Here is a 230,686-nt window from a genome sequence, read left to right on the forward strand (position 1 = left end):
GTAGTCAAGCTGTGTTTTTATATAGAAATACTATTTTTCAAAATACAGATAATAGTACATTAAATTATCTAGAGAGTTTAGATGATCTATTAAAGCAACCTTTAGCTCATATTTTTTCAGTTAAAGTTACCTATTTTTTAGACTATTTAAATTTTAAAAAGGTGCTTAGAAAGAAGAAAAATTAATGCTTTTACTTAAAAAAACAGCCAGCTCATTGAATTTTATTTTAAGAATTCATTTTAGAGTATATTTTTAATTAAACAAAACTTATAAAATGAAAAAAACAAAAGCCTACTGGAATCGTATTATACATAGAGACTTAGCATATTTTTTCCTTGGTTTGATTATTGCATTTTCTATTTCAGGAATTACTTTAAATCATAGAGAAAGTTTCAGTTCGAGAGAGTATAGTATCGAAAGTAAAGAAGTTTCAATGATATTACCTGAAAGTCAGGATCAAATTACTGAAACATTCATTAGGGAAACTTCAAAATCATGGGATGTACCCAATGAACTTAGAGGTTTTGAGGTTGATGGAAAAGAAATTGTGATTTTTTATAAAAATGCTTTTGGGCTTATTGATATAGATACGGGTAAAGGACGTTTAGAGTTTTCAAAACCAATTCCTGTTTTAAAGCAAATGACCATTTTGCACCAAACCACTAATACATGGTGGATATGGTTTTCGGATATTTTCGGGATTGCAATGTTGACTATTACTATAACCGGCATGTTTATTATTAAAGGGAAAAATAGTTTTAAACGATATGGTTGGAAACTTACACTAATAGGCCTGATATTCCCTTTTATATTCTTGTTTTTCATTAATTAAATTAATCATGGAAAGAAAAAAATTCATTAAAAGTTTAGGATTAGGCGTTGTTGCTGCTCCTATTTTTGGAGCCTCTCTAAATTATGACTCAAAAGAAAGTAGCAGTAATGATTGCAGAATGACACCACGAGAGACTATAGGTCCATTTCCATTAAAATCACCAGCAGATTTTGTTCGTGCTAATATTGTTGGAGATAGAGAAGGAGTACCGCTAATAATTAATTTAACCGTTCAAAATGTAATTGCAAATTGTTCTGCACTAACTGATGTATATGTAGATTTTTGGCAATGTGATGCCAAAGGGAACTATTCAGAATACTCACATCAATTAGATGGTAATTTTAGACATAAACATTTTCTTCGTGGAAGGCAAACTACCGACAAACAAGGAAATGTATCGTTTATATCTATTTTTCCAGGGTGGTATCCAGGTAGAGCGCCACATTTACATCTAGAAGTTCTAAAAAAGAATGGTCAATCATTGTTGGTAACTCAAATAGCTTTTCCAGATCATATATCTGATACAGTATACAAGAATAAGTACTATAAAGGAAAACCTCATACCAAAAATAGACGAGATTATGAATTTAGTGATAGTTTGTCTGGAAATTTAGTAGATACTATAACTGGAGATAATATTAATGGTTATAGGTTACACAAAATCATAAATGTAAAAGCCTAATTGATACTAGCAGTAATATAAATCAAAAACGTTGGAAATATTCTTATGGGAACCACACAAAAACTTTTTCATGAATGTTTCATCAAATATGTGATTGAATACTGTATAAAAACATTAAATTTAGAGTTAAATTCTATTCAAAAAATATTCTTAAAACCTAAAATTCTGAATTATGAAAAAAGCACTTTTAAATGTAACAGGATCTAAAGAATTATCTAAAAATGAGCAAAAAAGTATTGACGGAGGCGCAGGCCCAAGTCGCCCCTGTGGTGGAGATGGCTCATTTATATATGTAGATGGTGTTAAGGTATGTTGTTATATACCTTGGAGCGGTCATTATATATGCTAACATTTCTTCAATTATGATATTAAAATTCTAATCGAATTTATTTTAGAATATTCAAAGAGATCATCTTTATAGATGGTCTCTTTTTGCTTATCTGATTATTACATAAGGTATTCAAAACATAATTTAGTCTGACAGAATTATCATTCCGACAGTTTTTACGATGATTTTGGTAGTACTTCGCACTGTAATTTTAAAAATCATGTTATGTTTAAAAAATATCCAATTCTTAAATGGGTTCTAATTGTCTTTGGCAGTATAATCGTCTTTCTCTTTATTTTCGGTTGGTGGTTTATGAGTTTATTACCTATAGAAGAAATGGGAACTGATTTGTCTACTACACAAACATTTGATTTGCCGTATTTATCTGAAGACATCCAACCTTCACGAGGAAAAATCTTAGCTATAGTAACAAGCACAGCTACTATGGGGAGCACCGATAAAAGTACGGGGTATGAACTAACCGAATTATCACGTGCTTATTACGTTTTTCAAGCTAATGGCTTTGAAGTTGATATTGCCAGTCCGTTGGGAGGGGAACCACCAGTTGTGATTGATGATGATGATATGGGAAAATATGATTTTGCATTTTTAAACGATAGCATTGCTCAACATAAAGTAAAACATACTATTCAGGTAAAAAATATTAACCCAGATGTGTATGAAGCTGTGTTTTTTGCAGGAGGAAAAGGGGCAATGTTTGATTTCCCACAAAATAAGGCCATTCAAAATATTGTACGTAATTTATATCAATCAAATAAGGTGGTTGGCGCAGTATGTCATGGGCCGGCAGCTTTGGTAAATGTAACTCTCGACACCGGTCGCCCGTTGCTAGAAAACAAAAAAGTGAGTAGTTTTACTAATAATGAGGAATTACTACTTATTCCAGATGCCGAAGAAATATTTCCTTTCCTTTTACAAGATAAACTAGTAGCTCAGGGTGCACGTTTTAATGAGGGAGCCACGTATTTGGAGCATATTAGCTATGATAAAAACTTGGTAACAGGTCAAAATCCTTGGTCTACATGGATATTAGCAGAAACTATGATTTCGGCATTAGGATATACACCAAAGCATAGAGAAATAACAGCCGAAGAAAATGCTATGAAGGTCTTAATTGCATATGAAGAAGGAGGTACTCAGAAAGCCAAAGAATTAATTAAACAAATATCGACTGTAGAAAATAAACCTTTGGCCAGGCAACTTATTGCTGTACATAGTGTTGTTGCAATTATGAAAGGTAGTATTGGGCGGTTTTTTAACCTTGTTAGTTTAACATCATATGCAAAAGGAGAATCCAAGAACATATAGAGGTTGACAGCATAAGCTGTATTTATCTCGGGTTTAAAGTACAAATCAATACTTGGTTTGTACTTTCTTTGAATTCTAAATATCCCTACATTTGGAAAAAATAATTCCATTGAGTTTTTTAGATATATTACTTGTAATTGTTAGTAGTGCAGGGCTCTTGCATGGGGTATTATTTGCCTTCTACTTAAGTGTTTTTAAAAAGAAAAAGACATTGAGTAATCTTTTACTGGCATTCATTCTTGTATGTATGGCATTTAGAATAGGTAAATCGGTCATGTTAAATTTTGGTGATGGTCTGGAGCCTATCTTTATTTTTGCAGGATTAGCATTTTTGTTACTAATCGGACCACTTTTAAGGTGGTATGTTTTTGGGATGACACGCCCTAATTTTAAATTACCCAAATATTATATTTTAGAATTCGTTCCATTTGCTTTGATTTTTATCGCTAGTCTTTTTGTGACCAAAGAATGGTATGAAAACAGCAAGTTGGTTATTATCGTTTTTTCGAGCGGTCTTATTTTTATATATCTGCATTTCGCTTTTTATATAATTTTGTCATGGAGAATCTTAAAACGTGCAAAGAAATATTATAAGCAAGAGCAACAAACAAAATCTCGTAGCGCAATATTAAATTGGTTACATCTCTTAATTATTGGTTTTGTAGTCATCTGGGGATCTTATGTTCTAAACATATTAGATGAAACCGTACCTTATATTGTAGGCCCAATATTATATTCTATAATTATCTATTTTTTAAGCTATAAAGCATTCCAACTTAAAGTAACAGATCTGGATGGTGATGTGTTTAAGGAAAACAACAATAACCTCTTATTTGATCAGATTTCAAAACTGGTTATTGATACTAAATTGTATCTCGAACCAGATGTATCTCTAGCAAAACTGAGTACCATGATAGGGAAAACCACACAACTAACATCATCGGTTATTAATCAATATGCCAAACGAAATTTTAATGATTTTATAAATTATTATCGAATTCAAGACGCAAAGAGAATGCTTTCAGATACAGAAAGCGATAAATATACCATTTCATCAATTGCTTTTGATACAGGTTTTAGTAGCCTTTCCTCTTTTAATGGAGCATTTAAGAAGTTTGAAGGAATAACACCATCGTCGTATAGAAAAGGCCGAGTTTGATTTTAAATTGCTATTTACTAAGATTTTTTGAAAAGCCTAATCTATTATATATTACGTTCTGTCTATTATTGTTTTCCGCCTGGCGATTAATTTTTCATATCGTATTTGTATACAATTACTTTATAGTAAAATTAGATCTCATAAAGGATGAAAAAAATATGTACACTTGTTTTAATTGTGTTTTTAGGTTTTTCTTGTAATTCTCAAAAAACGGATACTACTGCTTACTATGCAAGGAAGAATGTCGATAGTCGAGTTGTTAAATTTGTAGGCGGTAATTGGTTCAATGGAGAAACATTTGAAAAGAAAACGATTTGGCTTAAAGATGGTTTAATCTACTTCTCGAATACTGAAAAAGAAGTTGATACTATCGTAGATGTATCAGGTAAATATGTGATTCCTCCATTTGCCGAAGCCCATAATCATAATCTTGAAAGCAAACATGAGCTGGATAAACGAATTAAATCTTACTTGGATAATGGAATATTTTATGTTAAGCTTCTATCAACCATAAAAAAAAGAATTGATCCTTTAATGCATAATTATAACAAACCAGGTGGAATTGATGTAAGTATGGCACATGCTCCTTTAACAGCCAATGGTGGGCATCCAATACGTTTGCGTAAAAAACACCTTGATTATGGATACTTTAGAGGTTTGTTTAATACAATAGAAGAGATTGAGTTTCATGGTTATGTTACAATAAACAAACAAGAAGATTTAGATCATAAATGGAATAAGATCTTGTCATTTTCTCCGGATTTTATCAAATTAAACCTTCTTTATTCAGAAGAATATGAAAAAAGAAAAAATGATACCCTATATTTTGGTAGAAAAGGGTTGGATCCCAAATTAGTTCCAGAAATTGTAAAAAAAGTTCATGCTAATAATTTAAGAGTAAGTGCTCATGTAGAAACTGCGTATGACTTTCATATTGCGGTCAATGCAGGTGTTGATGAAATAGCACATCTTCCCGAGATATCTAATGGGAAACTTATTAATAAAGAAGACGCCATTTTGGCTAAAGAAAAAGGAGTAACTGTTGTGACCACGGTATCTCTGGTTCTAAAAAGACAAAAAAGAGTGGACTATCAAGACTTAGTTAAAAATATGGCATCGAACTTAAGGTTATTACAGCAAGAAGGCGTAACATTAGCGATAGGGTCTGATCAATACAATGGAAATTCAGTTGGTGAGTTTCAGTTTTTGTATAAGTTGAATATTTTTAGCAACTATGAATTACTTAAAATGTGGACAGAAAATGCTACGAGAACTATTTTTCCAAACCGTAAAGTAGGAGAGTTAAAAGAAGGTTATGAAGCCAGTTTTTTAGTATTAGATAAAGACCCATTAAAAGATATTTCAAATATTAATAAAAGTATTGTAACCAGAGTTAAGCAAGGGGTATTCTTAAAATAATGTATATTTTAAAACTTTTACCTATGAATTTGTCTTGTATTTAAATAGATTATGAACTTCGATAAAGTTGTCAAGCATATTATTTTTTGGGGTTTATTTCTCCTATTATGGAGTGTACATGATCTTAATTATCATAAGGATATATTGGCAAATCTAAAGACTAATGTATTTACCTTTATCCCATATACTATTTTGGTTTATCTCAATCTTTATGTTTTAATGCCAAAATTTTTGTTGAAAAAAAAGATCATTAACTATGTGCTAATACTGATCTTAGCGATTACCATTATTACTATTGTCACATCTTATTATTTATCTTTCTATTTTAAATATGTAAATATCTATTTACCGACATCAGATTTTTTTGCAAGTATTCCAGGGAAAATTGCTATTGTGACTGAGGTTATTTTATCATTGGGGTTATCAATGACTTTATTTCTAACAGATGAATGGTATCGAAAGGATCAATCGGTGAAAGAAATAGAGCAAAAGCAATTAGAAACAGAATTGAACTTACTCAAAAATCAAATCAACCCACATTTTCTTTTTAATTCCTTAAACAGTATTTATATCATGCTGGATAAAAATCTAAAGAGCGGTAAAAAAATGTTACTTCAATTCTCAGAAATATTAAGTCATCAATTATATGAAGCGAATAAAAAAAGTATTGAACTAGAGCACGAATTCGAAAACTTAACCAATTATATAGATATAGAAAAAGTAAGACATGAAGATCTTGTTACAGTAAAGTATTCTTTTCCTGATCATCAAAAGAATTTTAGAATATCCCCAATGCTTTTACTACCTCTTGTTGAGAACGCTTTTAAGCATGGACAAAGCAGTAAAGGATATCGGATACATATCGAATCTACAATAGAGTATAATAATACATTGAGCTTTAAAGTTGAAAATACGGTTTCAAATGAAAGTGTTAAGAAACCATATATAGAAAATAAAGGTATAGGATTAGCTAATGTAAAAAGGAGATTAGAACTAATTTACCCAAATAGGCACTTATTTAATATAGAACGTAATAATTCTATGTTTATAGTGCATTTAAAAATACAGCTAAATGAAAATGAAATGTTTAATAGTTGATGATGAACCTCTTGCGAGAAAAGGGTTAGAGGATTTTGTATCTCAAACGCCATTTTTAGAACATGTAAAATCATTAGCTTCTGCAATAGAGACGATAGAGTTCTTGAAACAAAATTCTATAGATATTCTGTTTTTAGATATACAGATGCCAGACATGACGGGAATAGAACTTTTAGAATCATTTCAAGATGCTCCTCAAGTGATATTTACAACGGCTCATCGTGAATTTGCTTTGGATGGTTTTGAACTTAATGTTATTGATTTTTTGTTAAAACCCTTTTCTTATAGTAGATTTCTTAAAGCTGTCAATAAAATAGTAGTTGATGACGATAAAAGAGAGAAAAGTAAAGCGGCTAAAAACTATATTTTTATTAAGTGTAACGGGATGATTATCAAAGTTTTTATTGATGACATCACTTTTATAGAAACAGCCAAAGATTATATTCAGATTCATACAGTTCATGATAAATACCTAACACTTGTTTCTTTAAAGCATATAGAAGAAGAACTCCCAAAAGAAAAATTCATAAGAGTACATCGATATTATTTAGTAGGATTAAGTCATATCAAAAAACTTGAGGGGAATTTAATTTATATCGGAGATCATAAAATTAAAATTAGTAGGATACTTCGCAATGAAGTTTATAAATCTATTATAGGTAATAAATTTATTGGGCGTTTATAAGTATAATTTTGCATGGAGAATTGTTTTAATATATAATGAAATCCAACCACTTTCATGATTGGATTTTCGATTCTATTTCAATTATTCACTGCTTTATGCTCTACAATTTTGATGATTGTATTGAGTCTAATTTGGCTTTAGCAACTTTGTATGTTTTTTTTAGACTTTGGCTGTCTTTAAAATATTTTCCATAGGTATAGGCCTTTTCAATAGATCTTATTGTTTTATCATAAAACCCATTTTTGTAATAAACAATATGTTCATACTCTGCAAAATAGATATCATTTTTAGTGTTGGCTCCATAATTATTTGCGAGTATTAGTATATAAACGTAGATAAGCTTGATTGGAAAAAATTTCTCTATAATTAATCAACTAATACAAATAGTTAACTTTTTATAAATAGACAGAATCCTATAAAACGTCTATTAAGGTGTCAAGTTTATCTATATCATTTTAAAACATAAATAGCTTTATTCATTTTTGTCGAATAGAAATTTAAAGATAACACTTTATAAGACGATTTAAAAAAATGAAAAAACGCAAAACACTTATTTTCTTTTTTCTTTTTGCCTTTATAATTGGCTATTCTCAAAACAATACTGAAGAATTAACAACAAAAGAAATTAGAGAAACAATCCATGCAGTTGGAAAAGTAATAAAAGAAAAATATGTATTTCCAGAAATTGCGAATGCAATAGTAGAATTGATTAATAGTAATTTAAGAAATGGTCATTATAGGGGGGTAAATAACCCAAAAGAGCTAGCAAAAATTCTTACAAAGGATGTACAATCAATAAATCATGATAAACATTTAAGAGTTTTTTATAATCCTGAAAATCCAAGAGGGCAACAAACAGAAATGAGTGCTGAAGACCGTGAGAAGTTTCTTGAAAAAATGATGGAAATGGAGAAGAGAGATAACTTTACGTTTAAAGAAGTTAAAATCCTCGATGGAAATATTGGATATATAAATTTTAGAGGTTTTCGTGATCCAGAATATGCTAGTGAAGCTGTAATTTCTGCAATGAATTTTTTAAGCAATACAGATGCTATAATTTTCGATTTAAGAAATAATGGTGGAGGTTATCCACAGATGGTTCAGTTATTATCCAGCTATTTTTTTAAGGGTGACGCTATCCATTTAAATACATTCTATAATAGAATAGATGAAACAAGTGAACAGTTTTGGACTTTACCATATGTTCCAGGAAAAAGATTGCCAGATGTACAATTATATATACTAACTAGTAGCAGTACATTTTCTGCGGCAGAAGAGTTTTCATATAATTTAAAACACTTAAAACGTGCTATGATCATTGGTGAAAATTCTGGAGGAGGAGCACATCCAGGTGAATCGTTCCAGGTATCAAATAAATTCAAAGTTTGGACCTCTACAGGGCGAGCAATTAACCCAATTACGAATTCAAATTGGGAAGGAGTAGGGGTTATTCCTCATATAAAAACTTCTGAAAAAGATGCACTAATATCTGCTCGCTTAAAAGCTTTAGATTCATTAAAAGGCGTTAATACAGATGCTTTTAGAAATGATTTTTATGATTGGCATATTGGTACTTTAAAAGCAGTCCAAACTCCAGTAAATGTTCCTCTATCCTCTTTAGAAAATTATGTGGGGACATATGCAGAGCTAAGTATTAGTTTAGAAAACGGCGTGTTATATTACCAAAGTGATGCGCCTGACTCAAAGGTTAAGTTAACTCCAATTGATAATTCAACCTTTCAATATGGAAAACTTACAGATGTGAGGATACTATTCTTAAGAACAAATGATCAGGTCGAAGGATTAATGACAAAGAATGTCTATGGTAGATCCGACACGTATACAAAAGATAAAAATTAAACATTTTATGGTAAGCAGAGCATCTATAGTTTTAAATATAGTAAATAGCTTAAAAAGAAATAATCCAAAAAGTTTCCTGTTTTCAACTATACAAAGTCATTTTCTCTTTATCCATAAATAAGGTTTTGATACTATTTATAAGCATTATAAGTTTAAAAAATCTTCTTCGAAGTTTGAGATGAAATCATGAATATATTTTCTGTTTCTGTTTAATGTTTTAACAACTAAATAATGATTACGTTTTAACCCATTTTTACTAATTCGTTTAAAAATAATATCATTTGATAGTTTGAACGATTTTAGCTGCCACTTTGGTACACACATGATACCCATATTTGCCTCGATCATTGATAAGGTAATTTCGGTAAATGGAATGGCAGATATCTTCTTAGGATTGGTTTTATTAGGCTTCAAAAAATGCTCATATACCGAGACACCTTCCAGAGGAAAGGAATTAATGATTAAATGAACATCAGAAAAATGACTCGCATCCAAATAGTCATAAGAGTTTAGAGGGTTTTCTTGGTGCATTACAGCAAAAATTTCATCATCATATACTTTAATACTTGTCAATTCTTCAGAAGCCGGTTTTGTAGTTACAATAGCTATATCTATTTCATTAGACAGAACTTGTGATATCGTCTGATGTCTTGCACCAAAAGTTAAATCAATATCAATTTCGGGATATAGAATTCCCATTTTTTGAATAAACCCTGGAATCGCATGAAAAAAAGATTGACACTCTGCACTTAACTTAATAGATCCTCTCGAACCTTCTTTTATATGCTCTATATTGCTAAAACTTTCATCTATAGAACTAAAGAGCTTATTCGCAAGTTTATACAGCTCTGTACCTTCATCTGTTAGTTCCCACTTATTTCTACTTCTAAGAAATACTTTAAACCCTAAACGTTCTTCTAAATCTCTCAACTGGTGGCTTAATGCTGACTGAGTGAGAAACAAACGTTCTGAAGAATTAGCAAGACTGCCTTCTTCTGCAATTGTTTTTATAAGTCTAAAATATTTTAATTCCATAATTCAAAGATACAACACATATGTCATTGCTGTAGTTGAGAATTTTTCAACTATAGTCATTAAAGCATTCAACCAACTTTCTGGTATAACAGTACTTGCTACAATAATTTTGGCTTGAATAAATATCAAAACCATGCAAAAATTTATAATTGTACTATCAATATTCTTCAGTATTCCTATTGTTATGTTTTCTCAACAAGAACAAATCATTTCTAAAAAAACTTACAATACTCAAAGAATTTCTGAAACCGAAATTCCTACTATAGACGGAAAATTAGAAGATGCGATTTGGAGTAATAATAATAACTGGGAGTCAAATTTTATTCAAAGAGAACCAACAGAAAATGTTTCGCCTTCAGAAGACACTTCTTTTAAAATATACTACGATTCAAAATATGTATATGTTGGCATCAAAAATTTTGATAAACAACCCGATAGGATTACAAATTGGATGTCGAGGCGTGACGGTTTTGAAGGTGATTGGATTGAAATCATTTTTGATAGTTACCATGATTTGCGTTCGGCCTTTTCTTTTACAGTAACCGCTGCAGGAGTTAAAGGTGATAAAATAATAACGCTAAATGGCAAAAATGAAGATGCTACATGGAATCCTATTTGGTATGTGAAAAGTGCCATTACAAAGGAAGGATGGACGGCAGAAATGAAAATCCCTTTGAGCCAGTTACGTTTTGGTAAAGTAGAAAATCAAGTTTGGGGACTTCAGATGGTAAGGAAGTATTTTAAAAATGATGAGATATCTGTTTGGCAGCGTGTTCCTATTGATGCTTCTGGCTGGATAAGTGAATTTGGAGAATTACATGGTTTAAAAAATATAAAACCTCAAAAGCAATTTGAAATTCAACCTTTTGTAGTAACATCTTTGGAAACTTTTGAAAAAGAACCTAATAATCCTTATCGTGATAAAAATATAACATCAATTAATGCAGGAGTAGACGGAAAAGTAGGCATTACTAATGATCTAACTTTGGATTTTACCATTAACCCGGATTTTGGGCAAGTAGAAGCAGATCCTGCGGCAATTGCATTAGATGGATTTCAATTGTTTTTTAAAGAACAGCGTCCATTTTTTGTTGAGAATAAGAACATTTTTAACTACCAATTTTCTAACCCAATAGTTGGTGGATCATTTAGTAGCGATAATCTCTTTTATTCCAGACGCATTGGTAGAAGTCCACAAGGTTTTACTCAAACCATAGCAGGAGAATTTGTTGATTCACCCGAGCGAACCACCATATTAGGAGCTGTGAAATTTAGCGGAAAAACTAAGAATGGCTGGTCCATCGGTATTATGGAGAGTATGACTGCCAACGAATACGTAAAAATAGATACAAACGGAGTAGAAAGAGAAGAACTCATAGAACCATTTACCAATTATTTTGTTGGCCGTGTGCAAAAGGACTTCAACAATCGTAATACTTTTTTGGGTGGTATTGTAACATCAACGATGAGAAATTTGGATGAGAATACTAATTTCTTACATAAATCTTCTACAACTGCGGGGATTGATTTTTTGCATCAATGGAAAAATAGAACTTGGTATTTGGGCACAAATGTTGTTATGAGCCATGTCGAAGGAAACGAAGCAGCTATATTAAGAACACAACTTTCTATTCCGCATTTATTTCAGCGTACAGATGCTGGACATGTCGCTGTAGATTCGACAAAAACTTCGCTTACGGGAACAGGAGGTGATATCAAATTCGGAAAAGCAGGACAGGGACATTTTAAGTTTGAAACAGGGATTACTTGGCGCTCGCCAGAGTTAGAATTGAATGACCTTGGTTTTATGCGTGAAGCCGACGATATTCAAAACTATACCGGTGTTACATATCGTTCTTTACAACCTTTTGGAAAGTTTAGAAAAGCTACGTTAGCTTATCAACATTGGCTAAAATGGGATTTTGAAGGTAATTTGAATTATATTGATTGGGATGTAGAAGCGAGAGGAACATTTCAAAACAATTGGAACGCTACTTTAGGATTTTTTCATCAACCCCATATTTATTCAAAATCATTGTTGCAAGGCGGGCCAAGAATATATTTGCCAGATCAATATGGTGCTTGGTGGGCATTAGGAACAGATTCTAGAAAAAAAATATCACTTAGTTTTGATGGATGGACAAAAACTGGAAATAAGGATAGTTATTTCTTATTAGAAAACGGACTCAAAATTACCTACCAGCCTTTAAATCAATTGAGTGTTTCGGTTTCTCCGAGATATACTATGATTAAGCATCGATTACAGTTTAATGAAACTAATGACTTTAATGGTTCTCCACGCTATATTCTGTCTAAACTAGACCAAGATACCTTTAGTTTGGCGTTTAGACTTAACTATACCATTAACCCCAATTTATCTATTCAATATTATGCAGAACCATATATTTCTAAGGGAGTATATAATGATTTTGGATATATGAATGATCCTTTAGCTAGATCACAAAGTAAGCAACTAGCACTATTTTCTGAAGATCAAATTTATTATAATGCACAGAATAATACTTATGATGTTGATGAAACTTTGGATGCTATTGTAGATTATAGTTTTAATATTCCTGATTTTTCATTTGCGCAATTTAGGTCAAATCTTGTGGTGCGATATGAATACAAACCAGGCTCAGAAATATTCTTGGTATGGGCGCAAGGTATTACCGATTACAGAAGACCAACTGGGAGTTTGTATAGAAGTTTTGATAATCAGATTTTTAGTAAACAACCCAATAATACCTTTTTGATAAAAGCAACGTATCGTTTTTTCTAAAAAATCTGTAAAAACTAAAATATAGCATATGAAACCTGAAATAATCTTCAAGAAAGTTGATGCAAGTAGTTTTGACGAAATGTTAGACCTAATTAAACAATTAAATCCAAGTAAGGAAAGTGAAGTTTTAAAACAAAGATTGGAACAAATGTTAGAGAGTAACGCATATCAATGCTTTGGGCTTTTTTTGAAAGGATCTTTGAAAGGATTAATTGGCTGTTGGGCATTCACCAAATTATATTCTGGTAAACAATTAGAATTGGATAATGTTATAATTGATGCTAAAATACAATCCAAAGGCTATGGAAAAGCATTCTTCAATTTTATAGAAGATTGGGCATTAAAAAATGATTATGAAGCTATAGGATTGAACACTTATATTGAAAATAGCAGATCTCACAAATTTTATTTTAACCAAGGGCTTAAAATATTGGGATTTCATTTTCAAAAAACACTTAAAAAATGTTAATGAAAAAATAAATGGAAGAGTAATAAAAATCAATATTACAAAATATATTGACTACAGGAATGAAGTAGTAAAGTGTAAGCAATGAAGTTGCTATATATACACTTTAATGGGTATTGTGTTGATATGTAGTTGTTTATATCTTGGGTTCTAATATTAATTTAAAATTTAAAAGAGATGTCAGAATTAACATTTGAATCAGTAAATAAAGAAATAGAGAGTTTAAATTTAGATGAATTAGAATCAGATTTAAACCTGAAATCATTGGACATAACTTCAAAACTATGTCAAATATGGAATAAAATAGGAGGTATAGTTAGATTAATAGCCAATATTCCATTAATTCCAAAAAAATGGAGAGATGCATTGAAACTGCTTATTAGTACTCTTGATTCTTTATGTGCTTAATATATTATAACAAATTATAAAAAAGTCGATTAAAAATTTAACCGACTTTTTTTGTACTATGATGAAAAGTATTAAATTTTATTATTTCAATTTCATACCAGAAAAAATTTCAGTTTCGTTTGGTAATCCAAGTTTGTTACGTACCACTTGACCAGCCTGAAGACCTGCAATGATAGCACCCTCATAATATCCCACATTAACACCAAAATTAATCCAATCTCCTGTGATGATAAGGTTATCAAAACCAGATTCATTAGCTTTAAGGCGATATTTGTTAGAGCCCGGTAACGATAATGTGTATCTATCTGTTGGGTTTACATTAGCACGGAAAAACTGAGTTTTTAACCTACTATAATCTGTATTGGCATTTTTCGAAAAATCATGGATTACGCTAAACTTCATTCCTTCTGGATATTCTAGTGTGGTAGCATTAGGGAAAAACCAGCCCATTTTATCTCTTAACCATTGTTCTGAAACACGCATAATACGTTCCAATTGCTCGTGGGGATACTTATGATCAGAGAATGGAGGTATCACTTCTGGATCCAGAAACGATCCTGTATAGTATATTAATACTCCGGGTTCATCATCTTTCCAATCTTCATATGGCATTACCTGTGACATATCTATGAAAGAATATTGAGGATCTGCATAAGTCACCAAGTTAGGTAATGACCCTTCAGGAAATCCCCAATCTGGTAAATTCATACCTAATTCTTTTAACGTAGGTTTAATCCATAATTGCATGGACATGGTAGGGATACTTTTAACGTGATTGTACATATTCTGCCATGCCACGTTATTATCAATGATTTCCTTGCAAATACCTTCGTTTCCGCCTAAAACATCAATGGGTATACCTAAAACTACATAATCAAAATCTTTATTCTTTTCTAAGGAAACCTGACCCACATTTTCCCAGCCACACCAGGATTCTTCAAGATCATATTGCCCTTCTTTAAGTGCCTTGGCTTGTTGGTCATCTATTTGATCATAAAGTGGTTCTCCTGGCCATACATCTAGATTTTTAAACTTATAAGTAGGGGTATAGGCACCATTTTTTAAAGTGACTTGTTCTGCCATAGATATTTTTTCTATTTCACCAGAATTAGAGTAATGTACCTGTTCAACTTTATGGAAAAACTTGAATTTTATCCCCCTGTTTTTAAGTACCAAATAAATAGGAGTGATCATGGTATCTGCAGTTCCTGCTTTAAATTTCCAGACAAAAGATCCTTTATAACCTGCAGAATTTGTTAGAAAATGAAGTCCAACCCCAGCGGCCAGACTACCTTGCTGATCAGATCCTGTGAGGTTGTGAAACGTTCCTGTATAGAGAAATCTAACCATAGCAGAACTCAGCAATCGTTCACTTGCTCCATGGTTTTTGAGCCATTCTCGGTAATCTAGATTATTGATACGTTCATAGTCCAGCTCATGTGTTTCTGGGTTATATACATCTTCAAATGTTCCCTTCATATTCACAAGTCCAAATTCTACAAATACAGCTAACCAATAGAAATACTCGTTGTGATCGGCTATCGAATCAATAAGCTTAGTCACCCATTTTGAAAGTAAGTCGAGTAGCTCTTTGATCATAGAGTGATGCTCTTTTCGTTGCGCATCATTGTGATCCTCATTGGTCAGGTTTTCAACTAATTCTGCTACATAATTCAATAGCTTTTCACCTTCATGTTTAAAGAGTTTGTCCTTTACAAACGCTTCAAATTTAGATTTGAAACTAGCCCAAAGTGGATGATACTCTGGTGTTTTGATTTCTTTAGCAGATTCAGAAGCCATATTTATTAGGCTATCCTTGTTTGGATCTGTGCCAAACAAAATTTCGGCGACTAGACCTACTGCTTTGTGAATAATGGCTGAAAAGGGTAGGGGGCCTCCTTGACCAGGTATATACTCATTAGATGGAAAAATGATATTCTTTTTGATCCATTGATTTGTCTTAGGGTCAAAGTGGGTGAGTAGTGTGGTATCTTCCCGATCAAAAGCTTCATCCCAGGATTTAAAGGGGCTATCAGGCATCAGGTTATGCTTTTCACATTCTTTATACGAATCTTGTATCAATCGGAATGCATTTTCATACCATCCCTGAGCAATATGAATACCATGCTCTTGAATCCTTTCGTTTGGACCTCTACCAGTAGCAGTTTTACCTCCTAGTCTCCAACCCATTTGATAAATGGTGATATCATAATGATCTTGCCAGTTTTCGTAAGAGCTAAGTTCATAAGCGGCCGTAAGCGATGACATACCACTACCTAGTATGGCAATTTTCTTTTTGTTTTGTGAGTTTTGCATTGATTATTAATTTTAAAGAGTATGAATTTTCTTAGTTGTTAATTTTGTATTGAAATGTGCCGAACTGATTTCACTCTGACTAATTGGGTAGAGTGGTTTGTTATTTTTGATATACTTCAATACTATCGGAGAGTTGTTCCATTTGGCTGCTTCGGTATATAACTCATCTAAGTGTGGTATGATGAAAAGCTTATCAAAAATGTCTTCAATCAATCCAGTTAGATTATGTGCACGATGAGTAACGTATTTAATATCTTTTTTTGATAACGGGTAATGACTTGGGTAAAAGGCTTCTATATCTGTTAGTATAGAAACCGCAGAGCCTCGAGGATTACCAAATATTTTACCTAAAATCCCAAAACTCACACCTTCAACCATTGATTGAGCATACAATACACGATAAAGCACAATATTGATAAAATATTGCTCGTAAATATTTTCTTTATATGCTAGAGAATCTGCGACTTGATAGCCTGATATAATACTTGAGTTATGAGCCCGATACCAAGTACATTCATTGGGTGTATTGATATAATCAAGCCAAAAAGTTACAGGGGTAGGTAGATCCGGAAATGTCTGCCCCGATTCATTAATTAATTGGGCCAGTGTTGCCAAATACAAAAAATGGCTACTTACTGCTCTCCACCATGGACTACCAGGATGTCCTGCATTCATAGGATTGAGCGTTCCTCTTTTTATTTCCCAGTTAATAAATGCTAATTCAGAATTTCCCAGTCCTTCGTTTCCTTTAGTCAGAGGATTTCCATATTTTTGGTAGAACTCGTAACGTAATTGATAGCGCCCTTGTGGGTTATCAGAGACATGAAGTACAATTCCTTTGGCTTTTTCCTTAAGTATTTCAAGTTTGTTCATATATTAGTAAAAAGGTTTATAAACTTACAAGTAAAATTGTTATATACAAGGTATTTTTGGAAATTGAAGTAGTATAATTTATAAAATTTCTTTGTTGAGTAAAAAATAATACCTCAAAACATTAAACATTAAGAATGACAACTTATTTCAAATATTATTTAAGCTTCTTATTGGTTATATTGTTGTCTCCTTTTAGTGTATTTTGCCAAACTACTATTTTTCTAGATGATGATTCGACAGAATTGCGAGATATAGGTAAACAAACGCAGTATCTGGAGGATATTTCGCTTAGACTATCTCTTGAAGAAATTATAAATAATAACCTTGAAACCAAGTTTAAAGCATATACTCAAGAAACCATAAATTTCTCTAGTACAGCTTCCGCTTACTGGCTAAAATTTAGAATTACTAAGGCCATACCGGGCGATTTTTATCTGAATGTAGGTTCGGCGTTCATAGATTCTATATCACTTTATGAATTTGATGAGACAAATCAATTAATTTCTACCAGACATACTGGTGATGACTTACCTTTTAACACCAGAGAAATTGAAGTAGGTAATTATCTATTTGCTCTTGATTTTGATGTAAATAGTACACGAACTTTTTACCTTAGGGTAAAGAGTGATCAACCTTTGTTTTTCCCGCTTCGAGTTGGAACACTACCCAACTTTTTAGATTATGAGCATGATTTGGACTTTCTGCAGGGGATCTATTTTGGGTTTATGCTGTTGATTTTTCTATATAATCTCTTTTTATATTTTTCGACCAGAGAGAGGATATACCTCTATTACATTGCTTATGTATTTAGTATTACTTGGTTTATGGCTTCAGTATTTGGTTATTTCTTTGAATATTTTTGGCCTAATACCCCTTTCATTAATCAAATTGTGGTTGTTAGTTCTGGCTTGACTATGATTACTGCTACTTTATTTACCCAAAAATTTTTAAACACTAAAGAATCTGGTTCTACTATGCACAAGGGATCCATGGTATTTCTTGTTATTGGTATTTTGGTATGTGCTCTTGTGTTACTAGGTTTTAAAATTGAAGGCCTGAAATTATCACAGGGAGGGTTGTTAATCATGGCATCATACTTTCTTATCTTAGGTATTCGATTTAAGTTAAAAGGATATCGTCCTGCTAAATATTACTTATTAGCTTGGGGAGCACTTATCATTGGTATTTGTTTTGCTATCCTAGAGTCTTTAAACCTGACTTTTGTTATGACATACTTAAATGCAATGCAGATTGGCTCTGCCTTAGAAGTTTTACTGCTTTCATTTGCATTAGGTGATCGGATTAATATGTACAAAAAGCAAAAAGAAGATGCACAATTAGAAGCGCTATTAGCAGCCAAAGAAAATGAAAGATTAATTCAAGAACAAAATGTAGTACTTGAAAAAAAGGTCAAGGAACGAACTGCAGAGGTAGCCATGCGAAACGAAGAACTAGTAAACCTTAACAAGGAAAAGGATATGCTGGTAAATGTAGTTGCTCATGACCTTAGAACCCCTTTGAGCCATATACGATTATTAATACAACTAATTGATGTTACCTCTTTACACTTGACCGATGATCAAAAATCGTATTTAACCGAAATTGACAACTCGGCAGATCGTCTTTCACAGATGATAGGTCGTATCTTAAACATACACGCTTTAGAGACAAATAGGGTCAAACTAAAGAATCAGATTATTGATTTGGAAGAATTGGTTAACTATGTGGTAAGATGTTTTCGTCTTACCGCTGAGGATAAAGAGATTGAAATGATCACTACATCACAACCAGGGAATCACTTTGTAGAAGTGGATAAAAATTATATGATCCAGGTGTTAGAAAATTTGGTGTCTAATGCCATTAAGTTTTCTGAACGAGGGAGTAAAGTGGCTTTGCATGTAAAATCGTATGATGAAAGAACATATGTTGTGGTAGAAGATCAAGGGCCCGGTATTAGCGAAGAGGATCAAAAGAAACTATTCGGTAGATTTCAGAGACTTAGCGCACAACCCACAGAAGGCGAGGCATCTATTGGGTTAGGATTATCCATCGTGAAAAAATATATCGAGTCGATGGATGGCGAAATTCACTGTGAAAGCGAATTAGGTATAGGAACCAAATTTATTATCTCTTTTGAATCTAAAGATCACTTAGAAAAAGCTGAAAATTAATATTCTTTAAAAGCTTTCTAATGAAATCAGTAATTTTTGCGTCTTTTTTAATTTTTTACGTCTATAAATAAATCAAAGATTTATTTTTACTACTATGAGTAATGAGATTATACACGTTTGGAATGATATGAATGATCGATTAATCAATTTTGTTAATGGAAAAGTTAATGATTCAGAAATAACTAAAGATATCGTTCAAGATGTATTTCTAAAAGTGTTTACAAAATTTGATACCTTAAAGAACAAAGAAAAACTTGTGTCTTGGATATATCAAATCACACGTAATGAAATTATTTCACATTTCAGGAAAATTAAATATAACAGAACTTCAAAAGATTTTGAAACGTCAGAGACATCAAATGAAACACTTACTTCAGAACTTATTGATTGTTTGAGTCCGTTTATAAATTCACTTCCAGAAAAATATAAACAGGCTATTGTTTTAGCAGATATTGAAAATGTATCGCAAAAGGATATAGCAGAACGATTAAATATTTCTTATTCTGGAGCAAAATCCCGAGTACAGAGAGGGCGAGAAATGTTAAAAGAAACATACGAAGAATGTTGTACAATATCTACAGATGTTTATGGCAGTGTTATAGATTATAGGGCTAAAAGTTGTAATAAAACTTGTGAATAAAATTTCTTGCGTCTTTTTTTTGATGTGACGTCTATAGAGTGAAAATAAATTAAAACACTTTAAAAATAGATTTATTATGTCACAAGAAATTAAAGAGCATGTAAAAGAAGCATATACAAGAGTAGCTAATTCTGGAGCAGGTTGTGGTTGCGGACCAACAGCTTGCGGTTCGCCGGCTCAAGACTGGACCTTAAGTGAAAGTTACTCAAATGTAAATGGTTATGAAGCAGAAGCAGATTATGCATTGGGTTGTGGAATCCCTACAGAACATGCTAAAATCAAAAAAGGAGATACAGTTCTTGATTTAGGCTCTGGAGCAGGGAATGATGTGTTCGTAGCTAGCCGTATTGTTGGAGATACTGGTCATGTAATTGGTGTGGATATGACCGAAGCCATGATTGAAAAAGCGAATGAAAACAAACAGAAATTAGATTATGACAATGTAGATTTTGTACTAGGTGAAATAGAAAATCTCCCTCTAAGAGACAATTCTATTGATGTTTCTGTTAGTAACTGTGTATTAAACTTGGTTCCAGATAAAGAGAAAGCTTATCAAGAGGTATATCGTGTTTTAAAACCAGGAGGTCACTTTAGTATGTCGGATATTGTCTTACGAGGTAATTTGCCAAAGGGCATTATGGAAGCTGCCGAAATGTATGCGGGTTGTATTTCTGGAGCATTACAACAAGAAGAATATATTAAAGCTATAAAAAATGCTGGTTTTAAAAACATTACCATTACAAAAGAAAGAGAAATTGAAATGCCAGATGATGTGTTGCTACAATATGTATGCTGCCCTGAAGAACTAGAGAAGTTTAAGGCAAGTGATAACGCCGTTATTAGTCTAGGAGTTTATGCTGAAAAGTAATTTTGATAGAATGAATTAACAAAAAAATGCCTTATAAATATATGAGGCATTTTTTTTTGCATCTTTTTTAGATTTATGCGTCTATAGAATGAAAGAATCAAAAAATATAATTTTAATTATGAATATATTAAAGCAGAATTTATACATAATTTTAGTATTTGGTATCCCTTTAGGTTTATATAGTCAGAATACCATTTTCTCTAAAATTCATGACATAGAACCTATAAGTAATCATTATAAAGATTTAAAACAATTAAATACAGAAAAGCGTACAGCACATGCATCAATGGATAAAATTGTTTATCCAACAGATAATTATTTAGATTTTATATTGGTTTATGCTTCAAATAAACCTTATTATTTAAGTTCTAGTCAAGTAGAATTTATTACAAATTCAGTAAAGTTTCCAGCCAATAGTTCAGAACAGACAAGAGCTGAACTAGATTTTTTACTCGATTTACAAAATAAGAGAACTGAAAAACAAATAAAACGTGTTATACAATTGGCCAAAATAGGATATTGGCCTCATAAAAATTATACGAAAACAGATGATAGATATGAGGGTAATTTAAAGGACTTGTTTTTTATAATAAGAGAAGTTATTAAAGAAAAACATGATGTAAAGAGTTTTCCAAAGACCGCAAAATTGCTGAAAGGTGTTATGCAAGATACCCGATTATTGGAATTTGTAGTAAAATTTAATTTATTACGAGCTAGACCATATCATTTAGATTCTAATATAAAACCCTTACATGAAATTCCTACACCTTCTTTTGCTAGCGGCCATACGTTATGGGCATATATACAAGCATATACATTAAGTGAATTAGTACCAGAAAAAAGAGATGAATTTATAGCTTTGGCTTATGAAATTGGTTTATCCAGAGAAATTATGGGAGTTCATTTTCCTAGTGATGAAGAAGTAGCAAGGCAAATAGCACATAGAATGTTAATGTTAATGTGGCATACAGATAAGTTTCAAAAAGATTTTGAAGCTGCAAAAAGTGAATGGAAATAGTCCACAAAAAATAAATATAATATAATGAGTTCCTTCGATAAAATACATACAGTAGAAAACAACTTTGCAAAGAGTAATCCTAATTATTTAAAAACCATGTTCGGCTCAACAGATATTATGCCGTTATGGATAGCCGATATGGATTTTGAAATAGCAAAACCAATACAAGACGCTTTACAACAATTGGTAACAAGAAATATATACGCTTATGAATTTAATACTGAAGATGTATTTAAAGCCATTTCAGATTGGAATTTTAAACGTCATCAATTAAAATTAAATCCTAAATCATTTGTGCAAGTTTCCGGAGTACTTACAGGGATAGGCGTATTAATTAGAGAACTATCAGAAAAAGGTGATAATATTATGGTGCAAACACCTGTTTATCATCAATTTTACAAGGTTATTGAATCTGCAAATAGGAAAGTGGTTAGCAATAAATTAAAAGTTGTAGATAGTCATTATAAAATGGATTTTGAGGATATGGAACGTAAGCTTAAAACTTTGAATATAAAAGCAATCTTACTTTGCAATCCACATAACCCTGTTGGTCGTGTATGGAATGAAGAAGAATTACAAAAGTTAGTAGATCTTGCTAATCAATATAATGTAACAATTATTAGTGATGAAATACATTCGGATATTGTGTATTCTAAATCACAATTTAATAGTATAGCTTCATTGGATAATAGTGAGAATCATATTGCTGTTATTGGTTCACCTGCCAAAACATTTGGTATGCAAAGTATTTCTAATGGTTATTTATATATAGCAAATGAAAATATATTCAAGCAAGTAAAACACACCATTGGTTCTTTATATTTGGATCATGGGAGTATACACTCTGCTAATGCAACCATAGCAGCTTATACCAAAGGAGAAGAATGGTTAAATGATTTGGTAGTCTATCTAGAAAAAACAATGAATTGGATCATTGATTTTATAGAAAAAGAGTTACCCCAAGTTAAACTATATAAGCCAGAAGGTACGTATCAAATCTGGCTAGATTTTAGCATGTTGAATTTATCGGATAATGCGTTAAAGCATTTAGTGGTTCATCAAGCTAAATTAGCCTTGACTCCTGGAGATTGGTTTGAAAAAAATCATATACAGTTTATGCGTATGAATATAGCTTCGCCATTGTCGAAAATTCAACAGGCATTCTATCAATTAAAAGAAGCTATTGATACTGGTATAGACCCTTCTTTTGATAAAAACACTAATGCTAACGACTGTTGTTCTTGTTAATTTATTTAAATAATGTTGTGCACTAGTCACTACTTGACCTTAATATTAGTATTTATTTGATACTTTGAAAATAACTTTTAATGTGGATTGTTCTTTAAATGATCTTTTAGGATATCTCTGCCAAAGTCATTCGTTTTACTTCTGAAAATAGAATGAATATGATTTCTACTATTATCAAACTCTATAATAAATGTTGGGCCATGAATCAAATAGTATTGACTATCACTTCTTTGCGTATCTCCAATCCATGCAAAATAAATATTATCAAAACCAGCACTATCTATTTTTTCCATCTCTTCATGAGCCAAACTATGTTCGAGATTATGAATGTATTCTTCAATAATAGTTCGTAAAAGTGTTTTTTGCGCCTTGTCTAATTCGGCTGCCTTAATTCCCCAGAATGCTGTGAGACGTTGCTCAGAATCAGGATTTGTAAGAATATCACGAGGCACTTTCTTGTCTTTCAATACGGCTTTCTTTTTTTGAGTTTCATCTAAACTATTTATAAACAAAAACCCTAAATCTTCTTCTTCACCTAATACTCGCCAACCAGCATATTCTGTTTCTCTTATTTCAGCTGGATCTGCACCTAAAAATAGAGGTGTAGAAGATATCTTCATATCGGCAAACGTAAAGTTTAATGATAAATGATGTCCTTCAAGTTTAAAACCCCAATTGGTATCTTTTTCAGGTTTATTCCAAAATGCAAAATAATATTGCTTGTGACTCCATTTAAGATGTGGAACATTAAAATGTTTTTCTAAAATATTATCTAAATGCATTATTCCAGTTGTTTTTAGATACCCTTTTGAGCTAAGGAGTTCGGATAACAGTTTATGAACTGCTACTCGTTGCGAATTGGTCATATCTCCTATACTAATCCCTTTTCGTTGTACAATACCCAATGGAAGATTAGTCCATTTGGTCCTTTCATTATCTTCAAAGGAGAGCAGGACTTTTGATTTGTCATCGAAAGTTCGAAAAGTATTTTGTGCCCTTAAAAGAACTCTTGTTTTAGCATTGATTACGGTTTCAATGACTTTCTCATCCTCTGTTATACCTTTTGTCACGACAGTACTATTTTCTTGCGCATTATTGCAAGAAGGTAACATTACACATAATGTTATAAAGACAATTATTTTTTTCATCATACTAGTATTATCTAATTAAAAATAAGAATATAAAAGGGAAAATTAAACCCAATGTTGCCAGCCACCAACCACGCTTTTTAAAACTGTTTTTCCCTTTAGCTATAAACATTCCGGTAATGGCAATCGTGAGCATGGCCACACCAAAAATATCAGAAAACCATATCCACCATTTATTAGTGGTTTTATGTAGAATAGTCATTTGTCCTAATAAAGGAATGGTTTGAACATATTCGATTTCACCTTTACCTGTTTTTGAATCCAGGGAAGCAAAAGCATCTTCAAAATATAGTCTTATAGTATTTCCACTTTTTCTATTACTTCTATATTCTTCTTCTGAGATCTCTTTAGCTACTTCTTTTAAGAATTCATCTGTAATTTGAGTATCATCAGAAGGTATTTCGATTTGAAAAGTTTCAGTTTTTACGGTATATTCCTGAGGATCAAAATTGGTTCTGTGATTCAAGGCTATACCCGAAACTGAAAAAGCAATAATTAATCCTACATAGAAGTAGCTTATATCTCTATGTAGGTTTCTATTTAATAATGTTCTTGCTTTTTTATTCATTTTTAACTTTTTGCCATTTCTAAGTTAATTATAACTTCAACTTCTTCACCTATTGAAGCACTTCCTGGTTTTCCTACATTGAAATCGGTACGATTGATGGTTGTTGTAAGCTTTAGCCCGGCTTTTTCACCACGGTCATTTTTGAGTATTCCGTTTAGTTTACCTGTGAAAGAAACTTTTTTAGTAACACCTTTGATTGTAATGTTTCCTTTTAATAGAAAGGTATTTTCTCCTGTCTTTTTAAATGAAGAGCTTTTAAATGTGATATTGGGATGCTTTTCGACTCCAAAAAAATCATCAGCTCTTAGATGATTATCTCTTCGTGAGTTTTTCGTATTAATACTTGCTGTTTGAATAGTAACATCGAATTTTGGACTACTAAAATTATCTCCTGTTATTGCTTCAATATCGAATTGATCAAAAGACCCTGTGGTTTCTGATATTACTAAGTGTGAAACGGCAAAGTTGATTGATGAATGACCTAAATCGAGTTTCCAGGTGGATTGTGCGTTAAGAGTAAGTGTCACTAAAACTAAAAATGTTGTCAAAAATGTTGTTCTCATTATATTTAATTTATTTGTTATGTATTAAAATCTTCTAGAGCCCGAGTATTGCATGGCCTCACCTTTACCAAAGCCATAGCTTAAGCCAAAAGTGATAAAGCGACCTCTTTGATTACGGTTATAAGTAGAAAAATTAGGTTGATCTGTAGTAAATTCAAATACCCTTGTTTCAAAAACATCTCTAACACTTAAATTGGCAACAATTTTACCTTTGAAGATCTTTTTGCGTAACCCCAAATTGGCAAATAAGTTATCCTCTTGTTGCCCTTGTATGGTTTTAAAACTTGACCTGTAGTTACCAGAGATTTCAAAATCAAAACCTGCAGGCAATTTTATTTTGGTAGTAACTCTAGAATTCCAACGAGTACCATCAAAATCTAAAGAATTTCCTTCAAAACTTCCTTTTCGGTTAAAAGTATTCCAGTTAAAATCGGCCGTGATTGTTCCCCATTTAAAAGGACTGTATTTGGTATTGAATTCTATTCCTTTTGTATTGTTTGTTCCTGCATTAATAGGCAAACGTGTGCTAATACCATCTTCAAATGTAGTTACATCCTCTATGACATCTTTGGTATAATGATGATATAAACCCAGATTAAAAGAAGTTTTTCCAATTTTGAAAATACTGATCAATTCATAAGAATCTGTAAATTCTGGTTGTAAATCCGGATTTCCTGTTGAAATGTTGAAGTTATTTCTGATATTAAAGAATGGGTTTAAATCCCATAGTCTAGGCCTGTAAACACGTTTTGAGTACCCGGTTTGAAGCGATACATTATCAGAAATTTTATAAGATATATGAGCACTTGGAAAAAGGTTTGTATAATTTTGAGTGTTTTCTTCGTTGGTATTCTGTAAAATCGTTTTTAAGTCAGTGCTTTCTAGTCGTAAACCGCCTTTAAGGCCCCATTTATCCCCTTCAAACCCTAAGGTTCCATAAACACCCAATACATTCTGATTGTAATCGAATAAGTTTGTAAGATTAGGGTCTATCACCAAACTTCCACTTTCAATGGTTCCTACCTGATAATCGTTGGATACATCATTCAATATATATTGAGATCCCAACTCTATTGTATATTTTTCTGCAAAAGGACGTGTATAATCTAACTTAAAAGTATAGCGTGCTTCTTTAAAATCGGTTGCTGTTTGTTGATCAAAATTTTCACGTGAGCCAAAAGAGGTCCTATCCTTAAAATTTGACGATTGGTCTTTACCAAAAAACGACCCCAAAGCACTGAATGTCAGATCGTGATCTTCATGGTTTTTAAAATCTTTTTTGTATTGAAACTCGTATTGCCATTTAGGATTGGTCGCCTCTGTTTCTTCAGTTCTTGTCCAGCTTTGTGTCAATACTTCCGATTCGTTAAATGAAAACAGGTTTGTTGATGCTTCGTCTTCGACCTCGTAAGCAAAACTTCCAGAAAGTGTAAAAACATTACTATCGTTTAAATGATAGTCCGTTCCTAACAGGATATTGTAAAAAGTCTCATTTTTATCGCCATCACCTACAGATCGCAGTTGAGTATTATTTAGAAGATCATTATTCTCTGAAATTCTTTCTGTTGGGAAGGTTCTATGGCCAATACCAAATTGCGTAAATAGATTGAACTTTTCAGTACGTTTATTAAGGCTTACACCAATACTGTTACTGTTAGGAATACCTACATTTAGAGAAATAGATCCATTTAACCCTCGTTTTTCTTCTTTTTTAAGAACAATATTAATAATACCCGATGTTCCCTCGGCATCATATTTTGCAGATGGATTAGTAATGACTTCTACACGGTCTATCATTTCTGCAGTAATGGTTCCCAAAGCATTGCTTCCTTGATCGGTAAGCACAGATGGTTTTCCATTAATAAGCATTTGTACTCCCTGACTTCCTCTTAAACTTATTTGTCCTTCGATATTTACATTTACAGATGGTACATTATTCAATACCTCTAGTGCACTGGCTCCGGCAGTACTTAAATCTTTTCCGACATTGAAAACACGTTTATCTAACTTGAAAACGGTTTGCGACACTTCTGCAGAAACAACGACTTCGTCTAATTGCTCTTTATCTTCTTCCAATAGTATTGTTCCTAAATCTATATTACCTTTTTTTTGCTGATAAGTACTTAGTATTTTCTTTTGAAAACCAATAAAGCTTACTTCTATAATAAAGTTGTTTTCTATAGTAGAAAATTCAAATGATCCGTCTCTAGAGGTTGTGGTACCTGTTATAGGTTTTTGAGTTGTTTTATCTGCAATTAAAACCGTGGCAAACTCAATGGGTTGTTGTGATGTTGCTTCAACAATTTTTCCAGAGATAGTTTTGGACTGTGCATTTACAATACAAGTAGTAAATAGTATTAAAAAAAAGTTAGTTATTAGAAATATTCGCTTCATATTTAGAATCTTAATTAATCGAAATCAAAATTCACAAAGCGAAATAGATTCGTAAAATAAAACACGTGAACTACAACACTTTTACCTTAAACAGCTTAACAGTAGTTTACCTCTAACTTTTTGTCGTTTACCCTATAATACATGAAGCTTACAGTAAATAGTAAGAGCATATTTAATAATTCCTATATTTTTGTTTTATGAGGCATTTTTTAAAAGGCTGGAAAAATAAAGAATGGATATATCAAATCGTATTTTTTGTTATACTATTTATAGTATATTCTTTTGATAAGCACAATCCAGAAATAGAGTTATATCAAGTAGTGTTTTTTATTCATTATGTACTTATTTCTCTTTTTATAAGTTATGTTTTAGTTCCGTCTTTCTTTTACAAGAAAAAGTACCTCAAACTTGCAATTTCTTTGTTTTTAGTTTTTATGCTCGTCTATTTTATAGAAGAATTTGTTCTCGAAAAGATATTTTTTCCGAAAAGACGAGGGCGGCACATTTCAAGTGTTTTCTATACACTTATAGAAATTATGCCATTAATTATCATAATGATAAGCTTCAAACTAGGATGGGATGCCAACAAAAAGCAAAAAGAAGTTGAGCAATTACAAATATCGGTACAAGAAAGTGAATTGCGGTTTTTGAAATCGCAGATCAACCCTCATTTCTTATTTAATAACTTGAATAATCTATATTCATACGCTATTGAAAATTCACCCAAAACTCCTTCCATTATATTAGAATTATCTTCAGTTTTACGCTATATGTTATATGATTGTAAAGAGAATCTGGTTTCACTTGAAAAAGAAATCAAACATCTAGATAATTTTGTTAGGCTTAATGAACTACAAATTGAAGAAAGAGGAAATGTAAATTTTAGTATTACTGGAGTCACCAATGATTATCAAATTGCTCCATTAATATTAGTGGTTTTTATAGAAAATGCCTTTAAACATAGTAATGCAAGCCAAAGCGACAATATTACTATTGATATAAAAATTAATATTGAAGAAAATAATAAGTTAACTTTTATTTGCGAAAATAGCTTTTCTCCAAACGCAAACAATCAAAATTTATCTAAGGGCATTGGTTTGAAGAATGTGAAAAAACGTCTCAATCTTTTGTATCCAGAAAAGCATAATCTTATAATAGAAGAAGAAAATAACAGATATAAAGTGCTTCTTTCTTTATATTTAAATACATATAAGGAGTATGTCTAAAACTTGTATTATTATTGAAGATCAACCACCTGCTCAACGTATTCTACAAAAATACATTGCAGATATAGAAACGTTAGAATTAAAAGGTACTTTTTCTGATGCTTTAACTGCTTTGTCTTTTTTACAAAAGAATACTATTGATCTTATCTTTTTGGATATCCATTTACCCAAAATTTCTGGTATCGATTTTCTGAAAACTATTCATAATCCGCCTAAAACTATCTTAACAACGGCCTTCTCAGAATTTGCATTAGAAAGCTATGAATACAATATCGTTGATTATCTTTTAAAACCCTTTTCATTTCAGCGTTTTATACAAGCAGTCACAAAGGCATTTTATGAAACTAAAACAAATACTGAGTCAGATAGAGTAGTATCAAAACAAGAAGAAGATTTCTTTTTTATAAAATCAGGATATGATCTGTTTAAGGTTTCAGAAAAAGAAATAATGTTTATTATGGCAGATTCTGATTATACTCAAGTAAAAACTAAAAACAAAAGTTACCTGAGTTCAGAAACCTTAAAGCAATGGAAAGAAAAACTCGATGACTCATTATTTTGCCAAGTACACAAATCGTACATTATAAATGTAAGGGCTATATCAAAATTATCAGGAAACCAAATTTATATTGGAGAAGAAAGAATTCCTATAGGTAGGGTTTATAAAGAAGATTTTGAAAGAAAGATTGGGCTTTGATAAAAACATAAGATAAAACAAAATATTTGTATTGCAATGTACTTATGCGGTGCGTATTCCGGGACTGTCGAGGGGATCACTTTGCTTAGGTGAAAAGCTTTTTATTACTCAGATTTTATTTATTTTTTCTTCTCTAATGTTTCTCTTCTATGTTAATGGAACGCTCTTTTTGCGAAGAGACGGTAGGAGCATAGTAAAGTGTGTAAGATGGAATATTAGTTAAAAAGCCCCAAAACATATGTTTTGAAGCTTTTAAAATACAATGTAAATTTAGCTACCGACTTAAAAGAAAGTCAAGTAAGTTTTTATTAAACTTATTTTTATTTTCTGAATTGGTAAAAAACACATAGCCAATTTTCTTTTCTTTATTAAACATATATAGAGCTGTATTGCTTAAATTATCACCTCCATGAGAATAATTAGTACCGTAAACAGATTTTTCTATTACAATCCCTAACCCGTATTTGCGCTCTTTTGATTTTTTAGTAGCTAATGAAATTGATTGTATTTTTAAGAACTCTTGATAGCTCTTATCTGACAATATTTTATTGTTTAGAATTGCGATTAAAAAGTTTGCAAATTCTTTAGATTCAGTTTGTAAACTAGCGGATGCCTTGAAACCTGGGTTTTTTGAATTGCTACTATATCCAATATTTGTTTTACCTCTAAAATGACCATCAACTCTGTGTTTTTCTATATATGCATTCCAAACAAAACTACTATTATTCATCTTTAGAGGTTCAAAAATTTCTTTTTTTATCAAAGTCTGTAGCTCATCCTTTTTTAAACCTTTTAGATGTGCTATTACATTAGCCAAATACTCATAACCCTCTCCTGAATATTGAAATTTAGTTCCTGGTTGAAATTGTATTGTAAGCTTATTATTTGGGTTATAATTTCCTTTTTTATCAATAAATCGCCAATTTGGAAATCCACTAGTATGCGATAATACCATTCTAGCTGTAATTAATTTATATCGCTCATCATATGCTATATCAGGGTATTCCATATAATTGTATAAAGGCTTATCTAAGTCTAGAAGCCCTTCATCTATCATTTTCATTACAAAAAAACTAAATACTGTTTTAGACATAGAAGCAGCATCAAAAATTGTTGAGAAATCCACTTTTTCTTGAGTATCAATATTTTTAACTCCTAATGCATCATGATATGTTATTTTATCGTCATTAATAAATGCTATCGAAAGCCCTGGCATATTAAGAGAGTCCATTTGGTGTTTTATAAAAGTATCAATTCTAGATTTAGAAATGTTATTTTCGTTAAATGATCGAATAGAGTCATGATTTTGAATAGCATTGTTTTTTGAATGATTAATTTTCCAATTTTCAAATTGTTTATACAATAAAGAAACAGCTGGTTTTCCTCCTTTTTCAATTCCGTATACAGATAGTTTTAAAATTGCATCATCTTTTGGATTATATACAGAAATAAAAGCAGATCTAGCATATTGCAATCCACATCGCTTATCACCTCCAGCAATTTCGCCAGCTTTTAGCGCTAACATTAAACGATTAGCGAACGATTCTTTTCGAGAGTTATTAAAGGCTTTAAATGCATTTTCAATAACTTCCTCATCTACTAAAATGTTTCCCAAGATAGCAAAATCATTTCCTATTTTAGATCCTTTCCAATCTTTTATAAGTTGACCTGAATAAATGAGTGGAGCATTTTTATCATTTAAAAGAATAACTCCATATTGTTGCCTCTCGGGGCTAAATTCTTTATTACGCATTTCTGCAAGAATAGTTGTAGCAGAAGTATCTGAAGTCATTAGTTCTACGCCTTTCATACGTGCAAAATAATTACTGCCAGCTTGTACTACGATAGCCCCTTTTCCTGGTACTATGGATGCAATACCCTGGACATCAAATGTACAAGATGCGCCCACAACACCTATTTCTCCGGTTGTTCTATCTATGGCGATAATAGACCAAGTAGCATAAGATGGTTTAGAAACTAATAATGTTAAAAAAAAAAGTGCCAAAATCCGTAGCTTTACTTTTTGTTGTTGTATCATTTTTTTGATTTTAATTGATGAATAAAAAACTGTATAATATTTAAAAAATTAAAGACTGATCCAGTTTTTGAACTTAGAAGATTGTCTACTGGATACTTCAAAAGTCTTATCTTTTTTAATTACTATTTGAAGTTTATTTTTAAAATAGGGATAAATATGTTCGATGTAATCAATATTAATTATTTGACTTCTATTGATTCTAAAAAATTGTTGAGATGGGAGAATTTCTTCTAATTGATTTAAAGATTTTTTTATTAAAACGACATTAGTGTCATAATTTATACGAGCATAATTTTCCATTGATTCAATCAACCATATATCTGCTACTTTAATTAAGTGACACTTTTCATTATCTTTAACAAACACTTTTTGATGAATTGATATAACACGTTCATTTTTATCCTTCTCAGCCATTGCTTTTCTCACTTTCTCAATGGCCTTTACGAACCGCTCATGCCTTAACGGTTTTACTAGATAATCAAGAGCATTCAATTCGAACGCTTTTACTGCATATTGATCATATGCCGTGGTGAAAACTACTTCTGGTACCATTGTGAGCTCTTCTAGTAATTGTAGCCCAGATTTTTCTGGCATATTAATATCCAAAAACATTACATCTATTTGCATAGTGTTGATCAGTACTTTTGCTTCATTCACGTTACTAGCCTCACCAATTATTTCAAATTCTGGATATGGCTTTAAAGCTCTTTTTACTTCTTCTCGAGCCAAACGTTCATCATCAATAATTATAGTTTTATATTTTTTGTTCATTTTATTATTGAGGTATTTTTATATTGGCAGTAATTAAATTCTTAGCTTTTTCCTTAATTGAAAAATGAGCTTTTCCATCAAATTGAATGTTCAATCTTTCTTTTAAATTTTCAAGCCCAATTCCTTTGGATTTTTCCATCATGATTTTTCCAGGATTCTCAACTTTAATTACGATAAAATCATTTTCCTTCATAATTGAAACATTAACAAACCCACCTTTGATATATTTGTCGATACCGTGTTTAATTGCATTTTCTACCAATAATTGGATACTGAATTTTGGTATATTAAAGGGTTCTAAGGAAGCGTCTAGATTAATGACATATTCTAATCTATCCTCTAATCTAATTTTTTCAAGTTCAAAATAGTCCTCTACCAAGAGTAATTCTTTCTTTATAGAAACAAGTTCATTATCTTTTTGATGAAGTGATGAGCGTAATAAATCGGATAATAGATCAATTGACCTTCTTGCTGCCAAAGGGTTCTCTATAATTAATGACTTAATAGAATTCAGAGAATTAAAAAGGAAATGTGGATTGAGCTGTGCTTGCAAATTATCAATCTGAGCTTGTTTGGCGAGAGTCAATAATTGCGCATTTAGTTTAGAAGTATTTACCTCTCTTTTGTGATAGCTATATAGATGATAGGACAATAACCAAATAGACATTAAACGTAAACCTGTAATAAAAATTGGATCCCAATCAAACAATGTTTGATATAGTCCAAAGTTTTGGTTTGCTATACGCACCCAGAAAAAATACCATTTTAGGTTTCCTAAAATCATAAACCCAAATGCCAGAAGAATTACAGATGGAATAACCTTTAATACTAACTTACCAAGACTTAATGATACCCAATCAAATTTTAAGGCGATCGTTCTGTAAATATGAGTTAATAATATTCCGATAGCTATATCCAGCAGGTAGTTACTAATTGCAAAAAAAATAGAATAATCATCTCTACTTACAGTAATATAAAGCCAATATAAGGACACTAATCCCCAACCTAACATTTGACATTTCCAATAAATCGATATTTTATTTTTTAAAGACATGAATACAAATTAATATAATATTTATCTACTCTAAAACTGTTTTTCCACAAGCGTTAAAAATCGTTGATAAACGTATAAATTATAGAAGTATTTACAACAATCCAATCTCACCAAACAACAATATCCTGTGTTAGTTGTTAGAAAGTTTTTTCTATAAAAACTAATACTATGGATCTAGAGCTATAGAAAAGTGATATTTTCAATATTTAAAGTTAGAGAAAAACTTTAGCAGTTAAAAACTTTCAAATTCTATTGTACATAGTATTATATACTTGGTATCCATCTTTATTCATATAATAGGAGCGAAGAGGGAATGTGTATAGAATTAGAATCAATCAACATCTAAAAATAGCCTAAAACGTCTTTAACTTCATCTTTGTATTTTCGTCCAACAGGAATGGAGATTCCTTTTAATATTAATTTGCTTGGTGAAAAGGAATCAATAAAATTAAGACCTACAATAAAAGAACGATGGACTCTTAAGAACTTTTTGTTAGTTAACATTTCTTCAATTGATGAAATACTTTTATAAGCAACAATTTCTCTATTAGTAGTTTTTACTTTGACATAGTTTTTAAGACTTTCAATGAAAATAATGTCCTTCAAAAAAATTTTCTGCAATGATTTTTCAACTTTTAAATAAATAAATTCCTCTTCTTTTATAGAATTTAATTGTTGGTTTTCGAGTTCAATGGTTTTTTGATTTGTTGCATGCCAACTCTTAAAAAAAACATACCCTAAAGGAATAATGATCGCAATATTTACATCTAATAGAGTGTTCATTATTTCGGTAACAACAAAGAAGTTAGAAGTTTCAAAATTTTGCAAATAGTTTGGTTGAACAACATGAAAAAACAATACTCTTTGAATAAAGACAGTAACAAAAATCAATAAAAGAGTATAGAGAAAGACGAACATTGCATATTTCTTTTTAAGAAAAAAATTAGGGAACAAGAAATATAACGCTACATAAACTAAAATAAGTCTAGCAGGAAGACTTAATATTTGAATCATAAAATTCCTGAAATAATCATTATCATAAGTTCCCCAAACCAAAGTGAAAAAACACACAAATACTAACCAATAGCCAAGGTGTTTTGTAATTCGATTAGAATTCTGATATGTACTAGAAAATGAAAACTTCATTTTGCTAAAATCTAAAAATTAATCTAAATGACCATTAATTATATACAAACAACTAGCAATTTTATACAAAAAACGAGTAAGCAACTGTAATCTGTTTCTCATTAGAATTGATTTATGCCTTTACTAAAACTATTAAATACAGGTAGTTTGATGTATTGAAGTGGTTGTTTATATAATGGGATTGTATAGTGTTATTTTCAACAGTAATATTGAGAAATCTAATTTTGAACTTTACTAAAATGAAAACTATATTAAGAACTTTTATCATTTGTTTATTCCTTTTTGTTTCAATTCAATTAAACGCTCAAAATGTAACGTTAAATAGAGTAGAGCCGCCAAATTGGTGGATTGGAATGGAAAATGCCGAATTACAACTTCTGGTCTATGGAGAAAATATTAGTATAACAAAACCAATAATTAAATATGAAGGTGTTACTATTAACAGTATAACAAAACTAGAAAGCGCTAATTATTTATTTATAAACCTTACTATAGATAAGACTACAAAAGAAGGTGTTTTTAATATTGTTTTTAATTCTGATGGTGGAGAGAAATTAGTTTATGATTATGAATTAAAACAAAAAAATAATAGAAATAATCTAAGTCAAACAATTGATGCTTCTGATGTGATGTACTTAATAACACCAGATCGTTTTGCTAATGGAAATCCAGAAAATGATTCTACAGAAGATACACTAGAAAAAGTAAATCGCTCAAACCAGGATGGAAGACACGGTGGGGATTTACAAGGAATTATAAATTATTTAGATTACATACAAGAATTGGGAGTAACCACTTTATGGTTAAATCCATTTTTAGAAAATGACCAACCAAAATATTCGTATCACGGTTACGGGATTTCAGATTTTTATAAAACCGATAGTCGTTTTGGTACCAATACTGATTTTACAAATTTAGTTGATTTGTGTCATCAAAAAGGGATGAAAATGATAATGGATCAGGTTTTTAATCATTGCGGTTCTGGTCATTGGTGGATGAATGATTTACCGTCTAAAGATTGGTTGAATCAATGGGAAACTTTTACAAGAAGTAACTTTACCAATATTGCAGCTTCTGATCCACATGCTTCAAAAAGTGATTATGATCTATTTACAAAAGGTTGGTTTGATACTAATTTGCCTGATTTAAACTTAGAAAACTCGTTTTTGGCCACATATATGATTCAAAACTCTATTTGGTGGATTGAATATGCAAATTTGGATGGTATTAGAATGGATACCTATCCTTATCCAGATAAAAAAGTGATGGCCACTTGGATAGAAACGATTAAAACCGAATACCCAAACTTTTATATAGTTGCAGAAACCTGGGAAGCAAAAGCATCTTCATTATCCTATTGGAATAATGGAGGAATTAATAATGACGGATATACATCCCCGGTAAATAGTGTTTGTGACTATCCTTTGTATTATGCCATGTTAAAAGCATTTGGAGAAGAAGAAAATATATATAAACTTTATGAAACATTGGCAGAGGATTTTGTATATGGAGATCCTTATAACAATAAAATATTTAATGGAAATCATGATGTAGGCCGATTATTTACCTTATTAAATGAAGATATTGATAAACTAAAACTAAGCATGGCTTTCGTTTTGACTACTAGAGGAATTCCGCAATTGTATTATGGAGACGAGTTATTGTTTAGCGGCGACAAACCAGATGGTCAATTACGAAAAGACTTTCCTGGCGGATGGACATCGGATAAAAAAAATGCCTTTAGGAAAGAAGGGAGAACAAAGCTAGAAAATGATAGTCATCAATATATAAGCACTATTCTAAATTGGCGTAAAACTGCCGAAGAAATTCATCATGGAAGATTGAAACATTTTCAACCTTTAGAAAATATCTATGTTTATTTTAGATATACCGCTACAAAAAGCACGATGGTTATTATTAATAATAGCCAAAAGGATATTTCAAATTATAGTTTAGAGCGTTATAAAGAATCTTTAATTGGATATTCATCGGGAATGGATATTATAACAAAAAAACAAGTTCCTTCGTTAAAATTGATAGACTTAAAAGCAAATTCGGCATCGATAATTAAGCTTAGCAAATAATGGAAAATATATTTATTATAGGAGGCGCATCCTACAATTCGGTAATTACATTAGATGAATTTCCTGAAGCTGTTCCACAAACAATTCACAACTGCCATTTTAATGAAACTATAGGGAATACCGGTGCAGGAAAAGCATTAGCGTTATCAAAACTGGATTTTAATACTACATTTCATTCGTTAATAGGTACTGATTCTTTTGGGAAAAAAGTAATTTCCTTTTTACAAGAACCCAATCTTAATTTTATATATGATTTTGATCCTAAGGGAACAGAAAGACATTTAAATATCATGAATAGTAGGGGAGAGCGCATTTCTATTTTCATGAACCCTAGTTCTGAAACTCCAGAAATTGATTATCTAAAATTTGAAAAGGACCTAAAGAAAGCAGACTACACTGTTGTAAATATTACGAACTATTGTAGATACTTACTACCAATTTGTAAACAATTAAATAAAGAAGTCTGGACTGATTTACATGATTATGATGGTAAAAATCAATACCATCAAGACTTTATTGACGCTGCTGATTATATCTTTTTGAGTTCAGATAATTTACCTGATTACAAGTCTTTTATGAAAGAACAGATTGTTAATGGTAAGAAATTGGTGGTGTGTACTCACGGAAAAGGTGGTGCAACTGCATATACCAAAAATCAAGAATGGATAGAAGTTTCAATTATTAAGAGTTATAGTATAGACAATACGAATGGCGCCGGTGATTCTTTCTTTGCAGGTTTTCTGTATGGATTTTCGAAAGGTTATAAAACGAAAAAATGTATGCAATATGGAACAATTACTGCGGGTTTATGTATAGAATCAAGAATGATTACTAGTAATAAATTAGGTAAAACGTTAATTGAAAGAGAGTATTTAAAATATTATGACAAATAGTATAAGTTTATAAAACTACACTAGGGTGTAGTACTACAGTCATTTATCGATGCTAGTTTTGTATGCAGTAAAACACTAAAAAACAAAATCTCATGGTGAAATTATTATGGACTCTAATTATATATATACTTTTTTGTTTATTAATTGCATTTGGATAAACTACAGGAGATAAATTCACAAAACAATTAAGTTTTCTAATAGAATTCTTGATCTATTCTTTTTTAAATGTGTAGCGTTGCTCTTTTGTTGAAGATGCATTTAATAGTTGGTTAAATGTTCTTATGGTATTAAAATTTTGGGTAATTTCTTCGGATATAGCAATTCCAGAAATACCTGTTTCTAATATGTCTGTAACATCTTCTGTGGTTATACAACCAATACCAATAATTGGTGTTTTGGTTTTTAAGGCGTCTATAATTGCAGTATATCCATTTAAACCTAAAATCGGATTTAAATTATCTTTGGTTGTTGTAGCTCTAAAAGGCCCTAAACCAATGTAATCTACTTCTTTGCCAATTAATGTTTCGCAATCTTGTAAGGTATTTGCCGTTCCGCCAATAATTTGCCAAGTGTATAAATGCTTTCTAGCAGTAGGATAGGAATCTATTTTTCCTAAATATAGACCATCTGCTTTAACCTCTTTTGCAATTTTATAATGATCTTTAATAATTAATCTGGTTTGAAAATGAGATGTAATTTCTCTAGTTTCTTTGGCTAACTTTAAAAACTTTTTTTCTGAAATATTTTTTAAACATAATTGCACTAATTCTATACCAGATGTACACGCTTTTTGGATGTTTTCCAGATGCTCTTTTGAAGAGTTCCCTTGGGATATATAATGTAGTTTTGGTATAATCATATTAAGGCATAGGTTTAAGTAGTGACCGTTTTAGAGTGTTCCATAAAATAAGACTCAAAGCGTTTTAGTTTTGGATGCATTTTTTCTGAGTATATCACATACTGACATTTTTTAATACTTTGAGTAATCGACATTAGAGCCGTGTATGCAAAATTCTGGATTAAAAACTCAGCATCATCTATGCTAAATATCTTTAATTGAGAGGTGCTTACTCCATTTAATAAAAACAACTTGTTCATTGACTTGGGCGTAGAAATAAGAATATCTATACCCATAAAAATTTCAGATTTTTGCACATCAACATGAAGCTGTTCATAGCCCACATAAACTCGCAACGAATTATGTTTAGTATAGGCCAAAAAGGCATCATATAATTCCAAGGCTCTTTCCTTATTTTCTACAAGAACTACTGCTCTTGGAGCGTTTCCAGCTGCCTCACATTTTAACTTTTGCAAAGTAGTAAGTATAAGCGTAGTCGTTTTTCCGCTATCTTTTGAAGCTGTGCAATAGACATTAGCACCACTTTTTATTACAGGAATGCTACTACTCTGAAAAGGAGTTGGTGTTACTATGTCTAGATACTCTAGCTTCTCTTGTATGTTGGAATGTAATTTTTTAAAAGGCATAGGAATTAAAGAGATAACTGTTTGATATAAAATTTTATAATAATTATGGCAAATATACTACCTAGAAACGAAATAAATGGACGTAATTACTATTTCTATTTTAGTGCTATATACGTTACTTTACTTTGTGAAAACAATAATTGGTTTATTTAAATCTCTTCTCCAAAGTTTCTTTATCTATAGTTAATGAAAAACACTCTTAGCGTACAAACAATGTGGTTGCTAAGTGTATAGAAAGGAGAGGAGAGTAATGTAATGCGCATGAAATAAAAGCATATTTTTGATATTAAAATTATACAGTGTATATTTATGATTTTAATTTAGAAAATATGAAAGATAAGTGTGCAATAGGGTATGTATTTATGGCTTCAAGTTTAGATGGTTTTGTTGCGAGACAAGACAACTCATTAGACTGGTTAATGAAATATGGCATAGATGAAAATGATAACAGTTTTGAGAAGTTTACTGAAAATATGGATGTATTAGTAATGGGAAGTGGTACGTATAAAACCGTACTTGGTTTTGACCAATGGCCATATAAGATGCCTGTATATGTTATGAGTAGAGCATTAACCCAAGAAAATGTTCCTGAATCATTACAAAATAGTGTAACAATTAATTCATTAGATCCTAAAGAACTAATGCAATTTCTTTATAGGGAAGGTCTTAGAAGAGTATATGTAGATGGTGGTAAATTGGTACAATCATTTATTAGTAATGGATTAGTTAGTGAAATCACACTAACACAAATCCCAATTCTCTTAGGAAAGGGAAAACGATTGTTTGGTGAAATAGAAAGTGATATGGATTTAGAATTAATTCATTCTAAACAAATGAAGTTTGGCTTTGTACAAAACCACTATCGAGTATTAAATGAATAGAGATGGCAAATAAAGTATTAGGCAGACCTACAAACGATAAATTAATATTATCAAAGGATGATATTCTAAAAGAAGCACTTAAGATTCTTGATAAACAAGGAGAAAGTGGGCTATCGTTTAGAAAATTGGCAAAAGCATTTGATGTTACTGCTATGGCTTTAAAACATCACGTTGGCTCACGTCAAGAGATAATTAAAAGCCTTATTGAAATTGTTTATAAGGATGTGAATGATATTTCTAAAACTAACGATTCTAAAGAGGCAATAAGAGAATTATTAGGAAACTATTGTGATTGTGTTTTTGAACATCCTAATGTCTCAAAATTATTGTTATCAGATCATTCATTAATTAATCAGGAATTAATTGACCTTACCAATTCTATTAGAAAATATGCTATTTCATTAATGAAAGATGAAAACGAAGGTATTCTGTTTGCTGATGTGATTGTAGACTATACTCATGGTTTTGCCTTGGCAGCAGCATCCCAAAATGAAAAAACAGATTTAGGAATATTAACCATAAATGACTTTTATAAAGGAATAGATTGGATCCTTAGAAGAGTTTAATAAAACACTATAATTTATCTAGCATGAAAAAACAAATACTATTTCTACTGTTTATAAATTCATTTTTAGGATTAAACGCTCAAAGCGATAATGATATGTTAATCAATCAAACATTTATTTCTATGATTGGATCTGTATGTGAAGAAACTCCTGATGATAATCCTTGTGCAGGTTTAGAGATTTTTTTAATTCTAAATTTTAATGAAGACAATGTTTCAGTAATAGAAAAAGAGGTTTCTAGCTGTGGTATAGACAACATAATTTCTACATTAGATTACAAGTGGAAATTAACCGAGAATTATGAAATTAAAATACATAATGATCCAAAAGAAATAGAATATGATTTTTTAAAAAATCTAGTAATTAAAGTGGAAAACGGAAAAGTTACTGGGTATACAAAAAGAGGAAATAAAATAACTGATAAAATTGAATTTAAGAAAATTAATATCAAATGAAAAAACATTGCTTAATAAGAATTATGGTAAAAAAAGTCTTTCTTTTAGCAATAATGTTTATGTCCAATATCTTAATAGGATATGCTCAAAATAACAATGCTATAAGAGCGAGTTTGAAATTATTACAAACTCCGACAGAATTCCAATTTTCAATGAATAATAATGGGTTTTCAAAACTTGCAACTCCACAGTTTTATTCAGCAAACGGGCATACCGATGTGTTTACTATTAATCCCAGGAACATACATTTTGTAGATTTTAATAATGATGGGAACAAAGACATTATTTATCAAGATACGCAGCATTATCTAGCAACAACCCTATTTGTAAATAAGAACAATGATTTTACAGAAATGTGGAGTGGTCCTGGGAAATTAGTGGAAGTTAAACAAGGAGAAGAAACTACTATTTATGTACTAAAAAATGCTATAGGCTGTGATTACTCTTCACGATTAATAGAGCTTATTGTTCATAACGACAACACTATTACTCAAAGCTCGATAGCCTATCATTACAATACAACAATTAGGGGAGTGAATGCGGTATTAAAACAGAAAAAAATATCAGGAATATTAAGAACACAACCTATTTTAGATAACAAAGATAAAGTAGATCCATGTAGTGGAGATTTGATAAATGGCAATCAATTAAAAACGATAGAAAACAAAATAGTAACGATTATTAAAAAACAAAAAAACTGGTTATTAGTAATATATAAAGAGAAAGACAACAGTAGTATAGGTTGGATTATAAATTAATTTAACTACACGGTAAGGGCTTAACTTGCAGTAGTATAAGTGGCGAAAAATAATTATCAAATTATAAATGCTTCCAATTTTCTACGCATTTATTGTTTTATGAAAAAAATCTACTCTATTCTTAAGTGCTTTAAGCCGTTCTCTAGTAATATTAAATTCTTGGTCATCAATCAATCTAACAATATACTTTTCATTTTCCCAAAATGAATACTCTTTAAAAAAAGCAAGATTAATTATTGTTGACCTGTTAATGCTAATGAAGTTCTGATCCAATTCTTTTTCAAGAGTTTTTAGGTTTTTATTAATCAGATATTTGTTAGAATTAGATGTTACATAATACTTTCTTCCTTCTCTAGTAATTGATGAAATTACTTTACTACTAATAATCTTTTGGCCAATTTCAGATTTTACTGTTAAAGAAATTATTGCAAATTTTTCTTTAGACATGGCATTTTTCGATTTACTGATTGCATTTAAAACAGCAACAGTTAACAATAAAGTACAAATGACAATTATAGGCAATAAATAAGATAGGTAAAGATTCTTATTTAAGAAGAAGTAGGATTCAAAATAACTTACCTGTTTTTTTTGCAAAACATAGTAATGATATAAAAAGCGAATTCCAACAGAAAAAGGTGAAGTAAAAAAATAAGCGATAAAGAATAAAGGCAGAAATTTCAGAAAGTAAAAGCTAATACCTTTAAAATTTAATTGTAGTGTATGTATTTTGAATATAGATGTATATCTAACTATTAGTAAAGATATAATACTCGTTGTAATGAGTTCAATTAAATATTGATCGATAAAGACAAACTGTAATAAATTAGAAAAGCTAAAATCATCACGTTTATACCAATCAATATTTGAAGGATGCAAATAATAAATACCTACTATAAGAATTATAGAAATTAAAGTTATCACAGCTATTACTTCCCATTTTCTAATAGGAACATAGGAGATTATTATTTTTTTTGCCATTGATTCAACTACAAATAATTCATTTAATTACCATTACAAGCTTTCGTATAGCGTGTAGAGATTAGTATTACCCCTTTTTCAAACTACAAATTATATGATTCGAGCATGCCTTTCAAATATATCAATTTTACTTATATAGTTTTGAGATCAAAATCATCAACAATGAATTTATCACATTATTTTTATTTGTATCCGTCTTATGCATTGGCTTTAACCCTTTGGTTTATAAGTTATAGGTATTTGGGAGTTTTTAAAACTCAAAATGCAATATCCAACTCTACAATTACATTTAGAAAACCTTGGCTTGAATTTATTTATGTAATATTGGCTATAGGGGTATGCATATTGATAGGGCAATTATACATTAGCGGTCTTTTGATAAATAAAATAGAAGGAATAGAGTTTATAACAGAAAGTATAAACCATCTATTAATTTTTAGCCCGTTTGGATTATTGTTACTAATTAGAAAACAATCTTTACTAACCGTATGGTTTCCAGAAGAAGGTAAGCTTCGAAGTATTTTTGTAGGATTTGTTATAGCAATTTTGGCATTGTTACTTTTTTTTATGCTAAAAGGAATTCCGCTAAAAGATGGATATGCTTCAATTTATTCTTATAAAAATCTCCACCTATTTATACAAGTCTTTGCTGAGGATTTTGCGATCTCTATGATGGCTGTGAGATTAATTTCTTGGATTGGTGTGCGTTATACTATTATTATAGTGGCCACTTTGTTTGCTGCAGGACATATTCCGGCAATGATAACTGAAGGTGTCGAATTAAATAAGTTCTTAGGATTGATTTTTGATGCTGGATTGGGAATTATGCTACTAGGAGCTATCAGTAAATCTAAAAACTTCCTTTGGTTTTGGATGGTTCACGGTGCTATGGATATGACTCAATTTTTAAACTAAATACACAATTATAAGCTCTACAATAGTTTGTTAACAGTTGCATAAGAAATAGCTTCATAAATATTGGCAACTCCTAGCTTTTCAAAAAGTTTTTTTCTGTGAAATTTTACAGTGTCTGGAGAAATATAAATTTTTTCTGAAATTTCATTTATTGCATAGCCTCTAATAGAGTATTGTAGTATTTCTTTTTCTCTCGTAGAGAGTTCAATCTTTTTCAAATTTTTCCAACAATCGGTCTTTAAATCATAAGCAATTTTTTTTGTGCCGTCTTTTTTAGTAATGATAATGTTACCCGAATTTTGCTGTGTAGACAGCGATACAAAACAAATTGCCTTCCATATTTTGCCGCTTTCTGTTAAAAATAAAGGAGTCAATTTTTGGTTGATTAAAATGATTTTGCCCTCTTCATTTTTTAAATGAAAATCATACGATATACTATATTCTTTTCGCTCTTCAAGAGGTATTTTTTCATAAAAATCAAAACCAATGGTGTTTATTTTTAACAGTAATTCCAAATCTTTTTCGGGTACATATTTAAAATAAAAATCATACCCCATTTCTTTAACTTCTATAGCAGAATTACCACATAAAAACAATGGGTTGTCTGACACATATTCAAATCCTTTTGTTTCATAATCAATTACATAAACGCTATTATGTGTAGTTCTTGTAAAAGCTTCTATGGCTTCGAGATAATTTGCCGTTTGATCGACATCCTTATCTGTAAGATTTCCAACTGTATTTTTAAAAGAAAAAAAAGAATTAGTGTCTGCCATAAATATTTAAATAAATCCTATTGACAAATATAAGTTTTTAAAAACTACCCTAGAGTGTAGTTATAAATTCCTAAATAAATACTATACAAATAGTGCTTCTTTTGGAAACTACTCTTGAGTGTAGTTTAAGAACATACAGATACACTTAGTTTTGGCAGTAGAAAACAAATTTAATAACATGGGGGAATTGGTATACTAACTTGTTGTGCAATTTGGGAAAAGCATTGTGAAAAAGCGTCAATTTCGAGTGTTTTGTCGTAATGACCTCTTCAAGATGATATGAAGACAAAATGTATCAAGAGTAGCTTTTTTTAATCAACAATCCTATTCTAGATACACCATTCGTACCCCAACGGTACTCGAATTGACGAATTTTGGTTAAAAAATTTCTAAATGCACAACGAGTTATACTACTTCTTTTACATTCTAACTAAACAATAATCATGAAAAAAATACTTTTGTACTAAATGTGTTCATGTTTCTTCAATTGTCTATACAAGAAAACTTAAGTACTACTCAATGGCAAGAAGATCTTCGTTTTATTCAAAACACCCTACATAAAGACTATTCGTTTTTTTTTGTAAAAACAACAAAACAAGATTTTGACACCGAAGTATAATCTGTATGGAATGATATAGATAGAATTGTAATAATCGTCTATAAAATTAGAAAGACCGTCTATATAATTACAAATATTTACCTTGTTTAGCTTACCTTAGTTTTTTATCAAAATGGTATGCAGAAAGGTTATTCAAAAATAGTATTGCACAGTTTTTTATGGCTGGTTGTATTTATCTATCCAATAGCTTCATTGCAGCATATTCCAAATGGACAATATCTTATTAATAGAAATTGGCTATCTATTTCAAGTATTTTTTTTGTTTTTTACATCAATTATTTTGTGTTAGTAGATCAGTTTTTTTTTAAAAGTAAAAAGGTATTATTTTATATTTTAAATATTTTTTTGATTGTTATACTCTATGTTTTATTAAAAAAACTATTACAATTAAATGTATTTCATCCAACAATTAATGGAGAATTAATACGTGAGGTAAGAAGCGGTGCTATGACTACGGTCCAATTAATGCTACCTATAATCTTAAGTATTGGTATGTGTGTTGGCTTAAAAGTAAATTCAAGATTTAATAAAAACAGATTATTATTACAACAAGTAAAACAAACGCAATTAGATACTGAAATTAAGTATTTGAAGTATCAAGTTCAGCCACACTTTCTCTTTAATACCTTAAATAATATTTATGCATTAATTGATAGTTCTCCTTTTTTGGCTAAAGAGTCAATACACACCTTAAGTAAACTGATGCGGTATCTATTACACGAAGCATCAATCAATAAAGTTCCTATTGTAAAAGAAATAGAATTTCTAGAACGTTATATAGATTTAATGCAGTTGCGAGTATCTGCTAATCTAACGTTAAAAAAGAATTTTCCTATAATTAATCAACCTATACAAATTGCTCCATTACTTTTGATTTCTTTTGTAGAAAATGCTTTTAAACATGGTATAGATGCTATACAACCAAGTTTTATTTACATTAACTTAAAAATAGAAAATGATTGTATTAATTATTCTGTTACTAATTCTTCTTTTCCCGAAAAAGAAAAAGTTACCGATTCTGGAATAGGATTAGAGAACTTAAAAAAACGATTAGAATTATTATATCCTAACAAGTTTGAATTCACCACCAGGGAGGAAAACAACGAATATATTGCAACATTAATACTTAATTTTAAAAAATGATACTTTCTTGTATTTTGATTGATGACGAACCTTTAGCTCTTAATTTATTAGAAGGTTATGTGAAATCTACACCTTTTTTAAAATTGATTGCTAAATGCAATAGCGCTATTGCAGCAATGGAAATTATAGAACATGAATCGGTTGATTTGATTTTTACTGACATACAAATGCCTAATCTATCTGGTATTGAATTCTCTAAACTACTTTTAAACAAAAACACTAAAGTTATTTTTACGACGGCATTTGAAGAATTTGCACTCGAAAGTTATAAAGTTAATGCTATTGATTACTTAGTAAAACCAATTAGTTATCCTGAGTTTTTCTCTGCTGCGAATAAGGCAAAACAGTCAATGCTTAACAACTCGAATCAAACAAACTATATAGATGATTATATTTTTGTAAAGTCAGATTACAAGCTAATTAAGATAAATTTAAAAGACTTAATTTATGTTGAAGGTTTAAAAGATTATTTAAAACTTTATACAGTCAATTCTGAAAAGCCAATCCTCACTTTAAAAAGCATGAAATCTTTAGCAGAAGAGTTGTCTAAAAAAAGCTTTATGCGTGTACATCGTTCTTTTCTTGTTAATTTAAAGATGATAACGACTATAGAACGCAATCGTATTGTATTTGGAGATAAATACATTCCAGTTTCAGAAAAATACAGAAAAGAATTTCAAAGATTTATTAATACCGATTTTACATAATAGATAAAATTCTCCCGTTTGTCTAGAATTGTATCGTATCTATCTATTTCATTTTAACAAGTCCTTACGTTTAATCAATTTTGATGTATTCATATAAAACTATATATCAATGATTAAAGTAATTACATTTTTAATAATTTGTTTTGTATCAAGTTTACAAGCACAAACAATAAATGACAAGATAGAGGAAATGATGCAAAAGCATGTTGAGCTTGATCAATTTTCCGGAACTGTTTTACTGGCAAAAGAAGGCAAAGTTTTATACCAGAAAGCTTTTGGCGATGCAAATAAAAGCTATCAAATAAAAAACAATATAGATACAAAGTTTAATATTGCTTCAATGGGAAAAATGTTTACTGGCATTTCCATTATGCAATTAGAAGAACGAGGGAAATTAAATATTAATGATCCGGTTGTAAAATACCTGAAAGACTTTCCTTTTGGCAATAAAATAACAATTCACCATTTGTTATCACATACCTCTGGTTTAAGTAATTACATGGGGCACACTGTGTATAGAGCAAATAGAGGGAAGCGTTACATAATCAATGATATAATACCTTTTATTTACGAACAGAAATTAGAGTTTGATACTCCTGGAAAAAAATTTGCATATTCTAATTCTGGAATGGTTGTGCTAGGTGCAATTATTGAAAAAATTTCAGGACAATCTTATTCAGACTTTATTACTCAAAATATTTTTATTCCTGCTAAAATGAATAATACAGAAATGAGATTTTGGGATGATGTTGTAGAAAATAGAGCATTAGGTTATTTAAAATCGATATCTGGTAAATTCACAAATACAATATATACAAATAGTTCACCACAATCTGATGGCGGAATTTTATCTACAGTTAAAGATATGTTGAAGTTTGACCAAGCATTATACACTTCACTTCTAATTAATGAAAATTCTAAAAAGAAATTATTTACCAATGTTATACCAAAAGTAACTTACGGTTTGGCATTTCAAGTAGAAAATAAAAATAATAATAGGGTAGTAGGTCATGGTGGAGGATTACCAGGGTTTTCATCATATTTTTCAAGATATTTAGATGACAAATACACTATAATTGCTCTATCTAACTACGATATGATATCTAGAAACATTGTATACTATATAGAAGATATCTTATATAATAAAAAATACCAATTACCAAAAGATAGATTACGCTTTTTTATTTACAGCAACAAAGCTAAAGTTAACAATTTCAACGATTTAAAAGATATTGAGAACTTTGTAAAAATACACAACTATTCTCTTAATCATCCACAACGCTTAAATCTTATTGCATATGAGTTTATGAGAGAAAAAGATACTGAATTTGCTATAAAATTATTTAAGCTAAATGTGCATTTATTTCCGGATGAAGCAAACATGTATGATAGTTTAGGTGAAGCTTACGAAAACAATAAACAATTTGATTTAGCTCTAAAAAACTACGAAAAAGCGGTAGAAGTAGCTAAAAAGCAATCTCATAGGCTGCTAAATTCTTTTACGGCTAACCTAAATCGATTTAAAGAAAAGTTGCAATAAAATTAAATGCATGAAAGATAATATAAAAGAAAACAACCAACTTAGTTTTCTCTTTGACCTAACTACCTACATAGCAATTATGTTTTTAATTAGAGAGACCTTTATCCCTAACACACACTATTTAGTTACAGGTTTTTTATATTCTGGCACCACTTTACTAGTAGCTACTTGGCAAATGAAAAGGCAACGAGTTACTTGGAAATCTTTAGGATTGATAAGACCTAAAAACATTACTAAAACATTTGTAAATGCAGGAATAATATTCATTATAATAATTGCTACACTACTCGTTTTTAATCTAATACAAGATTCGTTTTTGGTTGTAAAAGAAAGTAGTGCAGCAGTAAAAGGAACCAATACAGGTTATTCACTTAGTAATGGAGATTATGGTTATTTTTTTTCTGTTATTCTTTTTGTGTGGCTACAATCTGCATTTGAAGAATTACTAGAAAGAGGTTTCTTAATTACATGGATAGAAGGTTTGTTTTCAAATTTAAAATTTAGGACTACAATAGCGATTATAGTACAAGCTTGTATTTGGGGTTTTAGACACTCGTATGATATTTCTGAACGTTCTTTATCAGTAGCACTAATCGGAATTATTATGGGGATTGCTTATGTGAAACTCAATAGAAATTTATGGCCTGTGATCATAGCTCATTGTGCTATGAATACTATGTCTATGATATAAATGATTGTCTATGTATTTCCTCTACAATTTGTTTAAAAATTTTCTAACGAAATGATTCTTAAAAAATAATAACGGAACATTTTCTAATGAATAGTAAGATTTTAGTTTTACTATTTATTTTGATTCATAAACCTAATGAGTTCCTCTGCAAATTTATCTGCTTCACTAAGCATGGGAGCATGTCCAGATCTTTCAAAGATGATTAGTTCTTTTATATCAGAACCTAAGTTATCATAGGCCTCTTGTGCAAATGTTGCAGGTACTACTATATCATATTTACCCCAAAGTATTAATGATGGTATTTTAATTTCAGAAAGCCTGTTTGTATAAGATAAATTTTCCCAAAGACCTTGGTTTGTTAATATAGATATCGTATTTCCCCTGTTCCAAAACGTAGTAATAAAGTTATAATTAAAAAATGTATCGCTATCATTTTCTACCTTATTAATTACATTATCGGCAACAAGTCTTCTTTCTGCTTTAAATGCTCTATTATTCATATCAAAAAAATGATCTTGACGATATTCTGTAGTAACATTATTTGCCAAGTCAATAGTACCTTCCCAAAAACTAATATTATTCCCTAGTTCAATTTGTTCGGCAGCCACTTTCTTAAAAGTTGAGATGTATTCAGAATACATTCCGCTGGGGTTATGGAGACCATCAACAGCAATCCACCCTAAAAATTCATTCTGATCTTTCAATACTGTAGCTGTTCCTAATGTACCTCCCCAACTATGTCCCATTAAGAAAAAACGAGAATCATTTCCATATTTGCGTTTCATTACTTTTACCAAGGCCAAAACATCTTCTGCCATAATGTCCACGCTTATCCCATTTTCAGAATAATTCCCTTGAGACATTCCAGAACCTCGTTGGTCAAAATAAACAACTGCATATTCTTTTTCAATTTTATTTTTAAAAGTGCCAAAGCGATAGCTCAACCCTGTATCTCCCGGGCCTCCGTGTAATATAATCAGAAATACTTTTTTAGTACCGTTTCCATGAATATAAGCTGGCATATCTGCATTCTTATGACGTACAAAGATTGTATCGCTCAAATTGCCTAAATCGTCATCATTTGAGCACGAAAGGACACTTAAAATGGTTGCTATGACAAGTACTGTTCTCAATTTTTCAAATATTACGTTTTTCATTGTTTTCTCTTTTTAAAATTAAAACGATATCCATACTGTAAAGAAATAGACGGTAGTGTTGTTGCATTATAACGAGTTCTTAACATTAGGTTTAAATTAAAGTAACTCCCGCTTCGTTTTTTACCTTTTCGTAGTTTGCCTAATCCAATAGAAATAGAAGGAGCATAATAACCACGACCTGGCAGAAATACTTTATTTACATTATCACCTTTTACTTCGTACGTTTCTGGTAGAAAAGAACGATAATATCCTAATGGATTTAATGCAATACTAATTTGTTTTCCTTTGGTATTTGTTCTTCTCCAGATAAGCCCGTAATTAGTGAAAACTCCTGTATCTGTTTTGGTAGCAAAATTGGTAGTAATACCAAGGTTTCCATCAAATAAAAATTGATGTGTAATCCTTTTTTGCCCACGCTTTCTTTCTTTAATTTTAACCTTTTCTTTCCATAGGTATTCTGCTCCAAAATTTAATCCGTTATTCCAAATTATATTACCAGAATAGCCTATTTTAAACTCTGTTTTATCCAAAAAAGAAGTAGTACTCTCCATTTTATTTTGAGCATGGCTAGTAATAACAAATAAACATAGGATGACCAAAATGTATTTTTCCATTTTTTGCGTTTAAGATTTAAATCAAATCAACAGAAAAAGAAGCTTCAGGAAATAATATTTTGATAAACGTTGAATAACTAATGATGACCGTCAAAAATTAGGCTAACACAATTAAATTATGCTTTCCTTTGTTTAAAATATTCAAAATGAATACATCCAAAATAGCACTAGTAGCAGGACACATATTGTTCTGGTTATTAAATTATTGGTTTGTTACTCTTGGATCCGAATTTAATTGGAATGGTTTTACGTACACTAATGGTAGTTTAGCATATGCCTATGCGTATGGACTATTTTTTAATGCCTTATTATTTTATATACAAGTCTTCTGGTTGTTTCCAAAAATTTATGTGCGCAATAAAAAGATGAAATTCTATATGATTTCTATTTCTACAATCGTTGTAATTTCTCTTATAGAGACCTATTTTGATATGATACTTCTTGGGACATACGGTGTTAATAATGAACCAATAATTGGAAGTTTCAACGCTAATACCATATTTCACATCCTATACAGTATTGCTGGCTTCTACTACATCCTTAAATATGAACACAAAAAAACCAAAAAAATAAATCAAAACCTTTTAGAAGAAACCTACAAAACCGAATTAAAATATCTAAAAGCACAATTGAATCCTCACTTTTTATTTAATGGAATAAATAGTGTTTACCATTTAATTGGTAAAAACGATGCTTTGGCCAAACAAACTTTGCTACAGTTTTCAGGACTATTGCGGTATCAGTTATATGAAAGTGGAACCCATATTTCCTTAGAAAAAGAATTAGATTATGTGTTAAAATACATCAAAATTGAAGAGACTCGTAGAGGATCAGATATTCATTTAGAGTATGATATACAATTTGAGAATTCTAATAAAAAAATAGCCCCTTTGTTGTTGATTCCATTTATAGAGAATGCCTTTAAACATTGTAGTAATCATATGGATAGCAGCACCAATACAATCCATATTAAAATTGAAGAAGCAGGGGGGAAGCTTCACTTAGATGTTACAAACAGTTATGATCAGTTAAGTAATGAAAATGTAGCGGGAGGCATTGGATTAACTAATGTACAAAAACGATTATCGTTATTATACCCAAATACACATCAGCTAAAAATCAATAAGGAAAAGATCCATTTTATTGTGGATTTATCTATTCGTTTATAATATTCAAAAATGAAACAACTCAATGCTTTAATTATAGATGATGAGCCCATAGCTAGAGAGGGTATTGCAGACTATTGTAAAGAGATTTTATTTTTAAATGTTGTTGGACTATGTAAGAATGTGTTGCAGGCAAATCATTATCTAGAAAGTAATCAAGTCGATTTAATTTTCTTAGATATTAATATGCCTATAGTATCAGGTATTGATTGGTTAAAAGGCTTAAAAAACTCTCCCTCGATCATTATGACCACTGCATACGAAGCGTATGCTTTGGAAAGTTTTACGTATAACGTTTTGGATTATTTAGTAAAGCCGATTTCATTTGAGCGTTTTTTGCAGGCCGTTAATAAAGTAAACAATTATTACCTGCATAAAACTGAAAATGAAGTACTGTTTTTAAAAAGTGAAAAACAGCTTAAAAAGATAAATGTAAATGATATTCTATTTGCAGAAGCTATGCAAAATTATATCAAAGTTGTAACAGTTACAGAGATCATAATTACACATATGTCTTTAAAAAGTTTTAAAGATCAATTACCAGAAGATAATTTTATTCAAACACATAAATCATATATAGTATCAAAATACAAAATAGATAAAATTATAGAGAATCAAATTATTATTGGAAAACATACGATTCCAATAAGTGTGCGTTTAAAAAAAACGGTTTTAAGCAGTCTCAAAATTTAGTTTTGTGATATACGCTACCCATATTTTTACGCTATCAATTCTTAATTGACTTGATAATCTCTTTATAGGAGGCACCAATCGGGATTTCCATACCGCCAAGTAAAACAACATCTTTTGCAGTTAAGGAAGCAATTTTTCTGGTGTTAATAATATAGGAACGATGAACCCTCAAAAAATTGGGAGGTAACCTTTCAACAAAAGAGCTTATTTTATCTTTTGTAATTATGATGTCGTTTGCAGTGTGTATTCTCACATAGTCTTTAATGCTGTCAATAAATAGAATATCGCTAAACTCTATTCTAATCATCCTTTTGTTTGAATTAACAAAGATGTGATCTAATGTCTTATCCATCTCTGATGATTCTTGGGAGGTAGATGGGGGCGTTGTATTCAATGCCTTGTATTTATTGATAGATTTATAAAACCGAATAAAAGATATGGGCTTTAATAAATAATCAATGATATCCAATTCATAACCTTCCAAAGCATATTCTCTGTAGGCTGTGGTTAGTATAACTTTGGGTTGTATGTTTGTGTTTTTTATAAAATCGATACCAGTAACTACAGGCATTTGGATATCCAGAAACAAGAGGTCAATAGTAGTATTTTGAAGAAAATGTCCAGCAGTTATGGGGTTGTCAAATGTTGCTACAAGTTCAAGGTCTGGTATTTCCAATATGTGTTTTTCAAGTACCCTAATGGCTAGTGGCTCATCATCTACGACCATACATTTGATTGCCATATTATTGTAAATTAATCGTTAATACTACCTGAAAATCATTGTCTGTTTTGGTGCTTTTCAGGTCATAGTTATTTTTATAGTTCAGTTCTAATTGTCTTTGTGCATTAGAAAATCCAATTCCAGAATTTGATTCATTTTTCGTATCGTATTGTCTGTTTTCTGGTAGTGTATTAAAAACTTTAAAGCATAGTTGATCTTGGTTTGTGGTTAATTCAATTTGAATTACCGAATCTTTGAGATTATTACTCGCACCGTGTTTAAAGGCGTTTTCGATAAATGATATCAGGATTAAAGGGGCTATCATTACATTGGGAGAATGAAGATGGTATGTAAAGTTCAATGTTAATTTATTGCCATAGCGTAGCGATTCCAAATCTATGTAATCCTGTATAAAAGCAATTTCTTTTTTTAATGGAACTTCAGCATCTTTACATCGATAAAGCATATAATCTAGCATATCTGATAGTTTTAAAACAACCTCAGGAGCTTTTTCAGATCGATCTAATGTTAATGAATACAAATTATTTAATGTATTGAACAAAAAATGCGGATTTGTTTGCGCTTTTAAAAACTTAAGCTCAGTATTCGCTTTTTCTTTTTGTAAAACTTCCAGTTGATGACGTTCTTCAAAACGGTCCTTAACTATCTTAGTCATTAGCATTAAAAAAACGAATACATAGACCGATGGAAAATGAACAACTGCCAAGTGAAATGGGTCTGCTAATATGTCTATGAAGCTTTCCTCCTTGTAATATTTAGGGATAAAAAATTTAGTCAAGTACATACTTGAAAGCTTTGAAATAACTAAAAACACATATACAGATATCAAAAAAGAGAATCCAAACTTAAGATACTTCTTTTTAAATAGAAGTTTGGGTACCTGGTAATAGACTAAAAAATAACTTGCTAATAATTGGGCAGGTAAAAAACTCAAACTAGAGTTTACAGTCTTTTCAACGCTTCCATCATTTAATGCAGCCAATATGGGTAAACTTATAAACAATAAAAACCAAAATATGAGGTGTGAAACAACTCTATTCTGAATGATCCAATCGATCAAGTTCTTTCTTTTGACCATAGCGTATAAATATATAAAATATGGACATAGTATTCCTTTTAAAAAGACGAATCTCGATAATCTATTGCCAAAATCACACTTTCTACAGAATTAAGAATAGTATCCGTTACTAATAGGTTTATGTCAGTTCGAAGATATCGTTCGTCTATTTTAGAATTTTTCATTTATCCTATTCGATACGTTTGTTTAATAGTATTACTCAAATATTATTAAAAAGTAAGAATATGAAGTATATAAAAACTATCGGCATCCTTTTACCTTTCCTTTCTTTTTTGGTTGGTTATAGTCAGAACAATAAAAAATCTGAATCCACATCCTATACAATTGCTTATTCGTCCAAAGAGTCGGGTGATGGAGAAATTTATCTAACTGACGAAGACGGCAAATCGAAAATTAGGATTACAGACCGTCCCGGAAATGATGGATATGTAGCTTGGTCTCCTGATGGAAAACACATCGCTTCTTATGGTTATTACGATGGAGGAAACACTTGGTCCATTCATACGATGAATATGGATGGAACCAACAGGAAACGATTAACGCATGCAAAAAATAAATGGGATAGTGCGCCAACATGGTCTCCTGATGGAAGAAAAATTGCTTTCGCAAGAGGCTATAGTAATGCAGAAGGAGTATGGTATTATGAAATTTGGATAATGAATTCAGATGGTAGCAGACAGACTCAAATCAAACCACTGAATGGTGGTGGGCCATGTTTTACCCCAGATGGTAGGATTGTTTTTCACTCAGAACACAAAGATAAAAACAATGAGATAAGCATAGCAGATATTGATGGTAATAACATAATTCAGTTGACAAATAATGAAGCTAAAGAATTGCATCCTGAAGTTTCTGCCGATGGTAAGCAAATCGTTTTTATGTCTGATAGAGATGGAAATTTTGAAATTTATAAAATGAATACAGATGGTTCTAATCAAAAACGCTTAACCCATAATGATGTTGATGATTGGAACCCTTCCTGGTCTCCTGATGGTTCTCGGCTGCTATATTCATCACAAAAAGAAAATGAATACCCTAATATCTATATGATAGATAAAGATGATTCTTCTTTAAAAAAAATTATAACCAATGGCTCAGGCCCTGCATGGCTAAAACTAAAGAAATAATAAGGTTTGAGTACAATTAAATGATGTAAGACTTGATTCTAAAGACGAAAAATAAGAACAATGAGAAACATAACACGATTACTCTGTTTAATTATACTTTTAATAACAAACAGTAGTTTTGCCCAACAAAGTGATAGCCCCGCACCAGAGGCTACAGCCGCCGAAGCCAAAATATCGTTCTGGGATTTACCATATCTCAAAGAAGCTTTTATCGATATAACACCAGCAGACAGAAAGGACGATCTAGCAGTTGGTGAATTGGGTGTTAATGGTGGCAATAAAGACATGATTATCAAGCTGGCCGAGGAGATCGCCGACAGTATGCATGGTCTCTACGACAGCATGCTTATCACCCACAAAGGCAAGCTCTTATTTGAATCTTACTACCGGCGCGGTCGCGTTAACCTGGCTGGAGACCAAGCATCTGCTGCTAAAGCCTACACCAGCTTGGCACTGGGTCGGGCTATCCAGTTGGGCTATCTGTCTATGGCCGATCTGAATAAGCCCCTGATTAGTTTTCTGAAAGATCTGGATCCAACAAAATTTGTTGAGGGCGCAGAAAAAATCACGCTCCATAAGGCATTGACCATGCGCGGGGGGCTTCGCATCAGTGAAGAACAGAGAGAAGAATTTGAAAAAAATCCAAACAAGTTAAAAGGCCAAGGTCAAGTTCAGACCCTTCTTGAGCATAGCGCACCTATTACCTTAGCGTCTCAGAACTATTCATATGGCAACTTCAACCCAACCTTGGTGATGCAAGTCATTGAGGCCGTAGTGCCAGGCACTGCACAGGATTTTATCAAAAATGAACTTCTCGACAAGATGGGCATCACAAATTATGACTGGAGGACTGCTGTTAGCGGCCTTCCAGAAGCTGGTTGGCGCGTGAGCATGACATCACGTGATATGGTCAAGTGGGGAACTTTGGTCATCAATAAAGGTAAATGGAATGGCGAACAACTGATTTCAGCAGAATTTTTAGCTAATGCCACCAGTAACCTTATTAAACCTACTGAAGATTGGCAACCCGACAGCTATAATTATGGTTATTTTTTCTATCAAACGAATATAACAGTCGGTGATAAAAACTATGATACCACTTTCGCTTGGGGCGGTGGCGGACAATATATTATCACCGTTGATGAACTTGACTTAGTTGTTGTGATTACTGGTCATGATAGGGAAGATACTATATTTACTCAGGTTTCAAAAATCATTTTACCTGCGTTTGTTAAAGATCAATCCTCAGTTTTAGAAAGCCCCTATCTAGGTCAAAAACCACCAGGCTTAATTCCTGAATTATTTGCTCCAGATATTATTAAAACAGAGTTTAGAGAAGGAGCTTATGCCTTTACTCCCGATTTAAAAGAATTCTATTTCCGCAGAAGGGGAGGGAAATATAAAAATAATACGTTGGTTGTCATTCAATACAAAGATAATCAATGGATCGAGTCTGTTGTGGCACCATCAGGGGAACCATTTATTTCTCCTGATGGTAGAATCATGCACCTGGGAAGCAAATATAGGGAGCGAACCAACTCTGGTTGGTCAGAAGAAAAAAATCTTGGTGCTCCTTTCAAAGACATTCCTATCATGCTCCTTACCACTTCATCTACAGGAACTTATTATTTTGATGAGGCAACAGAAACAGGTCCAATTCGTTATTCACGATTAATAAACGGCAAACGTGAAAAACCAAGAACAATTAATATTGAGATGGGAAATTGGAACGCCCACCCCTTCATTGCTTTGGATGAATCATATTTGATCTGGGATGATCAAAGAGAAGGAGGGTATGGTGATAATGATTTGTACATTTCTTTTCGACAGAAAGATGGTTCCTGGGGTGCTGCCATAAACTTAGGAGATAAGATAAATACAGAATTCGAAGATTCATTCGGGAGCATAACACCAGATGGAAAATATTTCTTCTTTGTTAGATCTTTTGGTGGTGACAAAGCAGATATATTCTGGGTAGATGCCAAGATTATCGAGAATCTCAGGCCCAAATCATAATCTGTACAATAAATTACCAAGAATAAAAAAGGTTGAATAATGAAAAAAGTACATTTTATTTTGATACTTGTATTAGTACTAATTTTTAATGCCTGCAATACTAAAAAAGGGAGCTCAAATGATAATGAAGAACCAATTATAGAAAGTCTCTATCTTGGTCAAAAACCACCGGGTTTAATTCCAGAACCTTTTGCTCCCGGTATGGTTACGACAGAGGATTGGGAAGTGAGTGGTGTCTTCACACCAGATATGAAGGAGTTCTATTTTATTAGGAATAATGAGGGAACTAAAGAACAAGAACTGGTTGTTTTTCAATATCAAAATAACGAGTGGCAGGAGTCCGTTGTATCGCCCAGGGTGGGAACTCCATTTATCTCACCCGATGGTAAGACCATGCATTTAGGAAGAAGATATAGGGAGCGTACCGAGGCTGGAGGCTGGTCAGAGTTAAAAAAACTTGGTTCCTCTTTCGAGGAGATAGAGATCATGCGCCTTACAGTGTCATCAAAAGGAACTTATGTTTTTGATGAGATAGGCATGCCAGATGGAGATGGTGTTATTCGTTATTCACGATTAATAGATGGAAAGTATGAAGAACCGAGGTCTTTTGGTAAAGAGATTAATACTGGAAGAATGAATGCTCACCCTTTTATCGCACCAGATGAATCCTATTTAATATGGGATGGCCGACGAGAGAGTGGATATGGTAATTCTGACATCTATATTAGCTTTAAACAGCAAGATGACTCATGGGGTAAGGCTATTAACATGGGAGATAAAGTAAATACCAAAGGTTGGGAAGCGGTTGCCTGCGTGACACCAGATGGTAAATACCTTTTCTTCAATAGAAATATGACCCCAGACAACTACGATAATGTAGATATATTCTGGGTAGATGCCCAGATTATTGAAACACTTAGACCTAAATAATAACCTAAAAATAAATTATTCTATCGCTATAATATTCTTCTTAAACAATACTGTAGAAACCAAAGTCATTCCCAAACCAATAGCTAATAGAATTCCCATTTTTGGAAGAATAGTTATGAAAGGTAATTGTCTCCAGAAAATATCAAAGAAACCTTCAATCCCCCAATAATTTACACTAATTACTGCAATGTTTTGCATGAAGACTGGCATCATACTAATCGGAATCATACTCCCTCCAATTGCCGACATTAGAATGATAATAATGGTACTCATTCCTTGTAATTGTTGACGTGTTTTTACTGTAGACACTAAGAAAACTCCAAAACTAGAAACTGCAAACGAGATACATAAAATCAGTACTATCAATGAGATTGCATCCATAAAAATAGGTAACCCGAATGCCAACCAGGCAAAGACAAACATGGTAGTTAATTGTAAAATAGAAACTACCATGGCTGTTCCCATTTTTGCTAATAAAATGTCCAATGGTTTTACTGGGGCAATTAACAAACGCTTTAAAGTTCCTGCATCTTTTTCATCTAACAATCCACCGCCAATAGCTGCAATACTAAACAACAACATCATAATTGCTGTTCCTCCTACAGCTTGTACCAAACCAGGATGCGCTTTGGTAGAACTCTCTTTGATTAACGAAGTAGTTTTTAGCTTTACATTATTAATCACATCTACTTTTCCTAAATGATATTTGAACCCTTCTTTTAAAACGGTATGTACAATTCGCATCTGTAAATCTCTTGCTGCGTCGTATTTTAATTCTATAGGTAAATCTGAATCAGCAGTGACAGCATCTGAAAATCCTTTTTCAAAAATTAAAGCAGCTACATTTTTCCCTTTTCTAACAAGGTCTAAGGCTTTCTCTTCTTCAGAAGCAATCAAGCGTATGGTTTGCATGCTATTCAATTTTGTAATCAATGCTTGAGAAGTTGTTGTAGCATCTTTATCCACGACCAAAACCCCTAAAGGTTTTGGAGCGCTTTTCTTTTTTGCAACACCACCAAATGCAAATGCAAATAGTGTAATCATAATAATAGGTAGTAGAAAGGTAACGAGGACTCCTTTTTTGTCTGAGAAATATAATCTTAGGTCTTTTTGTAAAATAGTAATTATCATGATGGTTGATTTTGTAATTGATGGATATGAAGATGATTAATCTCTTAATTGTTTTCCTGTGAGGCTTAAAAAGATCGCTTCTAAGTTTACTTTATTCAATTGTATGTCTTTGATACTTAATTGCAATTCATTACACGCTGTAATCACTTTAGAAAGCTCTTTCACTGTGCATTCTACCAACAACTTGTTTTTGTTTTGTGTCATTGAATAGGAAAGTAGTTTTCTTAGTTGATCTACATTGCTTTCAGAAAGGAAATTAAATTCTAATTGAATGCTTTCTTTCGTTGGCACCATTTCTTTTAATTCAGATTGTGTTCCTTGTGCGATGATTTTTCCTGAATCTATAATTGCAATACGATCACACAAACGCTCTACTTCTTCCATATAATGTGTGGTATAGACAATGGTCATTCCTTGTTTGTTCAAGGTTTCGATGACTTCAAAAATGTGGTTTCTACTTTGTGGATCGATTCCCACAGTTGGCTCGTCCATAAATAATACTTTCGGATGATGTAACAATGCTGCAGCAATATTGATTCTGCGTTTCATGCCTCCTGAATAGGTTTTGATCAAATCTTTCTTCCTATCTAATAACCCGATCAATTCTAGGGTAGTATGGATTCTTTCTTTCAATTTTTCGGAAGGAATTCCATATAAATTTCCCCAGAACAATAAGTTCTTATACGCAGAAAGGTCTTCGTATAGAGATATCTCCTGAGGTACAACACCAATCAAATGTTTACATTCTTTAGAATTTTCATTACTGTTTTTACCATCAATATGGATAGTTCCCGCATCACTTTTTAAAATAGTACTCATCATATTCAATGTGGTAGATTTTCCAGCACCATTAGGACCTAAGAATCCGAAGATTTCTCCTTTTTTAATGGTAAAACTAATATCGTTTACTGCTTGTATATTTTGAAATGATTTGGAAAGGTTTTGTACTTGAATCATAGGTAGTTTTGCTTATTGATTATTCAAATGTCGTGAGGACATTGCTATCTATAAAAATGATTTTACTGAATTGTATTTTTTTAAGGATGAATTGTGATTTTGTTTTGGTACTCATAATATTAAAGATTGAAAATCTTTGAAATTGATAGGTGAGCAGGTGCGTTAGCTTATTTTGTTCTAATGAAATACTCTTTGCCCAAAGCTAGACTGTCTTGAATGAAGTCGAAAGGATAGGAATTGAAATGGGAATATATATGTAATTGAAAAAATATCAACTATGATCTCAAAAGGATTCAATTAACCTTTGGTTAAAGTTTTCATGCCATCACTAATTTTGGTAGAAATAAGATAACTATGAAAACAATAGGATTGATAGGAGGGATGAGTTGGGAATCATCAAAACTATATTATGAGTTTTTAAATACCAAAGCAAAAGATATATTAGGCGGTTCTCATTCTGCAAAATGTATTATGGTTTCAGTTGATTTTGCAGACATAGAGCGATTGACTTTTAAAGGCGATTGGAATGCTATAGGAGAACTAATGAAACGAGCAGCACAACAGTTAGAAAGCGCAGGAGCAGATATTATTTTGCTTTGTACAAACACTATACATTTAGTAAGTCATTATATTTCTAAAAATGTGAGTATTCCGTTTATGCATATTGCTAGAACCACTGGTGAATCTATCCAAAGCTTAGGTTTAAAAAAAGTAGCATTATTAGGTACGAAATTCACTATGGAAAAAGATTTTTATACCAAAACATTGATTAATGATTTTGGACTAGAAATTTTCATTCCTGATACAAGTGATAGACAAGTTGTTCATGATATTATTTATAATGAATTAGTGAAAGGGCAATTTACATACGCTTCTAAGCAAAAGGTTATTGAAGTTATAAAAGAACTACAAAAACAAGGTGCACAAGGTATTATTTTAGGTTGTACAGAATTACCTATTCTAATCTCAGAATTAGATGTAACTATTCCAATATTTGATACAGGAAAAATTCATGCTCATAAAGCTATTGAATGGAGTATACATAATTAATACGGATTTGATGTTTGTTAAGATGACCTCAAGAATTTTAATACATCCTATATAATCCCCAAAAATAAAATAACATGGCGAGTGCTATGAATATTAATCTTTAATCAAAAAATCATGAAAACAACTATGCTTTTATCTATATCTAGAGTATTCTTTTTTCTCATTACAATTGTTTCTTTTTCGCAAAATAAACAATTAAAAGACCATGTGCTTTTTTACAGTTCTTTTGACGGAAAATTATCTGCAGATGTATCTGTAGGTGATGCAATGATGTATACAGCCGAAAACTATAAAAAAACTGCTAATGCCAAAACTGGTTTGCACAACCCAAATGTTGTTTTAGCTAAAAACAAAGGCCTTACAGGTGATGCGCTTCACTTTAAAAAAGCAAACACTTCTGCTATTTTTTATAAGGCACATAAAAATGTTGGATATAGTAGTAAATCATGGAGTGGTACTGTATCATTTTGGTTGCAATTGGATCCCAATAAAGATTTAGCACCAGGCTATTGCGACCCAATATGTATTACAGATGTTAGATACAATGATGCCGCCTTATGGGTAGATTTCACGGATCATGATCCTAGAAAATTTAGATTTGGGGCTTTGGGAGATTTAGAAGTTTGGAATCCAGAAAACAAAAACGATGATGCTAAATGGAAAAAACGCACTGTTACAGTAAATGAACCTCCTTTTGAGAAAGGAAAATGGACGCACATTGCTATTACTTTTTCAAAAGTGAATACAACAAAATCTACATTCAAATTATACTTAAACGGTCAATTTAAAGGTGTTATAAAAGATGTTAATGATCCATTTACATGGGAAGCAGAAAAAGGAAAAATTATGCTAGGTTTGGGGTATATTGGTTTTATGGATGAGCTTACCGTTTTTGACAAACCACTGGATATTAGTGAAGTGAAATCTGTTTTTGAACTAAAAAATGGTATAAAAACTTTATTTAATTAATAGTATAGCAAATCAAATATGCTTCAACTATTTATACATAAATATTAAATGTTTAACTTTTTGATGTTGTTGGGCCGAAAATGATGGGGATTTCACTTTCCATGCCGTTATTTTGTACTAGTACTGCCCGATCTAATTTCGATAAAATCTTGTCGATAAATATAACACGTTCTTCAATTTGATTGGTTTCTCGTGCCAAGCCCAAAAAAACAAGATCTACATACTTGCTCTTTGCAAGTAATATATCCAAGACATTCTCTTTTGGTTGGGCTAAAATTACAATAACCTTCGCATCAATTCGAGCTTCTCTAATTGATAATCCAATATGATTTTCTAAAATTTGCTTCTCATCTTCAGAATGAGTAACCGAGAAAATACGAATCGTGGACTTTTTCCATTTATTATTGAGTTGGATCAAATAAGCGAGTAGAACCATTAGATCACCATTATTCTCTTGTCCACGCCACCATATATCGATTCTTTTCCTGATCTTCTTCGGAAAAGGTTTGTTAATATGAGCGATTAAGATATTTTTACCGGATCGAGCCAACTCACCGATGATCTCTAATTCCTTTATCTTACCACTTTCTGTAGAAGACCATCCAAAAACTACAGTATTGGTTTTGATACCGGCAATCCCGTGTCCCGCTGCTACCTGATTCATACCATATTTAAGGTCTGTTACCACATGTACTTCTGTAAGTGCCTGCAGACCTACCAAAGCCAAGTCTTTCTGCATTTCGTGGGCAATTTCGTTTCGTAAAGGAAGTTCATCCTTATCTTCAGAGGTAATCAGTTTGGAGATCGTAAGAAGTCCGCTGTTTTGTCCAAGCATTTCGGTGAACCTGACTAATTCGATATGTTCCTTTAAATCCCGGATGAACAATATAATTATAGGCCTCCAATTTCGTGGATGAATTTTTTTTGCATTTAACCTAAGCAGGGCATATCGTCCCAGGTGCATCCAAATTCCTGTCGAAGCATCACCCCACTGTTGTTCGAGTTTTTTACTCATGAGATATATGAAAATGAGGAGTTCAATTCCCAGAGCAAATGCAAACGCAAATGGATTGATTAGCCACATCACTATCATAGCAGCAATGGCACCCAGTATAGAAATATACCATGGAATATTAATGGTAGGCCTGTAAGAGGGTTCTTTGATCAACTGCTCGATGGCAGCACTAATATTTACTGCAACGTATAAGGTAAGAAACAGAACCGAAACATATTGAGCGATAGTATTAAGCCCTCCTAAAAAGACAGCGCTCACGGCAATGGCTCCGCTAATCCAAGTAGCAATGGTAGGTTGTCCGGATCTGGAAAGCCTAGCCAGGAATTTTGGTACTAAACCATCCATAGACAAAGCTTGTAGAATCCTTGGTCCACCTAATATGCTTCCGAAGGCAGACGACAAAACCGCACCCCAAACTGCTGGATATACAATCCATGGTCCAAAAACCGCCAGACGTGTCCATATCGTAACGCCAGCTTCAGGGTCGGTCATTTGTTCTATTGTTAATGCTCCTGTTATGGCTAATAAAAGTGGGATAATAAGATAAATAACAGCTCCTGAAATAACAGCTCCCATAGTTCCTCTTGGAATTGATTTCTGCGGATCCTTTAGATCTCCGCTCATACCAATCCCAGCAGTAAAGCCTGTAACCGCAGGAAAAAAAACAGCAAATACGTACCAAAACCCTTCTGGAGCTGTTAGATAGGTTGCTTCTATATTGGGAGATTGTAGATCTTTGCTTAATACACCAATCACCAAAGCCAGAATTGAGATTCCTACTATAATCATAATAGGAATTTGGGAATGTAATACAAGCTTCGCACTCTTTCCGGAGAGTACTGTAATAATTACAATAAAACCAATAGTTATCAATTGCAATGTATATGAGGGAAGTGCCACCCCAGTGATGGGCCACAATGCCAGGATAGCTTCTGAAAGACCGTAGCAATAAAAAGTAACACTTAGTGTCCTGCACAAATAAAGGGGTATTCCAATTGCTCCTCCTGGTTCTAACCCCAAACTTCGTGAGATCATGAAATACTCTCCACCCACACCCATTTTAATATTGGTCGCAATAGCCGATGCACTCAATCCTGTAATAAAAGTGATCGAACTAGCTATTAAAACAACGATTATGGTTTTAATCAAACCCAAGTTGCCTAAAACCCAACCAAAACGTAGGTACATAATCAATCCCAATATCGTAAGAATACTAGGCATGTAGACCCCCAGAAAAGTGCCAAATTTATGGACAGACTGAGATGATTTCGGTTTTCCAGTCATTAGATCTTAGTTATGTTAAATATTACCAGTCGAACACTACAACTGTATTAAAGATAGAAGAAAAACAGCAGAGTTGCAGCTTTAAAAGAGCTAAAATTATAGTCAGAGTATAGTTGCAAGATGATACGGTTGGAATGAAGATGATTTTAAGGTTCTAAACCTGACTTTGGACATAATATCAGATACACGGTATTTCTATATTTGTGTTATACTGAGTGAAGTCGAAGCATAGGAGGGAAGTAGAATGCGTGTAAAATGGAAATTAACTATTTTATAATTTTGCTAAAACTTCCAGTTTTTTAAAAACAATAACCTTATACGTAGCACTTACAGGAACTTGATTATTTTCAATTAACAAATATGTTCGGGTTGCCTTTGTAACTCTATCCAAATTGGAAATATATGATTTATGTGTGCGTTGGAAATTTTCGGGTAATAATGTGGTGATATTAGTAAGTGTTTCAGAGATCAGGTACATTCTTGAATCTGTAAAGATTTTTAAATAATTTCCAAAACTTTGAATGTACAGAATTGATTTAAACGAAATATTAACGGGCATTCCATCATGTTTTATTTGAAGTTCTTCGCTTCCTCTATTTTTTTTAGTTTGTGTTATTTTTGAAGCTGAAACTTTGTTTATTGCTTTCAAAAAGCGTTCGATTTTTACAGGTTTCAATAAATAATCTACAACACCATAATTATAACTTTCTAATGCATACTCAGAATAAGCTGTAGTTAAAATAACTTTAGGTGGGTTTATCATAGAACGCAAAATTTCCATGCCATTAAGTTCTGGCATTTCTATATCAAGAAAAATGAGATCAACTTCATTTTGCTGAGTAAAATTGACAAATTCAAGTGGATTCCCTGTACTTAATACTAATTCAAAATTATCAATTTTAGCACAATAATCTTCTAACACTTTACGTGCTAGTATTTCATCATCTATGATACCAATTTTAATCATTAACTATTTTTTTACTATTGAAGTTGTTAAATCGATAGACAAATTTACACGATATAGTTTTTCCATATCATCAATTTCTAATACGTGAGAATTAGGATATAATAGATTTAAACGTCTTCTCACATTTTCAAGACCCAGTCCATTTCTTTTGGGCGCAGCAACCATGGGAGGCTTTGAATTATCTACACAAAAATGAAGGGTGTTATCTTTTATAGTGGCAGAAACATCAATTGTACTCTGTTCATTCGTACTTTGTGCGCCATGTTTCACCGCATTTTCAACAAATGGGATGAGTAGCATTGGAGCAATCCTTAACTTTAATAAATTTCCACTAATTAAAAATTCAATAGTACAACGTTTACTTAGTCTTTTTTCTTCAAGTAACAAATAATTTTCTATAAACTCCAACTCTTCTTTTAATAAAACGGTGTTTTTTTTAGAACTTTCTAATTGATACCTCATTAATTCTGATAACTGCATTACAACATCAGGAGTTTCTGGCGATTGCTGTCTAGCTAGTGAATAAATACTATTTAATGAATTAAACAAAAAATGAGGATTTACTTGCTCTTTTAAATAGGTAAGCTCCATTTCTTTTTGCAATTTTTCTTTCTCCTCATTTTCTTTTTGGATGATCGTGTTTCTTCTTAAGAAAAAAACAGCCATACCAGCTCCTGTTGTATAAAGAAGAAAGAAGAATATTTTAGAAGTGCCAGACCAACTATTTGTTCTTAAGTAGGAAAAAATAAGTAAACTCCCTATGAGTAGTATTCCATATATAAAATATCTTTTCTTATCTAGGAAAAAAGGAATAAGAATAAAATGATTTACCCAAATGAAACCCATAATCATAAAAGTATAATTAAGTCCATGTGTGTAAAATAAATAACTAGTCTCAAAATTATCTTTAAAAAACAAATTACTCAATGTTTCAAGCATAAAAACCAGCAAGAAAGCTCCTATATTAATGAGTGTGGTATTCTTTATGGACCTATTAAACATATATGTTTTTCTTAAAAGGGTATAAAGATACTATCTATACTCAGCAGTTACTATAATTTCTTACAAAAGCTATATATCAATGATGAAATGATTTTGTCATTTAACTTTTGCGTTTATCATATTTATGTTGTTAAACATAAGTTATACGATAATTTCGTATAGCAAGTAATAAAAATAGAGTAAATATGAAAATTACTAAATTATTAACATTAATATGTATTATAGTGTTAAATACTGTCTTTGCTCAGGAAAAGGCAGAAAACGACCCTGATGAACCAGTAGTTACCTTAGGCGAAATATCTTCACTTCAGTCAAAAGTGTTAAACAAAACCATTCCACTATCAATCCATTTACCTGAGAACTACGATAGCTCCAAGAAAAGCTATCCCGTGCTGTATATGTTGGGTTCAGATTACCGAGCTCGGTTCGCCATGTTAGCTTCTACACTAGACTACATGGGCGAGGGACAAATTCCTGAGATGATACTTATTGGAATAGATTTACCCGAAGGAAATAGTATTTTGTTGCCAACAAGGAAAAATCAAGACACAACAATTCCGGATAGTTATATTGACTTCTTTGAGACTGAGTTGATGCCAATCGTTGATAACAAATACCGGACTGCTCCATTCAACATACTTTATGGTGCTTCTAATAGTGGTTTTTTCACTGTTTACACGTTGCTCAACAAGCCCCTTTTATTTAATAGTTACTTCGCAAGCAGCCCATCAATTATGCGCATACCAAAAGTGCTTCAACAAAAAATAAAATCAGGTCCGTTAAAAACGCTTTCGAAAAACAGATCGCTACACATCATTTACAGCGATGATGAGGGATTAACAAATCACGTTTCTGAATTCACTCGTGTTTTAGCGGACCATAAACCAGAGAGTTTTACTTATAAAGTAGATGAGTTGGTAAACCAGGGTCATGTACCAGCGATGGATTTTATACAGTTTCTTCTTACGTTATATCCTGACTTCAATCCCTTCAATCCCAGTGAAAATCTAGAATCGTTGGATAAAGTAACACAACATTTCGATAGGTTATCAAAACGATACGGGTATGAAATCAAGACACCTATATCGATCATATTTGACCTTGGTTTTCACACGATACTAAGTAAGGATTTAATTGCCGCAGAAGAAATCTTTCAATATTCCTTAGAAGTGTATCCTGAAGGGAAGGAATCTTATCTCGGAATGGGTCTTGTACGCAAAGCTCAAGGTCAGCTAGAAAGTGCTAGGGTCATGTTCGAAAAAGCACTGACAATTGATCCGGATTTTTCACTTGCTAAAAGGTGGCTTCAAAGACTCAAAAATTAAAATCTGGATTTGCTCATCAAAGATCTACTGGATGAGCACTCAGGTTTTTGAGCACCTCAGATTCGAAGAAGATCTATAGAAGCATCAAACTCCTTAACGACTGAACATAAATGAAATCAAAAGAAGAATTTCTTAAAAAAGTATTAGTAATGAAAAAAAGTGTACAATCTTCCTCCTCCTCATTTTTTTTTCAATCATGTACGGAAAAATCAAATACTGATACTAATATGGATTTAATAAAAAAAGGTAGAAAATGGTCTCACAACTCGGGTTTTATGACTTTGTTACTTGGCTTGATTGCTTTTTGTCAGGAAAGTGACAAATCAAAATCTTGTACAATTGGTTATACATCATTATCATCAGGCATTATAGAAATTTATCAAAAAAATACTGAAGGTAAATCAAATATTAAAAGTACAAATGAGAAAGGTGGCTACCTAGCTTGGTCTCCTGATGGAAAACGTATTGCTTTTTATGCAAAATATGATGACAAAAAGACTTGGTCTATTCATACCATGAATAGTGATGGCACGAATAGAAAACGATTAACTCATGCAAAAAATAAATGGGATAATGCTCCTGATTGGTCTCCAGATGGAACAAAAATTGTTTTTGCAAGAGAGTATAAAGATGCTGAAGGGGTTTGGCATCCCGAAATTTGGATCATGAATTCAGATGGTAGTGAACAAACTCAAATAAAGTCACTAAAAGGGAGTAACCCTTATTTTACTCCAGACGGTAAAATTGTCTTTTCTTGGGAATTCGAAGATAAGAGTAGTGCTATAAGTATAGCAGACATTGATGGAAAAAATATCATTCAGCTAACACATAATGGTGCTAAAGAATGGCATCCAGATGTTTCTGCTGATGGTAAGCAAATTACCTTTATGTCTGATAGAGATGGAAACTTTGAAATTTATGTGATGAATATTGATGGCTCTAATCAAAAGCGATTGACATATAATGATGTTCGTGATTCTATGCCATCCTGGTCACCTGATGGTTCTCAACTAATCTTTATTTCAAAAACGGATGGAATATCTACGATTTATAGTATGAATAAGGATGGCTCTTCAGTAAAAAAAATTATGTCCAATGGAGGACAGGCTGCATGGTTAAAAATCATTCAATAAACAGCTGTTAAGATTTTATAAATATGAAAAATAGTATCACAATTCTCTTTATCCTAATTCTTTTTCAATCATGTGCAGAAGAATCAAATACTGATACTACCATTGATTTAATTAAAAAAGTAGAAAACGGTCTCACAACTCGGGTATATATAGCCGGTGATTCAACATGGTCTATAGAAGAACGAATGAAACACTATGGCATTCCGGGAGTGAGTATTGCGGTAATACATAATGGTAAAGTTGCCTGGTCAAAAGGATACGGTATAATGGATAAAGAAAGCAAAGTTCCTGTGACTGATAAAACACTTTTCCAAGTATCAACAATTGGTATGTCTTTAACTGCATATGGTGCATTACGTCTTGTAGACCAAAATAAAGTAACTTTAAGTGAAGACATTAACAGTTATTTAAAATCCTGGAAATTGCCTGATAGTGAATTTACCAAAGAAGAGAAAGTCACCGTAAAAAACCTTTTGAGTCATTCTGCTGGAATAAACGTGCACGATTTTCAAGGATATAGCACAGACGTACCTGTACCCACACTTATAGAGGTATTAAATGGAACTCCTCCAGCCAATTCAAATCCAATCATCGTAGATAAAACACTTAATGAAAATCTTTGGATTTCAGCTGGTGGTTATACGATCATTCAACAAATGATGATGGATGTTGAAGGTAAAAAATTCCCAGAGCTAATGAATGAATTAGTGCTACAACCTTTAGAAATGAACAACAGTGGGTTTAATCAATCGCTTACTACAGAACAATTACCGATAGCAGCAACGGGTTATTTACGAGATGGTTCTATGGTAAAAGGTAAAAGGCATATCTATCCAGAATTGGCTTCAAACGGATTATGGGCAACTGCAGAGGATCTTGCGAAATTTGTAGTCAATATACAACAAACTCTAAAAGATAATAATCGTAACAAAGGATTATCAAAAGATATAACAGAATTAATGCTTACACCATCTTCAAAAAATCGTTATGGACAATATGGGCTAGGCTTTTCAATTTATAATAAGAAAGATGAAGTCTACTTTGAACACCACGGATGGAGTACAGGGTTTTATAGTAGGATGACTGCTCATAGAGACAATGGATATGGTGTAGTTGTGTTAACCAATACCCCTCTTCCAGCTTTTGTTTTTGAAGTGTTTCGTTCTGTTGCTCTTGCTTATAAATGGGATAATTATTTCCCTGTACATAAAGAAATGGAAATTGAACAGTCTTTGGTTGATAAAATTACTGGTAGATACCTGGCCAATGGCAGGATTGTAGAAGTTTTTCAAAAGGATAATCAACTGCTCTATAAAAATATACTCAACGTAAAAGCAGAAGAACTCATCAAAGTCTCAGATAGTAGTTTTGTTAGAAGAAATTCTAGTCGGCTTATGCAATTCAAGCCAAATTCTGAAAATGGAACACTCAATTTACTTTACATTAATAGCAACGATGGAACCATAGCTTCAACCTTTGTTATGATGGATATTGATAAAAAAGAACCAGTAGAATTCCTTCTTGAAGGTGACTTTGACAAAGCACTTAATGCATATAGGGCCTTAAAAGAACATGACCCAACTTATCCTACAGCTACTGAAGACTATTTAAATGATCTAGGCTATAGTTTTTTCCGCGAGGATAGAATGAAATTATCACAGGATGTTTTCAAAATGAATATGATGCTCTATCCAGATAGTTTCAAAGTATACGAAAGTTATGCAGAAGCCTGTGTGAAAATAGGAGAAATTGATCTGGCAATTTTAAATTATACTAAATCACTTGAATTAAACCCTCAAAATAACCGTACCAAAAATACGCTTAAAGAATTACAAAAAAGTGAATAAACCAACTTTCATCTAATATATATACTGTACCTATAAATCTTCATAATTTTTGTACAAAAGCAGTATATCAATGACGAAATGGTTTTATCATTTAATTGTTGTGTTTATCCAATTTAAGGTGTTAAACATGGATTATGCTATATTTTTATTCAACATTTAATTAAAGCCTTTTAATAATCAATCATTCAATAAAAAAATCATTATATGAAAAATGTTATCTCAGTTCTTTTAACCATAATTCTTTTTCAATCATGTGCAGAAGAATCGAATACCGATACTACAGTTGATATCATTAAAAAGGTAGAAACTGGTCTCACAACTTGGGTACACATAGCCGGAGATTCAACATGGTCTATAGAAGAACGAATGAAACACTATGGTATTCCGGGTGTTAGTATTGCAGTCATACATAATGGTGAAATTGCTTGGGCAAAAGGGTATGGTGTCGTGGATAAAGAAAGTAAAACTCCTGTAACAAAAGAAACGCTTTTTCAGGCAGCGGCAACTAGTATGCCTGTAACAGCCTACGGTGCATTACGTCTTGTAGAACAAAATAAATTAGACTTAGATGAAAATATTAACAGTTATTTAAAATCCTGGAAAGTACCAGAAAATGAATTTACCAAAGAAAAGAAAGTTACTATAAAAAATCTTTTAAATCATTCTGCTGGAATACATCCGCGTGGAACAGGATCATATAGTATAGATCAAAAAATCCCAACACTTATAGAGACATTAAATGGAACTTATCCAGCTACTAATGAGTCAATTACCATAAATAAAGAGCCAAATGAGAGTGTTAGTTTTGCGTATGCCAGCTATGTACCTATTCAACAAATGATGCTGGATGTAGAGGGGAAAACATTCCCAGAGATTATGCATGAACTTGTGTTGCAGCCCTTAGAAATGAACAACAGTACGTTTAACTTATCACTTACTAAGGAGCAATTAACTAAGGTAGCAACAGGTTATTTAAAAGATGGTTCTAAAGTAAAAGGAGGAAGAAAGGTTGATCCTGCATTGGCTTCAACTGGATTATGGACAACTGCCGAGGACTATGCAAAATTTATAGCCAACGTACAACAAACCCTAAAAGGAAAGAGTACTAAAGAATTATCAAAAGATTTGACACAATTAATGGGCACACCATATGGTGTGAGTAATAATTCTGGCTGGTCATTTACATTAGGCTTAGGCTTTCAGCTTTTTAATAGAAATGATGAAATCTATTTAAGACATCACGGATGGAATACAGGATTCTATGCTGAAATAATGGCTCATAGAGACAAAGGTTATGGTGTGGTTGTGATGACCAATTCCACGTTTCCAGCTTTTAATGCCGAAGTGATTCGCGCTGTTGCTATGGCTTATGAGTGGGATAAGTTTGTTCCAATACATAAAAAAATAGAAGTAGAACAGTCTTTAGTCGATGAAATTACTGGTAGATATATCGCCAATGGTAGGATTGTTGAAGTTTTTCAAAAGGACAATCAACTGCTCTATAAAAATATACTTGACCTAGAAGCGGAAGAATTAGTCAAAGTCTCGGATAGTAGTTTTGTTAGAAGAAATTCTAGTCGACTTATCCAATTCAAGCCAGATTCTGAAAACGAAACGCTCAATTTAATTTACCTGAATAGAAACGATGGAACAATAGCTTCAAATTTCATTAAGATGGATACTGATAAAAAAGAACCCGTAGAATTCCTTCTTGAAGGTGACTTTGACAAAGCACTTAATGCATATATGGCCTTAAAAGAACATGACCCAACTTATCATACAGTTACTGAAGACTATTTAAATGATCTAGGCTATGATTTTTTCCATGAGGATAGAATGAAATTATCACAAGATGTTTTCAAAGTGAATATGATGCTCTATCCAGATAGTTTCAGAGTTTATGATAGTTATGCAGAAGCCTGTGTGAAAATAGGAGAAATTGATCTGGCAATTTTAAATTATACTAAATCACTTGAATTAAATCCTCAAAATAACCGTACCAGGCATAAGCTTAATGAATTACAAAAAAGTGAATGAGATCAATTTTTATCAAATTTAATAGTGATTTGCGGCTGTATATTTAGTAATTATCGTTCACTTCAGCTTTTTTATAAATTGAAAATGAATGCTCTGTAATCGACTACTATTCTTATGCTAATCGCTATCAAACATTTATAAATAATAAAAATCATGAAAAACAAATCGGGACTACTACTTTTAATTCTTCTTGTACTAACACAAAGTAGCTTTGCTCAACAAAGTGATAGTCAAGCACCAGAGGCTACAGCTGCCGAAGCTACGCTCTCATTCAGAGATATTCCTGAACTCAAAAAAGCTTTTATCGATGTAGCGCCAACCGATAGAAAAGACGGTATCCTCGTGGGTGAATTAGGTATCGATGGTGGCAATAAAGCAATGGTTCTTAAGTTGGCGCAGGAGATAGCTAACAACAAATATGGTAACTTCGACAGCTTTCTTATTGCCCATAAAGGTAAACTTCTCTTTGAATCCTATTACTCTCGTGGTCGTATCAATCTACCGCACCCACAAGCATCAACAACTAAAGCCTACACCAGTTTGGCGCTCGGTCGTGCTATCCAGTTGGGGTATCTGTCCATGGCCGATTTACACAAGCCGGTGATCAGTTTTCTCAAAGACCTGGACCCAACAAAGTTTGTTGCTGGTGCAGAAAAAATCACGCTGCACAAGGCGTTGACTATGCGTTCCGGTATCCGCATCAGTACAGAGCAGAGAGAGGAATTCGAGAAAATCCCCGCTCTGTTAAAAGGCCAGGGGCAAGTTCAGGCTTACCTCGAGCATAGTGCGCCTATTACTGAAGAGTCTCAGAGTTTTAAATATCAATTCGATCCAATATTGGTGATGCAAGTCATTGACGCCGTCGTACCAGGCACTGCTAAAGATTTTATCAAAAATGAACTCCTCGATAAAATGGGTATCACGAATTATGACTGGGAGACCGGTGTTAGCGGCCTGCCAAGCTCGGGAAGTCGCTCGAGCATGACATCACGTGATATGGTCAAATGGGGCACCTTGGCCATCAACAAGGGTAAATGGAATGACGAGCAGCTGGTGCCAGCAGCCTTCGTTGCCAAAGCAACTAGTAAAATTGTCGATCAAAGAGAAGAATATGACGACAACGCCAAGGGTGTATCAGGCACAGCTTATGGCTATTTTTGGTGGCAGGCCGATTTTTCCACAGGCGATAAAAGCTACCTCAGTAAATCGGCTAGGGGAGGCAGCGGACAAAATATCTATGTAATCGAAGCGCTTGATCTGGTTGTCGTGACCACTACTCATCGTCCTGTTGATAGCTCAGTATCACTGACAGCGACAAGAGTTCTACCAGCTTTTATCAAGAAATAGCGAGACGGCTATTGAACATTATTAAAATCTAAACAATGAAAAAAACATATTTCATTTTAATACTCGTATTGGCACTGTTTTTAAATGCTTGCAATACTAAAAATCAGAAAGTAAACGATCCTGATTTTCCAACCTTAGAAGATCGCTACTTTGGAGAAGAGCCACCGGGTTTAATTCCGGTAGAGTTTGCTCCAGACATTGTTTCTCCAGAAGGGCTTTTTGAAGGAGGTAGGCATTCTCCAGATGGGAAGAGTTACTATTTCACTAGGAAAAATGGAAAATATGAAGAGCGCACATTTTTTGTCATTCGATATGAAAATGGCAGTTGGGGGAACGAATCTGAAACCGAACTAAAATGGCCCAGATTCTCTAAGGGAGGAGATACTTTATACCGTGGAAATAAATATAGAGATCGAACCGAAACTGGTTGGTCAGAGTACAAAAGCCTTGGAGCACCTTTTACAGATATGCATATCATGGGAATATCGTTTTCAGATGATGGAACTTCCTATTTTGATCAGTTCGAAAGGCCTGATACAATTGGTGCTATCAGTTATTCACGCCTTATAAACGGTAAATATGAACCACGTCAAAAAATGGGCAAGGAGATTAACACCGGAACATGGATTGCCCACCCACACATTGCTCCGGATGAATCTTATTTGTTATGGGATGTTGTAAGAGAAGACGGATTTGGTAATTCTGATCTCTATATTAGTTTTCGAGCGAAAGATGGTTCTTGGGTCCCAGCAATTAACATGGGAGATAAAATAAACACCGCATTAGATGAAAGTGGCGTACATGTGACAGACGATGGAAAATATCTATTTTTTTCGAGAGGAGCGTGGGAGGTTAAAGAAGATGGAAGTACTAATTGGGTAGGAACTCCTTATTGGGTGGATGCTCAGATTATTGAGAATCTCAGACCTAAATAGGGCGGAACGTATAGAGGACAGATTAAAAAAGGTAACGATTTATCTTTTGAATGAAGTGCCTGTTGATGTTGCTGGAAGTAGACCTTTTTAGTAGGACAAAGCATTGCTTTGGGCCAGACGAAGCGCAGATACCAGCTGGTGGGTTGGAATTATAAATTGCAAACACAAATAAGTAAACAATGAAAAAAAGAAGGATTATTGTATTTCTACTAATAGGATTTATTTTTTCAGGAGTATATGCTCAAAAAATAGAATGGAAGGAAAAAGCAAAGCTTCCACAACCTATGAGAGGAGCAGCAGTAAGCTGCAATAATAATATCTATTTTATGGAGGCACATTCTAAAATTTCAGGAGTTTATGAATATAATGTCGTTGAGGATACATGGAAGAAAACAACAAATATGATTACTCGGGGATGGAATGTAAATTTAGTAGAAATAGATGGATTAATTTATGCTATTGGAGGAGCAGGAGGAGCAGGAAAACCTCTAGACAGACTAGAAGCCTATAATCCTTTAAACAACACGTGGAATGTATTGGCGCCAATGCCAACAGGAAGACAACACAACACTTCATGCGTAGTTAATGATAAAATCTATGTTATGGGTGGAATAGCTAAGTCTAGCATGACAAATAAAATCGTAAAAACCGAAAAGAACGAAGTTTATAATCCAAAATCAAATTCATGGCAAACCTTATCTCCTCTACCTACGCCTTGTGGGGATTCAATAATTTCTGCTGTCGGGAACAATATTTATGTGCTTTGTGGTGATGTTTTATGGAAGTATGATACGCTTTCTGATACATGGGAAACGAAAAAGAATTGCCCAGTTTGGATTTCTATTTTGCTTGGTAGTGCGGTAATAAATGATAAAATTATTTTTCCCGGTGGGCAAAACAAAGACGAAAAAGCCGTTTCAAGTGTATATATTTATGATACAACAAACGATACATGGATTAAATCAACCAATTTACCCAAACCAATACAGATAGGGGGTATTACTACACTCAATGGTAAGATTTATATGATTGGAGGGAATGATACTGATTTTAACAAATATGATACTGTATATGAAGGAGCATTGGTCGATTAGGAGCCAGCAACTGACAAAGAACTCTGTTAAAAAATAGATGAAATTTTGATGATCAATTAAAAAAAAGAATTTGAAATATAGCAGTTATTAATGGGGTGCAGTATACGATAATGATGATTTTTATAAAGATTGGGTAAGTAAAAGATATTGGGTTACTGCCTTTGCTCAAAAGAATATTGAAAAAAATGATACACAAAGGGTAGAAAACTCTTATTTGGAATTGCCTCGAATACAGGTAATTCCCATCAAAGAGGCTAAGACTGGGAGGCAATATGAACTGTATATTAAACTAGCTGTAGGGTATTCAAAAAATAATAAGATACAATACCCTGCGCTTTATTTTACTGATGCAATGTTTCACATAGAAATATTATCTGGCTCCACAGAGTATCTGATGGAGAACGCCATTTTGGTTGGGATTTCATGGCAAAAGGATATCAATGAAAATTTAAAAAAGGAAGAAGGGGCACAAGCAAGTAGATATCGAGATTACTCCATAAGGAAGTCAAGTAACCCAGAAAATCAAGCTAAATACCAATTTTGGGAGGCCAGCAATCATCTGGATTTCATTCGTAACGATGTGATTAAGTATGTTGAAAACAATTATCAAACTGATACTGCTAACCGCACTTATTTCGGATATTCTCTTGGTGGTTTATTTGGTGCTTACATACTATTAACACAACCGGACACCTTTAAAAACTATATTCTTGGGAGCCCAGCACTACGGGGAGATATTCCCTATCTTTCTAAGCTTGGATCACATGCAGAAATAAAACGCAAAGGATTAAATGCCAACGTTTTCGTTTCAAATGGCACTCTGGAAAAAGAATTGGGTGAGTATGCCAGGGAATGTGTATAAAATAGGGTTATACCTAAAACAATAACAATTCAGAAACATATTACGACATTTCAAAACATTTTGATTCCATTTTTTTGTCAATTTTAAGATATTTGAACTGTTACAACAGTTCATTTTTTTGTTTTGCATGCCATCCAAATAATTCCGTTATTCGTATTCATGCTATCCAAGAAAAGGAAAACTACTAATTGAAATCAGATTAGTACTGTAGCCTTTTTCAGATTAGTATACACATCATGGATTGGATTTGTATTATATCAAGCAAAACAAGGAATATCATTAATAAGCTTATAAATCACTATGTTATTTAACAAAACGAAACGTATACAATATTTAGGATTTAATGATGTGTGGTTTTCGGTTGTTGGTATTTTGATTTTAAGTCTTAGTACGGATTATATCTTTAATAATTCTTTTCAGAGTTATCCTCTAGCATTAGCTTTTTATAGTTGGGGAGCTTCTTTAATAGTAACCATTTGCGATTGGCTAATTATACGAAGGATTTTAATCTTTTTACGTAAAAAATATCCTGATTTTCGTGACGATGTAAAGCGTATAGTCATTTTTTTCTTAGCCATTGTCACTACTATACTCGTTGTTGATTATGTAGGCGGGCATTTGATTGAGTATGTATATCGTCTTTTGGGTAAAAATGCAAATTATTTCACACAGTTGAAAGTGTTGCTACCGGTTACCTTAGTAACCATAATGATTATGGCGATATACGAAGCTATGTATTATTATGTGAGGTTAAAAACATCCATTAGAGCCGAAGAACAAACTAAACAAGTAATGATTCAGGCACAATTAGATACGTTAAGAAATCAAGCACAACCACATTTTTTATTCAATAGTTTAAATACATTACGAGATATTATTGATCAAGATTCTAAAGAAGATGCAAAAGGATTTGTTGATAACCTATCTGATGTATACCGTTTTATTATCGAGTCTGGTAATTCAAATTTAATTTCCTTAGAAAAAGAGTTGAAATTTGCTAAAGCCTATATTCATATTCAATCAGAAAGATTTGGAGATAACCTGAAAGTGAATTGGAATATTCCTGAAGATAAACTCTTAGTAATGATAGTTCCTATGAGTTTACAACTTTTACTAGAAAATGCAATAAAGCACAATATAGTTTCTAGAGCGAAACCTTTAATCATAAATGTAGAAACTAAGGATGATTACTTAGTTGTAACTAATAAAATCCAAACGAAATCAACTCAAATACCATCCACAAAAATTGGGTTAAAAAATATTGAACAGCGATATGCATTAATTACTAATAAGCTCCCTGAAATCAAAAATGATGGAATTCAATTTACCGTTTCTTTACCCTTATTAAAATTATCCGATCAAAAGAAAAATTATGCAAATACTAATCATTGAAGATGAACCACGTGCCGCAAATCAACTACAAAATCTACTAAATAAGAGTATTCTTGATTTTCAATTATTGGATATTATTGATAGTGTTGAAGATGCTGTATTATGGTTTAAAAAAAATACTACACCAGATCTAGTATTTATGGATATTCAATTAGCTGATGGTTTAAGTTTTGAGATTTTTCAGAAAGTAGAAATAGAGGCTCCAATTATTTTCACAACCGCTTTTGATCAATACGCGATTCAAGCATTTAAAGTAAATAGTATAGATTATCTATTAAAGCCTATTCAACAGAATGAATTAGATACGGCATTAAATAAATTCGTAAAATCTAATAAATCAAATGCTATAGAACCGACAATACTAAAAGAGCTCCTTAACAGTATGCAAACTCCTCATAAGCGATCTGGTATATTGGTTAAAGAAGGTAGTGGGTTTGTTCAAATTAGAACTTCAGAGTTATTATATGTCTATTCTCAAGATAGTATTACTTTTGGAGTGACTCATAATAAACGCTACATTATAGATGAGACTATGGATCAATTATTTGATTCATTAGATGCTACTAAGTTTTATAGAATTAATAGAGGGCAGATTATCTCCAAAATTTCAATTCAGAAAATAGACACTTATTTTAATCATCGTGTAAAATTATCTATCTCTAATCCTCGAGATCAAGAATTCATTGTAAGTAGACAAAAGACCAGTGATTTTAAGGAATGGATGAACAAATAAAGCTCCTGTGACGTTTCAAATATCAAATACGATACTTCAACAAAAAGCTCTATTTCCAGCAACATAATAAGACCATCTTTGTGATATAATAACAAACAAAATTATATCATGAAAACACAACTTATAGCCATACTTCTAATAGTAACTACAGGAATACTTTCTGCTCAATCAGGTAAAAGTACCAGCAATTATCAACAAATAGAAAAACAAACTGATGCTATCTATAGTAGTTTAGTTGAAATTAGAAGGGATTTACATGTGAACCCTGAAATATCGAAGCAAGAAAAAAGAACCTCTAAAATTGTTGCAGAATATTTAAGAAAGTTAGGTTTAGAAGTAAAAACCAATATAGGAGGACATGGAGTTGTAGGAATTCTTAAAGGTGGAAAAGAAGGACGAAATATTGCCTGGAGAGCGGATATGGATGCCATAAAAACAGATGAACCCGATGTCGTTAACTTTACCTCTAAAAATAAAGGAGTAAGACATATTTGTGGTCATGATGTTCATACCACAATAGCTTTAGGAATTGCTACTGTTTTATCACAGCAAAAAGAAAACCTAGAAGGTACCGTTTACTTTATTTTTCAGCCAGCAGAAGAAACTTTTACAGGTGCAAAAGATATGATTGCAGATGGCCTTTTTGATATCATTAAACCAGATGAAATTTATGGATTACATATAGGTCCAGAAGCATCAGGAGTGATTAATGTTAAGGCTAATGAGTTATTTGCTTACATGAAAACACTTAAGATAAAATTCAAGCCTAGTGCCAATGAAAAAGAGTTAGAAAACTTTATGAATACGCTTCTAAAAAGTTTTGTTCGAAATATTGAACAAGTTGGTTCACCATGGGACATCATAAATAAGATTTCAGACCCAAAAATTGGATTGACAAACAAAGAAACAATTTTTAAAGACTACTTTATTTTACAGGGGGGAAGACTCAATACAGATAAGGGGGTTACTTTTTATAATGCTAGTTTTCTTGAAACTGATGTAAACAAAGTAAATAGCACACCTTCTGAAATAAAAAAACAAATCCTAAATTCTAAATTTAAAGATGCTTTTATCTCCATTGAATATTCAAAGGATTATTCAGGAACTCCTATAAATGACCCTGAACTTACAAAAATCGCATCACAAACAATTTCCAGTTTTTATAACAAAGAAATGTTTATCCCACTGTACGGCCAAGCTCCATATTTTGGCGAAGATTTTTTATACTATCAGCAAAAAGTACCAGGAGTATTCTTTTTCTTAGGAGGATCTAACATTGAAAAAGGTATCAATTCTATGCCGCATACACCCAACTTTGCTGTGGACGAAACAACCATAAAATATGGTGTACAATCTTTTGCTTCATTAATCTTTGAGCGAGCTAACAGTAAATAAACTTATAAAAACCCAACCTAAATAAAACATTATGAAAAAAATACTTTTTATACTAAATATATTGCTGTTTTTTCAATTATCAGCACAAGAAACTATAAGTGCTACTCAATGGCAGGAAGACCTTCGTTTTTTACAAAATACGATACATAAAGACTATTCGTTTCTTTTTGTAAAAACTACAAAAGAAGATTTTAATACCGAAGTGGAAACACTGTACAGGGACATTCCGAATTTACAAGAACACGAAATCATTGTTGGATTTTCTCGACTTGTGTCGTTATTCAAATATGGACATACCTATGTTAGTTTTCATCAAAAGCCTTTTGAATTTTCACAATTACCTTTCAATTTATATGAATTTAATGATGGAATTTATATTCAGGGAACGCATAAGGACTACCCAGAAGCAGTGGGAGCAAAAGTCATAGCAATAGAAGGGAAGCCAATTGCAGAGGTCCTTAAAGCAATTGAACCAACAGTAGAAGTGGAGAATTCACAATATTTTAAAGCTTACGGAATTAATAATATACGATATCCTGAAATCTTACATGCCCAGAAACTAACAAAAACACTTCAAAATAAGGTAACACTTACTCTAGAAAAAGACGGAAAAGTATTTATACAATCCTTTATTGCATTGCCTAAAGGAGAACGTGTGCCTACACACCGTGGTTATGTGCATCAAAATGAAAATTGGTTAGATGCAAGAGATCAATCAAAAACACCTTTGTATTTACAACACCTAGATAAGGTTTACTTCTCAGAGTACTTAGCCAAAGAAAAAGTGATGTATGTTAGACATAGTAGAATTAAAGATGAAGCCGAAGAAAGTACCAAGGATTTTTATGCCCGTGTTTTTAATGAAATAGACACTAATGATACCGAGAAATTAATTATTGATTTACGCTTAAATGGTGGTGGGAATAATTATTTAAATAAAGATGTTATAAAGGGTCTTATTAAAGCTGAAAAGATAAATAAAACAGGAAGGTTATTTGTTATAGTAGGAAAACGAACCTTTTCTGCGTGCCAAAACCTCGTTAATGAAATAGACAATTATACCAATGTTATTTTTGTAGGAGAGCCCACAGCAGAAAATGTCAATTTTTGGGGTGATAACCGACCTGTAAAGTTGCCTAACAGTACTATTGATATTTCTTTATCATATTTATGGTGGCAAGACAAGCCGGCTTTGGAAAATGCAGAATGGATCGCTCCTAGTATTCCCGTTACCATGAGTTTTAATGAGTATGCTAACAATCAAGACCCTGTATTAGATGCAGCATTAACTTTTAACGCACAGGATTTTAAACCTAAGCCAATGGATTATATCGTAAGCTTGTATTTATCTGGACAAACACAAAAACTGGCTGAAGAACTTCCTAAAATGATTCAAGACCCACTTTATGCGTTTTGTGATTTTGAGATGGAATTAATTAAATTAGGAAACATTTTATTACAAAGTGGTCGTGTACCTCAAATTCAGGCTTCCATCCAAGTATTTTCTATGGTTTTAGGGTTATTTCCAAATTCAGCAAACGCGCATAAATATCTAGGGGAATCTTACATTGCAACGGGAGAAACTCAAAAAGCAAAAGAAGTACTCAAAAAGGCTATTTCTATGGATTCTGATGGAGAAATAGGGAAGAGTGCTAAAGAAATACTTTTGCAAATAACGAATTAATAAAAATTAAATAAAGGTTTGATCAGAGCAGAGCGGTCAAAAATTGTGTGTAAAAATTAAAATGCCATAACAGGCATTTTAATTTCACCAATGTGCCAGCAATATTGAAAGCCCATAAGACTTTCTGTATACGGTGTCATTTCTTTATTTCTAAAATAGTATGTACGCCATTTTCTAACTCATATAGTGTTGTGATTTCTTTATCTGTTAAATTTCTATTGAAAATAGATAATTCGTCCATAAGTCCAATATATCCTAATCCTAAATAAATATTAGATTTAGACAAATCCCAAGTAAAAGGCGTATCAATATTCTTACGAGTACCCTTGAGCTTACCATTCATGTACAGAGACGCCTGTCCATTATTAGTATTTAGATTAGAAAAATTAATCAAAATATGTGTCCATTGATCACTACCAAAAGGGGGATTTTTTACTCCAGTTAGACGTTTATTAAAAATGGGATTCTCGTTATCAGGTCCTTCGGGGTTTGGATTCCATACGTTTCGATCTCCAATAACTCCTAATCGAAAATCACGAGGATTTTCTTTGGTAAAATCAACCCAAATAGCAGCATCATTATAACTTACATCTGTAATTTGAATAGGATCACAATAGCCGGGTTTTAAATCGGTAGCAGGATCTAAACTTAACCAAAATGAAACTGCGCCACTCCAATTTTCTTTATTATAGGCTACATTTTTCTCACTAAGATAATAAATATTTCCTTTGCTACGCTCTGTAAACACTAATCCATAACCATACTTTCCTTTTCCTTCTTGCCTGCTAATATCAGGTTTGTGTAATCCAACCTTTGCAGAATCTGTTGCTTTTCTATTTGGTACTGTAAACATACGTGTATCCCCTAATGAAAAATCTGCATCAACTCCTTTATCAAAAGAAGCATAAAAGGTTAGTGCTTCTTTTAAATTAGCGTTACTATGATTTGTAACAGTTGTTTCTTTAGATTTTTTTTCCTGTTTACAAGAATATATGGTAACAGCGAAAATTGTAATGATAAATACAAATATTCTTCTTATTGATGTAATAGACATAACTTAAAGGACTATAGATGAAACAAATCAAAAATACTAATTAAAACTTAGCTAGTGTATATTTCTCTCAATAAATACATGTACTATAGTGTACTTGCGTTATGTATTACCCTGAGCTTATCGAAGTGTTGTCGATGGGTCACTTTGCTTTGGTACTAGATAATTTTGAAGATTAAGAATCTTTGAAATTGTGGGATGATATTTATTAATACTCATTGTCTTTGCAAGTTCTCAACCTTTCTAATATATTCTGTAGGAGTAAAATTTGTTATTTCTTTGAATGCCTTATAAAAAGTAGATTTAGAATTAAACCCAACATCAAATGCTATAGATACTACTGTAAACTCTTTATGATCATTTTCTTCGATTCTTTGTAAAAAATCTTCAACTCTATATTCATTAACCAGTTCATAAAAAGTTTTTTTGTAGATATTGTTTAGAACCCACGACAATTTATTAGTTGTAGTATTAATTTCATTAGCTAGAATTGATAAACTCAATTCTGGTCGTCTATATCCTTTCTTTTCTTCTAAGAAGGTGTCAATTAGATTTTGAATCTCATTTATTTCTTTTTCGTTAAGCCCACTCTTTTTTTTAGATTCATTTTCATTATTAGATGGAAATCTAATTTTAAATACTTCAGGATGTTTTAAATTATAAAAACCTACTATATAAATTTGTATTCCAAAAATTAAACATGATATATCCCAGATCATTCTAATATCGATAGGTAATTTAACAACAAAGCGTTCAACAATGCCCAACAACCAAAAAATCATATAAACCAACAAGCAAATGAGCATGATCTTTATATACTTTATAATGGTTTGATTAAAGGCTAGTTCCTGTTCTTCATTTTTCTTATAGTAATTCAATAGTCTATTAGATTTGAATAAATAAGCCGAGATAAAAACAAAAAACATGACGTCGTTATAAAACAAAAGAGTGATAAAATAGCTGCTAGAATCTTTTATTGAATGATAAATGTAAATATGATAAAAACAGTATACTACATACAATAGTGCTGGTAAATAGTGATAATATGTTAACTGGTAGTTTCCATTTTTATAAAAAAGTAACCGCCTAATATAAGTATAAACTAAAGGCCCAATGAAGAGATAAAAAGTATTAATGATATTACCATATAGCCTCAAAAAGTCTCTTTCAAATTCATCGCCTAAAGCCCTTTCGAATAAAAAAAGGCTATAAATAGCCAATAAGTACTGTAGAGTCCTGTTTGCTCCTGTATGCTTTTTAGGAATATACTGAATGGCAAAAATCAAAAAAATACACTGACCAATAATCAATATTAGAAAAAGCTCATATAGCGATATACTCATCCACTCAAAATTTTAATATTGTCATATTTTAATCTAACAAAAAAATAAGTTTGATATTTTTTATCATTTCATTTAATTAGAATTTGATCTTTATTTATGTATGGACTAAAAAAATAGTCTGATACTATAGTTTAGGACATCTAATAACGACAATAGTTACATCTGATGATAAAAAAAAGTTTTCTTTACAAAAATTAATGTAGGAAATAAAGTTTTAGCATGTCCCGAATTAAATATGTCTGTTGTTATTACTACAACTAACTATAGTAATAGAGATGCTCATTTTTATACTGATGAAATTATAAATGAGTTTATTATTCCGGCTATAGAAGAACTAAAAGATTAAAAAAAATATTAAAAAGGATGAGATCGAAAATTATATATTTAGCATTAGTAATTCTATCAACAACAAGTTGTTTAAGCCAGGTAAATGAAAAACTCAAATATCTAAAACAAAAACCACCATCAACCACTCCTCAAATTTTTGCACCCGATATTATTTCTAAAGAGGATGAGTACGAGTTTGGGTCAGTCTTTAATAATGATGCTACTGAATTCTTCTATGGAGTTGCTATCAATGGAAAAGAAGAAATTCGATATTCTAAACTTGTTGGAGAAAACTGGAGCAACCCCGAAGTATTATTAACGCATAAGGAATATGGTTATAATGATCCTTTTCTTTCACCTGATGAGAATAGATTGTACTTTATATCTAAAAGAACTTTAAATGGTTTAGGGGATCCAAAAGATTATGACATCTGGTATGTTGAAAGATCTGTTAATGGATGGTCGGAGCCTATAAATGCAGGACCAAATATCAACTCAAACGCAAATGAATATTACATTTCATTTACCAACGATGATACTATGTATTTTTCATCAAACAAAATTGGATCTAACTTCGACATCTATGCTTCAAAATATGTGAAAGGAGAATTTCAAAAGCCAGTTCCATTAAGTGATTCAATTAATACCCCAGATTATGAAGCAGATGTTTTCATTGCCCCGGATGAATCTTATATTATTTTTTGTGGCACACGACAAGATGGTCTAGGCAGAGGCGATTTGTACATCAGTTTCAAAAATACCGACGATGGAACTTGGTCTAAATCTGTCAATATGGGTGAACTCATAAACACTAAAAATCATGAACTATGTCCGTTTGTAAGCAAAGACGGAAAATATCTCTTTTATACAAGTAATCAAGATATTTACTGGGTAGATGCAAAAATATTAGAGCGTTATAAGAGACTAAAATAAATGTCACTGATACTAATTTCATTCTATTTTAAAACAACAATTTTCATCAAATCAAATTAAATCACAATTATGAAATCGAATTATTTTTTAATACTTATCGTATGTCTATTAATATCATGCAAGAATAATAGTCAGTCAAAATCAAATAATGCAAATTCAAACGAAATAGAGAACTTGTATTTTTCAACAGTAGACTTTACAAAAGCTAAAATTTCCTCAGAAGAATATTCAAAAAACTTCAATTTACATAACGACAACTACCTTAGTATTGTTTTCAACTTAAATAAACCATTGATACAAAGTCTTCAAGAATTAGCCCCAACCTTATCTGAAGATGAATTATTAAGCAAAGGAAATTTTCAATTTTCATATTTAGTAGATGGAAAATTAATTTATGTGGAAAACTTAAACACTGGAGCAGGGCCAAAAACACGTAAAACAGAAAAACTTAGGCAAGTAATACCACTAGTAACACCAGAACAAATTAATTTTTGGGGCTGGTTTATGTGGCAACGATTTATGAAAATTAATGGTGGGCTAGATGCGTTTACCGAAGGAAATCACACGTTAAGCATAGAAATAAAGCCGTATTTAAGGGATGGTACATTAAAAGTTGGCCCTCTTTTGGCAAAAGGAAATATCGCTGTAGAAGTGCCTAAAATACATATAGATGAAAATTTAGTTCCTGTTCAGAAAATACAACCTAATAGTGGTTGGGAAATTTCTAAAGCTAATTTTGACAACAATAAAATTGAAACTCTAAATAGAAAAATAGCAGAAGGTAGATTTGAAGATATTAATGGAATTGTGGTGATAAAAGATGGTAAACTCTTAATAGAGGAATATTTTAATGGAGCAACAAGAGATAGTTTACACAACCCTATGTCGGTAGGGAAATCATTTGCCTCTACAATAATGGGCATTGCCATTGAAGACAAATTTATAAAAAATGAAGATGCTTTATTAAAAGGTTTTTATGATTTAAAATCCTATAAAAATTATAGTTCCAAAAAAGATTCTGTAACTCTAAAATCACTATTAACCATGAGTTCTGGATTTCTTGGTAATGATAATGACGAGGACAGTCCAGGGACTGAATTTAAAATGCAATCTACTGATAACTGGGTGAAATTTACTTTAGATTTACCTATGCATAAAAATAAAGTAATAGGTAAGGATTATAATTACTTTACTGCTGGTTCTGGTTTGCTAGGGGATATCATTCATAAATCAGTTCCAAACGGACTAGTTTCTTATGCCGATAAAAAATTATTTGCCCCCTTAGGTATTACCAATTATAAGTGGTTTTATACCCCTCAAAATATTGCATATACAGGTGGAGGAATACAACTACGCGCTATTGATTTTGCAAAATATGGACAATTGTATAAAAACAAAGGCAAGTGGAATGGCAAACAAATCCTCACTGAAGAATGGGTAGAGAAAAGCTTAACCAAACAAGTATCCAGAGCCTATGCAGATGCAGGAGAAGATGGATATTATGGGTACCTTTTTTTTAATAATATATATAAGGTAGATGGGAAAAACTACGAAGTTTTTTTTTCCGCGGGCAACGGGGGTAATAAGATCCTTGTTTTTAAAGACATTCCTTTTGTTGTGGTTATCACTGCCTCGGCATATGGTAAACCAGGTAATCAAATCAATGTTAATAAAATGATGACTGATTATGTATTACCTGCAATACTAGAAAAACAATAAAACCAACGGCTTTGACATAAAATATCTATCGATATTATACGCTGGCACGTATTAGCCACAATACATAACGTTTGCCAACGCATCATCTTGCCAACAATATCTAAGAAAGTCCGGTGGACTTTCTTAGATATTGTTATGTGTCCTATAATGTACTTGCGTTATGTATTACCCTGAACTGTCACACTGAGCTTGTCGAAATGTTGCCAAAGTAGTAGGAGCGTAGTGGAATGTGTGTGGAGTGGAAATCATAAACTATATTTTTGTTTACTTTTTATCGTTGCAAAAAACATTAAATTAAATTCAATTATAGAATTTAATTTATCTGGAATATAAAACTTCAAATAAACGACCCTAGGTCTGAGAGCAGAGCCTGCAAAGAAGATCTTCTGAGAGAGAAAACAGATTGAATAGCTAAGTTGGATTAAATCTTGAATAAAAAAAATAAATTCTATGGGTAACATTTTTGATGTTTTGGTAACAAGCCAGAAATTAAAATAATTAATCTTAACAAACATTCTAAAACATTAAAATTATGAACATTCTAAAATCATTCAGAAAACCTTACTTTGCAATACTTCTTTCTACATTAATATTATTTGTGTCTTGTGAAAAATCAATTATAGATCCTAATGAAAGTACCACATTTCAAAGTGCCAAATCAAGTAAAATTGAAAATTCTTTTGATTATACGATATTCAAAACATTAAAACAGAACTCTGATATTACTAATATATTGGATACTTTATCAGACAAAGAGGTTGGTGATATGGGTACAGCAGAAAAAAGTGAAAATATATTGAAAATGGTTAATTCATACTATGATACTGATATTGTGTTCCCAAATGATTTTCATCAAATAACAGATTCTAGCCAAGAGCGTATATTAAACATATCTGAAAAAAAAGGCTGGATAAATCAAAATGATATAAACTTGATAAACCAGTTTAAAAAAGACATGCAGAATTCTGATTTTAATACAGCAATAGCAAATTATGAAAATACAGTTTTAAGGTTGAAGCTAAATAATGAAGAATTTGCCAAAAAGAATAATATTGCAAATGCCTTTAAAACAATAAACTATTATAATCCAGAAATATTTAGTAAAGTTGACTCCTGCTTCGGTGCTATAGTAACTCTTGTAGTGGCCACTTTTGGTCTTTTGTCTTGTGTCACTGTTGTTGCATGTGGATTCGCTATTGTAGGATATACATTCTCTTACATTAATTATCAAGAGCAATGTGTAAATTAATTTAGTTAAATTTCGAATTATTAAGGACTATCTCATAAAGTGTGTAAAAAAATAGTGGGGACATACCCCGCTATTTTTTTAACTTTAAATTTTTATATAATTACGAAGAAAGTGATTTTGTAGCACAATAAACTTTCCACATTTTAATTAATTACAATCCACATTTTAAATTGTCGGTAACAGTATGCGCTAATTTGCTACAATATACATTTGTACTATAATGTTTTACATTATGATGTTACTTTGCTTGGGTAAAGCAAAGTTTAACTAACGTATTTTTTTTTAAAATCTTTATCAAATGTTCCTTAAAAAGGTAATGGAATACTTTTTACACGACGACGTAGGAGGGAAGTGTAATGTGTGTGGAATGGGAATGCTTACAGAAGTATTGATTAGGAGTTCTCAATTTGGGAATATTTAATAAATATTGTACATTACACCAATAGTATGATTATTTAAACATTTGATTATGTCAACAATTAGAAAAACGATCACCTTTACAGAGAAACAAGATAAGTGGATAAAATCTCAAATTAAGGCAGGAGAGTTCACAAATGATAGTGAGTATCTTCGTGATTTAGTAAGGCGTGACCAAGCTAAAAAAGCAAAGTTTTCAGTACTTAAAGCCGCTATAACTGAGGGCATGGATAGCGGTATTAGTGATAAATCTGTTCCAGATATTATGAAAGAAGTCGAAGAACGTATGCGAACAGATGGGCGTTTATAAAGTATCAAGAAAGGCAGAGATGGATCTTGCCAAAATGTATGAATATGGCATTGAAACATTTGGATTAAAGCAAGCCAAAGGATACTTATTAGGAATGCATACGTTGTTTCAAATATTAGCCGATAATACTAATCTCGGGCGTGATGCATCAGAATTTATTCTATCATTAAAGCGATTTTCTTATAAATCTCATACTATTTTTTATTTGGCTACAGATATTGATATTTTAATTGTTCGTGTATTAAACCAAAGCATGGATTATGAAAAGAATTTATAGCGTATAACGCACATCCGAATACAATAAAACAATAATTTTTCAAGTTTAAAGTAATTTTATATAATGTGAATTATGAATTACATTTTTGTATCATAATGTACTTGCGTTATGTATTACCCTGAGCTATCACACTGAGCTTGTCGAAGTATTACCGAAGGGTCACTTTGCTTTGGTACGACATAATTTTAAAGATTGAGAATCTTTGAAATTGTGGGCGAGAAGGTGCGTTGGCTTTTTTACTACCTCCAAATTTTATTTAAAAGTTTTCTAACTAAATGTTCTTTTAAAAAAGTTAATGGAACACTTTTTATACGAAGCGACAATAGGAGCGTAGTGGGAATGTGTGTGGAATGGTATACAATATAAATCGTATTCAACTGTGATTATTTTGGTTTCTCTAAAAAAGAAGGCTTAGTAATTTTACAATATTGTACAAACGCTACTGAAATTAGACCAGTAATAAAGAACCCCATAAATAATGGCATAGCCGTAGTTTTAATAAAGCTACCTATAATTGCGGCAATAGGGACAGCAATAATTGTAGAAATGAAGCCACTTATAGCAGATCCAATACCCGCAATATGTCCTAAAGGTTCCATTGATAAAGCAGATAGATTACCGAATAAAAAACCAAAACTAAAAAATAATAAAACAAAGAAACTTAGTAATATATATACATTTGGATTAGTAGAATTATAGAATAGTAGTACATAAACCAAAGGAACTAAAGTAAAAAATATAGATGATAGTGCAACCATTTTTTTCATTCCAAACTTTACAACGTAACTACCATTTATAAATGTAGATACACCAACCGTTAATGCTATTGCAGCAAATAAATAAGGGAATTCATCTACCATACCATATTGTTCTCCAAATATTTTTTGGGCGGTAGATAAAAAAACTAAAAACGAACCTGTTACAAATCCAAGAATTAAGGTGTTAACTACAGCTTGTTTGTATTTGAAGAACTCTCTAATACCATTAGTAAATAGCTTTATGCTAAAAGTTACTTTATTTTCTGATTTTAATGTTTCTTTTTGCCTAATAGCAAACCATATTACCACTATTATCGAAGCAATAATTTGTATATAAAAAATAGATTTCCATCCCATTGAGTCTAATAAAAGCTTACCTAATGCAGGAGCAATTGCTGGAACTAAAATGAAAATAACAGTTACAAAAGACATTATTTTAGCCATATAATCTCCGTTAAAACTATCTCTAACTATTGCTACACTAATAGTTCTAGGTGCAGAAAGACCTACTCCTTGTAATATTCTACCTAATATCATTACCTCTAAACTTGGTGCTGTTGTACATATAAAACTTGCTATTATAAATATTGCAAATCCGAAGTATATTACTGGTTTTCTACCAAAACTATCTGATAATGGTCCTGATAATAATTGTCCTATTCCTAAACCCAAAAAAATCATTGTAACCAGTAATTGATTATTGTTTGTGTTTATGATACCTATAGTTTCACCAATTATTCCAAGAGCAGGTAATAATGCATCTATTGCCAGGGCTACTAATGACATTAGTGATGCCATTAATACGATAAACTCTAATTGTGATTTTTGTTGTTTTTCCATTATATTTTTATAAAAAAAATAATAGCTAGCCTTATGTAATACCAATAGGACTAGCTATTACATTATAGTAATTATTGAAAATATTTATTTGATGTTTAATTACCCACCGTGGATAATGTCATATCCCATTTTTTGTATATAAACAGGTAGGTCTTTGTAGTTCTTCCAGTCTTTATACTTTGGCAACTTTAAAGACTTCTTTAATCTGAATACCTCATTTAGTAGTTCATGACCATTATTTTTGTCCATTTTTTTTAATCTTGAAATTATTGCTTCATATAGGTCATCTAAGAAAGCTACAGTTTCTTTTAAATGAGTTATATCTGTCCTAGAAGAATGGGTGTTTATCGAGTGATTTAAGTTCCACGATAATATTGTTTTTAAAAGATATCTAGTACCAAGTAAATTAGTATGACTTAAAAAGATACCTTCATTAATTCCTTCATCAGTATACATATCGGAAGTTACTACTATACGTTCTTTAGGTAAATGAACAACTGCTATTGCAGCGCCATCTGCTGCACCTAAATATTTTAATTCTACTACCGTAGTTCCTAAATTAATAGTTAAATGCTTTTCGAATAAAATATCAATAGTATCTGGAAATAAATCTAATGGATCTAAACCGTCTAAATTTTTCACATTTTTTTGAGCAATGATTTCAGCATCTTTAAATACTTCTGTACCGCCTGTATGGTCGAAATGCTCATGAGTTAATACAATTTTTCCAACAGGTTTGTCAGTTAATTTTTCAATCTCTTTTTTTAAAATATTAGCTCTTACTGGATTTGCAGTATCTGTAATTAAAACTTCATTATCTCCTTCTACTACAAGGCTTGTATAGCCCATTAGACTAATGGCATGTACATTTTTGTCAAGGTTAAGTACTTTGGCTTGTTGAGCAGAAACGGTAAAATTTACCGTTCCTACTACAAAAGCTAATATTATTGATATTTTTTTATAAGGATTCATTTTCATGTTTTTAATTTCCGTGCCAAATTGTATATGACATGCGTTGTATATGACCAGGTAAATTTTCTTCGTATCCTCTCCAATGAGAAAATTCTGGAAGTTTGATTTCCTTCATTAACTCTTCAGTAGTTCGGCCTTCTTTCAAGCCTTTTAGAGTAGCACTATAAAGCGCTTCAACAAATTGCAAATCTTCATCAAACAATTCAGGAGAAGAAGTTGGTGTATGACCTGATACCACAATATCAAAATCTAGTTCTCTTTTGATTCGTTTCATAGTTTGCAAAATTCCACCATAATTATGAGCAATTAATCTATATGGTTCATTTACATAACGTGGTAAGTGAAAGTCTACAGCAAATAATATTTTCTCTTTTGGAAAGTGGAAAATTGTCATGGCGTCACCATCATTTGGACCATAATATAATAGATCCAAAGTAGAACCATTGTCAAGGTTTATGGTCATATTATCTTTATAAGTAATATCTGGTATAATCGCTTCTCCATAAGGGTCTCTGCTTATTAATTCAACAGCTTTTTCTTGACTGATAAATTTTGCTCCTTCATCTTTAAAGATTGCCCCACCTCTTGTATGGTCATAGTGATCATGAGAGTAAATTACTTTCGTAACTGGTTTGTCTGTTAGTCTTTTAATTTCGTTACGCATCATTGCAGCACGTTCTTTGCTTGCAGGGTCGGTTACAATAACCCCTTCATCGGTTATAATGATTAAGCTATTGTACATGAATTGAAAATATTGATAAATATTATCTGATAATTTAGTTACTTGCACTTCGGTAGGATTGAAACCAAGTCCATCTCCTTTACTATGACGATCTTCTTTCTTTGCTGTTTCTTCTACCTTTTTGTTATCTGTTTTCGTAGAAAATTCTTCTTTTGTTTGTCCTTTACAAGAAGACATTATTACAAATAATGCCATGATTGCTAATATTGATATTTTTTTCATTTTTACCAGATTTTGTTTTTAGATGTATACTACACCGTACTTTTCTTCAATTAATTTTAAATCTTTTTTATCTGAATGACTTTGTTTTGAGGTTTCTTCAAAGTAGTCTTCAGCCCAATCACCAGGGAAAATGTAGCTTACTAATTTTGCAGTTGTATCACCTTCATTTTTCATATAGTGAGAAGTACCTCGTGGACAATGCACAGAATCACCAGATTTTAAATCAAACCAAGCATCTCCAATTTTTGCTTTTAGGTTGCCTTCCATTACATGAAATGTTTGATCTTCCCATTTGTGATAATGATCAGGTATAAAGCCTCCAGGTTGAATTACGCCATCACTAATAACATATTCAGAATTTGTTTGCTCTTTGCCTACAATAACTCCTGTATATTCCTTTTCAGCCATCCAAAATTTTTTACTTTCTGAATAGTGTTTGATGACAATTTCCTTGTTAGTATGCTCTTCTTTTTTCTCCATGATTGTTAAGAGTTTTTACTTTTAGATTAATCTGAGTACAAAATTACTATGTTAACATGTGGTAATTACAATCATTTTTTAGGTAAAAATGATACTTTTTCACTATTTTGGTTTTATGGAAGTATATAATGATATAAATAGTTATTATCCGAGTGATTTAAAATCTCCAAAAACATTGTATGAAGATTTTAAAATCATGAAGTTAGAGAGCATCATAAACTCAATGAATAAGAAAGAACTTGAAAAATATAAAAAGCCACATAGAAGATCTTTTTTTGAATTTTCTATTGGAAAAAAAGAATCAAACTCTCCTCAAGTAATAATAGGGGCAAATGAATTTGTTGGTGTAGATAATAATTTAATGTTTACGACTATGGGACAAGTGTTTTCTATAGATTTTAACGATAAACTGAAAGCTGAGGAAAATGAAGGCTATATTGTTGCTTTTAAACCATCTTTTATGATTAAAGAACGAGGAGATTTTGAAATTATGAACAGATTTCGATTTTTTAATTCCTATACTTTTCCTCATTATATACTAACCTCTACACAAATGGATATAACAAATAACCTAACTCAAAACATGTATAAAGAATACGTGAATGATGAAAAATATGCCAGAGAAATAATAATGGGATATTTAGATGTACTTCTACATAGTTTTAATCGTATTTTGAGTTTGAGTCCAGATACAATTGCTTTTACCTCTTATGATAGGATAGCTGCTCATTTTGAACAAGAGATATTCAAAGATGGAATTGAATTAGTATCAATAGCTGATTACGCATTAAGATTAAATATTAGCCCAAACTATTTATCTGAATCTGTAAAAAAATCAACAGGTAAAAATGCAAGACAAGTTTTATTAGATCATAAATTAATTATAGCAAAAAGTTTGCTTCAACAACGTAAAAGGAGTATAGCTGAAATAGCTTTTGAAATGGGGTTTTCTGAACCTACTAACTTTACTAAATTCTTTAAACAAATGGCTGGACTAACGCCAAATAAGTTTAGATTTAATTTAAACTCGACCTCATAAAACTTTGGTTAAAACACGAGATATAATGATTGCTCCAGTTGAGGAATTAGTATAGCTGCGAGATGATGCGGCTGGATAATGATAGTATTATTGATTAAACAAAACGTTGTAAATCCCCAACACGTCAGCTCGCTCACAAAATCAAAAGTCTAGTAGACTTTTGATTTTGTGCCGTCTAAAATATAGCGTAACGAACCGTTAATTGTTTCCAAAATTATATACAACCTTGAATTTTTGTTTCTTTTGTTTCAAGAAAAAAAGAAAAAGTACTTTAGCTGGAAACTAATGATATGAAGAGACTTCCTTTTCTTGTATTTGTAATTATTTCCTTTTGTTCTTATTCGCAAACCTTTGTTGATGATATTGATAAGGTAGCTATAGTGGTAATTGATTATTGCGTAGATGAGAATGGAAAACAATATGATATAAAAATTAACCCAAAAAAAAGCACTTATAAACATGAAGGTTGGAAACAAGGCTGTCTAGAACATTTTAAAAAGAGCGAGTTAATTCACCCAATGAAGATGACAAACGAATGCTGGCAATCTGTTTATTACTTTGTGAATTCAGAATATAAAACCTACCAACTTCCAGAGGAAGATCGTTCAAAGTGTAAAGTTTTTCATCGGGGCAAGTTTAAATATGAAAACCCTGCTTATAGCGAAACAATAATGAAAAGAAGAAAGAATCGACAAATAGAAAAAGGGGGTTTAGGTGGGAGACAGGTTTATAATATTAAGTGGATTGATGATCACAAATATGAGCTAGAAACTATAAAATTGCCTTTAGAAAAAGATAAGCACAAAGAAGGTAATCTTATTTCTGTTGAGATTATAGAAGTTTTAGATGATAGAACGTATTTATACAAAGCTCAAATTACAAATAAGGAAGATACAAATGTTGTTTTTGGATTAATAACTAAATTATGATTCTATTTTACATAATGGCAACTGCGAAGCACATCATGAACTCATCTAAAAAAATATTAACCTTGTGAGTAAATTATAGCTACAAATGTGAGCAGAATGTTTAAACAGTTTATTTTTTGTTTTTATGATGACCCCAGTAGCTACGATTACTATGAAATAGAATTATCCTAGGATATTTTACATAGTATTACATTATAGCTACGAATGTGGCAGGCGTGTCGCAAATTGGCTTTTACATAATTGCTGACGATATAAAACACCTAACGGTGTCGTTATATCTGCAATTATGTAAAATACTACGTATCCGCCCAATTTGCTACAATATACATTTGTACTATAATGTACTTGCGTTATGTAACTTTGCTTTGGTAAAAGCAAAGTTTATTTCCTCTACAGTTTATTTTAAAAGTTTTCTAACGAAAAATCTATTAAAAAAAGGTAATGGAACACTTATTACCCGTTCGACGGTAGGAGAGTAGGGGAATGTGTGTGGAATGGGAATAGACAATTATATTTTTATCTTTGCAATAACTCCATAGATCCTATTTTTTAATATAATTATATCTTGCATAAAGTTGTCTGATTTGAGTACTTCTTTAGTTTCATCAGATTCCTTATCAATTGATATTATTTTATTATCCTCTAAACAGATTATAATCTTTTCATTATGATAAACAATTGATCGAATAATATCGTTATGAGCTTTTATTTTATGTACTTTATATAAATGTATAAGTAAAAGGAACTATTACTTATTTATATTTGCCGTTTGTAAAGATTAAAATATATTAATGAAGAAAACGTACTTACTAATTCCTATATACTTATTATGTAATTTAATATATTCTCAATGCCCTCCTGCAGGAGATATATATTTAAATAATCAAGCAGATATAGATGCATTCGTTCAAAACTATAGTACTTGTGAGGTTATCAATGGGAATGTATGGATAGGTGGTAATGCAACAGATGTTTCAGGAATTTCGAAAATAAAAAGAATTGAAGGCTCGCTAAGATTTAGCTATGCTGATGTTTCTGATGTATCCAATTTTGCTTCATTAGAATATGTTGGTGGTAATTTTCAAATTGATCAAAGCCATAACATTTTATCTATTGAGGGAATTAATAATTTGCATACAGTTATGGGGGATTTTTTAATCACACAAAATTATAGTAACCTTAAAACCATTAAAGGTTTTACTTCTTTAAGACATGTGGGAGGGAATTTTCAAATAAGTGAAAATTATAATCTTGAATCAATTTCAGTATTTGAAAACTTAGCTAATATTGAAGGATGGTTTTTAATTAGGCGTGCCTCGATAGTAACTTTGAATGGATTTAATAATTTGATTAAAATTGGAACTACCTATAATGTATCACACACTAAAGGAAACCTAAATATCGAAAATAATCGAATGTTGGAAGAAATTAACGGATTCAATTCATTACAAGAGGTAGTAAGAAATGTTGAAATTTCGAATAATCAAAGCTTGATTAGAATTATTGGGTTTAAAGATCTTAAAAAAATCAACTACATTTTTTCGATAGACCGTAATCAGGTATTGACAGAAATACCTTCATTTGACAGCTTAACTACTATAGGAAGTGGTTTATCAATAAAACATACAGGTTTAACAAATATAAATGGCTTCAATAATCTTCAGATTATTGGCGATATTAATCCCTCTTGGGGGAATCTATTTTTTGATAGTAATAATAAGCTGACATCAATAAATGGTTTTAGTATTTTAACCAAGCTTGAAGGAGGTTTAAGTATTACTAGTCACCCAAAACTTGAAAATTTAGACGGATTGTTAAGCTTAATCAATATTAGAAGTATAAATATTGTTGCCAATGATAAATTATCAAATTTAAATGGTTTGAGTAATTTAATGAGTGTTGGAATAACTGGATCTACAGCTATTTCTGTTAGAAGAAACCCTTCTTTAACCGATTGTTCTGCATTGTGCGATTTGTTAACTTATGGTACAGTTATAGGGACTATCTATTTTGGGAATAATCCATCAAAGTGTAGTAGTGAAAGGGAAGTTAGAGATGAATGTATTCCTGATTTTGATAAAGATGGTATTTTAGATGACGATGATTTAGATGATGATAATGATGGAATCCTTGATACAGTAGAACAAAATGGTGATCCAAATAGAGATTCTGATATAGATAGTCATCCTGATCATCAAGATTTGGATAGTGATAATGATGGATGTTTTGATGTTATTGAGTGTGGATTTACTGATGGTGATCAAAATGGAACACTTGGGCAATTACCAGATACAGTGGATACTAATGGGCTAATTATAGGAGAACCTGATGGTTATACTGCACCACTTGATGATAATTTAGACAGTGTTTTTGATTTTCAACAAAACAATCTTTTAAATTCTGGAGAAAATGGAGCTTTAGAAATTTGTATAAATAGTGGTTCTGTTAATTTATTCGATAGATTAAATGACTCTCCAGATACAGGAGGAGTTTGGACTCCAAGTTTATCTAGTGGAACGGGAGTTTTAAACCCTTCAATAGATTTAGCAGGAGTATACACATATACAGTTACTAATGGAGTATGTGGTATAGATAGTTCCGAAGTTAATGTTACAATTAATAGATTACCAAATGCAGGTATAGATGGTATTTTAGAGATTTGTAAAAGTGATAGTTCTGTTAATTTATTCGATAGATTAAATGGCTCTCCAGATACAGGAGGAGTTTGGACTCCAAGTTTATCTAGTGGAACGGGAGTTTTAAACCCCTCAATAGATTTGGCGGGAATTTATATTTATACAGTTACCAATGGAGCCTGTGGAATAGATACTTCGCAAGTAAATGTCATCGTAAATGAATCTCCAAATGCAGGAGAAGATAGAATTTTAGAGATTTGTGTAAATAATAACTCAGTTAACTTATTTGATAATTTAAATGGAGTACCTGATCCTGGAGGTGTGTGGACTCCAAGTTTATCTAGTGGAACAGGGGTATTTGATCCTTTATTAGATGTTGATGGAGTTTATACCTATACAGTTACCAGTAGAATATGTGGTACAGATTCATCCAAAGTTACTATTATAATTAATGTATTGCCAAATGCGGGTGAGGATGGTAGTTTAGAACTTTGTATAGATAGCAACTCAGTTAATTTATTCGATAGATTAAATGGCTCTCCCGATACAGGAGGAGTTTGGACTCCAAGTTTGTCTAGTGGAACAGGAATATTTGATCCTTTAGTAGATGTTGCGGGGGTTTATACTTATACTGTTACTAATGGAGCTTGTGAAATAGATACTTCAAAAGTTAATGTTAAAGTGAATGAAATACCAAATGCAGGTGAAGATATTAGTATAAACGTTTGTATAAATAGTAACTCAATTAATTTGTTTGATAATTTAAATGGAACTCCCGATACAGGAGGAGTTTGGACTCCAAGTTTATCTAGTGGAACAGGAATATTTAATCCTCTATTAGATACTGCTGGAATTTATACTTATACAATTGACAATCGAGTATGTGGGACAGATACTTCACAAGTTAATGTTAGTATAATAGAAGTAGAACCCATAACCGATTATAATATCAATATAGTTGAGCTTAATGATAATAATTCGGTAGAAATTACCATTAATTCTAACTTAAATTATGAATATTCTATAGACGGAATTAATTATCAAACTAGTAATATATTCCGTTATTTAAAAGGAGGTGATTATACAGTATACGTTCGGGAAGTAAATGGTTGTGGAATTCTCGAAGAAATAATTTCTGTTCTAGGTTATCCAAAATATTTTACTCCAAATGGAGATTCAATTCATGATTATTGGCAAATTAAGGGTATAAAATTATATCCTAATTCGATTATACGTATTTATGATAGATATGGAAAATTATTGAAGGAAATTGATTCAAATAGTATTGGTTGGGATGGAATTTATAATGGAAGACTTATGCCTTCAACTGAATATTGGTTTTCAATAAATATAGATAATAAATTATACAATGGGCATTTTTCCCTTATAAGATGAATGAAAAACTTTAAGTATATTTTTATGTAAAATAGAACTTAAAATTTTAAAACGGCTGCATGAAACTTTGTTTCCAAAGTAAGGATTAATCAAAGCTCTACATATAGTAGGTAGGAAATTGTGTGTAAAAATAAATGCCATAACAGGCATTTAAATTTTTATAAAACAATCGAGCGCATGGTAGCCCAGCCGCAACAGCTCGCTAATACTTCTAAAGATTCTCAATCTTCAGAAGTATCCCGTACATAACGGTAAATTATAGCTACAAATATGAGCAGGATGTTTCAATATTAGTTTTTTTAGAATTATGATGACCCCAGTAACTACGATTATAATGAAATAGAATTATCCTGGGATATTTTACACGAGTTTTAAGAATTGATCATAAAATCAATTCTTAAAATCTGCGGGTTGATGTGGCTGGGAACATTATAGCTACTAATAATAAACTGGCGTGCGTAAAACGGCTGTTACATAGATGCAGATATAGACCTAAAGGCGCTATATCTGCATCTATGTAAAATAGAACCGAAAAAGTTCTATTCGCCGTTTTACTCATATAGTATATTTGTACTATAATGTACTTGCGTTATGTCACTTTGCTTTGGGAAAAGCAAAGTTTATTACTTCTACAGTTTATTTTAAAAGTTTTCTAACGAAAAGTTTCTTTAAAAATGTAATGGAATACTCTTTTTGCTGAAAGGGTAGAGGCGTGGAGGCAAAATGTGTATGGAATGGGATTATATATCTAAATGTTATCAATTGTAATCCGAAGATTCGTGAGCTTTGTTGCTCTGATGCTATCACAAATATTTGAGACTTGTAAGTATCAAAATTTAACTTTGGCAACCTATAAGGATCAATTTTTTCATAGAAAAAACTAAACCACTATAGACTTTTGAGTCCGTAGTGGTTTAGTTTCATAATTAAATTTATTTTTTGAGTTATTGAAATTTGTTTTAATTTATTTTTTTGCAAGTTAATGGGGCAGTAGCTCCAACAGTATGTTGTCTAATAGAAGAATTATAACGACCTCCTCCTTGGTATTTTCTTATAAAACCAAAGTTTCTATAACCGCAGCCTTCATCGCTCTTGTATAAAACATCACCTTCAATATATTTACCTTCAATGTTTCCGTATTTATCTTTTAATATTGTCCAATCTAAAGTGATTATTGCACGTCTAAAATCAACATCGGACCAATTGTTCTTTGACCCCCATAGTTTAACTTGCATTAACATTTCATTTTCAATATTTGTATCTTTACGTACAGCAGAAGGCAATTTCTTTTCTTCTAAAACTTTATTTGCTTTGGCTTTAGACAGCGCCAATAAACTTTCAGTTCCAGATGTAGCGTCATAATTAAAATACCCTGAAATAATTTCTTGATTTTGTTTCATTTCACCATCTGTTAATGAAACTCTAATACGATGTTTTTTACTTTGTAAACGTTCGCCCATTCGTTTAAGTAAAAAATCACTTACACCTTTATCTTTAACCGTAGATTCTAAGGAGGCTGGAATTAATTGAAATACGACATAGTTTTTTTCTAAATCATCTTTATATATTGTTTTTACAGTACATTGGTTTACTATCTCATTTTCTTTTGGCAACCTGTCTTTATCATTTTTATCAACACCAACAGTAATCCAATAATGTGTTTTTCCGTAGGCATCGTAAAAAGAATTTGTTAGTCTTTTAAAGTAGGAGAAGAAATTTGGGCTATAGCTTATTTGCCAAGCACTTTCAATTCTAATGAATACTTTAAAAGAGTTTTTAATTAACCCCTTATCTTCTTTTCCAATGACAGGTTCTTCAGAAAAAAATACTATTTTCCCTACATTATTTTTATGAAATTCTGAAGTTGGGTGTCTTAAAAAATATTCTTTAGGTTTAGATTTTTGTTTGGTATTATTTAATTGAGAAAAGACATTGCTTTTTATCCCTAATTTTTTCTTTGCTTCTTGTAACTCTTTTTTTGAAGTAGCAAGAGCAACAGTATAATTAATTAAGTTATTTTTATCAAGCTCTAAAAGCGTTAAGACGTCTTTTTTACTTGTTAGAATAAACCCTCCTTTTGTTGATTCATAGCTCCCTTTATTTTTAGCCAATGGATTAAAAATATAGTTATAGTTACCTCTGTTTGTTTGAAAGTCTGCTTTAATAGTATTATCATCTCTAAGAACGAGGTTGATAGCGCTAATAGCTTGACTTGAAGTGTAATATTTTCCTGTTTGAAAACTTTGAGCAACTAACTGTTGTGTAAATACAAGTAGTAGTAGTAGTGTATAAATAGTATTTTTCATTTTCTTAATTCTATGTTTTTTTGTCGTTTATGAAGGTGTAAAAATATTTTAAGTAAATAGTTTAGAATTCACCCAATAAGGGTGAATTTTAAAAAATGCTCATTTAATTAAAAATGAGCATACATAAACGTAAGTTTAGAGAGTTACAACTTTATAAAATGGGGGCTTGTTTAAGAATCCCCCTTGATTTTTTTCCCTAAATGTTCTTATTCTAAATTAATAGAACGCTTTTTTATTCGACGCGTAGGAGTGAAGCAGGAAAGTGTAAGAGACAAAATAAATTACTATGGTTTAAAAATATTTGTACCCTATACTCAAGTGTACAAAAAGTAAAGTTCTGTTTTTATGGTGTCATTATAGCTACAGTTGGATAACGCATTTGCGCAAATTACTTTTTACATAATTACTAGCGTTATACAGCTAAAGCTCTAGAACTGTAATTTAATGACCCAAGTAGCTAAGATCACTATGAAATGGAATTATCTTGGGATATTTTACATAGTATTACATTATAGCTACGAATATTAATGAAACCTAGGTCGTAAAACGGCTGTTACATAAATGCTAACGATATAGACCTAAAGGCACTATATCTGCATCTATGTAAAATTAGCACAGTAAAAAGTTCTATTCGCCGTTTTACTTATATATTATATTTGTACTATAATGTACCGCGTTATGTCACTTTGCTTGGGTAAAGCAAAGTTTTTATAGTTCTACAGTTTATTTAAAAGTTTTCTAACGAAAAGTTCCTTTAAAAAGGTAATGGAACACTTATTATACGAGCCGACGGAAGGAGGAGAGTGTAATGTGTGTGGAATGGGTATATTTCTCTATTATTTTATTATGAAATGTTAATATGATTGTTAAAAATTCATAGAAATGACTGTTTTTGCTACTGAATCAAGTGTTAACTTTATAACTCGTCATAATTACCCCTCTCTAATTATTATTTAAAATCTGTCAAATGAATATTTGACAAAAATCTTTTGTTATAGAAATCAAGAATATATGACCGAAAATACATTTCCAAAATTTTTATCTAGCAAACCAACTGGAGAAGATAAGTTTGCTGGAGGTTCACATAAAAAAACAGCCAAAATAATATCAGAAACGATTAGAAAAGAGTCTTTAGAAAAGAGAGTTATTGGTTTAGAAGGTGAATGGGGCTCAGGAAAGTCTAATGTTATAAAGATTATTCAAGATGAATTAGGTAAGGAATACTATACATTTATTTTTGACTCTTGGGGTAATCAAGAAGATTTAACACGTAAATCCTTTTTGGAACAACTAATAAGTCAACTATTTAAAAATAATTTTTTAAAAGATAGCAAAAAGTGGTTAAAATTAGAAAATCAATTACTATGGCTCAGAAATACAATAAATATGCATTTTGATTTTGAATCACTAGTATTACAATGTCGTGAAGAAAGGGTGTTGATAGATCTTTCTCATCAAATTTCTTTATTTCATGGGCAAATTGGTTCCGGTAAGTCATCTCTAGTAAGATTGATTGATTATGCTCTGGGAGGTAACCTGGAATACACACCAGCTATTCGTCAAGAGTTGGTTTCTTGCACCTTAAATCTAAGAATTGGTGATAATGAAGCAATCTTGGAAAGAAATATAGAATCTGGTACTAACATCAGAGTTACGTGGTCTGATTCCGAGAATAAAGGTGCAACTATTCTTGCACCAATAGTTAAATCTAATGAAGCTATTTGGAATGAAAATATTTTCAATTTAAGCGACCTATTATTCTATCTTTTAGGTATGGATTACCCTATGGCTCGCAAAAGCAAATTACAAGAATCTACAAGTATGGTCAGGGTAAGTTTCCGTGAGTTTATGTGGTATTGTTATCTTGATCAGGATCATTTAGATTCATCTTTTTTTAGATTAGAAGATACATTTAAAAGAAATAAGTCAAAAGATGTATTGCGTTATGTTGTTGGATATCATTCGGATGAATTAAGCAAACTTGAATCAGAACTTTATAACACAAAAGATCAAATTAACAATACAGTCAGTAATATTAGTAACTTGAAGAAATTACTTGAAAAATTTGATTTTGATTCTGCTGAAGATATAGAAGCTAAAATCCTGAGAACAAATGAAAATTTAGTTGAGTGGAAAATAAAAAGAGAAAAATCTGAGAAAAATTATAAAAATGAAACCCATGTTGTAGATAATTTAAGAGAAAACGCTAGGAAAAATATTTCCCTATTGGACCAAGGTATTAGTGCATTGAATAATTTAAAAACTAGAGTTTCTGAACAAACTTCTTTAAAAAATGAGTTGTTAAGTTCTAAATTCAAATTAGCTAGATCTATTTCGATAGCAAGTGTTTTAGATAATGTAAAGTTTGATTTATGTCCCTCCTGTGGTTCAAACATCTCAAAAAGAAAAGTTGAAATTGATCAGTGTTATCTTTGTCATTCAGATTTGAAAGAAACATCAAATAAAAATTTAACTGTTGATAATCTTAGGCTTGATATAGATTCTCGAATTGAAGAATTAGAGAATTCGATCCTAATTCATAATAAAGAATTAGAAAGGCAAAAAAAGCTAATTTTTAAGTTAGAAAACTACAAGAATGTTATAGATAGTAGAATTGATCAGGAGTTAAAAAATTATGACTCACGATTCTTGAGTAACTTTAGAGAAATTGATAGAAAAATAGCCACTTTGGAAGAGCGTCTAAAGGGATTAAGTAGAATAAAAAAAATACCAGAAGAAATAGATTTATTAGAATCTAATTTAGTAGGGTTTAGGAAGAAGGAAGCGAAAATAAAAGAAAAAATAGATAAGGAAAAGCAGAAGTTCAGTAAAGCGAAAAAGATAATTAAAAAACTTGAAAAACAATTTCTAGAAACCTTAATTGATATTGGTTTTCCCGGAGTTACAAAAAAGGATAAGGTAGAAATCAATAAAAGTTCGTGGAATGTTTATGTATTACCGGAAGGAAGGGAGAATAGAAAATGGAATTTTGAAAACGCTGGTAGTGGAGGTAAAAAAACATTGTTCAATGTAGCTTATCTGTTAAGTATTCATATTGTAGCTTCCAATAATAATTTGCCCTTACCTAACTTTGTCATTATTGACACTCCAATGAAAAATATTGGTGAAGATGTAAATGAAGATATTTTTGATAAATTTTATAACTTACTTTACAGATTATCTATTGATGAATTAATAAATACAAAATTCATAATAGTAGATAAAGATTTTATATTACCAAAGTTTGAAGTTGATCTATATGAAAGATTTATGACTCCTGATGATCCAAATCATCCACCACTTATACCATATTATAAAGGAGCATAATATAATAGTTCTATTAAATGTTATTTTATAAAACAACTAAAAAGAACGGATAATAGAACAATTTGTAGTAAATAGAGTACGTTTTTCAGATGGCTGGTTAAAACGCGCAGTGATTGGAACGAGGTTTTAGTTAAAATTGTAAATTAAGGTAAAGAACTAATATTGTAGAAAAAAGCACACATGGTTCGTTCGAATTTTAAGTTTGCTTTATATGGAACCCTCAGTAAACAATCATTCATAAGTAATGTAGCAGCACTTTTGCATATCTTCTGAGTCCCAAATTCAACAACTCCATGGGGGTTTTCAATATCGATATACTCTGGATCTTTTGGAGTATTTTCACCTCCAGGATAAACCTTAAAAAGCCTTAAAACACCATCCATTTCCCATAAACCATCAGAATTATGTTTGTTTTTTTCGGTTACGGATACACCTATTTTAGCAAGGTTTAGAGAATTTTCGTTAAACATTTTATCTGGAAAAGCGAAGTTTTCAGTTTCGTGAAGAGCCATATATAAATTTCCGTCTATTATTAGTTTTTTTATATTTCTCCACCATAGTATGTCACCCAATTCGAAATTGTCTTTGTAGTGCGTACTATACTGACATAAAAGGTTAACTACATAATCCTTACCACTTCTGTACAACTTTTTAAACTCTTCACAATCTTGAAATTGTATAAACTTCTGTTGATCTGATAATGATTGATATTCGTTGTAAGCTATTTCTATTAGCATAGGAGCTCCTAGAGTTCTATCTAAACCTTTAAAATACATATTGCTATTTTATTTGTTAAACCTATCAATAATTAATATAAGCAATAATTTTTTCACTGAAATTTCTGATCTAAACTTCTAACCTAATAAATAAAACAAAATTATATTAAAACGTACATTTTACAGAACGCTTATGTTTTGTATTTAAGTATAGGCTTGTATAGAAAGGGATCCTCATTTTTATATTAATCATTTCCGCTAACCATCTCTATGACAATATGAATATTCTTATAGATCAAGCATTCAAAAGGGCAGAGGTGAGCAAAGCAACTTTTTATAGGGTAGAGAAGGGGTTGGTATAAAATATACCAGCTAATACATTTTTATATAGACCGTCAAAAAATGATAATTAAATTATCAAAACAACTGATATTTGTTGCAATACTCAATAATCTCAGCGATAGATTTTATATCTAGTTTGTAATATTTTTTTCTATATATACTTCGGTGTAAATTACTCTTTGGCGTTTGTTATATTCAATTTAGTAAATATCATAAATAATAACGATTAATCACTGTTAATAATTGGTGATAATTCCCCGAAAACTCAATTCCATAAGCCTTTCTAATTAAGTATATTTAGTTTCGAATATATACACAAAATTATGAGTAAAAGAAGTGCTGAAAACACAATAGCTGGTTACTATTATCAATTTGATAAAACTATCTTAGAAATATTAAATCAAGAAACTCCAACTGCAGTAGTTAGAATTGAAGGAATAGAAGACATTGATATTGAAAATATTGAAGGAAATACAACATATATTCAATGTAAGTATCATTCAAAAACAAGGTATGTTCCTTCTCAGATAAAAGAACCTATACAACTACTTTTGAGAGAGTATAAAAAAGCAATTGATGCTGGAAAAACAGATTTAAAGTTTGTTCTTTATGCACATTTCAAAGAAAATCAGGAAGCATTAGCTAAAAAATTAGAAGGAAGTAAATTAAAAATTTCAGAATTAAATTTTTTGAAGACTGATATTTTAAGTGGAAAAAAAGAAGGTAAAGAATACTTTGTTTATGATGAATTAGGGCTTAATAATGAAGCATTAACTAATTTTATTCAATCCTTGGAAATTGATATTAATGCTGGAGATATTGATCAACAAGGAAAAGAAGTTATAAACCAAATAAAAACTAACTTTAATAATTGTAATAATAGAGAAGCTGAATATTATTACAACAACGCTTTAAAAATAATTTTCAAATTAGCTACTAAAGATTCTTTAGATGACAGACAGATATCTAAGGAAAATTTTATAAGAGCAATTGACAATAAAAAATTCCTTTTTAATAAATGGTATGCACATCTAAAAGGAAAAAAACAATACCTAGAATATGTAAAATGGAAATTAAAAAAAGAAAGGGCATTATCATCAAACAAGTATAAATTTTTATTTGTCGGTAGTGAGTTTTTGTCTAATGAAGAAGGCGTTAGTTTTGAAGTTTTAACCCAAAATATTATCGATGAATATTTTCAAGTAGGTAAGTCTTATTCCACCAAAAGTAAGGTTTGGACTATTGTTTTAGATTGTGATGATGATGAGTTTTCTAAATACAAATCAAGGTTATACGAAAAAGGAATTGTTCCTTGGGGAAAAAGTCATTCAGCTGGATTTGATATTAGATTGTTTAATCAAGACCCAGTTATAAATACTAATAAGAATGATACTATTTCTAAAACTTCATTTGCCGTTAAACTAATAACTTTTAGTGATTTTGAAGCGAATCAAAACTCCATAAGAAATATTGATTCAGCTTTATTTTTCTCCAGTATTGATTATAAAGAATATTTTGGTGAAAACATTTCATTTAAGTTATCAGTAATTGAATCAGATAATAATTTAAGAACTTTAAATGATGTCAACCAAATATTTGAAGAAGCTGTATCTGGAAATGATTATTTAAGAATAATAGGTATTCAACCTAATACTATTTCGGTTGAAGTGACTAAACCAAATACATTTAAGGAAAAAAATGAAACTTTCTCTCTAGGAAGTTTTGTTAAAATTACTGATGATAACAATAATGCTATTATCGGGATGCTTCAGAGTTACAAAATAAAAGATATTAATGATGCTGAAAATGAAACTATAGAAAGGAAAGAACCTTCTTTTATTTTAGATATTCAACCAATGGGATATTTAAAGGATAATGAATTTAAAAGAGGAGGACAAGAAATAACAATACCTCCAAATGATGTTTCAATTGCAGATTCAGCTCTTTTGAAAGATATTTTCTCTAGAAATACAACTACATCAAACGAATCAACATTTAGCTTTGGGACTCTTTCTTATGATGATGAAGTCGATATAATTTTAGATGGAAATAATTTTTTTAATAAACACATTGCCCTTGTAGGTTCCTCAGGGTCAGGAAAATCTTGTACAGTAGCACAAATTTTACATTCTGGGATAGAACAGACAAAAGAGCAAAAACAAGCTGATCAAAAAAACAATGCTAGAGTCGTAATCTTCGATTTACACGGAGAGTATAAAGATGCATTTCCTGAATGCAATTATTTATCCGTTGATAAATTAAAATTACCTTATTGGCTGTTAAATGGAGGTGAATTATCGGATTTGTTTGTTGATAGTGGTGAGAGTAATCATCATAATCAATATCATCAGTTAAAAAATGCAATAGTACTAAATAAAATCAGACATAATCCAAATAAGAAAATAGATTTTGATACACCTGCATATTTTAGTTTGAATGAAGTTATAAACTATATTAAGAATATAAATGATTTAACAGTATACAATAAAGATGGTAATACTTATTTTGCCGTACTCCCTGCTACAGAATTGATAGAATATGATGAAGATAAACTTTGGGAAAGAATAAACTTTGAAAATTCAACGGGTAACTCAAAACACACAGATTTTGAAGTAAAAGTTTCTAAGTTTGGTGGTTTTAATGGTGAATTTGATAGATTTATTTCAAGATTAGAATCTAGACAATTAGATAATAGATTAGATTTTATTATAAAAAAAGGAGAAGAAAACACAACTGATGAACTTTCAAAAATTATTAAACAATTTCTTGGTTTTAAAGAAGATAATACCAGTTCAAATGTAACAGTAATTGATTTAAGTGGAATCTCATTTGATGTATTAAGTGTAGCTGTTTCTCTGATTAGTAGATTGATGTTTAACTTTATGTACTATGCAAAAAAAATTCATCCTACTCAGGATATCGAAAATCCATTATTATTAGTTTACGAAGAGGCTCACAATTATGTACCAAAGCTTAGTGATGTAAAATATAGAGGAGTAAAAGAATCTATAGAAAGAATAGCAAAAGAAGGTAGAAAATATGGAGTATCTGCAATGATAGTTAGTCAAAGACCATCTGAAATCTCTGAAACAATTTTTTCACAATGTAATTCATTCGTAGTAATGAGATTAACCAATCCAACAGACCAAAACTATATTAAAAAATTGATGCCAGATTCTGTTAGTTCTATTTCAGAAAATTTATCTGGATTAGAAAGTAGAGAAGCCCTTGTATTAGGCTCTTCTATTCCTATGCCAACTATAATTAAAGTTAATGAATTAGCAGAATATAAAAAACCTAAATCAACGGATGTTGATTTTATGGATAAATGGAAAGAAAATTGGAATGAATTAAATATGATTTCTAGCATAATAGATGAAATGGTTATTCCTGAAATCATATAAATTTTAAATATGAAATGGTATTTAGTATATAATGAGTTTGCAAATTTATTAAATGAATTTGGGTTAAATAATAATTCCCCAGGAGAAACTCTTTTTAACATATTAGTTGAGGATTCGGAGTTTATCTCGGAAAACAATTGGATAAATAACCATCGTGCTAATCTTTCACAAAATAGTATTGATCCAATACATGTTTTTTCAAGTTTTAATGGAAGTAAACAAAGTGGTAGCTCTAGAATTAAACGAATAAATATTTTATTCAGAATTCTGACTTCAAAAAATGAGACGATAAAAAATAATACTGATAAAACTACAAGCCAATCCAAAATTTATGAAAATATAGATTTTTCTGGCTGTCCATCTCCATTTAATGTAAAAATGCTTTCGGTAAGAGATATTGATTCACAAAAAGAGATTTGGGAAAACTTTCTTTCAATTCATAATTTAAAACAAAAGGGGGTAACCCAAAATGTTTTTGATCAATTAAAAAAATGGTATGGTATAGATATTATATCATATACTCAATTTTTATTTTGGATTGATTCAAGTAATTTTCTACCACTAGATAAAAATACTGTAAGTTTTCTTCTAGTATCTAAAAAAATTGAAACTAGAACTCTTAATTTTTTAGAGTATAAGAATCTATTAACAGAAACAAATACTGGTATTTATAGAGAATTAGCAGTTTTAGCATATGATTTTATTGGTGAAAACAGGAGGGATTTTAAGTATTCAAAAAAATTAAACAGATATCTAAATGATGAGAAGTTAAAGGATTTTAGTAATCAGGGGTTTAAAATTATAGCAATAGAACCTATTGAAGGTTATAATGAAGCGTATTTAAACATTTTAAGTAATAATACTATTTATTATTTAGAGAATGTATATAAAATAGACAACAATAAAGTATTATATAATAATTCAGAAAACAGCATTTCGTTATATGAACAAAAAACCAGAAATAACAACATCTTAAAAATTAATGTTTCAGCGATCGTAGGCAAGAATGGATCAGGAAAGAGTAGTTTAATTGAGTTGTTTTTTAGAGTCATTAATAATTTGGCTTTTCTTAATAAAAATATACTTAAAACAGAGGATCTTATATTTGAAGAAGGTTTAGGTGTGAAGTTATATTATATTATTTTAGGAAAATTTCTATGTTTAGAAATAATAGATAAGTCTATCATACTGTATGATTACGATTACGTCGAACAAGAATATATAAAAAAAGAAAAAAGTCGAAAATTTAAGGTAAATGATTTTTATGATTTCTTTTATTCCATTGTGGTGAATTATTCCCATTATTCCTTGAATAGTAAAATTGTTGGTCCATGGATAGAAAAATTATTTCATAAAAATGATGCTTATCAAACTCCTTTGGTTATAAATCCAATGAGAACATCTGGAAACATTGATATTAATACAGAAAATGATTTAGTAAAATCAAGATTATTGGCCAATTTATTTTCACCCATTGAAGATGATGACATAGGAATAAGACAAATAACTGAAAATCAAGAAGCATTTGAAGTTGTTTTTACAATGAATTATGATAAAAATCTTCAATTTTATAGAGATATAGAAAACGAAACAGGATATGAACCTGAAGATATTTCTGAAAGTATTAAACCTACTTTAGAGTTTCTTTTTAAAAAATTTGATTTTACAAGAAATGATTATTCGACTGGTTCAATAGAAGATAAAACCGAGAAGTATATTTTTAGAAAAATGGTTAAAATAGCTGATCTATATCGTCCTTATAAGGATAAGAATTATGTGGACTATAGTGATGGAATTCCAAAATTTAGAGATGAATTATTAGAAGAATATATATACAAAATAAAACGTGATAAAAGTCATATAACATATAAATTAAAGCAAGCTATTAATTATTTAAAATTCTATAACCTCATTGAGAAAAAAGAAAAATTCACTTTAGAACTTAATAGTCTTTATGATAATATTCAGAAGGAAAATTATCATCTAAATAAACCTGAAATTAACGAAATTGATATTATAGAATTATTACCACCATCATTTTTTAATGCTGAAATAAAGTTAAGAGATAAAAGAGGAAAGCCTTCGGATTTTGAAAAATTAAGTTCTGGAGAGAAACAACAAATTCATTCGATAAGCTCAATTTTATATCATATTCAAAATATAGATTCCGTAAATTCCCATAATAAAGAATTAATTGATTACAGAAATATAAATCTGATATTAGATGAAATAGAATTATATTATCATCCGGAATTACAAAGAAAATACCTTTCGTATTTATTAAAAATGATAGGTAAGTTGTCTTTAAATAAAATTGAAGCCTTCAATATTTGTCTTGTTACGCATTCACCCTTCATTTTATCTGATATACCATCTTCTAATATATTGAGGTTAGATAATGGTAAAACTAAAACTATTGAACAACAAACCTTTGGTGCTAATGTTCACGATTTATTAGCAAACGATTTTTTCTTAAAAAAGGGATTTATGGGTGAATTTGCAAAAGAGAAGATTAAAGATATCATTGAATTAATGAAGGATGTTCAGGAAAAAAAATATGAAAAGAATAAGTTTGATGAGATTAAGGTAAAATGTAAGAATATAATTGATATTGTTGGTGAACCAATATTATATCTGAGTTTGATTGATTTATATTCCCAGACGTTTAAAGAATCTAGAAATGAATTCATTAATGACCAAATAAAAAAACTAGAAAAGTTAAGGGATGATAGCAATACATGAAAATAAAGTAAAAGCTGTACAAGCTATATTTTCAAAAGACATAAAAAATCAAAGAGAAAAAGCAATTGAAAAATTGAATGTTTTAAATAATAAGATAATTGATATTTCTGATAAAGCCTATTTAGAAAGTGTTATTTTACTATTTGAAGAAAATACTGATATTCTAATTTGGGATTCGGATAAAATAAATAGAAGTAAAGATATATTAGGTAATGTGCCAATGATAACTAAAGTTTATAGAAATCGTATCTCCAAACAAGTAAAGAGTCCTATAAAAAATGCTATATTAACAGCATTAGGTTATAAACTTCTTAGGAGTTCTTTTTATCCTAAATATTTTAAAGAAGTGGGTATTAAATCTTGTGTATATTGTAATTCACAATTATCAATTACGGCCGTCAAATCTAAAAATGTTTATTCTGCAAAATTTGATGTAGATCATTACCACTCTAAAGATGATTATCCATTTTTAAGTATTAATTTATTTAATTTGTATCCTGCTTGTTCATCTTGTAATAGAGCAAAGAGTAATGATGTAATAGAATTTGAATTATATACAAAAGATGAAAGCAAGACAGTAAAATCAAATTATAACTTCAAATTAAGTCCTTATGCTAAATCTAAATATTTAACTACAAGAGAATCAAAAGATATAGATTTTACTTTTAATGAACCTAATTATAATCTTGTTGGAGCAAAAAAGTTTAATGATGTATTTCACATTAAAGGCATATATGAAACTCAAGATGATTTAATCGAAGAATTAATCATTAAAAGTCAGATATATAATAAATCTTATTTGAAAACTTTGAAGTCAAATTTCACGAAATTAAATTTACATCCAGAATTGTTTAAAAGAACGCTAGTTGGTAATTACACTGAAGATAAGGATATACATAAAAGACCAATGAGCAAATTGGTAATGGATATAGCGAAAGACCTCAATTTAATTTAGAATAAAGAAATACATCATTAAATAATAACAGTTTCATAATTTCTTTTTCTATTTTACATAATATAAAGCCTGACAATTGCGAATTTGAAAAAATGTGGAGGATGGTAAAGAATATGGGCTAATTTTTGACTTATATTAATCGATTGTAAAGAATATTTGATTTATGAGAATTACGGATTTCTTGAAAAAACTTAGAAAAGTATTTTTCACAGATTTTTATAATGCTAAACTAGAAATACGACCAATTTTCACAAGTATTTCACGAAATTTTTCGCAAAACAGATTCTCGTAGACACTATGAAAACTAGAAAAGTGCTTTTGGAACCAGAGAAAAGTTCTATATTTTAAATAATTATAATCCACATTTTAAATTGTCGGTAACATATCCTGGGATATTTTACATAATACTACATTATAGTTACAATAGAACTAGAGATCCGCAAATTGGCTTTTACATAATTGCAGATATAACGACACCGTCAGGTGTTTTATATCGTCAGCAATTATGTAAAAGCCAATTTGCTACAATATACATTTGTACTATAATTTATATTATGTAAAATAGAATATTTGATTACTTCCCTGTTATTGATTTAAACTATTACTAATTATTCGATACCGCTGTATTATTTTTCTCTTCGAGTTTTAATACCTTACCTCTATATCGTATCGATGTTCTGTGATTGCTCTGTATCATGATATCACTTCTCAAATTTGGATATAGTGTTACTGATACTCTTAGCCATTCTGTAGCATTCCTAATTCCAAATTTCATCAAGTACCGTTGTTTTTTCTCATCATAAGTAACCATAATATCCTCTGGCACGCCATCAAATTCTATATTATTGTTCCTATTGTTAAAGCCTGCAGATATTCTACGTTCTCCATAGTATGGTAAATACACAGAAATACTATCTCCCAGGATTCTAAAATGATTAAAATTTCCGATCAGGTTTATATTATTTGCTGTACTTCCTGCTGGAAATAAACCACTATTCGACAACGCATTAAGACTACTATTGGCTAACGGTGCTGCCCAATCCGAGATGATTTCAAGTTTTTTTTGTGCTACCAATTCATCTAAAGCCTTACTTTCCTCTGTAGATACCTCCAGATTTTGCGAGCTTCCGCAACTAATTAGTAAACAGCTTGTAAGTATTAAAAAAAGAGTTTTCATTTTTGTTGAGAATATACCAATAATTACTTCAAATAGCATACCATTTTTTAAAATATTAACACATAAAGTCCAGTAAGTCAGATTATAAATAGAATATTTTAATCTCTAAAACCTATATCTTCCTCTTACATATAATAAATTTGGGGCGCCATAATACCCAAATTCAGATGTGTTAAAGTCTAGATTATGATTTACCTCTAAAGAAAAATTAGTATCAAAATCATATCCCATACCATACATAAACCTAGTCCGGAACGGAACTTTTATTATATCGTGAACATCTGCATTTCGTGTAAGTTCTATTTCCAAACCAGAAAAAAGATGAAATTTATTTGTCAAATGTAATTTTCCTTTAATCGGCATTTTAAAAACATCTGCAGACAGATATGTATCATTATACCCCTGTAATTCTATAAACAAATTCGAATTTACTTCGTAATTAATTGTAAAATATGCATGCTGTTCGCGACTTGATAACCCAGAATATGAAAATCCACCGATTGCCAATTTTGATTTTTTATCTACCACCCCATTTGCATCTGTTTCTTTTTCTTGTGCATATATTTGTTTCCCAGATAAGAAAACAGAAAATATAACTACTCCTACTACAAGAATAGTATACCTTTTCTCATGGATACGAAACAGTTTTAACCTATGTTTGTTGTATACTAAAGCGTCACTATTTATCATAATTAAGTGATGATATTGGTTAAAAAATACTATTCGCATAAAAGACTATCAAAAATGATGTAACGTTACAGAATATAACATTCTACTATAATTCTTTGTGGGGCAAATACGTTACTTTTGCCAGATGCAAAAAAATAAGTTAGCCCAGTTTGAATTTGTTACTCTAATGGCATCTCTAATGTCTATTGTTGCTTTGGCTATAGATGCGCTTTTACCAGCATTGGATATCATAGGAATTACTATTGGTACCCGACAGATTGCAGACAATCAATTATTAATTACCATGATTTTTCTGGGGCTTGGTATTGGTCCATTAATTTTTGGACCCATATCAGATAGTATAGGTAGAAAACCTGTCGTGTATATGGGGTTTGTCCTTTTTATTATCGCAAGCTTTATTTGCATTTTTGCTACAAGCGTAGAAATGATGGTATTGGGTCGAATTCTACAAGGTGTTGGACTATCTGCACCCAGAACGATTGCTATTGCTATGATTAGAGATATTTATAGTGGTGATTATATGGCACGTATCATGTCGTTTATTACCGTAGTCTTTATTTTAGTGCCGATTATTGCCCCTGCATTGGGTAAATTTGTGTTAGATCATTATGATTGGCAAGCAATATTTTATATACAAGTACTCTTTAGCTTACTCGTATCTTTTTGGTTTTGGAAACGGCAAGCCGAGACCTTAGAAATATCCAAACGTATTAAGTTTACATCTACTATTTTTATGGATGGCCTAAAGGAATTAATGCAATACAAAACGACTATTGGGTATACTCTTATTTCGGGTTTTATAGTGGGGTCTTTTATGGTTTATCTAAGTACCTCTCAACAAATTTTTGAACAGCAATATCAGTTAAAAGAAGAGTTTCCGTATATATTTGGTCTTTTGGCCATCTCAATAGGTTCTGCTATTTTCTTAAACGGAACACTGGTATTAAAATATGGTATGGAGAAATTGGTTACCACTTCTCTACTCGCATTTTTTGGAATTTCTCTTTTGTATATTGTATTATTTTACAATTCGTCAAATCCAAGCGTAGAGGTTCTATTGCTATTCTTCGGAATGCAATTTTTTGCTATTGGATTTTTATTTGGAAATTTAAGGGCTTTGGCCATGCAACCAATTGGTCATATTGCAGGGATCGGTGCTGCAATTACAGGTTTTGTTTCTACGATTATGGCTGTTCCTATTAGTACTTATATCGGGAGGTTTGTTTTAAACACTACCCTACCTCTATTTATAGGCTTTTTGGTCTGCGCACTACTTTCAATTGTAATTCTTGTGTATATAAAAGTAGCAGTAAAAAAAACAGAGTGTTACTCGCTAGGAAAGCGATTACCTGCGTTGGTCATTATGCTCTATACGTTCTTCTGGGATAGATAAATCACCATTTCCAGCAATGGCAAACTGGTCTCTTTTTGATCCATATCCAAAATTAGAAGACCTACGATATTTATTCTGGAAATCTGCGAATCGTCTTTTTCTAGTGGGCTTTTCTTTACTATTCATAGTGGAAAGTTTTAGTGAATCATACGGTTAATAATTAATTCTCTTTCTAAGTTATCATTTTTTTTTAATTTTAGTCTACTCATTCATAGTACTTTATATTAATTTTAAGATACGTACGAACAATCCTTCTTTTAAGGTTTAGAGTTCGATTAAAATTTTCTGTTCTTCATTTGTATTTAATAGTATTGAAATTTTCCTGTTTGCATATCCTTCTGCGATAATGAGTATATCATATTTTCCCGGTGTTAGATCATTCCAAAAAAAAGCCCCAACATCATTGGTTACTTGTGCTATATCGACTAACCGTGTCATCCCAGTGATAGTTAAGGTTATCACTGCTTCTTCTACAGGTTTTTTAGATTTCTGATCTATTATTTTTCCTCTAATTGCGGCTCCCATTAGTATTTTATTTATTGAAGAATGAGCATTCTTCTCTTATAAAAATGCTCATTCTTTCTATTTTACTTACTATTTATATTTGTTTTTCCAGTTTTTAAGATTCTTAAATACTGGTTTTGTAATTCGAGTAGCAGAATTACCCAATGAATATCCATTGGTATGGATTCCTACAACATAACGTTTGCCATTTTTGATTCTCCATAGCGGAGATCCGCTTTGACCCCCTGCTGTATCAATATTATATACGAGAGTCCTTGAAGTAACAGCTTTAATTTTTCTGGCATGCCACCATTGTGTACCAGCAGGCTTATCACCGGGATACCCAGAAAGGTTTACTTTTAGCCCCAATAAATCAAAGAAACCATAATTTCCATATCCAAAATACCCGACTTTATTACCATACTTACAGTTTTTTGGTAATATGATTGCTCCATAGTCATGACTTCGTTTTTTACTCTTGGTCCATCCTTTAACCGAATGGAAATGAGAAGATTTACATGATCCGTATGGTTTTTTAGCACCATTTCTTCCTGGTATTACTTCAATACTCTTGGCCCAGCCCCCATGTTTATGCATATAAACCACATGACCAGCAGTAATGACTGTACGAGGACCAATAAGAAATCCAGTGCCAATCCAACTAGTACCATCTTTGGCTTTAATTCTTAATGAACAAATGGCCCGCCAAGGATACTTGGTTGTTCCTTTAATTTGTTTACGATCATCTTTACCAATGACTACTTCCTGCATCATTTTTTTACCACTTTCACTACGCATTAGCATAGCAGCAGTTGGATCTCCGAATTCTGCATAATATGCATCCAATACATTTTCATCATTATCCTCTTCTTCGCTTTCTTGTTCATCTAGCACCGAATAATCATATCCTGAAACCTTTTCCAGAGTTCCGTCCTCGGTTTTAGAGCCTTCTGTGGCACCACTTTCATTTCCTTCAAAAGGAGTTTCTAGGTCTTCAAAATCCTGATCTCCTCCACTACTTTCACTACTCACCTCCAGGTAATCATTAGCATACTCTTCTGTTTCCTCACCCAGAGTATCATCAAATTCGTCGGTTTCTATTAGGTCACCTGTTCCTTCAAAAGATTCTTCGATAACTGCTGTCTCATCAGTGATCTGATCTTCATATATTCCATTTTTCTTCATGATTTGTGTCTTTATAAAATTTGTTTGTACTATAGAGTTTCTTATGCATTAGCCCTCTATTTCTTTTAAATTGCAATTTTATTCAAGAACAAAAGTATAAACAATCACAATAACTAAAAAGAGCTAAATAGCTATATATCAACAAGTTGAATAACTGTTTGTTTTATAGGTGAAAGATGGTGTACTATTGGGGTAAATAAACCCTTGGAATGATTCTTGATTATTTCTAACTTAGTAAAATTATAATTATCCCTATGAGAACTTTTCTCTACATATTGATTAGTATTGTGTATATACAAGGATTTGGGCAAGATATCATTCCTAATGTTACGCAGTTACCAACCAGTCCGACTTCTGATTATGCATTAATCAATGATTATCAAGGTATCGTTTTTGACAAAGAAAAGTCAAGAGTTTCTTTTGATTTTATCGAAGATAAAACTTCTGGTACGATTGCTGGATTAGATTTTAAGATTAATTTCAATCCTAAAGATCCGGAAAATGCAGCTTTTAAAGGTACTGCCCTTATTAATACACTAGACACTGATAATTTTTTACGTGATGGACACTTAATGTGGGAAAAATTCTTCTATAGAAAAAAGTATCCAAAAATAAGCTTTGCAAGTACTGATGTTGTTTCTTTTGATACCAATACTTATAAGGTTATAGGTAATCTTACCATCAAAGGAATACAAAAAGAAGTGATTATCACATTCTCTCTAGATGATAAAAAATTATTGGGTAAAACAACTATTTATTCTAGTGATTTTGGTGTAAATATCCACGATGAGCGCGAAAAGAATAAATTAGATATACGGTTTTATTTTCCGATACTTCAATAAAGAAAGCAGCACTATTGTGCAGTACTGCTTCTGTTTATCGGTATTCTTTGGTTTTTACTACTATATCTTATTTCCGTTGATATCTAACTCGATAACAACTTTATTTAGTTTTTTAACCTCTTCTAATTGAGAGGCTTTATCTCCTACTACAACATAAATCATTTTATTTTCTTCAATATGCTTAAATATAATCGATTTGAAATCTAATTCACTCATCCCTACAAGTTCTTTCTGATCATCTTCTATAAACGAAGCTGGTTTACTATATTTACTCATCTCTCTTAGAATACCTAGCTTATCATCTAATGCTTCATAATCCCTGGTACTCCCTTTTAAAATTTTATTCCTTGTGATCTCTGCATCATCTTCACTAAAACTTTCTCCATAAGAAGTTATCATTTCTTCTATAATCTTAAGTGATGGTAGTGTTGCATTAGCACGCACACTTGTTGCTACAAAAAATGGAGAGATATTTTTTTGTGCTCTAATTCCTGAATATGCCCCGTAGGTATATCCTTTTTGAATTCGTAATGTTTGAAACAACCTTCCGCTGGATCCACCTCCTAAAATCTCATTGGCATAATCCAGATTATTAAACTCAGGATTTGTTGCAGATAATGCTAATTTACCAATAAATATGACTGATTGCTTAGATCCTGGAACATCTATAAAGTACAAATGATCAGTTTGATCCTTTTCTGTAATTTCTATTTTAGGAATTGCTACACTTTCAGTATTCCAATTAGAAGCTAGTGATGATAACGTTTCTTTTACCTTACTCTTATTAATATTTCCTGCGATATGAAAAGTAGCATTTCGAGGAGATAGATTTTTATAATGTTTTTTAATATCATCCAAAGAGATATTTTCTGTTGTTTCTAATGTTCCAGAATTTGGGAGTCCTAAAATATTCTGGTTTCCATATAATAATTTATTAAAATTAATCGAAGCAATCGCTTGGGGGCTAGCCTCTCTGCCTTTTAAATTGGTTTGTAGTGCTTGTTTTAAACGGGCATACTCTTTCTCATCCCATCGTGGTTGTAATAGTATCTCTTCTATTAGAGCTACGGTATCTTCAAAGTTTTTAGCTAAGCAGGAAGCTCTCAAACGTATTTCCTCTGTTCCGCTAAAAATATCGATCGATGCCCCTAATAATCCTATAGCTTCTTCTAACTCTGCCGAAGTCTTTGTAGCCGTTCCTTCCATTAGCATACTGGTCATAAAACTAGAAATTCCTGATTTCTCTATTGGATCTAATAAGTGCCCACCCGGAATGGTTATGTCAAAGCTTATCAGTGGTAATTCGTTATTTTCTATACCGTACAGCTTCATTCCGTTTGACAATTCTCCTGTCCATACTTCTGGAGACTTAAATAATGGTAGTTCCCCAAAATCAGGCTCACTTCTATCATGTGTAGATGGTGTTTTTTCATATACTGCCTCTTCTCCCTGTTCTACTTCTTCGCTGGCAACATCTTTTTTCACCTCTTCTATCCATACTTTTGCTTTTTGAGCATCTGCAACAGCAAGATTTAATTGATTTTTTGGAACTACGCTGGTCATCACATAGTTTTTATCTTTGATATATTTGTTATAGACACGCATGATATCATCACGAGTAACCGCATTAGTTAGTTTTGCAGTTTCTGAAATATAACCAGGATCTCCTTTAAACTCATTATCCTGAACCAACTGAAATGCTTTATTAAGTATGGTGCTAAATCCTTGATATAATTGAGTTTCGAGCTCGGCTTTGATTCTTTTAAGTTCATTGTCGGTAAATCCATCTTTCTCAAATCGAATCAACGCATTGTTTATTGCTATGTGTACACTATCTAAATCTTTACCAGCATTAGCACGTACTATAAATGAAAATTCACCAGCAATCTCGCTAGATCTTTGAAAACTACGTGGATTAGGCGCCAGTTTCTTTTCTTCGACAAGAACTTTATATAATGGTGATTTTTTACTTCCACTTAATAATTGCCCCAAAATATCCAGAGCATAAGTATCTTTATGATATTCTTCTACCGTAGGATATACAATTCGAAGTTCTGGAAGTTTAGCAAAATTATCTTCGAAGTATAAAGATTTACTATCTCCAAGAGTAACTGCCATTGGTTGTAAAGGAGCAACATCTGGTCCTTTTCTTATTTCTCCGAACCATTTTTTTACCAATTCTTTGGTTTTGGCGATATCAATATCCCCTGCGATTACTAATGAACCATTACTAGCTCCATAGTATTGTGTATAAAATTCTTTTACATCATCTAAGGTTGCAGATTGTAAATCGGGAAGCGATCCAATGACTGTCCAACTATATGGATGGCCTTCTGGATATAAATTTTTGCGAATAATTTCATCGGTATATCCATATGGGGCATTATCTACCCGCTGGCGTTTTTCATTTTTAACTACTTGCTTTTCTCTTTCTAAAGCAGCTTCGGTTACTGTATTAATCATATACCCAAAACGATCAGAGTCTATCCAAAGAATCTTTTCGAAAGCATCTTTTGGTACCACCTCATAATATACGGTTCCGTCACTCCAGGTACCACCATTTCGTTGCCCTCCCCATTCTGGGATTAATTTTCGATTGGCTCCAACGGGAGTATTCTCTGAGTCATTAAAAGACATATGTTCAAAGAAATGTGCAAACCCTGTTTTACCCGGTTTTTCACGATTAGATCCAACATGCATCATAGTCGCTACAGCCACAATAGGGTCACTATCGTCTTTATGAAGAATTACCTCTAAACCATTATCAAGAGTAAATTTTTCATAATCAATTTTAAATTCTGTAGAATTATTGTCTGATATTTCCTCTTCTGTTGCTTTTTGTTCTGAATTTGAACAAGAATATAACATTCCGGATATAGCAATTAAGCTTAGAGTTTTTCTGAAAAATGACATTTGTGTATAGTTATTTGATTAATGAATAGCTTAGTTGATACTCAAAAATAAGAAAACGGTATTCAAGAATTTCTTAAAATGTTTATAAAACCGACAATATATCAACGACAAATTGTTAAACTGAAACGACAAATGCCGAGTATTTTCCGTGATGTGTTATAGATATTGGTAATTGCATTGTTGTTTGGTTGATATTTACTATCGGGATTCCGTTACTATCTTTGGTTAAACAAATCAGAGAAGCATCTACATTTAGCTTTCTGATAATAGTTTCTTTTAATTTGGAGCGTATATTCATTGGTTTATCATATACCGAAGAGCGATAATCTATATCAGACCCCATAGCAATGGTATATACATATTCATTTTGGGTTTCAGTAACCGTTTTATAACTGTAATTATCCACATAGACCTCTCCTTTTGGTGTACATCTAAAACTTTGGGGATTGTATCTGCTAGGAAGGTTAAATCGCCTTTGGTGAGCTTTATATGCCGCCTCTTTCATGCTCCAAAATTTCCAGATCAATAATTCTATCTTTTCTGAAGCTAAAATATACTGCTGTTCCCGAATTGTAAATATTTTTTGAACCCATCCTCTTCTCTGCCAATCACTCTGTGTATTGGCTAATTGAAGGTCTACAATATCATTACCAATCATTTGGAAGCTAATTTATCTTCTATAACGGCTATTGAAGCTTTAATAGTTAACATCTTCTCCATAGATTCATTATCAATCTCAATATCGAATTCATCTTCAACATCAAGTACTACATCTACCAGATTCGCAGAATTAATTTCCAGATCTTTTATAAAATCAGTGTTTTCGGTAAGGGTATTAAGTCCTTCTTCATTTTGCACATACGGAGTAATGATTGTTTTTAATTTAGAAAGTAATTCTTCTTTTGTCATAATCTAATTTGAGTTGATTCAATACTTATTTTAATACTATTTTATGTGTATTTCTTAAAGATAACGCAAGCGTTTACATCTCCAAATCCAAAACTAGCTTTTGCTATAATCTTGGGAGAATAGTCAAATGTTTTGGTAGGAATTCGATCTCTGGATACTAAATTTTCTATTTCGGGGTGTAAATCTTCACAATTTATATTCCCAAAGATGAAGTCCTCTTTTAATTGCAATACAGTTGCTACGCTTTCTATACTACCAGAAGCCGCCAGGCAATGCCCTACCATACTCTTAAGTGAATTGATATACGGAAAATCCTGTCCCTTTCGTCCTAAGGCACTACGCCAATTTTGTATTTCGACACTATCCATCGTTGTGGCAGTCAAATGACCATTGATGGCATCGATTTCTTTTGGATCTATTTCTGCATTGGTTACCGCTTTACGAATACAATGTTGCACTGCTTCGCTATTAGGAGCTGTCATACTCCCTCCTTTACGTTGTCCGCCACTATTTACATGCCCACCCAAAATTTCTGCATAAATTGTAGCTCCTCTTTTTTGAGCACTATCCAGGCTTTCGATAACCAAAGCCCCTGCTCCACTCCCAGGAACAAAACCACTAGCTGTAGCACTCATAGGGCGCGAAGCACTGGTAGGATCTTCATTATACTTATATGGAAGGATACGCATAGCATCAAAACCTCCCCATACATAAGGCCCACTATCACTTGTACTACCAGCCAAAATGATTTCTGCTTTACCATCGCTTATTCGATCATAAGCCATCAAAATAGCTTCGGTACCTGTACTACAAGCCGAAGAATTAGTGGTAACCACATTTCCGCATCCCAACATACCTCCTAAAAAAGCACTTATACCACTGGCCATAGTTTGAACAACTGTGGTACTACCCAACCTTCTTACTTTACCTTCGTCTACTTTATAAATGGCTTCTCGAAATTTATCTACACCCAATATTCCGGTTCCAAAAATAACACCAGCATCCCAAAGTGGTGTTTCAGAATCATTGATAGGTAACTTGGAATCTTTCCAAGCATCAATCCCAGCAATAACTCCATATTCCATACCAGAAGCATTTAATCCTCGCAGTTGAATAGAATTAAAGTAATCATTTAAGTAATCTTTATTATATATTGGAAAACCAGCTATTTGACATGAGAAATTAAGATGATTTAATTTATCTATATACTGTATACCACTTACTCCATCACGAACATGTTTTTCAAAAATTGAAACGTTCGTTCCATTTGGAGCAACTACACCTAAACCTGTTATAACTACACGCCTTCTATTCATTATTTATAGCTGAGTTAATAATCGATACTATTTTCTTTATAGCAATTTTAGCTTCAGATAGTATAGGTAGTATTGGCCATATATGTGGCATTCCTTTTCCTTTAACAACTTCTATTTTACCTTGTGCCTCTTTTATTTTATCTATTAGCACCTCATGATCCGGACTACATATGTCGTTTGTAGCAGTAAACAGGTGTACTGGTGGAAAATTATCAAAATCACCGTATACGGGGGAAATTATCTGATCTTTTAGCGAAGATTGACCCGCACACATCTTCTTTGCAGATTTCACTCCTTTCACACTAAGAATAGGATCTGTCAAATCAATTTCCTTAATTTTTGGGTTTGTTAAGCTGGCATCCACTATTGGTGTAATTGCTATTAACCTATTCGGAAGTTTATGCTCTTCTTTTAGCAATCGCTGTGTAAGAGTCATAATCAAATTTCCTCCTACAGAATCACCTATTAAAATAATTTTAGAAGGACCGTATGCTTTCGCTGCCTCCAGGTATACCTGATACACGCTTTCTGTTGTCGTTTTAATAGTGTTTTCTGGCGCTTTTGGATAATCTACCATCCAGGCACGAGAATGTGCTTGTTTTGCAATTTTAGCGATTGCTATCCAGTTTTCCCGAGTCGGACCATAAATAAAAGCTCCACCATGACAATACAACAATAAGAAATCTGTATTAGCATCCTTTGGAACAATACTAGTCACTCTACTACCATATATCTCTTTAGTTTCAAATGCACTACCCAACAAAAGCTTTGTGTTTGGAGTGTGTACGTCTTGTTTTCTTTTTTTGTGATAATCAATAGGGGCTTTAGACCAGGATTGCTTTTCTCCTTTCAGCCTAAGAACTAATTTTACTAACGAATACCCTATACTCATCTCTTTATTTTATTTTCTAAAAGCCACTCCCGCTACAATACCTTTAGCAACCAATACATCCTTAGAATTATACATTGCTACTTTACATTTTAACTTATTAAACCTAAAATATTCTTTATTAGCAATTACAGTCACTTTCTCTTCAGGATAAACGGGTTTATAAAAATTAATGTCACTACTGGTCATTGCTACTCCAAAATCAGCTTCAACCCACTCCCCTTTTAAAAGATAAATCCCAAAACATGCCATCCCGATTTGTGCCATACATTCGGTAAGTATCACTCCGGGTGTGATAGGATTATCTTTAAAATGTCCTGCGTAGAAATATTCATCCTTTAGAAACGTATAGCTTCCTTTGATATGATCATCGTCAATTTCCAGAATTTCATCTACAAACAAAAATGGTTTGCTATAGGGTAATTCTTGTATAATATCTTCTGTAACCAAAATTAAAAGAGTTTAAAATGCGCATCCATCCGGAAGCGGTTGTTTTGTTTCTAAATCATTAGCGAATTCACTATCTAATGTACTTTCTGTAAATCCTTCGCCTACACTACCTTTAAACACTTTATTGCCGTATTTACTTGTATTCATATGTGCACGCACATACACTATTTGATCTTTTTTAATAGGAACCGGCCCGCCTGATCGCACAAAAGGCTGCTCACCCACATGGCTATGCCCTAAAATTCTCCTATAAAGCAATTCTCCATCTTCAGAAATAACTTCCCACCAATCTGCATATTGATTACACCCTGTATCCGGACTCTTGATACCAACACTAAAGGAGTAGCTACCTTCTTCTCCGCTAATAGAAACACTACTGATTTCTGCTTTATCTCCTGTATTATTAGTGTTATTTTCTATTGTTCCATTATCCTCTTTACAAGACATAATGTAGAGTACCAGAGGCAAGCATAGAATTACTATATTTTTCATTTTATTTATTTTAGTTTAAATGTTCGCCTCCATTCACAGGTATGATACAACCATTGATCCAGGAAGCTTCATCTTTACATAACAGGTATACCACATTAGCCACATCTTCTGGTGTCGTAATTCGATTAAACGGATTGCGTTGCTGGCTATGAGCTATAATTTGCTCATGACCGGGGATCATTCGTAAAGATTGGGTGTCGACTGCCCCAGGTTGCAGGCAATTAGCTTTAATACCATAAGGAGCAAACTCTAGTGCTATACTTCTGGTAATCGCTTCGAGAGCTACTTTGGCTGCAGAAACAGCTGCATAATTTTTCCAGGCCTTGGTATTTCCTTCACTGGTAAAAGAAATAATTCTTGTGTCCTCTGCAAACAATGTTGCTTTAAAAATCGATGTAACCCAATCATAAAGACTAATTGCCATAGCATCAATTGTTAAATGAAAATCATCATTCTTCAATACATGTTCGGCATCTATCATAGGCTTTAGATTTCCTTTTGCAACGCTATGCACTACTGTTTTTATTCGTCCTTGATCTATGGCATTTTTTATTTCAGCAATAACCTCTATTCGTTTTTCTGGTTTCAAAAGATCTATATTAAAGGAAAAAAAACCAACTCCTGTTTCTCTTATTGTTTCAAAATCAGCTTCAATATGATTCATTTCACTTTTACGATTGCGATGTACAATGATAATATTCATGCCATGTAAAGCTAGTTTTTTGGCAGAGGCTAATCCCAAACCACTACTACCACCCATGATGAGTGCCCATTCATTTTTATCTATAAAATCTTTATTCACACGTTTCATTTAAAAAAGTTTCGCCTTCTCGGAAATGAAAAATAGTCTTTTTTACCATTCCAGCAATATTCTTTGCGCAGAAAATCCTGGCCCAAAACTAAGCATAAGTCCTATTTCTCCTGGTGCCGGGTTTTGCTCTATGAATCGTTCTAACACATACAACACAGTGGCGCTACTCATATTACCGTATTCCATCAGAACAGCTTTTGTATCCTCTATATTCTTTCCTAAATGTCCAAAAAGTTCTTCTACGGTTTGTACTATCTTTTTTCCACCGGGATGAAAAATAAGATGATCTACCTCTTCAATAGTCTTGTCATATTTTGCAAGGAAAGGATGGATGACATTAGGGAAATGGGCTGCAATGGTCTCCGGCACTTTAGGATCTAATATCATTTGTAAGCCTCCGTTAGTTAGTTTAAAGCCCATCATTGTTGTTGCATCATAAAAATGATACATTTCGTCTCCTATAATTTTTGGACCTATAGCACCTTCTTCAGATGATAATAATGTACACGCCGCTCCATCACCAAAAATAGCAGCACTTACCATATTAGTCATACTGTAGTCATCTAGCTGAAATGTAGCTGTAGGTGACTCTATAGCAATTACTGCTGCTCTCTTTCCTGGATTGGCCTGCAGAAAGTTTCTTGCATAAATAATCCCCGAAACACCTGCTGCACATCCCATTTCTGTAACAGGTAATCTCACAATATCTTGTTTGAGATTAAGATCATTAATAATAAATGCATCAATAGAGGGAATCATAATACCAGTGCAGCTTACAGTAATGATGTAATCCAGAGATTTAGGATTCCAATCGGCTTTTTCTAATGCTTTTTTTAAGACAGAGGTTCCTAATTTCTTTACTTCTCGGATATAGATATCGTTTTTCTCCTCAAAAGAAGTTGCCGAAAACACTTCTTCGATACTCATGATCCCATAACGTCGATCTACTGCAGCATTTTCAAAGATCTTAATCACTTTACGTTTGAAACGATCATTCTGATCTGATAACCATTGAGAAACAAAAGGTAATATCTCTTTTGTCTCTCGCATATACTGCGGGAGTTGCTTGGTTACAGCAGTTATTTTTACACTCAAATTATCTTACTTTTTTAATTTTACTCATTTGCGGTTTTTATAATCCACCGATACCGGAAAGCCCATTTCCAATCCACTTTGTACTCTTGTAGATGAAGTACTTTGGCAAAATATAACAACTCTTGTTTTTTGAATCCTCTTTTTATAGAAACCAATCCATCATTTTTTGCAACATACCCTTTAATAAAAAAGAAACTGAATACTTTAAAAAGATAATATGCCAATGTACTACGATGAAGATCATTAATTACTACCGCAGTTGTCGCCAGGTCAACAGCTTTTTTCATAACTTTTTTGATTTCTTCGTCTCTAAGATGATGCAATGTTAGTGTACAAATAATGATGTCACAAGAAAATTCTGATCCCTCTATTTCCAAAATATCTTTATTAAAAAATGATATTTCTGGATATGAAGTACTTGATTCAATAGAATAATCTAAACACTTGCTATTCAGGTCAATACCGATTAGTTTTATGTTCTTTTTTTCTTTTCTAAACGAATCAGAAATAGCTCTTAGCATTTCACCATCACCACAACCTAAATCAAGAATTGTAATCTCTTGTGATGGATTCTGATTTCTAACCAATTTGTGCACAGCTTTAATAGTAATTGCATTGCCTCCTAGCCATTTGTTTACTCTCGAAATATCAGATAATGCTCGTTGTAAAGCCTTTTCTTCAATCTCTGGATTATCCATGAGTTCTACCTCATTACTTCTGTATTGTAAATTTGCTAGCATACCAAGGGCTCTCCGTGGGTTTGTTTTATAATTCTAGGTACAATAGCCGGTATTGTATTAGCTATTGTGTAAGAAAGCTCTTGTAGCTTACCATTTAATAAGATTTTTTGTAACGCTCTACCAGCATATAATCTTTTAGAAAATGCTTTATTCCATTGCTTGGTATACTCTATTTCTATTACTTTTCTCTGGGTGATCAAACCCTGATTATAATTTTTTATTAGTAACTCACTAAGTATCTGAGCACTTTGTATTGCCATTGCCATACCATTACCGCAAAGAGGGTGGATTAAGCCAGCTGCATCTCCAGTCATAAAAACGTGATCTTCAACAGGTTTTTTCTTATCAAAATTTATCTGACTTATAGTAATTGGTGTACCAAACAACGATTCTGCGCTCTTAAAAAATGTATTTAAATGTGGGTTTTTGCACAGGACTTCCTTTTGAAAGATACCTAAATCTTTATATTTTTTAAAACTGTCATAGGTCGCCAGATAACAAGCATTTACGGTATTATTCTCTACCATAGAAAGACCGCAATATCCTCCTTCAAAATTATGCAGTGAGACCGTATTCGAATCAAAGTCGGCCTTGTAATGTGCCTTAACAGCCAGCCAAGGGGATTTTCGATAACTAAAACTTCGTTGCAGAGTTTTATCAAGTTGCGTTCGTTTCCCATAAGCACCAATAACATAATCACTAGCTAACACTTGATTACCGGTCGTTTTAACCTGAAAACTATTATTATGATAGTGCACATCAGTTACTTGATCATTTAGTAATTGTACTCCTGCGATTGCTGCTTTTTCCCAAAGATAGTGGTCTAGAACATATCTACTAACTCCAAAACCTCCCAAAGGTAATGTGCTTTGTATACATTTTCCTTTTTGTGTAGTTATATTAAATTCTGAAATCCTGGTAGGTTGTAAAATATCAATGTCTATACCCAAAAAATCAAAATATGGTAGCACTTCGTTAGATATATATTCACCACATACTTTGTGTTTTGGATACGTGTTCATTTCGATAAGTGTAACTGGAATACCCGCCTTAGCTAAGTGAATAGCATTGGTTAGTCCGGCAAGCCCTCCGCCAATGATTATTATGTGTGAATATGTGTCCAAGTATTGAAGATACATTAAAAATTAAGCATAAAAAAATCCCGACTGTATAGTCGAGATTTTAAATGTTTTATTACAAAAGTTTATTGCTTTACTTGCTTTTGCGCATCTTCTTTCATCTTATCATTAGCAACAATACCAAGTTCAACTCTTCTGTTTTTAGCTCTTCCTGCCGGAGTTGCATTATCATACTTTGGAAGTGTCTCTCCGTGAGCATAAGTCGTTAGACGGCTTTTGCTTATTCCTTGGGATACCAGATAATTTGTAACAGCATTTGCTCTTTTTTGAGATAATGACATATTATAACTATCATCACCTGTACTATCTGTATGTCCTTCTACAATGATATTAGTATCTGGATATTCTTTAAAAATACCTGCCAGCTTCTTAAGGTTTGCTTTTGATTTTGAATTGATATCAGATTTATTGGTAGCAAAATATACTCCACTATTCTCATCAAATACTACATCAATACCTTCTCCTACTCTTGTTACTTCGGCTCCTGGTATTTCTGACTCAATCTTCTGAGCTTGTTTATCCATTTGCTTACCGATAACACCACCGGCAACACCTCCTACAACACCACCAATTACGGCACCAAGTGCAGAGTTCTTATTTTTTACATTATTTCCTATAATTCCTCCTATCACAGCTCCAGCTGCAGTACCAATTACTGCTCCTCTTTGTGTGTTATTTGAGTTTTTAACGGCCTCACAACTTGTTAAAATTGTAACAGCCATTACAGCAACCACTATTTTTTTAAGATTTGTCTTCATCATTTATAGATTTGAGTTATTGTAATTTATTAAAATTCATAGTGATTACAAAAGGCTTTCCTTCTAAGCTTACAGTCATTTTCCATGTCATTGTAGCATCATCAAGGTGATCTAAAAGCATTCTGTAACCAGCATTATTATTTGTGCTTTTTTTCTTTTCGTTTATGGGTTTAAACATAAAGTAATACTCTCCATTACCTTCTGGCTTAGGAATTGTAAATCTAAAGTTTCTTGCGCCTGTAGAAACACAACTACTTTGATTTACTTCATACTTTCCTGTGTTATTATTTGGGATAAATTTCCATACACTTCCAGTAAAACATTCAGCAGAGGCATCATTATACAGGTTTACGTCAAATATTCCCTGACGGTCATAAGAGATTTTATCAAGAGACCATTCTCCTTTCAGGGTCTTTTTTGCTGCAATAACGGTCTGTTGAGTAGTATTACAGGAAGCTAGTAGTACAACTACTAACGCTAACATAAGTTTTTTCATTGTCGTGAGTTTTATTATATAAAAGTAGCTAATAACGATAACGTTTCCAATATTATTGTATTTCAAAATGATTTTTAATTATCATTGGTTAAATAATCTTAAAAACTAGATGAAATACACAAAAAATGGATGAAAGATCTTTCCTTACTTTTATCCATTTTTTTACTATTATAAAAACCTTACAAGACTTTATTATGCTATCATTCTGTTCGCGGTACTCTAAATAATAAGACAAGACCCACAACAAAGAAAAGGATAAGAAAAAGAATCGAATATCGTACACTTCCTGTTACCTGAGCGATAATCCCGTAAGAGAACATCCCGATTACTATCCCTATTTTTTCGGATACGTCATAAAAACTAAAATATGAGGCTGTATCAACTGCGTCTTCTGGTAATAATTTTGAATATGTAGATCGAGATAATGCTTGTATACCCCCCATAACCAGACCTACAATTGCAGCGGTAACATAAAACTCTGATGGTGTAGTGATTGTATAGGCATACACACAAATACCGATCCAGATAAAATTAATCACAATCAATGTTTGTATGTTTCCAAATTTTGAAGAAGCTTTAGAAGTAAGATATGCTCCTAGTACAGCAACAAGTTGAATTAACAGGATACTTATGATTAACCCGGTAGTAGCATTTTGTTCTCCCCAGTCTAATTCTTCGATACCGAAATACGTAGCAATAAGCATAATGGTCTGTACTGCCATACTATATACAAAAAAGGCGCTTAAGTACCTGCGAAGTTTTATATCATTCTGAAGTGCTTTCCATATCATTTTCAGCTCTTTAAAGCCATTAAAAACTACAGCTTTGGTTAAGACATCTTTCTTATTCCCTTTAGGTAGATAATAATATGTGTATTGGCTAAACCCGATCCACCAAACTCCTACCATAATAAAAGATAATCTGGTTGGTACTCCTTCACTTTCAAAACCAAACCAGTCATATTTTAAAATCATAACAAGATTAATGATCAATAAAATCACACTTCCGATATACCCAAGAGAATACCCCTTGGCGCTAATTGCATCTTGTTGCTCTGGAAATGCTATATCTGGTAAATAAGAGTTATAAAATACTAAACTTGCCCAAAAACCAATTAATGCCAAAAAGTAGCACAGTAATCCAAACCAAAGATGTTCGAGATTAAACCAATAAAGTCCAATACAAGATATAGCTCCTAAATAACAGAAGAATTTGAGGAAATTTTTCTTATTACCTACATAATCAGCTATTCCCGAAAGTAAAGGGCTAATTATTGACACCGTTAGAAAGGCTAAAGCGGTAACATAACTTATCAAAGAATCATTATTAAAATCATATCCTAAGAAATGCACAGTATCATTAACAATATCTCCTTGATCATTTCTGACGATGGTTAGTGCTCCCCAAAAAATAGGAAAAACAGCTGAAGAAATTGTTAAATTATATACAGAATTTGCCCAATCGTAGAAAGCCCAGGCATTTAATAATTTCTTATGCCCCTTTGGTAGTAGTTTACTCATTATGCTTATAAAATTAAAATATATCCTACAATTTATGTAAAAAAAAGCTGTTCTGAATTTGCTCAGAACAGCTCCTAAAGTAAGTATAATCTTTTTAAGATTATAAACTTTACAATTATTTAAAAGAGGTTACCCCAAATTTTTTGGCTTCAGCCTTTGCTGCAGGGGCCCACGCTGTAAGATTAGCAATACGTGTATCACTTGATGGATGGGTGCTCATGAATTCTGGTGGTGCTTGACCTCCACTATTAGCTTTCATACGTTTCCATAACTCTGCTGCTTCATCAGGATTGTAACCGGCAATTGCCATTAATTGCAATCCTATACGGTCTGCTTCAGTTTCATGGCTTCTGCTAAAAGGCAGCATGACTCCAAATTGACTTCCTAAACCAAATGCTGTACCAACAATCTGTTGTGTTTTTTGATCTTTTCCGCTAACGGCAATTGCAGTTGCTGCTCCTGCTACTTGCTGGATTTGACCAGCACTCATTCGTTGCTGACCATGGTTTGCCAATGCATGGGCTACTTCGTGCCCCATTATTGCAGCCATTCCTGTTTCACTTTTTGCTATTGGTAAAATCCCTGTATACACCACTATTTTGCCTCCAGGCATACACCAGGCATTAACATTTTTATCATCTACCAGATTATATTCCCATTTATAATCTTTAAGATATCCCTGATAACCATTAGCATTTAGCCAACGTTCAGATGCTTTAGCTATTTTTTGACCAACTCTCGTAACCATAACTGCATCAGATGTTCCTTTTACTACCTTATTCTCTCCTAAGAACTGGTTGTACTGCTGAAAAGCCATTGGTAATATCTGGGAATTAGGCACTAATGCCAATGTTTGTTTACCTGTAAATGGGTTTGTCGCACAGGACATGAATAATAAAACAGTTCCTAATAGGACTATAGATTTTCGTGTGTTCATATATTAATATTATCTTGAAGTTTCATTTTGTTAAAATTACGAAAATAACAGGCTACCTTCAAAAAACAACGGCTAATATTTATTTCAAAAAATCTACATAATGCTTTATTGCTCGATAAAAGGTAATTACTTAGCTATAATATGAAGTTCTGTAAAACTTTTAGGAACAATTAGCATATTATTTTCGATATCAAAGTTTACACTTTCAAATGAAACTACGACATTATCAATTTCAATTTCATTTATTTTAAACGGAAGCCCGATTAGTTCTATTTGCATCGTTTCATATTCGGTGATATAACTACCGTCTTTATGTTGCTGAATAATAACTTCATTTTCTTTCCCTGTAAAGGAAAAACTTCTAAGACTATATCTCCCTTTGGCATAATCATAACCATCCTGAGCATCCTCATAAACTTTAGATACTTCTTTATTTCCTAATTTATAATATGCCTCTAGTTTTAATTCTTCTATCTTCTTTTCTCCAACATACTGTTGTACTGGATATTTAGGAATAATTGCTCCTTCTTTAATAAATAATGGAATGATATCCAGGTCGGCATCTACCCATTTTTCTCTCCCTCCTTTTACATATGCCCTGGTCCAGTAGTTATACCAATTTCCTTTAGGGATATACATTCTTCTACCTTTGGCATTAGGTTCTTGTATTGGACATACGAGAATTTGGTTTCCAAAAACAAATTCATCGGTTCTATAATGTGTTTGTAGATCTAATTGATCATATAACACCAGAGATTTTAGCATGGGAATTCCTGCTTCGGCATATTCCCAGAACATGGTATACAAATATGGTAGCAGTTGGTAGCGTAATTCTACATATTTTCTGGTTACATCTACAACTTCTTCACCAAAGGTCCATGGTTCCTGATTACCGTGATCTCCCGAAGAGTGTGTACGACAGAAGGGATGAAATACTCCTAGTTGGATCCATCGGGCATATAATTCTCCTGTAGGATGTTCTGCAAAACCACCAATATCACTACCGGTAAAAGACATCCCGCTCATACTCATACGCTGTGCCTGAATATTGGCTATCCAAAGATGTTCCCAGGTAGCCACATTATCCCCTGTCCATGAAGAAGTATAACGCTGTGCTCCAGAATATGCAGATCGTGTGATGATAAAAGGCCGCTTAGGATATGCAAATCGTTTTACACCCTCATAGGTCGCTCTTGCCATTTGAGTGCCATATATATTATGTGCTTTTCTATGGCTACAATAATTACCATCATAGCTATGACGAACATCATCTGGAAATGTTTTACCAGGAACTTCCATTACAGCTGGCTCATTCATATCATTCCACACTCCTTTCACTCCTATCTCATCAATGATTTCTTTAAATAATCCAGCCCACCACTCTCTAACCTTGGGATTTGTAAAATCTGGAAAAAAACATTCTCCAGGCCATACTTTTCCTCGCATATAAGGACCATCGGCTCTTTTACAGAAATAATCATTTTTCATCGCTTCCTGATATACAGGATATTCGTCGTCAATTTTGATTCCAGGATCAATGATGACTACTGTTTTAAATCCATCTTCTGCCAGTTCGGCTACCATACGTTTTGGATCTGGGAAATATTCTTTATTCCAGGTAAAACACCTAAAACCATCCATGTAATCGATATCAAGATATATGGCATCACAAGGGATCCTGAGCTCTCTGAATTTATGAGTTACTTCTTTTACTTTTTTCTCGGGATAATAACTCCATTTACATTGATGATATCCTAACGCCCATAAAGGAGGTAATTCTGGCTTACCAGTTAAATCTGTATATCGTGTAACTACATCTTGCATATTGGGGCCATAGAAGAAATAATAATTCATTTCTCCTCCTTGTGCCCAAAAGCTGGTTACATTACGTCGCTCATGACAAAAATCAAAAAAGGTTTTGAATGTATTGTCAAAAAATATCCCATAGGCTCTTTCTTCATACATCCCGATATAAAAAGGAACGCTCTTATATAATGGATCTTGGTCTTTACCAAAAGCATATTGGTCGGTTGCCCAGTTTTCTATACGTTTCCCTTTTAGATTAAGATGCATTGGTTTATCTCCAAGGCCGTAGTAACACTCACCCTGAGGTGCAGATTTACTCATTTTCACAATATTCCCTCCATACTCATAGCTTTGCTCCCAATGAAAACCCCAATCATCTTTACAGATAATATTACCTTCACTATCATAAATAGTTACGTGTATATTTGCTTTAGCAATACAAATGCTAATTTTTGAAGTAGTAATAGTGTATTCTATATCCGTCTCATCAACTTTCAGCATACTATACCCCCTGGCACCAGTTTCACTTATTGCATAAGAGAAGTCTTTTTCAAAATTATTATCGGTAGCATATCGAAAACGAATTACACTTCCTCTTAGAATAGTAACTTGTAAAATTACTCCATTTTCTGTGGTGAAATTTAATGTATCTACATGTTGCGAAAAGGAAATGATCTTACCAGGAAACAAATTCCCTTTTTGCTCTAGTTCTGTATTGATAATCATATTTTTCTTTTTTCGATTAGTTAAGTTTGGGAAACTTCTACTGTTTATAAAATATTTTATAGGTACTTATTTATTAATCTTAAATACAACGGCTCCTAAAGGAGGAATATCAACCGCTACAGAATATTTTTTATTGTGCCATTTTTTTGATGTTATAACCAATTCTTTTTTATTAGAAACACCACTGCCTCCATATACTTTGGCATCACTATTAAATAGTTGTATCAGTTTTCCTTTATCGGGCAATCCAATACGATAATTTGTCCTTGGTATTGGAGTAAAATTGCAGACAATAATTAAGGGGGTTTCTTTTTCATTTCCTTTTCGCATATAGGCGATAACAGAATTTTCATGATCATCATAGCTTATCCACTCAAAACCCGATGTACTAAACTGTTTTTGATATAATGCTGGGTATTTTCTATATAGTATATTTAAATCTTTTATTATTTTCTGAATTCCAGAATGATATGTATACTGAAGTATATACCAATCTAAGTTATTCTGAAAGTTCCATTCTTCTCGCTGTCCTAGTTCTGCTCCCATAAACAACAGGTTTACACCTGGATGTGTGAACATATAGGTATATAACAATCTAAGATTGGCAAACTGCTGCCATTCATCTCCTGGCATTCTTCCGATTATACTACTTTTACCATGAACTACTTCATCATGTGATAATGGAAGCATAAAATTTTCGGTAAATGTATAGGTCATACTAAAGGTAAGATCATTTTGATGGTGCTTCCTATAAATAGGTGCTTTTGCAAAATACTGTAGCGTATCATGCATCCATCCCATCATCCACTTCATCCCAAAACCTAATCCTCCCAGATATGTAGGCTTAGAAACCATAGGAAACGATGTGGATTCCTCTGCTATGGTTTGCACATCGGGAAAACTACTATATACTTCTTCGTTTAATTCTTTCATAAAAGCAATAGCTTCAAGGTTTTCTCTACCGCCATATATATTAGGTTCCCATTCTCCATCCTCACGAGAATAATCCAGAAATAACATAGAAGCCACTGCGTCTACACGTAATCCATCAGCATGATATTGATCCAACCAAAAAATAGCATTACTAATCAGAAAGCTTTTTACTTCATTTCTTCCATAGTTAAATATTAAACTTTTCCAATCTGGATGATATCCTTTTTTTCTATCGGGATGTTCATAGAGGCATGTTCCGTCAAAAAAACCTAATCCATGAGCGTCTTCAGGAAAATGTGATGGTACCCAGTCTAAGATAATGCCAATATCATTTTGGTGAAGTTTATCCACCAATACCTTAAATTCTTCTGGATACCCAAAACGAGATGTAGGTGCAAAATATCCTGTAAGCTGATATCCCCATGAGGGATCATAAGGATACTCCATCACTGGCATCAATTCTACATGAGTAAACTGCATTTCTTTGACATAAGAAACCAATTCATCAGACAGTTCTATATATGATAAAGATCGATGTTCTTCTATCTTTTTTTTCCAGGAACCTAAATGCACTTCATATACAGAATAGGGAGCATCAAGGGCATTGTGTTTTTTGCGTTTTTTCATCCATGCCGCATCTTCCCATTTATATTTATCATCCCAGACAACAGAAGCCGTTTTCGGGGGATGCTCACACCGCCGGGCATAAGGGTCTGCTTTTTCTGTCTTAATATCATTATGATTAGAATGAATTTTATATTTATAGACAGTTCCTTTTCCTATACTCGGGATAAAGCCTTCCCATATTCCGGACTCGTCCCACCTCACATTTAATTCATGTTTTCCTTCAATCCAATGATTAAAATCTCCAATTACAGAAACAGATTTTGCCGACGGTGCCCAAACAGAAAAATAAGTACCCTCTACTCCATTAATTGTAGCGATATGAGAACCGAATTTTTCGTATAAACGATAGTGTTTACCTGTTTTAAAAAGGTTTATATCAAATTCTGAAAAGAAACTACAAGGAGTTACACTATCCATACATACTATAATTTAAATCCATCAGGGATTACAGTCCCCTTTTTTATGACAACTACACCTTCTCTTACTACATATGAATCTTGTTCGGTGTCTTCTAGATGAGTTCCTCCATTAATGATTACATCATTTCCTATTCTAGCATCTTTATCGATAATAGTATTAGTAATAGTGCATCGGTCTCCTACACCGATCGGCGGAATCCCATTATCACGATCATTTTCTAATTCATTTATATTCTGATAAGTGTTACTTCCGATCATATAGGTGTTTTTGATCATTGTATCGTTTCCAATTCTTGAGCGAATACCAATTACAGAGCGTTCTATTTCTTTAGCATTAATAATACAGCCTTCGGCAATCATAGATTTGTTTAATCGGGTGCCCGAAATTTTTGAAGGAGGAAGTATACGTGGCCTGGTTAAAACCGAATTTTCTTTGTTAAATAAATCGAATTGAGGAATATCGTCGGTTAAGTTAATGTTTGCTTCAAAAAAAGCAGGTACATTTCCAATATCTGTCCAATATCCTTCATATTGATATGCCAATACTTTATTTTTTGAAATTGCCTGTGGAATAATTTCTTTACCAAAGTCAACAGTATCTGGATTTGATAAAATATCAACCAGAAGTTGTTTATTAAACACATATATCCCCATAGATGCGAGATAATGCCTGTTCTCTTTTCTCATTTCATCACTTACTTCAGACTCCCACCCAGAAAGTTCTTCCAGATCTGGTTTTTCTACAAAAGAAGAGATAAAACTATCCTCATCTGTTTTTAGAATCCCAAACTGAGTGGCTTCTTTAGATTTAACAGGAATAGTTGCAATAGAAATATCGGCTCCCTTATCTACATGCGCATCTAACATCTCATTAAAATCCATTTGATATAACTGATCACCAGATAAGATCAATGCGTATTCGAACTCATGGTTTAATAATTGATACATCGATTGGCGTACTGCATCTGCAGTACCTTGATACCATGTTTTATTATCAGGAGTTTGCTCTGCTGCCAGAATATCAACAAAAGCATCACTAAAATTACTAAAAATGTAAGTGTTTTTAATATGCCTATTCAAGGATGCAGAGTTAAACTGGGTAAGCACAAACATTCTTTTTATATCACAATGTATACAATTAGAAATAGGAATATCTACTAATCTGTACTTTCCAGCTATAGATACTGCAGGTTTAGATCGTTGATCTGTAAGAGGGGATAATCGGGTTCCCTGGCCTCCTCCTAAAATAATGGCAAGAACTTTTTTGTTGATCATTTTATGATATTAGTGATTTGTATATAGCAATATATTGATGAGCAGATCGATCCCATGAGTGATCGATTTTCATCACTTGTTTTTGTGTATTTCTATATTTTATTTGATCATCATATAGGTTTACTGCACGTTCTATTGCGTAGCAAACATCCTGCACCGAGGCATTATCATGGCATATTCCAAAACCTTCTTCTCCTACATCAATAACTGTATCCTTTAGTCCACCTATTCTTCTAACTATAGGAATGGCTCCATATCGTAATGCATACATCTGATTAAGGCCGCAAGGTTCTACTCGAGATGGCATTAATAAAAAATCTACTCCTGCATAAATGATATGAGATAACTTTTCATCATACCCTATATATGTATTATATCTACTGATAAATTTTTCTTGTAATGCCTTCAATTGTTCTTCGGTTTCGGGATTTCCAGAACCCAAAATCATGATGTTTATGTCTGTAGTACGTAGAGATTCTTTAATAATATCTGGTAGGAGATCTGCTCCTTTTTCTCCTACTAACCGCCCTATAAAGCCAAAAAGAGGTTTATCTATGTCTAAATCAAAATGATTACAAATCCATTTTTTATTTTCGTTTTTGCCAGAAACCACATTAGACTCTTGATAATTGCTAATCACCATTGGATCTGTTTCTGGGTTCCAGGTATAAGTATCAATACCATTAAGGATTCCTATACATTTTTTTCTTTCATGCCTTAAAAGCCCTTCCAGGCCATTTGCATTTTCTTGCAGTTCTTCCATATAACTTGGAGAAACCGTAGTTACTCTCCAGGCACATTTAATTCCTGATGCCAATGGATTTATACAGTTATCCCAGTCTAGCATCCCTATTTTTTCTTTATCAAAAGCAGGTAAATAATGTAGTTTCTCATATGATAACTGCCCTTGGTATTGTGCATTATGAATAGTTAAGACTGTAGGTATTTCCTGAAGATTTAGATATGGTTTTGTATGGGCCATCAAAAATGGAATCAATGCCGTATGATGATCATGACAGTGAACTACATCAGGCATCTCATCTAGACTAGTTATCCAATCCAAAACTGCTAATTGAAAAGTAATGCATCGCTCTGCATCATCTTCATAATTATACACATTGGGCCTATCTAGTACTCCTTTGATATATACGAGATATGCATTGAATCCAATATCAGGAGATTTTATTTTTTCTATGACATATGGATATCTGATCTCTCCTAACTGTATTGCGCTTTTGTATATCGTTTTGAGCTTCGAATCTTTGACAAATTGATTATCATAAAATGGGGTTATTACACTAGTAGTAAGCTCCATTTTGTTTTGGTATTTTGGCAAAGCCCCTACAACATCTGCCAGCCCACCAACTTTGGCAATGGGATAACATTCAAAACTTGTATGAAGAATATTCATGAATAAAACGAACCTATTTTTTTAACTTGTTTTTATTGATTTAAAAATCATTTAAAACTATGAAAAACCCAATAGATACTGACTGTAATTATCTCAAAAACAAGCAGTGTTAATGATTATTTAATAAAAAAATAACCAAAAAATTTCATTATCAACATTCAGTGAAGAATTCGCAATAGAAAGAACTATATTATATCAATTTATAACTAGTTAGTATTAAGATTAGATTCTGTTGAAAAGTAAAAATCCTAATATTTTATCTTAGAACTCATCTTTACTTATTAATAGTTCGCAGTGCTTTTTTAAGAATATATTGTGTTTCTTTGGTAGTAGATTCTTTTGCCCATCTGGCACATATATCTTTGACCCAATCAGGTCTGGTTTTGCTGGCATCATTTAGCCAGTTGCCAACAGAGTCCCTAACATATTTAGAAGAATCCGATTTAAGAGGGTCTAGTAATGAAATCCCTTTTTCTGGATGTTCTTTGAGTTCATCTATTTTTTTGGTCCACACTCCTATCGGTCTGGTAGTTTCTACAGCATATCGTCTAATATTTTCATCAGTACTACAAGTCCATTCTGATAAAATATCTATTGCCATATCCAGATTCTCAATAATAGCTTCTTTACAGGCAAATATTGCTACTTCTCTAACTCCAAAGTGTACATCTGCTGCATAAGGAGCAATGACATTAAGTTTTTCATCAATTTTGCTTTCTCGAAGACCTACCCAATATGTAGCCCAGCATCGTGGTACATCAGAAATATGATTAGAAAGGTAATCAATAATACTTTGGTCATTGGTTAGTTGTAAAAATGTCATTCCTATAACTTTGGTATTAGCATTAGCAGAAGGCTTCTTTTGGGCTGACACGGCCTCATAAAAGCTATCATACCAATCCAACTTTTTTACATCATCAAGGACTTTTTTTAAAAGTACTAACTGATCCACAGTAAGCCACTCCATAAGATTTGCAGTTTGGATCAATCCTTTATTTAAATAGGATATAACTTCGGCATCAAGGTCTTTAAAACTTCTGGCTCCTTTTCTATTAAGAATATGTTCTGGAATCATAGTAATGATATGTATGTAATATACTTTTTCAAATGTAACGAAATAGGATATAGTTAAGAAAAGTAAATTCCTTAACCCCCTTCCTAGAAGAGGGTATTTTAATACTTAAAAAAATTATTCTTCAAATTGATTAAAAGTATCAAAGTGATGCATTTGAACTGATTCGGGTTTAATGATACTAAAAGCCGAAGTTGCTATATCGTTTTTCATAATATCTGTAGCTGCATCTTTAGCAGATTTCATATCGGTCCAATACACAATATCTATATATTTTCCATCTCCATTTTTTGCTGTAGTTCTTTCTATAAATCCGTAATATAGTTTTAAAACATCATTTAAAGAAGATAATGCTTTTTCGGCTTCTGTATTTGAGTATCCTGGATTTACTTCAAATAATACAACTTCTACTACTTTACTTCTGGTTTTCATTAACAAAGGGTTTTGATTAAGTTTTGTTGCACAATTAAACAATAGGCTTACCATAATTGATTAGGATTAATTGTTTGTTATTTATGATTTTCATCAAAACTAAATCACACCTATGACAACCCTATGTCAGTAGTATTTTTCTTTTGGGAAAGTTGAATAGCTACACTCTTCGGCTCTTTTTTTGTAATAGTCTTCCAGGCTAAAATGTTTAGGAGAAAAAAGCTCTTGAGTTTCAATAAGATTAACAATACGATCTGTTCTAAACTCACGGTAATCTTTTCTTAATCTACAATGAGCAATCATAATCCAGGTATTGTTAGTAAAATAAGCTCCAAGTGGTTCAATCAGCCTTTTACTATACTCCCCGGATGCTTTGGTATATTGGATTTCGAGCACTCTAAAATCTGTAATTGCTTGTTGAATAACAGATAAAGAAGTACTTGGGTGAATTGCAGTTCTGTTATATGTAAAAACACGTTCTTCGAGAATTTTGAGTTTTTCTTTTTGTGTAGTTTTAAGTACTGCAATTACTTTATCTATAGCTTCCTGATATTCATTAATCAGGGATTGGTCATTATTTGTTTTTATAATCTTGGACGCAGTAAGTAGTGCATTTGCCTCTTTTTCGGTAAACATAACTGGTGGTAAAGAGTATCCATCTACCAGATAATATCCTGTACCTGCTTCGGCTCCTATTGGAACTCCTGCATCAGTAAGAGCTTGCATATCTCTATATATAGTACGTAAACTCACATCAAACTTGTTTGCAAGTTCTGCTGCTTGAACAACTTTTTTGGATTGTAATTTTACTAATATGGCTGTTAATCGATGTAAACGTTTCATTATTCGGTTTCATGTTCATCAGATGATGGTAAAGCATCATCAATTTCACTTAGATCTGTTGTGTTATTAATAAAGTATTCGGTTTCTTCTATACTTTCATTGGGCTCTGCTGTTTCCAATTCTTGAGTTGGATTCATTTTTTTGTCTCTTATCATCCCTCCTGTCATAATCAAACTGGTACCTATAATTACAAATAACAATATTCCCGGTTCGAACCCTTCAATCATAGCTTCTGCAGGAATAGCATAAAATAAAAGTACTGTAATTAATCCCCTTGGTGCAATAAACAATTGAGGTGAAATATCTTTTCCCATAAAAAGGCGTAGCAACCCATATCGTATAACATAAATAGAGATTAATATCAAAAGACTAATCAAAGTAACTTTTAGACTTAACAAAGAAGAAAGCACAATTGTAATTCCAAAAATCACAAAGAATAATGTACGTACTACAAAGGCTGTTTCGGCAGTAATTACATGCAACTCATGATAGATAGATTTTGCTTTTTCGAGATGAAGATATCCTCTAAGTTTTCCTTGGAAAAATAATTTCATATTGGCAATAACTAATCCAAAGATCAGAATAATTATTAATGATGATAAGTGCATTTTTTTCCCTAAAGCATACAATAGTAATAGTACTGCGATAAGTAAAAACAGTTTTACCTGGCTTTTGATCTTCTGAAATATCAGAATAATTGCATAACTAGCTACCAATGAAATTACAATCGTAAGAATTAGATTAAGAAAAAAGCCACCTACTCCCGAATCTTCTGCCGGATTTAATCTTCCGGTAAGGAAATAAAACAACATAATTCCCAGAATATCAGAAAATGTACTTTCATAGATATGAAATTCCTTTTTTGCAATTGGTAGTGATGATACGCTGGGTATAATAATTGCACTGGATAATATAGATAGTGGTGTAGCATACAACCATGCAGACTGCATTGTCATTCCTTTTACTAGTGCTTTTAAAATCACTGCTGCTATAAATGTAGAGGCTACCAGTCCGATTAAAGCAATGGCCATCGATTTAAGAATGGGCATGAGTTTATCACTTTTTAACTCTAACTCTAAGGCTGCTTCGAGAACGATCATAATTAATCCAACAATACCTAATACTTCGAGCATTGGGAAAAAATCAATCGTATCACCTCCAAAAGCTTTAAGAATATATTGTATAATAATTCCCAGAATAATTAATAGTAGTACAGCAGGAACATTAGTCTTTTTGGCAACTCCATTAAAAATAAAGGATAAGATGATGATAAGTGAAATTCCTATAATAACATTGTAAGAAGAGAAAATTTCCATAAGGAGGTCTTGGTTGATTATATTAGATGATCTATAAACGAATGAAAAGATAGTAAATTATTTTAAAGTAAAAGAGTTACCATCAACTACTTTATAGTTTGAAATAAGTATACTCCAGAGGTAGAGGTTTTTATGAAAATATAATCACAATACTATAAAATTGACTCACGGTATTCGCTATACTATCTACAGTACCACTTATTTTGATATTGTATCAGATGTAATTACCTACTAGCGTATTTTATTTTAGAAAATTACCTCCATTGTAAAAGAGATAAACCGATTCCCACGGTAGTTTGTCTATGATTATAATCTATAAGGCTTTCTCCATATCCATGAAATACTTGTGCATGAATCTGTAATAGATCCAGTACTTTAATAGCATAATCCAATTTAATACTACCCCGATTTCTACTTCCTCCTCGTAATGAGTGCCTTGCTATTATACTTACATCATGTCTCCCTCTAGAGAATGCAGATAAAAGTTCAACACGTCCTATATAATTTTCTATTCCTGGGTTGTTGTCTTCTATTGGAGTTTCTTGTACACGCCACCATGGCCGTAGTACAATGCTTAAAGAAGGGGTTTCCCATCCAACCTGTAAAATAACTCGGTTCCAGCTTCTGGATAAAGGATTTGACCTCCCATTACTTTGATGATTAACACCAACCCCTGCAAATACACCATTCAGTCCCCAAATTTTATAGGCTGTAGGAAAGGTTAGCATAAATTCTGGTTCGTAATTAGTTTCTCTAAAGGGTCTGGAGATATGTGCGCTGTATAGTTGCCATCTAGAAGATTGGGTATAGGCAGCCCATAAATCACCACCAATCTTTTTACCAAATATGTTTCTTACAGCTCTGGTTTTAAAACTAAGTTGAAACTTTAATTCTGTATTAGTAAAATCAGAGGGTTCATCTACAGAATTTATTGGATTGTCACTTATGGGTTGATTATTTATATCACTAGTATAGTTGGCCAGCAAGAAATAGACAGGTTTGTACGGTACTATTTTAAAAAGTTTAATAGTATCATTATTGATTAACCAACGTTGGGATAAATTTCCTCCCGGATCATGGATTATGGTTTGCCCCAAACTAAAAGAATAGGTAAAAACCAATAAAATTAGAGAAATACATACTTTCACTAGTGCAATTTTCTTATTCTTAATACTTAACTATATTGAAAATGATTCCTAAATATTCTAAATGAGGTATATATTGTAGTTTTAAAAATGTAGGATGGTGTAAATATACATACTTTTAACAAGTAACTATTTATGAAGTATAGTAATTATTTGTACACTATAATAGAGTGGATATCTTATAGAAGATATCCACTCTATTCCTTTTTCTCTATTTGTAATTAGATTTCTTTATAAAAAATCAATGATTAAAAATCAAAACGATAATTCATTTTAAAGGCAACTCCCCAGTTTGTACGGGTAATATCTTTGTTATAATTGTCAGAAACGACCAAATATACATATGATAAGGGTTTGTATTCCCATTGTAGTCTGCTGTTGATATTAAAATTATCTCGTTGAGTATTGTATTGCACATAGGTGGTCCAGTTTAATCGATTAGAAAAGAAAACTTGCCCCGTAAAACGAGCTAAATGAAAAGTTTCTTTTCCTAACAGATTTAAATCAATTTTATTAATATCATATCTTAATTCTACATTTGCAAAAGGTAATAACTGATAATTTAGATACGTTCCTGCAGCCACTCTTTTTCCGCTATAATAATTTCCTTTTTGTATATTGAAACGATATCTAAATTTTTGATTATTTGCAGAGTTGTATCCAATTTTTAAAATCCCAAAGCGATACTCATCCGGGATTAATGAATTACCATTTCCTAATGGATCAAAACCATACCTTAAATCAACATACTCATATCTAAATACATAATATAAAGCTGATAGATTTTTAAAGAATATAGCTGAGTTTAAGAAATGTGATGACTGATTCAATTTACCATGTTCATCCAAATAAGTGTCATTACTATAATTTAGGTAACGAACAGAGTTTACTATTTTGGATTTTTCATAAAATTTTTGGTATTCTAATCCTATCGTAGTTTGAGTATATCCTTCTCTTACAAGGACATCATTAATAGCATCATAGTTATACAATCTTGGTGTGAAACCAACATCGGTTATATAGTTTTTACCTACATTTTTGATTGCAGCATTCCATTCTAATCCTCTTTTATTAAACCAAATTCCTGCATTATAAAAACTATTGTCTTTAGAAATGCCATCATTAAAACTTTTCCCGAAATTAGCCAGACCTAGCCATTTATTATTATCAGATTTATAATTCAGGTTGACTCCGGTTACCCGATTATAGTCATTCGTGAATTTAAATTTATCTGTTTGTTGTCGATTGATAAAAAAACCAGTTGTGGTAAAGTTTTTTGATAATTGTTGCTCGACAACAAAGGCCCCAAAGTTCTCTGAAGCGATTTCATTTTCTTTATCCGTTTGTACGTTTAAAATGCCGATTCTGGTTTTTGGAGATACATTACCTGATAATTTTAATCCAAATTGAATATCTGAATTTGCTCCGATACGCCTTGAGTAAAAAGGATTTACGCCATCAACACCTAGATTTGAAAATAAATCTGAGTTTTCAAGAAAAAAATTACGTCTTTCTGGAAAAAAAACCGAAAACCGAGTTAGGTTTGTAACTTGTTGATCAATATCAATTTGTGAAAAATCAGGATTTATCGTCGCATCTAATCGTAAAGAAGAGGTAACATTGTATTGCAGATCCAAACTTGGTTTAAATGTAGTTTCTGTATCATCCTCTACCACGTCGTTCTGATAGTTTGCAGTAACAGATGGTGTTGTTGTAAAACGAGAAGTTGATGTATTGGGTAAAGCTTCAACAGTCATTTTTTCGGTAAACCGTAAATCAAAAAGGCGATAGTTACGTTTTACATTTTTAAGAATAGTCCAGGAATTCTTTTTAATATCCCTAACATAAAACTGAACTCCAAAAACAGCATTATTCGTATCAAAATTTAATGCTTTTAAAGGAATAGCTATTTCGTATTGTTTTTGATTACCATTCATAAAGGCTTTAGCTTTCCATATCGTATTCCAACTTGTGCTAAAATCATATCCTTCATTAATACGCTCAACAATACCATCTATTTGTGTACTGTAGCTATTTACCGAAAAATAATATGCGTTTTGTTGTTGATTTTGTGTATCTAAAACCATGGCGAATCCATCGCTTAATCCAATAGGAACATCTCGTTTTAAAGAACTAACCTGTGTTTTTGGTGTAGTATCATTATAAATTAAACTCACATACAAATATTCTCCATTATGAAATAGTTGTACAGATGTTTGATTTTCTGCTAAGCCCTCGTCTATTGGCATATAATTGTAAAAACCCGAATACTCAGGAAGTTCTTTCCAAATAGGTTCATCTAACTGGCCATCTATAGTAATTGTAGCTTTCTTAAATTGAATCGTTTTTGTCTGTGCCTGAGTATACAAAGCAGATAAGAAACAAAGTGCTATCAAAAATATTTTTTTCATATATAAAATTTAGAAACCTATAGCTTTGTAGCTGTTTTAGTAATTATTTTCCAATCACCTTTCAGCTTTTTTAATAGAAAAAGATCCATTAGCTTTGTTTTTCTCTCCGGAATAAAAATTTCGACTTTAGCTGTAGCTATATCACGGTGTATCTCGATAGATAGAATATTTCCTGTTCGTCCGTTATAGACTCCTTTTTTCTTATTCTTAAAAAACTTGAGATAATCTGTAGGAGTTAATCTTTTAAATGTATCTTTTACAGTAAGGTATAAAGATGCATCAGCAGCAAAGGCACTTTCTAGTTTTTCTAACTCATTATAAGAACTCCCCTGAATATAATTCTTAAGTGTTTTTTCAATCATTTCCTTTTCTGAAAATGAATGATTTGTTTTAACTATTCCTTTTAAACTTTTATAAAAAAGCGTGTCGTTATTTATAATAGTTTTATCATGATTTATGATCTTGTTTTGTAATAAAACAAGTAAAAAACAAAAAGGTAGCGTGATAAAAAATAAACGTTTCATGATTTTATATCTTAAGTTTAGTCAAAACTATGATTGATATTCTTACGTTTTTTTAAAAGTAGACCGAAGAGGAAGTACAGTCTATTAAGACATTTTTGGGTTTTGGTGGTTGATTTTTGCCTATTTGTAGCCACAAATACTAGCTTGGTAGATAAATAATCTTTATGCGAGCTGTATAAGTTATATTTGCTATTTGGTATATGCAGTCTTTAAAAACATATTTTGATAAATCAGAAGTACGACATGTATTGTTCTGGATAGGTATATTCCTGTATTTCACATTATCTGCTAATATTGATAACTATAATAGTTATCTACAATTATTTGAATCATATATCATATTTGTTGCCATACAAATACTAGTAGCATACACTTGTCTATACTATTTGGTTCCAAATTTTTTAAATAAGGGAAAAACAGGTTTGTTTGTTCTATGGTTGATTATTCTATTGTTTGTTATGTATGCCATATATATATATTATAGAATATACTATTATGACGTAAGGTATTTTGATTACTACAGCCCAATAGTTCAACATTATGCAAAACAATCTTTTTGGGAAAGACTTTTTAGTTTTTCGGTTTTTTTGAGTAAGAGTATTAAATTTTTAACTCCTACTGCCCTGCTCTTAATGTTTAGGTTTTATAAAAATCAGCAGAATTATTTAAAACTCAATGAGCAAAAAAAAATAGCTGAATTAACTGCTTTGAAAAATCAATTAAATCCGCATTTTTTATTCAATACATTAAATAATTTGTATGCTCTGGCCATAAAAAAATCAGATCATGCACCAGAAGTGATTGAAAAACTATCTGATATTTTGGATTATATGTTGTATCGCTGTAATAACAAATTTGTATCCATCCAAAAAGAAATTGAGTTGATTGAGAATTATATTGCTTTAGAAAAAATACGGTACGGAAACAGAGTTCGTATTTCTTTTAAAAATAATAGTACAGAGGATTCCAAAATAGCTCCCTTACTGCTATTAACTTTTATAGAAAACGCATTTAAACATGGTGTGACTCAGGAACTAAAGGAAGCTTTTATTTCAATTACAATTAGTTCGGATAACAACCATATTATTTTTAATATTGAAAATTCTAAATCAACAATATCTGCAGAAAATAAAAATCAGGAGTGTATAGGATTGAGTAATGTTCAAAAACAATTAGATTTACTGTATGGAGATGATTATTCTTTGGATATTGAGGAAGAAAGTGATAAATATTGTGTTCGTTTAATTTTGGAAGCTAAATAATGTATACGTGTTTAATAGTAGATGACGAAGAATTAGCCAGAGAGCTAATAGAAACGCATTTGAAACAGTTAGATGGTTTTGAATTAGTGGCATCTTGTAATAGTGCAATAGAAGCTAGTAAAATATTACAGCAACAATCAATTGATTTACTCTTTCTTGATATAGAAATGCCTGTATTAAATGGTACCGATTTTTTTAAAAACCTTATTATTAAACCTCATGTAATATTTACAACAGCGTATAGAGATTATGCTCTTGATGGGTTTGAATTGAATGCTGTGGATTATCTTTTAAAACCTATAACTTTTAGTAGGTTTTTTATGGCTACCGAAAAATTTATCTCACTACAAAACACAAGATCAATCCCAACCGAAGTAGAAAAAACTACCCGAAAGGATGATTTTATTTTTATACGCGAGGATCGAAAACAAGTAAAAGTCTTCTATGATGATATTCTATATATAGAAAGCGTAAAAGATTATATTAAGATTCATTTGTCTAATAAAACCCGGCTTATAAAATATAGCTTAACTGCATTTGAAGATAGATTAGATGAACGATTTATAAGAACACATCGTTCCTATATCGTAAATCGAGATAAAATTACAGCGTATACAAAACAGGATATCGAGATTGATGCTATTGAAATCCCTATAGGAGAAAATTACAAAATGAATATATCTGATTTGTAGTTTTTTGTTATTTTAATAGTGCTATTTTAAAATGTTTATTAGGTAATATCAGAGCCCCTTGAATCCTCAGTAAAAACACATAAATTAACATCCTCTATTTATAAATATTGACCACCCTTTCTTGTTTTTTAGTTATTCATGATACTATATTTGTCCTAGGGATATAGAGACTTACACTGATTTAAGTAAGGTTGTGGATATACAAGCTGATGAAGTACGTGTTTATGGTCTAATTTTAATTGGAAAAATAAAAGGAATACAAACAAAATGAAAAAACGTTTTTTAAACTACCCATTAATTACATTACTATTAGTTACGGCATTTGGTTGCGGTTCAGACTCAGAAGATAGTCAAGATCTTAATGAACAAATAGAAATGATAGATGCCAAGGTTATTTCTTTTTCTACAGAGTATGCTTATATCGATGATCTAGTATCTATTCTAGGAGAAAATTTTGGTAGTGATATAACCGATACAAAAGTATATCTAGATAATAAAGCGGTTGAGATTACTACCGTTAATAATACTGCAATAACAATAAAGGTACCTGAGGGAGTTAGTGTGCTTCCAGAATTAAAAATAGAAATTCCAAACACGAATATTTCTTTTAATGATTCGTATAAAAACTTAGCTGTATTAGATAATGCAAAAAATAAGTGGATAACAATTGATCACAATTATAATTCGATTGAAAGTATAAAGGATTTTAGAGGAGTTGATAAAGAAAAAGTTTATTTTTTGATACAAAATAATTCATCTAATGATGTTTTTGAAGTAACCAAATCGTTTAACGGGGGAGTTAGTATTTCTAATATTAATCAAGATCATAATTTTCTTGATGGAGGATTCTTTTTAAGTTCAAAAGAAAATGAATACTCGTTAAGATCATTGGCTTTATACCGTAAAAATAAAGGAGAAGAAAGCAAGTTACTTAATGATTTTACTCAAAATGGTTCTTGGGGATTAGATTTTTTTGTTGATAATGATGAAACTAATATCATAGTCGCAACATCAGAAGGAAGAATTTATAAATCTACTGATACTGGTAGTACATTTGATAAAATACATGAAAATGATCCTTCAAATTTCGAATTCGATACTTTTTTTGCACTTTCTTCAAGTCAGGTTTGGTTAGGAGGATATACATACCCATTCCCTGAAAACAAGTCTTACTATCCTGCTAAGCTATTATACTTAAAAGATGGAAACTGGACTAATAAAGAAATACAAATAGAAAATAAAGCGGGTAATTATGAATATATCAAGAAAATTCATTTTGTAGATGCAACTACAGGATATGCCATTGCTTATGTTAAGAACCTTAATGGTGATGAAAAATATGTGATTATTAAATCAGAAACAAAAGGAGATACCTGGAGTATTATTCGTGAAAGCAGCTCAAAAGTAGAAGCATTCGCATTTAAAAACAAAGACATTGGTTGGTATATCTCAGGAAAAAATATTTTTAAAACTGTAGACGGAGGAGCATCATGGGAACTTTATTATACTAATGATACAGACTGTAAAGGAATTTTATACAACGAGGATACACTTTGGGTTATAGCGAATGGAAAGATACTAAAACATTATTTTTAAATAATTGAAGTGTGTTATTACTAACTTACTAAGCTTTAGAATTTTTATGCTTTTCTAAATATGCTATTGAAATCCCAATCGGAGAAAATTACAAAATGAATATATCTGATTTGTAGCTATAGTATACTATTCTAAAAGTGCTATTTGAAAATTGAAATGAGTATTGGAAACTGCACAATATAGTTGTTTTCCATCGGAACCTTTTCGTACACGATAATAACGTCTTTCATTAACATATTCTCCAGCACTTCTTTTTTGAACAGATAAAGAAATAGCGTGATCTTCTTGTAATTCTTTTAAATCCTTGACAAGTATTTCAATAAAAGAATCTGCAGCTTTCTCTCGATTAGTTTCCTTTTCTAATTTAGAACCTATTCCTCTAGAAATGTCTTCTAGAAGTGATTGTGTGATAGTTAATGTTTCCATATATTTAATACTTTAAAAATTAATATTAGTTTTCATTTATAGTTATCGGTTATCGACATGAGTACAACTGCTTTAATACGTAGTAAACCCACCATCAGTGGCATAATTTGCACCAGTGATATTAGATGCTTCTTTAGACAATAAAAATAACATAATCGCTACCTGTTCTTCTGGTGTTGCGTCTCGATGGTTAGAATCTGTATACTGCAGAAGACTTTTGGTTTTAATATTTCCCATGCCAGCATTACCTCCACTAGCTTTTACCTTAGCCATGACAAGTTGATAAGCTCGCTCTACCATTGGTGTTGCAGTATTGGCCATACACACAGAATTGATTCGTATACCATATTCTGCATAATCTATCGCTGCATTTTTTGTTAGCCCATTAACGGCATGTTTACTTGCGACATACGAGGGAGTTCCCGAAAAACCCCGTAATCCAGCAACCGATGCGACATTAACGATTGCACCACCTTGATTTTGTGCTACCATTTGTTTTAATTCTTCACGCATACATTTAAATACTCCTGTTGTATTTACCCGCATCACTACATCCCAATACTCATCTGTTGCTTCATGACATCGACTAAATGTAAGGTGTTTTTGTTTTTCATAGTTTATAGGATCTCCGGGAAAGATTGCATCCATTACACCTGCATTGTTTATGGCATAATCTAATTTACCATAAGAATCTATTGCTGTTTTAACCATTTCTTTACAGGTCTCATTAGTAGAAACATCTCCATAAACGAATTTTGCAGAACCACCTTCTTTAACAATTTCATTTATAACCGCATTTCCTTCTTCTTTAAGCCAGTCTACACCTACAACATTTGCACCTTCTAGAGCTGCCCTTTTTACTGCTGCTTTACCCATTCCTCTTGCGCATCCAGTAATAATAATTGTTTTGTCTTTAAAGCGATTTGGAATGAAATATGCTGGATTAACCGGGCTAACATCTTTTTTTCCTACTGTATTTTCTGAGGCTAATAATGCAGATGCAGTTTCAGATCCTTTAGAGTCGTTAGCGCAAGCAATACCAGCACTGGCACCTATAGTAGCAAGCGTTGTGTTTTTTAACATGTTTCTTCGATTCATGATTTTTTGTTTTATTGAGTTACTAGAATATGTTTGTTACATCTAATTATAGTGCGTATCGTATAAATAGCATAGTACTCCACCAATTCGATGGATCTTCTGTCAAGGCTCTGTTTACGGCTTCACCGGGAAATGTAACTGCCACGTGTCCTTGGATATAAATCTTACGTGACCAAAACACTTTGAAAGTTAAATTGCCCTCTACCCCATAATCTTTGGATTCTAAAAATGAGAGTGCTGGGTTTCCTCCCAAATTTGTTAAGTTGTCTGCTTTAAATAACCAAAATTGAGGTACCAGTTCAAGTTTTGGGATGGGGCGCACACGCAATTGAAACCTGTGTGCAATTACATTTGAAATCTGCACTACTTTAAAATGATTTATTCCTTGTACCCATTGTTCTCCGTTTCCACCAGATAATAGAGGGTCCCATCGCTCAAATCGATCGGTGCTTAAGTCATCACCAGAAAAATGAGCATGCCGATAGCTTAAAGTTGGTGTCCAGGGAAGTTTAGAAAAACTCCAGCCAAACTCACCAAAGTAGCCGTATGCGCGCATCGGAAAATTCTCATTTCTTTGCAATCCACCTTCTCCTGCAACAAAAAAACCTGAATTCCCTGCTGGTTTGGGCTGCCAACGAAAACGTGCATCTACAACTTGTAGGCCTTCTCGACTAAGAACTTCTGTTGATGTAAAATAACCAAACTCAGACTTTGGCACATACAATAGGCTTGCTCCTACAGAGAGCCCTTTTGCAGGTTGTGCTTCTACATTAATTCCCGTGATTCTTGTTTTAGAATCTACTACTGGTAGTTCATCAGGATCGAGATAGAATAATTCTAATAATGTGTTGTTGTATTTTACACTACCACGAGCCAGCATATCTGGTGCCCAACGAGGATTAGATTGCAATGCTGCTCTTTTACTACCATTTGCAGAGGTATTTATGATAAGAAATCCATCTCCAAGGGTAAAACGTTGTCGACCAATAGAGGCATTTACTACAAGTCTATTACCGTTTTTCCAGGTTTTTCCTGTAATTAAACCAATATATGCATCCTCAACACCAATATAACCTCTTGTTTTGTTTGTGAATAGCTCTTGTCCTTTAGAACCACTTACTATTGCACTAAGACCGGCATATATATGAAGATTATTATGTAATGGAGTAATTCCATAAGTTCCCAAATGAGTAAATCCTTCAACCCAATCGTCATATCCATCCCCCGAGGGTACCCTCGAGACTAATGGGTTACCATCAAGAAGTGCGTCGGGTCTACCGTACCAAGCATTCGTATTGCTATAATGAATTGCAAGGGCTTCAAGTTTTAAGCGAATAAATGTAGATCCAAAATTGTATAATTTTGGAAGGTCATTAATTTTTCCTGACGTTACAAATCCGGTTTTTGTTGATTCGCCAACCTGATCTCCTAAAGTTACATTAATAGTAAGTATAATTCCCCCGATTGACCCAAATCCTACTTCTATTTTGGTTGTAGCAATCTTAGGATCTTGACGTGATCGAGATAAAGAAAATTCGATATGATTTCTTGAAAATCTATTATCAGGAAAGGTCTTTAAATCTTGACGTATTTTGTCACGAATCCGATTATTAAGTATAGAATCATTTGATGGATTAGTAATTATGATGTTAACTTCTTCAATTCTTTTATTATGATAAGGGTCAACATCTCCGACACCCTGCGCAATGGTGGTGCCAAATGAAAGTGTGAAAATAAAAACTGTAATTCTTAATAAATCGAATTGTTTACTAAGACAGTTTAATAGGTTTGGTTTTAAAAGAGTAGTCATATCCGAAGGTCATTGTAATATTCTATTATGTTTCTGATAATCAATATCAAAAAAACAATCTTAATTAATACGAAATGAAATGAACCACTTATAAATATACAAAAAACAAAGCAAGTTATTATACATATAACTCTTATAAAAAACTTAATTTTCAATGTTTTACACTCGATACGTGTATGGTTTATTTCATAACCTTCGTTTATAGGTTTTAGCATGAATTTTGACCAGAATCCATTTTTAGTAATATGCAAAATTGATGGATTCTGGTCTCATTCCTTACTATAATAACAAGTCCTTTTCTGTTTTTTATTTCGACCCGATTATTTTGTCATTTTCACTTCTCTTCCATTTAATGGTTGTTCATTTCTATAATTATTTAATGGCATCAGATCTCTTAAGATTTTTACTTGCCTTAAAGATATTGTAATGGGTTCTTTAAAAATAAACCAATTTACACCTTGAGTACATGGTGGTGTGGTCAATGATCCAACATAGGTATAATATCCTTTATCTTTTGGAAGGTTATAACTAAGATTAAATGGCATCCCTATGGTTTTAGTCTCCCCATTTTTAAGAGGTAAATAACTTTCTAAAAATCTGAAAGGAGCACTGGCTTTCCCTTCTTTTGCCATTATAGCAAGAACTAAGTATTCTCCCTTAGAATTAGTATGTACCATATGTATTACAATTGGATATCTAATACCATTTATGGTATGTTCTGAAGACTCATGAAAATGAATTTGCTTCAAATTATATTTAGTATCCTTATACATAAGATAATCTCCTTCTTCAAAATTATATTGAATTGAATGTCCGTTATTAACCACATCATGTATTTTGGTATTAGACACATAGTGAATAGCTAAAGGTTTTAAATTAGTATCAGCTATTGCATTTATACTCACAATATTTATAGGGGATTGAAATTTCCCTCCGCAATCTGAATTCTTTTCAATTTCTGCCCAATGTTCTGGACTTGTTTCCCCTACATAACTCCAATGCTTTTTTGCATGATCTGTTGTCGAAGTGGTTTTTTCTTTAGTAATATCTAAAGAGTGTTCCTTTGTAATTTTCTCTTTTGTATTTGTACAAGAAGTTATTACAATTATTGTTGTAATTGCTGCTATATATACAGCATTAATATAGATTTTCATTTCTTTTATTTAAATATGATACTTAAGTGTTGTTTGTAAAATGTGGTTACTTCTAAAATGATCTGCTATTGGCATATAATCATTCATATAACCAAGTCCTATAGATGTGTTTTTTAATATAGGATAGGATACCCCAACATAAAACCAGTTTTGATTTAAAGATTTAGGAACAATACCCGAGTTTGTATTCAACCAAATTTCATCAAAAACAACTGCTTTTATTTCTGTATTGTCATATACTGTAAACAATGGAATTTGAAATGTAAAACGATACCTAAATCGCATTTTATAATCTGTTTCATTAGTTTTGAAAACATTGGGAGTTACTTCTACAACCTGATCAATGAAACGTTGTTCAAATCTAAATCGATGTTTAAAATTAGTTTTTCCGGACATATGAGATAATGTTACTTGTTCCCATACATTGTTTTCATTAAAATTATATGTAAGCTTATAATTTTTAGCAAAACTATAGCCTACTGCAAAATCCAGAGTTTCATTGGATTTATAATGTATAGAAGGTCTAATTAATATTTGTTGCCAATCTTTTAAAAAACTGGTTCTTCTAAAATGTGCTTCATTTTTCACATAAACTTTATTGTTTATAGTGTAATCGACAATTATAGAATTCCAGGAACTATAACTTTTTTCTGTAGTCATGTTTTGACCAAATACTGTTATTGGAATAATAAACAGTATGATTTTTATATGTTTCACAATATTATTATTATTAAAATTAAATATCAAAATCAGGGACTAACTTTTGTCAATCCCTAGCATTTATGATTTATAAATAATAATTTTATGAATATACTTTTAGACAACAGTACAGGATATAGTACTTGCCTTTTACAGTAGAAAATTGATAATTCTTTTTATTAAAATCATCATTATTTTTAGTAGTAACCTTTTTGTCTTTAAATGCACAAAAAGCACTTTTAGAGTATTCTTCTTCTTCCCTGTCTTCAAGCTCATTTATGTCTATACTATCAATAAACGTTTGGTCTTTATACTCAAGACCTGTATCACCACTATCTACACTATGTATAGAAAAAGATTCGGCTACTAAATTGTTATAAGAAGTAGTATCTGCATTAGCTTTATTACCTAAAAAAAGTGCAGATACCAGAGTTATTAGTACTCTAAATGAATAATATTTAACAAAGGAAAGATTCATTGTACCAACAAAAGTATCTATTTAGACTAATTGGTTATCTGTAGCGTAGTTGTTTTTAACACAAACTTTAACACCTCTTTCCTATATCATGATTTTTACAACAGGGTTCCATTACATTTTTTTAATTAGTCTCAGAGTATATTCCATAACAGTGTCTACATTGTTTAGGTAATCATCTATAGATTGTGTAATAGTATAATCTGGCATAATACCACGATCAACAGGAAGTGAAGTTGCTGTGGTTACATAGGTGTTTCTGCTCACAGCATAAATAATACCGGTATTTGGTAGTCTAAGTCTTTTTTGTCCACCTGTGCAGAATTGATTTGAGCCCAATTCTTCTCCAATCAGGGTTGCTAACTTTAAGTGTTTTACCAACGACATAAAATGCCCGGTAGTAGAACCACCATTTCCATCAATAGTAAAATATAAATTACCATTAAATCTATTTTCAAATGGTTGAACGGGCTCTAGTTTTTCATTAAACTGAGAATTTGAAAAGTATACAAATGGTTTTTGAGCAAGATATCTGAGCAAATAAACACCGGCATCAGATGGTCCGCCACCATTTCCTCTTACGTCAATAACTAAATTTTTAATCTTTTTTTGTTCCAGTTCTTTAAAACTAGTATCCACAAATGCTTTAAATTCTGGGAATTTACTTCCATAATAGGCAAAAGAACGTATTGTCATCATTGCAGATGTATTATCATTTATATACTGTAAACACAACCGCTCTTTGCACAAATATTCTGGGAGTTCTTGAAAATTATTTTGGTAGTTTTTGAGTTTTTTTAATTCAACAGGCTTAGATTTTCCTTTTATAGTCACTACATAAGATTTTGGAAAACCCAGTGCATAAGGAATGATCGATGTAGAATGTGAATTAATGAAGTTCTTTTTGTATGTTTCGATATTACCTTGTGATGAGATATGTTTATAAATTTCGTTTTTGATAGTTTCAAATTCAATTCCGTTAATTGAGGTAATTTCACTTTTAGCCGCTACTATCTTTCTATTGATTAGTGGATCTGACACGTATAATTTATCATTAATTAATTTTACTTCTATAGGAAAGCGTAAATCTATAGGTATCATCTTTCTTTCTTGATTAAAATACCCCATTGATGTATGGCTACAACTAATGTTTGCTATAATCTCACTACAATACCAGATAAATTCACTAAAAGTTGTACGTTCTGTAATCAGGCTCTTTTTTACTTCTATTGCTTTCCAGAAATCATCTTTAGTAATGAATTTATAGGCATTAGGGTTAACTTCTGTTAATCGACGACCTAATTCGTCTAAGTCATTTTTATATTGTTTTATTGAATACACTTTATGAAACCTTGTAGAATCATATGTTGCATATTTAATTTTATTAATCCAATCTTCTGCATTTATATTTTTAGGATTAAGCTTAAGAGATTTTTCATAGTTTCGAACTGCCAATTCTTTATTACCATCGGCATGGTAAGCTTCTCCCAAACTATCATATGGATTTGAAGAATTTGGAAATTCTGCAACCAATAGTTCGAAAATCTTAATAGCATCTTTTATTTTACCCATATCTAATAATTGATAACCATAATTATTAAGCTCATTTTCATCATCAAAATTATAAGCTTCGGGATTTTCTCTTTTAAGCCTGTGATAATGCGCTATAATTTCTTCAATACTTGTGTCAGAAATAGTAGAAATCGTTTCTACAATTGATTTCTTAGACGCAGCAGTAGAATCATTATTTGTTAGAACATCTGTCTTGCTTTTCTCTTGCGAGATACAGCTTGTTAATAGGCATGTGCATATAAACACATTAAAAAGAACTTTGATTTGTTTTTTCATTTTGTATTGATTGATAAATTCTTTCGCAAAAAACAAAGTTTTGTTACAATTATAAGTATGAAACTATACTGTTTTGGTTTGAATTTATAAATATGAACTTAAAACTGTTCTTTATATTTTGCTGGAGTCATACCCACAAGCTTTTTAAACACTGTGTAAAATGTTGATTTTGAATTAAATCCAGATTCGTTTCCTATTGCATCTAATGTATATTTAGTATTTGACCTAATTATTAGCTTTGCTTCTTCAATTCTATATTCATTTACAAATGCCGGAAAGCTTTTCCCTAAATTATCATTCAGCAATTGCGAAAATTGGTGCGTGGATATATGAAGTGCTTTTGCAATGTCTGAAGATTTCAAATTTGGATTTTTATACAACTTTTGCTCACTCATAAGAAGATGTAATTTTCCTACCAGTACTTTTGCCGTTGCGTTATCAATCTTTTTATCTGCATACTTTTTTTCATCCCCAAAAATTTGATTTTTCTGTTTCTTATTAAGAAGAAAATAAAGGAAGAAAGAATAAAACAATACTGAAAAGGTGATAGATCCTATTACAAAATAAGAGTATTTCGTAAAGAAAAATATCAACCACAGGATTAATACTGCTAAAAGTAAAAACACTAGCCATAAATTAATAGGTAGGAATTTCTCTTCTTTTTTAGATATGTCTTTCATTCTTTTAACCAAATAATATCCCGAAAGCAGAATATAACATAACCATTGAACATTTATAGAAACCAAAATATATCTTTTCCAAAATATAGGATCACTTCTGAAAGGATATATAAGATGTATACCTATTGCTATAACTATCCAAAATGCTATATGATATTTCCAATAGTTAATGCTTTTAGTATTTAATTTAAGTATAGATAGTACATATAAAAACAAAAAAGGACCAATAAAAATAAAGGTAATGGGGCCAAATGTTGAATACGAATTTGGTGTAGTATCACTAAAAAAATAGATAAGAGACCGTAATGCACGTTCACTTAAAAATAAGAGAAAGACTCCGAATAGTATATTTGAAAAATCTTTAGGTTTTTTTATAATTATAAAATAAAGACTTACCAGGAAACTATTAAAAACCCCAAGTGCACCAAAGAAAAATAAGATTTGAGAATATAAATTCATATTTAGACTAAAATATCAAATACATAAGCTTGTATAAAAATAATGCAGTAAAAATTGATTACAAATATAGAAGTATCATTTAAGTTTTTTGAGTTACTGTTTATAGGATTCGTTATGATCGAAATTTTTATTTGTATTTCCTTTATTTGGCACAAAAAAAACCGGTAAGAATATTTATTATTACCGGTTTTTTTATTTATAAATCGAGTTTTATTCTTTTATCTTTTCCAGATCCATCATAAACGCATAGTATAAAGCGGTACGTTTATACCGTTGAAAACGCCCAGATGCTCCACCATGACCTGTTTCCATATCACAATCCATGATCAACATATTATTATCTGTTTTTAATTCACGTAGTTTAGCAATCCATTTTGCAGGTTCCCAATATTGTACCTGGCTATCCCAATAGCCTGTTGTGATCAATAGGTTTGGATATGCTTTTGCTTCGACATTATCATAGGGAGAATATGACTTCATGTAGTCATAATATTCTTTATTCTTAGGATTTCCCCATTCATCAAATTCAAATGTAGTTAGTGGTATAGTTTCGTCCATCATAGTAGAGACTACATCAACAAAAGGTACAGCAGCCACAACACCATTCCATAATTCTGGTTTCATATTTAAGATAGCTCCCATCAATAGACCACCGGCACTACCTCCCATTGCATACATATGTTCTGAACTTGTAAGCCCTTCATTAACCAGAAATTCTCCACAATCGATAAAATCAGTAAATGTATTCTTCTTTTTAAGGAGCTTACCATCTTCATACCAATGTCTTCCCATTTCTTGTCCTCCTCTAATATGCGCCATAGCATACACAAATCCTCTGTCTAATAAGCTAAGCCTATTTGATCTAAAGCTTGGCTCAGAACTACTACCATATGAACCATAAGAATATAGTAATAAAGGTGTTTTACTACTTCTTTCAATTCCTTTTTTGTACACAATAGAAATTGGTATTTTCACACCATCTTTTGCAGTTGCATAGAGACGTTCTGATACATAATTATCTTTTGAGAAATTTGGGTCTAATACCTCTTGTTCTTTTAAGATTTTCTGCTCTTTCGAATCCATATTATAGTCAATTGTACTATTAGGAGTTGTTAAAGAGGTATATCCATATCGTAAAATATTGGTATTAAAATCAAGATTAGTAGTTGGGTATGATAGGTAAGCAGGGTCATTAAACTCAATATAATGATCATTATCACCATTCCATTTCATAACACGAATAGTACGTAACCCATTAACACGTTCTTGTAAAACCAAGTGTTCTTTAAAGAGTACAAAACTCTGTAGTAGAATATCTTCACGATGTGGGATAACATCTACCCAGTTTTCTTTTGCAGTAGCAGTAATTGGCGTTTTTACCAAACGAAAATTCTTAGCATCAAGATTGGTTCTTATATAAAAATGATCATCATAATGATCAACACCATATTCTAAATCTCTTTCTCTTGGTTGAATGATCTTCCATTCATCATTAGGAGTATTGGCATCTAGATATCGATATTCTGTCGATAAGGTCTGACTACTACCAATCATAAGGTATTTATCTGATCTGGATTTAAATATAAAACAGCTAAAAGTTTCATCTTTTTCATGAAAAACTAACTCATCCTTAGATTGATCTGTTCCTAATACATGCTTATATATCTTATCTTGTCTAAGTGTTATAGGGTCTTTAGATGCATAAAAAACCGTTTTGTTGTCATTTGCCCATACGGCTCCTCCTCCTGTATTTTTAAGTTCATCTGATAGCATTTCTCCTGACTCCAGGTTTTTAAAATAAACTACATAACGACGTCGGGAAACAGTATCTACACTATAGGCCAAAAGCTCATTATCTGGACTTACAGATCGACCTCCTATAGCAAAATAAGCGTGGTCTTTTGCAAGTTCTGGCCCGTTAAGCATGATTTCTTCTTTATCACTGTCATCTAATTTCTTACGACAATATAAAGCATAATCCATGCCTTTTTCATAGCGAGTATAATATGAATAACCATTATCATTATAAGGAACAGAAGAATCATCTTTTTTAATACGCCCTACAATTTCATCATATAATTTTTTCTGCAAACCTTCTGTATGTTTCATTGCCTCATTCTTGTAATCGTTTTCGGCATTAAGATAATCCAGTACATCTTGTGTTTGAGCATCAGGTGTTTCTGCGTTTTTTTGCTTATCGCTTAGGCGCATCCAGAAATAATTATCGATACGTGTATCTCCATGCGCTTTTAACTCTTCTGCAATTTTTTTGGCTACAGGAGCTTCAATGGATTGATAAGGTTCTAAATCAGGTTTTTTTTCTGTATTACATGCCATAAAGAACATCGTAAAAATTAGAAGTGAATAGATGAATTTAGTTTTCATAAAGTATTTAAAATTAGTTTTTAATAAGCCTCTTTTTAAATCATTGCCACAATTTAAATTATAAAATATAAAAAATGTAATAAAAAAAATATAATTCTTAGTTTTTGGACTTGCTTTATTGTTCTATAACTACACAACCCAAGCATATTACGATTCTATTTTGTATGGTAAGCGTGATTAAGGAGTATGTAGAAACTTATGATTATATACCTTGAATAGCCTTAAGTAAAACTTCTAAGACTACATTTTCTTCTATTGCAGAACTTGGTGAAATTGTACGATTGAGATCTAATTGTCCTTCAGATGCTATTAACGTATTACTTTTAATAATTGTAGATATAATTATAGAAACCTCTTGTAGTTCTGTATTCGAAATGCTTTTTTGGGTTTCTTGTGATACTAAAACAATTTGTTTAAATTGATTAAAGTGATACACAACCTCTGAAGCAGATAAGCAGGTTTTATTGTCTTCAATTTTAAATTGTATGGTTTTATAATCCTGACGACCCTGAATGCTAAAAATTGCAGAGTCGATTGTTTGAATTAACTGATGAGCAGTATCCATATAGGTTTTCTTCTATATTATTCTTTCATTGCAACTTTCCCTCCAAAATTTACTCCCCAATTGATTCCGAATACTGTAACCAAATTATCATCTACAGGGAAATCTTTTCCAAAACCACCTATCAATGTGATATCTTTTGAAAGTATATATTTTAAAGTTCCTACCGAACGCTCACTATTGATACTTCCATTACGAGAAATATATTCATATGCCAGCGAAAATCGATCTATTTCAAGTTCTACTTTTGCTCCCAGATCCCGATAAAATGTTTTGAAAAACTGGTTGTTATCGCCAATATTAAACTCATCTTCGATATATCTGGCAGTTACCAATACATTAAGATAGTTATTTCGTTCACTATCCGACCCTTCATTTAGAATCAAACTTCCTTGCCCTGTTATCCAACTTCCAAGACGATTAGCTGTGCCAGAATCTATCTTATCTCCTTTAAACAATGCACTATATCCAATAGCTCCATCCACACTTACATAGGGTTTGGTGGTTTTTTTAAACTCTTTTAATTGCGGACTTATTTTCTCTTTTTCTTTTTTATAATGCTCAATAATAGCTTTCTCTGCTATTGCACGTTTTACAGGATCGTCTCCGCTAGCATCTGCTAATACACTAACAGGAGGGCTATCAAGGTTTTTAAGAATATCGCCAACTTTTTTTGCCTCATTATATATTTTATCTTTATCATAAAAACGTAACAAAGTTGTTCGTAATCCTATAGAATAGGTTTTTCTTTTACCTTCAATGCCTTCGAATTCTTTATCGACATAAGCAGCAGATAATGTGGTCGTATTTAATCCTCTAAATGGTTTCTGTTTAATCTCTCCCGTGGCCTTATCCTCTTCTATACCAATATATTTATAGTATGTTCTGTTCTTACTCTTCCGATTAATAAAAAAGTAAGGAGCTACTTCTATCGAAAAGCTTTCTCCAAAATTATTGAATACGTGTAGTGCTAATGCTTTCAGGTTAGTAGGTGTATAAATTTCTGTCGGGGACTCTCCTACTAATAAAAATGCTGGAGAACTGGGATTGCTCATAGTAAAATCGCTTAGATTTTGGTCAGTTTTACCCTCTTGTGCCGTGCCAAAATATGAGAGGTGTACTAAGACAACAATAGATAAGATAGATTTGTAATTCATCGTCCTAATTTTTAATTAATTCAATAACATCAAAAACAATGAAAAATTCATCATCAATTTTTAGTTTTTTGCCCTCATAATTTTGTTCATTTTCATCATCTTTTAAATTGATTTTAAAAACAGTATTTTCCAGAATTGGATCAATGTTTTCATCGGTTACAAAACAGTTCGTTACTACATTAAGTTTTTTATCTACAATATCACTACTATTACCTAGATTCGCAGAAAAGTTGTACGTGCTGCTTTTTTTTATGATTTTACTATCTAGTTTAACATTAGTACCTACTAAAGCCTCTGTGCTAATTTTTACATTAAGTTTGACCTCAGAATTAGTACTCATTTTAAATTTTTTCATGGTTATATATTTGTATTTTGTAGTTGGTTACTAATCCTATAAGCTATCATCAACTTATCAGATCAAAAATACCAATAAAAAGGTACTTTTGGTCTTTGATTGGGTATATTTATAAATGAAAGATCTATAATCATTTCATTTTTTTACGAAAAAAAAGAATCTCGACCCATTTTTCCATAGTAAATACCAGGTAATAAAGTGAAATGGTTAGTGTCATTAATATAAAGAAGATCACAAAAACCCATTTCAGCCTAACAAACCAATAAAACACATAAAATATACTGGATGCATTTTTGTTTGTATCACTACCTATCAAATCCACTAAATATAAACCACATAAATTTTCTACAATATCAAATATCCCAGGGATAAAACAAACAATAAAAAACCAAGGCCTAAGCTTTAAACTTAAGGTACCCTCAAAGACCCGAAGTGAATAATAGAAGAGAAATGAATAGGCTATAATAAAAACAAAATCAAAATAAGTGTTGTTTTTAAAACATATTGGATTTTTAATTAAATCATTAAATTCTGACGAACAATTAGAAAATTGAATATTAATAAGATGCTCTACTTGTATCGATGGTATATATGCAAATAGAACTCCTAATATCACAACTAGTATTACATTAATTTTCCAGAGGTTGCTATAAAAATTTAGCCTTTTCATTACTTCAGGTTTTTAATTTTTTCTTCACGTATATCTTTATAGGTTGTCCAGTCAAACTGTTCAATTTGTCTGATCGCGGCATCAACACCTTTATTAAAGAGTTTTGCTTTTTCTATATCATCCATCCAAAAGTCTAACCAATTATGATCTTTTGTATCTACAGTTACTACCCTTTTCTCAATTTCTTTATTATTAAATAGAAAATCATTGTCATAAAAATTTCTGAATGTACTTATGAAAGATGTGATATATCCGATCAATGTAATATCTTCTAGTTTTTTTACACTTTTCGATGGGTTTATACTTTCTTTTTGATTACCTACTACCCTTTCACTAAGGAGAACACCAAACGTTGGAAATCTTGGCACAACATTATCTTTTCTATGAAATTCTCGAATAGGAAAATTAGAGAGCATTCCCCCATCCACAAACCTTGCATTAAGCTTTACTGAATTTTCGGTCTTCATTTCATTTTTATAGTGCTCTCTACCAGGAATGAAATTTTTATAAATAAAAGGAATTGACATCGTCGCCCTTAAAAATGCTGCTGGTTTTATATTCCCCGGGGTAGTCCAATAATCATCTGCCCTCTCTGGAAATTTCACAATACGATTATGAGTCAAATTAGAGGTAATTAGCACTAATCGTGGTTTGTCCCCTTTTTTTGCTTTAACCAATTTTACCAGATCCATCCTTTTTGTAAGGTCATTTTTGGTCTCTATTTGTATTGACAATAGTAGATTCTCTGCCCAACTATAGAACCTTTCTCCGGTATTAATACCAAAATCCTTGTCTAATATTTTCACAAAAAGGATATAAATAAATATTAGAAGTGCTGCAACATTTATAGTTCCTATTATAAAATCAAAAAATCGAAGTTCTGTTCCCGAAACTCCATTTGTGATATTAAAAACAATGCCAAAAAGCCCGTATATACCAACAAGAAAGCCAATGGAAAAAACACCTAAAAAAAGTTTTAAGATAATAGACTTATAGTTTCTAAGTAATTTTTGCTGTAACCATCCAATTATTCCGTTTTTTTCCATGAACTTACTAAAATCTGTATTTGCAATGATATGAGTAAGTATTTCGGATTTAGTAGCCTGATGTGATTTATCACTATATTGAAATTTTGAATCTTCTGCATATATAGTATTAGGGATGGACGCCAGAAATAAGGCATTGATTGCCCCAGCACTTGTTCCCCCATGACTATAAAACCGAATACCAATCTTTTCCATAATGTAGGTATACCCTAATAATGCAATTCCGTACATGCCCCCACCTTGCTGAACCAAATCGACAACAGGTCTTTCTATAGATTCTCCTGCATAGTTTTCATTAACTGTAGCATCAGATATAAGTTCTTTTTTTATAAGACCATCAGTAGTAAACTTGTTCTTTAATTTACGTTGCGGATCATTAATTGATTTCTCTAAAATCTCATTTGCAGTAGTAAAAAAACGAGTTGTTTTTTTTATATTCTCCTCACTATGTATTGACATTCTAGAGGTAGTAGAAAAGCCCTTAATAATTTGTTCTTGTATATTCATTTTAGAAATTACTTTTTATTACTATTAGCTATAACAGGAACTTACCAATCTGATTAACAAATGAATAAAATCATAGTTAAGCATCTATAATGACTTAATTACTGTTAGTTAATACAAAATCGGGGTGATATTATGCAACGATTGAAGTATTTAAAATTAATGAAAATATACTTCTAAAAAAAGAGGCAAATCCCCCTATTTTTTTTTAGAAGTATAAAAATATTCAGGATGCCTAATCGAAATAAAATAAATATTAGTAAGTATTTTTATGATAAAAGGAGAATAACTTGACCTGAACACTCCTGAAAACAAGGTAAGGCATAACCAAAAATACTCTTAAAATGAAAAACTCATTAAAAAACCTATTAATTTTAAGTTTTCTTTTCATCCTTCTCTTTGGATGCTCAAAAGACAGCTTACCAGACAACGAAAATTTAATAGAAAATGGAAATGATTCGGTATTTAAAACCATAATGAATTTAGGGTTTCCAGAAAATGTTATTGAAGATTATGGAAGTTATTATTTGGTAGATGGAGATATTGTTTTTTACAAAAACAAAAAATACCATTCTCCAGTAATAGACCCCGTAGCTAAACAAAGACGACATCCCAATTCTGTAACAATTAGCAATATTAATGTCTACATAAATCCCGGAATGAATTTGGCCTGGAGAAATGCATCTACAGCTGCTATTAACCGTTGGAATGCAGTTAACTCTAGTCTAAATTTAAATATCACATCATCTACAGCTAATGCACATATTCGGATTATGTATGATTCGCAAGATCCAAGTGTTACTTTGGCTAACAATGTTTTTGGAAGAGGAGAATTTCCCACAGCTAATGGCCTGCCAGGTGTAAGAATATGGATAAACCCAGATTTTGCATCTAATACATTTTGTGGTGGACCTATCACTCAAAATATGAGAATTTCTAATGTTCAACATGAATTGGGGCATAATCTGGGAATTACTCATACCAATCAAGGTTTTGGAAGTTTGATTCCAGGAACACCAGGAACAGATGCACAATCTGTTATGAATGGAGGGCAAGCCTGTACTATAAATAATTTTAGTGCTGGTGATATCACTGCTATAGAATACTTGTATCCAGTCGCTTGGGTAGGATTACCAAAAGCATATACCAGATTCCCTGATCCAACAATATGTACAAATGTTTTTGTTCAGCAAGATTCATATATACTCCCTGTATCTCCCGGGGCAGATACCTATGAACTTACTTCGAACTCCCCCAATCTTTATGTAGATACTAATGTTAGTCCTGGACACATCATAACCATGATTACTAATCATACCGGTAATTATACGATTACACTCAAAACTACCAATCAATATGGTAGTAGTTATGCAACTATATATGTTACTGCTATACAATGTAATGGCGGTGGCGGAATAGGGTTTTAATTCACTAGCATGAAATTCTAAAAAACCAACCTCTATAATCATATAGTTCTAGAGGTTGGTTTTAATTAATAGTAATTGACTTGATTATGAAATTACCTTGTTATTTTACTTACTATTGATAAGTGTTTGCAGATTATCTTCAGTTTTTCTATCGATTAGTTTATTCAGCGGGTCAATACCAGCTTTGATCGGTTTTTGATCCACAAGAATTTCTAATTGCATTACCTGATCGGTAATTTTGTGTTTCTCTAAATAAATTAACTCTTCTCCTCCATCAGGTCCTTCTCCATATACGCCAATATCAATCCAATCTTGTATAGGTATTGATTTTTCTACTCCTGTACTATCAATACGATATTTTGTAACGTCTAATGCCAGGTTTACTTTAAATGCATTTTTTGAAAGCTCTTCATATACTGCTTTGGTTGTCTTATTTTCATATAATGTCACTGTTTCGAATAAATCAACAATAATATACTGTAGATTATCTGGTGTGACTTCTCTAAAATAACCAAGTAAATCTATTGTAGTTGGATATCTTTCTGTCTTTGTTTTTAATAAGCCATCGTAACTATTCCAATCTCTAATAAAATTTCTTAAAGCAAGATTTACGCTATCTTCTCCGATATAATCCTGCAAAGCATACAGATTAACCAGACCTTTACCATAATGAATATATTCTTGTTTAGATTCTACTAACGACAAAGGCATCTCACTTATTTGTTCTCCTGCCCTTCCGGTTAGGTAACGATTCATTTCTGTTTGAATAAATTGCTGTACCTTTTCGTCGGGATAAGCTTCTTTTAGGACCATGATAGCAGAATATTGAGCTAAAGCCTCAGATATCATTGATTTTCCCTGTACAGCAGCAGGGTTTACCTGGTGGCCCCACCACTGATGTGCCAGTTCATGAGCGGTTACATAAAAAGCCATATCTACATCATGTTCATCATCAATATCCATCAGGAATCCGATACCTTCAGAAAAGGGTACTGTATTTGGAAAAGATTGGGCAAAAGTCTGATAGCGAGGAAACTCTAATATTCGCATTTGCTTGTATTGGTATGGGCCGAAATGGGTACTAAAATAATCAAAAGATGTTTTCATTCCTTTCATCATTCTGTCTAGATTATATTCATGCCCTTTGTGATAATAAATTTCTAAGTCAACAGAACTACCCAAACTATCATGTTTAGGTATCCATTTATCCTTTAATACTTCGTACTTTGCAGAAACAATAGAATAGAAATTAGACATAGGTTTATCCATCTTATAATGATAATAGTTACGATTTCCTTCTTTCCATTTCTTTTGTAAATATCCAGGAGCAATAGCGATTTGACTGCTATCAGTACCTATAATCATTTCAAAATTAATTTCTTCTCCATCTCCCTTTGATCTACCTTGTTTAATTGCTTGCGGATCATCTATTTTGGCTCTTCTATTTCTAGGTTTCAGATCATACTCCTCACGTTCATTATCATCATGTAATTCGAGGTTTCTATTGTATCCTAGTGTTGGGAAATGGAAATTATCGAAGAATGTTCCGTTATAAACAATTTTTGTATTTGATTTTTCTACAAAGCCATTTGTAGTAAATGTTTGTTTAAACTCCATTTTAACAGAATCTCCCGGTTTCAGAGGTGTATTTAGCTTATAGACATAATAACTATACTCTTCATTATCATTATTAACTGTAGCTCCATTTTCAAATTCGATATATTCAATTGCTACCTGATAATTTGGTAATTTTTGAATATGAACCTCATTAATAGCTGTATTATGCGTATTCGTTAACACATAGTATCCTTCGACCGAATAATCTCTATCGTATGGAAAAAGATCTACTTTTAAGTTTACATCTACAATTTTTGGTTGTGGCAAATACTCAAAATGTTTGAGTATTTTCTCATAATTTGCCCTATACATACTCTCTTCCTTCGGAAATGAATATTCATTAAGAATATTGGTATTGTAAAAAATATAGCTCCCTAATGATATAAAAATTATGATAGTAACAGCACCTAGCTTTATCAAAGGCTTGGTCAATCGTTGTTTACTTAGTTTCCATCGCTTTTTTATATGTGTTTCTGTACCTCTTACAGAAAATATGGTGGTAATAATAAATAGAATAATAGAAAACAAAATCCAATATATTTTGAAACTTATGTATGGCCATAGAAAATGCCCGTAACCATTCATATCTGAATATGTTCCTAAATCTCCTCCTCCAAAAGTGTATAATCCATGATCTAACTCTAATACTTCTAGCAAAATAAATGCAACAAAGAAGAAGATTACAACCATAATATGTCCTAAGAATTTATGATTCGTCAGAACCTGAAAAAAAAAGGAAATAAATGTTAAAAGGATAAGAAATGGAAAGATTTCAATAAAAAAACCATAAAAATATACATCCAATTCATAGTGGTAATACCCACTTAATGTTTGGAAAATTACTCCTGCCAATATTAAAGCTGACATTAATACTATATATATAAGTATAAGCCCAATAAATTTACCTGCCAAATTGATAAAATCAGATAAGGGTATGGCATCGTAGATACCATTCAATTTCGTATCTCTTTCTTTCCATACAAGTTCGCCAGAATAAAATAAAAGAATCATTAAGAAGAAATATATAGACATTTCCTGAAGCTCTTCGACTATAATATATGTAGTGGGATAACTATTAACACCATAAGAAGTTCCCAGGTTTATAGAATTGATAAATATGATACTCATCCCACAAATAACAATAGCCCAGAATGAAGTTTCTTTAAGAATTGATTTAAAATTAAATAAGACGTGCTTCCAGAATTGAAAAATAGTAGCTTTGGTACCAAAGTATAAGTCAGCCTTTGGAACTTGACTATCCAAATGGTGTACAGTAGACTTGTTTTCTTCTTCAGAAATAGCTATTAGTTTCTTTTTTGAGGCTTTGCCTCTAATCAAATTGAAATTAAACTTATAATACCCTATCATCAAAGTAATTATCCCTAACCCTATCCATAGCAACCTGTTGTATAGTAGTACTCCTTCTATAGGAAGCATTAATATACCTCGTTCTGCTTTGGTCCAGAATTGAGTTAATACGCTAATCGTTTGAAAGGAAAAAGGGTCCAGTAGAGCAGCAAAAAAGCGATTATCTGGATTCTTTAATAATGTAAGTGTTACGATATATGCCATCAATAAAAACACACCCTGAATGTATACCACCATCAATTTTCGGCTTAAAGCACCTCCAACATAAAAGACTGCCCCACAAAAGAATATATTGGGTATAACCAGATACAGGAAAGGCTGTAGATAATGCCAGAAATTGAAAGGTAACATAACCTCTGCATCACGCCAAGGCATAAACTCACCTAACATAAGTCCAAAAAGCAAACCACAGAAAATAAAAAGTAATATGATAAATGATCCTATAAAACGTCCAATTAGATAATCCCTTTTTTTAATAGGATTTATAAACATTAGAGATTCCATATTATGATCAAAATCTCTTAAAGCAGCTACTCCCATGATCATAGAAGTAACCATAGTAAAAAAAGCAGAGACAATTGCCATTATTCTAGCTATATCCTGAGGAGAATTTGTTCCCATAGCACCAGAGTTTCTATCCATAAGAAAATCTGCAGCTACTATAGAAAATAAAAACACAATAGCAAAGTATATATAGGTATCAGGGCGTTTGGCTCTGTACTTAATTTCGAATTTTAGTATTTCGTACCACATAATATTAGTTGAGATTAGTTTGAAATGAAAATATTAGATCTGTCTATATTTATGACAATGCATTCTGATGTTGATCTCTACCAAAAATTTGCGAGAAATACACATCTTCTAAATCTGCCTGAATCGGTATAAATCCATCTCCCGGATCGCTTTCACTAAGTACATGAATGACAGGTTTACCAAGTAGGAATTTTTCTGCGATCACCACATGATGTTGTTTATAGTGCTCTAATTCATTTTTCAAAATTGTTTTTTTATATACCTTATCTTTCAATTGCTCGATAGTTTTAACCGGGTTTCCTTTCAGAAGTACTTCTCCCCGATTAACAATAGCCATATTAGTACACAATTCCTTAACATCATCAACGATATGAGTAGAAAGGATGACAACAGTATTTTCGCCAAGTTCACTTAGCAAATTATAAAATCGGTTTCGTTCTGCAGGATCGAGACCAGCGGTAGGTTCATCTACGATAATGAGTTTTGGATTAGAAAGTAACGCTTGTGCTATACCAAAACGTTGCTTCATTCCGCCAGAATAACCTCCCATATTTTTTTTCCTGTGATCATACAGATTTGTTTTATGTAAAAGGGCCTTAACAACTTCTTTTCTTTCTTTAGTATTTGTCAATCCTTTAAGTACCGCCAAATGATTCAGTAATACTTCTGCAGATACTTTAGGATATACTCCAAACTCTTGCGGTAAGTATCCCAAAATTTTTCGTACTTCATTTTTTTGAGTTAAGACATCTAAGTCTCCAAATGTGATTGTACCTTCATCTGCTTCCTGAAGCGTAGCAATAGTTCGCATTAGTGTAGATTTTCCAGCACCGTTAGGCCCTAATAATCCAAACATTCCTGTTCCTATTTCAAGATTTAGATTGTTAATCGCTTTCACTCCGTTTTTATATGTCTTTGTTAAGTTTTTAATGACTAATTCCATAATTGTTCGTTTTTTGATTGAATTATTTTGACCAAACATAATAGCCAAGCCTAGTGATATTATGATAAATGTGATGAGTATGGTTTGGTAAGGGATACAAAGGCTTTTGGTGAGTATAAAGTGACTTGATCACACTTTTCTAGAAGTTGAAACCTGTATAGAGTATGTTTATCAACTTCTTTGGCTGTACCATTTTATTACCCTAGTTTTGGGTATATGATGTTATTATTTAGAAAATATAAACGAACGATATTCTCCTTTGGGATATCCATGTTTTTTTGGTTTAGTGGGCTTGTTTGCATGGCTTCAGATATCGAGCTTACAGGCACTTTATTCGTTTTTTTGGCAGTTAGTAGTATCGGGTATTTACTGCTCTCCTGGTTATTCAATAGAAAAAAACAAAGAAATTCCTCTGGATTATGGACAAAAAATGAAATCAGAATCACTACGATTTTAACAGGATTAATATGTTTTACAGGAATATTTGAATCTCACCCAAATCAACCCGCATTTACCTCTGTTTTTATCTTATTGTTTATTTATATTTTGATCTTTGGTATTGTACTTATCAGAAATTACTACCTCCAGAAAAAAGGAGCTCCTCCTATTTCTAAATCGATAATAAAAAAAATAGCATTTTGGTCTTTTGTAATAGGCGGAGGAAGAGTTTTGATATTACTCGAAAACTATGAGAACAATGACGCATTGATTATTATTGTCTTTATCTATTTTCCGTTGATCATTTTTTTAATAACTCGATGGGTTTTCAAACAAATAAAATCGATTTTAACATTAAAAAATGAAAAAGCAAAAACCGAATTATTGCATTTAAAAAGCCAGGTAAATCCTCATTTCTTTTTTAATATGCTTAATAATTTATACGGTTGGGTAGATAAAGATTCAAAGAAAGCAAAAGAATTGATTCTTAAGCTTTCTGATATGATGCGATATAGTATTTATGATGGACAAAAAGATATAGTTACACTTGAAGAAGAGGTGGCATACTTAAAAAATTATATTGAATTGCATAAGATGCGTTATCATAAAGCTATATCTGTTAATTTTAATCTTCAAATTGAAAATGAAGGATACAAGGTGATGCCTTTACTTTTTATTATACTTTTAGAGAATGCTTTCAAGCACGGTGTAGAAAATTTAAGAGAGAATGCTTATGTTCATGTTGATATGACTGCCAGAGAAAATGAAATACGTTTTGAGGTTGAGAATAATTTTGATCCTTCAGAAAATACAGAACAATCAGGAATTGGTTTAAATAATCTGGAGCGAAGACTTGAACTCGTTTATCCTAAGAAGCATTCTATATCCTATACCGTAACAGGAGATGTTTATAAAGCGCAACTAATATTAAATCAATTATGATCAAATACTTAATTATTGATGATGAACATATAGCTCATGATATTATTAAAGGGTACTGTGATTTACTCCCTAATATGAAATTGATGAAGAATTGCTATGATGCATTAGAAGCATTTGAATATTTAAATAAAGACAAGGTAGATTTAATTTTTCTGGATCTCAATATGCCAAAATTAAAAGGTTTTGAATTCTTAAAAACATTACCTTCTCCCCCCAAAGTTATTGTAACTACGGCGTATAAGGAATATGCTCTAGAAGGTTATGAGCTTAACATCGCTGATTATCTGTTAAAGCCTTTTGGGTTCGAACGTTTTCTAAAAGCAATAAACAAGGCAGTAAGTTCATCACCCGCAGTGCAACTCTCAACTGAAGTCGTTGAAAATAGCACTACGGCAAAAACTATTTTTCTTCACAGCAACAAAAAATATATACAGGTAGTTATTGATACTATCCAGTATATAGAAGCCGCAGGAAATTATGCTAAAGTGATCACAACGGCCGAAACAATAACGGTTAGAGAGAAAATCTCTGATCTTTTAGAATCATTACCAAAAGATTATTTTTTACAGGTTCATAAATCATTTGCAGTAGCGACAAAACATATTAAAAGTATTGAAGGAAACAGAATAGGTATCGGCGATCATATTATTCCTATCGGAAAAATATATAAAACAAATATTATCCAGTTATTGAAGTAATATTTACAGCAGTTTAAACAAAATTACATGTTTCATAAGAGCAATTAAGATGCTGGCAAATTAGAATTGCTTATTCCATGCAAAATTCTACAAATAATAAATAAACAAATCCCTAGTACAGGAGTAATTAATGTATTAGAAATTCCTTGAAAGATTAACTCTGGAGCTATCCCTCCTGTTTTTCCAATAAAATAGAAACTATGCATTAATCCAAGTAATAAGGACAAAACGCTTAGAATACCTATCCAAAAAGCAGCATTATAAATTTTTAAGTTATGATGTTTAGCCAACTCCTGATTTTCTTGACTTTTTTTAGTTTGTAATTTTTTAAAAAAATGATAACCAGCGATAGCAGTACATATGGTAAAGAGAACAATAAATTTTAAATCACCACTAGTAATAAATTCTGAAAAAGGCATTCGCATAATTGTAAATTTTGTATTTGTATCCTATCAAATTTAATAGCCAAAGTGGTTGCTATTAAAGTTTTGTGATAAATGACATGATTGAATGGAGTTTTAACAAGTTTACTCTGTTTTTTATGATTATAATATGGTTAAAAATAAAAGCCTTACTGGATGGCAAGGCTTTTGAAATCGTTTTTACTGTTCTTTGAATTATTATAATTTTGTTGCTTTAGTAGATTAGATAATAACTTTTGAAGTTACTATTCTCTTGACTATTTTTTTGTTATCCAAAGTATACACAATTAGTATCCAAATTATGTGTGCTAAGTTTATAATTACTTCTTAAAATCATTTGGTCTTACTTTATGAATAACCTCTGTGCTTACCCAATAAAAGTTTGATAATCCACCTTCTTCGTTATATCTGCCAAAAAATAAAAATTTACCATCTGGAGTAATACTAGGGCATGTTTCAGCAAAATTAGAATTTACTTCATTTCCAAGGTTAATTGGTTTTGACCATGTTCCGTCTTTCTTCTTAAAATAGACATATATATCGCTCTTTCTTTGATCATCTTCTTTGTTTCTAGCATTTACTACTAAAAAATCTTGGGATGGGGCAATAAAACCGTGAAATCCAGATTCAATTCCAACTTCGTGTACTTGGGGAAATTTGCCATTTTTATTAGGTGCATAATACATTTTTCGTTTTGACACATTGGTATAAAAAAGATCTCCGTTTTTCGCTTCATTCGAATAAAAAACAAAATCATCATTTATAGGTGAATCAAGCTGTATAGCATCACTCCAGGAATTCTTGAAGCGGTTTACATACCAAGTTTTAACTGATTCTTTATGGTGAGGCGATGTAAAAGAATCATGGGCTGCAAAATGAATATTTTTACCATTAGGGCTAACAAATGGATGCATTTCGCCAACTTTTTTGCCTTTTGTAAAATTTGCTTTTTTAGGATTTGTCCATTTTTTGTCTTCGAATTTTGAAAAATAGATACTTGGATCTTCGTCTTCTTTATTAGCTGAAAAATATACCTCATCTAAATCAGGAGAAAACGAAATACCATGTTCATATCTTCCATTTATTGAAATAATTCCAGGAGCAAAAATTTCGGGAATTAAACCTGGAGGTTTTTGACCAAAATAATAAGATACTTCTGTAGTTAGCGAATCATCACCTTTTGGTTTATGTTTTTTAGTATTACAAGCATTTAAAAATAGTGCAAATACAAGTATTAAAAATATAAAATTGTGATTTCTCATTGTTATAATGTTTTGTATTATATAAGCGATAATATAGTTATGTAACCAATTAATTTCTATTACTTCGTTGTACTCGTCTGGTTTTGTGCCCCGATTTACCATTAAACTTATATACAAAACTCAATGACCATCTCGCACCATTACGACTTCTCATCTGGTTTACAAAAAAGTCTGTACCGGTTATCTCTTGTCGGGTTTTACGACTATCAAAGACATTACTAACATTAAATATCAAATTCGCCTTATTTTTAAATAACTTTTTACTGGCTCCCAAATTAAGATATGAAATTGATTTTCTTTTGGATTGAGCATTACCTCTTTCTCCCTGGTAATTAAACCTACTTTGAATTGTAATCCCATGTTCGAGTTTTATTCTAGTGCTTAAAGAAGTCTGCCATGTTTCATCAGAGAAGTCTAGTTCTTGTGTCCCAGCTGTACCTTCCTGATCAAAACGATAGGCATTAAAATCTCCATTAAAACTAAGCCATTTTAGAGGGTTATAAGAAGCTGAAAGCTCAAAACCATATCGTTTTTCTAAATCTAAATTGATGATTGTACTTACAAAAATACCATCATCATTCTGAGTAGTATACCATTGCGTATCATCTGTAGTATAGGAATAATAAATACTCGGGTTTATTGTGAATTTTGTTCCTTTTTGTAGAAGCGATAGTTCTACAGCATCTGTAAATGCAGATTTTAATGTTGGATTACCAAAAAATCGAGTATTAAAATCTTCAAGTTCAGAAAATGGGTTTAGCTGCCATAGCGATGGTCTGTTTATTCTTTTACTATAACTTACTTGAAAATTTGTTTTTTCACCTATAGCATATCCTAAATTTAACGTAGGAAATAGATTCGTAAAGGCATTAGTGTTATTAAAACTACCCTCCTCATCTTTGATATTGATATTAGTATCTTCTATTCTTAAACCTAGTAAATAGCTAAACTTACCTATCTTACTTCCGTATTGAACATATCCTCCAACAATACGCTCATCATACGCTATCTCATTATCCAGGTTATCCAATAGTTGATAGTTATCATTTACAAACTCTTCGGCAATAAACCCATCGGTTACATGCCTGTTTTCAAACTTAGCTCCGATTTCCAGTTTTGTATTTTCTCCAAAAGGAGTCACAAAATCAGATTGTAAAACAATATCATTATTCTTGTTTGTAGATTTTGTTCTTAAATTTGATATTGGTGTAATTGCAGGTGTCACTTTTTGAGTGCGTACCCCCCATTTTTTTGTACTATCCCAGAAATCATACTGTAGGTCAAAAGTTAATTTCCTTCCTTCTTTTGCAAAGGTTTTGGTATAATTCATTTCAAGCTGGTTATAAGATCTTTTTTCTTTAGAATTTCCTAGCGTAGTCAATATACTATCAATTGCCGTCGTAGTAGAAGTATATCCATAAGAAAGCATTGTTTCATCTGTATCTTCTGTTTGATTTCTATAAAAAGCAGCTGTGATAGCATTGTTTTCATTGAGATAGTAGTCTGCACCAACATAAATTAATTTTCCATCATCATGCCTGTCCTGATCTTCACGTTGGTCTAAATGTACAGTAGTGTTATTTCTGGTAGATGTCTGTTGTTTAGTATACTCTCCTTCATAATCTGTATATCGTATTCCGGCATTAGCAAAAAAGTTGAATTTTTCTGCCTTATAACTAAAACTCCCATATAATCTATAATCATCCGGAGTTCCTACAACAGCTCTTAATTGTCCTGTTAGTCCTCCTTTGGTATTCTTCTTAAGAATAATATTTATGATCCCTGCAGATCCTGAAGCATCATATCTTGCAGAAGGGGTAGTAATTACCTCTACCCGATCTACATTATCAGATGGAATTTGTTCTAATGCCTGGGCAGATGTTAAGCCAGAACGTCTACCATTAATTAAAATAGTAACGTTGGCATTACCTCTTAATTGTACCGCTCCTGATGGATCTACTGCAACCGATGGTACATTACCTAATACATCTGTAACCGAACCACTTTGTGATAATATATCTTTACCTACTTTAAATACCTTTTTGTCTAAACGTAAAGAAACTTGTGATACCTCGGTAGTAATTTTTACTTCATCAAGGGAAACTGTTTCTTCTAATAACAGGATAGGTTTTAGATTTATTTTTTGACGAGATTCTTTGATTTCCAATGGTTCTGAGTGTGCTTTAAACCCGGTATATGTTACCTCTAAATTGTAATTTCCGACAGGAATGTCCATAATAATATACACTCCTTCCTCATTAGTAATTACTCCTTCAACTAATTGCTGTGTTGCATCTTTTAAAACTACCGATGCAAATGGTAAAGCTTCGTTTGTGATATTCTCAATTACTTTTCCGGTAACTTCTGCATTTCCCTTTTTTGATTGTTGTGCCATAGTACAGGTTATTGAAAACAATACTATTAGTAAGGCATTTAAATTTTGTTTCATCTGTTTATTTACTTGTTTTAGTTATCAGATGGAATCGCCAGTATTCATTTAGATTTTCATTACAGTCTAATAGATTACGGGGTATCACATACTGTTGTTTTTTGATTGATTGGGGTAAAACTCGGTTTTAGTCAGTATCTTTTCAAGGTATTTTTCATCAACTGCTCTATATATGGATGAACAGCTCTAAGAAGTCCTGTTTTTAAGTTAATTTTGTCTCATACTATTTATGATACATGAATTTTAAATCACTATACCGTTTCCTTTTAGTATTCACTGTTCTGCTGGTAAGTTCCTGTTCTAGAGATCGTATTTCTAAAACAAATGATTCACGATATAAACTTGGAGATCAACCAGAATGGGCTACCAAAAACTGGAATGACCAACAATGGAAAAATAAAGTAGATGTAACCGAAAGAGAAGTTTTTTGGTCCAGAACCGAGGTTGAAATTACAAAGTCCCCCGAATTGTTCCAACGTTATGGGATATTTATAAATACCTTTGGGGAATACGATGTCTTTTGGGATGGTGTACTTATTGGTGAAAACGGAAATCCCGGACAAGAAACTACTCATGATTCATCGGGTGAGTTATGGGCTACTTTTAGTATTCCTGACACTTTAGCAACAAAGGGATCCCACGTATTAGCATTACGAACCAGTCTACATTATTATCCAGATCATTCTAGAAAACTTTATGTATACGTAGACGATTATGATCATTTGGTACGATCTGGGCTTATCAATACAGCTTTTATGCATATTTTTGCGGGTGCATTCTTATTAGCTTCTCTATATTTCTTTTTTCTTTTTTTAAGTGAAAACAAAGGATATCCAATCTTGATCTTTAGCATTAATTGTTTTCTCTTTTTTGCTTTGATCATGATGGAATATGTTAAATTCTATGTTCCTATTCACTATAGTCAACATCACATTCGATTGGAAGTTATAGGAGTTCTAACTTTTATTATTGCAATTTTGACTCCTCTATACTTTTCATTACAATTTCCTTTTCCCAGACAGAAGATAATTTTATGGATATATATAGGTGTTCTAATATATGTATTCTCAATACAACATGAAAATCATGATTATACTGCTTATAATATGGCCATGACCATGTGGTTTTTTTCTTTTGGGATAGTAGTTTTTGGGATCTATAAAAGAATGAAAGGGGCTATCATAGTACTATTAGCATTGCTCATATGTGCGCTCATAAATGCTATTACTTATTATGATATCAGTCTTTTTGCAGGTTTTGGGATTATCCTTCTTAGTATGTTTTATATACTCTCTGTAAGAACAAAAGAACAGCGACTTGCTTATGAAGAATCTTTAGTACAATCTACTCGCCTTCGGCTAGAATTGCTTAAAAAGAATATTCAACCTCATTTTTTGATGAACACTCTAACTTCATTGATAGATTGGGTTGAAGAATCTCCACAAAAAGGAGTTGCTTTTATAGAAGCGCTGGCTCAGGAATTTAAACTTTTTAACCAAATAGAAAATCAAACTCTAATTCCTATTGGTCAGGAAATAGAATTATGCCGTTCGCATCTTGATATTATGGAGTATCGAAAAGAAATAAAATATCATTGGGAAGAAGAAAATATAGATCCTAATCAAAAAATACCTCCGGCAATACTACATACCTTATTAGAAAATGGAATAACTCATGGCCTCCCAAATGATGACAATAGTATAACATTCAAATTAATTTTTGAAACCAGTGATACTTATAAAATCTATACATTTTTAACGATTGCCAAAGTGAGAGATACAGAAAAAAAGATAGTAGAAGGCACAGGAATTAAATATATTAAGGCAAGACTAACCGAAAGCTATGCTTCTAAATGGAATTTTTCTTCTGAAGCTACTCCAAACGGTTGGAAAAACAGTATAAAAATAGATAACTAGCCCTATGAATATCCTAATAGTTGAAGATGAAGCCAGAATAGCCAAGAGAATTGAAAGAATGACCAGGGAATTCTTTACAAACACGCTAGAATCGTTGCATCGTGTAGAAGCGCTACCCGAAGCATTGGAGTTTATTAAAAATAATTCGCTGGATATAGTACTTCTGGATTTAAACCTTAATGGAGAAAGTGGTTTCGATATCCTCGGTACAGCAGTCTCAGAATCGTTTCATACCGTTATCATTTCTGCAAATAGCGAACAGGCAATATCTGCTTTTGAATATGGTGTTTTAGACTTTGTACCTAAGCCTTTTAGCATGGATCGATTAGAGCAAGCCTTTAATAGAGTCCTTTCAAAAGAAAAGACAGAAACTCATAAGATTAAACTTTTGGCAGTTAAGAAAAAAGGCCGAATACAACTGATCCCAATTGAAGAAGTTCTTTTTATAAAGGGAGCGGGTGCATATACAGAACTTTTTCTTACTAATGGAAGAAAAGAATTGCATGATAAATCTCTCGAAAAACTAGAGCAACTGCTACCAGAAACTTTTGAGCGTATTCATAAATCATATCTGGTAAAAATGTCAGAGATAAAAGAAATTATCGTGAAATCAGGTAGTAAGTATATTGCAGAATTAAAGAATGGAGAACTTATTCCTATCGGAAGAACAAAATACAAGGATATAAAAGCAAAATGGCTTTAGTATTTTTATGACTTCTCTTTAACTTTATACATCATATATATAAATGCTATAAAAACCATAAATGCACACGTATACATAATCAGTGGGATTTTAGAAATGACATCTTGATAATACCACCCAGAAAAGAAAGCCCCTAAACCAATACCAGCTTCTAGGGCAATGTACATCGTAGCCATTGCTTTCCCTCTATGATTAGGGTCGCTCATATCTACAGTCCAGGCGTTTAATGTTGGAGATAGTATTCCCATAGCTAATCCATAGAAAACTGCTGCAATAAGCAATCCATTAGCCGTATCCAGAAAGCCAATGAGGATGAGTGCCAAAAATAAAATGATAAGACTTATAATAATTATAATTTTTCGCCCATAATTATCTGATACTTTCCTCGTCATAAATCGAATACACAAAGAAGAAATAGTAAAAACAATAAAAAACGTTCCTTTATTAATAATCTCCAAATGATCACTCCAATCTGGAATTAAGGTTAAAATAACTCCAAAAGCGATATAGCATAAAAAAGTTACAATTGCAGATGGTAGAACCTCTACTGCAATGATGTCATTTTTTGAAATCTTGAGAATAGATTGGTTAAAGCGCTGGGAAGTTTTAAGGGTTTCTTTTGTATTTATTACTAACGCGACAGATATGAAAGCAACTAATGAAGAGCTATAGAATAGTACATCAAAAGAATAATACATTTTAATAAAACTCCCCAGAGCTGGGCCCAAAGCTAAACCTGTACTAAAACATAAACCTTGTATCCCGAAAGCTTCTCCCCAACGTTCTTTGGGAACAATATCTGCTATGTATGCAGAAATTGCTGTTGGGCTAAAACCAGTAGAGAAACCATGTAATAATCTTAAAAAAAGAAAACCCGAAATAGTAGTTAACACAGGATACAAAAAACCACATATTAAACATACAATTATACCAATAGTCATTACGGGCTTGCGTCCGATTGTATCTGTAATTTTACCACTAAAAGGCCTTGATAAACCTGCTGTAAGTGTAAATAAAGAAATGATTAACCCTTTATATTCTGCCCCACCAAGACTACTTAAATATGCAGGTAATTCTGGGATTAACATATTATAGCTCGCAGAAAAGAATAAGGAACTTAAGCTAATCAATGCAAAATTAATCGTATAAATAGAATGCTTCTGATTAATCATCCAATACGACTTTATAATATGTATTAATTAATGTTTCAGAATACTCCCACAAGCTATTAGAACCTTTATTTATAGTCTTTGTTTTTTCGTGTACTTTTTGATATTCAACATCAAAATCATGCCATGTACCACCATTATTAGAATCATTTTGAAGAGTGGGTTCAAATCTATCTAATGCCTTGGCAAATTTTGCCTCATTAGTTTTTCCTTCTTCAAACTCCAGCCAAATTTCAATAAATTCTTTTGATTGTTCTTCGGGGAGTATTCCAAATATTCGCTTAGCTGATTTTAGCTCTTCTTCGGTATTTGTATGATTTTTTACGGTGTCGTAAATAAAAATATCACCTGTATCTATTTCAACAACATCATGAATCAATACCATTTTTAAAACTTTAAGAATATTAATAGGTGTATTAGAATGTTCTGCTAAAACAAGTGCCATCATAGCCAAATGCCAGCTATGTTCTGCATCATTTTCTCGTCTGTCACTATTAAATAATTTGGTTTGACGTTGTATGTATTTGATTTTATCAATTTCTTTAATAAATTCTATCTGCTTTAATAATCTTTCCATTTGCATTATTTTATCCCTTTTTATTGTATAATTTTACTGAGTTCAAAGAAATAATTTGTAGAATTAAATAAAAAGGACAAATGTCCAAGTGTCAAAAAAATGATAAGAACAGACCAGGAATTATTGGATTATATTGATATTCTTTGTCGTTTGGATATTGATTATTTTATTGAAGAAAGGTTTCTGCCAAAACAAAAAATAATAGAACAAGATAAAAGATATACTTCGGTTTTTATTATTAAGGAAGGTATCACTAAATGTTATTTGTCTGATGAAAATGGAAAGGACTTTATTCAGGAGTTTCTGGGTAAAGGAATGAAGTTTGGAGAATTAGAAGTCTTTAGTGGTAAATTAAGTTTTTGTAGTATTGAAGCAATTACAAGATTAGAAGTTTATAAAATTTCATATACAAATTTCAATTACTTATTAGAGCAAGACAAAAGGTTTAATAGATTGGTTATGAAAGCTATGGCTGTTAAAATTGGTTATAAAGCTCCAAGACATTCTTACCAACAATCCTATACCATAGAAGATAATATTCTAAAGCTTAAAGAAGCTTTTCCAGAGCTTACAGAAGTGATTTCTAAAAAAGATATCGCTAATTATATGGGAATTACTTTAAGAAGCTTAAACAGGGTATTGATGAAATTAAACGATAAGAATCATAAATAAATTAAATAAGCGTGCATCCCAATAATATTCATAATAAACCATACGATTTTACAACACTAATTAATGCGCATGAGGCATTAGAAACTTTTGTCTTTACCAATACATTTGGGAATAGCACAATAGATTTCTCTGATCATAAAGCAGTTTTGGAGTTAAACAGAGCTATTTTAAAGCATCATTATGGATTAAAGGATTGGAGTATCCCTAAAGGTTATCTCTGCCCTCCTATTCCCGGGAGAGTGGATTATATACATCATTTGGCTGATATACTGGCAAAAGAAGGAGTTACTACCAAAATAAAAGGTTTAGATATTGGTATGGGTGCCAATTGCATTTATCCCTTTTTAGGGGCACAAGTATATGATTGGTATATGGTAGGAGCAGATATTGATGAAAAAGCGGTGATATCTGCAAAAAATAATATTAAAATAAATCGGCAGCTAAGTGATTCTATTGAAATAAGACACCAGACTAACAATGCGAATATATTTGAAGGAATTATAAAAAATGAAGAATTCTTTGATTTTACAATGTGTAACCCTCCATTTCATGCCTCACAAGAAGAAGCTTCTAAAGGGACACTTAGAAAGTTAAAGAATTTAGGAATTTCAGAAAATATTGAACTCAATTTTGGAGGTCAAGCCAATGAACTCTGGTGTAATGGCGGTGAAGCTTTATTCTTAAAACGAATGATAAAACAAAGCGTTACTTTTGCTAAACAAGTAGGTTTTTTTACAAGTCTCGTTTCTAAGAAAGAACATCTACCTAAATTAGAGAAACAATTAAATAAACTGAAAGCAACACATACTACCATTGCAATGGAACAGGGTAATAAAAGAAGTCGCTTTATTGTTTGGAAATTTTAAACACTAATCTTCTGGTGGTCTCCCATGAATTTCTTCAAACAAAGTATCAAAATTATCACGTAAATACGTACTTAACTTCTTTCGATAATCATCCTTTAACCAGGTCAAAAAATTATGAGTACTCTTACTGATACATTTAGCATAGGCCTGAATTCTATAATTAATATCCTCTCCCAGCATTTTAGCTAACCCCAATGCATCATAAATATCTTCACTATTTTCAACACATATCTTGGCGTGCTGAGCTATAGATTGTTCTAATACAACCTTAGATGATTGACCATTCTTTACAGATTGTATATACGTCTCTTTGATATCAAAATATACTTCTTCAGAATTAGCAAACTCTGCTCTTAATTCTGCTGGCATCTCATGTCTAAACTTTCCTTCAATCTCCTCATCATTAAGGAGTTTATCCATATAGTAATTTGGTGAATTAAATATTTTTTGCCAATCTAAATCTGCCCCCCATGGTCCAAAACGATAGAGATTATTCCCTAAATCAATTACAGAAAACTTAGATTTGTTTTTAAGGATACGAGAACCACGACCAATCATTTGATAATATAAAGTCAAAGATTTGGTAGCTCTATTCAAGATAATTGTATCTACCGTAGGTTCATCAAATCCTGTAGTTAAGATACTTACCGATGTTAAAATAGCATTAGGTGTTTCTTTAAACCATTTTAGGATTTGACTTCTCTGTTTTTTTGTGGCCGTATTATCTAAGTGTGCAATGGGAAATCCTGCTGCTCTAAATGTATCAAAAACATGTAATGAAGTATTAATTCCATTATTAAAAATTAGCGTTTTCTTACCCAAAGAATGTTTTTTATATGCATCTAGTAATTTACCCAGCATATCTTGGTTTGTGTACAGGTCTTCTGATGATTTTACTGTATAATCTCCATTGGATCCAACCTCTAAAGATGTCAATCCCATATTGTAAGCAAAGACTTCTGCACGAGCAAGAAATTCATTCTCGATTAGAGATTCTATCGTTTCACCAACAATCAATTCATTATAGTTATCCTTCATCGGCAATTTCATATTCGAACTCAATGGTGTAGCCGTAACTCCTAAAATAAACGATTTTTCAAAAAATTTAAATAATTTGGTAAAAGAATTATAATGTGCTTCATCAATAATAACTAAACCAATGTCTGAGATATCAAGTTTATCTTCATTTAGTCTATTATTTAAAGTTTCTACCATAGCTACAAAGCAACTATACTCCTCCTGATCATCAAGATTTGCTTTGCTATCAACTACTTTATTAATTACCCCAAACCCTGTAAGCATTTTAGATGTTTGCTTACACAATTCTATACGATGTGTCATCACTAACACTTTTTTGTTATGATGTTTAAGGTATTGTCTTACTATTTCAGAAAAAATAACTGTCTTACCACCACCAGTTGGTAGTTGATATAACAGGTGATAATCTTCTGGAGCGTCTTCAAAACTTTTAAAAATTTTATTGATTGCTCCTTTTTGGTAACTGTATAATTCTTTACCGGTTTTTCTTTCTTCTGACTCTGTAGTTATCTCAGACATAACTTTCCATTTTTTTAGGCCTGTAAAATTAATGTCTTTCAGGAATTTTGAAAGGATTTTGTCTTAAAAAATAATAAACTTTATAAGAAATGTTCTTTCAGTGTATTATAAAGAAAGAGGCCCATCAATTATGATGGGCCTCTTGATACAAAATTTAAGCGTATATGTTTAGATAACTTTTACGTTTACTGCATTCAATCCTTTGTTACCTTCTTTAAGGTCATACTCTACTTCATCGCCTTCACGAATCTCATCGACTAATCCAGAAATGTGAACAAAATACTCTTGGTTTGAACCTTCTTCTTTAATAAAACCGAAACCTTTGGCATCGTTGAAGAATTTTACTGTTCCTTTACTCATTGTAATATAATTTAATTTTAATAATTACTTTATGCATTTCAAATATGATGCCATAAATTTACAAGCAATAAAACTGTATTTCTTTCTAGATACTAGTTACCCTTATTTTTTTCTTCTTTAATCTACTATTATTCAATGTTGCGACTAGTTCATCGGCTATAGATACAGGGACAGCAACAAACGTACAATCTTGTTTTAACTCTATAACTCCTAATTGATCCTTATTAATTTTACCTTGTTTAAAAAATAATCCAGCGATATCTCCTTTAGAAATTTTATCCTTTCTACCTCCAGAAATAAATAAGGTTTGCCAATATTGAGGTTTTCGTACAGAGTGCTTAGTAATCGTTTCTATTTCTGCATTTTCGATAAAATCTGGTAAGTTTTCCTTTTCCCATTTCAATACATAAGCGGTTCCTTTAGCATTTACTCTGGCTGTTCTGCCATTTCGATGTGTAAATTCTTCTATTTTTAAAGGAAGCTGGTAATGAACAATATATTTAATCTCTGGGATATCGATTCCTCTGGCTGCCAAATCGGTAGCAATAATAATCTGATGGGTACCGTTTCTAAATTTGATTAAAGAACGTTCTCTATCTTTCTGCTCCATTCCTCCATAAAAACAACCATGACTAATATTATTTTTATCCAGAAAATGACTTACCTCGCTTATAGTATCTTTTAGATTACAAAATATAATTCCGGGTTGATTACCTAATTGATGTAATAATGCAACAAGAGTATCTAACTTGTTTTTTGAAGGAGAAACTACCGTTTTTATTGTTAAATTAGAAACACCATCATCCAAGTAATCAATAATAGTTGGGTTTTCTAATTTGACAAAATCAGGAATGTCTATTTCCTGTGTGGCAGAGGTTAATATTCTTCTATTTATTCCTGGCAGTTCATTTATAATACCTCTCATTTCGTATTCAAAACCAACTTCTAATGATTTGTCAAATTCATCCAGCACCAATGTTTTTATGCTTTCTTTAGAAAAACGCTCTCTACTGAAATGATCTGCAATTCTGCCCGGTGTACCAATAAGAATTGCCGGAGTATGCTTCAGTTCTATTTTATCTTTAGAAATAGAACGACCACCATATACAGCATTTACTTTATATCCTGATCCCATTTCTCTAACTACTTGTTCTATTTGAATAGCTAATTCTCTTGATGGCACCAAAACTAAAGCTTGTATCTCTGTACTTTTAGGATCTAAATTAGCAATAATAGGCAATAAAAATGCCAGAGTTTTACCTGTTCCGGTAGGAGAAAGTATAATTGTATTTTCGGTTTCTTCAATGGCAACAAGAGCATCTTCCTGCATTGGATTCAAACACTTAATATTTAATTTATCAAGAATATGCTGTTGCTTTTTAATGATATTTGCCATACGTTTTATTTCTTTTTCTTCTTAGGTATTTCTGTTTTTGTATGAGTAGAATTGGTGTGTTGCGCAAGGTAATTTGCTAACAGTTTCTCTATCAATTCTTCTTTGGTAAGGTGGTGAAAAACTGTCTTTATTTTTTCTTTAAACTCAGCAGAAACTGTATGATTGGGTTTGGTTTTAAATATTTTTCTTGCCCACAAAAGTCCATTATTTTCTTCGATACTTTGTTCGTCAGCTTTTTTGAATTCTTTAAAAACTATACCTAAAACAGATTCAAATTCTGGTATATCTTCTACCTCTTCTTGTTGTATTATCGTTAAAGATAACCCTTTTGCTCCTGCTCTTGCCGTTCTTCCACTTCGATGTACATAAGTATCGTAAACATCTGGTAAATGATAATTGACTACATATGATATTTCTTTGATATCAATTCCTCTGGCAGCTAAATCTGTAGCAACAAGAATATCTATATGTCCTTCTCTAAATTGCCCCATAATTCTATCACGAATAGGTTGTGATAAGCTACCGTGTAGTGCTCCGGAAGAAAATTTATTAATTGCCAGGTTCTTTGCCAGCTTATTTACTGCCGCTTTTGTTTTACAAAAAATAATACCTCGCTCTCCTTCTTTTGAGCTAAGAAAATGCATTAAAACTTCTAATTTCTCTATAGGTTCTACAACAACATACCGGTGATCTATACCCTGATGTCCAACGGTTTCCATATCTGCACTTACATGAATAATGTGCTTAGACATATAATTTTGTACCAGCTGCTTTATGGTTCCTGGCATCGTAGCTGTAAACAGAATGGTTCTCCTATTTTTTGGTAGCACAGCAACTATTTTATCCAAATCTTCTTTTAAAGAGCTTACCATCTCATCTGCTTCATCAAGAACCAGATAATTAGCACTTTTAATATCAATAGCATTACGGTTTATCAAATCAATTAAACGTCCAGGAGTTGCAATAACTATATGGGTCGTATTCGTTAAACGTTCTATTTGGGGTTTGATAGGAATCCCTCCACAAACTGATGCAATAGAAATATCTGGCAAATACTTAATAAAAGATGTTAAATCGCTATGAATCTGATGTCCTAATTCTCTGGTTGGAGCCAATATTACGGCCTGAATGCTTGGACTACTTGCATCAATCATTTGCAACAACGGCAATCCGAATGCAGCTGTTTTTCCTGTTCCGGTTTTGGCTAAACCAACAAAATCATCCTTCTTCTGTAATAAAATAGGAATTGATTTTTCCTGAATATCGGTTGGTGTAGAAAAATTTAGATCTACTAAACTTTTTTGTAATGGAACTAAAACTCCTAAATCAGAAAACTGTCTTGACATAAAATAATTTTTGGTAAAGATAGAAGTATAAATAGAGTATTCTGTACAGTTTTAAAAAAGCTAGCGAATAAATGGCTTTACATGGTATATTATTTCATCAAGATCTTTGTTCTACGGCTATGAGATCTATGGTTTTTTGTCTTCAGCTGCTGCATAAGAATAGGAAACCAAAATTAAAAGTACTAACCACTTTTTACACTTTATCCTACTCTTATGCTCTTTTGCTGAATATGTATTAAAGATTAAATCTTTCTTAAAACTCTTTAACATTATCATCGATTACTCGCTCTACTAATAATCGTTTTGGATCTATTGCAGCTTTTGCAGGAATAGTATCAATCTCAAAAGAAAAATTCATTTTTTTATCAGTAAACAGTACTCTTTTTGAAAAGATGAGGCGTTTTTCTTCTGTATCTGCATATACACCTATATCTACCCAATCGTGTTGTTTTACCTCAGTTTCAGTACCCAGACCATCAACTTTAATTTTAGATGCTTCGATATCCATTGAAACTTCATATTTTCCGTTTCCTTTTCTTTTATAAGTAGCATCTTTTAATCTATAATCATATAGTGTAATTTCTTTTATCCAGTCGGTTATCAAATAATTTAATGAATCGGGAACTTGAGGTTTTAGATGTCTTAAAAAATCATGAGTTGTTGGATAGGATGATTCCTTATATTTATATTCATCTAAAAAGTTTTTTAAGGCAGTATTCATTTTTTCTTCCCCTATATAATCTTGCAGAGCGTACAAGACAACACTTCCTTTTCCATAATGAATATAGCTTTGCCCCTCTACTTTATACAAAGGCAATTCTTTTTTGGCTTCAGCACTTCTACCTTTTAAATATTTTTCAAAATCATAGTTTAAAAACTGTTTCATTTTACTATCATCCTTTATTCTGTTTTTCATCACCATCAATGCAGAGTATTCTGAAAAACTTTCAGATAACATAGTAGCCCCTTGCATATTTGCTCCTACTACCTGATGTGCCCAATATTGATGTGCCATTTCGTGTGCTATAATAGCTTCGATAACATTGTTATCATTTTTGTTTGAAAGATCAGTTGTAAATCCACCACCTTCGGTATAAGGCATTGTACCGGGAAAAGCCTGTGCGAAGTTATAATACCTTGGAATCTCGATGATTCTGGCTTGGTTATGAACATAAGGGCCGAAATTTTCGGTATAATACTTCAATGATTTTTCTATAGCATCCAGCATCATATCAATATTATAATCATGATCTTTATGATAATATACTTCGATATCAATACCATTCCACTTTTTACGAGATACCTCATACTCTGCAGACATAAAATTGACAAAATTTAAAGAGCTGTGATCATTTCTATACTTAAAATATGAACGCCCATCTGCCTTCCATTGTTTTACTAAGGTTCCTGGAGCTATAGCAATTTGATTGCTTGAAGTTGAAACTATCGTTTCAATATTTACCCAATCAGATTCTCCTTCTGTAAAATAATTCTGCTTATTATTAATTTGATCATTAGGATTTAGCTTAGTCATTCGTTTTCTAGGAGGAAAATTGTATTTTTTTCTGACATTTTGATCCATGAGCTCATTATTTTTGTCATATCCAATTTTAGGCAATATATAAGCTTCCTGAATAAAAGTTCCGTTTTTTGCGACACGTAAATTTGAAACACTGTTTTCGAACCCTTGGCTTTTATATATAGCATCTATAACAATATTCATTTCAGAGCCAGGTTGTAGAGGGGTATTCAATTTATAAATTTGATATCCTAGTTTTTTATCATCTAAAACTAATTTTGCATTCGGAATGTGTAAAGTAATATCCCATTTTTCTGTTGTATAGTACTTAGAAATAGAGTAATGCAAAAAATCTATTGCAACATTTGTCTTATTTAACAAGGCGACATGAGTTTTAGCAAGTAAATTACGTTCCTCGGGATATATATCTACTTCGTAAGTAACATCACCAAACTTAGGTTGTGGGATGTTCTCATATTTCTTATAGTTCTTTTCATAAAAAACCTGCATCTCTTCTATCTCATTAGCTGATGTATAGGGATTTATTATTTGTGTATTGTAATAAACAAAGCTCGATATCAGGATAAATAAATGAGTAACTGTAATTAGAATCAATGCATATTTCTTTGAAAAATGCTTTTTGGCAGACTTAATTCTATCTTTTATTCCTCTTACAGCACCTCTTATCCATAAAAGGCTTCCAATAGTAATAAGTAATAAACCAAACAATATCCAATATAAACTAAACCAGTTTTTTGAAATTAGAGCTTCACTAAAACCGTTCATGTCAGAATATTGATAATTTGGTGTAAAACCAAGATTTAACATAAATGACTCTATTCCTAAAGCATCCACAATAACAAACTCAAATAAAAACAGTAATAGTATTGAAACAAAATAGCTTATATATTTATGGTTTATGATAATTTGTATAAAGACCAAAATACAAGACCAGGCTATATACATTAATAATCCAGAGTAAATAAAATCTAATAAATACACATCGATATCTGGACTAGTATATCCACTTAATAATTGATAACTTATAGAAATTAAAATAAGAAATAAATCGAATATAACATTAATCGCTATTAATGCTGTAATTTTGGCAAGAAGCAAAACGATTGAACTGTGTGGCGATCCATCTATAACTCCGCTAATATTGCTTGATCGTTCTCTCCACACCAATTCTCCACTAAAAAAGACCAACATAATCATTCCAACAATCGTACATATTGGTCGATTGAAATCTAACATTTTATAGGTAACGTGATATGACTTAACTCCATAAAAATCAAAACCATTTAGTAATTTGTTGATTAAAATTAGAGTCCCAACAATAAGCATTATCTTAAAAGTGTTACTTTTTAAAATGGCATAAAAGTTTATTTTAAAAAAACTAGTAAACTGCTTTCTTGAAGCTGTAAAATTAAAATTACTTTGCACTTTTGGAAGACTAAAAATTTTGATAGTTTGTTCCTTTTTACTGCTCTTCTTTTCTTTTTCTACTTTTTTACTCTTCTGAATAAATGAAAAAGAGACATATGAGCTAACAATGATAATGAGTCCTATACCTACCCATAGAATCCTATTCGCAAATAACCAACCACTTACAGATATAACATTTGTGTTTTTTTCAACACTTGTAAAGTATTTAGAATCTATTTGATATGCTCTAACACCCAAAATATCTGTGAACGCAGCTAAGTATTCGGTACTGATATCGGTTAAAAATGTTCCTGCAATCAGATATCCTATAATAAGGATAACTGTAGCGATAAAAGATATAATAGTGCTTTTCCATTTTAGGGCTATGGCATAAATAATTGCCCCAGAAACAAACATATTAGGTAAGACATATAAGAAATAGTTATTTATAAAAAAGCTTAATTTAAGATCTCCTACTCTATCGGGATTTATCATTCCCGATTCGGGGCCCATATCAGATCCAATTAGAAATCCAAAAAACACACCTAATAATGGAATCGTAGACAAAAAAAGTGCTCCAAAAAAACGACCAAAAAAGTAACTGGCTTTATGAATGGGGGTGCTAAAAAGGATTTCATCAAAATGATTTTGATAATCCCTCAAGGCAGCATTGTTAAAATATGCAGTGGCAATTAACAATCCAAAAATTGACATATTGGCAATATAAATGGTTATAATATGAGGTGCATTTTTTAATACATTTCCTATTGCTCCTCCGTATACTATATTATCATTGACAACTCCTATAGCTGCAATTATTGTAAACATGAAAAAGAATATATATAACATGGGACTTTTTATCCCCATAGAGATCTCTTTTAAAAAGAATGCTTTAAACATAATGTTACGTTTTTAGTTGATTAATTCAGATTTATACTACTTCTCTGATGGTGTTAATTTTGGAAAAAAACACATCTTCTAAGGTTGGTGAAACAAGAGTAAATCCTACTCCAGGTTTTATGTCACTTAAAACATGAATTAATGGTTTACCACCAACCATTTTATTAGAGATAACCATATGTTCATCGCTATAACCTTCTAGTTCATTTCGTTCAATTAATTTTTGCCATACTTTTTCATTTAATTCATCAATTACATGTTGTGGTCTACCTTTACAGATGAGTTTTCCTTGATTCATAATTGCCATGTTTTGACATAATTCTCTTACGTCTTCTACAATATGAGTAGATAAAATAATGATGACATCTTCTGCTACGTTAGCCAGAAGGTTATGAAATCTATTTCTTTCTCCGGGGTCTAACCCAGCGGTTGGTTCATCTACAATGATTAGTTTTGGATTGCCTATCAATGCTTGAGCTATACCTATTCTTTGTTTCATCCCTCCTGAGAAACCTTTAACACTTTTGTTTCTTTTTTCATACAGGTTTACTTTTTGCAATAAAAAGTTTACTAATTCTGTTCTTTCCTTTCGGTTTGTGATACCTTTTAATATTGCTAAATGATCCAATAATTGCTTTGCTGTGATCTTTGGGTATACCCCAAACTCTTGTGGCAAATACCCTAATACTTTTCGTAATTCAATTGGGTTTTCGAGAATGTTAATGGCATCCAAATGTATTGTCCCTTTATCTGCTTCCTGCAATGTGGCCAAGGTTCTCATTAATGAAGATTTACCTGCACCATTTGGCCCTAACAAACCAAACATTCCGTTAGAAATTTCGAGCGAAAGGTTATCTAATGCTTTTACTCCATTTGAATACGTTTTACATAAATTTTTGATTACTAATTCCATGAGCTACTGATTTAAAGTCAGCAACAAAAAGAAGGTAAGAGAAAGAAGAAATCAATTTTTTTTAACCAACTTCAATATATGAATAGCTAAAAAGTGTGTTATCATTAATGAATGCTGTTCGTTGATAAAAAACATAGTTTCATTGATGATATTAGGGTGTTCATTAATTAGAATAGTCTAACTCCAATAGTTTTAATATTTTTATTTCCAAGAATAGAATACTATGAAAATCCAAACACTAGATACCAGAAAAAAGAATATTCTAATACATGTTTTAGTGTTGTTTAGTATAATTTTGATAGTTGTATTTGGTTTTGTTATTTCTGATAAAAATGCGTTTACATTATCATCTTTAATTAATTATTTTCTTCAAGCTACTACAAGCATTCTTTTATTAATAGCCCCTCCTGTTTATTTCAATATATATTGGATTATCCCCCGGTATTTAGTAAAAAAACGATACTTCATTTATATTGTATTACTCCTTATCATGATTATTGGTTGGGGGTATATAATAGGCTATGGTGAACCCTTAATGGATCAACATTGGTTTAATCAACCTAATCAGGAAATGAAACCAGAAAACGGCATCACTGGCATGATTGTTATTATACTGATTTCTACATTATTAAATCTATCTTATAGATGGTTTATTCAGCTTTCAAAAATAAATCAGATCGAAAATGATCGTCTTCATTTAGAATTATCATTACTAAAAAATCAAATCAATCCGCACTTCTTCTTTAATACATTAAATAACTTGTATGCTCTTTCATTAGAAAAATCTGACAAAACACCATCATTAATTTTGAAATTGTCTGAAATAATGCGTTATACAATCTATGATTGCAAAGAACCCAGAGTATCTATTGGTGGAGAAGTAACATATTTAGTAAATTTTATTGAACTGCAAAAAATGAGACATCATAACCGTGGAATTATCACTTTTGAAAAAAAGATCGATGATGAATCAAAACAAATTGCACCTATGATCTTAATTGTATTTTTAGAAAATGCATTTAAACATGGTTTTGATCATATGGAAAAAAATGCATTTATAAATTTTAAACTACAGACCACAGAAAAGATATTGCATCTACATATTGAAAACAATTTTAGTGATACCGAAAATGAAAATGATGGTGGAATCGGTCTTGAAAATGTGAAAAGAAGATTATCTTTAATTTATCCAAATACACATGAACTTAAGATTGCTAAAAAGGACACTGTTTTTACTATTGATTTAAAATTAAATTTATAATGAACTGCATTACAATTGATGACGAACCTTTGGCCCATAAAGTGATAAAAAACTATTGCGCTAATCTTTCATTTTTAAATGTTGTGAAAGAATGCCATTCTGCATTTGAAGCTATAAATTATTTAAATGAAAATCATGTGGATTTAATTTTTTTGGATATTAATATGCCCAAACTTAAAGGATTGGATTTTTTACGCACTTTAAGTAATCCTCCGCTAATTATTGTAACTACAGCTTATCAGGAATATGCTATTGAAGGCTATGAACTAAACATTCTGGATTATCTCTTAAAACCTTTTAGTTTTGAGCGGTTTTTAAAAGCTATAAATAAAGCCCAAAGTCAAAAGAAAATGATAGAGAGTTTGCAAAATGAAACAGGAAGTCAAACTTTATCAAATCCAAAAAACACTATAAGTCAAAATGATAGCATATTTGTAAAAGGAGACAAAAAAATGCACCAAATTCAATTAGATCATATTTTATATCTAGAAAGTTTAGGGAGTTATGTCAAAATACATCTGGAAAAAGAAACTATTACATCATTAGACAGATTGACAAATTTTGAAAATATTTTACCAAAAAATCAATTTTTAAGAATACATCGTTCTTATATAATAGCGCTTAAAAAAATACAAACTATTGAAGGGAATCGATTAAAAGTAGCTGGAGTTGATATTCCTGTAGGTAATGTTTATAAACATAACCTAACCCATGCTATTAAAAAATAGTGCTCGTATTTATTTAATTGTATTAATAACACTACCACAAGTTAGCATTGCATCACCAAAATAAGGGTTACGAATTTCTTTTTCTCCACTTATCCAAATAGCTCCTTTATTGGTATTCGCCATAGGGCATTTTTGCACATATATTGCTGTATTTAATTCGGTGAAGTTAGATATAAGAGCTACTATATTTTCATTTAGTACTACAAAATTGGTTCTTTGTTTTTCTAATTCTTTGTTGTTCGCAATATCATCTAATACCCTGATACTCTTAGATAAATGAGTTTTTTCTATCTTGCTCAAATTTGAAGTTTTAATTGCTTTTAAGGTTTTATTTGTTGTTTTCGCAAAAATAGAAACCTTAGAAGCATTAGATTCTACAAATGCATCTTTCATTTGTAAGTATGGTATAAAGGCTGGTAAAAAATCTTTCTGAAATGATTTTGATAATCCCATTTGCATTCCCAAATGCCCTTCATGACCAGTCATCATCTTTCCTCCTTTTTTATTCATCATTGATTTTTTTCCTTGTAATTGTGCTGCGGCATCAACGGTAAATGTTCCGTTTGTTACTATCTCATCACCATTATTGAGTCCATTTAGAATTGTATATGTATTCCCTGTAGCATTTCCCAGCAATACTTCTCTCATTTCAAAAATGGGTTCGGTAGCATTTGTTTTTATATAGACTACAGAGCGCTCACCTGTCCATAACACTGCACTTGCCGGAACAATAAGTTGTTCTGTAACCTCACTTATACCTTCAACATTACCAGTTACAAACATCCCTGGTTTAAAAAGATGATCTTGATTGCTAAGGTTAGTTCGTATTGTGATGGTTCTTGTTTTAGCATTTAAAACCGGGTTTATAAAAGATATTGTGCCATCAAATTTTTTATCTGGATATGCAGTAGTGGTAATATTGATTCGTTGCCCTTTTTTAAATTGCGAAATTTGATTTTCATATACATCAAATTCTGCCCATACTGTACTGAGGTTACTTACTTTTAAAATAGGCTGCCCTTGTTTTACATAATCTCCTTCTGCCCTCATTACCTCCGATACGGTACCCGAAACTGTTGCATAAACAGGGAAGTTTTCCTGAACTTTACCAGAAGACTCTATTGCATTGATTTGGTTATCTGAAAGTTTCCATAACTTTAATTTATTGCGAACAGCTTTATATAGTATTGGTTGGGATTCTTTAAGCGATACTGCAGTAATAAGTTCTTGTTGTGCTGCGACAAGGTTTGGCGCATAAATAGTTCCTAATCTTTGCCCTTTTCTAACTTCTTGTCCTTTATAATTAATATTCAATCGTTCGATTCTACCATCAAAATAGCTAGCTTGTACTGCGTTTTCCTCTTCATTTTCCATTATTTTTCCAGATAGTATAATCCTGTTTTTATCTACTCCTGTTAGGTTTCCCACTTTAGTAGTTTGGATATTTGCCAATGCCATTGCATTTTTGGTCATTTTAAATTGATCAGCAGAAAGGCCATCAGTTTTGGTTCCTGCCGGAATTAGATCCATACCACATATTGGACAATCACCAGGTTCTGTCTGCATAATTTGAGGATGCATTGAGCAAGTCCACATTTGATTTGTTGTAGCTTCTTCCTGATGGTTGTTGTGATTGTGTTTAGTAGAATTGCTACTTCCAAAAATAAAGTAACCTCCTAATAGTCCTACAAGAACAGCTATACCAATATAAATGATATTCTTATTCATGACGCTTATTTTTTTTTATTTTTCTAATTGTCGGTGAGGATACAAACCATAAAGTGAATCCACTTAATACTGTTATTAATCCTAATAGAGAGAAAGTTCTAAGAATGATTGTATTAAAATTGTCTCTTCCTTCATAATCCATTGTATGAGTCATCCAAAGGAAATCAAACCAACGCCACGATCGGTGTCTCACTCTTTGAAAACTTCCATCTTTTACCGAGATATATGCTTTTACGTTTTGAGAGTGCTCATATGAAATAACATAAGCAGGTAGTGGTCTTTCTCTATACTCATGATGATTACCCACTTCACTTATTTTGTCAACACTTTTTACTTTTAATTCTGGATGCATATTTTTTTCTGCAATTTTCAGAGCTTCAGAAGCAGTTATTTCTGATTTTGTAACTCCAGTATTTGCATTAAAAAGTTGCTTATCATTTACCCAATAATAAGGTTGTCCAGCTATTTCTTTAAGTTCTAGTGATTGGATGGCCTCCTTTGTTTCTATTTGAGAAGGTTTTATCAAGTCATTAAAGGATAAAACATCAATATTTTCATTTTTAAATTGATCTCCATGAATATCATCAATATCTGTCCAGCTAAAATATAAGCCACTAATCGTCCATAGCAGAAACTGGATTCCTAAAAAGAGGCCTAAATACCTGTGCGCTTTTCTAATTTTTGTTGCTGTTTGCCTTTTAACCATATGTATTCATTTTCATATCTAATTGATATGTATTGTTTTTAATCGTAAAGCATTAGTTATTACTGACACAGAACTAAAACTCATTGCCAGAGCTGCAATCATAGGAGATAATAGGATTCCGAAAAAGGGAAAAAGTACTCCAGCAGCTATTGGCACCCCTAATGTGTTATAAATAAGTGCGAAGAAAAGATTTTGCTTGATATTCTTCATTACTTTATCACTTAATTTTTTTGCTTTTACAATACCTTGTAAATCCCCTTTTACCAAAGTAATAGTTGCACTCTCTATAGCCACATCGGTACCTGTACCCATCGCAATACCAACATCACTTTTTGCAAGAGCAGGAGCATCATTAATACCATCTCCAGCCATTGCAACCACTTTACCGCTATCTTGTAATTTTTTGACTTCACTAAGTTTATCCTCGGGTAACATCTCTGCTTTAAAATTTTTGAGATTAAGCTCATTAGCGACCGCATGGGCAGTATTATAATTATCTCCGGTAAGCATGATTACATCAATTCCACTATCCTGTAACTGCTTAATAGCTTCACGACTAGTTTCTTTGATTTTATCTCCTATAACGATATAACCTGCTACATTTTGATCAAGAGATAAAAAAGAAACTGTTTTTCCTTTTTTCTGATAAGGTTCAGCTTGTTTTTTAAGCTCGACTGAAATAGGTACATTGGCATATTCCAACATTTTCGCATTACCCAATATCGCTTTTACATTTGCGATGTTTCCTTCTACTCCTTTCCCTGTTACAGCTTTAAATTCACTTACATCTAATAATTCAATATGCTGTTCTTTTCCATATTTTAGTGTTGCTTGAGCCAATGGATGTTCACTTAAATTATTAAGAGAAATGATATATTGAAGGATTTTTTCTTTACTAAATCGATCTCCCAAAGCTTCTACATTTTCAACAGTTGGTTTTCCTTCAGTTATGGTTCCTGTCTTATCCACAATAAGAGTATCCACTTTGTTCATTGTTTCGAGTGCTTCTGCTTTTTTAATCAACACACCATTTTGAGCTCCTTTACCAACTCCAACCATTACAGACATTGGTGTAGCCAGACCCAAAGCACATGGACAGGCAATTATAAGTACAGCAATTGCATTTACAAATGCATAAACATAAGTAGGTTCGGGACCATAAACTGCCCAAATGACAAATGTGATTAAGGCAATGATAACCACTATAGGCACAAAATATCCAGAAACACTATCTGCCAGTTTTTGGATAGGAGCACGACTACGACTTGCATCATTTACCATTTGGATAATTTTTGATAACAACGTATCAGCTCCAACTTTTTCTGCATTCAATAAGAAGGAATGATTTCCATTAATGGTTCCACTACTCACCAGATCACCTTCTATCTTATCTACTGGTATTGGTTCACCTGTGATCATTGATTCGTCTACAGATGTTTGCCCTTGAAAGATTGATCCATCTACTGGAATTTTATCTCCTGGTTTTACTCGTAGTATATCATTCAATTCTATCTGATCAATAGAAATTTCTTCTTCTTTACCTTCTACAACACGTATTGCTTTGTTAGGTGCCAGTTTCAACAGCTCCCTAACTGCAGTGTTTGTTTTGCTGTGTGCTCGTGATTCTAATACCTGGCCCAAAAGCACAAGTGTTAAGATAACGGTGGCCGCTTCAAAATATACATGTACTGTTCCTGATTCTGTTTTAAACTGATCTGGAAAAAAACTTGGAAAAAGCATTGCTAAAACACTAAATAACCATGCAGTACCCGCACCAATGCCTATTAGAGTAAACATATTGAGGTTCCAGATTTTTATAGAACGAAAAGCACGCTCAAAAAACATCCAGGTGGCATAGAACACTACAGGAACAGAAAGTCCAAACTGAATCCAATTTCTATATTTTAATTCCAAAATATCATTAAGCGGATTACTCGAAAACATATCTGACATGGCTATTATAAAAATAGGAACCGTAAATAGTACAGCTATCCAGAATTTCCTTAGTAATTTTTTATAATTCTTCTCTTCTTCAGAAAGATCTGGCTGTAATACTATTAGATCCATACCACAAATAGAACATGTACCGGGGGCATCTCTAATTACTTCTGGATGTATTGGACAGGTATACTGTTCTACAGCAATTGTATGTAATGTTATTTCTTCAACCAAATCCATCCCACATACAGGACAATCCTGCAATGCATTGTATGTTTTATCTCCTTCGCAATGCATTGGGCAATAAAAAACTCCTGTACCTTTTCCTTTAGGTTTAACCTGTTTGGGTTTATCGTCCAGATCTTGTGTCCCAGGAAGATAGATGCTGTAACGTCCACCTTCTTGTGCTAATACTTCTTTAAAAATAGCTAAAGAAATGTGTTCTTTTGTCTCAATAATTGCTTCTGCTTTCTCTAGATCAACAGACGCACTGGTCACCCCATCCATAGTATCAAGTATGTGCTCTACATGACCACGACAGCCATTACAAGTCATCCCAGATATTTTATATGTATGTTTCATTTTTTAATTTTCAATGTTTAACCAGTAAAATTATTGAGTTTACATCTCTTTATATTTGATAATTATGGTTTCTTCTTATACAATTTTGTCCAGTGGTTGACGATCCCACGATTGTAGATTTTTAAAGCTACTCATAGACATCCCAGTAACTGTTTTAAATTGTTTTGCCAGATGACTTCCACTTTTATAGTTCAATGAATGTGCTATTTCAGAAAAACTTAAGTTTCCCATTTGAATATATTCCTTCGTTTTTTCAATTTTAAGGCGAATGAAATATTTTTCTATAGTCAAACCCTCGTTACTACTAAACAATTTACTTATCACAGAATAATCCTTATGTATATGCTTGGAAATAAGATCAGATAGATTTTCATTTAACATACCATCATTTGCCAATTCACTTATCAAATAGGATTTCACTTGTTCTATAATAAGAGCTACTTCATCATTTATGATCTCGAAACCATTACGGACAATAATTTCATTTACTTTTTCATAAGTAATGGTGTCAATATTACTAAACATGATCTCTCCCAATTCTATTGCTTCAACAGGGATTTTAGCATTTTCAAACTCCTGTTGTAGTACAGTTTTACATCGGTTACAGACCATGTTTTTGATTAAAACTTTTTTCATCTGGTTATATTAATGTTTTAGAGATCAGATGGAATAACGAGTATTATTATTGTATAGTTTCGGCAACATTGCCACATTTTAGCATTCGATCCCCAAAATATGGATTCCTGATTTCTTTCTCTTTAGATAACCAATATCCACCAGAGTTATTGAATGCCATTGGGCAATATTGTTTATAAAGTTCTCCCGAGGATAATGCTCCTTTAAGCATAATTTCCATTTGGGTAGTAACTTCTGCAAATGCTTTTCTTTGAGCCTCGATATCATCAGTATTGATTATTGATTCAACGGCCATTTTGAACACTTTATTTTCTGTTACTTTAGCAAGCATTTGAGCTCCTGCTTTTGCTTCATTAGCATCGGTGTTTACCAAAGCTGTTTTGATATGGATATAATGCTGAAAAGCTTCTGCTGTCTCTACATTTTTAAACTGAACTTCCTTTGTTTGTTCTCCTTCATGATTACTATGATCATTATTATGACCCATTTCAGAATGCTCTTGTTTTTCATCTGTTTTAGATGTTTTATTCTCATTGCAAGATAGTATTGTTAATCCTAGTATTGCTACTATAATTACTCTTATATCATAAATTTTTAAGTTTCTCATTTTGTTTGCTTTTTTAAGTAGTATTGTTTTTTTAATTTGTTAAATAATTGATAATCGCAGCTTGTGTATAGTATAATTGTATACTCTCTATTTGATTTAGCTGAAATTTAAGTTGTAGTTCCTGGATGTCTAACACATCGTTAAAATCTATAGTTCCTGTTTCATAGCTTTTTATCAGTATTTCTTCTGCATTTTTGGCTTGTTTTAAATTTTCTTTCTGAGTATTATATTTGATTCTTGCTGTATTTCTATTAGAAACAGCTTTCCCAAAAATCGTTTCCATATTATTTAATCGTTCCTCTTTTTGTACTGTAATTTCTTGTTGACGCAATTTGTTTTGACGAGTTCGTGAGTTATGACGTTTATTAAATATCGGGATAGAAAAAGATACAATAGGCATTATAATATCTTTACCATTATCATTTATAGCAACATCATTTCTCTCTGATACTGGTATATAGTCAAGTCCAAAGCCAATTTGTGGAGCTTTTTCTTTTCGATTAAGCAATTCTGATTGTTTTATGCTTTCATATATCTTATCGTATTTAAGTAGTTCTGGGTTAAGTTGTAAACTTTCTGTATTAGTAATAGGATCCCCTGGTGGCATATTCATTTCACTAGGGACAACTATATCAATACCCAAACCTCTATTCAGTAAGGCATTAAAAGCTATTTGTTCTGCCAAAAAACTTTCTTTGAGTACTGCTTTATATTGTTCTAATTCATTTTGACGCATTTGTAGTTTTAATACATCAACTGCTGAGGCTTTACCTACTTCTACAGATGTTAGCGCGAGCTTCTCGTAAGTTTGTAATAGTAGAATATTATCTTCAAGTATTTTTTGTTTGCTTTGTATTGCAAATAATTTATAATACGATTGAGAAATCGAAAGGGCTAATTTTCTTTTCACAATTACAATATCTACATATTCTGTCTCTGCCATAGCCGTAGAATAATTTTCTCTTGCTGTAATTGTTCCAAACCACGGTAACTTTTGTTGGATAGAAAATTTTGCACGTTGTGCACCTGTACGTGTCTCGGGTTCGCTTACAAAGTACCCTACACTCAATTGTGTATTGGGTATCGTATTCACTTCTTTTATTTTTTCTTTTGCAACTGCATAACGCAATTCAAAAGACTGAATATTAGAGTTATTATCCCACCCCTCTTGAATATATGATTCAAGTTGTTGAGCATGTGTAAAAACTGAAATAAAAAGAAATCCTATTATGACATTTAGATGTTTCATTTACTCATTTGTTTAAGTTGAACTTCTTTTTTCCAGCCAAATAATACCGGTACAACAAATAGTGTTATTAGTGCAATTCCCATTCCTCCAAATGAAGGAATCGCCATGGGTATCATGATATCACTTCCACGACCGGTAGATGTTAATATTGGTAATAATGCAAGAATTGTAGTTGCAGTAGTCATTAGGCAAGGACGAATTCTCTTCTCTCCTGCTTCGATCACGGATGTTCTAATATCGTCAAGAGATTTTGGTTTATTCTTATCAAAAGTCTGTTTAAGATAGGTTGCCATTACTACTCCATCATCCGTCGCAATACCAAAAAGTGCAATGAAACCGACCCATACGGCAACACTTAAATTGATGGTGTGTACCTGAAACAAATCCCGTAAGTTTTTATCAAAGAAATTGATGTTTAAAAACCAATCTTGACCATATAGCCAAATCATCAAAAATCCACCCGAAAAAGCTACTGCAATACCTGTGAATACAATTAACGAAGTAGATATTGAGCGAAACTGAAAATAGAGAATCAAAAAGATAATGACCAAAGCCAAAGGTACTACTATAGATAATGTCTTTTCTGCTCTTAATTGATTTTCATAAGTACCTGTGAATTGATAGGTTATTCCTTTTGGAACAATCAGTTCATTATTATCAATCTTAGTTTTTATCAAATCCTGGGCATTCTTAACCACATTTACCTCTGCAAAACCATCATTTTTATCAAATAAGACATAGCCTACTAGAAATGTATCTTCACTTTTTATCACTTGTGGTCCTTGTTCATAACGAATATTTACCAATTCGCTTAATGGTATCGAACTTCCTTTTTCTAAGGGAACATAGATCGTTTCAAGATCAGTCGGATTAGCCCGAAGTTCTCGTGGATAGCGTACTCGAACTCCATAACGTTCTCTGCCTTCAACAGTTTGTGTAAGGGAGATCCCTCCTACAGCTACTTCAATAATTTGCTGAACCTGTTCAACAGATACTCCATAACGTACCAATTGTTCTCTATCAATGTCTAAAAGTAAATAAGGTTTTCCAACAATACGATCTGCAAAAACAGCTTCATCTTTTACTCCATCTACTCCTTTTAGTATCTCTTCTAATTGGATTCCAAAAGCTTCAATTTGTTTTAAATCCTGTCCTTTTACTTTAATACCCATTGGGGCTCTCATTCCTGTTTGTAGCATTATCAATCGAGTTTCTATCGGTTGTAATTTTGGTGCCGAAGTTACTCCGGGTAATTTTGTTACTTTTATGATTTGAGTCCAAATATCGTCTGGACTCTTAACTTCTGGTCTCCAGTTACGGTAGAACTCACCATTATTATCAGGAATAAGATTTTCTCTATTAATCGAGAAATATTTCTTTTTTGATGCATTACCTATTTTATCGTGATTAACATTATAATTTTGATTATAAATCAGCTTTCCATCTTTACCTATAAATAAGCCATCATCATTAATCTTATATCGTTGTCTTTTCCCATTTTTATTAAGCATATACTCTGGCTTATATAAAATGATATTCTCATACATTGATAATGGAGCGGGATCAAGTGAAGATTCTGTTCTACCTGCTTTACCAACGACAGTTTTAATTTCGGGAATACTTGCTACTGCCATATCCAACTGCTGTAATATTCTCTTATTTTCTACCACTCCAGCATGTGATAATGTAGTCGGCATCAATAGAAAAGATCCTTCATTTAATGAAGGCATAAATTCTTTCCCTATATTTTTCATGATTAAAAAACCAAAAACAATAATAATAGTAGGTAGAGATAAAAATAGTAGCTTATTATTCAATGCCCATTGTAATATTCTGGTATAATATTTTCTAAAAAGCATAAAACTACCTAGCAGTCCAAAGCAAATAATCCCTACAAAAACGAGGTTCACGAGCATGCTTTTATCTGCTCCCATTGGTCTCCAATATTCTGATAACAAGAATACTATTGTTACAACTGCGATACTAATATTGATCAAATTAGTATGATTTCGTGAAACTATACCTCTTAAGTTAAGGATAGCCGTTATTGCAAAAGCTATCAAAATTACACCTAACCACATACCATTAAGAACAACTATACATCCTAATACAATTAAAACACTATTGATAACATAGCTTATTGATGTTTTGATATTTTTCTTTTTGAATAAAAAAGCAGCAAATGGAGGAATAAAAAATAGAGCTACTACGATTGATGCTGTAAGTGCCATTGTTTTGGTAAATGCTAATGGTCTGAATAATTTTCCTTCTGCACCAATCATTGTAAATACAGGTATGAAACTAATTATTGTAGTTAGTACTGCTGTCAATATTGCACCAGAAACTTCGGTGGTAGCATTATATACAACAGTATTCACCGATAAATGATTTTTATTATCATCCAGATGCCTTATAATATTTTCTGAAAGTATCACTCCCATATCTACCATCGTACCGATAGCAATAGCAATACCGGATAAAGCAACAATATTTGCATCGACTCCAAACAATTTCATTGCTATAAAAACCATTAAAATGGCTACGGGTAAAAGTCCAGAAATAAGGATTGAAGCTCTGAGGTTAAATACCATAATGATAACAACAAGAAAGGTTATCAAAATTTCTAAGGTAAGAGCTTCGTTAAGTGTGCCTATTGTTTCATGAATAAGTTCGGTTCGATCATAAAAAGGAACTATCGTTAATTGTGAAGTACGACCGTCTTTTAATTGTTTGGATGGTAATCCTGTACTGAGTTCGCTAATTTTGTCTTTTACATTATTGATAACCTCTAATGGGTTTGCTCCATAACGTGCCACTACCACACCTCCTACTACTTCTGCGCCTTCCTTATCCAAGATACCTCTTCTGGCTTCTGGCCCTAAACTAACAGTTGCAATATCTTTAATACGTATTGAGGTAAATTCTTCTGAGGTCACTACAGCATTTTCTATATCTTCAATAGATTTTATATACCCCAGACCGCGAACGAGATATTCTGCCTGATTAATTTCTAAAGTCTGCGCACCTATATCTCTATTTGATTCCTTTACAGCATTAACAACATGCTGTAAACTAATATTATACTGGCGCATTAGCTCTGGATTTACATCTACCTGATATTCTTGTACATATCCACCAATAGAGGCTACCTCTGATACTCCGCCTGCAGATGATAACGCATATTTCACATAATAATCCTGAACACTTCTTAGTTCTTGTAAATCCCAACCACCGGTTACATTTCCGTTTTCGTCTCGCCCTTCTAGGGTATACCAAAAAATCTGACCTAATCCAGTTGCGTCCGGTCCCAAACTTGGGTTTACTCCATTTGGTAATAATCCAGATGGTAAAGAATTTAGTTTTTCGAGAATACGACTCCTACTCCAATAGAATTCTACATCTTCTTCAAAAATGACATAAATACTAGAAAACCCGAACATTGAAGAACTACGAATGGTTTTTACTCCTGGCACTCCTAAAAGTGAAGTAGTTAATGGGTACGTAATCTGGTCCTCTATATCTTGTGGTGATCGTCCTTGCCATTTTGTAAATACAATTTGCTGATTTTCGCCAATATCCGGTATGGCATCAACTGCTACGGGATCACTAGGTAGTATTCCGGTTTGCCAACCAAATGGTGCATTTACAACACCCCAGCCAACAAAAAGAGCTAGCATAAGGACTGCGACCAATTTATTTTCGATAAGAAATTTGATGCTTTTATTTAGCATATACTCTGATTATTTGATAATTAGAAAAAGACGTTGTCTTAGAATTATATACAACAACTCTAGCCCTAATGAATCCTCATTGGGCATAATTTTAATTATCTAATAAATCAAATAAGAAAAGTTTCGTTAAGCACTTGAATATCCTTGACTAAAAAAGGAGGTGGATACTCCTTAAAAGGGATAACATTATTCTCAAGTCCTTCAAAAAGGTTTACATATGAGTAATAAAAAATTGCTACAAAAGTAGTCTGTTGCTCTAAAGTGATTTTATCGAATGAATTTTTAAGTTCATCCTGTCCTTCAAAAGTAAGTTGTTTATCTGTACAACAACTTTTTTTAGCCATTATTGAGCATGCAATGGAATTAGAAACTTGTTGTTCCATCCCGCAAGTTTTTGCCTCTTTAAAAAGGGCAACATCTACCAAAGTATTTCCACAATAATGCATATCTAATGTAAACGACATAGTAGAAATTAATACTACCATTGCCATTAAAACAGCTGATATTTTATGGATAAACTTTTTCATTTAGATCACAAAGCTACAAAAAATAGATATAACGAATTTTGTTTAACAGAAGTTTAATCTTTGACTTTAAGAAATAAGTCTCTAAAAATTCCTCATATTAAAAGGTTTTTCGATAGTAATTAAGGTTAATTATTTTGTTTTTAAGTTGCCTTATTAATCGTACTTTATAGTTCTTGAATGGATTATATTTTACTTCTTAATGATATTAAAGAAGGATGTTCTATACGTTTTCCCGATAGGGATGGTTTCTTTTTCTATATGCACAAGGTTCCCTTCTATTTTATCTATTTTTCTAAAATTAATGATGTAAGACCTGTGAATTCTTATAAAACCATCTTCTTTAAGTTTATACTCCCAATTACTAAGACTGTCTTGAACTAATAATTTCTTTTCGCCATAATGTATATATATATAATCAGCCTCTGATTTAATATAACAAATATCATTCTTGATTATTTTATAGAAGGTTTTGTCTGTATATACAAATAATTCTTTTTCATTATGAATAGTATTTTTATCTGTAAGGGTGTTTTGTATTCGCATTACTGATTTTAAAAACCTATGATACGAAAAAGGCTTGAGCAAGTAATCTTCTACAGCTTCTTCAAAAGCATCAATTGCATAATCCCTATAGGCAGTTGTAATAATAACTTTAGGTTTTATTTCTAAACTTTTTAAGAAATCTAAACCATTAGCTCCAGGCAATTGTACATCTAATAATATGAAATCTACTTCGTTCAGGACGTATAAAGGTAATTCTGAAACCGACTCAAAAACACCGATGCATTCGATATCTGAAGACTGCTCTATATATTTCATCAATAATTGCTGTGCAGGCAGTTCATCTTCTATAATGATGCATTTCATTTTAGATCAATTTTTAAATTCACTTTAAAAGTTTTTTCTAATGACTCAATAGTAAGAGTATGCTTAGATGGATATAATAAAGTTAATCTCTTTTTTACATTTTCTATACCAATACCACTATCTTTCCATACCTCTGATTGTTTTGAAGAATAACTGGGGTCATATTGATTTTCGACCCATAAATTGAGTACATCATTTGCAAGTTTCATATCAATACTAAGAGGTATTTTCTTTCCTTCTACCATACTTGAATACTTAAATGCATTTTCAATAAATGGAATCATCAATAATGGAGGGATATTCTGTTTTGGATTATCCAGAGTATTAGAGAATTTAATATCTATTTTTTTTCCTAAGCGGGCTTTTTGTAATTCTATATACCCATTAATAAATTCAATCTCTTGTAACAAAGGTACATTTGGTTTTTCTCCTTCATGCATTAAATAATGCAGGCTATCAGAGAGTTTTAGGATTTTATCTGCCAAAACTTCATCTTTAAGGATTGCATTAGAATACAACATGTTTAAAGTATTAAATAAAAAATGAGGATTCAGTTGTGCTTTAAGGCTTTTTAGTTCTGCCTGAACTCGTTCTTGCTCTGTTCTTTCTAATATTTGGTTATTAATGATATTCTTCTTAATCGTAAATATTGCCAGAAAAAAAGCATTTATCAATAGATATTCTACTGTTTTATTAATAAAACAAAGTCTAAAATTGCATTGACAAGTTTTACCATTCAAATAACAATTTAGATACACTATTAAAAGAAAGATCAATAAAAATACTAATAATGCTCTTATACTTTTATAATTTTTTACTAAGAAAAAATGAGCGATATATACAGAAATTCCGATAAAAACTGTATTTAGTATTGCCTCATTAAAATCAAAAGAAAACCTGTTATGATCACCAAACTTAATGATGGGATAGGTAAAGTATAATATCCAAAACAGGAAATGTAATCCTATTTCAAAATATTTTATTTCAAACACTTTTTTCATACGCTTCTCGTAAATTTAATATTAATCAATGAGACCACTATTATAGCGTCTTGATTTTTTATTTCGTTGTTTAACGGTCCCTCCATCTATACGATAAGAAAATGCCAAGTGCACAACTCTTGAGGTAGGTTTGTATGCATAGTTTTGTGAAAACCCACTACCAGAATTGATCCCTTCAAAACTTTGAGTATTAAAGAGGTCTGTTACCCGTAAATTTATATTCCCTTTGTTCTTCAGGATTTTATGTCTGATTCCTAAATCTATTTTTTGAGTAACTTCCCGGGTATAGAAAAACCCATTTGAAGGACCATTATAACGCCAGGAAACTACCATGTTCGTTTTTTGAGATACTGTGAATTGATTTTTTAGAGTTAAGTTATAGCTTCTATTAAAATTACGGGTAAAGCCAATTTGATCATTTTTAAATTCTTCATAATTCCAATTAAAATTTAAGTCAGTGGTTAACCAATTATAAGGTTTTATGTTTATTGCCATTTCTAGTCCATAAGCATTCGTTGCACCGTTATTTACAGAAGTAAATACATTTATACCATCAGCATTTACATAGTTGTTGGTGGTAATAATGTTTTCTTTAAGACGGTAAGCAAAAGCTGGAGTTATTTTTAAACTCTTCTTTTTAAGTTGGTAAGAAACATCAAAATTATTTGAAAACTCGGGCTCTAAAGCCGGATTTCCTTGACTAATCGAAAACTCATTAATCTGAAATGCTATAGGGTTTACCTGGCTTAAAGTAGGTCTGGATGTTCTTCTATTATATCCAAAAATAAATGTTTGATCTTCTTTTATTGTATAACTTAAATGTAATGAGGGAAACAGGTTTGTAAAGTCATTCTCTATGGTTGTATTATCTGTTTTAAGATTTGCTTTTCTGGCAAATAGCTCTCCTCTTACTCCTGCCTGAATATTTACCCCTTTCAAGTTATATTTGATTAATGTGTATGCAGCATATGTCGATTGTGTGTTTTCAAAACTTTCTTGTGATAAAGGAATATTATCTACATCAAAAAAAGAGCGTGAATTATCGAGGTTTTGTCGATTCCAAAAGGTTCCGGCTTCAATCTTAAATTTCTCGCTTAGCGCTCCCGAATAATCCATTGCCAGACTTGTAATAAAAACATCATTATCAGTAGCATTATCAGTAATTCCAAGATTTGGTCTAAAATCACTTTTTAGAATATTTGCATTGTCAGATAACTGGATATCAATTTCAAGAAAATTTTCTCTCTCTTTAAAATAATGTCTATAATTACCATTGGCATTAAATGTTTTATGAGAATGACTTCCTAAAATATTTTGAAAAGTAGTGACATCATTCTGAATTATATTAGCCTTATTATCCAATATATGTCCGTTATCAGTATAATCTAAACCTAAAGAAAACTCATTATCATCATTTGGAAACCAGTCAATGCCTCCGTTAACTTTATACACATCTCCATTAAATTTAAAATCACTTAACTGTATAAATGGTTGAATTCCTGATCGATTTTGGGTATTTTCATTTTCGAATATATTCTTCTTATAAGAACCTCCAAATCTATAACTGGTTTTAGATCGTCCATAATTAATCCCACCATTTGCACCGTGACTTCCCAGAGAATTACCATTTAAACTTGTAGTTATGACAACCCCTTTCCTTACTTTTTTATTGGTAATGATATTGATAATTCCCGTAAGACCATTAGCTTGATATTTTGCAGATGGTGATGTTATGATCTCAATTTTATTGATTTCATCAGAAGGAATTTGCTGCAATAGTTCTGTTGTACTTAATGGTGATGGCTTACCATTAACTAATACATTTACATTTTGACTTCCTCTTAAACTAATATTACCATTTTGATCTGCCTGTACTTCGGATAATTGACTTAATACAGTTGCTGCATCTCCCCCACCTGATAATAAATCTTTTCCTACATGCACTACTTTTTTATCAATTAACTGTTTTACTGTGGTTTCTTCTGCTACAAGAGTAACTTCATCCAGCGTTGTTGCTTCTGTTTTCATGGTAATATCCAAAGTGGTGTTTTTATCAATTACAACAGAAGACATGTACGTTTCATACCCTATAAAACTTGCTTCGACATCATATTTTCCACTTTGATAATCTATACTGTAAATACCATTATCATTGGTTGTTACACCTTCTAAAAATTCTCCTTTTTGGTTTTTTAAAATTACAGTTGCATATGGTATTGGCTCATTAGTATCTATATCAATAATTTCACCTTTCAAGGATTGAGAGAAAGAGTTGAGAAAAGACAATAATAGAATAATAATGATAGTAATTAATCGGGCCATTACTTTTTGTTTTTTGTTATGACTCAAAACTACAATCGAATACTAGCACTAGTAATTAATATCTATGAATGGCTTTAGTTTGTCTATGAATGTCAAATAAAGAATATTCACTCTTTGAATTAAAAATACGGAAGGATTGTACTCTCCTCCCGTATTATAAAATTTAAGAAATAAAACCCTTTTAAACCAGCAATTTCACAATCTACATGTCTAGTTGTAATTTGAACAGGTTCTTTTAATGGTTCATGAACAGATTCAAGGGTATGGATCTATTAAACAACTCTATTTCAGCATAATAAAATATATCGCAATTATAAAATCGTCTCTCATTGCGCTGATTTTTCATCAACAGTTAATGGACGTTCATCAAAATAAATAGTAAAATTTTGATGCTATAGGTAGGTTCGCATTGTCAATTAAAACAAATTTTATGAATACTTTAAAAATTGAAAATCTATCTAAAACGTATTCCAATGGAGTAAAAGCATTACAGGATATCAACCTAACTATTACTAATGGTATGTTTGGGTTATTAGGTCCTAATGGAGCAGGGAAATCTTCACTAATACGCACCTTAGCTACGCTACAAGAACCTACTCAAGGAAGCATATTATTTAATGATACTCATAGTACTAATGATCCACAAGTTATTCGAAATCAATTAGGATACCTACCCCAAGAATTTGGAGTATATCCTAAGATCAGTGCACAACATCTACTTCATCATATTGCTGTTTTAAAAGGAATATCTAATAAAAATGAACGTAAGGATCAGGTAGAAGCACTGTTACAACAAACAAACTTATATCAACATCGTAAAAAAGCCGTACATACATTTTCTGGAGGTATGCGTCAGCGTTTTGGTATCGCACAAGCCCTATTAGGCAACCCCAAACTTATTATTGTCGATGAACCCACTGCTGGTTTAGATCCAGAAGAGCGTAATCGTTTTCATAATCTATTAAGTGAAATAGGAGAACATAGAATCATTATTCTTTCTACCCACATTGTTGAAGATATTAAAAATCTATGTGCTCATATGGCTATCATGGCGGAAGGAAAAATATTAAAACAAGGTATCCCATCAGAACTTATTACTCACTTAGAAGGTAAAATATGGCATAAGGTTGTAGCCAAAGAAAATGTTGGGGCTTTCAAAAATGCCTTTAATGTCCTGTCAACTCGTTTATTTGGCGGTAAAACAGAGCTTCGAGTATTAGCCGATCATCAACCAGAACAAGGATTTAAAGCTTCTAAACCAGATTTAGAAGATGTCTACTTCTCTACAATCAATAAACAAATTACAATACAATAATTATGACTATGAAATTACTTCAGTTCGAATGGCGATACCATACTCGTCAAACTTCCTTTATATTATTTCTCGCATTGTTTATGGGATACGGAGTTCTTGCTATTACACAAGCTTTTCAATATTTAGAATTCAGTAATATGTATAACGACGCTTATAATTTAAGTTTTCTATCTGGTATTATTAGTATAGGCGTTGTATTTGCAAGTATATTTTTTTGTGTAAATGGACTACTTCGGGATACAACTTTTCATACTGAAGAAATAATTTTTAGTACAGGAATACAAAAACATAGTTTTTTAATTAACCGTTTTCTGGGACTCTTCTTGATATCTCTTCTTATTGGGAGTATAGCTTTATTAGGAGTTTTTATTGGTACAAACATTGCAGGTTTAAATCCAGAGACACTGCACAGTTTTGACATGGGTCATTATCTATGGCCTTGGTTAACAATCATAGTACCCAATGTTTTTATTTGTACTGCCATTCTATTTTCGGCAACATTCCTATCCCAAAAAGCAATAGTAACGTATATCACCGGACTTTTACTCATTGTTGTTCATTGGATTTCAGGGTTTTATATTAATTCTCCTCTTGTTGGTGGTTCAATACTTTCTGATCCAGAAATTTTAGAAATTGCATCTTTGGTAGACCCAATAGGCTTAAGTGCCTTTTTTGAACAAACTCAGTTCTTAACACCAATTGAAAAAAATGATACACTTATTTCATTATCTGGGAATTTTATATGGAATAGAATTATTTGGATGTCTTTTAGTATTGGGGTTATTATAGTATCATCTCAATTATTCTCTTTCAGAAAAATAAACCAAAAAGCAAAAAAACAAGCTATACATACTGAAGATTCAAATAGCAATTCTATTTATATACCAGTGACTACTATTTCAGATACATTAGCAACAAGAATAGCACGTATTAAATCAATTGTCTTTTTAGATATAAAAATGATAATTACCGGAATTCCTTTTTTGGTCATTATGTTATTATGGATTGCTATGATTGTACTGGCATTTAACAATAGTATACATAGTTTCGGAATTTATGGAAATCGATACCCAACTACAGATCTGCTTATAGGGCTAATTAATGAAATTTTGCCAATAATGGGATTGTTACTAATCATTTTTTATACCGGTGAAATGGTATGGAAATCAAGAACTAATGAGTTTCATGAGATTATTGATGCAACGCCTATAAAAAATAGCACATTTTTTATTTCAAAGTATATCACAATAACTATCATACCAATATTACTTATTTTAACATCAATCCTGGTTGCAATGGTATTTCAGGTTTCAAAAGGTTATTACGATTTTGAATTAGATCATTATTTTTCAATGTTTTATTTCGGAGGGCTTCAGATTTTATTATACACAATTTTTGCACTGTTAATTCAGAATATAGTCTCTAATAAGTATTTAGGAATGGTAATTTCTGGAGGTATCATGCTATTGTTCGGCCCTTTAAGCAATAGCATAGGATTAGAACATCCTTTATTTCTTTTTAACAGCCTTCCGAGTATGGCCAGAGCGTATTCTGATTTTAATGAGTATGGGCAATATGTTTTAAAATTTAACTGGTTATCCTTGTATTGGATCGCTTTTGCAGGAATATTAGCTCTATTCGGTTTTAAAGTATGGAAAAGAGGTACGGTTTCTACTATTAAAGCATACGCCAAAATGATATGGAGTAAAAAAGAAAGAGTGCTACTAATGAGTTTTGTCTTTCCATTCGTAGCTATCGGTGGGTATATATATTATAATACCAATATAATCAATGAATATACGGTGGCAGACGAGGCATATGATTTTAATGATGAATATGAACGTGCTTATAAAAAATATGATCATCTCGCTGTACCACAATTGGTCTCTGTAAAAACAGCAGTAGATATTTTTCCAAATGAGCAGAAATATGAGGTAAAAGCATCCTGCTTTATAACTAATACGTCTATACAACCTATTAAAGAAATCTTTATTACTGCACCAGTACCATTAAAAACACTATCTATAGAAAATAGCACACAAGTTTTTCATGATTCAATTATAGGGACTTATCTATTTAAACTTAATACTCCCCTGCAACAAGGTGCAATAGCAAAAATGGAGTATAGTTTAACCAAAGCCTCTTCAGGGTTTGATATTGACCATAGTATTACAAGTAATGGGTCTTATATTAAAAGTCATCAATTTAGTCCTCATTTAGGATATGTAAATGAATATGAGGTTAAACATGCATATGAACGAAAGAAACGAGGGTTACCTGTTAGAGAAAAACCTGTAGTAAATGAAAATTATTTGCAAATTGGTGGAAAATTTAATTTTGAAAATATCGCTTTTGAAACTGTAGTCTCTACTTCAAACGATCAGTCTGTACTATGCTCTGGAGATTTAATAAAACACTGGAAATCGAATAATAGAAATTATTATCATTTTAAATCCAAAGGTAAAATTAATAGTATGGTGGCATACCATTCGGCACGCTATAAAATTGAAAAAACAAATCACAAAGGCATTCTAATTGAATTATACTATCTCCCTGAGCATTATCGGAATGTTACAGAAATAATTAAAGTAGCCAAAGCAACTATTGATTATGCAACCGATAATTTTGGAAAATACCCTCATAAACATCTTCGTATTGGTGAAATGTCAATATTTGGCGGCAATGGAGCCAACGGTCAAGCAATGCCGGGTGTGATTAGCATTAATGAAAAAGTGTTTAAAAGAGATATTTCAAACCCAGAGAGCTTTAATGTAATTGCCAGAGTTATCATTCATGAAATAGCCCATCAATGGTGGGGAGGGCTACTTACACCAAAACGAATTGATGGATTCATGATACTATCAGAATCTCTAGCTAAATATTCTGAAGCAGTGATTATGGAAAAATTATATGGTAAAACTATGGTAAGACAACTATCAGAACATACAGTAAGAAGATATTTTAGTGGTCGTTCTCATGCCACTGAAATAGAACCATCATTATACTTAAGTCAGTTACAACAATATTTAGGATATAGTAAAGGGGCTATTGTTATGTCTGCAATAAAAGATATTATAGGAGAATCTAATTTAAATACGGCACTACAAAATATGATACATAAATACAGTGATAAACCGACTGCAACAACACTTGATTTTCTTGAAGAGCTGTATCTGGTTACTCCCATCAAGTATCATAACCTAATTGATGATTGGATGAAACGTGTAATCACTTATGATTTAGGAATTAAGAGCACATCCTATAAAAAACTTAAGAATGGTAATTACGAAATTACGGTAGGTATAAAAGCACAACGATTTGAAACAAATACCGCTGGAAAAGAAATCATGACAACTATTAACGAGCCAATTAAAATTGGAATATTTAATAAGCATCCGGAAACTATCGATAATGATAAAAACATTCTCTATTTAAAGCCTCACCAAATCAATAAAAAAGAAATGGTTTTTAAAATCATTACCAAGAAAATTCCGGCCTATATTGGTATAGATCCATATTACACCAGATTAGATAGAAATATGGCTGATAACATAGTTTCTGTGAATCTTTAATATATTTGAATGATGACATTAAAAAAGAGATTTTATATTACGACCATTCTTGCTGTAATTCTGGCTACATTAAGCTTGATATTTAAAGATAGTAATAGTGAACTACATATCTTTTTAAACTTTCTTACTGGTTTAGTGATTTCCTTTATGTTATTATTTTATCTGTTCAAAACAGGTAAATTAAAAACAAACTGGCCCAATTCTACTATAAAAATAATTATATATCTATCTATAATCGGACTATTGATTTTCGGAATGAATATGGCCAATAGAATAGATGATGATCAAGAAAGTTTTTGGGTAGTAAATCATAATATATGGCTCACAGATTTATTTGGAGTATTACTAGCGTTATTGATTTTTTATACCATTTTTTCATGGATATTTGAACAGTGGACAAAAGTACAAATCCTTAAAAATGATAAAGCCAAAGCAGAGTTGGAACTTTTAAAAACTCAAATAAACCCTCATTTTTTCTTTAATACGCTTAATAATTTATACTCACTGATTAAAAAAGATCCTGATACAGCACAAGAATATGTGCTTAAACTATCGGATATGATGCGATTTACCATTTATGATGGAAAAGAAGAAGCTGTTCCTCTTGAAGAAGAGATTAAATATTTAGCTAATTTTATTGAGTTACAAACGGCCAGGTATCATAAGGCAATCGATATTGATTTTAAACATAGTATTAGTAATAAGGACTACCCTATTCCTCCGTTATTGTTTATTATTTTATTAGAGAATTCCTTTAAGCATGGAGTAGAAAAACTTGTAAATCAGTCTTTTGTATATATTGAACTACGAGAAGATGACAACCAAGTACTATTTACCATCAAAAACAATTATGATCCCGATACACATGTAAAGTCAGGCGGTATTGGTTTAGAAAATTTACAAGATCGCCTTAATTTACTTTATCCAAATGGTAAACATAAATTGACAATTAGCAATCAAAATCAAGTATATTTTGTAACATTAGAATTGTACAAATCATGATCACATACATCATAATAGACGACGAAACTGCTTCACACGATATTATTGAAGATTACAGTAGTAATTTACCCTATTTATCGCTTCAAAAGCATTGCTATAATGCCTTTGAGGCTATAGAGTATCTAAATCATCATCAGGTAGATTTAGTCTTTCTAGATATTAACATGCCCAAGCTTACAGGTTTTGATTTTTTAAAAACATTATCTAACCCTCCTAAGATTATTGTAACTACAGCATATAAAGAGTTTGCATTAGAAGGTTATGAACTTAATATTGATGATTATTTATTAAAACCGTTTAGTTTCCAACGTTTTGTTACAGCTGTACAAAAAGTACAGGAAATATTGGCCTTACATTCACAAACCATAAAAAACACAGATGATTCTAGTATTTTTCTAAAAGACAATAAAAAGCATTACCACGTAAAACTAAAAGATCTATTGTTCTTAGAGGCTTACGGAAATTATGTAAAGGTGTATTTACAGAATCAAATGATTGTTACTCATCAAACTTTATCTTCTTTTGAAGAAATGCTTTCTAAAAAAGATTTTATAAAGGTGCACAAGTCATTTATTATAGCAAAGACTAAAATAGAACTAATTGAAGGTAACCGAATAACAATCAAGGATCACAAAATTCCTGTGGGGAAAATGTATAGGCCAAATATTAATGACTTACTTAGTTAAATTTTAATTATTACCCGGTTACTCCATCTCTATCAAAGATCAACAATTATAATTTTATTAATGGATTGCTTTATTCTATATCAATCCCTTTTTGATCTGGAAATTTCCCTGTTACTAACCAGCCTCCAAAATCTTCAGAAACGGCAAATAGAAGTGTATTTTCTCCTTTTTTCAGATTTAGGTATATCGCATCAAACAACCCTATGGTACCCAAATATCGATAATCTCTCGAGCGCCATCTATTTGTACCTTTATAAATAGGTTTGCCATTTAAAATAGCGACTACTCTATCACTGTATCCGAATTCAAAAAGTTTTATTTGATCTTTATTTGATGTAATTTTGATTTTTGCAAAAACAGTATTTCCAGGAGTTCCGTCAGCCAAAACTACTTCTCTTGCAATGTTTGCTGCAGTACCTTCTTCTACCTGGATTGTTTTCCCCCATTTTCTAGATTCAATTACCTCTTTTAGTTTCATTGGGTCATGTACTGATTTTTCTTCAAACATATCAGATACTTCCCATTGAGAAATCAATCCATCGATAGGTTTCCTTTTTATAGGTTTAAAATCTACTATTTCATATTTACTTTTATCAATTTTGAAATTAGCATAATGCATTGCCGCAGCTCCCCCTCCTCCTATTGCAATCTCACCCTCTCGAGGTTCATGAACCAGGTCCCATGATAGGTTTGGAGTTTTAGAATAGTCCAGGTATATCTGTGCTCTACGACCGTTAACTACTATTTTTACATGGGTCCAATCATCATAATTATAATCATATGCAAAAGAATATTTAGGGCCAAAGTAAAGTTGCCACGGTGTTATACCGTTAATAACAGGTGCAGCTTGATTTGCATCGGGTTTACCAGAAAGATGTGCTCGCAGATAAAAGGATTCCATATTATTTCTATCAGAAGCTCTAAAACGAACACCAGGAAATCCTTGTTGATTGGTTAGATATACATCGAACTCAATGGTACCATTTAGAAATTTGGCATCTTTTAAATATGCTAGACCACGCTGAATATAAATTGCATCTTTTCCTTTATAATTTTTTAAAGTATATGATTGCGCATTTATTTCCCAATGTAAGGTATCTAAAGGAATTATATTTTGAGAATTCCCTTGTTGAATGAAAAAAATACTAAATAGAATATATACTGTAACCCTCATCACGAATTTTGTTTTTTGATTTTAATCAAAGTTCTAATGTATGATAGACAATGTGAAAACAAGTTGGTGCAAGTTGATTCAATGTTGTTCAAGTCGTAATTTTTGATGACTTTTGTTAAATATTATGAACACATATCCAGAACATAAATTAGTAAAAAAGTGTTTGCTTGAAATCGAGGAGAAACTTAAGTGGGGAAACTCTGATCAATGGCATAATGATGTATTCGTTGAATTGAGCGAAAGTATTCAGCAAAACACCGGTATCCTTTTAAGTCCAACGACTTTAAAACGTGTTTGGGGTAAGGTTAATTATAAAAGTGCACCCAGCATTAGTACATTAAATACACTCTCACAATTTGCCGGATATGCAAATTGGAGAGATTTTAAGAATAAAAATGATATCAAAAAACCTTCTTGGGTAGAAAAAAAAATAACTCAGAATCTTGGTGTTATTATGGTCTCTGCTTCGGTTATGACTGTTGTGTTTATTTCATTTTATTCTATGATTGGAACTAAAAACGATACTATAATTGATACCGATTTTTCAAAAATTACTTTTAGTAGTAGACCAATAACAGAAGGATTACCAAATTCTGTAGTTTTTGATTTTGATTTAAATACCATTAAATCTGATAGTATTTACATTCAACAGTTTTGGGATGTTACAAAAACTATTAAAATAAGACCAGGACAAAAGAAAGCTACTGGTATTTATTATTTTCCTGGATATTTTGGTGCTAAACTTCTGGTTAATGGGCAAATTATAAAAGAGCATGATTTGTTTATTACATCAAATAGTTGGATGAGTACCATAGATTATAAACCTATTCCAAAATACGTCCCAAATACAGATTTACTGCGAGATAAGTTATCTTTTTCAAATATTATACTCAATGAAATTAAATCTACGACAGAACCTGTGGTTTCTACTTTTCATTTGGTAAAAGATTTTGGAGCTGTGTCTGGAGATAATATCAGAATCAAAACCTCTGTTCGTAACCTGTATAGAGAAAAATGGGCAGTTTGTCAAAAACTAAGAATTGTCATATTAGGTACGAATGGAGCTTTAATAGTACCGTTTTCTATTCCGGGATGTGTTTCGGATATTAATGTAATGCTTAATGATGTGTACTTAAGAGGTAAAGAACATGATCTTTCTGCTTTTGGGGTTGATTTTTCTGATTTCAGAGCTATCGATATCAATATCAAAGAAAAAAAGGTAGCTGTTTTTATTGATGATAAGGAAATTTACTCGAGACAATACAATAAATCCATAGGGAAATTTGTAGGTATTCGTTACCGGTTTTTAGGTGCAGGAGAAGTTAGTTATCTAAATATTACTGAAGGTCCTGATGAAAAAACAATTATAAATCATGATTTCAATACAAAAAAATAGATATTGCTAATTAATATTCTTAAAAAAACAGGCGTTTAACTGTTACCAATCAGTCTTTTAACTCTTTTACCTCAAAACCTTCCATTGTATATTTGGTCATAATAAATTTATAAAGTTATGGCACAATTATCTTTTCAAGTAAAAACATATTCATATTACAATTGGTCATCCCGAAGCTTAGGAAAAACCAATCTAATTTTAAAAGGAGTTGGTGGAGAAACCTGTTCAGTTTGGTTTAGAGAAGATCCTAATGCTGTACTCCCAGCAGCAACCGTTTCTGGATCATATTATAGCTTTTATTATCACCATGATCAATTACAACATCTAATAGATATGCTAAGAAATGAAAGTCCAATCTATGTTTATTTCAATAATGATAATGGATTTAATAATTCTAGGATTTCTACTGCCAATGAACCTGTTGGTGAAGGTGAAATGAGTTAAATATCAGATAAAATTAAATACGTTGTAGGGTCACCATAGCGCAGTAGTTTATCAATAAACTGTTGTAAGTGTAATTGATCAACTAATTTCACTTTCATAGAAATATTGTGTGCACCTGTAACACGATGTGCTTCAACAATTTCTGGAAATTTATCTAATTCACTACAAAACACATTCAGGTTTCCACTAAATAATTTAAGCATAATAAGAACTTCTATACCAAAACCTAGTTTTTTATTATCCAATTCAACCCTATACCCTTTTATGATTCCAAGATCTTCTAATTTTTGGATACGTTCTCTAACCGAGGATGGAGAAAGTCCTATTTGTCGACCTATTTCAACATAAGATGCTCTCGAATTATCTTTAAGCCTATTGATAATTTTATGATCTATATTATCCAACATAAATACAATACTATAATTGAGGATGTATTAATCCTTTACCCAACCCCAAGGAGCATCAGGATTTTCTACCGGTTTTGTGATATCCATTACAACTTTAAAAACACGTGGAGTTCCTAAACGTCTTAAGTTATAGGTAAAAGTAGTGTCATCAACTGTAATCCACCAAACATTAGTAGAGGCCGCGGGAATCATTTTTTTTGTTTCTTCATCTGCAGGAAATATTTGTATACCTTGCTGTCCAACATTTGTTGTCTTACCACCGTATTGCGTAATTTTATCCTCAGAACCATCCTCATGCCTATGATCATGTTTTAAAGTAATGCGATCATTTTTATACGTTAACACCCAAGTTCTGGATTTATCATCCCCAACAAAAAAAGGTATTTTTATAACGGTATCACTACAATAACGTACATGCATCACTAATCGTTTGCCTCCAAATTGCTCATCTTCTTTGGGTAATTCCAGGCTCCCTTCGAATGATTTTCCGCATAAATTCTGTAATGAGTTCCAAAATTGCTGAGCTTCATTTGTGCCCTGAGAGAAGGATGCTGTAAAACAACCTAACAAAAAAATAAGGAAGTGTATTTTATTCATAGATTCAATATAATAGAATTTTGAAAGTTATGAATTCTTTTTTACACTCCCATTATTTTTTACCATATCATAAATTAATCATTTAGATACTGGTCTCTTGGTGTTATTAACATTATTTGCGTCCAAACGGGTACCAAAAGGATCAATTGAGATATATTGTGGAATCTCATCTACAATAAGTTTAAACTGCATTTGATCTGTATTGATCTGATGTGGTTTTAAATATAGTATAGGATCTTGATTATCTATTGTACTTGGGTCTTTTGAAAACATCCCAATTTGAATTGGTTCATCTATTGAGATCACTATTGCTTCTCCATTTTCTTTTGTTTCAAAACGTTTTGCAGAAATATCTATGGTAACTTCATATTTACCATTGGTAAGTGTGGTAACCTCGGCATTTTCAATTTTTAGATCATATGTAATAATACGTTTAAACCAATCATCAATCAAAATATGGTACTTCTCTGGGGTAACTGCATAAAACTCGTTTAATAATTCTGTTGATGTAACTTTAGATTCTTTTTCATTTTTATATTTGGTTACCAATTTTCTAAGAGCTTTGTTCATATTCTGTTCTCCTATCAAATCTCTAAGTGCTAACAGAGATACATAGCTTTTTCCGTAAAGCAAATAAGACTGTCCTTCTCCAATGTATAAAGGTGGTTCTGGGTCGGTAGCATAAGAGCGCCCAGAAAAGTAACGCTTATTAGCGGATTTACTTAATTGCCAAATTGCTTTTTTACCATAGTATTTTTCCATAATAACTGCTTCGGTATATTTGGTTAATCCTTCTGTGATTAACCCTCCTCCATCTACATTTTTAGGAGTAAGCATATGGCCCCACCATTGGTGTGCAACTTCATGAATAGTTCGTTTTGCTACAAGATCAAAATTGTCTGTATTACGATTATCTGTAAGGTATAATCGATTCTCTACCATTGCAATTGTTCCTGGTTGTGCTTGTCCTCCAAATCGCCAATGTCCTGGTATTTCTGCAATTCGTATATGATCAAACTCATAATCTGTAAAGTGTTTTTGACAATAATCTAAAGTTTGTTTAGTGCTTTCTGAAATAGTATTGATATTATACTCATGTCCCGGATGATAATATTGTTCGATTTCTACTCCTTTATAATTTTCTTTCTCCACCATATACGATCCCGAATAATAGGATAAAAAAGGAATAATATCATGAGACGATTTATAATGGTAAAAATTTCTGTCGTTTTCTTCCCAGGTTTTTATTAATTCTCCTGTTGCTATAGCGGTTTGATCTTTTTGTGTAGACACAACAGTTTCATACGGTAATTTAACATATGATACATCAACAGCACTAAAATGGCTAGCATTGTTTTCATCCTCCATTTGTTTTGGTAAACCACGCTTTTCTCTTTCAAACGAATCTGTGATTTCAAAACTTGTAGTGTACCCCAAAATTGGTTCAAAAACACTATGCATTATAAATGACCCATTATTAACTAAAACTTTACTGGTCTCAAATCCCTCTTTTCTATATGTAAGTTCATATGTATATTTTATTTGTTCTCCAGGAGCCAAAGGTTCTTTGAATTTAAAAATTCGTATATCATACACACTATCATGTTTTTGTAATGTTGCATTTTCTATAGACATACTAGTAACCGGAATCCTCTCTGAAATAAAGATTTCTGATAAAATATCTTTCCCCCTATTTTCGAGAATATAATCAGCTTTAATAATATAGAAATTCTCATCTGGATATATATCCATTTTGGTTTTCATCGCTACCGGGATGAGCTGTCGCGGGACATCATATTTCTTATATTTTTTTTCATATGTTTCACGAAAATCTAAATTATCGCTTACTGTAACATATTCGTTTATAATATTTCTATTGTAATATATAGTAGCTCCCGAAGTAATAAATACTATCCCAAAGGAAACAAGTGTTGTAAATTGCCATTTTTTCCAATAATATCGAAGTTGTTTTAATCTGAAAGCAAACTTATGTGTGGTACCTCGTTGCCATAATTTAAAAGACAATAACATTAGTATCAAACCTAGTGCAGTCCAATAAACAGCATAATAATGAAAAGGGTTAGTATAATCCCCATAACCTGTCATATTTGTATATTTTGTAGCAGGCAAACTCCCTATTCGCAGTAATGAATGTTCAATTCCTATAAATGAAGCCAGAGAGCTTCCAAAAAAGATAATAATCAATCCCGTAATTGCCATACCTGCATATTTACTGGGAGATAAACTTTGAATAAATAAGGCTAATAAAATGTAAAAGAGAAAACTCATTCCCAAGTAATAAAACATAGAGAGGTACTGCCAAATTTCAAAAATATAATAGCCTTTTGTTATTTGAATCCCAATAGCGATAAGAATACTTATTGTGATCAATATAACTGGTAGTAGAATAAGTGTTATGGCTTTTGATAAAAAGAATACCATATTCGAAGCTGGAGTAGCATCAATTATACCATTAAATTGCAAGCTACGTTCACGCCAAACTAATTCACCACTATAAAATACAATTAGCAATAGTCCTAAAAATGGTAACGGATCTTTAATTAGCCAAATAAGTAAATCTGTTGTTGGATATAAACTATCATTATATGCCCCACCCTGATTAACTCTTGTATAAATTTCGGTAACAACAATAACAATCCAAATTAGTATAATAGCTATAAAGGGTAAACTCTTAAATACATTGGTAAGTTCGATTCTTAATAAAGATTTAAAACTTGATATATGTGTTTTTACCGTAGTTGTTATAGTATTAATGGGGTAATATGCTTTCTTTACTATTTCTTTTTCTTCTATAATTGCTACTCTTTTACTTTTTTGTTTTAATTTCTTAAATGAAAAATAAGTGTACGTTAGTTTTAAGAGTAGCAATGATATTGAAACCCAGAGTACTCTATTCCATAGAAAATTACCCGAAAAAGAAAGTAATCGTGTATTTTTTTCAAAAGGAGTCCAGTATTGAGTTTGTTCAAAAAAGGCAGAAAGTCCAAACGGATCTGCTAATGCAGCTATAATCAAATTTTCTGGAGAAGCGGGTGTTGCATTGGCTAACAAGGGAGAGTTGAAAAAGATAGAGCAAATCCAATACAATGCATATATTGTAATTGCGCTAATGTATGTAGCGATATTATTTTTAGTAAATGCACTAACCGAAAAGACAAATGCAGTACAAATAAAAACATTTGGCAAAACTATGAGTAACCATGTCCATAAATAATGAGTCACATGAAAAGATCCCAGTCGTTCTGGATCCAAGTTAGGCATACATGTCCCCAAAGCAAAACCGACTAAAGTCATCGAAAAAACAAGCAAACTAAATACAAATACTCCAAGAAATCGACTACGAAAAAAATGAGATTTTTTTATTGGCGTGCTATAGATTATGGCCTCCATTCGATATTGCTTATCTCTTAGTATTCCACTAATGGCAAAAAACATAATAGCGAACATGCACCCAAGTGATAATACAGCAATGTTATAACTAATTTGGTACCCTGAATTAAAATTTACTTTAGCCAAAGAAGAACCTTGACTTCCCAACATAAATCCAAAAAGAAGGAAAATAATGATAAAACCAATAAATGCCTTTTGTTTGAGTTGGTAACTGGCTTCAAAACGTAATAAAGAAGTTATCATAGTTTAGCTGTTTATAGGTTGATTATTAAATAATGTAGAGAAGTACACGCTTTCCAGATCTGGTTGCATAGTTTCAAATCCATTTTCGGGAATGGTTTCGGCAAAAACCTGAATCTGTGTTTTTCCCGAAACTAATCGCGTAGAGATTACATTAAACTCCTCTTTATAAAATTGAAGTTCTTCTTTTGTTATGGTTTTTGTCCAGACATTTCCTGTTAACGCTTTTGTAAGTTCTATGGGGTTACCTTGTTTTATAATTTTTCCTTCTCCCATGATAGCCATATTTGCGCATAAATCGCGAACATCTTCTACGATATGAGTTGATAGAATAACGATAACATTCTCCCCTATCTCGCTTAACAAGTTCAAAAATCGATTACGTTCCTCGGGATCTAATCCTGCCGTAGGTTCATCTACAATAATGAGTTGCGGATTACCTAATAAAGCTTGGGCTACTCCAAAACGCTGACGCATACCACCGGAAAACGTATGTACTGCTTTTTTGCGATGTTGATATAAATTTGTTTGTTGTAACAGTGCTTCTACCTGATCCTTACGCTCACTTTTATTGGATAATCCTTTTAAAACGGCAATATGATGAAGTAGATTTTGAGCACTAATTTTAGGATATACTCCAAATTCCTGTGGTAAATACCCTAAATGATTTCTAATTTCTTGAGGGTGATTAACAATATCTTTATCATTAAAGGTTATTTTACCCGATGTAGGTTCCTGCAAAGCAGCAATTGTCCTCATTAAAGATGACTTTCCTGCCCCGTTGGGACCTAATAGTCCAAACATCCCGTTTGTAATAGTAAAAGAAACATTATCCAGGGCTTTTACTCCATTAGGATACGTCTTAGATAAATTTTGAATATGTAATCTGTTCATAGTTTGATTAATTAATGATTTCTGATACGAACCTATTCGGAAATGAGATCACTAACCAACTTTTATGACCACTACACTAAAAAAATCAACACAAACATGTATAATAGATACAAGCAAGGTTGATTCAAAAAAAGAAAGTGTTTATGCAAAAAAAAGTATCGTTCATCAAATTTATTGTCAAGACACTATAACATCTGTACTTTTGTACATATGATTACATTTTTAAAAAAATATAAAGCTTTTGTAATTGGTTTTTTTGTGGTCTTCTTTACAATACTATATTTAGAATATATAGGGTTCATCAAAATTCCAGAAGATAATCATATAGAAGTTATTGTTATTTTCACATTTTGGTGGCTGGTTGCCTCACTTCCTATTTATAAATTCAAGTATTTTAAAAAAAATAAAATTGTAGTATACAAAATACTTGGGCTCATACTTTTACTCATAGTAGCCATTATAGTTGATAGTTATTGGAAAATTCCAGATAATCCTATCGTTATATTTTTAATTACATTGTTCTGGTTAGGTATTTTTTATGTACTATTTTCTTCATTTTTTAAGAAATATAAGCTGTTCATTCTAGTAATCTATACAATTGCAATATCCTATTTCTTTTATGTTCGCTTGTTTTCTAAAAACTTAGACACTTATTTAAATGATGAAAAAGATATTGCATTCATTATTCTTACATTACCTATACCTATTCTCATTATACTTTGGTTATTTGAACAATGGAAATGGCTAAAAACACTACAGGCAGAAAAAGGTAAAGCAGAGCTAGCTCTATTAAAAAGCCAGGTAAATCCTCATTTCTTTTTTAATACATTAAACAATTTATATGGCTTAACAGTCGAAAAATCTGATAGTGCGCCAGAAGTAGTTTTAAAGCTATCCGATATGATGCGATATACGATTTATGAGGGCAAGCAAGATGTTGTATTATTAAAAGATGAAATCAAATATTTAGAGAACTATATAGAATTACATAAAATACGGTATCAAAAAAAAGTAGTTATAACATTTGATTATACTTATGATAAAGATGATAAGGTTGCACCTTTGTTATTTATCATTTTGCTAGAAAATGCATTTAAACATGGCGTAGAACGATTAACAAAAGATGCTTATATTCATATTAATTTAACAACAGAAAACAATACCATTAAATTTTGTATTGAGAATAATTATGAAGAACAAAAAGAAGTTGGTCAACATGGGATTGGATTGGATAATTTAAAAGACAGATTAAAACTTATTTATCCAAAAAAACATAAACTACTTATCGAAAAAGACAAAACTGTTTACAAGACAACCTTAGAGATAGATACACAATGATACGATACATTATTATAGACGACGAACCTATTGCACATCGTATTATCGAAGGGTATGGCAATAATTTACCACATCTGGAAAAAGTCGGTAACTGTTACGATGCTTTCGAGGCAATGCAAATGCTTAATCAAGAACAGATAGATCTTATATTTTTAGATATTAATATGCCAAAATTATCCGGTTTTG

At 31.8% G+C, this 230,686-nt stretch carries 192 protein-coding genes (2 of these 192 only partly in view); 86 read left to right on the forward strand and 106 right to left on the reverse strand.

All coding sequences use genetic code 11. The features are described 5' to 3' along the window. The 10 genes from DG435_RS01235 to DG435_RS01275 form a co-directional block, all read left to right on the forward strand. Window positions 1–185: the end of a DUF5916 domain-containing protein gene (locus DG435_RS01235; RefSeq protein ID WP_159025711.1), read on the forward strand. 2,236 nt of this gene lie to the left of the window's left edge; only the last 185 of its 2,421 coding nucleotides appear in the window; the start codon falls outside the window, past its left edge; it ends in the stop codon at window positions 183–185. Window positions 186–274: 89 nt separating this feature from the next. Next, a complete protein-coding gene (locus DG435_RS01240) occupies window positions 275–832 on the forward strand; it encodes a PepSY-associated TM helix domain-containing protein (RefSeq protein WP_106794185.1) in 558 nt (185 codons plus the stop codon). 7 nt (window positions 833–839) lie between these two features. Further along, on the forward strand, window positions 840–1,514 hold the full coding sequence (locus DG435_RS01245) for an intradiol ring-cleavage dioxygenase (protein WP_106794184.1): 675 nt from the start codon (window positions 840–842) through the stop codon (window positions 1,512–1,514). Between the two features lie 172 nt (window positions 1,515–1,686). Then, complete coding sequence (locus tag DG435_RS25385; protein ID WP_159025710.1) at window positions 1,687–1,863, forward strand: hypothetical protein; 177 nt, start codon at window positions 1,687–1,689, stop codon at window positions 1,861–1,863. A 204-nt stretch (window positions 1,864–2,067) separates the two neighbouring features. Then, a complete protein-coding gene (locus DG435_RS01250) occupies window positions 2,068–3,171 on the forward strand; it encodes a type 1 glutamine amidotransferase domain-containing protein (RefSeq protein WP_106794183.1) in 1,104 nt (367 codons plus the stop codon). Between the two features lie 91 nt (window positions 3,172–3,262). Beyond that, complete coding sequence (locus tag DG435_RS01255) at window positions 3,263–4,330, forward strand: helix-turn-helix domain-containing protein (RefSeq protein ID WP_106794182.1); 1,068 nt, start codon at window positions 3,263–3,265, stop codon at window positions 4,328–4,330. Between the two features lie 147 nt (window positions 4,331–4,477). Continuing rightward, window positions 4,478–5,749, forward strand: coding sequence for an amidohydrolase family protein (locus tag DG435_RS01260; protein ID WP_106794181.1), 1,272 nt, complete (start codon window positions 4,478–4,480; stop codon window positions 5,747–5,749). Between the two features lie 51 nt (window positions 5,750–5,800). Beyond that, window positions 5,801–6,847 (forward strand): sensor histidine kinase, encoded by a 1,047-nt coding sequence (locus DG435_RS01265; protein WP_106794180.1) that lies wholly within the window; start codon window positions 5,801–5,803, stop codon window positions 6,845–6,847. Continuing rightward, on the forward strand, window positions 6,822–7,532 hold the full coding sequence (locus DG435_RS01270; RefSeq protein ID WP_106794179.1) for a LytTR family DNA-binding domain-containing protein: 711 nt from the start codon (window positions 6,822–6,824) through the stop codon (window positions 7,530–7,532). Before DG435_RS01265 ends, DG435_RS01270 begins: the two co-directional genes overlap by 26 nt. A gap of 531 nt (window positions 7,533–8,063) precedes the next feature. Beyond that, on the forward strand, window positions 8,064–9,392 hold the full coding sequence (locus DG435_RS01275) for a S41 family peptidase (protein ID WP_106794178.1): 1,329 nt from the start codon (window positions 8,064–8,066) through the stop codon (window positions 9,390–9,392). 144 nt (window positions 9,393–9,536) lie between these two features. Here DG435_RS01275 and DG435_RS01280 read toward each other — a convergent pair whose 3' ends face one another. Next, window positions 9,537–10,427: a LysR family transcriptional regulator gene (locus DG435_RS01280; RefSeq protein ID WP_106794177.1), complete on the reverse strand. Its 891-nt coding sequence runs from the start codon at window positions 10,425–10,427 to the stop codon at window positions 9,537–9,539. Window positions 10,428–10,560: 133 nt separating this feature from the next. Here DG435_RS01280 and DG435_RS01285 point away from each other — a divergent pair, with 133 nt between their 5' ends. The 3 genes from DG435_RS01285 (at window position 10,561) to DG435_RS01295 (ending at window position 14,083) form a co-directional block, all read left to right on the forward strand. After that, the gene (locus tag DG435_RS01285; RefSeq protein WP_106794176.1) at window positions 10,561–13,209 is read left to right on the forward strand and encodes a DUF5916 domain-containing protein; all 2,649 of its coding nucleotides are present in this window, start codon (window positions 10,561–10,563) and stop codon (window positions 13,207–13,209) included. A 28-nt stretch (window positions 13,210–13,237) separates the two neighbouring features. Then, the gene (locus DG435_RS01290; protein ID WP_106794175.1) at window positions 13,238–13,678 is read left to right on the forward strand and encodes a GNAT family N-acetyltransferase; all 441 of its coding nucleotides are present in this window, start codon (window positions 13,238–13,240) and stop codon (window positions 13,676–13,678) included. Window positions 13,679–13,852: 174 nt separating this feature from the next. Then, window positions 13,853–14,083: a hypothetical protein gene (locus tag DG435_RS01295; protein WP_106794174.1), complete on the forward strand. Its 231-nt coding sequence runs from the start codon at window positions 13,853–13,855 to the stop codon at window positions 14,081–14,083. An 81-nt stretch (window positions 14,084–14,164) separates the two neighbouring features. On the opposite strand, the gene DG435_RS01300 is transcribed toward DG435_RS01295, so the two are convergent. Both DG435_RS01300 and DG435_RS01305 read right to left on the reverse strand, forming a co-directional pair. After that, on the reverse strand, window positions 14,165–16,399 hold the full coding sequence (locus DG435_RS01300) for an FAD/NAD(P)-binding protein (RefSeq protein ID WP_106794173.1): 2,235 nt from the start codon (window positions 16,397–16,399) through the stop codon (window positions 14,165–14,167). Window positions 16,400–16,411: 12 nt separating this feature from the next. Beyond that, on the reverse strand, window positions 16,412–17,272 hold the full coding sequence (locus DG435_RS01305; protein ID WP_106794172.1) for a hypothetical protein: 861 nt from the start codon (window positions 17,270–17,272) through the stop codon (window positions 16,412–16,414). Between the two features lie 134 nt (window positions 17,273–17,406). Here DG435_RS01305 and DG435_RS01310 point away from each other — a divergent pair, with 134 nt between their 5' ends. From DG435_RS01310 to DG435_RS01330, 5 genes are all read left to right on the forward strand, one after another. Then, window positions 17,407–19,443, forward strand: coding sequence for a sensor histidine kinase (locus tag DG435_RS01310; RefSeq protein ID WP_106794171.1), 2,037 nt, complete (start codon window positions 17,407–17,409; stop codon window positions 19,441–19,443). 94 nt (window positions 19,444–19,537) lie between these two features. Beyond that, window positions 19,538–20,083: an RNA polymerase sigma factor SigZ gene (gene sigZ / locus DG435_RS01315; protein ID WP_106794170.1), complete on the forward strand. Its 546-nt coding sequence runs from the start codon at window positions 19,538–19,540 to the stop codon at window positions 20,081–20,083. A gap of 76 nt (window positions 20,084–20,159) precedes the next feature. Then, a complete protein-coding gene (arsM, locus tag DG435_RS01320; protein ID WP_106794169.1) occupies window positions 20,160–20,951 on the forward strand; it encodes an arsenite methyltransferase in 792 nt (263 codons plus the stop codon). An 88-nt stretch (window positions 20,952–21,039) separates the two neighbouring features. Beyond that, window positions 21,040–21,969, forward strand: coding sequence for a phosphatase PAP2 family protein (locus tag DG435_RS01325; RefSeq protein WP_106794168.1), 930 nt, complete (start codon window positions 21,040–21,042; stop codon window positions 21,967–21,969). Window positions 21,970–21,993: 24 nt separating this feature from the next. Next, on the forward strand, window positions 21,994–23,217 hold the full coding sequence (locus DG435_RS01330) for a MalY/PatB family protein (protein ID WP_106794167.1): 1,224 nt from the start codon (window positions 21,994–21,996) through the stop codon (window positions 23,215–23,217). 77 nt (window positions 23,218–23,294) lie between these two features. Here DG435_RS01330 and DG435_RS01335 read toward each other — a convergent pair whose 3' ends face one another. From DG435_RS01335 to DG435_RS01350, 4 genes are read right to left on the reverse strand one after another with little or no spacing between them, the layout of a single operon-like run. Further along, complete coding sequence (locus DG435_RS01335; RefSeq protein ID WP_159025709.1) at window positions 23,295–24,365, reverse strand: DUF3500 domain-containing protein; 1,071 nt, start codon at window positions 24,363–24,365, stop codon at window positions 23,295–23,297. Between the two features lie 10 nt (window positions 24,366–24,375). Beyond that, entirely contained in the window at window positions 24,376–24,933 is a 558-nt protein-coding gene (locus DG435_RS01340) for a PepSY-associated TM helix domain-containing protein (protein WP_106794165.1), read from the reverse strand. 2 nt (window positions 24,934–24,935) lie between these two features. Next, window positions 24,936–25,496 carry a YceI family protein gene (locus DG435_RS01345; protein ID WP_106794164.1) on the reverse strand — a complete coding sequence of 187 codons (561 nt, stop codon included), beginning with the start codon at window positions 25,494–25,496 and terminating at the stop codon, window positions 24,936–24,938. Between the two features lie 24 nt (window positions 25,497–25,520). Beyond that, the gene (locus DG435_RS01350; RefSeq protein WP_106794163.1) at window positions 25,521–27,890 is read right to left on the reverse strand and encodes an outer membrane beta-barrel family protein; all 2,370 of its coding nucleotides are present in this window, start codon (window positions 27,888–27,890) and stop codon (window positions 25,521–25,523) included. Between the two features lie 197 nt (window positions 27,891–28,087). Here DG435_RS01350 and DG435_RS01355 point away from each other — a divergent pair, with 197 nt between their 5' ends. Beyond that, entirely contained in the window at window positions 28,088–29,116 is a 1,029-nt protein-coding gene (locus tag DG435_RS01355) for a sensor histidine kinase (protein WP_108840542.1), read from the forward strand. Next, on the forward strand, window positions 29,109–29,813 hold the full coding sequence (locus tag DG435_RS01360) for a LytTR family DNA-binding domain-containing protein (RefSeq protein WP_106795215.1): 705 nt from the start codon (window positions 29,109–29,111) through the stop codon (window positions 29,811–29,813). The genes DG435_RS01355 and DG435_RS01360 overlap by 8 nt, the downstream gene beginning before the upstream one ends. A 274-nt stretch (window positions 29,814–30,087) precedes the next feature. Here DG435_RS01360 and DG435_RS01365 read toward each other — a convergent pair whose 3' ends face one another. The 4 genes from DG435_RS01365 to DG435_RS01380 form a co-directional block, all read right to left on the reverse strand. Continuing rightward, window positions 30,088–31,851 carry a serine hydrolase gene (locus DG435_RS01365; protein ID WP_108840543.1) on the reverse strand — a complete coding sequence of 588 codons (1,764 nt, stop codon included), beginning with the start codon at window positions 31,849–31,851 and terminating at the stop codon, window positions 30,088–30,090. 48 nt (window positions 31,852–31,899) lie between these two features. After that, window positions 31,900–32,622, reverse strand: a complete 723-nt coding sequence (locus DG435_RS01370) for a LytTR family DNA-binding domain-containing protein (protein ID WP_108840544.1) — start codon at window positions 32,620–32,622, stop codon at window positions 31,900–31,902. A 4-nt stretch (window positions 32,623–32,626) separates the two neighbouring features. Then, on the reverse strand, window positions 32,627–33,676 hold the full coding sequence (locus DG435_RS01375) for a sensor histidine kinase (RefSeq protein WP_106795025.1): 1,050 nt from the start codon (window positions 33,674–33,676) through the stop codon (window positions 32,627–32,629). 342 nt (window positions 33,677–34,018) lie between these two features. Next, window positions 34,019–34,690 carry a LytTR family DNA-binding domain-containing protein gene (locus DG435_RS01380; RefSeq protein ID WP_159025797.1) on the reverse strand — a complete coding sequence of 224 codons (672 nt, stop codon included), beginning with the start codon at window positions 34,688–34,690 and terminating at the stop codon, window positions 34,019–34,021. A gap of 371 nt (window positions 34,691–35,061) precedes the next feature. Here DG435_RS01380 and DG435_RS01385 point away from each other — a divergent pair, with 371 nt between their 5' ends. Both DG435_RS01385 and DG435_RS01390 read left to right on the forward strand, forming a co-directional pair. Beyond that, complete coding sequence (locus DG435_RS01385) at window positions 35,062–36,906, forward strand: glycoside hydrolase family 13 protein (RefSeq protein WP_106795027.1); 1,845 nt, start codon at window positions 35,062–35,064, stop codon at window positions 36,904–36,906. Further along, on the forward strand, window positions 36,906–37,799 hold the full coding sequence (locus DG435_RS01390) for a carbohydrate kinase family protein (RefSeq protein ID WP_106795028.1): 894 nt from the start codon (window positions 36,906–36,908) through the stop codon (window positions 37,797–37,799). Before DG435_RS01385 ends, DG435_RS01390 begins: the two co-directional genes overlap by 1 nt. A 211-nt stretch (window positions 37,800–38,010) precedes the next feature. Here the strand turns inward: DG435_RS01390 and DG435_RS01395 are convergent, their stop codons facing one another. After that, complete coding sequence (locus tag DG435_RS01395; RefSeq protein ID WP_106795029.1) at window positions 38,011–38,658, reverse strand: thiamine phosphate synthase; 648 nt, start codon at window positions 38,656–38,658, stop codon at window positions 38,011–38,013. 14 nt (window positions 38,659–38,672) lie between these two features. After that, complete coding sequence (locus DG435_RS01400; RefSeq protein WP_106795030.1) at window positions 38,673–39,284, reverse strand: DEAD/DEAH box helicase; 612 nt, start codon at window positions 39,282–39,284, stop codon at window positions 38,673–38,675. A 329-nt stretch (window positions 39,285–39,613) separates the two neighbouring features. Here DG435_RS01400 and DG435_RS01405 point away from each other — a divergent pair, with 329 nt between their 5' ends. The 4 genes from DG435_RS01405 to DG435_RS01420 are packed head-to-tail and all read left to right on the forward strand — an operon-like array spanning window position 39,614 to window position 41,944. Beyond that, window positions 39,614–40,165 (forward strand): dihydrofolate reductase family protein, encoded by a 552-nt coding sequence (locus tag DG435_RS01405; RefSeq protein ID WP_106795035.1) that lies wholly within the window; start codon window positions 39,614–39,616, stop codon window positions 40,163–40,165. A gap of 2 nt (window positions 40,166–40,167) precedes the next feature. Further along, window positions 40,168–40,731 (forward strand): TetR/AcrR family transcriptional regulator, encoded by a 564-nt coding sequence (locus tag DG435_RS01410; RefSeq protein ID WP_106795031.1) that lies wholly within the window; start codon window positions 40,168–40,170, stop codon window positions 40,729–40,731. Window positions 40,732–40,754: 23 nt separating this feature from the next. Continuing rightward, on the forward strand, window positions 40,755–41,186 hold the full coding sequence (locus tag DG435_RS01415; RefSeq protein ID WP_106795032.1) for a hypothetical protein: 432 nt from the start codon (window positions 40,755–40,757) through the stop codon (window positions 41,184–41,186). A 59-nt stretch (window positions 41,187–41,245) separates the two neighbouring features. After that, window positions 41,246–41,944, forward strand: coding sequence for a hypothetical protein (locus tag DG435_RS01420; protein WP_159025798.1), 699 nt, complete (start codon window positions 41,246–41,248; stop codon window positions 41,942–41,944). Window positions 41,945–42,025: 81 nt separating this feature from the next. Here the strand turns inward: DG435_RS01420 and DG435_RS01425 are convergent, their stop codons facing one another. Next, complete coding sequence (locus DG435_RS01425) at window positions 42,026–42,922, reverse strand: LytTR family DNA-binding domain-containing protein (RefSeq protein ID WP_108840546.1); 897 nt, start codon at window positions 42,920–42,922, stop codon at window positions 42,026–42,028. A 162-nt stretch (window positions 42,923–43,084) separates the two neighbouring features. On the opposite strand from DG435_RS01425, the gene DG435_RS01430 reads away from it, so the two are divergent. Continuing rightward, window positions 43,085–43,837, forward strand: coding sequence for a hypothetical protein (locus tag DG435_RS01430; protein ID WP_106795152.1), 753 nt, complete (start codon window positions 43,085–43,087; stop codon window positions 43,835–43,837). A 17-nt stretch (window positions 43,838–43,854) separates the two neighbouring features. On the opposite strand, the gene DG435_RS01435 is transcribed toward DG435_RS01430, so the two are convergent. Continuing rightward, on the reverse strand, window positions 43,855–44,613 hold the full coding sequence (locus DG435_RS01435) for a helix-turn-helix transcriptional regulator (protein WP_106795153.1): 759 nt from the start codon (window positions 44,611–44,613) through the stop codon (window positions 43,855–43,857). A 475-nt stretch (window positions 44,614–45,088) separates the two neighbouring features. Here DG435_RS01435 and DG435_RS25390 point away from each other — a divergent pair, with 475 nt between their 5' ends. The 5 genes from DG435_RS25390 to DG435_RS01455 all read left to right on the forward strand — a co-directional run bounded on the left by DG435_RS25390 (window position 45,089) and on the right by DG435_RS01455 (window position 49,313). Then, window positions 45,089–45,232 (forward strand): hypothetical protein, encoded by a 144-nt coding sequence (locus DG435_RS25390; protein WP_159025822.1) that lies wholly within the window; start codon window positions 45,089–45,091, stop codon window positions 45,230–45,232. A gap of 345 nt (window positions 45,233–45,577) precedes the next feature. Further along, window positions 45,578–46,375, forward strand: coding sequence for a sensor histidine kinase (locus DG435_RS01440; RefSeq protein WP_159025823.1), 798 nt, complete (start codon window positions 45,578–45,580; stop codon window positions 46,373–46,375). Continuing rightward, a complete protein-coding gene (locus DG435_RS01445; protein ID WP_106795155.1) occupies window positions 46,372–47,082 on the forward strand; it encodes a LytTR family DNA-binding domain-containing protein in 711 nt (236 codons plus the stop codon). Before DG435_RS01440 ends, DG435_RS01445 begins: the two co-directional genes overlap by 4 nt. A gap of 109 nt (window positions 47,083–47,191) precedes the next feature. Beyond that, entirely contained in the window at window positions 47,192–48,622 is a 1,431-nt protein-coding gene (locus DG435_RS01450) for a serine hydrolase (RefSeq protein ID WP_106795186.1), read from the forward strand. Between the two features lie 10 nt (window positions 48,623–48,632). Next, window positions 48,633–49,313 (forward strand): CPBP family intramembrane glutamic endopeptidase, encoded by a 681-nt coding sequence (locus DG435_RS01455; RefSeq protein ID WP_106795185.1) that lies wholly within the window; start codon window positions 48,633–48,635, stop codon window positions 49,311–49,313. A 110-nt stretch (window positions 49,314–49,423) separates the two neighbouring features. Here the strand turns inward: DG435_RS01455 and DG435_RS01460 are convergent, their stop codons facing one another. Together DG435_RS01460 and DG435_RS01465 are read right to left on the reverse strand one after the other, a co-directional pair. After that, window positions 49,424–50,470 (reverse strand): alpha/beta fold hydrolase, encoded by a 1,047-nt coding sequence (locus tag DG435_RS01460; protein WP_106795184.1) that lies wholly within the window; start codon window positions 50,468–50,470, stop codon window positions 49,424–49,426. Beyond that, window positions 50,467–51,084: a hypothetical protein gene (locus DG435_RS01465; protein WP_108840547.1), complete on the reverse strand. Its 618-nt coding sequence runs from the start codon at window positions 51,082–51,084 to the stop codon at window positions 50,467–50,469. The genes DG435_RS01460 and DG435_RS01465 overlap by 4 nt, the downstream gene beginning before the upstream one ends. Window positions 51,085–51,230: 146 nt before the next feature. Between DG435_RS01465 and DG435_RS01470 the strand changes: the two genes are divergently transcribed. After that, complete coding sequence (locus DG435_RS01470; RefSeq protein ID WP_108840548.1) at window positions 51,231–52,253, forward strand: sensor histidine kinase; 1,023 nt, start codon at window positions 51,231–51,233, stop codon at window positions 52,251–52,253. Window positions 52,254–52,262: 9 nt separating this feature from the next. Then, window positions 52,263–52,943, forward strand: coding sequence for a LytTR family DNA-binding domain-containing protein (locus DG435_RS01475; RefSeq protein ID WP_106794241.1), 681 nt, complete (start codon window positions 52,263–52,265; stop codon window positions 52,941–52,943). A 34-nt stretch (window positions 52,944–52,977) separates the two neighbouring features. Here the strand turns inward: DG435_RS01475 and DG435_RS01480 are convergent, their stop codons facing one another. From DG435_RS01480 to DG435_RS26000, 3 genes are read right to left on the reverse strand one after another with little or no spacing between them, the layout of a single operon-like run. Next, the gene (locus tag DG435_RS01480) at window positions 52,978–53,685 is read right to left on the reverse strand and encodes a LytTR family DNA-binding domain-containing protein (protein ID WP_106794240.1); all 708 of its coding nucleotides are present in this window, start codon (window positions 53,683–53,685) and stop codon (window positions 52,978–52,980) included. A 1-nt stretch (window position 53,686) separates the two neighbouring features. Beyond that, complete coding sequence (locus DG435_RS01485) at window positions 53,687–54,763, reverse strand: sensor histidine kinase (protein WP_106794239.1); 1,077 nt, start codon at window positions 54,761–54,763, stop codon at window positions 53,687–53,689. 38 nt (window positions 54,764–54,801) lie between these two features. Then, complete coding sequence (locus DG435_RS26000) at window positions 54,802–54,927, reverse strand: hypothetical protein (RefSeq protein WP_255409748.1); 126 nt, start codon at window positions 54,925–54,927, stop codon at window positions 54,802–54,804. Between the two features lie 60 nt (window positions 54,928–54,987). On the opposite strand from DG435_RS26000, the gene DG435_RS01490 reads away from it, so the two are divergent. The 3 genes from DG435_RS01490 to DG435_RS01500 are packed head-to-tail and all read left to right on the forward strand — an operon-like array spanning window position 54,988 to window position 58,836. Next, on the forward strand, window positions 54,988–55,890 hold the full coding sequence (locus tag DG435_RS01490; protein ID WP_106794238.1) for a DUF5050 domain-containing protein: 903 nt from the start codon (window positions 54,988–54,990) through the stop codon (window positions 55,888–55,890). A 60-nt stretch (window positions 55,891–55,950) separates the two neighbouring features. Next, window positions 55,951–57,906: a serine hydrolase gene (locus tag DG435_RS01495; protein WP_106794237.1), complete on the forward strand. Its 1,956-nt coding sequence runs from the start codon at window positions 55,951–55,953 to the stop codon at window positions 57,904–57,906. Window positions 57,907–57,945: 39 nt separating this feature from the next. After that, window positions 57,946–58,836, forward strand: a complete 891-nt coding sequence (locus tag DG435_RS01500) for a PD40 domain-containing protein (RefSeq protein WP_106794236.1) — start codon at window positions 57,946–57,948, stop codon at window positions 58,834–58,836. Between the two features lie 15 nt (window positions 58,837–58,851). Here DG435_RS01500 and DG435_RS01505 read toward each other — a convergent pair whose 3' ends face one another. Next, window positions 58,852–59,967, reverse strand: coding sequence for an ABC transporter permease (locus tag DG435_RS01505; RefSeq protein ID WP_106794235.1), 1,116 nt, complete (start codon window positions 59,965–59,967; stop codon window positions 58,852–58,854). A 36-nt stretch (window positions 59,968–60,003) separates the two neighbouring features. Further along, entirely contained in the window at window positions 60,004–60,924 is a 921-nt protein-coding gene (locus DG435_RS01510; RefSeq protein ID WP_106794234.1) for an ABC transporter ATP-binding protein, read from the reverse strand. A 354-nt stretch (window positions 60,925–61,278) separates the two neighbouring features. On the opposite strand from DG435_RS01510, the gene DG435_RS01515 reads away from it, so the two are divergent. Both DG435_RS01515 and DG435_RS01520 read left to right on the forward strand, forming a co-directional pair. Next, entirely contained in the window at window positions 61,279–61,974 is a 696-nt protein-coding gene (locus DG435_RS01515; protein WP_106794233.1) for an aspartate/glutamate racemase family protein, read from the forward strand. Window positions 61,975–62,088: 114 nt separating this feature from the next. Next, window positions 62,089–62,943 (forward strand): LamG-like jellyroll fold domain-containing protein, encoded by an 855-nt coding sequence (locus DG435_RS01520; RefSeq protein ID WP_106794232.1) that lies wholly within the window; start codon window positions 62,089–62,091, stop codon window positions 62,941–62,943. A 52-nt stretch (window positions 62,944–62,995) separates the two neighbouring features. Here DG435_RS01520 and DG435_RS01525 read toward each other — a convergent pair whose 3' ends face one another. The 3 genes from DG435_RS01525 to DG435_RS01535 all read right to left on the reverse strand — a co-directional run bounded on the left by DG435_RS01525 (window position 62,996) and on the right by DG435_RS01535 (window position 67,211). Further along, window positions 62,996–65,242: an amino acid permease gene (locus DG435_RS01525; protein WP_106794231.1), complete on the reverse strand. Its 2,247-nt coding sequence runs from the start codon at window positions 65,240–65,242 to the stop codon at window positions 62,996–62,998. A gap of 271 nt (window positions 65,243–65,513) precedes the next feature. Continuing rightward, window positions 65,514–66,209 (reverse strand): LytTR family DNA-binding domain-containing protein, encoded by a 696-nt coding sequence (locus DG435_RS01530; protein WP_106794230.1) that lies wholly within the window; start codon window positions 66,207–66,209, stop codon window positions 65,514–65,516. A 3-nt stretch (window positions 66,210–66,212) separates the two neighbouring features. Then, complete coding sequence (locus DG435_RS01535) at window positions 66,213–67,211, reverse strand: sensor histidine kinase (RefSeq protein ID WP_106794229.1); 999 nt, start codon at window positions 67,209–67,211, stop codon at window positions 66,213–66,215. Window positions 67,212–67,396: 185 nt separating this feature from the next. Between DG435_RS01535 and DG435_RS01540 the strand changes: the two genes are divergently transcribed. The 12 genes from DG435_RS01540 (at window position 67,397) to DG435_RS01595 (ending at window position 82,995) form a co-directional block, all read left to right on the forward strand. Continuing rightward, the gene (locus tag DG435_RS01540) at window positions 67,397–68,536 is read left to right on the forward strand and encodes an alpha/beta hydrolase-fold protein (protein ID WP_106794228.1); all 1,140 of its coding nucleotides are present in this window, start codon (window positions 67,397–67,399) and stop codon (window positions 68,534–68,536) included. Window positions 68,537–68,763: 227 nt separating this feature from the next. Next, on the forward strand, window positions 68,764–69,669 hold the full coding sequence (locus DG435_RS01545; protein ID WP_159025715.1) for a DUF5050 domain-containing protein: 906 nt from the start codon (window positions 68,764–68,766) through the stop codon (window positions 69,667–69,669). Window positions 69,670–69,692: 23 nt separating this feature from the next. After that, complete coding sequence (locus tag DG435_RS01550; RefSeq protein ID WP_106794226.1) at window positions 69,693–71,516, forward strand: serine hydrolase domain-containing protein; 1,824 nt, start codon at window positions 69,693–69,695, stop codon at window positions 71,514–71,516. A 204-nt stretch (window positions 71,517–71,720) separates the two neighbouring features. Then, window positions 71,721–73,553 (forward strand): serine hydrolase domain-containing protein, encoded by a 1,833-nt coding sequence (locus tag DG435_RS01555; protein WP_106794225.1) that lies wholly within the window; start codon window positions 71,721–71,723, stop codon window positions 73,551–73,553. Between the two features lie 153 nt (window positions 73,554–73,706). Beyond that, window positions 73,707–74,900 carry a serine hydrolase gene (locus tag DG435_RS01560; protein ID WP_106794224.1) on the forward strand — a complete coding sequence of 398 codons (1,194 nt, stop codon included), beginning with the start codon at window positions 73,707–73,709 and terminating at the stop codon, window positions 74,898–74,900. Between the two features lie 35 nt (window positions 74,901–74,935). Continuing rightward, window positions 74,936–75,835 (forward strand): hypothetical protein, encoded by a 900-nt coding sequence (locus DG435_RS01565; protein ID WP_106794223.1) that lies wholly within the window; start codon window positions 74,936–74,938, stop codon window positions 75,833–75,835. A 179-nt stretch (window positions 75,836–76,014) separates the two neighbouring features. Then, window positions 76,015–76,929, forward strand: coding sequence for a kelch repeat-containing protein (locus tag DG435_RS01570; RefSeq protein ID WP_106794222.1), 915 nt, complete (start codon window positions 76,015–76,017; stop codon window positions 76,927–76,929). A gap of 214 nt (window positions 76,930–77,143) precedes the next feature. Next, complete coding sequence (locus tag DG435_RS01575) at window positions 77,144–77,791, forward strand: alpha/beta hydrolase (RefSeq protein WP_234387157.1); 648 nt, start codon at window positions 77,144–77,146, stop codon at window positions 77,789–77,791. A 300-nt stretch (window positions 77,792–78,091) separates the two neighbouring features. Continuing rightward, the gene (locus DG435_RS01580; protein WP_106794220.1) at window positions 78,092–79,183 is read left to right on the forward strand and encodes a sensor histidine kinase; all 1,092 of its coding nucleotides are present in this window, start codon (window positions 78,092–78,094) and stop codon (window positions 79,181–79,183) included. Then, window positions 79,164–79,916 carry a LytTR family DNA-binding domain-containing protein gene (locus tag DG435_RS01585; RefSeq protein ID WP_106794219.1) on the forward strand — a complete coding sequence of 251 codons (753 nt, stop codon included), beginning with the start codon at window positions 79,164–79,166 and terminating at the stop codon, window positions 79,914–79,916. The genes DG435_RS01580 and DG435_RS01585 overlap by 20 nt, the downstream gene beginning before the upstream one ends. A gap of 108 nt (window positions 79,917–80,024) precedes the next feature. After that, window positions 80,025–81,311: a M20 family metallopeptidase gene (locus DG435_RS01590; RefSeq protein ID WP_106794218.1), complete on the forward strand. Its 1,287-nt coding sequence runs from the start codon at window positions 80,025–80,027 to the stop codon at window positions 81,309–81,311. 31 nt (window positions 81,312–81,342) lie between these two features. Then, window positions 81,343–82,995: a S41 family peptidase gene (locus DG435_RS01595; RefSeq protein WP_234387156.1), complete on the forward strand. Its 1,653-nt coding sequence runs from the start codon at window positions 81,343–81,345 to the stop codon at window positions 82,993–82,995. 136 nt (window positions 82,996–83,131) lie between these two features. Here the strand turns inward: DG435_RS01595 and DG435_RS01600 are convergent, their stop codons facing one another. Continuing rightward, window positions 83,132–84,049: a LamG-like jellyroll fold domain-containing protein gene (locus DG435_RS01600; RefSeq protein ID WP_106794217.1), complete on the reverse strand. Its 918-nt coding sequence runs from the start codon at window positions 84,047–84,049 to the stop codon at window positions 83,132–83,134. Between the two features lie 212 nt (window positions 84,050–84,261). Continuing rightward, on the reverse strand, window positions 84,262–84,924 hold the full coding sequence (locus DG435_RS25395) for an AraC family transcriptional regulator (protein ID WP_159025714.1): 663 nt from the start codon (window positions 84,922–84,924) through the stop codon (window positions 84,262–84,264). A gap of 828 nt (window positions 84,925–85,752) precedes the next feature. Between DG435_RS25395 and DG435_RS01610 the strand changes: the two genes are divergently transcribed. From DG435_RS01610 to DG435_RS01635, 6 genes are all read left to right on the forward strand, one after another. After that, a complete protein-coding gene (locus DG435_RS01610; protein WP_106794215.1) occupies window positions 85,753–86,649 on the forward strand; it encodes a PD40 domain-containing protein in 897 nt (298 codons plus the stop codon). A 69-nt stretch (window positions 86,650–86,718) separates the two neighbouring features. After that, window positions 86,719–88,368, forward strand: a complete 1,650-nt coding sequence (locus tag DG435_RS01615; RefSeq protein WP_106794214.1) for a serine hydrolase — start codon at window positions 86,719–86,721, stop codon at window positions 88,366–88,368. A gap of 532 nt (window positions 88,369–88,900) precedes the next feature. Continuing rightward, window positions 88,901–89,617: a hypothetical protein gene (locus DG435_RS01625; RefSeq protein WP_106794212.1), complete on the forward strand. Its 717-nt coding sequence runs from the start codon at window positions 88,901–88,903 to the stop codon at window positions 89,615–89,617. Window positions 89,618–89,915: 298 nt separating this feature from the next. Next, a complete protein-coding gene (locus DG435_RS26005) occupies window positions 89,916–90,038 on the forward strand; it encodes a hypothetical protein (protein WP_255409747.1) in 123 nt (40 codons plus the stop codon). A 48-nt stretch (window positions 90,039–90,086) separates the two neighbouring features. Then, window positions 90,087–90,344, forward strand: coding sequence for a type II toxin-antitoxin system ParD family antitoxin (locus tag DG435_RS01630; RefSeq protein ID WP_106794211.1), 258 nt, complete (start codon window positions 90,087–90,089; stop codon window positions 90,342–90,344). After that, the gene (locus DG435_RS01635) at window positions 90,331–90,621 is read left to right on the forward strand and encodes a type II toxin-antitoxin system RelE/ParE family toxin (RefSeq protein ID WP_106794210.1); all 291 of its coding nucleotides are present in this window, start codon (window positions 90,331–90,333) and stop codon (window positions 90,619–90,621) included. The genes DG435_RS01630 and DG435_RS01635 overlap by 14 nt, the downstream gene beginning before the upstream one ends. 383 nt (window positions 90,622–91,004) lie before the next feature. Here DG435_RS01635 and DG435_RS01640 read toward each other — a convergent pair whose 3' ends face one another. The 4 genes from DG435_RS01640 to DG435_RS01655 form a co-directional block, all read right to left on the reverse strand. Next, window positions 91,005–92,219 carry a multidrug effflux MFS transporter gene (locus DG435_RS01640; RefSeq protein WP_106794209.1) on the reverse strand — a complete coding sequence of 405 codons (1,215 nt, stop codon included), beginning with the start codon at window positions 92,217–92,219 and terminating at the stop codon, window positions 91,005–91,007. A 99-nt stretch (window positions 92,220–92,318) separates the two neighbouring features. Then, entirely contained in the window at window positions 92,319–93,191 is an 873-nt protein-coding gene (locus DG435_RS01645; protein WP_199852724.1) for an MBL fold metallo-hydrolase, read from the reverse strand. Window positions 93,192–93,201: 10 nt separating this feature from the next. Continuing rightward, window positions 93,202–94,155, reverse strand: coding sequence for an MBL fold metallo-hydrolase (locus DG435_RS01650; protein WP_234420901.1), 954 nt, complete (start codon window positions 94,153–94,155; stop codon window positions 93,202–93,204). Between the two features lie 18 nt (window positions 94,156–94,173). After that, window positions 94,174–94,635 (reverse strand): cupin domain-containing protein, encoded by a 462-nt coding sequence (locus DG435_RS01655; RefSeq protein ID WP_106794206.1) that lies wholly within the window; start codon window positions 94,633–94,635, stop codon window positions 94,174–94,176. Between the two features lie 115 nt (window positions 94,636–94,750). Here DG435_RS01655 and DG435_RS01660 point away from each other — a divergent pair, with 115 nt between their 5' ends. The 3 genes from DG435_RS01660 (at window position 94,751) to DG435_RS01670 (ending at window position 100,634) form a co-directional block, all read left to right on the forward strand. Beyond that, complete coding sequence (locus tag DG435_RS01660; protein ID WP_159025713.1) at window positions 94,751–95,674, forward strand: AraC family transcriptional regulator; 924 nt, start codon at window positions 94,751–94,753, stop codon at window positions 95,672–95,674. Between the two features lie 290 nt (window positions 95,675–95,964). Further along, window positions 95,965–96,603, forward strand: coding sequence for a hypothetical protein (locus tag DG435_RS01665; RefSeq protein WP_106794204.1), 639 nt, complete (start codon window positions 95,965–95,967; stop codon window positions 96,601–96,603). A gap of 791 nt (window positions 96,604–97,394) precedes the next feature. Continuing rightward, the gene (locus DG435_RS01670; protein ID WP_106794203.1) at window positions 97,395–100,634 is read left to right on the forward strand and encodes a T9SS type B sorting domain-containing protein; all 3,240 of its coding nucleotides are present in this window, start codon (window positions 97,395–97,397) and stop codon (window positions 100,632–100,634) included. 959 nt (window positions 100,635–101,593) lie between these two features. Here the strand turns inward: DG435_RS01670 and DG435_RS01675 are convergent. Then, window positions 101,594–102,940 carry a hypothetical protein gene (locus tag DG435_RS01675; RefSeq protein ID WP_108840550.1) on the reverse strand — a complete coding sequence of 449 codons (1,347 nt, stop codon included), beginning with the start codon at window positions 102,938–102,940 and terminating at the stop codon, window positions 101,594–101,596. Window positions 102,941–103,951: 1,011 nt separating this feature from the next. Here DG435_RS01675 and DG435_RS01680 point away from each other — a divergent pair. Beyond that, window positions 103,952–106,267, forward strand: coding sequence for an AAA family ATPase (locus DG435_RS01680; RefSeq protein ID WP_106795131.1), 2,316 nt, complete (start codon window positions 103,952–103,954; stop codon window positions 106,265–106,267). Between the two features lie 143 nt (window positions 106,268–106,410). On the opposite strand, the gene DG435_RS01685 is transcribed toward DG435_RS01680, so the two are convergent. After that, entirely contained in the window at window positions 106,411–107,043 is a 633-nt protein-coding gene (locus DG435_RS01685) for a hypothetical protein (protein WP_106795130.1), read from the reverse strand. 605 nt (window positions 107,044–107,648) lie between these two features. Between DG435_RS01685 and DG435_RS01690 the strand changes: the two genes are divergently transcribed. The 3 genes from DG435_RS01690 to DG435_RS01700 are packed head-to-tail and all read left to right on the forward strand — an operon-like array spanning window position 107,649 to window position 114,426. Beyond that, window positions 107,649–110,729 (forward strand): ATP-binding protein, encoded by a 3,081-nt coding sequence (locus DG435_RS01690; protein ID WP_108840551.1) that lies wholly within the window; start codon window positions 107,649–107,651, stop codon window positions 110,727–110,729. A gap of 9 nt (window positions 110,730–110,738) precedes the next feature. Next, window positions 110,739–113,471: a hypothetical protein gene (locus DG435_RS01695; RefSeq protein ID WP_106795147.1), complete on the forward strand. Its 2,733-nt coding sequence runs from the start codon at window positions 110,739–110,741 to the stop codon at window positions 113,469–113,471. Then, the gene (locus DG435_RS01700; protein ID WP_106795148.1) at window positions 113,455–114,426 is read left to right on the forward strand and encodes an HNH endonuclease; all 972 of its coding nucleotides are present in this window, start codon (window positions 113,455–113,457) and stop codon (window positions 114,424–114,426) included. The genes DG435_RS01695 and DG435_RS01700 overlap by 17 nt, the downstream gene beginning before the upstream one ends. A 604-nt stretch (window positions 114,427–115,030) precedes the next feature. On the opposite strand, the gene DG435_RS01705 is transcribed toward DG435_RS01700, so the two are convergent. Further along, window positions 115,031–115,603: a DUF4251 domain-containing protein gene (locus DG435_RS01705; RefSeq protein ID WP_159025647.1), complete on the reverse strand. Its 573-nt coding sequence runs from the start codon at window positions 115,601–115,603 to the stop codon at window positions 115,031–115,033. A gap of 105 nt (window positions 115,604–115,708) precedes the next feature. Next, on the reverse strand, window positions 115,709–116,332 hold the full coding sequence (locus DG435_RS01710; protein ID WP_234387133.1) for a hypothetical protein: 624 nt from the start codon (window positions 116,330–116,332) through the stop codon (window positions 115,709–115,711). Between the two features lie 85 nt (window positions 116,333–116,417). On the opposite strand from DG435_RS01710, the gene DG435_RS01715 reads away from it, so the two are divergent. After that, complete coding sequence (locus tag DG435_RS01715) at window positions 116,418–117,686, forward strand: multidrug effflux MFS transporter (protein ID WP_106793547.1); 1,269 nt, start codon at window positions 116,418–116,420, stop codon at window positions 117,684–117,686. Here the strand turns inward: DG435_RS01715 and DG435_RS25400 are convergent. The 3 genes from DG435_RS25400 to DG435_RS01725 all read right to left on the reverse strand — a co-directional run bounded on the left by DG435_RS25400 (window position 117,639) and on the right by DG435_RS01725 (window position 119,375). Next, window positions 117,639–117,812 carry a hypothetical protein gene (locus tag DG435_RS25400; RefSeq protein ID WP_159025648.1) on the reverse strand — a complete coding sequence of 58 codons (174 nt, stop codon included), beginning with the start codon at window positions 117,810–117,812 and terminating at the stop codon, window positions 117,639–117,641. The two genes, DG435_RS01715 and DG435_RS25400, sit on opposite strands and share 48 nt — an antisense overlap. Window positions 117,813–117,950: 138 nt before the next feature. Next, entirely contained in the window at window positions 117,951–118,211 is a 261-nt protein-coding gene (locus DG435_RS01720; RefSeq protein ID WP_106793548.1) for a carboxypeptidase-like regulatory domain-containing protein, read from the reverse strand. Window positions 118,212–118,280: 69 nt separating this feature from the next. Then, window positions 118,281–119,375: a serine protease gene (locus DG435_RS01725; RefSeq protein ID WP_106793549.1), complete on the reverse strand. Its 1,095-nt coding sequence runs from the start codon at window positions 119,373–119,375 to the stop codon at window positions 118,281–118,283. Window positions 119,376–119,629: 254 nt separating this feature from the next. Between DG435_RS01725 and DG435_RS01730 the strand changes: the two genes are divergently transcribed. Continuing rightward, window positions 119,630–120,217 (forward strand): YceI family protein, encoded by a 588-nt coding sequence (locus DG435_RS01730; protein WP_106793550.1) that lies wholly within the window; start codon window positions 119,630–119,632, stop codon window positions 120,215–120,217. A 60-nt stretch (window positions 120,218–120,277) separates the two neighbouring features. On the opposite strand, the gene DG435_RS01735 is transcribed toward DG435_RS01730, so the two are convergent. From DG435_RS01735 to DG435_RS01860, 26 genes are all read right to left on the reverse strand, one after another. Then, window positions 120,278–123,130, reverse strand: a complete 2,853-nt coding sequence (locus DG435_RS01735; protein ID WP_106793551.1) for a pitrilysin family protein — start codon at window positions 123,128–123,130, stop codon at window positions 120,278–120,280. 115 nt (window positions 123,131–123,245) lie between these two features. Further along, window positions 123,246–123,788: a 4'-phosphopantetheinyl transferase superfamily protein gene (locus tag DG435_RS01740; protein ID WP_106793552.1), complete on the reverse strand. Its 543-nt coding sequence runs from the start codon at window positions 123,786–123,788 to the stop codon at window positions 123,246–123,248. Then, window positions 123,785–124,039 (reverse strand): acyl carrier protein, encoded by a 255-nt coding sequence (locus tag DG435_RS01745; RefSeq protein WP_024770212.1) that lies wholly within the window; start codon window positions 124,037–124,039, stop codon window positions 123,785–123,787. Before DG435_RS01745 ends, DG435_RS01740 begins: the two co-directional genes overlap by 4 nt. A gap of 41 nt (window positions 124,040–124,080) precedes the next feature. Further along, window positions 124,081–125,355: a beta-ketoacyl synthase gene (locus DG435_RS01750; protein WP_106793553.1), complete on the reverse strand. Its 1,275-nt coding sequence runs from the start codon at window positions 125,353–125,355 to the stop codon at window positions 124,081–124,083. After that, the gene (locus DG435_RS01755; RefSeq protein ID WP_106793554.1) at window positions 125,348–126,247 is read right to left on the reverse strand and encodes an alpha/beta hydrolase; all 900 of its coding nucleotides are present in this window, start codon (window positions 126,245–126,247) and stop codon (window positions 125,348–125,350) included. Before DG435_RS01755 ends, DG435_RS01750 begins: the two co-directional genes overlap by 8 nt. Before the next feature lie 9 nt (window positions 126,248–126,256). Next, entirely contained in the window at window positions 126,257–126,694 is a 438-nt protein-coding gene (locus DG435_RS01760) for a 3-hydroxyacyl-ACP dehydratase FabZ family protein (RefSeq protein WP_106793555.1), read from the reverse strand. A gap of 12 nt (window positions 126,695–126,706) precedes the next feature. Then, the gene (locus DG435_RS01765; RefSeq protein WP_106793556.1) at window positions 126,707–127,186 is read right to left on the reverse strand and encodes a hypothetical protein; all 480 of its coding nucleotides are present in this window, start codon (window positions 127,184–127,186) and stop codon (window positions 126,707–126,709) included. Window positions 127,187–127,196: 10 nt separating this feature from the next. Then, complete coding sequence (locus DG435_RS01770) at window positions 127,197–127,988, reverse strand: SDR family oxidoreductase (RefSeq protein WP_199852712.1); 792 nt, start codon at window positions 127,986–127,988, stop codon at window positions 127,197–127,199. 51 nt (window positions 127,989–128,039) lie between these two features. After that, the gene (locus DG435_RS01775) at window positions 128,040–129,092 is read right to left on the reverse strand and encodes a type III polyketide synthase (protein WP_106793558.1); all 1,053 of its coding nucleotides are present in this window, start codon (window positions 129,090–129,092) and stop codon (window positions 128,040–128,042) included. A gap of 20 nt (window positions 129,093–129,112) precedes the next feature. Then, window positions 129,113–129,832, reverse strand: coding sequence for a methyltransferase domain-containing protein (locus DG435_RS01780; RefSeq protein WP_106793559.1), 720 nt, complete (start codon window positions 129,830–129,832; stop codon window positions 129,113–129,115). Then, window positions 129,826–130,956 (reverse strand): NAD(P)/FAD-dependent oxidoreductase, encoded by a 1,131-nt coding sequence (locus DG435_RS01785; RefSeq protein WP_106793596.1) that lies wholly within the window; start codon window positions 130,954–130,956, stop codon window positions 129,826–129,828. Before DG435_RS01785 ends, DG435_RS01780 begins: the two co-directional genes overlap by 7 nt. 80 nt (window positions 130,957–131,036) lie before the next feature. Continuing rightward, a complete protein-coding gene (locus DG435_RS01790; RefSeq protein ID WP_106793560.1) occupies window positions 131,037–131,729 on the reverse strand; it encodes an OmpA family protein in 693 nt (230 codons plus the stop codon). Between the two features lie 16 nt (window positions 131,730–131,745). Beyond that, window positions 131,746–132,225 carry a lipocalin family protein gene (locus DG435_RS01795; RefSeq protein WP_106793561.1) on the reverse strand — a complete coding sequence of 160 codons (480 nt, stop codon included), beginning with the start codon at window positions 132,223–132,225 and terminating at the stop codon, window positions 131,746–131,748. Window positions 132,226–132,425: 200 nt separating this feature from the next. After that, a complete protein-coding gene (locus tag DG435_RS01800) occupies window positions 132,426–133,745 on the reverse strand; it encodes an MFS transporter (protein WP_106793562.1) in 1,320 nt (439 codons plus the stop codon). A 115-nt stretch (window positions 133,746–133,860) separates the two neighbouring features. Continuing rightward, on the reverse strand, window positions 133,861–134,682 hold the full coding sequence (locus tag DG435_RS01805) for a M48 family metallopeptidase (protein WP_024770200.1): 822 nt from the start codon (window positions 134,680–134,682) through the stop codon (window positions 133,861–133,863). Between the two features lie 126 nt (window positions 134,683–134,808). Further along, entirely contained in the window at window positions 134,809–137,214 is a 2,406-nt protein-coding gene (locus tag DG435_RS01810; RefSeq protein ID WP_106793563.1) for a glycoside hydrolase family 31 protein, read from the reverse strand. Between the two features lie 66 nt (window positions 137,215–137,280). Then, a complete protein-coding gene (gene glgB / locus DG435_RS01815; RefSeq protein WP_106793564.1) occupies window positions 137,281–139,191 on the reverse strand; it encodes a 1,4-alpha-glucan branching protein GlgB in 1,911 nt (636 codons plus the stop codon). Between the two features lie 5 nt (window positions 139,192–139,196). Next, window positions 139,197–140,468: a glucose-1-phosphate adenylyltransferase gene (locus tag DG435_RS01820; RefSeq protein ID WP_106793565.1), complete on the reverse strand. Its 1,272-nt coding sequence runs from the start codon at window positions 140,466–140,468 to the stop codon at window positions 139,197–139,199. 1 nt (window position 140,469) lies between these two features. Beyond that, window positions 140,470–141,879: a glycogen synthase gene (locus DG435_RS01825; RefSeq protein ID WP_106793566.1), complete on the reverse strand. Its 1,410-nt coding sequence runs from the start codon at window positions 141,877–141,879 to the stop codon at window positions 140,470–140,472. Between the two features lie 274 nt (window positions 141,880–142,153). Beyond that, complete coding sequence (locus DG435_RS01830) at window positions 142,154–142,954, reverse strand: DNA alkylation repair protein (protein ID WP_106793567.1); 801 nt, start codon at window positions 142,952–142,954, stop codon at window positions 142,154–142,156. A gap of 114 nt (window positions 142,955–143,068) precedes the next feature. Then, window positions 143,069–143,383 (reverse strand): hypothetical protein, encoded by a 315-nt coding sequence (locus tag DG435_RS01835; protein WP_106793568.1) that lies wholly within the window; start codon window positions 143,381–143,383, stop codon window positions 143,069–143,071. 126 nt (window positions 143,384–143,509) lie between these two features. Next, the gene (locus DG435_RS01840; protein ID WP_051473723.1) at window positions 143,510–144,226 is read right to left on the reverse strand and encodes a YafY family protein; all 717 of its coding nucleotides are present in this window, start codon (window positions 144,224–144,226) and stop codon (window positions 143,510–143,512) included. Continuing rightward, the gene (locus DG435_RS01845) at window positions 144,226–145,542 is read right to left on the reverse strand and encodes a cation:proton antiporter (protein ID WP_106793569.1); all 1,317 of its coding nucleotides are present in this window, start codon (window positions 145,540–145,542) and stop codon (window positions 144,226–144,228) included. Before DG435_RS01845 ends, DG435_RS01840 begins: the two co-directional genes overlap by 1 nt. 254 nt (window positions 145,543–145,796) lie before the next feature. Beyond that, window positions 145,797–146,690 carry a phospholipase A gene (locus tag DG435_RS01850; protein WP_159025649.1) on the reverse strand — a complete coding sequence of 298 codons (894 nt, stop codon included), beginning with the start codon at window positions 146,688–146,690 and terminating at the stop codon, window positions 145,797–145,799. Between the two features lie 245 nt (window positions 146,691–146,935). Continuing rightward, the gene (locus DG435_RS01855) at window positions 146,936–149,098 is read right to left on the reverse strand and encodes a DUF5916 domain-containing protein (protein ID WP_106793571.1); all 2,163 of its coding nucleotides are present in this window, start codon (window positions 149,096–149,098) and stop codon (window positions 146,936–146,938) included. 17 nt (window positions 149,099–149,115) lie between these two features. After that, complete coding sequence (locus DG435_RS01860; RefSeq protein WP_106793572.1) at window positions 149,116–149,622, reverse strand: nuclear transport factor 2 family protein; 507 nt, start codon at window positions 149,620–149,622, stop codon at window positions 149,116–149,118. 632 nt (window positions 149,623–150,254) lie between these two features. On the opposite strand from DG435_RS01860, the gene DG435_RS25405 reads away from it, so the two are divergent. From DG435_RS25405 to DG435_RS01875, 3 genes are all read left to right on the forward strand, one after another. After that, entirely contained in the window at window positions 150,255–150,884 is a 630-nt protein-coding gene (locus DG435_RS25405) for a sensor histidine kinase (protein WP_255409739.1), read from the forward strand. Further along, window positions 150,884–151,576: a LytTR family DNA-binding domain-containing protein gene (locus DG435_RS01870; protein WP_234387134.1), complete on the forward strand. Its 693-nt coding sequence runs from the start codon at window positions 150,884–150,886 to the stop codon at window positions 151,574–151,576. The genes DG435_RS25405 and DG435_RS01870 overlap by 1 nt, the downstream gene beginning before the upstream one ends. Window positions 151,577–151,843: 267 nt before the next feature. Then, window positions 151,844–153,172 (forward strand): IPT/TIG domain-containing protein, encoded by a 1,329-nt coding sequence (locus tag DG435_RS01875; RefSeq protein WP_106793575.1) that lies wholly within the window; start codon window positions 151,844–151,846, stop codon window positions 153,170–153,172. A gap of 126 nt (window positions 153,173–153,298) precedes the next feature. Here DG435_RS01875 and DG435_RS01880 read toward each other — a convergent pair whose 3' ends face one another. The 13 genes from DG435_RS01880 to DG435_RS01945 all read right to left on the reverse strand — a co-directional run bounded on the left by DG435_RS01880 (window position 153,299) and on the right by DG435_RS01945 (window position 168,503). Further along, window positions 153,299–153,598: a hypothetical protein gene (locus DG435_RS01880; protein WP_106793576.1), complete on the reverse strand. Its 300-nt coding sequence runs from the start codon at window positions 153,596–153,598 to the stop codon at window positions 153,299–153,301. A gap of 72 nt (window positions 153,599–153,670) precedes the next feature. Then, window positions 153,671–154,696 carry an SDR family NAD(P)-dependent oxidoreductase gene (locus DG435_RS01885; protein WP_199852711.1) on the reverse strand — a complete coding sequence of 342 codons (1,026 nt, stop codon included), beginning with the start codon at window positions 154,694–154,696 and terminating at the stop codon, window positions 153,671–153,673. A 46-nt stretch (window positions 154,697–154,742) separates the two neighbouring features. Beyond that, window positions 154,743–156,506, reverse strand: coding sequence for an alginate export family protein (locus DG435_RS01890; protein ID WP_106793578.1), 1,764 nt, complete (start codon window positions 156,504–156,506; stop codon window positions 154,743–154,745). A gap of 320 nt (window positions 156,507–156,826) precedes the next feature. Beyond that, complete coding sequence (locus tag DG435_RS01895; protein WP_106793579.1) at window positions 156,827–157,660, reverse strand: carbonic anhydrase; 834 nt, start codon at window positions 157,658–157,660, stop codon at window positions 156,827–156,829. A gap of 9 nt (window positions 157,661–157,669) precedes the next feature. Further along, the gene (locus DG435_RS01900; RefSeq protein ID WP_159025651.1) at window positions 157,670–158,377 is read right to left on the reverse strand and encodes a DUF2490 domain-containing protein; all 708 of its coding nucleotides are present in this window, start codon (window positions 158,375–158,377) and stop codon (window positions 157,670–157,672) included. Between the two features lie 85 nt (window positions 158,378–158,462). After that, window positions 158,463–158,837: a hypothetical protein gene (locus DG435_RS01905; protein ID WP_106793581.1), complete on the reverse strand. Its 375-nt coding sequence runs from the start codon at window positions 158,835–158,837 to the stop codon at window positions 158,463–158,465. A 111-nt stretch (window positions 158,838–158,948) separates the two neighbouring features. Then, window positions 158,949–160,682: a S41 family peptidase gene (locus tag DG435_RS01910; RefSeq protein ID WP_106793582.1), complete on the reverse strand. Its 1,734-nt coding sequence runs from the start codon at window positions 160,680–160,682 to the stop codon at window positions 158,949–158,951. A 98-nt stretch (window positions 160,683–160,780) separates the two neighbouring features. Beyond that, entirely contained in the window at window positions 160,781–161,821 is a 1,041-nt protein-coding gene (locus DG435_RS01915) for a helix-turn-helix domain-containing protein (RefSeq protein WP_106793583.1), read from the reverse strand. Window positions 161,822–162,031: 210 nt separating this feature from the next. Continuing rightward, window positions 162,032–164,206 carry a S9 family peptidase gene (locus tag DG435_RS01920; RefSeq protein ID WP_106793584.1) on the reverse strand — a complete coding sequence of 725 codons (2,175 nt, stop codon included), beginning with the start codon at window positions 164,204–164,206 and terminating at the stop codon, window positions 162,032–162,034. Window positions 164,207–164,408: 202 nt separating this feature from the next. Next, entirely contained in the window at window positions 164,409–164,771 is a 363-nt protein-coding gene (locus DG435_RS01925; protein ID WP_106793585.1) for a hypothetical protein, read from the reverse strand. Window positions 164,772–164,788: 17 nt separating this feature from the next. Then, a complete protein-coding gene (locus DG435_RS01930) occupies window positions 164,789–165,925 on the reverse strand; it encodes a hypothetical protein (protein WP_106793586.1) in 1,137 nt (378 codons plus the stop codon). 4 nt (window positions 165,926–165,929) lie between these two features. Then, complete coding sequence (locus DG435_RS01935; RefSeq protein ID WP_106793587.1) at window positions 165,930–166,280, reverse strand: hypothetical protein; 351 nt, start codon at window positions 166,278–166,280, stop codon at window positions 165,930–165,932. Window positions 166,281–166,949: 669 nt separating this feature from the next. Further along, window positions 166,950–168,503: a patatin-like phospholipase family protein gene (locus tag DG435_RS01945; protein WP_106793589.1), complete on the reverse strand. Its 1,554-nt coding sequence runs from the start codon at window positions 168,501–168,503 to the stop codon at window positions 166,950–166,952. 341 nt (window positions 168,504–168,844) lie between these two features. On the opposite strand from DG435_RS01945, the gene DG435_RS01950 reads away from it, so the two are divergent. Continuing rightward, window positions 168,845–169,927: a M57 family metalloprotease gene (locus tag DG435_RS01950; RefSeq protein WP_106793590.1), complete on the forward strand. Its 1,083-nt coding sequence runs from the start codon at window positions 168,845–168,847 to the stop codon at window positions 169,925–169,927. Window positions 169,928–170,032: 105 nt separating this feature from the next. Here DG435_RS01950 and DG435_RS01955 read toward each other — a convergent pair whose 3' ends face one another. Together DG435_RS01955 and DG435_RS01960 are read right to left on the reverse strand one after the other, a co-directional pair. Continuing rightward, the gene (locus DG435_RS01955) at window positions 170,033–173,665 is read right to left on the reverse strand and encodes a M1 family aminopeptidase (RefSeq protein WP_106793591.1); all 3,633 of its coding nucleotides are present in this window, start codon (window positions 173,663–173,665) and stop codon (window positions 170,033–170,035) included. A 49-nt stretch (window positions 173,666–173,714) separates the two neighbouring features. Then, a complete protein-coding gene (locus DG435_RS01960; protein ID WP_106793597.1) occupies window positions 173,715–174,608 on the reverse strand; it encodes an ABC transporter ATP-binding protein in 894 nt (297 codons plus the stop codon). A gap of 216 nt (window positions 174,609–174,824) precedes the next feature. Here DG435_RS01960 and DG435_RS01965 point away from each other — a divergent pair, with 216 nt between their 5' ends. Together DG435_RS01965 and DG435_RS01970 are read left to right on the forward strand one after the other, a co-directional pair. After that, the gene (locus DG435_RS01965; RefSeq protein ID WP_234387135.1) at window positions 174,825–175,988 is read left to right on the forward strand and encodes a sensor histidine kinase; all 1,164 of its coding nucleotides are present in this window, start codon (window positions 174,825–174,827) and stop codon (window positions 175,986–175,988) included. Further along, window positions 175,985–176,686, forward strand: coding sequence for a LytTR family DNA-binding domain-containing protein (locus tag DG435_RS01970; RefSeq protein ID WP_106793593.1), 702 nt, complete (start codon window positions 175,985–175,987; stop codon window positions 176,684–176,686). Before DG435_RS01965 ends, DG435_RS01970 begins: the two co-directional genes overlap by 4 nt. A gap of 44 nt (window positions 176,687–176,730) precedes the next feature. Here DG435_RS01970 and DG435_RS01975 read toward each other — a convergent pair whose 3' ends face one another. The 3 genes from DG435_RS01975 to DG435_RS01985 form a co-directional block, all read right to left on the reverse strand. Next, entirely contained in the window at window positions 176,731–177,111 is a 381-nt protein-coding gene (locus DG435_RS01975) for a MotA/TolQ/ExbB proton channel family protein (protein ID WP_159025652.1), read from the reverse strand. A 317-nt stretch (window positions 177,112–177,428) separates the two neighbouring features. Next, on the reverse strand, window positions 177,429–178,370 hold the full coding sequence (locus tag DG435_RS01980) for a PD40 domain-containing protein (RefSeq protein WP_106793598.1): 942 nt from the start codon (window positions 178,368–178,370) through the stop codon (window positions 177,429–177,431). A gap of 49 nt (window positions 178,371–178,419) precedes the next feature. Continuing rightward, the gene (locus DG435_RS01985) at window positions 178,420–180,819 is read right to left on the reverse strand and encodes a TonB-dependent receptor domain-containing protein (protein WP_106793595.1); all 2,400 of its coding nucleotides are present in this window, start codon (window positions 180,817–180,819) and stop codon (window positions 178,420–178,422) included. 236 nt (window positions 180,820–181,055) lie between these two features. Here DG435_RS01985 and DG435_RS01990 point away from each other — a divergent pair, with 236 nt between their 5' ends. Both DG435_RS01990 and DG435_RS01995 read left to right on the forward strand, forming a co-directional pair. Beyond that, a complete protein-coding gene (locus DG435_RS01990) occupies window positions 181,056–182,735 on the forward strand; it encodes a histidine kinase (RefSeq protein WP_108840552.1) in 1,680 nt (559 codons plus the stop codon). Window positions 182,736–182,739: 4 nt separating this feature from the next. Beyond that, window positions 182,740–183,438, forward strand: a complete 699-nt coding sequence (locus DG435_RS01995) for a LytTR family DNA-binding domain-containing protein (RefSeq protein WP_106791396.1) — start codon at window positions 182,740–182,742, stop codon at window positions 183,436–183,438. Between the two features lie 5 nt (window positions 183,439–183,443). Here DG435_RS01995 and DG435_RS02000 read toward each other — a convergent pair whose 3' ends face one another. Together DG435_RS02000 and DG435_RS02005 are read right to left on the reverse strand one after the other, a co-directional pair. Beyond that, complete coding sequence (locus DG435_RS02000) at window positions 183,444–184,610, reverse strand: MFS transporter (RefSeq protein ID WP_106791395.1); 1,167 nt, start codon at window positions 184,608–184,610, stop codon at window positions 183,444–183,446. Beyond that, the gene (locus DG435_RS02005) at window positions 184,603–185,190 is read right to left on the reverse strand and encodes an HD family hydrolase (protein WP_106791394.1); all 588 of its coding nucleotides are present in this window, start codon (window positions 185,188–185,190) and stop codon (window positions 184,603–184,605) included. The genes DG435_RS02000 and DG435_RS02005 overlap by 8 nt, the downstream gene beginning before the upstream one ends. Window positions 185,191–185,283: 93 nt before the next feature. Here DG435_RS02005 and DG435_RS02010 point away from each other — a divergent pair, with 93 nt between their 5' ends. Both DG435_RS02010 and rlmF read left to right on the forward strand, forming a co-directional pair. Then, a complete protein-coding gene (locus DG435_RS02010; protein ID WP_106791393.1) occupies window positions 185,284–185,856 on the forward strand; it encodes a Crp/Fnr family transcriptional regulator in 573 nt (190 codons plus the stop codon). Between the two features lie 11 nt (window positions 185,857–185,867). Continuing rightward, window positions 185,868–186,722 carry a 23S rRNA (adenine(1618)-N(6))-methyltransferase RlmF gene (gene rlmF, locus DG435_RS02015; protein WP_106791392.1) on the forward strand — a complete coding sequence of 285 codons (855 nt, stop codon included), beginning with the start codon at window positions 185,868–185,870 and terminating at the stop codon, window positions 186,720–186,722. 3 nt (window positions 186,723–186,725) lie between these two features. Here the strand turns inward: rlmF and DG435_RS02020 are convergent, their stop codons facing one another. From DG435_RS02020 to DG435_RS02045, 6 genes are all read right to left on the reverse strand, one after another. Beyond that, entirely contained in the window at window positions 186,726–188,279 is a 1,554-nt protein-coding gene (locus DG435_RS02020) for a DEAD/DEAH box helicase (protein WP_106791391.1), read from the reverse strand. A 168-nt stretch (window positions 188,280–188,447) separates the two neighbouring features. Further along, entirely contained in the window at window positions 188,448–188,639 is a 192-nt protein-coding gene (locus DG435_RS02025; RefSeq protein WP_024770156.1) for a cold-shock protein, read from the reverse strand. An 85-nt stretch (window positions 188,640–188,724) separates the two neighbouring features. Continuing rightward, window positions 188,725–190,035 carry a DEAD/DEAH box helicase gene (locus DG435_RS02030; RefSeq protein WP_106791390.1) on the reverse strand — a complete coding sequence of 437 codons (1,311 nt, stop codon included), beginning with the start codon at window positions 190,033–190,035 and terminating at the stop codon, window positions 188,725–188,727. A gap of 5 nt (window positions 190,036–190,040) precedes the next feature. Then, the gene (locus DG435_RS02035) at window positions 190,041–191,381 is read right to left on the reverse strand and encodes a DEAD/DEAH box helicase (RefSeq protein ID WP_106791389.1); all 1,341 of its coding nucleotides are present in this window, start codon (window positions 191,379–191,381) and stop codon (window positions 190,041–190,043) included. A gap of 253 nt (window positions 191,382–191,634) precedes the next feature. Continuing rightward, a complete protein-coding gene (locus tag DG435_RS02040) occupies window positions 191,635–195,156 on the reverse strand; it encodes a M1 family aminopeptidase (RefSeq protein WP_234387044.1) in 3,522 nt (1,173 codons plus the stop codon). Window positions 195,157–195,259: 103 nt separating this feature from the next. Beyond that, window positions 195,260–196,141: an ABC transporter ATP-binding protein gene (locus tag DG435_RS02045; protein WP_106791387.1), complete on the reverse strand. Its 882-nt coding sequence runs from the start codon at window positions 196,139–196,141 to the stop codon at window positions 195,260–195,262. A gap of 223 nt (window positions 196,142–196,364) precedes the next feature. On the opposite strand from DG435_RS02045, the gene DG435_RS02050 reads away from it, so the two are divergent. Further along, entirely contained in the window at window positions 196,365–197,402 is a 1,038-nt protein-coding gene (locus DG435_RS02050; RefSeq protein WP_106791386.1) for a sensor histidine kinase, read from the forward strand. Next, on the forward strand, window positions 197,402–198,130 hold the full coding sequence (locus tag DG435_RS02055) for a LytTR family DNA-binding domain-containing protein (RefSeq protein ID WP_106791385.1): 729 nt from the start codon (window positions 197,402–197,404) through the stop codon (window positions 198,128–198,130). Before DG435_RS02050 ends, DG435_RS02055 begins: the two co-directional genes overlap by 1 nt. A 9-nt stretch (window positions 198,131–198,139) precedes the next feature. On the opposite strand, the gene DG435_RS02060 is transcribed toward DG435_RS02055, so the two are convergent. The 11 genes from DG435_RS02060 to DG435_RS02110 form a co-directional block, all read right to left on the reverse strand. Continuing rightward, window positions 198,140–199,858 carry an efflux RND transporter periplasmic adaptor subunit gene (locus DG435_RS02060; protein ID WP_106791384.1) on the reverse strand — a complete coding sequence of 573 codons (1,719 nt, stop codon included), beginning with the start codon at window positions 199,856–199,858 and terminating at the stop codon, window positions 198,140–198,142. Next, complete coding sequence (locus DG435_RS02065) at window positions 199,851–200,564, reverse strand: PepSY domain-containing protein (protein WP_106791383.1); 714 nt, start codon at window positions 200,562–200,564, stop codon at window positions 199,851–199,853. Before DG435_RS02065 ends, DG435_RS02060 begins: the two co-directional genes overlap by 8 nt. Window positions 200,565–200,582: 18 nt before the next feature. Further along, entirely contained in the window at window positions 200,583–203,084 is a 2,502-nt protein-coding gene (locus DG435_RS02070) for a heavy metal translocating P-type ATPase (protein ID WP_106791382.1), read from the reverse strand. Between the two features lie 75 nt (window positions 203,085–203,159). Next, the gene (locus DG435_RS02075) at window positions 203,160–203,720 is read right to left on the reverse strand and encodes an AraC family transcriptional regulator (protein WP_234387043.1); all 561 of its coding nucleotides are present in this window, start codon (window positions 203,718–203,720) and stop codon (window positions 203,160–203,162) included. Window positions 203,721–203,766: 46 nt separating this feature from the next. Beyond that, a complete protein-coding gene (locus tag DG435_RS02080; protein WP_106791381.1) occupies window positions 203,767–204,327 on the reverse strand; it encodes a DUF3347 domain-containing protein in 561 nt (186 codons plus the stop codon). Between the two features lie 31 nt (window positions 204,328–204,358). Beyond that, entirely contained in the window at window positions 204,359–205,576 is a 1,218-nt protein-coding gene (locus tag DG435_RS02085) for a TolC family protein (protein ID WP_106791380.1), read from the reverse strand. Further along, the gene (locus DG435_RS02090) at window positions 205,573–209,307 is read right to left on the reverse strand and encodes an efflux RND transporter permease subunit (RefSeq protein WP_106791379.1); all 3,735 of its coding nucleotides are present in this window, start codon (window positions 209,305–209,307) and stop codon (window positions 205,573–205,575) included. The genes DG435_RS02085 and DG435_RS02090 overlap by 4 nt, the downstream gene beginning before the upstream one ends. A 107-nt stretch (window positions 209,308–209,414) precedes the next feature. After that, window positions 209,415–209,834, reverse strand: a complete 420-nt coding sequence (locus DG435_RS02095) for a hypothetical protein (RefSeq protein ID WP_106791378.1) — start codon at window positions 209,832–209,834, stop codon at window positions 209,415–209,417. 189 nt (window positions 209,835–210,023) lie between these two features. After that, on the reverse strand, window positions 210,024–210,701 hold the full coding sequence (locus tag DG435_RS02100; protein WP_106791377.1) for a LytTR family DNA-binding domain-containing protein: 678 nt from the start codon (window positions 210,699–210,701) through the stop codon (window positions 210,024–210,026). Next, window positions 210,698–211,702 (reverse strand): sensor histidine kinase, encoded by a 1,005-nt coding sequence (locus DG435_RS02105; RefSeq protein WP_106791376.1) that lies wholly within the window; start codon window positions 211,700–211,702, stop codon window positions 210,698–210,700. The genes DG435_RS02100 and DG435_RS02105 overlap by 4 nt, the downstream gene beginning before the upstream one ends. A gap of 21 nt (window positions 211,703–211,723) precedes the next feature. Beyond that, window positions 211,724–214,024 (reverse strand): TonB-dependent receptor domain-containing protein, encoded by a 2,301-nt coding sequence (locus tag DG435_RS02110; protein ID WP_106791375.1) that lies wholly within the window; start codon window positions 214,022–214,024, stop codon window positions 211,724–211,726. A 430-nt stretch (window positions 214,025–214,454) separates the two neighbouring features. Here DG435_RS02110 and DG435_RS02115 point away from each other — a divergent pair, with 430 nt between their 5' ends. Genes DG435_RS02115 through DG435_RS02130 form a run of 4 tightly spaced genes read left to right on the forward strand, consistent with a single transcriptional unit; the run spans window position 214,455 to window position 220,599 of the window. Beyond that, the gene (locus tag DG435_RS02115; RefSeq protein WP_106791374.1) at window positions 214,455–215,339 is read left to right on the forward strand and encodes an ABC transporter ATP-binding protein; all 885 of its coding nucleotides are present in this window, start codon (window positions 214,455–214,457) and stop codon (window positions 215,337–215,339) included. A gap of 8 nt (window positions 215,340–215,347) precedes the next feature. After that, on the forward strand, window positions 215,348–218,911 hold the full coding sequence (locus DG435_RS02120; RefSeq protein ID WP_159025461.1) for a M1 family aminopeptidase: 3,564 nt from the start codon (window positions 215,348–215,350) through the stop codon (window positions 218,909–218,911). Window positions 218,912–218,920: 9 nt separating this feature from the next. Beyond that, window positions 218,921–219,913 (forward strand): sensor histidine kinase, encoded by a 993-nt coding sequence (locus tag DG435_RS02125; RefSeq protein ID WP_106791372.1) that lies wholly within the window; start codon window positions 218,921–218,923, stop codon window positions 219,911–219,913. Beyond that, complete coding sequence (locus tag DG435_RS02130; protein WP_106791371.1) at window positions 219,910–220,599, forward strand: LytTR family DNA-binding domain-containing protein; 690 nt, start codon at window positions 219,910–219,912, stop codon at window positions 220,597–220,599. Before DG435_RS02125 ends, DG435_RS02130 begins: the two co-directional genes overlap by 4 nt. Before the next feature lie 70 nt (window positions 220,600–220,669). Here the strand turns inward: DG435_RS02130 and DG435_RS02135 are convergent, their stop codons facing one another. After that, a complete protein-coding gene (locus DG435_RS02135) occupies window positions 220,670–221,773 on the reverse strand; it encodes a hypothetical protein (RefSeq protein WP_106791370.1) in 1,104 nt (367 codons plus the stop codon). A gap of 124 nt (window positions 221,774–221,897) precedes the next feature. Here DG435_RS02135 and DG435_RS02140 point away from each other — a divergent pair, with 124 nt between their 5' ends. Beyond that, window positions 221,898–223,169, forward strand: coding sequence for a hypothetical protein (locus DG435_RS02140; protein ID WP_106791369.1), 1,272 nt, complete (start codon window positions 221,898–221,900; stop codon window positions 223,167–223,169). Window positions 223,170–223,286: 117 nt separating this feature from the next. Beyond that, window positions 223,287–223,613 (forward strand): hypothetical protein, encoded by a 327-nt coding sequence (locus tag DG435_RS02145; protein WP_106791368.1) that lies wholly within the window; start codon window positions 223,287–223,289, stop codon window positions 223,611–223,613. Here DG435_RS02145 and DG435_RS02150 read toward each other — a convergent pair. The 4 genes from DG435_RS02150 to DG435_RS02165 all read right to left on the reverse strand — a co-directional run bounded on the left by DG435_RS02150 (window position 223,610) and on the right by DG435_RS02165 (window position 229,162). Further along, window positions 223,610–224,020 carry an Lrp/AsnC family transcriptional regulator gene (locus tag DG435_RS02150; protein ID WP_106791367.1) on the reverse strand — a complete coding sequence of 137 codons (411 nt, stop codon included), beginning with the start codon at window positions 224,018–224,020 and terminating at the stop codon, window positions 223,610–223,612. The genes DG435_RS02145 and DG435_RS02150 overlap by 4 nt on opposite strands. Window positions 224,021–224,047: 27 nt before the next feature. Beyond that, window positions 224,048–224,617 (reverse strand): hypothetical protein, encoded by a 570-nt coding sequence (locus DG435_RS02155; protein WP_106791366.1) that lies wholly within the window; start codon window positions 224,615–224,617, stop codon window positions 224,048–224,050. Window positions 224,618–224,695: 78 nt separating this feature from the next. Then, window positions 224,696–228,271 carry a M1 family aminopeptidase gene (locus DG435_RS02160; RefSeq protein WP_106791365.1) on the reverse strand — a complete coding sequence of 1,192 codons (3,576 nt, stop codon included), beginning with the start codon at window positions 228,269–228,271 and terminating at the stop codon, window positions 224,696–224,698. Window positions 228,272–228,274: 3 nt separating this feature from the next. Then, window positions 228,275–229,162: an ABC transporter ATP-binding protein gene (locus tag DG435_RS02165; protein WP_106791364.1), complete on the reverse strand. Its 888-nt coding sequence runs from the start codon at window positions 229,160–229,162 to the stop codon at window positions 228,275–228,277. Window positions 229,163–229,372: 210 nt separating this feature from the next. Between DG435_RS02165 and DG435_RS02170 the strand changes: the two genes are divergently transcribed. Continuing rightward, entirely contained in the window at window positions 229,373–230,500 is a 1,128-nt protein-coding gene (locus DG435_RS02170; protein WP_106791363.1) for a sensor histidine kinase, read from the forward strand. Beyond that, window positions 230,497–230,686, forward strand: the beginning of a protein-coding gene (locus tag DG435_RS02175; RefSeq protein ID WP_106791362.1) for a LytTR family DNA-binding domain-containing protein. Its footprint extends 521 nt past the window's final position; 190 of the gene's 711 nt are visible here — the first part of the coding sequence; its start codon is at window positions 230,497–230,499; its stop codon lies off the right edge, out of view. The genes DG435_RS02170 and DG435_RS02175 overlap by 4 nt, the downstream gene beginning before the upstream one ends.

The organism is Aquimarina sp. Aq78, from assembly GCF_900299525.1.
GTDB lineage: Bacteria > Bacteroidota > Bacteroidia > Flavobacteriales > Flavobacteriaceae > Aquimarina.

Bases quoted from the DNA above. Each gene is read 5' to 3' on its own strand.
- DG435_RS01240 (WP_106794185.1), top strand. From the start codon at position 275: ATGAAAAAAACAAAAGCCTACTGGAATCGTATTATACATAGAGACTTA.
- DG435_RS01245 (WP_106794184.1), top strand. From the start codon at position 840: ATGGAAAGAAAAAAATTCATTAAAAGTTTAGGATTAGGCGTTGTTGCT.
- DG435_RS25385 (WP_159025710.1), top strand. From the start codon at position 1,687: ATGAAAAAAGCACTTTTAAATGTAACAGGATCTAAAGAATTATCTAAA.
- DG435_RS01250 (WP_106794183.1), top strand. From the start codon at position 2,068: ATGTTTAAAAAATATCCAATTCTTAAATGGGTTCTAATTGTCTTTGGC.
- DG435_RS01260 (WP_106794181.1), top strand. From the start codon at position 4,478: ATGAAAAAAATATGTACACTTGTTTTAATTGTGTTTTTAGGTTTTTCT.
- DG435_RS01265 (WP_106794180.1), top strand. From the start codon at position 5,801: ATGAACTTCGATAAAGTTGTCAAGCATATTATTTTTTGGGGTTTATTT.
- DG435_RS01270 (WP_106794179.1), top strand. From the start codon at position 6,822: ATGAAAATGAAATGTTTAATAGTTGATGATGAACCTCTTGCGAGAAAA.
- DG435_RS01275 (WP_106794178.1), top strand. From the start codon at position 8,064: ATGAAAAAACGCAAAACACTTATTTTCTTTTTTCTTTTTGCCTTTATA.
- DG435_RS01280 (WP_106794177.1), bottom strand. From the start codon at position 10,427: ATGGAATTAAAATATTTTAGACTTATAAAAACAATTGCAGAAGAAGGC.
- DG435_RS01285 (WP_106794176.1), top strand. From the start codon at position 10,561: ATGCAAAAATTTATAATTGTACTATCAATATTCTTCAGTATTCCTATT.
- DG435_RS01290 (WP_106794175.1), top strand. From the start codon at position 13,238: ATGAAACCTGAAATAATCTTCAAGAAAGTTGATGCAAGTAGTTTTGAC.
- DG435_RS01295 (WP_106794174.1), top strand. From the start codon at position 13,853: ATGTCAGAATTAACATTTGAATCAGTAAATAAAGAAATAGAGAGTTTA.
- DG435_RS01300 (WP_106794173.1), bottom strand. From the start codon at position 16,399: ATGCAAAACTCACAAAACAAAAAGAAAATTGCCATACTAGGTAGTGGT.
- DG435_RS01305 (WP_106794172.1), bottom strand. From the start codon at position 17,272: ATGAACAAACTTGAAATACTTAAGGAAAAAGCCAAAGGAATTGTACTT.
- DG435_RS01310 (WP_106794171.1), top strand. From the start codon at position 17,407: ATGACAACTTATTTCAAATATTATTTAAGCTTCTTATTGGTTATATTG.
- sigZ (WP_106794170.1), top strand. From the start codon at position 19,538: ATGAGTAATGAGATTATACACGTTTGGAATGATATGAATGATCGATTA.
- arsM (WP_106794169.1), top strand. From the start codon at position 20,160: ATGTCACAAGAAATTAAAGAGCATGTAAAAGAAGCATATACAAGAGTA.
- DG435_RS01325 (WP_106794168.1), top strand. From the start codon at position 21,040: ATGAAAGAATCAAAAAATATAATTTTAATTATGAATATATTAAAGCAG.
- DG435_RS01330 (WP_106794167.1), top strand. From the start codon at position 21,994: ATGAGTTCCTTCGATAAAATACATACAGTAGAAAACAACTTTGCAAAG.
- DG435_RS01335 (WP_159025709.1), bottom strand. From the start codon at position 24,365: ATGAAAAAAATAATTGTCTTTATAACATTATGTGTAATGTTACCTTCT.
- DG435_RS01340 (WP_106794165.1), bottom strand. From the start codon at position 24,933: ATGAATAAAAAAGCAAGAACATTATTAAATAGAAACCTACATAGAGAT.
- DG435_RS01345 (WP_106794164.1), bottom strand. From the start codon at position 25,496: ATGAGAACAACATTTTTGACAACATTTTTAGTTTTAGTGACACTTACT.
- DG435_RS01350 (WP_106794163.1), bottom strand. From the start codon at position 27,890: ATGAAGCGAATATTTCTAATAACTAACTTTTTTTTAATACTATTTACT.
- DG435_RS01355 (WP_108840542.1), top strand. From the start codon at position 28,088: ATGAGGCATTTTTTAAAAGGCTGGAAAAATAAAGAATGGATATATCAA.
- DG435_RS01360 (WP_106795215.1), top strand. From the start codon at position 29,109: ATGTCTAAAACTTGTATTATTATTGAAGATCAACCACCTGCTCAACGT.
- DG435_RS01365 (WP_108840543.1), bottom strand. From the start codon at position 31,851: ATGATACAACAACAAAAAGTAAAGCTACGGATTTTGGCACTTTTTTTT.
- DG435_RS01370 (WP_108840544.1), bottom strand. From the start codon at position 32,622: ATGAACAAAAAATATAAAACTATAATTATTGATGATGAACGTTTGGCT.
- DG435_RS01375 (WP_106795025.1), bottom strand. From the start codon at position 33,676: ATGTCTTTAAAAAATAAAATATCGATTTATTGGAAATGTCAAATGTTA.
- DG435_RS01380 (WP_159025797.1), bottom strand. From the start codon at position 34,690: ATGATTCAAATATTAAGTCTTCCTGCTAGACTTATTTTAGTTTATGTA.
- DG435_RS01385 (WP_106795027.1), top strand. From the start codon at position 35,062: ATGAAAACTATATTAAGAACTTTTATCATTTGTTTATTCCTTTTTGTT.
- DG435_RS01390 (WP_106795028.1), top strand. From the start codon at position 36,906: ATGGAAAATATATTTATTATAGGAGGCGCATCCTACAATTCGGTAATT.
- DG435_RS01395 (WP_106795029.1), bottom strand. From the start codon at position 38,658: ATGATTATACCAAAACTACATTATATATCCCAAGGGAACTCTTCAAAA.
- DG435_RS01400 (WP_106795030.1), bottom strand. From the start codon at position 39,284: ATGCCTTTTAAAAAATTACATTCCAACATACAAGAGAAGCTAGAGTAT.
- DG435_RS01405 (WP_106795035.1), top strand. From the start codon at position 39,614: ATGAAAGATAAGTGTGCAATAGGGTATGTATTTATGGCTTCAAGTTTA.
- DG435_RS01410 (WP_106795031.1), top strand. From the start codon at position 40,168: ATGGCAAATAAAGTATTAGGCAGACCTACAAACGATAAATTAATATTA.
- DG435_RS01415 (WP_106795032.1), top strand. From the start codon at position 40,755: ATGAAAAAACAAATACTATTTCTACTGTTTATAAATTCATTTTTAGGA.
- DG435_RS01420 (WP_159025798.1), top strand. From the start codon at position 41,246: ATGTCCAATATCTTAATAGGATATGCTCAAAATAACAATGCTATAAGA.
- DG435_RS01425 (WP_108840546.1), bottom strand. From the start codon at position 42,922: ATGGCAAAAAAAATAATAATCTCCTATGTTCCTATTAGAAAATGGGAA.
- DG435_RS01430 (WP_106795152.1), top strand. From the start codon at position 43,085: ATGAATTTATCACATTATTTTTATTTGTATCCGTCTTATGCATTGGCT.
- DG435_RS01435 (WP_106795153.1), bottom strand. From the start codon at position 44,613: ATGGCAGACACTAATTCTTTTTTTTCTTTTAAAAATACAGTTGGAAAT.
- DG435_RS25390 (WP_159025822.1), top strand. From the start codon at position 45,089: ATGTTTCTTCAATTGTCTATACAAGAAAACTTAAGTACTACTCAATGG.
- DG435_RS01445 (WP_106795155.1), top strand. From the start codon at position 46,372: ATGATACTTTCTTGTATTTTGATTGATGACGAACCTTTAGCTCTTAAT.
- DG435_RS01450 (WP_106795186.1), top strand. From the start codon at position 47,192: ATGATTAAAGTAATTACATTTTTAATAATTTGTTTTGTATCAAGTTTA.
- DG435_RS01455 (WP_106795185.1), top strand. From the start codon at position 48,633: ATGAAAGATAATATAAAAGAAAACAACCAACTTAGTTTTCTCTTTGAC.
- DG435_RS01460 (WP_106795184.1), bottom strand. From the start codon at position 50,470: ATGAAAAACGTAATATTTGAAAAATTGAGAACAGTACTTGTCATAGCA.
- DG435_RS01465 (WP_108840547.1), bottom strand. From the start codon at position 51,084: ATGGAAAAATACATTTTGGTCATCCTATGTTTATTTGTTATTACTAGC.
- DG435_RS01470 (WP_108840548.1), top strand. From the start codon at position 51,231: ATGAATACATCCAAAATAGCACTAGTAGCAGGACACATATTGTTCTGG.
- DG435_RS01475 (WP_106794241.1), top strand. From the start codon at position 52,263: ATGAAACAACTCAATGCTTTAATTATAGATGATGAGCCCATAGCTAGA.
- DG435_RS01480 (WP_106794240.1), bottom strand. From the start codon at position 53,685: ATGGCAATCAAATGTATGGTCGTAGATGATGAGCCACTAGCCATTAGG.
- DG435_RS01485 (WP_106794239.1), bottom strand. From the start codon at position 54,763: ATGGTCAAAAGAAAGAACTTGATCGATTGGATCATTCAGAATAGAGTT.
- DG435_RS26000 (WP_255409748.1), bottom strand. From the start codon at position 54,927: ATGAAAAATTCTAAAATAGACGAACGATATCTTCGAACTGACATAAAC.
- DG435_RS01490 (WP_106794238.1), top strand. From the start codon at position 54,988: ATGAAGTATATAAAAACTATCGGCATCCTTTTACCTTTCCTTTCTTTT.
- DG435_RS01495 (WP_106794237.1), top strand. From the start codon at position 55,951: ATGAGAAACATAACACGATTACTCTGTTTAATTATACTTTTAATAACA.
- DG435_RS01500 (WP_106794236.1), top strand. From the start codon at position 57,946: ATGAAAAAAGTACATTTTATTTTGATACTTGTATTAGTACTAATTTTT.
- DG435_RS01505 (WP_106794235.1), bottom strand. From the start codon at position 59,967: ATGATAATTACTATTTTACAAAAAGACCTAAGATTATATTTCTCAGAC.
- DG435_RS01510 (WP_106794234.1), bottom strand. From the start codon at position 60,924: ATGATTCAAGTACAAAACCTTTCCAAATCATTTCAAAATATACAAGCA.
- DG435_RS01515 (WP_106794233.1), top strand. From the start codon at position 61,279: ATGAAAACAATAGGATTGATAGGAGGGATGAGTTGGGAATCATCAAAA.
- DG435_RS01520 (WP_106794232.1), top strand. From the start codon at position 62,089: ATGAAAACAACTATGCTTTTATCTATATCTAGAGTATTCTTTTTTCTC.
- DG435_RS01525 (WP_106794231.1), bottom strand. From the start codon at position 65,242: ATGACTGGAAAACCGAAATCATCTCAGTCTGTCCATAAATTTGGCACT.
- DG435_RS01530 (WP_106794230.1), bottom strand. From the start codon at position 66,209: ATGATTAAAATTGGTATCATAGATGATGAAATACTAGCACGTAAAGTG.
- DG435_RS01535 (WP_106794229.1), bottom strand. From the start codon at position 67,211: ATGTTTAATAGGTCCATAAAGAATACCACACTCATTAATATAGGAGCT.
- DG435_RS01540 (WP_106794228.1), top strand. From the start codon at position 67,397: ATGAAAATTACTAAATTATTAACATTAATATGTATTATAGTGTTAAAT.
- DG435_RS01545 (WP_159025715.1), top strand. From the start codon at position 68,764: ATGGATTTAATAAAAAAAGGTAGAAAATGGTCTCACAACTCGGGTTTT.
- DG435_RS01550 (WP_106794226.1), top strand. From the start codon at position 69,693: ATGAAAAATAGTATCACAATTCTCTTTATCCTAATTCTTTTTCAATCA.
- DG435_RS01555 (WP_106794225.1), top strand. From the start codon at position 71,721: ATGAAAAATGTTATCTCAGTTCTTTTAACCATAATTCTTTTTCAATCA.
- DG435_RS01560 (WP_106794224.1), top strand. From the start codon at position 73,707: ATGAAAAACAAATCGGGACTACTACTTTTAATTCTTCTTGTACTAACA.
- DG435_RS01565 (WP_106794223.1), top strand. From the start codon at position 74,936: ATGAAAAAAACATATTTCATTTTAATACTCGTATTGGCACTGTTTTTA.
- DG435_RS01570 (WP_106794222.1), top strand. From the start codon at position 76,015: ATGAAAAAAAGAAGGATTATTGTATTTCTACTAATAGGATTTATTTTT.
- DG435_RS01580 (WP_106794220.1), top strand. From the start codon at position 78,092: ATGTTATTTAACAAAACGAAACGTATACAATATTTAGGATTTAATGAT.
- DG435_RS01585 (WP_106794219.1), top strand. From the start codon at position 79,164: ATGCAAATACTAATCATTGAAGATGAACCACGTGCCGCAAATCAACTA.
- DG435_RS01590 (WP_106794218.1), top strand. From the start codon at position 80,025: ATGAAAACACAACTTATAGCCATACTTCTAATAGTAACTACAGGAATA.
- DG435_RS01595 (WP_234387156.1), top strand. From the start codon at position 81,343: ATGAAAAAAATACTTTTTATACTAAATATATTGCTGTTTTTTCAATTA.
- DG435_RS01600 (WP_106794217.1), bottom strand. From the start codon at position 84,049: ATGTCTATTACATCAATAAGAAGAATATTTGTATTTATCATTACAATT.
- DG435_RS01610 (WP_106794215.1), top strand. From the start codon at position 85,753: ATGAGATCGAAAATTATATATTTAGCATTAGTAATTCTATCAACAACA.
- DG435_RS01615 (WP_106794214.1), top strand. From the start codon at position 86,719: ATGAAATCGAATTATTTTTTAATACTTATCGTATGTCTATTAATATCA.
- DG435_RS01625 (WP_106794212.1), top strand. From the start codon at position 88,901: ATGAACATTCTAAAATCATTCAGAAAACCTTACTTTGCAATACTTCTT.
- DG435_RS26005 (WP_255409747.1), top strand. From the start codon at position 89,916: ATGTTCCTTAAAAAGGTAATGGAATACTTTTTACACGACGACGTAGGA.
- DG435_RS01630 (WP_106794211.1), top strand. From the start codon at position 90,087: ATGTCAACAATTAGAAAAACGATCACCTTTACAGAGAAACAAGATAAG.
- DG435_RS01635 (WP_106794210.1), top strand. From the start codon at position 90,331: ATGGGCGTTTATAAAGTATCAAGAAAGGCAGAGATGGATCTTGCCAAA.
- DG435_RS01640 (WP_106794209.1), bottom strand. From the start codon at position 92,219: ATGGAAAAACAACAAAAATCACAATTAGAGTTTATCGTATTAATGGCA.
- DG435_RS01645 (WP_199852724.1), bottom strand. From the start codon at position 93,191: ATGAATCCTTATAAAAAAATATCAATAATATTAGCTTTTGTAGTAGGA.
- DG435_RS01650 (WP_234420901.1), bottom strand. From the start codon at position 94,155: ATGAAAAAAATATCAATATTAGCAATCATGGCATTATTTGTAATAATG.
- DG435_RS01655 (WP_106794206.1), bottom strand. From the start codon at position 94,635: ATGGAGAAAAAAGAAGAGCATACTAACAAGGAAATTGTCATCAAACAC.
- DG435_RS01660 (WP_159025713.1), top strand. From the start codon at position 94,751: ATGGAAGTATATAATGATATAAATAGTTATTATCCGAGTGATTTAAAA.
- DG435_RS01665 (WP_106794204.1), top strand. From the start codon at position 95,965: ATGAAGAGACTTCCTTTTCTTGTATTTGTAATTATTTCCTTTTGTTCT.
- DG435_RS01670 (WP_106794203.1), top strand. From the start codon at position 97,395: ATGAAGAAAACGTACTTACTAATTCCTATATACTTATTATGTAATTTA.
- DG435_RS01675 (WP_108840550.1), bottom strand. From the start codon at position 102,940: ATGAAAAATACTATTTATACACTACTACTACTACTTGTATTTACACAA.
- DG435_RS01680 (WP_106795131.1), top strand. From the start codon at position 103,952: ATGACCGAAAATACATTTCCAAAATTTTTATCTAGCAAACCAACTGGA.
- DG435_RS01685 (WP_106795130.1), bottom strand. From the start codon at position 107,043: ATGTATTTTAAAGGTTTAGATAGAACTCTAGGAGCTCCTATGCTAATA.
- DG435_RS01690 (WP_108840551.1), top strand. From the start codon at position 107,649: ATGAGTAAAAGAAGTGCTGAAAACACAATAGCTGGTTACTATTATCAA.
- DG435_RS01695 (WP_106795147.1), top strand. From the start codon at position 110,739: ATGAAATGGTATTTAGTATATAATGAGTTTGCAAATTTATTAAATGAA.
- DG435_RS01700 (WP_106795148.1), top strand. From the start codon at position 113,455: ATGATAGCAATACATGAAAATAAAGTAAAAGCTGTACAAGCTATATTT.
- DG435_RS01705 (WP_159025647.1), bottom strand. From the start codon at position 115,603: ATGAAAACTCTTTTTTTAATACTTACAAGCTGTTTACTAATTAGTTGC.
- DG435_RS01710 (WP_234387133.1), bottom strand. From the start codon at position 116,332: ATGCGAATAGTATTTTTTAACCAATATCATCACTTAATTATGATAAAT.
- DG435_RS01715 (WP_106793547.1), top strand. From the start codon at position 116,418: ATGCAAAAAAATAAGTTAGCCCAGTTTGAATTTGTTACTCTAATGGCA.
- DG435_RS25400 (WP_159025648.1), bottom strand. From the start codon at position 117,812: ATGAATAGTAAAGAAAAGCCCACTAGAAAAAGACGATTCGCAGATTTC.
- DG435_RS01720 (WP_106793548.1), bottom strand. From the start codon at position 118,211: ATGGGAGCCGCAATTAGAGGAAAAATAATAGATCAGAAATCTAAAAAA.
- DG435_RS01725 (WP_106793549.1), bottom strand. From the start codon at position 119,375: ATGAAGAAAAATGGAATATATGAAGATCAGATCACTGATGAGACAGCA.
- DG435_RS01730 (WP_106793550.1), top strand. From the start codon at position 119,630: ATGAGAACTTTTCTCTACATATTGATTAGTATTGTGTATATACAAGGA.
- DG435_RS01735 (WP_106793551.1), bottom strand. From the start codon at position 123,130: ATGTCATTTTTCAGAAAAACTCTAAGCTTAATTGCTATATCCGGAATG.
- DG435_RS01740 (WP_106793552.1), bottom strand. From the start codon at position 123,788: ATGATTGGTAATGATATTGTAGACCTTCAATTAGCCAATACACAGAGT.
- DG435_RS01745 (WP_024770212.1), bottom strand. From the start codon at position 124,039: ATGACAAAAGAAGAATTACTTTCTAAATTAAAAACAATCATTACTCCG.
- DG435_RS01750 (WP_106793553.1), bottom strand. From the start codon at position 125,355: ATGAATAGAAGGCGTGTAGTTATAACAGGTTTAGGTGTAGTTGCTCCA.
- DG435_RS01755 (WP_106793554.1), bottom strand. From the start codon at position 126,247: ATGAGTATAGGGTATTCGTTAGTAAAATTAGTTCTTAGGCTGAAAGGA.
- DG435_RS01765 (WP_106793556.1), bottom strand. From the start codon at position 127,186: ATGAAAAATATAGTAATTCTATGCTTGCCTCTGGTACTCTACATTATG.
- DG435_RS01780 (WP_106793559.1), bottom strand. From the start codon at position 129,832: ATGCTAGCAAATTTACAATACAGAAGTAATGAGGTAGAACTCATGGAT.
- DG435_RS01790 (WP_106793560.1), bottom strand. From the start codon at position 131,729: ATGAAGACAAATCTTAAAAAAATAGTGGTTGCTGTAATGGCTGTTACA.
- DG435_RS01795 (WP_106793561.1), bottom strand. From the start codon at position 132,225: ATGAAAAAACTTATGTTAGCGTTAGTAGTTGTACTACTAGCTTCCTGT.
- DG435_RS01800 (WP_106793562.1), bottom strand. From the start codon at position 133,745: ATGAGTAAACTACTACCAAAGGGGCATAAGAAATTATTAAATGCCTGG.
- DG435_RS01805 (WP_024770200.1), bottom strand. From the start codon at position 134,682: ATGAACACACGAAAATCTATAGTCCTATTAGGAACTGTTTTATTATTC.
- DG435_RS01810 (WP_106793563.1), bottom strand. From the start codon at position 137,214: ATGATTATCAATACAGAACTAGAGCAAAAAGGGAATTTGTTTCCTGGT.
- glgB (WP_106793564.1), bottom strand. From the start codon at position 139,191: ATGGATAGTGTAACTCCTTGTAGTTTCTTTTCAGAATTTGATATAAAC.
- DG435_RS01820 (WP_106793565.1), bottom strand. From the start codon at position 140,468: ATGATCAACAAAAAAGTTCTTGCCATTATTTTAGGAGGAGGCCAGGGA.
- DG435_RS01825 (WP_106793566.1), bottom strand. From the start codon at position 141,879: ATGAATATTCTTCATACAAGTTTTGAATGTTATCCCATTGCCAAAGTT.
- DG435_RS01830 (WP_106793567.1), bottom strand. From the start codon at position 142,954: ATGATTCCAGAACATATTCTTAATAGAAAAGGAGCCAGAAGTTTTAAA.
- DG435_RS01835 (WP_106793568.1), bottom strand. From the start codon at position 143,383: ATGAAAACCAGAAGTAAAGTAGTAGAAGTTGTATTATTTGAAGTAAAT.
- DG435_RS01840 (WP_051473723.1), bottom strand. From the start codon at position 144,226: ATGAAACGTTTACATCGATTAACAGCCATATTAGTAAAATTACAATCC.
- DG435_RS01845 (WP_106793569.1), bottom strand. From the start codon at position 145,542: ATGGAAATTTTCTCTTCTTACAATGTTATTATAGGAATTTCACTTATC.
- DG435_RS01855 (WP_106793571.1), bottom strand. From the start codon at position 149,098: ATGAAAAAAATATTTTTGATAGCACTTTGTTTCTTATCTGCTTTGTAT.
- DG435_RS01860 (WP_106793572.1), bottom strand. From the start codon at position 149,622: ATGAAACGTTTATTTTTTATCACGCTACCTTTTTGTTTTTTACTTGTT.
- DG435_RS25405 (WP_255409739.1), top strand. From the start codon at position 150,255: ATGTTTAGGTTTTATAAAAATCAGCAGAATTATTTAAAACTCAATGAG.
- DG435_RS01870 (WP_234387134.1), top strand. From the start codon at position 150,884: ATGTATACGTGTTTAATAGTAGATGACGAAGAATTAGCCAGAGAGCTA.
- DG435_RS01875 (WP_106793575.1), top strand. From the start codon at position 151,844: ATGAAAAAACGTTTTTTAAACTACCCATTAATTACATTACTATTAGTT.
- DG435_RS01880 (WP_106793576.1), bottom strand. From the start codon at position 153,598: ATGGAAACATTAACTATCACACAATCACTTCTAGAAGACATTTCTAGA.
- DG435_RS01885 (WP_199852711.1), bottom strand. From the start codon at position 154,696: ATGAATCGAAGAAACATGTTAAAAAACACAACGCTTGCTACTATAGGT.
- DG435_RS01890 (WP_106793578.1), bottom strand. From the start codon at position 156,506: ATGACTACTCTTTTAAAACCAAACCTATTAAACTGTCTTAGTAAACAA.
- DG435_RS01895 (WP_106793579.1), bottom strand. From the start codon at position 157,660: ATGAAAATCTATATTAATGCTGTATATATAGCAGCAATTACAACAATA.
- DG435_RS01905 (WP_106793581.1), bottom strand. From the start codon at position 158,837: ATGAATCTTTCCTTTGTTAAATATTATTCATTTAGAGTACTAATAACT.
- DG435_RS01910 (WP_106793582.1), bottom strand. From the start codon at position 160,682: ATGAAAAAACAAATCAAAGTTCTTTTTAATGTGTTTATATGCACATGC.
- DG435_RS01915 (WP_106793583.1), bottom strand. From the start codon at position 161,821: ATGAATTTATATTCTCAAATCTTATTTTTCTTTGGTGCACTTGGGGTT.
- DG435_RS01920 (WP_106793584.1), bottom strand. From the start codon at position 164,206: ATGAAAACTAAATTCATCTATTCACTTCTAATTTTTACGATGTTCTTT.
- DG435_RS01925 (WP_106793585.1), bottom strand. From the start codon at position 164,771: ATGGATACTGCTCATCAGTTAATTCAAACAATCGACTCTGCAATTTTT.
- DG435_RS01930 (WP_106793586.1), bottom strand. From the start codon at position 165,925: ATGAATTACAAATCTATCTTATCTATTGTTGTCTTAGTACACCTCTCA.
- DG435_RS01935 (WP_106793587.1), bottom strand. From the start codon at position 166,280: ATGAAAAAATTTAAAATGAGTACTAATTCTGAGGTCAAACTTAATGTA.
- DG435_RS01945 (WP_106793589.1), bottom strand. From the start codon at position 168,503: ATGAATATACAAGAACAAATTATTAAGGGCTTTTCTACTACCTCTAGA.
- DG435_RS01950 (WP_106793590.1), top strand. From the start codon at position 168,845: ATGAAAAACTCATTAAAAAACCTATTAATTTTAAGTTTTCTTTTCATC.
- DG435_RS01955 (WP_106793591.1), bottom strand. From the start codon at position 173,665: ATGTGGTACGAAATACTAAAATTCGAAATTAAGTACAGAGCCAAACGC.
- DG435_RS01960 (WP_106793597.1), bottom strand. From the start codon at position 174,608: ATGGAATTAGTCATTAAAAACTTAACAAAGACATATAAAAACGGAGTG.
- DG435_RS01965 (WP_234387135.1), top strand. From the start codon at position 174,825: ATGATGTTATTATTTAGAAAATATAAACGAACGATATTCTCCTTTGGG.
- DG435_RS01970 (WP_106793593.1), top strand. From the start codon at position 175,985: ATGATCAAATACTTAATTATTGATGATGAACATATAGCTCATGATATT.
- DG435_RS01975 (WP_159025652.1), bottom strand. From the start codon at position 177,111: ATGCGAATGCCTTTTTCAGAATTTATTACTAGTGGTGATTTAAAATTT.
- DG435_RS01980 (WP_106793598.1), bottom strand. From the start codon at position 178,370: ATGAGAAATCACAATTTTATATTTTTAATACTTGTATTTGCACTATTT.
- DG435_RS01985 (WP_106793595.1), bottom strand. From the start codon at position 180,819: ATGAAACAAAATTTAAATGCCTTACTAATAGTATTGTTTTCAATAACC.
- DG435_RS01990 (WP_108840552.1), top strand. From the start codon at position 181,056: ATGAATTTTAAATCACTATACCGTTTCCTTTTAGTATTCACTGTTCTG.
- DG435_RS01995 (WP_106791396.1), top strand. From the start codon at position 182,740: ATGAATATCCTAATAGTTGAAGATGAAGCCAGAATAGCCAAGAGAATT.
- DG435_RS02000 (WP_106791395.1), bottom strand. From the start codon at position 184,610: ATGATTAATCAGAAGCATTCTATTTATACGATTAATTTTGCATTGATT.
- DG435_RS02005 (WP_106791394.1), bottom strand. From the start codon at position 185,190: ATGCAAATGGAAAGATTATTAAAGCAGATAGAATTTATTAAAGAAATT.
- DG435_RS02010 (WP_106791393.1), top strand. From the start codon at position 185,284: ATGATAAGAACAGACCAGGAATTATTGGATTATATTGATATTCTTTGT.
- DG435_RS02020 (WP_106791391.1), bottom strand. From the start codon at position 188,279: ATGTCTGAGATAACTACAGAGTCAGAAGAAAGAAAAACCGGTAAAGAA.
- DG435_RS02025 (WP_024770156.1), bottom strand. From the start codon at position 188,639: ATGAGTAAAGGAACAGTAAAATTCTTCAACGATGCCAAAGGTTTCGGT.
- DG435_RS02030 (WP_106791390.1), bottom strand. From the start codon at position 190,035: ATGGCAAATATCATTAAAAAGCAACAGCATATTCTTGATAAATTAAAT.
- DG435_RS02035 (WP_106791389.1), bottom strand. From the start codon at position 191,381: ATGTCAAGACAGTTTTCTGATTTAGGAGTTTTAGTTCCATTACAAAAA.
- DG435_RS02040 (WP_234387044.1), bottom strand. From the start codon at position 195,156: ATGTTTACAATAATTGCAGCTATAGGAGTTGTCAATGATAATATAGTA.
- DG435_RS02045 (WP_106791387.1), bottom strand. From the start codon at position 196,141: ATGGAATTAGTAATCAAAAATTTATGTAAAACGTATTCAAATGGAGTA.
- DG435_RS02050 (WP_106791386.1), top strand. From the start codon at position 196,365: ATGAAAATCCAAACACTAGATACCAGAAAAAAGAATATTCTAATACAT.
- DG435_RS02055 (WP_106791385.1), top strand. From the start codon at position 197,402: ATGAACTGCATTACAATTGATGACGAACCTTTGGCCCATAAAGTGATA.
- DG435_RS02060 (WP_106791384.1), bottom strand. From the start codon at position 199,858: ATGAATAAGAATATCATTTATATTGGTATAGCTGTTCTTGTAGGACTA.
- DG435_RS02065 (WP_106791383.1), bottom strand. From the start codon at position 200,564: ATGGTTAAAAGGCAAACAGCAACAAAAATTAGAAAAGCGCACAGGTAT.
- DG435_RS02070 (WP_106791382.1), bottom strand. From the start codon at position 203,084: ATGAAACATACATATAAAATATCTGGGATGACTTGTAATGGCTGTCGT.
- DG435_RS02075 (WP_234387043.1), bottom strand. From the start codon at position 203,720: ATGAAAAAAGTTTTAATCAAAAACATGGTCTGTAACCGATGTAAAACT.
- DG435_RS02080 (WP_106791381.1), bottom strand. From the start codon at position 204,327: ATGAGAAACTTAAAAATTTATGATATAAGAGTAATTATAGTAGCAATA.
- DG435_RS02085 (WP_106791380.1), bottom strand. From the start codon at position 205,576: ATGAAACATCTAAATGTCATAATAGGATTTCTTTTTATTTCAGTTTTT.
- DG435_RS02090 (WP_106791379.1), bottom strand. From the start codon at position 209,307: ATGCTAAATAAAAGCATCAAATTTCTTATCGAAAATAAATTGGTCGCA.
- DG435_RS02095 (WP_106791378.1), bottom strand. From the start codon at position 209,834: ATGAAAAAGTTTATCCATAAAATATCAGCTGTTTTAATGGCAATGGTA.
- DG435_RS02100 (WP_106791377.1), bottom strand. From the start codon at position 210,701: ATGAAATGCATCATTATAGAAGATGAACTGCCTGCACAGCAATTATTG.
- DG435_RS02105 (WP_106791376.1), bottom strand. From the start codon at position 211,702: ATGAAAAAAGTGTTTGAAATAAAATATTTTGAAATAGGATTACATTTC.
- DG435_RS02110 (WP_106791375.1), bottom strand. From the start codon at position 214,024: ATGGCCCGATTAATTACTATCATTATTATTCTATTATTGTCTTTTCTC.
- DG435_RS02115 (WP_106791374.1), top strand. From the start codon at position 214,455: ATGAATACTTTAAAAATTGAAAATCTATCTAAAACGTATTCCAATGGA.
- DG435_RS02120 (WP_159025461.1), top strand. From the start codon at position 215,348: ATGAAATTACTTCAGTTCGAATGGCGATACCATACTCGTCAAACTTCC.
- DG435_RS02125 (WP_106791372.1), top strand. From the start codon at position 218,921: ATGATGACATTAAAAAAGAGATTTTATATTACGACCATTCTTGCTGTA.
- DG435_RS02130 (WP_106791371.1), top strand. From the start codon at position 219,910: ATGATCACATACATCATAATAGACGACGAAACTGCTTCACACGATATT.
- DG435_RS02135 (WP_106791370.1), bottom strand. From the start codon at position 221,773: ATGAGGGTTACAGTATATATTCTATTTAGTATTTTTTTCATTCAACAA.
- DG435_RS02140 (WP_106791369.1), top strand. From the start codon at position 221,898: ATGAACACATATCCAGAACATAAATTAGTAAAAAAGTGTTTGCTTGAA.
- DG435_RS02145 (WP_106791368.1), top strand. From the start codon at position 223,287: ATGGCACAATTATCTTTTCAAGTAAAAACATATTCATATTACAATTGG.
- DG435_RS02150 (WP_106791367.1), bottom strand. From the start codon at position 224,020: ATGTTGGATAATATAGATCATAAAATTATCAATAGGCTTAAAGATAAT.
- DG435_RS02155 (WP_106791366.1), bottom strand. From the start codon at position 224,617: ATGAATAAAATACACTTCCTTATTTTTTTGTTAGGTTGTTTTACAGCA.
- DG435_RS02160 (WP_106791365.1), bottom strand. From the start codon at position 228,271: ATGATAACTTCTTTATTACGTTTTGAAGCCAGTTACCAACTCAAACAA.
- DG435_RS02165 (WP_106791364.1), bottom strand. From the start codon at position 229,162: ATGAACAGATTACATATTCAAAATTTATCTAAGACGTATCCTAATGGA.
- DG435_RS02170 (WP_106791363.1), top strand. From the start codon at position 229,373: ATGATTACATTTTTAAAAAAATATAAAGCTTTTGTAATTGGTTTTTTT.